General features: G+C 67.3%; 217 protein-coding genes (2 of these 217 only partly in view). 129 read left to right on the plus strand and 88 right to left on the minus strand.

Annotated elements, in window-relative coordinates; genetic code table 11:
• The 5 genes from ACYVLV_RS04450 to ACYVLV_RS04470 all read right to left on the minus strand — a co-directional run.
• A protein-coding gene (locus ACYVLV_RS04450) for an SLC13 family permease (RefSeq protein WP_460807995.1) crosses the window boundary here: on the minus strand, positions 1-438 show its beginning. The gene continues 1,074 nt to the left of window position 1, outside the view; 438 of the gene's 1,512 nt are visible here — the first part of the coding sequence; it begins with the start codon at positions 436-438; its stop codon lies beyond the left edge, outside the window.
• A gap of 193 nt (positions 439-631) precedes the next feature.
• Entirely contained in the window at positions 632-3,991 is a 3,360-nt protein-coding gene (gene cydD, locus ACYVLV_RS04455) for a thiol reductant ABC exporter subunit CydD (protein ID WP_460807996.1), read from the minus strand.
• Positions 3,988-5,010, minus strand: a complete 1,023-nt coding sequence (gene cydB, locus ACYVLV_RS04460) for a cytochrome d ubiquinol oxidase subunit II (RefSeq protein WP_460807997.1) — start codon at positions 5,008-5,010, stop codon at positions 3,988-3,990. Before cydB ends, cydD begins: the two co-directional genes overlap by 4 nt.
• A 27-nt stretch (positions 5,011-5,037) precedes the next feature.
• Positions 5,038-6,486 carry a cytochrome ubiquinol oxidase subunit I gene (locus tag ACYVLV_RS04465; RefSeq protein WP_460807999.1) on the minus strand — a complete coding sequence of 483 codons (1,449 nt, stop codon included), beginning with the start codon at positions 6,484-6,486 and terminating at the stop codon, positions 5,038-5,040.
• Positions 6,487-6,587: 101 nt separating this feature from the next.
• On the minus strand, positions 6,588-7,850 hold the full coding sequence (locus ACYVLV_RS04470; protein WP_460808001.1) for a class I adenylate-forming enzyme family protein: 1,263 nt from the start codon (positions 7,848-7,850) through the stop codon (positions 6,588-6,590).
• 57 nt (positions 7,851-7,907) lie between these two features.
• Between ACYVLV_RS04470 and ACYVLV_RS04475 the strand changes: the two genes are divergently transcribed.
• Positions 7,908-9,806 (plus strand): cation:proton antiporter, encoded by a 1,899-nt coding sequence (locus ACYVLV_RS04475; protein ID WP_460808002.1) that lies wholly within the window; start codon positions 7,908-7,910, stop codon positions 9,804-9,806.
• Here ACYVLV_RS04475 and ACYVLV_RS04480 read toward each other — a convergent pair.
• Together ACYVLV_RS04480 and soxR are read right to left on the minus strand one after the other, a co-directional pair.
• Positions 9,769-11,202, minus strand: a complete 1,434-nt coding sequence (locus ACYVLV_RS04480; RefSeq protein ID WP_460808003.1) for an HNH endonuclease signature motif containing protein — start codon at positions 11,200-11,202, stop codon at positions 9,769-9,771. The genes ACYVLV_RS04475 and ACYVLV_RS04480 overlap by 38 nt on opposite strands.
• 83 nt (positions 11,203-11,285) lie before the next feature.
• Entirely contained in the window at positions 11,286-11,756 is a 471-nt protein-coding gene (gene soxR / locus ACYVLV_RS04485; protein ID WP_460808004.1) for a redox-sensitive transcriptional activator SoxR, read from the minus strand.
• Between the two features lie 50 nt (positions 11,757-11,806).
• On the opposite strand from soxR, the gene ACYVLV_RS04490 reads away from it, so the two are divergent.
• Positions 11,807-12,751, plus strand: coding sequence for a questin oxidase family protein (locus ACYVLV_RS04490; protein ID WP_460808005.1), 945 nt, complete (start codon positions 11,807-11,809; stop codon positions 12,749-12,751).
• 22 nt (positions 12,752-12,773) lie between these two features.
• Here the strand turns inward: ACYVLV_RS04490 and ACYVLV_RS04495 are convergent, their stop codons facing one another.
• The 3 genes from ACYVLV_RS04495 to ACYVLV_RS04505 all read right to left on the minus strand — a co-directional run bounded on the left by ACYVLV_RS04495 (position 12,774) and on the right by ACYVLV_RS04505 (position 13,974).
• On the minus strand, positions 12,774-13,115 hold the full coding sequence (locus ACYVLV_RS04495; protein WP_460808006.1) for an HNH endonuclease: 342 nt from the start codon (positions 13,113-13,115) through the stop codon (positions 12,774-12,776).
• A gap of 77 nt (positions 13,116-13,192) precedes the next feature.
• Entirely contained in the window at positions 13,193-13,636 is a 444-nt protein-coding gene (locus ACYVLV_RS04500) for an ArsR/SmtB family transcription factor (protein ID WP_460808008.1), read from the minus strand.
• Positions 13,633-13,974 (minus strand): hypothetical protein, encoded by a 342-nt coding sequence (locus ACYVLV_RS04505; protein WP_460808010.1) that lies wholly within the window; start codon positions 13,972-13,974, stop codon positions 13,633-13,635. The genes ACYVLV_RS04500 and ACYVLV_RS04505 overlap by 4 nt, the downstream gene beginning before the upstream one ends.
• A gap of 203 nt (positions 13,975-14,177) precedes the next feature.
• Here ACYVLV_RS04505 and ACYVLV_RS04510 point away from each other — a divergent pair, with 203 nt between their 5' ends.
• Positions 14,178-14,819 carry an alpha/beta fold hydrolase gene (locus ACYVLV_RS04510; protein ID WP_460808011.1) on the plus strand — a complete coding sequence of 214 codons (642 nt, stop codon included), beginning with the start codon at positions 14,178-14,180 and terminating at the stop codon, positions 14,817-14,819.
• Positions 14,820-14,940: 121 nt separating this feature from the next.
• Positions 14,941-15,354 (plus strand): cupin domain-containing protein, encoded by a 414-nt coding sequence (locus ACYVLV_RS04515; RefSeq protein WP_460808012.1) that lies wholly within the window; start codon positions 14,941-14,943, stop codon positions 15,352-15,354.
• Positions 15,355-15,394: 40 nt separating this feature from the next.
• Here the strand turns inward: ACYVLV_RS04515 and ACYVLV_RS04520 are convergent, their stop codons facing one another.
• The 3 genes from ACYVLV_RS04520 to ACYVLV_RS04530 are packed head-to-tail and all read right to left on the minus strand — an operon-like array spanning position 15,395 to position 18,602.
• Complete coding sequence (locus ACYVLV_RS04520; RefSeq protein ID WP_460808014.1) at positions 15,395-17,167, minus strand: carbohydrate-binding domain-containing protein; 1,773 nt, start codon at positions 17,165-17,167, stop codon at positions 15,395-15,397.
• Positions 17,168-17,178: 11 nt separating this feature from the next.
• Positions 17,179-17,958 carry a polyphosphate polymerase domain-containing protein gene (locus ACYVLV_RS04525; RefSeq protein WP_460808016.1) on the minus strand — a complete coding sequence of 260 codons (780 nt, stop codon included), beginning with the start codon at positions 17,956-17,958 and terminating at the stop codon, positions 17,179-17,181.
• Entirely contained in the window at positions 17,955-18,602 is a 648-nt protein-coding gene (locus ACYVLV_RS04530) for a DUF4956 domain-containing protein (RefSeq protein ID WP_460808018.1), read from the minus strand. Before ACYVLV_RS04530 ends, ACYVLV_RS04525 begins: the two co-directional genes overlap by 4 nt.
• Positions 18,603-18,755: 153 nt before the next feature.
• On the opposite strand from ACYVLV_RS04530, the gene ACYVLV_RS04535 reads away from it, so the two are divergent.
• Entirely contained in the window at positions 18,756-19,100 is a 345-nt protein-coding gene (locus tag ACYVLV_RS04535) for a zinc ribbon domain-containing protein YjdM (protein ID WP_460808019.1), read from the plus strand.
• A 36-nt stretch (positions 19,101-19,136) separates the two neighbouring features.
• Entirely contained in the window at positions 19,137-19,610 is a 474-nt protein-coding gene (locus ACYVLV_RS04540; protein ID WP_460808020.1) for an acyl-CoA thioesterase, read from the plus strand.
• Here the strand turns inward: ACYVLV_RS04540 and ACYVLV_RS04545 are convergent.
• Positions 19,575-21,308 carry a DEAD/DEAH box helicase gene (locus ACYVLV_RS04545; protein WP_460808021.1) on the minus strand — a complete coding sequence of 578 codons (1,734 nt, stop codon included), beginning with the start codon at positions 21,306-21,308 and terminating at the stop codon, positions 19,575-19,577. The two genes, ACYVLV_RS04540 and ACYVLV_RS04545, sit on opposite strands and share 36 nt — an antisense overlap.
• A 122-nt stretch (positions 21,309-21,430) precedes the next feature.
• Here ACYVLV_RS04545 and ACYVLV_RS04550 point away from each other — a divergent pair, with 122 nt between their 5' ends.
• Entirely contained in the window at positions 21,431-21,913 is a 483-nt protein-coding gene (locus tag ACYVLV_RS04550; protein ID WP_460808022.1) for an RrF2 family transcriptional regulator, read from the plus strand.
• Positions 21,914-21,938: 25 nt separating this feature from the next.
• On the plus strand, positions 21,939-22,412 hold the full coding sequence (locus ACYVLV_RS04555) for a cupin domain-containing protein (protein ID WP_460808024.1): 474 nt from the start codon (positions 21,939-21,941) through the stop codon (positions 22,410-22,412).
• 157 nt (positions 22,413-22,569) lie between these two features.
• Here ACYVLV_RS04555 and ACYVLV_RS04560 read toward each other — a convergent pair whose 3' ends face one another.
• Positions 22,570-23,013 (minus strand): ferritin-like domain-containing protein, encoded by a 444-nt coding sequence (locus ACYVLV_RS04560; RefSeq protein ID WP_460808025.1) that lies wholly within the window; start codon positions 23,011-23,013, stop codon positions 22,570-22,572.
• A gap of 153 nt (positions 23,014-23,166) precedes the next feature.
• Here ACYVLV_RS04560 and ACYVLV_RS04565 point away from each other — a divergent pair, with 153 nt between their 5' ends.
• Both ACYVLV_RS04565 and ACYVLV_RS04570 read left to right on the plus strand, forming a co-directional pair.
• Entirely contained in the window at positions 23,167-24,645 is a 1,479-nt protein-coding gene (locus ACYVLV_RS04565) for an ABC transporter substrate-binding protein/permease (protein ID WP_460808027.1), read from the plus strand.
• Positions 24,642-25,427: an amino acid ABC transporter ATP-binding protein gene (locus ACYVLV_RS04570; RefSeq protein ID WP_460808028.1), complete on the plus strand. Its 786-nt coding sequence runs from the start codon at positions 24,642-24,644 to the stop codon at positions 25,425-25,427. Before ACYVLV_RS04565 ends, ACYVLV_RS04570 begins: the two co-directional genes overlap by 4 nt.
• Before the next feature lie 506 nt (positions 25,428-25,933).
• Here the strand turns inward: ACYVLV_RS04570 and msrB are convergent.
• From msrB to ACYVLV_RS04585, 3 genes are all read right to left on the minus strand, one after another.
• On the minus strand, positions 25,934-26,386 hold the full coding sequence (gene msrB / locus ACYVLV_RS04575; protein WP_460808030.1) for a peptide-methionine (R)-S-oxide reductase MsrB: 453 nt from the start codon (positions 26,384-26,386) through the stop codon (positions 25,934-25,936).
• 254 nt (positions 26,387-26,640) lie between these two features.
• Entirely contained in the window at positions 26,641-27,063 is a 423-nt protein-coding gene (locus tag ACYVLV_RS04580; protein WP_460808032.1) for a type II toxin-antitoxin system VapC family toxin, read from the minus strand.
• A gap of 332 nt (positions 27,064-27,395) precedes the next feature.
• A complete protein-coding gene (locus ACYVLV_RS04585; protein WP_460808034.1) occupies positions 27,396-27,977 on the minus strand; it encodes a dihydrofolate reductase family protein in 582 nt (193 codons plus the stop codon).
• 411 nt (positions 27,978-28,388) lie between these two features.
• Between ACYVLV_RS04585 and coaE the strand changes: the two genes are divergently transcribed.
• Both coaE and ACYVLV_RS04595 read left to right on the plus strand, forming a co-directional pair.
• The gene (coaE, locus tag ACYVLV_RS04590; protein WP_460808036.1) at positions 28,389-28,979 is read left to right on the plus strand and encodes a dephospho-CoA kinase; all 591 of its coding nucleotides are present in this window, start codon (positions 28,389-28,391) and stop codon (positions 28,977-28,979) included.
• Entirely contained in the window at positions 28,976-30,208 is a 1,233-nt protein-coding gene (locus ACYVLV_RS04595) for an MFS transporter (protein WP_460808037.1), read from the plus strand. The genes coaE and ACYVLV_RS04595 overlap by 4 nt, the downstream gene beginning before the upstream one ends.
• Before the next feature lie 11 nt (positions 30,209-30,219).
• On the opposite strand, the gene ACYVLV_RS04600 is transcribed toward ACYVLV_RS04595, so the two are convergent.
• Together ACYVLV_RS04600 and ACYVLV_RS04605 are read right to left on the minus strand one after the other, a co-directional pair.
• The gene (locus tag ACYVLV_RS04600; RefSeq protein ID WP_460808038.1) at positions 30,220-31,200 is read right to left on the minus strand and encodes a sigma-70 family RNA polymerase sigma factor; all 981 of its coding nucleotides are present in this window, start codon (positions 31,198-31,200) and stop codon (positions 30,220-30,222) included.
• A 182-nt stretch (positions 31,201-31,382) separates the two neighbouring features.
• Entirely contained in the window at positions 31,383-33,512 is a 2,130-nt protein-coding gene (locus ACYVLV_RS04605) for a S9 family peptidase (RefSeq protein WP_460808039.1), read from the minus strand.
• 52 nt (positions 33,513-33,564) lie between these two features.
• On the opposite strand from ACYVLV_RS04605, the gene ACYVLV_RS04610 reads away from it, so the two are divergent.
• The 3 genes from ACYVLV_RS04610 (at position 33,565) to ACYVLV_RS04620 (ending at position 36,085) form a co-directional block, all read left to right on the plus strand.
• Positions 33,565-34,251: a LamB/YcsF family protein gene (locus tag ACYVLV_RS04610; protein WP_460808040.1), complete on the plus strand. Its 687-nt coding sequence runs from the start codon at positions 33,565-33,567 to the stop codon at positions 34,249-34,251.
• 401 nt (positions 34,252-34,652) lie between these two features.
• Positions 34,653-35,246, plus strand: coding sequence for a 5-oxoprolinase subunit B family protein (locus tag ACYVLV_RS04615; protein ID WP_460808041.1), 594 nt, complete (start codon positions 34,653-34,655; stop codon positions 35,244-35,246).
• On the plus strand, positions 35,243-36,085 hold the full coding sequence (locus tag ACYVLV_RS04620) for a 5-oxoprolinase subunit C family protein (protein ID WP_460808042.1): 843 nt from the start codon (positions 35,243-35,245) through the stop codon (positions 36,083-36,085). Before ACYVLV_RS04615 ends, ACYVLV_RS04620 begins: the two co-directional genes overlap by 4 nt.
• 1 nt (position 36,086) lies before the next feature.
• Here the strand turns inward: ACYVLV_RS04620 and ACYVLV_RS04625 are convergent, their stop codons facing one another.
• Together ACYVLV_RS04625 and ACYVLV_RS04630 are read right to left on the minus strand one after the other, a co-directional pair.
• The gene (locus ACYVLV_RS04625; protein WP_460808043.1) at positions 36,087-37,091 is read right to left on the minus strand and encodes a GNAT family N-acetyltransferase; all 1,005 of its coding nucleotides are present in this window, start codon (positions 37,089-37,091) and stop codon (positions 36,087-36,089) included.
• 52 nt (positions 37,092-37,143) lie between these two features.
• The gene (locus ACYVLV_RS04630; RefSeq protein WP_460808045.1) at positions 37,144-38,481 is read right to left on the minus strand and encodes a DNA polymerase IV; all 1,338 of its coding nucleotides are present in this window, start codon (positions 38,479-38,481) and stop codon (positions 37,144-37,146) included.
• A 118-nt stretch (positions 38,482-38,599) separates the two neighbouring features.
• On the opposite strand from ACYVLV_RS04630, the gene ACYVLV_RS04635 reads away from it, so the two are divergent.
• Together ACYVLV_RS04635 and ACYVLV_RS04640 are read left to right on the plus strand one after the other, a co-directional pair.
• A complete protein-coding gene (locus ACYVLV_RS04635; protein WP_460808046.1) occupies positions 38,600-39,625 on the plus strand; it encodes a DUF4192 domain-containing protein in 1,026 nt (341 codons plus the stop codon).
• Between the two features lie 21 nt (positions 39,626-39,646).
• Positions 39,647-41,113, plus strand: coding sequence for a glutamate--cysteine ligase (locus ACYVLV_RS04640; RefSeq protein WP_460808047.1), 1,467 nt, complete (start codon positions 39,647-39,649; stop codon positions 41,111-41,113).
• A 13-nt stretch (positions 41,114-41,126) separates the two neighbouring features.
• On the opposite strand, the gene ACYVLV_RS04645 is transcribed toward ACYVLV_RS04640, so the two are convergent.
• From ACYVLV_RS04645 to ACYVLV_RS04660, 4 genes are read right to left on the minus strand one after another with little or no spacing between them, the layout of a single operon-like run.
• Positions 41,127-42,047, minus strand: coding sequence for an alpha/beta hydrolase (locus tag ACYVLV_RS04645; protein WP_460808049.1), 921 nt, complete (start codon positions 42,045-42,047; stop codon positions 41,127-41,129).
• Positions 42,044-42,517 (minus strand): hypothetical protein, encoded by a 474-nt coding sequence (locus ACYVLV_RS04650; RefSeq protein ID WP_460808050.1) that lies wholly within the window; start codon positions 42,515-42,517, stop codon positions 42,044-42,046. The genes ACYVLV_RS04645 and ACYVLV_RS04650 overlap by 4 nt, the downstream gene beginning before the upstream one ends.
• 53 nt (positions 42,518-42,570) lie before the next feature.
• On the minus strand, positions 42,571-43,800 hold the full coding sequence (locus tag ACYVLV_RS04655) for an AI-2E family transporter (RefSeq protein ID WP_460808052.1): 1,230 nt from the start codon (positions 43,798-43,800) through the stop codon (positions 42,571-42,573).
• On the minus strand, positions 43,800-45,440 hold the full coding sequence (locus tag ACYVLV_RS04660) for an isovaleryl-CoA dehydrogenase (RefSeq protein WP_460808054.1): 1,641 nt from the start codon (positions 45,438-45,440) through the stop codon (positions 43,800-43,802). Before ACYVLV_RS04660 ends, ACYVLV_RS04655 begins: the two co-directional genes overlap by 1 nt.
• Positions 45,441-45,517: 77 nt before the next feature.
• Between ACYVLV_RS04660 and ACYVLV_RS04665 the strand changes: the two genes are divergently transcribed.
• The 5 genes from ACYVLV_RS04665 (at position 45,518) to ACYVLV_RS04685 (ending at position 49,942) form a co-directional block, all read left to right on the plus strand.
• Positions 45,518-46,192, plus strand: coding sequence for an ArsR/SmtB family transcription factor (locus tag ACYVLV_RS04665; RefSeq protein ID WP_460808056.1), 675 nt, complete (start codon positions 45,518-45,520; stop codon positions 46,190-46,192).
• A gap of 72 nt (positions 46,193-46,264) precedes the next feature.
• Positions 46,265-47,017 carry a DsbA family protein gene (locus ACYVLV_RS04670; RefSeq protein WP_460808058.1) on the plus strand — a complete coding sequence of 251 codons (753 nt, stop codon included), beginning with the start codon at positions 46,265-46,267 and terminating at the stop codon, positions 47,015-47,017.
• Complete coding sequence (locus ACYVLV_RS04675; protein ID WP_460808060.1) at positions 47,014-47,886, plus strand: cytochrome c biogenesis CcdA family protein; 873 nt, start codon at positions 47,014-47,016, stop codon at positions 47,884-47,886. The genes ACYVLV_RS04670 and ACYVLV_RS04675 overlap by 4 nt, the downstream gene beginning before the upstream one ends.
• Positions 47,887-47,912: 26 nt before the next feature.
• Complete coding sequence (locus tag ACYVLV_RS04680) at positions 47,913-49,709, plus strand: acyl-CoA dehydrogenase (RefSeq protein WP_460808062.1); 1,797 nt, start codon at positions 47,913-47,915, stop codon at positions 49,707-49,709.
• Positions 49,710-49,783: 74 nt separating this feature from the next.
• Positions 49,784-49,942, plus strand: a complete 159-nt coding sequence (locus ACYVLV_RS04685) for a hypothetical protein (protein ID WP_460808064.1) — start codon at positions 49,784-49,786, stop codon at positions 49,940-49,942.
• Between the two features lie 2 nt (positions 49,943-49,944).
• Here the strand turns inward: ACYVLV_RS04685 and ACYVLV_RS04690 are convergent, their stop codons facing one another.
• From ACYVLV_RS04690 to ACYVLV_RS04700, 3 genes are read right to left on the minus strand one after another with little or no spacing between them, the layout of a single operon-like run.
• Positions 49,945-51,297: a dihydrolipoyl dehydrogenase family protein gene (locus ACYVLV_RS04690; RefSeq protein ID WP_460808066.1), complete on the minus strand. Its 1,353-nt coding sequence runs from the start codon at positions 51,295-51,297 to the stop codon at positions 49,945-49,947.
• Complete coding sequence (locus ACYVLV_RS04695; RefSeq protein WP_460808068.1) at positions 51,294-51,506, minus strand: hypothetical protein; 213 nt, start codon at positions 51,504-51,506, stop codon at positions 51,294-51,296. Before ACYVLV_RS04695 ends, ACYVLV_RS04690 begins: the two co-directional genes overlap by 4 nt.
• Entirely contained in the window at positions 51,499-51,798 is a 300-nt protein-coding gene (locus ACYVLV_RS04700) for a thioredoxin family protein (protein WP_460808069.1), read from the minus strand. The genes ACYVLV_RS04695 and ACYVLV_RS04700 overlap by 8 nt, the downstream gene beginning before the upstream one ends.
• A gap of 55 nt (positions 51,799-51,853) precedes the next feature.
• On the opposite strand from ACYVLV_RS04700, the gene ACYVLV_RS04705 reads away from it, so the two are divergent.
• Positions 51,854-52,255 carry a heavy metal-responsive transcriptional regulator gene (locus ACYVLV_RS04705; RefSeq protein ID WP_460808071.1) on the plus strand — a complete coding sequence of 134 codons (402 nt, stop codon included), beginning with the start codon at positions 51,854-51,856 and terminating at the stop codon, positions 52,253-52,255.
• Between the two features lie 138 nt (positions 52,256-52,393).
• Positions 52,394-52,975: a hypothetical protein gene (locus ACYVLV_RS04710; protein ID WP_460808072.1), complete on the plus strand. Its 582-nt coding sequence runs from the start codon at positions 52,394-52,396 to the stop codon at positions 52,973-52,975.
• Positions 52,976-53,167: 192 nt separating this feature from the next.
• Here the strand turns inward: ACYVLV_RS04710 and ACYVLV_RS04715 are convergent, their stop codons facing one another.
• Positions 53,168-53,623: a hypothetical protein gene (locus ACYVLV_RS04715; protein WP_460808074.1), complete on the minus strand. Its 456-nt coding sequence runs from the start codon at positions 53,621-53,623 to the stop codon at positions 53,168-53,170.
• A 98-nt stretch (positions 53,624-53,721) separates the two neighbouring features.
• Positions 53,722-54,159, minus strand: a complete 438-nt coding sequence (locus ACYVLV_RS04720) for a hypothetical protein (protein ID WP_460808076.1) — start codon at positions 54,157-54,159, stop codon at positions 53,722-53,724.
• A 102-nt stretch (positions 54,160-54,261) separates the two neighbouring features.
• Here ACYVLV_RS04720 and ACYVLV_RS04725 point away from each other — a divergent pair, with 102 nt between their 5' ends.
• On the plus strand, positions 54,262-54,447 hold the full coding sequence (locus tag ACYVLV_RS04725; protein WP_460808391.1) for a helix-turn-helix domain-containing protein: 186 nt from the start codon (positions 54,262-54,264) through the stop codon (positions 54,445-54,447).
• A gap of 1 nt (position 54,448) precedes the next feature.
• Here ACYVLV_RS04725 and ACYVLV_RS04730 read toward each other — a convergent pair whose 3' ends face one another.
• The gene (locus ACYVLV_RS04730; RefSeq protein WP_460808078.1) at positions 54,449-55,369 is read right to left on the minus strand and encodes a hypothetical protein; all 921 of its coding nucleotides are present in this window, start codon (positions 55,367-55,369) and stop codon (positions 54,449-54,451) included.
• 94 nt (positions 55,370-55,463) lie between these two features.
• On the opposite strand from ACYVLV_RS04730, the gene ACYVLV_RS04735 reads away from it, so the two are divergent.
• From ACYVLV_RS04735 to egtD, 9 genes are all read left to right on the plus strand, one after another.
• On the plus strand, positions 55,464-56,027 hold the full coding sequence (locus ACYVLV_RS04735) for an HhH-GPD-type base excision DNA repair protein (protein WP_460808080.1): 564 nt from the start codon (positions 55,464-55,466) through the stop codon (positions 56,025-56,027).
• Positions 56,028-56,434: 407 nt separating this feature from the next.
• The gene (locus tag ACYVLV_RS04740; protein ID WP_460808081.1) at positions 56,435-57,901 is read left to right on the plus strand and encodes an RNA polymerase sigma factor; all 1,467 of its coding nucleotides are present in this window, start codon (positions 56,435-56,437) and stop codon (positions 57,899-57,901) included.
• A 273-nt stretch (positions 57,902-58,174) separates the two neighbouring features.
• Entirely contained in the window at positions 58,175-58,603 is a 429-nt protein-coding gene (locus tag ACYVLV_RS04745) for a hypothetical protein (protein ID WP_460808082.1), read from the plus strand.
• A 151-nt stretch (positions 58,604-58,754) separates the two neighbouring features.
• Positions 58,755-58,994 carry a hypothetical protein gene (locus ACYVLV_RS04750; protein WP_460808084.1) on the plus strand — a complete coding sequence of 80 codons (240 nt, stop codon included), beginning with the start codon at positions 58,755-58,757 and terminating at the stop codon, positions 58,992-58,994.
• A 110-nt stretch (positions 58,995-59,104) separates the two neighbouring features.
• On the plus strand, positions 59,105-60,172 hold the full coding sequence (locus ACYVLV_RS04755) for an aminotransferase class V-fold PLP-dependent enzyme (RefSeq protein ID WP_460808085.1): 1,068 nt from the start codon (positions 59,105-59,107) through the stop codon (positions 60,170-60,172).
• Between the two features lie 170 nt (positions 60,173-60,342).
• On the plus strand, positions 60,343-61,590 hold the full coding sequence (egtA, locus tag ACYVLV_RS04760) for an ergothioneine biosynthesis glutamate--cysteine ligase EgtA (RefSeq protein ID WP_460808086.1): 1,248 nt from the start codon (positions 60,343-60,345) through the stop codon (positions 61,588-61,590).
• On the plus strand, positions 61,583-62,887 hold the full coding sequence (egtB, locus tag ACYVLV_RS04765; RefSeq protein WP_460808088.1) for an ergothioneine biosynthesis protein EgtB: 1,305 nt from the start codon (positions 61,583-61,585) through the stop codon (positions 62,885-62,887). Before egtA ends, egtB begins: the two co-directional genes overlap by 8 nt.
• Positions 62,887-63,621, plus strand: a complete 735-nt coding sequence (gene egtC, locus ACYVLV_RS04770) for an ergothioneine biosynthesis protein EgtC (RefSeq protein WP_460808090.1) — start codon at positions 62,887-62,889, stop codon at positions 63,619-63,621. The genes egtB and egtC overlap by 1 nt, the downstream gene beginning before the upstream one ends.
• 27 nt (positions 63,622-63,648) lie before the next feature.
• On the plus strand, positions 63,649-64,620 hold the full coding sequence (gene egtD / locus ACYVLV_RS04775; RefSeq protein WP_460808092.1) for an L-histidine N(alpha)-methyltransferase: 972 nt from the start codon (positions 63,649-63,651) through the stop codon (positions 64,618-64,620).
• Positions 64,621-64,703: 83 nt separating this feature from the next.
• Here the strand turns inward: egtD and ACYVLV_RS04780 are convergent, their stop codons facing one another.
• Entirely contained in the window at positions 64,704-64,928 is a 225-nt protein-coding gene (locus ACYVLV_RS04780) for a DUF7455 domain-containing protein (RefSeq protein ID WP_460808093.1), read from the minus strand.
• Positions 64,929-65,314: 386 nt separating this feature from the next.
• Here ACYVLV_RS04780 and ACYVLV_RS04785 point away from each other — a divergent pair, with 386 nt between their 5' ends.
• Positions 65,315-67,378 (plus strand): DNA gyrase/topoisomerase IV subunit B, encoded by a 2,064-nt coding sequence (locus tag ACYVLV_RS04785; protein WP_460808392.1) that lies wholly within the window; start codon positions 65,315-65,317, stop codon positions 67,376-67,378.
• A 771-nt stretch (positions 67,379-68,149) separates the two neighbouring features.
• Positions 68,150-68,740, plus strand: coding sequence for a hypothetical protein (locus ACYVLV_RS04790; protein ID WP_460808095.1), 591 nt, complete (start codon positions 68,150-68,152; stop codon positions 68,738-68,740).
• A 1,332-nt stretch (positions 68,741-70,072) separates the two neighbouring features.
• Here the strand turns inward: ACYVLV_RS04790 and ACYVLV_RS04795 are convergent.
• Positions 70,073-71,902, minus strand: a complete 1,830-nt coding sequence (locus ACYVLV_RS04795) for an ATP-binding protein (RefSeq protein WP_460808097.1) — start codon at positions 71,900-71,902, stop codon at positions 70,073-70,075.
• Between the two features lie 217 nt (positions 71,903-72,119).
• Here ACYVLV_RS04795 and ACYVLV_RS04800 point away from each other — a divergent pair, with 217 nt between their 5' ends.
• Complete coding sequence (locus ACYVLV_RS04800; RefSeq protein WP_460808099.1) at positions 72,120-72,488, plus strand: DMT family transporter; 369 nt, start codon at positions 72,120-72,122, stop codon at positions 72,486-72,488.
• Positions 72,485-72,817, plus strand: a complete 333-nt coding sequence (locus ACYVLV_RS04805; protein ID WP_460808100.1) for a DMT family transporter — start codon at positions 72,485-72,487, stop codon at positions 72,815-72,817. The genes ACYVLV_RS04800 and ACYVLV_RS04805 overlap by 4 nt, the downstream gene beginning before the upstream one ends.
• 104 nt (positions 72,818-72,921) lie before the next feature.
• Here ACYVLV_RS04805 and ACYVLV_RS04810 read toward each other — a convergent pair whose 3' ends face one another.
• The 8 genes from ACYVLV_RS04810 to ACYVLV_RS04845 all read right to left on the minus strand — a co-directional run bounded on the left by ACYVLV_RS04810 (position 72,922) and on the right by ACYVLV_RS04845 (position 82,286).
• On the minus strand, positions 72,922-73,551 hold the full coding sequence (locus ACYVLV_RS04810; protein ID WP_460808102.1) for an FMN-binding negative transcriptional regulator: 630 nt from the start codon (positions 73,549-73,551) through the stop codon (positions 72,922-72,924).
• A 30-nt stretch (positions 73,552-73,581) separates the two neighbouring features.
• A complete protein-coding gene (locus ACYVLV_RS04815; RefSeq protein WP_460808104.1) occupies positions 73,582-74,997 on the minus strand; it encodes a calcium-binding protein in 1,416 nt (471 codons plus the stop codon).
• A 41-nt stretch (positions 74,998-75,038) separates the two neighbouring features.
• Positions 75,039-75,533: a beta-class carbonic anhydrase gene (locus ACYVLV_RS04820; protein WP_460808106.1), complete on the minus strand. Its 495-nt coding sequence runs from the start codon at positions 75,531-75,533 to the stop codon at positions 75,039-75,041.
• A 94-nt stretch (positions 75,534-75,627) separates the two neighbouring features.
• Complete coding sequence (locus ACYVLV_RS04825) at positions 75,628-76,443, minus strand: SDR family oxidoreductase (protein WP_460808107.1); 816 nt, start codon at positions 76,441-76,443, stop codon at positions 75,628-75,630.
• A gap of 10 nt (positions 76,444-76,453) precedes the next feature.
• Positions 76,454-77,164 (minus strand): acetoacetate decarboxylase family protein, encoded by a 711-nt coding sequence (locus tag ACYVLV_RS04830; protein WP_460808108.1) that lies wholly within the window; start codon positions 77,162-77,164, stop codon positions 76,454-76,456.
• Between the two features lie 86 nt (positions 77,165-77,250).
• The gene (locus ACYVLV_RS04835; protein WP_460808110.1) at positions 77,251-79,011 is read right to left on the minus strand and encodes an MFS transporter; all 1,761 of its coding nucleotides are present in this window, start codon (positions 79,009-79,011) and stop codon (positions 77,251-77,253) included.
• A gap of 19 nt (positions 79,012-79,030) precedes the next feature.
• Positions 79,031-79,756, minus strand: coding sequence for an LppX_LprAFG lipoprotein (locus ACYVLV_RS04840; RefSeq protein WP_460808112.1), 726 nt, complete (start codon positions 79,754-79,756; stop codon positions 79,031-79,033).
• Positions 79,757-79,760: 4 nt separating this feature from the next.
• Complete coding sequence (locus ACYVLV_RS04845) at positions 79,761-82,286, minus strand: DNA gyrase/topoisomerase IV subunit A (protein ID WP_460808113.1); 2,526 nt, start codon at positions 82,284-82,286, stop codon at positions 79,761-79,763.
• A 71-nt stretch (positions 82,287-82,357) separates the two neighbouring features.
• Between ACYVLV_RS04845 and ACYVLV_RS04850 the strand changes: the two genes are divergently transcribed.
• A complete protein-coding gene (locus tag ACYVLV_RS04850; RefSeq protein ID WP_460808115.1) occupies positions 82,358-85,078 on the plus strand; it encodes a bifunctional acetate--CoA ligase family protein/GNAT family N-acetyltransferase in 2,721 nt (906 codons plus the stop codon).
• Between the two features lie 110 nt (positions 85,079-85,188).
• Here ACYVLV_RS04850 and ACYVLV_RS04855 read toward each other — a convergent pair whose 3' ends face one another.
• A complete protein-coding gene (locus ACYVLV_RS04855; RefSeq protein WP_460808117.1) occupies positions 85,189-86,892 on the minus strand; it encodes a M28 family peptidase in 1,704 nt (567 codons plus the stop codon).
• Positions 86,893-87,026: 134 nt separating this feature from the next.
• On the opposite strand from ACYVLV_RS04855, the gene ACYVLV_RS04860 reads away from it, so the two are divergent.
• The 7 genes from ACYVLV_RS04860 to ACYVLV_RS04890 all read left to right on the plus strand — a co-directional run bounded on the left by ACYVLV_RS04860 (position 87,027) and on the right by ACYVLV_RS04890 (position 92,588).
• Positions 87,027-87,656 (plus strand): LysE family translocator, encoded by a 630-nt coding sequence (locus ACYVLV_RS04860; RefSeq protein ID WP_460808119.1) that lies wholly within the window; start codon positions 87,027-87,029, stop codon positions 87,654-87,656.
• An 81-nt stretch (positions 87,657-87,737) separates the two neighbouring features.
• The gene (locus ACYVLV_RS04865) at positions 87,738-88,328 is read left to right on the plus strand and encodes a DUF5998 family protein (protein WP_460808393.1); all 591 of its coding nucleotides are present in this window, start codon (positions 87,738-87,740) and stop codon (positions 88,326-88,328) included.
• The gene (locus ACYVLV_RS04870; RefSeq protein ID WP_460808120.1) at positions 88,321-89,451 is read left to right on the plus strand and encodes an alkaline phosphatase family protein; all 1,131 of its coding nucleotides are present in this window, start codon (positions 88,321-88,323) and stop codon (positions 89,449-89,451) included. Before ACYVLV_RS04865 ends, ACYVLV_RS04870 begins: the two co-directional genes overlap by 8 nt.
• Before the next feature lie 117 nt (positions 89,452-89,568).
• Positions 89,569-90,312 carry a class E sortase gene (locus ACYVLV_RS04875; protein ID WP_460808121.1) on the plus strand — a complete coding sequence of 248 codons (744 nt, stop codon included), beginning with the start codon at positions 89,569-89,571 and terminating at the stop codon, positions 90,310-90,312.
• A gap of 92 nt (positions 90,313-90,404) precedes the next feature.
• A complete protein-coding gene (locus tag ACYVLV_RS04880; RefSeq protein ID WP_460808123.1) occupies positions 90,405-91,025 on the plus strand; it encodes an LPXTG cell wall anchor domain-containing protein in 621 nt (206 codons plus the stop codon).
• Between the two features lie 58 nt (positions 91,026-91,083).
• Positions 91,084-91,737 (plus strand): thymidine kinase, encoded by a 654-nt coding sequence (locus ACYVLV_RS04885; RefSeq protein WP_460808125.1) that lies wholly within the window; start codon positions 91,084-91,086, stop codon positions 91,735-91,737.
• A 35-nt stretch (positions 91,738-91,772) separates the two neighbouring features.
• Complete coding sequence (locus tag ACYVLV_RS04890; RefSeq protein WP_460808126.1) at positions 91,773-92,588, plus strand: sulfurtransferase; 816 nt, start codon at positions 91,773-91,775, stop codon at positions 92,586-92,588.
• Between the two features lie 6 nt (positions 92,589-92,594).
• On the opposite strand, the gene ACYVLV_RS04895 is transcribed toward ACYVLV_RS04890, so the two are convergent.
• The 3 genes from ACYVLV_RS04895 to sepH all read right to left on the minus strand — a co-directional run bounded on the left by ACYVLV_RS04895 (position 92,595) and on the right by sepH (position 97,803).
• The gene (locus tag ACYVLV_RS04895; RefSeq protein ID WP_460808128.1) at positions 92,595-94,526 is read right to left on the minus strand and encodes a hypothetical protein; all 1,932 of its coding nucleotides are present in this window, start codon (positions 94,524-94,526) and stop codon (positions 92,595-92,597) included.
• 158 nt (positions 94,527-94,684) lie between these two features.
• The gene (locus tag ACYVLV_RS04900; protein WP_460808130.1) at positions 94,685-96,691 is read right to left on the minus strand and encodes an SDR family oxidoreductase; all 2,007 of its coding nucleotides are present in this window, start codon (positions 96,689-96,691) and stop codon (positions 94,685-94,687) included.
• 47 nt (positions 96,692-96,738) lie between these two features.
• A complete protein-coding gene (gene sepH / locus ACYVLV_RS04905; RefSeq protein WP_460808132.1) occupies positions 96,739-97,803 on the minus strand; it encodes a septation protein SepH in 1,065 nt (354 codons plus the stop codon).
• Positions 97,804-97,955: 152 nt separating this feature from the next.
• Between sepH and ACYVLV_RS04910 the strand changes: the two genes are divergently transcribed.
• Complete coding sequence (locus tag ACYVLV_RS04910; RefSeq protein WP_460808134.1) at positions 97,956-98,576, plus strand: trimeric intracellular cation channel family protein; 621 nt, start codon at positions 97,956-97,958, stop codon at positions 98,574-98,576.
• A gap of 5 nt (positions 98,577-98,581) precedes the next feature.
• Here ACYVLV_RS04910 and ACYVLV_RS04915 read toward each other — a convergent pair whose 3' ends face one another.
• Both ACYVLV_RS04915 and ACYVLV_RS04920 read right to left on the minus strand, forming a co-directional pair.
• On the minus strand, positions 98,582-99,913 hold the full coding sequence (locus ACYVLV_RS04915; RefSeq protein ID WP_460808136.1) for a D-arabinono-1,4-lactone oxidase: 1,332 nt from the start codon (positions 99,911-99,913) through the stop codon (positions 98,582-98,584).
• Positions 99,885-101,102, minus strand: coding sequence for an MFS transporter (locus ACYVLV_RS04920; RefSeq protein ID WP_460808137.1), 1,218 nt, complete (start codon positions 101,100-101,102; stop codon positions 99,885-99,887). Before ACYVLV_RS04920 ends, ACYVLV_RS04915 begins: the two co-directional genes overlap by 29 nt.
• A 33-nt stretch (positions 101,103-101,135) precedes the next feature.
• On the opposite strand from ACYVLV_RS04920, the gene ACYVLV_RS04925 reads away from it, so the two are divergent.
• The 3 genes from ACYVLV_RS04925 (at position 101,136) to ACYVLV_RS04935 (ending at position 103,489) form a co-directional block, all read left to right on the plus strand.
• Positions 101,136-102,251, plus strand: a complete 1,116-nt coding sequence (locus ACYVLV_RS04925) for a ferrochelatase (protein WP_460808138.1) — start codon at positions 101,136-101,138, stop codon at positions 102,249-102,251.
• Positions 102,248-103,051 carry an inositol monophosphatase family protein gene (locus ACYVLV_RS04930; RefSeq protein WP_460808139.1) on the plus strand — a complete coding sequence of 268 codons (804 nt, stop codon included), beginning with the start codon at positions 102,248-102,250 and terminating at the stop codon, positions 103,049-103,051. The genes ACYVLV_RS04925 and ACYVLV_RS04930 overlap by 4 nt, the downstream gene beginning before the upstream one ends.
• A gap of 147 nt (positions 103,052-103,198) precedes the next feature.
• Positions 103,199-103,489 (plus strand): DUF4193 domain-containing protein, encoded by a 291-nt coding sequence (locus ACYVLV_RS04935; RefSeq protein ID WP_460808140.1) that lies wholly within the window; start codon positions 103,199-103,201, stop codon positions 103,487-103,489.
• A 104-nt stretch (positions 103,490-103,593) separates the two neighbouring features.
• On the opposite strand, the gene ACYVLV_RS04940 is transcribed toward ACYVLV_RS04935, so the two are convergent.
• Both ACYVLV_RS04940 and ACYVLV_RS04945 read right to left on the minus strand, forming a co-directional pair.
• Entirely contained in the window at positions 103,594-103,878 is a 285-nt protein-coding gene (locus ACYVLV_RS04940; RefSeq protein WP_460808142.1) for a DUF4235 domain-containing protein, read from the minus strand.
• 29 nt (positions 103,879-103,907) lie between these two features.
• On the minus strand, positions 103,908-104,408 hold the full coding sequence (locus ACYVLV_RS04945; RefSeq protein ID WP_460808143.1) for a DUF3093 domain-containing protein: 501 nt from the start codon (positions 104,406-104,408) through the stop codon (positions 103,908-103,910).
• A 52-nt stretch (positions 104,409-104,460) separates the two neighbouring features.
• Between ACYVLV_RS04945 and dut the strand changes: the two genes are divergently transcribed.
• Genes dut through ACYVLV_RS04965 form a run of 4 tightly spaced genes read left to right on the plus strand, consistent with a single transcriptional unit; the run spans position 104,461 to position 106,771 of the window.
• The gene (gene dut, locus ACYVLV_RS04950) at positions 104,461-104,895 is read left to right on the plus strand and encodes a dUTP diphosphatase (protein ID WP_460808144.1); all 435 of its coding nucleotides are present in this window, start codon (positions 104,461-104,463) and stop codon (positions 104,893-104,895) included.
• Between the two features lie 28 nt (positions 104,896-104,923).
• Positions 104,924-105,703: a DUF3710 domain-containing protein gene (locus tag ACYVLV_RS04955; RefSeq protein ID WP_460808146.1), complete on the plus strand. Its 780-nt coding sequence runs from the start codon at positions 104,924-104,926 to the stop codon at positions 105,701-105,703.
• 10 nt (positions 105,704-105,713) lie between these two features.
• The gene (locus ACYVLV_RS04960; RefSeq protein WP_460808147.1) at positions 105,714-106,076 is read left to right on the plus strand and encodes an OB-fold nucleic acid binding domain-containing protein; all 363 of its coding nucleotides are present in this window, start codon (positions 105,714-105,716) and stop codon (positions 106,074-106,076) included.
• Entirely contained in the window at positions 106,073-106,771 is a 699-nt protein-coding gene (locus ACYVLV_RS04965) for a DUF3159 domain-containing protein (RefSeq protein ID WP_460808149.1), read from the plus strand. The genes ACYVLV_RS04960 and ACYVLV_RS04965 overlap by 4 nt, the downstream gene beginning before the upstream one ends.
• Positions 106,772-106,780: 9 nt before the next feature.
• Here ACYVLV_RS04965 and ACYVLV_RS04970 read toward each other — a convergent pair whose 3' ends face one another.
• Positions 106,781-107,455, minus strand: coding sequence for a potassium channel family protein (locus ACYVLV_RS04970; protein ID WP_460808150.1), 675 nt, complete (start codon positions 107,453-107,455; stop codon positions 106,781-106,783).
• Between the two features lie 69 nt (positions 107,456-107,524).
• A complete protein-coding gene (locus tag ACYVLV_RS04975; protein WP_460808151.1) occupies positions 107,525-108,190 on the minus strand; it encodes a potassium channel family protein in 666 nt (221 codons plus the stop codon).
• A 97-nt stretch (positions 108,191-108,287) separates the two neighbouring features.
• Between ACYVLV_RS04975 and ACYVLV_RS04980 the strand changes: the two genes are divergently transcribed.
• From ACYVLV_RS04980 to ACYVLV_RS05045, 14 genes are all read left to right on the plus strand, one after another.
• Positions 108,288-110,312 carry an APC family permease gene (locus ACYVLV_RS04980; RefSeq protein WP_460808396.1) on the plus strand — a complete coding sequence of 675 codons (2,025 nt, stop codon included), beginning with the start codon at positions 108,288-108,290 and terminating at the stop codon, positions 110,310-110,312.
• On the plus strand, positions 110,309-111,469 hold the full coding sequence (locus ACYVLV_RS04985; RefSeq protein WP_460808152.1) for a class I SAM-dependent RNA methyltransferase: 1,161 nt from the start codon (positions 110,309-110,311) through the stop codon (positions 111,467-111,469). The genes ACYVLV_RS04980 and ACYVLV_RS04985 overlap by 4 nt, the downstream gene beginning before the upstream one ends.
• A gap of 239 nt (positions 111,470-111,708) precedes the next feature.
• The gene (gene acnA, locus ACYVLV_RS04990) at positions 111,709-114,393 is read left to right on the plus strand and encodes an aconitate hydratase AcnA (RefSeq protein WP_460808153.1); all 2,685 of its coding nucleotides are present in this window, start codon (positions 111,709-111,711) and stop codon (positions 114,391-114,393) included.
• 259 nt (positions 114,394-114,652) lie between these two features.
• A complete protein-coding gene (locus ACYVLV_RS04995) occupies positions 114,653-118,096 on the plus strand; it encodes a binary toxin-like calcium binding domain-containing protein (protein WP_460808155.1) in 3,444 nt (1,147 codons plus the stop codon).
• A 166-nt stretch (positions 118,097-118,262) separates the two neighbouring features.
• Entirely contained in the window at positions 118,263-118,562 is a 300-nt protein-coding gene (locus tag ACYVLV_RS05000; RefSeq protein ID WP_460808156.1) for a thiamine-binding protein, read from the plus strand.
• The gene (locus ACYVLV_RS05005) at positions 118,562-119,260 is read left to right on the plus strand and encodes a DUF3105 domain-containing protein (protein WP_460808157.1); all 699 of its coding nucleotides are present in this window, start codon (positions 118,562-118,564) and stop codon (positions 119,258-119,260) included. The genes ACYVLV_RS05000 and ACYVLV_RS05005 overlap by 1 nt, the downstream gene beginning before the upstream one ends.
• Before the next feature lie 11 nt (positions 119,261-119,271).
• Entirely contained in the window at positions 119,272-119,676 is a 405-nt protein-coding gene (locus ACYVLV_RS05010; RefSeq protein WP_460808158.1) for a YjbQ family protein, read from the plus strand.
• A gap of 53 nt (positions 119,677-119,729) precedes the next feature.
• Positions 119,730-120,101: a hypothetical protein gene (locus ACYVLV_RS05015; protein WP_460808159.1), complete on the plus strand. Its 372-nt coding sequence runs from the start codon at positions 119,730-119,732 to the stop codon at positions 120,099-120,101.
• 127 nt (positions 120,102-120,228) lie between these two features.
• The gene (locus ACYVLV_RS05020) at positions 120,229-120,657 is read left to right on the plus strand and encodes an NUDIX domain-containing protein (RefSeq protein WP_460808160.1); all 429 of its coding nucleotides are present in this window, start codon (positions 120,229-120,231) and stop codon (positions 120,655-120,657) included.
• The gene (locus tag ACYVLV_RS05025; RefSeq protein ID WP_460808161.1) at positions 120,654-121,607 is read left to right on the plus strand and encodes an SMP-30/gluconolactonase/LRE family protein; all 954 of its coding nucleotides are present in this window, start codon (positions 120,654-120,656) and stop codon (positions 121,605-121,607) included. Before ACYVLV_RS05020 ends, ACYVLV_RS05025 begins: the two co-directional genes overlap by 4 nt.
• A gap of 39 nt (positions 121,608-121,646) precedes the next feature.
• The gene (gene dxs / locus ACYVLV_RS05030; RefSeq protein WP_460808162.1) at positions 121,647-123,572 is read left to right on the plus strand and encodes a 1-deoxy-D-xylulose-5-phosphate synthase; all 1,926 of its coding nucleotides are present in this window, start codon (positions 121,647-121,649) and stop codon (positions 123,570-123,572) included.
• Positions 123,562-125,022 carry a hypothetical protein gene (locus tag ACYVLV_RS05035; RefSeq protein WP_460808164.1) on the plus strand — a complete coding sequence of 487 codons (1,461 nt, stop codon included), beginning with the start codon at positions 123,562-123,564 and terminating at the stop codon, positions 125,020-125,022. The genes dxs and ACYVLV_RS05035 overlap by 11 nt, the downstream gene beginning before the upstream one ends.
• Entirely contained in the window at positions 125,019-126,011 is a 993-nt protein-coding gene (locus ACYVLV_RS05040; RefSeq protein WP_460808165.1) for a proteasome assembly chaperone family protein, read from the plus strand. Before ACYVLV_RS05035 ends, ACYVLV_RS05040 begins: the two co-directional genes overlap by 4 nt.
• A 15-nt stretch (positions 126,012-126,026) precedes the next feature.
• Entirely contained in the window at positions 126,027-126,899 is an 873-nt protein-coding gene (locus ACYVLV_RS05045; protein ID WP_460808166.1) for an acyl-CoA thioesterase, read from the plus strand.
• Positions 126,900-126,929: 30 nt separating this feature from the next.
• Here the strand turns inward: ACYVLV_RS05045 and ACYVLV_RS05050 are convergent, their stop codons facing one another.
• Positions 126,930-127,847 (minus strand): MaoC/PaaZ C-terminal domain-containing protein, encoded by a 918-nt coding sequence (locus tag ACYVLV_RS05050; protein ID WP_460808167.1) that lies wholly within the window; start codon positions 127,845-127,847, stop codon positions 126,930-126,932.
• Complete coding sequence (locus ACYVLV_RS05055; protein WP_460808170.1) at positions 127,847-129,181, minus strand: 3-oxoacyl-ACP reductase; 1,335 nt, start codon at positions 129,179-129,181, stop codon at positions 127,847-127,849. The genes ACYVLV_RS05050 and ACYVLV_RS05055 overlap by 1 nt, the downstream gene beginning before the upstream one ends.
• A 151-nt stretch (positions 129,182-129,332) precedes the next feature.
• On the opposite strand from ACYVLV_RS05055, the gene ACYVLV_RS05060 reads away from it, so the two are divergent.
• Positions 129,333-130,616 carry an acetyl-CoA C-acetyltransferase gene (locus tag ACYVLV_RS05060; RefSeq protein WP_460808171.1) on the plus strand — a complete coding sequence of 428 codons (1,284 nt, stop codon included), beginning with the start codon at positions 129,333-129,335 and terminating at the stop codon, positions 130,614-130,616.
• A gap of 73 nt (positions 130,617-130,689) precedes the next feature.
• Here ACYVLV_RS05060 and ACYVLV_RS05065 read toward each other — a convergent pair whose 3' ends face one another.
• Positions 130,690-131,385, minus strand: coding sequence for a TetR/AcrR family transcriptional regulator (locus ACYVLV_RS05065; protein WP_460808173.1), 696 nt, complete (start codon positions 131,383-131,385; stop codon positions 130,690-130,692).
• A gap of 72 nt (positions 131,386-131,457) precedes the next feature.
• On the opposite strand from ACYVLV_RS05065, the gene ACYVLV_RS05070 reads away from it, so the two are divergent.
• A complete protein-coding gene (locus tag ACYVLV_RS05070; RefSeq protein ID WP_460808174.1) occupies positions 131,458-132,837 on the plus strand; it encodes a flavin monoamine oxidase family protein in 1,380 nt (459 codons plus the stop codon).
• On the opposite strand, the gene ACYVLV_RS05075 is transcribed toward ACYVLV_RS05070, so the two are convergent.
• Entirely contained in the window at positions 132,822-133,460 is a 639-nt protein-coding gene (locus ACYVLV_RS05075) for a hypothetical protein (RefSeq protein ID WP_460808176.1), read from the minus strand. The genes ACYVLV_RS05070 and ACYVLV_RS05075 overlap by 16 nt on opposite strands.
• Before the next feature lie 166 nt (positions 133,461-133,626).
• Here ACYVLV_RS05075 and ACYVLV_RS05080 point away from each other — a divergent pair, with 166 nt between their 5' ends.
• On the plus strand, positions 133,627-134,304 hold the full coding sequence (locus ACYVLV_RS05080) for a YdeI/OmpD-associated family protein (protein WP_460808177.1): 678 nt from the start codon (positions 133,627-133,629) through the stop codon (positions 134,302-134,304).
• Between the two features lie 107 nt (positions 134,305-134,411).
• Here ACYVLV_RS05080 and ACYVLV_RS05085 read toward each other — a convergent pair whose 3' ends face one another.
• The 5 genes from ACYVLV_RS05085 to ACYVLV_RS05105 all read right to left on the minus strand — a co-directional run bounded on the left by ACYVLV_RS05085 (position 134,412) and on the right by ACYVLV_RS05105 (position 140,206).
• Positions 134,412-134,777: a hypothetical protein gene (locus ACYVLV_RS05085; RefSeq protein WP_460808179.1), complete on the minus strand. Its 366-nt coding sequence runs from the start codon at positions 134,775-134,777 to the stop codon at positions 134,412-134,414.
• 155 nt (positions 134,778-134,932) lie between these two features.
• On the minus strand, positions 134,933-136,990 hold the full coding sequence (gene betT / locus ACYVLV_RS05090; protein WP_460808181.1) for a choline BCCT transporter BetT: 2,058 nt from the start codon (positions 136,988-136,990) through the stop codon (positions 134,933-134,935).
• A gap of 185 nt (positions 136,991-137,175) precedes the next feature.
• The gene (locus ACYVLV_RS05095; RefSeq protein WP_460808182.1) at positions 137,176-138,714 is read right to left on the minus strand and encodes an ATP-dependent DNA ligase; all 1,539 of its coding nucleotides are present in this window, start codon (positions 138,712-138,714) and stop codon (positions 137,176-137,178) included.
• Positions 138,715-138,734: 20 nt separating this feature from the next.
• Positions 138,735-139,346 carry a TetR/AcrR family transcriptional regulator gene (locus ACYVLV_RS05100; protein ID WP_460808183.1) on the minus strand — a complete coding sequence of 204 codons (612 nt, stop codon included), beginning with the start codon at positions 139,344-139,346 and terminating at the stop codon, positions 138,735-138,737.
• A gap of 74 nt (positions 139,347-139,420) precedes the next feature.
• Positions 139,421-140,206, minus strand: a complete 786-nt coding sequence (locus ACYVLV_RS05105) for an enoyl-CoA hydratase/isomerase family protein (RefSeq protein WP_460808184.1) — start codon at positions 140,204-140,206, stop codon at positions 139,421-139,423.
• A gap of 40 nt (positions 140,207-140,246) precedes the next feature.
• Here ACYVLV_RS05105 and ACYVLV_RS05110 point away from each other — a divergent pair, with 40 nt between their 5' ends.
• From ACYVLV_RS05110 to uvrB, 12 genes are all read left to right on the plus strand, one after another.
• The gene (locus ACYVLV_RS05110) at positions 140,247-141,179 is read left to right on the plus strand and encodes a DNA-3-methyladenine glycosylase family protein (RefSeq protein ID WP_460808186.1); all 933 of its coding nucleotides are present in this window, start codon (positions 140,247-140,249) and stop codon (positions 141,177-141,179) included.
• A 150-nt stretch (positions 141,180-141,329) separates the two neighbouring features.
• Positions 141,330-142,133: an MlaE family ABC transporter permease gene (locus ACYVLV_RS05115; RefSeq protein WP_460808188.1), complete on the plus strand. Its 804-nt coding sequence runs from the start codon at positions 141,330-141,332 to the stop codon at positions 142,131-142,133.
• Complete coding sequence (locus ACYVLV_RS05120; RefSeq protein WP_460808189.1) at positions 142,133-142,975, plus strand: MlaE family ABC transporter permease; 843 nt, start codon at positions 142,133-142,135, stop codon at positions 142,973-142,975. The genes ACYVLV_RS05115 and ACYVLV_RS05120 overlap by 1 nt, the downstream gene beginning before the upstream one ends.
• A gap of 5 nt (positions 142,976-142,980) precedes the next feature.
• Complete coding sequence (locus ACYVLV_RS05125) at positions 142,981-144,081, plus strand: MCE family protein (RefSeq protein ID WP_460808191.1); 1,101 nt, start codon at positions 142,981-142,983, stop codon at positions 144,079-144,081.
• Positions 144,081-145,088, plus strand: coding sequence for an MCE family protein (locus tag ACYVLV_RS05130; protein ID WP_460808193.1), 1,008 nt, complete (start codon positions 144,081-144,083; stop codon positions 145,086-145,088). Before ACYVLV_RS05125 ends, ACYVLV_RS05130 begins: the two co-directional genes overlap by 1 nt.
• Positions 145,085-146,062 carry an MCE family protein gene (locus ACYVLV_RS05135; protein ID WP_460808194.1) on the plus strand — a complete coding sequence of 326 codons (978 nt, stop codon included), beginning with the start codon at positions 145,085-145,087 and terminating at the stop codon, positions 146,060-146,062. The genes ACYVLV_RS05130 and ACYVLV_RS05135 overlap by 4 nt, the downstream gene beginning before the upstream one ends.
• Positions 146,059-147,102, plus strand: a complete 1,044-nt coding sequence (locus ACYVLV_RS05140) for an MCE family protein (RefSeq protein WP_460808196.1) — start codon at positions 146,059-146,061, stop codon at positions 147,100-147,102. Before ACYVLV_RS05135 ends, ACYVLV_RS05140 begins: the two co-directional genes overlap by 4 nt.
• Entirely contained in the window at positions 147,099-148,163 is a 1,065-nt protein-coding gene (locus tag ACYVLV_RS05145; protein ID WP_460808197.1) for an MCE family protein, read from the plus strand. Before ACYVLV_RS05140 ends, ACYVLV_RS05145 begins: the two co-directional genes overlap by 4 nt.
• Positions 148,160-149,257 carry an MCE family protein gene (locus tag ACYVLV_RS05150; RefSeq protein WP_460808199.1) on the plus strand — a complete coding sequence of 366 codons (1,098 nt, stop codon included), beginning with the start codon at positions 148,160-148,162 and terminating at the stop codon, positions 149,255-149,257. The genes ACYVLV_RS05145 and ACYVLV_RS05150 overlap by 4 nt, the downstream gene beginning before the upstream one ends.
• Entirely contained in the window at positions 149,254-149,766 is a 513-nt protein-coding gene (locus tag ACYVLV_RS05155) for a hypothetical protein (protein WP_460808201.1), read from the plus strand. Before ACYVLV_RS05150 ends, ACYVLV_RS05155 begins: the two co-directional genes overlap by 4 nt.
• 42 nt (positions 149,767-149,808) lie before the next feature.
• A complete protein-coding gene (locus tag ACYVLV_RS05160) occupies positions 149,809-151,065 on the plus strand; it encodes a phospholipase D-like domain-containing protein (RefSeq protein ID WP_460808203.1) in 1,257 nt (418 codons plus the stop codon).
• 43 nt (positions 151,066-151,108) lie between these two features.
• On the plus strand, positions 151,109-153,244 hold the full coding sequence (gene uvrB / locus ACYVLV_RS05165; protein WP_460808205.1) for an excinuclease ABC subunit UvrB: 2,136 nt from the start codon (positions 151,109-151,111) through the stop codon (positions 153,242-153,244).
• Between the two features lie 7 nt (positions 153,245-153,251).
• Here the strand turns inward: uvrB and ACYVLV_RS05170 are convergent, their stop codons facing one another.
• Entirely contained in the window at positions 153,252-153,866 is a 615-nt protein-coding gene (locus ACYVLV_RS05170) for a DUF1707 SHOCT-like domain-containing protein (protein ID WP_460808206.1), read from the minus strand.
• 201 nt (positions 153,867-154,067) lie between these two features.
• Between ACYVLV_RS05170 and ACYVLV_RS05175 the strand changes: the two genes are divergently transcribed.
• The 15 genes from ACYVLV_RS05175 (at position 154,068) to ACYVLV_RS05245 (ending at position 167,898) form a co-directional block, all read left to right on the plus strand.
• Positions 154,068-154,841: an MlaE family ABC transporter permease gene (locus ACYVLV_RS05175; RefSeq protein WP_460808207.1), complete on the plus strand. Its 774-nt coding sequence runs from the start codon at positions 154,068-154,070 to the stop codon at positions 154,839-154,841.
• Positions 154,841-155,680 (plus strand): MlaE family ABC transporter permease, encoded by an 840-nt coding sequence (locus tag ACYVLV_RS05180; protein ID WP_460808208.1) that lies wholly within the window; start codon positions 154,841-154,843, stop codon positions 155,678-155,680. Before ACYVLV_RS05175 ends, ACYVLV_RS05180 begins: the two co-directional genes overlap by 1 nt.
• Positions 155,681-155,688: 8 nt before the next feature.
• Positions 155,689-157,014, plus strand: a complete 1,326-nt coding sequence (locus ACYVLV_RS05185) for an MCE family protein (RefSeq protein WP_460808210.1) — start codon at positions 155,689-155,691, stop codon at positions 157,012-157,014.
• Positions 157,014-158,093 carry an MCE family protein gene (locus tag ACYVLV_RS05190; protein WP_460808211.1) on the plus strand — a complete coding sequence of 360 codons (1,080 nt, stop codon included), beginning with the start codon at positions 157,014-157,016 and terminating at the stop codon, positions 158,091-158,093. Before ACYVLV_RS05185 ends, ACYVLV_RS05190 begins: the two co-directional genes overlap by 1 nt.
• Positions 158,090-159,067 carry an MCE family protein gene (locus ACYVLV_RS05195; protein WP_460808213.1) on the plus strand — a complete coding sequence of 326 codons (978 nt, stop codon included), beginning with the start codon at positions 158,090-158,092 and terminating at the stop codon, positions 159,065-159,067. The genes ACYVLV_RS05190 and ACYVLV_RS05195 overlap by 4 nt, the downstream gene beginning before the upstream one ends.
• Positions 159,067-160,290, plus strand: coding sequence for an MCE family protein (locus ACYVLV_RS05200; RefSeq protein ID WP_460808214.1), 1,224 nt, complete (start codon positions 159,067-159,069; stop codon positions 160,288-160,290). The genes ACYVLV_RS05195 and ACYVLV_RS05200 overlap by 1 nt, the downstream gene beginning before the upstream one ends.
• Positions 160,287-161,726 carry an MCE family protein gene (locus tag ACYVLV_RS05205; protein WP_460808215.1) on the plus strand — a complete coding sequence of 480 codons (1,440 nt, stop codon included), beginning with the start codon at positions 160,287-160,289 and terminating at the stop codon, positions 161,724-161,726. The genes ACYVLV_RS05200 and ACYVLV_RS05205 overlap by 4 nt, the downstream gene beginning before the upstream one ends.
• Positions 161,727-161,874: 148 nt before the next feature.
• The gene (locus tag ACYVLV_RS05210) at positions 161,875-163,143 is read left to right on the plus strand and encodes an MCE family protein (RefSeq protein ID WP_460808216.1); all 1,269 of its coding nucleotides are present in this window, start codon (positions 161,875-161,877) and stop codon (positions 163,141-163,143) included.
• The gene (locus tag ACYVLV_RS05215; protein ID WP_460808218.1) at positions 163,133-163,687 is read left to right on the plus strand and encodes a hypothetical protein; all 555 of its coding nucleotides are present in this window, start codon (positions 163,133-163,135) and stop codon (positions 163,685-163,687) included. The genes ACYVLV_RS05210 and ACYVLV_RS05215 overlap by 11 nt, the downstream gene beginning before the upstream one ends.
• The gene (locus ACYVLV_RS05220) at positions 163,687-164,418 is read left to right on the plus strand and encodes a hypothetical protein (protein ID WP_460808220.1); all 732 of its coding nucleotides are present in this window, start codon (positions 163,687-163,689) and stop codon (positions 164,416-164,418) included. Before ACYVLV_RS05215 ends, ACYVLV_RS05220 begins: the two co-directional genes overlap by 1 nt.
• A gap of 136 nt (positions 164,419-164,554) precedes the next feature.
• Complete coding sequence (locus tag ACYVLV_RS05225) at positions 164,555-165,532, plus strand: NAD(P)/FAD-dependent oxidoreductase (RefSeq protein ID WP_460808222.1); 978 nt, start codon at positions 164,555-164,557, stop codon at positions 165,530-165,532.
• Positions 165,532-165,993, plus strand: a complete 462-nt coding sequence (locus tag ACYVLV_RS05230; protein WP_460808224.1) for a pyridoxamine 5'-phosphate oxidase family protein — start codon at positions 165,532-165,534, stop codon at positions 165,991-165,993. Before ACYVLV_RS05225 ends, ACYVLV_RS05230 begins: the two co-directional genes overlap by 1 nt.
• A 29-nt stretch (positions 165,994-166,022) precedes the next feature.
• Positions 166,023-166,214 carry a ferredoxin gene (locus tag ACYVLV_RS05235; protein WP_460808225.1) on the plus strand — a complete coding sequence of 64 codons (192 nt, stop codon included), beginning with the start codon at positions 166,023-166,025 and terminating at the stop codon, positions 166,212-166,214.
• A gap of 3 nt (positions 166,215-166,217) precedes the next feature.
• On the plus strand, positions 166,218-167,129 hold the full coding sequence (locus ACYVLV_RS05240) for a 3-oxoacyl-ACP reductase (protein WP_460808226.1): 912 nt from the start codon (positions 166,218-166,220) through the stop codon (positions 167,127-167,129).
• Positions 167,130-167,142: 13 nt separating this feature from the next.
• Complete coding sequence (locus tag ACYVLV_RS05245) at positions 167,143-167,898, plus strand: glucose 1-dehydrogenase (protein ID WP_460808227.1); 756 nt, start codon at positions 167,143-167,145, stop codon at positions 167,896-167,898.
• A gap of 3 nt (positions 167,899-167,901) precedes the next feature.
• Here ACYVLV_RS05245 and ACYVLV_RS05250 read toward each other — a convergent pair whose 3' ends face one another.
• Positions 167,902-168,516, minus strand: coding sequence for a TetR family transcriptional regulator (locus ACYVLV_RS05250; RefSeq protein WP_460808228.1), 615 nt, complete (start codon positions 168,514-168,516; stop codon positions 167,902-167,904).
• A gap of 199 nt (positions 168,517-168,715) precedes the next feature.
• On the opposite strand from ACYVLV_RS05250, the gene ACYVLV_RS05255 reads away from it, so the two are divergent.
• Genes ACYVLV_RS05255 through ACYVLV_RS05265 form a run of 3 tightly spaced genes read left to right on the plus strand, consistent with a single transcriptional unit; the run spans position 168,716 to position 171,838 of the window.
• The gene (locus ACYVLV_RS05255; RefSeq protein ID WP_460808229.1) at positions 168,716-169,981 is read left to right on the plus strand and encodes a glycosyltransferase family 4 protein; all 1,266 of its coding nucleotides are present in this window, start codon (positions 168,716-168,718) and stop codon (positions 169,979-169,981) included.
• Positions 169,975-170,703 (plus strand): class I SAM-dependent methyltransferase, encoded by a 729-nt coding sequence (locus tag ACYVLV_RS05260; RefSeq protein WP_460808230.1) that lies wholly within the window; start codon positions 169,975-169,977, stop codon positions 170,701-170,703. The genes ACYVLV_RS05255 and ACYVLV_RS05260 overlap by 7 nt, the downstream gene beginning before the upstream one ends.
• Positions 170,696-171,838, plus strand: a complete 1,143-nt coding sequence (locus ACYVLV_RS05265; RefSeq protein WP_460808232.1) for a prenyltransferase — start codon at positions 170,696-170,698, stop codon at positions 171,836-171,838. The genes ACYVLV_RS05260 and ACYVLV_RS05265 overlap by 8 nt, the downstream gene beginning before the upstream one ends.
• Here ACYVLV_RS05265 and ACYVLV_RS05270 read toward each other — a convergent pair.
• Entirely contained in the window at positions 171,797-172,486 is a 690-nt protein-coding gene (locus ACYVLV_RS05270; protein WP_460808233.1) for a class I SAM-dependent methyltransferase, read from the minus strand. The two genes, ACYVLV_RS05265 and ACYVLV_RS05270, sit on opposite strands and share 42 nt — an antisense overlap.
• Positions 172,487-172,603: 117 nt before the next feature.
• On the opposite strand from ACYVLV_RS05270, the gene ACYVLV_RS05275 reads away from it, so the two are divergent.
• Positions 172,604-174,724: an acyl-CoA dehydrogenase family protein gene (locus tag ACYVLV_RS05275; RefSeq protein ID WP_460808235.1), complete on the plus strand. Its 2,121-nt coding sequence runs from the start codon at positions 172,604-172,606 to the stop codon at positions 174,722-174,724.
• Here ACYVLV_RS05275 and ACYVLV_RS05280 read toward each other — a convergent pair.
• Complete coding sequence (locus tag ACYVLV_RS05280) at positions 174,721-175,791, minus strand: sensor histidine kinase (protein WP_460808236.1); 1,071 nt, start codon at positions 175,789-175,791, stop codon at positions 174,721-174,723. The two genes, ACYVLV_RS05275 and ACYVLV_RS05280, sit on opposite strands and share 4 nt — an antisense overlap.
• A gap of 311 nt (positions 175,792-176,102) precedes the next feature.
• On the opposite strand from ACYVLV_RS05280, the gene ACYVLV_RS05285 reads away from it, so the two are divergent.
• A complete protein-coding gene (locus ACYVLV_RS05285) occupies positions 176,103-176,477 on the plus strand; it encodes a response regulator transcription factor (RefSeq protein ID WP_460808237.1) in 375 nt (124 codons plus the stop codon).
• Here ACYVLV_RS05285 and ACYVLV_RS05290 read toward each other — a convergent pair.
• A complete protein-coding gene (locus tag ACYVLV_RS05290) occupies positions 176,405-178,612 on the minus strand; it encodes an ATP-binding protein (protein WP_460808239.1) in 2,208 nt (735 codons plus the stop codon). The two genes, ACYVLV_RS05285 and ACYVLV_RS05290, sit on opposite strands and share 73 nt — an antisense overlap.
• Complete coding sequence (locus tag ACYVLV_RS05295; protein WP_460808240.1) at positions 178,609-178,986, minus strand: response regulator; 378 nt, start codon at positions 178,984-178,986, stop codon at positions 178,609-178,611. The genes ACYVLV_RS05290 and ACYVLV_RS05295 overlap by 4 nt, the downstream gene beginning before the upstream one ends.
• Positions 178,987-179,123: 137 nt before the next feature.
• Here ACYVLV_RS05295 and ACYVLV_RS05300 point away from each other — a divergent pair, with 137 nt between their 5' ends.
• Positions 179,124-180,110 carry a response regulator transcription factor gene (locus ACYVLV_RS05300; protein WP_460808241.1) on the plus strand — a complete coding sequence of 329 codons (987 nt, stop codon included), beginning with the start codon at positions 179,124-179,126 and terminating at the stop codon, positions 180,108-180,110.
• A 1-nt stretch (position 180,111) separates the two neighbouring features.
• On the opposite strand, the gene ACYVLV_RS05305 is transcribed toward ACYVLV_RS05300, so the two are convergent.
• Entirely contained in the window at positions 180,112-180,522 is a 411-nt protein-coding gene (locus tag ACYVLV_RS05305) for a hypothetical protein (RefSeq protein WP_460808243.1), read from the minus strand.
• A 147-nt stretch (positions 180,523-180,669) separates the two neighbouring features.
• The gene (locus ACYVLV_RS05310) at positions 180,670-181,914 is read right to left on the minus strand and encodes an alpha/beta hydrolase fold domain-containing protein (protein WP_460808244.1); all 1,245 of its coding nucleotides are present in this window, start codon (positions 181,912-181,914) and stop codon (positions 180,670-180,672) included.
• A gap of 72 nt (positions 181,915-181,986) precedes the next feature.
• On the opposite strand from ACYVLV_RS05310, the gene ACYVLV_RS05315 reads away from it, so the two are divergent.
• A complete protein-coding gene (locus ACYVLV_RS05315; protein ID WP_460808246.1) occupies positions 181,987-183,417 on the plus strand; it encodes a WS/DGAT/MGAT family O-acyltransferase in 1,431 nt (476 codons plus the stop codon).
• A 78-nt stretch (positions 183,418-183,495) separates the two neighbouring features.
• Here ACYVLV_RS05315 and ACYVLV_RS05320 read toward each other — a convergent pair whose 3' ends face one another.
• A complete protein-coding gene (locus ACYVLV_RS05320; RefSeq protein ID WP_460808247.1) occupies positions 183,496-184,407 on the minus strand; it encodes an alpha/beta fold hydrolase in 912 nt (303 codons plus the stop codon).
• A gap of 109 nt (positions 184,408-184,516) precedes the next feature.
• Between ACYVLV_RS05320 and ACYVLV_RS05325 the strand changes: the two genes are divergently transcribed.
• Genes ACYVLV_RS05325 through ACYVLV_RS05345 form a run of 5 tightly spaced genes read left to right on the plus strand, consistent with a single transcriptional unit; the run spans position 184,517 to position 189,267 of the window.
• Positions 184,517-186,730: an acyl-CoA dehydrogenase gene (locus ACYVLV_RS05325; RefSeq protein WP_460808248.1), complete on the plus strand. Its 2,214-nt coding sequence runs from the start codon at positions 184,517-184,519 to the stop codon at positions 186,728-186,730.
• Complete coding sequence (locus ACYVLV_RS05330; protein WP_460808249.1) at positions 186,727-187,338, plus strand: FAS1-like dehydratase domain-containing protein; 612 nt, start codon at positions 186,727-186,729, stop codon at positions 187,336-187,338. The genes ACYVLV_RS05325 and ACYVLV_RS05330 overlap by 4 nt, the downstream gene beginning before the upstream one ends.
• Entirely contained in the window at positions 187,335-187,721 is a 387-nt protein-coding gene (locus tag ACYVLV_RS05335; protein WP_460808250.1) for a Zn-ribbon domain-containing OB-fold protein, read from the plus strand. Before ACYVLV_RS05330 ends, ACYVLV_RS05335 begins: the two co-directional genes overlap by 4 nt.
• Positions 187,718-188,098, plus strand: coding sequence for a MaoC family dehydratase (locus ACYVLV_RS05340; protein WP_460808251.1), 381 nt, complete (start codon positions 187,718-187,720; stop codon positions 188,096-188,098). Before ACYVLV_RS05335 ends, ACYVLV_RS05340 begins: the two co-directional genes overlap by 4 nt.
• Complete coding sequence (locus ACYVLV_RS05345) at positions 188,095-189,267, plus strand: lipid-transfer protein (protein ID WP_460808252.1); 1,173 nt, start codon at positions 188,095-188,097, stop codon at positions 189,265-189,267. The genes ACYVLV_RS05340 and ACYVLV_RS05345 overlap by 4 nt, the downstream gene beginning before the upstream one ends.
• Before the next feature lie 20 nt (positions 189,268-189,287).
• On the opposite strand, the gene ACYVLV_RS05350 is transcribed toward ACYVLV_RS05345, so the two are convergent.
• From ACYVLV_RS05350 to ACYVLV_RS05365, 4 genes are all read right to left on the minus strand, one after another.
• Positions 189,288-190,901, minus strand: coding sequence for a cation:proton antiporter domain-containing protein (locus ACYVLV_RS05350; RefSeq protein WP_460808253.1), 1,614 nt, complete (start codon positions 190,899-190,901; stop codon positions 189,288-189,290).
• 101 nt (positions 190,902-191,002) lie between these two features.
• Positions 191,003-191,506 carry a peptide-methionine (S)-S-oxide reductase MsrA gene (msrA, locus tag ACYVLV_RS05355; RefSeq protein WP_460808255.1) on the minus strand — a complete coding sequence of 168 codons (504 nt, stop codon included), beginning with the start codon at positions 191,504-191,506 and terminating at the stop codon, positions 191,003-191,005.
• A 125-nt stretch (positions 191,507-191,631) separates the two neighbouring features.
• Positions 191,632-192,750 carry an RNA polymerase subunit sigma-70 gene (locus ACYVLV_RS05360; protein WP_460808256.1) on the minus strand — a complete coding sequence of 373 codons (1,119 nt, stop codon included), beginning with the start codon at positions 192,748-192,750 and terminating at the stop codon, positions 191,632-191,634.
• Complete coding sequence (locus ACYVLV_RS05365; RefSeq protein ID WP_460808259.1) at positions 192,647-193,090, minus strand: VOC family protein; 444 nt, start codon at positions 193,088-193,090, stop codon at positions 192,647-192,649. The genes ACYVLV_RS05360 and ACYVLV_RS05365 overlap by 104 nt, the downstream gene beginning before the upstream one ends.
• A 101-nt stretch (positions 193,091-193,191) precedes the next feature.
• On the opposite strand from ACYVLV_RS05365, the gene ACYVLV_RS05370 reads away from it, so the two are divergent.
• A complete protein-coding gene (locus ACYVLV_RS05370) occupies positions 193,192-193,620 on the plus strand; it encodes an MOSC domain-containing protein (protein WP_460808261.1) in 429 nt (142 codons plus the stop codon).
• Between the two features lie 6 nt (positions 193,621-193,626).
• Here the strand turns inward: ACYVLV_RS05370 and ACYVLV_RS05375 are convergent, their stop codons facing one another.
• Positions 193,627-194,361, minus strand: coding sequence for a dienelactone hydrolase family protein (locus ACYVLV_RS05375; protein WP_460808263.1), 735 nt, complete (start codon positions 194,359-194,361; stop codon positions 193,627-193,629).
• A gap of 37 nt (positions 194,362-194,398) precedes the next feature.
• Here ACYVLV_RS05375 and ACYVLV_RS05380 point away from each other — a divergent pair, with 37 nt between their 5' ends.
• Complete coding sequence (locus ACYVLV_RS05380; RefSeq protein WP_460808264.1) at positions 194,399-195,889, plus strand: cryptochrome/photolyase family protein; 1,491 nt, start codon at positions 194,399-194,401, stop codon at positions 195,887-195,889.
• Positions 195,890-195,917: 28 nt separating this feature from the next.
• On the opposite strand, the gene ACYVLV_RS05385 is transcribed toward ACYVLV_RS05380, so the two are convergent.
• Positions 195,918-196,625, minus strand: a complete 708-nt coding sequence (locus ACYVLV_RS05385) for a hypothetical protein (protein ID WP_460808266.1) — start codon at positions 196,623-196,625, stop codon at positions 195,918-195,920.
• 40 nt (positions 196,626-196,665) lie between these two features.
• Here ACYVLV_RS05385 and ACYVLV_RS05390 point away from each other — a divergent pair, with 40 nt between their 5' ends.
• Complete coding sequence (locus tag ACYVLV_RS05390) at positions 196,666-197,877, plus strand: DUF480 domain-containing protein (protein WP_460808269.1); 1,212 nt, start codon at positions 196,666-196,668, stop codon at positions 197,875-197,877.
• Positions 197,874-198,290 (plus strand): glutaredoxin domain-containing protein, encoded by a 417-nt coding sequence (locus ACYVLV_RS05395; protein WP_460808271.1) that lies wholly within the window; start codon positions 197,874-197,876, stop codon positions 198,288-198,290. The genes ACYVLV_RS05390 and ACYVLV_RS05395 overlap by 4 nt, the downstream gene beginning before the upstream one ends.
• 132 nt (positions 198,291-198,422) lie before the next feature.
• Here the strand turns inward: ACYVLV_RS05395 and ACYVLV_RS05400 are convergent, their stop codons facing one another.
• Both ACYVLV_RS05400 and kstD read right to left on the minus strand, forming a co-directional pair.
• Complete coding sequence (locus ACYVLV_RS05400) at positions 198,423-199,313, minus strand: MaoC/PaaZ C-terminal domain-containing protein (RefSeq protein WP_460808272.1); 891 nt, start codon at positions 199,311-199,313, stop codon at positions 198,423-198,425.
• Entirely contained in the window at positions 199,313-201,001 is a 1,689-nt protein-coding gene (gene kstD, locus ACYVLV_RS05405) for a 3-oxosteroid 1-dehydrogenase (protein ID WP_460808276.1), read from the minus strand. The genes ACYVLV_RS05400 and kstD overlap by 1 nt, the downstream gene beginning before the upstream one ends.
• Before the next feature lie 78 nt (positions 201,002-201,079).
• Here kstD and ACYVLV_RS05410 point away from each other — a divergent pair, with 78 nt between their 5' ends.
• The 3 genes from ACYVLV_RS05410 to dmpG are packed head-to-tail and all read left to right on the plus strand — an operon-like array spanning position 201,080 to position 203,921.
• A complete protein-coding gene (locus ACYVLV_RS05410; RefSeq protein WP_460808278.1) occupies positions 201,080-201,886 on the plus strand; it encodes a 2-keto-4-pentenoate hydratase in 807 nt (268 codons plus the stop codon).
• Positions 201,887-201,891: 5 nt separating this feature from the next.
• Positions 201,892-202,800, plus strand: coding sequence for an acetaldehyde dehydrogenase (acetylating) (locus ACYVLV_RS05415; protein WP_460808279.1), 909 nt, complete (start codon positions 201,892-201,894; stop codon positions 202,798-202,800).
• Between the two features lie 53 nt (positions 202,801-202,853).
• Complete coding sequence (dmpG, locus tag ACYVLV_RS05420; RefSeq protein ID WP_460808280.1) at positions 202,854-203,921, plus strand: 4-hydroxy-2-oxovalerate aldolase; 1,068 nt, start codon at positions 202,854-202,856, stop codon at positions 203,919-203,921.
• 6 nt (positions 203,922-203,927) lie between these two features.
• Here the strand turns inward: dmpG and ACYVLV_RS05425 are convergent, their stop codons facing one another.
• A complete protein-coding gene (locus ACYVLV_RS05425; protein ID WP_460808281.1) occupies positions 203,928-204,806 on the minus strand; it encodes an alpha/beta hydrolase family protein in 879 nt (292 codons plus the stop codon).
• Positions 204,807-204,931: 125 nt separating this feature from the next.
• Between ACYVLV_RS05425 and hsaA the strand changes: the two genes are divergently transcribed.
• Genes hsaA through ACYVLV_RS05455 form a run of 6 tightly spaced genes read left to right on the plus strand, consistent with a single transcriptional unit; the run spans position 204,932 to position 210,155 of the window.
• On the plus strand, positions 204,932-206,098 hold the full coding sequence (gene hsaA, locus ACYVLV_RS05430; protein WP_460808283.1) for a 3-hydroxy-9,10-secoandrosta-1,3,5(10)-triene-9,17-dione monooxygenase oxygenase subunit: 1,167 nt from the start codon (positions 204,932-204,934) through the stop codon (positions 206,096-206,098).
• 1 nt (position 206,099) lies between these two features.
• Complete coding sequence (gene hsaD, locus ACYVLV_RS05435) at positions 206,100-206,993, plus strand: 4,5:9,10-diseco-3-hydroxy-5,9,17-trioxoandrosta-1(10),2-diene-4-oate hydrolase (protein ID WP_460808285.1); 894 nt, start codon at positions 206,100-206,102, stop codon at positions 206,991-206,993.
• Positions 206,990-207,889, plus strand: a complete 900-nt coding sequence (gene hsaC / locus ACYVLV_RS05440) for an iron-dependent extradiol dioxygenase HsaC (protein WP_460808287.1) — start codon at positions 206,990-206,992, stop codon at positions 207,887-207,889. The genes hsaD and hsaC overlap by 4 nt, the downstream gene beginning before the upstream one ends.
• A gap of 18 nt (positions 207,890-207,907) precedes the next feature.
• Entirely contained in the window at positions 207,908-208,555 is a 648-nt protein-coding gene (locus tag ACYVLV_RS05445) for a flavin reductase family protein (protein WP_460808289.1), read from the plus strand.
• Positions 208,556-208,579: 24 nt separating this feature from the next.
• The gene (locus ACYVLV_RS05450) at positions 208,580-209,518 is read left to right on the plus strand and encodes an alpha/beta hydrolase (RefSeq protein WP_460808291.1); all 939 of its coding nucleotides are present in this window, start codon (positions 208,580-208,582) and stop codon (positions 209,516-209,518) included.
• 16 nt (positions 209,519-209,534) lie between these two features.
• Complete coding sequence (locus ACYVLV_RS05455; RefSeq protein WP_460808294.1) at positions 209,535-210,155, plus strand: GrpB family protein; 621 nt, start codon at positions 209,535-209,537, stop codon at positions 210,153-210,155.
• A gap of 231 nt (positions 210,156-210,386) precedes the next feature.
• Here the strand turns inward: ACYVLV_RS05455 and ACYVLV_RS05460 are convergent, their stop codons facing one another.
• From ACYVLV_RS05460 to ACYVLV_RS05475, 4 genes are read right to left on the minus strand one after another with little or no spacing between them, the layout of a single operon-like run.
• Positions 210,387-211,373 (minus strand): acyl-CoA dehydrogenase family protein, encoded by a 987-nt coding sequence (locus ACYVLV_RS05460; protein WP_460808296.1) that lies wholly within the window; start codon positions 211,371-211,373, stop codon positions 210,387-210,389.
• Positions 211,373-212,323, minus strand: a complete 951-nt coding sequence (locus ACYVLV_RS05465; RefSeq protein WP_460808297.1) for an acyl-CoA dehydrogenase family protein — start codon at positions 212,321-212,323, stop codon at positions 211,373-211,375. The genes ACYVLV_RS05460 and ACYVLV_RS05465 overlap by 1 nt, the downstream gene beginning before the upstream one ends.
• A complete protein-coding gene (locus ACYVLV_RS05470) occupies positions 212,320-213,474 on the minus strand; it encodes an acyl-CoA dehydrogenase family protein (RefSeq protein WP_460808298.1) in 1,155 nt (384 codons plus the stop codon). Before ACYVLV_RS05470 ends, ACYVLV_RS05465 begins: the two co-directional genes overlap by 4 nt.
• A gap of 7 nt (positions 213,475-213,481) precedes the next feature.
• Positions 213,482-215,011: a FadD3 family acyl-CoA ligase gene (locus ACYVLV_RS05475; protein ID WP_460808299.1), complete on the minus strand. Its 1,530-nt coding sequence runs from the start codon at positions 215,009-215,011 to the stop codon at positions 213,482-213,484.
• Positions 215,012-215,071: 60 nt separating this feature from the next.
• Here ACYVLV_RS05475 and ACYVLV_RS05480 point away from each other — a divergent pair, with 60 nt between their 5' ends.
• The 4 genes from ACYVLV_RS05480 to ACYVLV_RS05495 all read left to right on the plus strand — a co-directional run bounded on the left by ACYVLV_RS05480 (position 215,072) and on the right by ACYVLV_RS05495 (position 219,047).
• Positions 215,072-216,277 carry an acyl-CoA dehydrogenase family protein gene (locus ACYVLV_RS05480; protein ID WP_460808300.1) on the plus strand — a complete coding sequence of 402 codons (1,206 nt, stop codon included), beginning with the start codon at positions 215,072-215,074 and terminating at the stop codon, positions 216,275-216,277.
• 168 nt (positions 216,278-216,445) lie between these two features.
• Positions 216,446-217,249: an SDR family oxidoreductase gene (locus ACYVLV_RS05485; protein WP_460808301.1), complete on the plus strand. Its 804-nt coding sequence runs from the start codon at positions 216,446-216,448 to the stop codon at positions 217,247-217,249.
• Complete coding sequence (locus ACYVLV_RS05490; RefSeq protein ID WP_460808303.1) at positions 217,250-217,891, plus strand: TetR/AcrR family transcriptional regulator; 642 nt, start codon at positions 217,250-217,252, stop codon at positions 217,889-217,891.
• Positions 217,884-219,047 carry an acetyl-CoA C-acetyltransferase gene (locus tag ACYVLV_RS05495; RefSeq protein ID WP_460808305.1) on the plus strand — a complete coding sequence of 388 codons (1,164 nt, stop codon included), beginning with the start codon at positions 217,884-217,886 and terminating at the stop codon, positions 219,045-219,047. The genes ACYVLV_RS05490 and ACYVLV_RS05495 overlap by 8 nt, the downstream gene beginning before the upstream one ends.
• A gap of 14 nt (positions 219,048-219,061) precedes the next feature.
• On the opposite strand, the gene ACYVLV_RS05500 is transcribed toward ACYVLV_RS05495, so the two are convergent.
• Positions 219,062-219,412, minus strand: coding sequence for a hypothetical protein (locus ACYVLV_RS05500; protein WP_460808306.1), 351 nt, complete (start codon positions 219,410-219,412; stop codon positions 219,062-219,064).
• 82 nt (positions 219,413-219,494) lie between these two features.
• Between ACYVLV_RS05500 and ACYVLV_RS05505 the strand changes: the two genes are divergently transcribed.
• Positions 219,495-220,151: a hypothetical protein gene (locus ACYVLV_RS05505; protein WP_460808308.1), complete on the plus strand. Its 657-nt coding sequence runs from the start codon at positions 219,495-219,497 to the stop codon at positions 220,149-220,151.
• 4 nt (positions 220,152-220,155) lie between these two features.
• Here ACYVLV_RS05505 and ACYVLV_RS05510 read toward each other — a convergent pair whose 3' ends face one another.
• From ACYVLV_RS05510 to ACYVLV_RS05525, 4 genes are read right to left on the minus strand one after another with little or no spacing between them, the layout of a single operon-like run.
• Positions 220,156-221,229: an NAD(P)H-dependent flavin oxidoreductase gene (locus ACYVLV_RS05510; protein ID WP_460808311.1), complete on the minus strand. Its 1,074-nt coding sequence runs from the start codon at positions 221,227-221,229 to the stop codon at positions 220,156-220,158.
• Positions 221,222-222,004 carry a CoA-transferase subunit beta gene (locus tag ACYVLV_RS05515; RefSeq protein WP_460808312.1) on the minus strand — a complete coding sequence of 261 codons (783 nt, stop codon included), beginning with the start codon at positions 222,002-222,004 and terminating at the stop codon, positions 221,222-221,224. Before ACYVLV_RS05515 ends, ACYVLV_RS05510 begins: the two co-directional genes overlap by 8 nt.
• Positions 222,001-222,897, minus strand: a complete 897-nt coding sequence (locus ACYVLV_RS05520; RefSeq protein WP_460808314.1) for a CoA transferase subunit A — start codon at positions 222,895-222,897, stop codon at positions 222,001-222,003. Before ACYVLV_RS05520 ends, ACYVLV_RS05515 begins: the two co-directional genes overlap by 4 nt.
• Entirely contained in the window at positions 222,894-223,652 is a 759-nt protein-coding gene (locus tag ACYVLV_RS05525; protein ID WP_460808318.1) for an enoyl-CoA hydratase family protein, read from the minus strand. The genes ACYVLV_RS05520 and ACYVLV_RS05525 overlap by 4 nt, the downstream gene beginning before the upstream one ends.
• Before the next feature lie 63 nt (positions 223,653-223,715).
• Here ACYVLV_RS05525 and ACYVLV_RS05530 point away from each other — a divergent pair, with 63 nt between their 5' ends.
• On the plus strand, positions 223,716-224,272 hold the 5' portion of the coding sequence (locus ACYVLV_RS05530) for an SDR family oxidoreductase (protein WP_460808320.1). It continues 199 nt past the right edge of the window; 557 of the gene's 756 nt are visible here — the first part of the coding sequence; it begins with the start codon at positions 223,716-223,718; the stop codon falls past the right edge of the window.

The raw sequence follows: 224,272 nt of genomic DNA on the forward strand, positions 1-224,272 counted from the left end.
CAACGTCAGCACCGAGAGCGCGATGGGCAGCATCATCAGGGTGGTGGCCGTGTTCGAGACCCACATCGACAGGAAAGCCGTGGCGATCATCATGCCGAGGATGATCCGTCGCGGTGCGGTGCCCACCCGGCGAAGTGTCAGCAGCGCGATGCGACGGTGCAAGTCCCACTTCTGCATCGCGATGGCGATCAGGAAACCGCCGAGGAACAGGAAGACGATCGGGTTGGCGTACGGCGCCGTCGACTCATCGATGCTCACCCCCGTGAGCGGAGTGAGAAGCACGATGGGCAGGAGGGCCGTGGCCGAGAGTGGGATCGCTTCCGACATCCACCACACCGCCATGAGCGTCGCGACCGCGGCAACCACCCGACCGTCGGAGGAGAGATCGGCCCCCGCAAGGACGAAGTAGACGATGAGGGCGAGACCGACGCCCAACATGCGAAAACCCCAGATCGATCGCGCCGGCCTGGGCCGCTCGCGATCGGAGGGTTCGTAGTCGTACTGACCTTGCTCGCGGACTATTCCAGCCATGAGTTGCCTCCCTGAGATGTGACCGGCGTCATGGTAGGCAGGCTTACGACCTAGAGGCGAGGATTGTGCGCCGAGCGGTTGTCTGGTGCGGTGAGCGGTTTCAAGCGCGAGCGTCGAGAGCGAACAGCGGGGCGTCCAGATCGTCCAGATCGACGATCCGATCGACGAGGTCCAGGCCCACGGCTTCGTGGGTGATCCACAGGATCGAAGGGCCGCGTGGACCGGTGAGGATCTCGCGGGCCAGGTCGGCGGCCGTGGCGTGATCCAGATGGGCCGAGGGTTCGTCGAGCACGAGGATGGGCTGACCGGAGAGGAAGGCGCGGGCCAAGCCCAATCTCGCGCGTTCACCACCGGACAGGTCGGCGTGCCCGTCACCGAGCCACGTGTCGAGTCCGTCTGGTAGCGCGTCGAGCCACGGGCCGAGTCGGGCACGGCGTAGTGCCGATGAGACCTCGCCCCGGGAGGAACCGGGCTTGGCCAGTCGAGTGTTCTCGAACAGGGTCGAGGCGAACACGTGGGGGTCGTCGTCGACGAGCGCGAAGCGGCTGCGTACCTCCTCGAGCGTCATCGTTCGGGTCGAAGTCGTACCGAGGCGGACCTCGCCCTCGGTCGGGTCGAGGAATCTCAGGAGGAGGGCGGCCACGGTGCTCTTGCCGGATCCCGAGGAACCCGTGAGAGCGACGCGCTCACCGGGGGACAGAGTGAGCGAAACGTGCGAGCATCCTCGTCCCGTGTCGGGCCAGCGCGCCGAGGCGTCGAGCAGGTGGACCTCGGGTGAGGAGACGACTGTGTCGGGGGAGCCTTCGTCCTGAACCGCCGGCTGCAGGCTTTCGAGGTCGTGCAGTCGGGTCTCGGCTGCTCGAGTGCGAGCCGAGATCGCGCCGGCGTCGGCGACCCCAGACGCGGTCTCGCCGAGAGCCAGAGGTAGCAGCACGAGTAGCGCCATGATGGGTCCGCTCAGGGTGCCTGCGTCGAGCAATGGAGCCAACAAGACGGCTGTCACCGCCACGGCGCCACCGGTGATGGTGGACACCCAGGCCCGGGCTCCGCCCCACCAGCGGGCCGAGCGATGGGCGGCTGCGCCCAAGCGGTCGCTGATCTCGCCGATGGAATCGGTGACGGAATCGACGCGCTGCCACATGAGGAGTTCGGGAGCGACCTGTAGTGCCCCGACCACCGCACGGGACAACTCCCCACGGGTGTGTACGGCGCTGCGTTCGGCCCGGGAGGCGCCGTGGCGAGCCAACACGAACCCGCCACCGCCGCCGAGGAGAGCCACCAGCCCGATGCCCAGTGCGGCGCGGGGTTCGAGCAACATGGCGACTGCGATCACCAGTGCGCTGACCAGGGCGAAGCTGCGCACGGGGAGCTTGACCCGCAACTGCGCGTCGACCACGCAGTCGACGTCGTCGACGACCGCGGTGAGGATGTCGCCACGGCGTCGCCCCAGGCGTGCCGGGGTGAGCGGGACCAGGGCGTCGTACACCTGCACCCGACGCCGAGCCAGCAGACGCAGAGCGACGTCGTGGGAACGCAGGCGTTCGGCGTACCGCAGCACCGGGCGGGCGAGACCGAAGGTACGGACTCCGACCACCGCGACGAGCAGGGTCAGGAAGGCCGGACGAGTCGAGGCCTGGACGATGAGCCAACCGGCGGTCGCGGTGAGCGCGATCCCCGAGGCCGTGGCCAGAGCGCCCAGCAGGGTGCTCGCCAGGAATCCGCCTCGGACCGGGCCGGGGGCCTGATCGTCGGGGGTGGGGGCGTACGACTGTTCGCCCTCGCCCTCGCCCTCGCCCTCGCCCTCGCGCTCGTTCTCGACCGGAACGGGATCGGATGGGGACGCGACGACGACGGGACGGTCGAGCTCGATGTGGTCGTCGGCGAGCGCGATCAGAGCGGGACGGTGGGCGACCACGACCACCGCACCGCGCACACCCAACTCGCCGATGGTGTCGGCGATGACTTGTTCGGTCAGGGCGTCGAGGTGTGCGGTGGGTTCGTCGAGCAGGGTCCAGGGGCGATCGGCGAGGACCACGCGGGCCAGGGCCAATCTTGCCCGCTCGCCGGCGGAGAGGCTGCGACCGTCCTCCTCCAGGGGTTGCTCGAGCCCCCTCGACATCAGTCGCACCCGTTCCTCGAGCGCGACCCGACGCAGGGCCTCCCACAGCTGAGCATCAGTGGCGTCGCGCCGGGCGAGGCGAAGGTTGTCGCCGATCGAGCCCTCGACGAAGAGCGGCCGCTGCGGCATCCACGCGACCTGCGCCTGCCAGGCCGAGCCCCCGACGGGCTCACCCGCACACGTGATCGAGCCGGCGCCTCCCTCGGCGAGGGTGGGTAGTCCCGCGATGACCGCCAGCAGTGTGGATTTCCCGCACCCACTGGGTCCGGTGATGGCGGTGACCCCACGGGCGTGAAGGGTCAGGTGGGGGATGTCCAGGGCCGGCGCACGGCGGCCCGGGTAGACGACCTGTAGCCCGTCGATTTCCAGATCCGCGCCGGGACGAGCGGCGCCGACCGGAGTCTCGTTGTCCTGCGAATCCAACAGTTCGGCGACGGCCTCGAAGGTGGCCACCCCTTCCGCGGCGGCGTGGAACTCCGCCCCGACCCGGCGCAGGGGCCAGTAGGCCTCTGGAGCCAGGAGCAGGACGAACAACGCGGTGCCCAGAGCCATGTTGCCTCCGGCGAGACGCACACCGACGGTGACAGCGACCAGGGCGACCGACAGTGTCGCGACCAGTTCGAGGACGGCGGAGGAGGCGAAGGCCAGGCGGAGGGTCTGCACCGACGCCCGTCGGTAGCCCTCGGTGACCTCGCCGATGCGGCGGGACTGCACGTGGGCCCGCCGGTAGGCGACCAGGGTCGGCAACCCCCGCATCACGTCGACGAAGTGACCGGAGAGGGAGGCCATCGATCGCCACTGACGCTCCGCACGGTCGCGGGTTGCGAGTCCGACCAGAGCGCCGAACAACGGCACCAGCGGAAGGGTGGCGGCGATGATGCCTGCGCTCAGCAGGTCCTGGGTGGCGATCGTGATCAGGGTGAGGGCAGGGAGGACCATGGCCAGGATGAGGGCCGGCAGGTAGCGGGTCAGGTACGGCTCGGCGGCGGCAACACCGCGGGTGGCCAGCACCGAGCGCGCGCCACTCGAGGACGCAGCCGGACGGCGAATCAGGACGGCGACGATCTGCCGGCGCAGGCTCGACGCGATCAGTGATGCGGCCCGAGAGGCCAACACATCGCCGGCCCAGGTGACGGCGGCCCGAGAGGTCATCACGATCACGACCGCGGTCGCCCAGAAGACCACTCCCTGGCCGTCCAGGACGGCCAGGATGAGCCCGGTGATGGTCCAGGCCTGGGCGATCACCAGGACGCTGGCCACCACCCCGGAGGTGACCACACCGATCAACGAACCCCGGGCTGGCGCCAGTTGGCGCCGTAGTCGGGGGTCGGAGGGCCTCATGGGTGAACCGGTTCCTCTTCCCGGGGAACCGGGATGTGGTGGGTCGAGATGCGCTTGCGGAAGACCCAGTAGCTCCAGGCCTGGTAGCCCACGACGATCGGGGTGAAGATGAGCGCGACGACGGTCATGATCTTCAGGGTGTACGCCGTGGCGGCCGCGTTGGTCACCGTCAGGCTCGTCCCGCTGGCCAACGAGGTCGGCATCACGTCGGGGAACAGGGCGAGGAACAGCCCGGCCACTCCCAGCCCGATGGCGAAGAAGGTGCCGAGGAACCCCCAGCCCTCACGGGCCTGCGTGGTGGCGAGGAGGCCGGCGACCAGGGCCAGAGCGGCCAAGACGAACGCGACGCCTGAGGAGGCGCTGCCGGTGTCGATCTGGGTCCAGATCAGGAAGGTAACCGTCACCAGAGCAGCGGCGATCCCGAGGCGCAGGGCCAGTGCTCGTGCGCGGTGCCGGATCGGGCCATCGGTCTTCAGAGCGATGAACATCGCACCGTGGGTGGTGAAGAGCAGCACCATCATCACCCCGCCGAGGAGGGCGTAGGGGTTCAGGAGGTTGAAGAAGCCGCCGACGTACTCCAGGTCGGAGTCGATGGGGACTCCTCGCACGATGTTCGCGAAGGCGATTCCCCACAGGACGGTGGGGACGAAGGAGCCGACGATGATGGCCATGTCCCATCGTGCTCGCCAGGTGTCGTCGTCGCGTTTGCCCCGGTAGTCAAAGGCGAGTCCGCGCACGATCAGGGTGAGCAGGATCAGCAGCAGGGGCAGGTAGAACCCGCTGAACAAGGTGGCGTACCACTCCGGGAACGCGGCGAAGGTCGCTCCACCGGCAACCAGGAGCCAGACCTCGTTGCCGTCCCAGACCGGTCCGATGGTGTTGATCATGACGCGGCGTTCGGTGTTGTTGCGAGCCAGGACGGGGAGCAGCATCCCGACCCCGAAGTCGAAGCCCTCGAGAACGAAGTAGCCGATCCAGAGGATGGCGATCAGGGCGAACCACACAGTGGTGAGTTCCATAGGTCTCTTCCTGTTCGGGAGGCGCGGTCAGTAGGCGAAGGCGACAGGGCGGTCGGACTCCGGGCCGTCCACGTCGTCGTCGGCGGACACGGGATCGGGGCCCTTGTTGATGAAGGTCAGCAGGAGCTTCACCTCGACCACGGCGAGGACGCCGTACAGCAGGGTCAGGGAGATCAGCGAGGTCAGTGCCTCCCCGGTGGTGGTGCCGGGGGAGACCGCGCGCTCGGTGGTCATCAGGCCGAACACCGCCCACGGCTGACGCCCCACCTCGGTGAAGATCCAACCGAAGGAGTTGGCGAACAGTGGAAGGAAGGGCAGCGATACCGCCGCGGCCAGGAGGAATCGATTCTGTGAGACCGAGGGGCCAGCGCGTTTGCGCGTCGCCCAGAGGACCCAGCCGGCCAGCACCATGGCCAGCATGCCCATCCCCATCATGAGGCGGAAGGACCAGTAGCTGATGGGAATGGGTGGCGTGTAGTCACCGGGGCTGTAGTAGGCGGCGCCCGGGTCCTGGCCGTAGGTCTCCTGGTACTGCTCTCGTAGGTCCTTGATCCCGAGGACCTCGCCATCCATCGTGCCGGTGGCCAGGAAGGAGAGAACCCGGGGGACCTTGATCGTGAAGCGTTCCTCGCTGCCGTCGAGGCTGCCGATGGTCAGGACCGAGAAACTGGCTGGTGCCTCGGTCTCGTAGAGGGCTTCGGCCGCGGCCATCTTCATCGGTTGCACCTCGGTCATGATCTTGCCCTGGATGTCGCCACTGATCACGACGCCCAGACCGGTCACGATGACCATGACGGCACCACCGCGCACGGCCCGGCGGAACATGTGGCGGTCATCGTCGTTCTTGGCCCGGCGGGTGAGTTGCCAGAACGCGACACCGACCACGAACGCGGCGCCGGTCATGTAGGCGGACAGGATGACGTGCGGGAACGTGACGAGTTGGACCTTGTTGAGCAGGACTGCCGCGAAGTCGTTCATCTCGGCGCGGCCGGTGTCGGGGTTGAAAGCGAAGCCGACCGGGTTCTGCATCCAGGAGTTGGCCGCGAGGATGAAGTACCCCGAGAAGAGGGTCCCCAGGTGGACCAGCCACATGCAGGCTGCGTGCAGGCGGGGGGAGAGCCGGTCCCACCCGAAGATCCACAGGCCGAGGAACGTCGACTCCAGGAAGAAGGCGAGGAGCCCTTCGATGGCTAGAGGCGCGCCGAAGACGTCGCCGACGAAGCGGGAGTAGTCGCTCCAGTTCATCCCGAACTGGAACTCCTGCACGATCCCGGTCACCACGCCGATGGCGAAGTTGATCAGGAACAGCTTCCCGAAGAAGCGGGTCAACCGGAGCCAATGGGGATTGCCGGTGCGCACCCAGGCTGTCTCATAGACGGCCAGGATCAACGACAACCCGATGGTGATCGGGACGAAGAGGAAGTGATAAACGGTGACGATGGCGAACTGCCACCGGGCGATTTCGAGCGGGTCCACGAGGCTCCTCTGGGCGAGATCCGGATTCCTTGCCGACGTTAATGACGGCGGAGCTCGACGACCACGGCACGCAGTCCCGTGAATGAGGGACCTTGGTCCCCCTAGAGCTCGTCGCGGCGCACCTTGCCGGTCAGGGTGCGGGGGAGTTCGGTGCGGAAGGTCCAGGTCTTCGGGCGCTTCGGTGGGGCGAGCCGTTCGCGGGCGTACGCCGTCAACTCGTCCTCGCTGATCGATCCGACGACGGCGGCACACACGCGTTGACCCCATTCGTCATCGGGCGTCGCGAAGACGGCGATGTCGTCGACCAGGGGATGCTCCCCGAGGATCTGTTCGACTTCGAGGGGATAAACGTTGACGCCGCCGGAGATGATCAGATCGGTGCGGCGACCGTCGAGGTAGAGGTAGCCCTGGTCGTCCAGGCGCCCGAGGTCGCCGACGGTGAACTCGTCGCCGTGCGCCCCGCCCCACGCTGCGGCGGTCTTCTCGGGAGCGGCGACGTAGGTGAACCGGGCGTGCTCGGGCACCTGGCACCAGATGGTGCCGTCGTCCGCGAGTCGGAGGGTGCGGCCCGGGCGGGCGCGACCCACGGTGCCGGGGCGTTCTAGCCACTCCTCGCTGCGGCAGGCGGTGAACTGTCCCTCGGTCGATCCGTAGAACTCCCAGGTCGAGCCGTCGGGGAACAGTTCGATCAGTCGTCGCTTCACATCGGTGGGGCACGGCGCACCCGCGTGCGCGACCAGCCGGAACGAGGTCAAGTCGGGGACGGCGGTGGCGTCCCAGTGGGCGAAGAGCCGCTGAAGATGCACCGGCACGCAGAACATGGTGGTGGGTCGATGCGTTGTGATGGCCTCGGTGATGGCAACTGGATCGAAGGGTCCCGGGAGGACGACGCGACCCCCGGCCAAACGGGTCCCCATGGCGAAACGCAGGGGAGCCGAGTGATAGATCGGGCTCAGGACGAGGTTGACGTCGCTCTCCTCGAAGCCCCACAACGCGCGTTCCTCCGCGACCAGCGCCTGTGACTGCTCGACGGTCAGCAGACCGGAGTCGACACCTTTCGGGCGGCCCGTCGTACCGCTGGTGACGTGGATGGGACGACCGCGGGGGAGAGTCCGGTCGGCCAGGTGTGCCGGGGAGATCAGGGTCTGCAGGGTTTCCTCGTCCTCGACGATGAGGTCGGGTTCGAGGTCCTCGAAGATCCGCTCGCGTTCGGTGTGGGTCAGCCGTGGGTCGAGTGGGATGGGGAAGACGCCGTCGGCGAGCAGCGACAACACGGCGTCGAGGTACGCCGAGGAGCCGGGAACGAGCAACGCGACCCGACTTCCCTGGGTCACAGGGCTGTTGACGGGAGCAGCGGTCGGCACACCGGCAATGGTGCCGTGTGGGGGCTACCGCACCGACCAGGGCCCTAGGGTGAGGCCGTGACCGAGACCTGGGACTCCCTCGCGCAGACCTTCGAATCGCTCAAGCCGGCGCCGTACCTGGGCCTGGTGATGGTCGCTGCGGTCAGTGCGCAGTGGCTGGGCTGGAAGCTCAAGGTGCCGTCGATCCTGCTCCTGCTGGGGGTCGGGTTCGGGCTGGGGCGGCTGGCCGACCCGGAGGTCGTGCTGGGTCAGGACATCCTGTTCGGCGGAGTGACCCTGGCCGTCGGGATCATCCTGTTCGAGGGCAGCCTCTCGCTCAGCGTCGGAGCGCTACGCGAGTTGAGTACGCCGGTCCTGCGGCTGTGCACGGTCACCGTGGCGGTGGCGTGGGTCCTGATCACGGGCGCGGCTCTTCTGGTCGGGTTCGAGGTCGAGGTGGCGCTGCTGGTGGGGGCGATCCTGGTGGTCACCGGGCCGACCGTGATCGCTCCGATCCTGAGGCAGCTGCGCCCCACGCGTCGGGTGGCGTCGATGCTGCGGTGGGAGGGCATCGTGGTCGATCCGATCGGTGCCGTGCTGGCGGTGCTGGTGTTCCAGGGCGTTCTGGCCGGTCGCTTGGACCAAGCGGTTCCGCAGGTCCTGTGGAGTCTGGCGGCCACCGTGCTGATCGGTTTCGGGATCGCCCTCTCGCTGGGTTGGGCCCTGACCAGACTGATGCGCGCGAACGCGATCCCCGACTTCCTGCACGGGGTGGTGTTCCTCGGTGCCGCCGTGGGTGCGCTGGTCGCCTCCAACGCGCTGCAGCCCGAGAGCGGTCTGCTCACGGTGACGGTGCTGGGGGTGTATCTGGGGAGTCAGCCGAATCTCCACCTCGAGCACGTGATCGAGTTCAAGGAGCACCTGCAGGTGCTGTTCGTCGGCGCCCTGTTCGTGATCCTGGCCGGGCGCGTGGCACCGGAGGAGATCGGAGCCATCGCACCGAAGGCGGCTGTCTTCATCGTGTTGTTGCTGCTGATCCGGCCGATCAGCATCGTCGTCGGGCTGTGGGGAACCTCCGCCACGCGCGAGGAGCGCAGCCTGCTCGCCTGTATGGCGCCGCGCGGGATCGTCGCGGCTGCGGTCACCAGCATCTTTGCTCTGGAGTTCGCCCACTCCGCGGACGTGGCCGCCGAGGAGGGCGACGTCGAGCGGGCGGCCGAGCTCACGCGCTTGGCTGCCCAGGTCTCGGAGTTGGTGCCGTTGGTGTTCCTGGTCATCGTGGCCACGGTCGCCATCTATGGCCTGGGCGTGGGTCGTTTGGCCGAGCGGCTGGGATTGGCGACGTCATCCCCACAGGGGGTGCTCTTCGTAGGTGCTCAGCCGTGGGTCGTCGACGTTGCCGTGACCCTGGAGAAGGCCGACGTGACCTGCTTGGTCGTGGATCGGGAGTACGCCGCTCTCAGCGGCGCCAGGATGGCCGGAGTCGCTACCGAGGCCGCCAACATCCTCAGCGACTACGCGGTCAGAGACATGGAGCTGGCCGGGATCGGTCGCTTGATCGCGTGCACGCCCGATGACGAGGTCAACGCCACCGCGGCCCGGGAGTTCGCCCATGTCCTGGGTCGGGCCAACGTGTATCAACTGCGTCGGGCCGGCTCCGATGAATCGACGCCGCGGCACAGCCGACGCGAGGCGGCCGGACACCTGACCGCGACCACCCCGTTCTCTCCTGGTGCCGATCACGCGGAGTTGGAGGACTTGGTGGCACAGGGAGCCGTGGCCAAGTGCACCAAACTGACCGAGGAGTTCCCTCTCGACGCCTTCCGTCGGCACTACGGGGACCGGGCGGTCATCCTGTTCGTGGTGGACGACGGCGAGGTGGACGTGGTCACCTCCGCCTACGACGTCCCCGAGTCCGGGGTTGCCGTGATCGCGTTGGTCATCGAACCGGAGGACACACCCGCAGGTGACGCTTGAACGACTCGTCGGGATCGCTGGTCTGATCAACGGTCCCGTCGGGAGTCCGGAGGAATCGTTGGCCGTGGGTGTCGCTCCAGAGGTAGACCCCGGGTTCGATCGGTCGATAACGCCAACCGGCATGGGTCTTCAGTTGATGATGATGTCGACACAGGGGAGCGAGATTGCATTCGCAGGTCCTTCCGGATTCTCGGAAGGGACAGATGTGGTCGAGATCGCAGGCCTTCGCGGGTCTCCGACAGAACGGGAAGACGCAGGTCTGATCGCGAAGGACCACTGATTCGCTCAGTGTCTTAGAGGGCCGGTAGTGGTCTTCGCCCTCGTGTTCGTGGGTGGTGGGGGTGAGATCGATCAGGCCACGAACCGTGATGTGGGTGTCGGGTCGCGCGGCCCAGTCCCGAACCTGATCGGCCACGAAGACGCGCCCGTCGGCTCCCGTCGCGACGTTGCTGGCTCCGCGGAGAGTGTCGGCGGTCAGGTGCACGATGAGATCCAGGGTGCGGCGAGGAGTCCCGGAGGTGGTTTCGTGCCCAGCCAGCAACGCGGCAGCTCGATCGGGGTCGGCGAGGACGCCGACCGCGAGAGCGCGACGGGTGTCGAGGCTCTCGTCCTCGCCTTCCTCGGTGTGCTTGAGGGCTTCGGCGATCGCGTTGATGGTGAGGTCGAAGTGGGCGAGGTCGGCCCAGTCGGTGTTGATCACCATCTCGGCCAGACCGTTGGTCAGCGTGAGGTCCTGGTCACGATCGAAGAAGACCGACCGCTTCTGCAGGGCGTCCAGACGGTCGTGCTCGGCCTGCTCGGGGTGGAGCGCGAGCTCGGCTTCCGCCAGCATCCGGTCGACGGTGACCAGCCCGGAGGTGTCGGCGATGGGAGCGAACTTCGCATCGAGATACTCCACGACGTCCGGAGCCTTGCCGATGCAGGCCTGGGCGATCTTGCGGGCCTTGTGGACCGGGACAGCTCCGGTGAGGGTGCGACGGTAGATGCCGGGCAGTCGGTGACACAGAACCAGCGCGTCGCGCAGGTAGGCGCGTCCGCCGGTGGTGGACATGTGATTGGCGGCCGAGAAGGATGCGGCGCAGTCCCACCGGATCTGCGGGATGCCGAACCACTCGAGTTCGTGGAGGTCGTCGACGGTCGAGGAGACGGGGGAGCCGTCCTCGTCCATCTCCCAGGAGCCGGCGTACGCCTTGCCCTCCTTGCCGGGCTTCCACCAGATCTGTCGGCCCTGGTCGTCGAGCTCGGGGTGGGCGTGAGCCCACTCGACCGCCAGCTCGAGCACGCGGGCCTCGCCCTGAGCAACCGCGCGACGGTGACGACGGATGGCGACGATGAGATCCGTCGGTGTAGGGGCAGCGTCAGCCGGGTCCACGGGCTCCGACGGCGACTGACTCATAGAGTCATGATACGGGAACATGCATTCGGAAACAACAGTTCAGCGAGAATTCTCGACTAACTTTTCTCGGTCGCTCCGGGTGGTCAGTCCTGCTCGACCCGCCTGTCCCAACGGACGGCGCCCGCGCCCAACTGAGATAATTCGTCGTTGCGGTTGTAGAGAGCGCACGCCTTCAGCGACAGGCATCCGCACCCGATGCAGCCGTCGAGCGAATCGCGAAGTCGCTGGAGATGTTCGATGCGCTCGTCCAATCGCTGTCGCCACCTCTGCGAGAGCCGCGCCCAGTCCGCCTTGGTCGGCGTACGGCCAGAGGGCAGCGTCGCCAGAGCGACCGCGATGTCGGCCAGGGAGATCCCAACTCCCTGAGAGACCCGGATGAACGCCACGCGCCTGAGTACGTCGCGGCTGTAACGGCGCTGGTTGCCGGCCGTGCGCGTGCTCTCTATGAGCCCTTCTCGTTCATAGAAGTGGAGCGTCGGGACGCTCACTCCCGAGCGCTCTGCGCAGGCGCCGGGTGTGAGGTGTTGGCCTCGGACTTCCGCGTGCGATGTCATGTTTCACCATCCCTTGACCTCAACTTATGTTGAGGTTGTCCAATCATCGTATGACCTACGACGTGCTCGACGACGCATACGACCGCCTCCGGCTGACCGGGCCTGAGTTCGACGGCTGGTTGAGCAACCACGGACCGATGGCGGCCGAGGCCCTCGCGCGCCACGGACACGAGGACGAGATCTCCAGCTGGCTCGACGGGTATGCCCGGCGCCTCGAAGCCGTTCCGGGATCGTCACGGAGGATCGACGACTGGCGCAGTGCGCTGGGCGATCCGCGGCGGTTGGGTGATTGGCTTGCTTGGTTCGAGGAGCAGCTACGTGAAGAGTCGTGGACCGACGTGCTTCGGACCTGGTGGCCACGCCTCCTCCCCGGAATCGCCGCGGGCGCCACGCACGGGGTGATCCGGGTCGGTCACGCGGTGCGGGTGCTGCGCGAGGAGGGCGAGACCCCAGCGCGCGTCGCCGAGCTGGCGCAGGGACTGGGGTATTGGGCGGCACGGTGGCAGCGGGTGCCTGGAGCGACCGGTCCGGGAGGTTTGCTCGATGCGGAGTCCGCGGTTGGCTGGCCGCAAGCCCGGCGTGCGATAGCGGCACCCGCGGATTGGGAGGGGTTCCTTCGCGACCTGGTGACCGCCGCTGTCCGGCGATACGCAACCCACGCCCACGGCAACCCCGTGATGCTCGTCCATGCTGCGACGGCTCCCAATGCAGTACTTCGGGTGCTTCCCTCACTGCCCGCGGAGCACTGGTCAGCCAGTGCATCGGCGGCATGGTCAGCTTCGGCGGCCGTCCATGCCGCGTATTCACCTACCGCAGGTCGTCCGTACCCCTCTGCGCCGGCGACAGCCGCTGACGCCTTCGACCGGGCGAGCCGGCACGGCGATGAACACGTGATCAAACTGGCCGACACCGCCCTCGACGCCTTCTCGTGGACCGGCGACGACATCGCGCTCTCGGCGGTTGCCAGGGCAGCCGACGCTATCGACGTCGAGTGAAGCAGGGCTGGCGCCCGGAGTTCTACGGCGTGGCGACCGCGCGAGCGAGCTGGAGTTGGCGGGTCAAGAATTGCTGTTCGTCCAGTTTCTTGCGGCGCATCCAGCCGGTGACCTCAGCGTTGCACTTGCTGGCGTTGCACGACCCGCAGGCAGGCACGACGTTGTCGAGCGTGTAGCGACCGCCGCGGGAGATGGGGAGCACGCAGTCCTTCTGCAATGCGTTGTTGGAAGCCCCGCAGTAGGCGCATCCCTCCCACGCAGCCTTGAGCGCGAGCCACTGTGCGTCTGTGAGGTCGTGCTCGACCTTGGACATCCGCCGTTTGCGACGACGGGCGTACGTCGCTGCTTTCTTGGGGGTCGGCACGTTGCGACCCTAGCCAGGTCCAGCGCCGAGCAGTGGGACGCGCCGGCCTCGCAGGCCGTCGTCGAGTGGGCGTCGCGTCAGAACTGTTTGCGATTCTCAAGAACAAGTTCGGCGGGGGTCAGGTTGTCGAGGATCCGGTCCTGCTTGTTGAGTAGCTGGTTGCTGGTGAACATCTGCCGGACCTGCCCTGGCGAGGCGGGCGAGATTGCCGATGCTGGCTCGAAGCGGCCGATCCACGCGCCGGCTACGTCGAGGAGGCGAGAGGCGTCGAGGCGATAGAGGCGTTCGCGCCCATCGCCACTCTCGACAAGGTGAACCAGTCCGGCCTCCTGCAGCGTCTTGAGGTGGCGGCTCACGGTGGCCCACGTGGTGGAGAAGCGTTCGGCGACCTCTTTGGAGGTCATCGACTCTCCACGCGCGAGCAGCACGAGCAGTATCTGGCGACGAGCCGAGTGAGCGAGTGCCTCGAACACGACGGCGACGTCATCGAGCTCGGCGAGGGGTGACGGCGCAGTACTCATCCCTGCTGACCCAGACGGGTGAACGAGGCGAACTCGAGACCCGGTCGGTCGTCACGCGATTCGCACAGCGCGGCCATCGGTTCCCAGATCGCTATCACTTCGGGCACCTCGGAGGCCCGTTCGGCAGCATCGGTGCTGGCCCACTCGAACACCTCTACGTAGACGGGCATCGAGGCGGCCGGTCGACGCAGAACCTGCGCCGGGAAGTCAGTGATCAGGCCCAGCTCACGCAGGGTCGGCGCGTGGACTTCGAGCCACCGTTCGAACGCGGCCTGCTCTCCGTCGCGAACCCGGTAGGTGCAGATCACCACCGGGCCGCGCCCTTCGATCGGGCTCATGAGGCAACCCCGGCGATCGCGGCCGCATCGAAGATCACGGTGACCTCGGCGAACGCACCGCCGTCGACCATCTCGGCCAGAAAGCCGTTCATCGCCCGAACATTGGCTGCGTGCATATCCTTACGTGGAAGCGTAATCAATCATGCTTGGCGAACGCGGTGGTCTCTCGAGAACGGCTCACGATGTGCCGGTGTTAGCGTGAGGTGGTGGCCACCTTCGCACTCATCCACGGTGGCGGCGGGACCGCCTGGGACTGGCATCGCGTCACGCCGCTGCTTCGAGACCGCGGCCACGAGGTGGTCGCCGTCGATCTTCCCAACGAGGAGCCCTCGGCGGGATGGTCGGAGTATGTCGACGCCGTCGTCGAAGCAGTGGGCACACCGGACGACCTCGTAGTAGTGGGGCACTCGCTCGGCGGCTTCACCGCACCACTCGTGTGTGCGCGGATACGGACCGACCTGCTGGTCCTCGTCGCTGCGATGGTTCCGGCGCCCGGCGAGCTTTTCTCCGACTGGTGGGCCAACACGAGCCACAAGACCAGCGGCGACGAGGACGTGTTCTACAACGATGTGCCGCCCGTCCTGGTGGCCGAGGCGATTCGCCGCGAGCGAGGCGAGGATGCCATCGCGCTGGAGCAACCATGGCCGCTGGAGACGTGGCCGGATACACCGACGAAGTACCTACTGTGTCGTGACGACCGGATGTTCCCTGCACCGTGGGCGCGTCGCCATGCTCGCGAGCGCCTCGGCATCGACGCCGACGAGGTCGACGGCGGCCACTACGTCGCGCTCTCGCACCCGAAAGAGCTGGCTGACCGCCTTGCCCAGTACGCGGCGGAGATCTGATCTGGCCATTCCCCAGGCGGCCGTCAGGTTCGGGCGCGTTGCTGTTGACGAACGAACGCTCCACCACGACCGGAAGAGCATCCGCACCCGCCTCTGGTGACTCGCGCGTAGGCTCCAGCACATGTCAAAGGGGTTCGTCAGGCACGCGGGTGAGGGCCCGCCACTTCCAGGCGCGGGCGGCAGCGTCCTTGCCGGCGCCGCAGAAACCGATGGTGCGTTCAGCCTGCTGGTCAGTCATGCCCCCGTCGGCGACGGCGCCCCGCTCCACACTCACGCTCAGGAGAGCGAGTCGTTCTTCGTCCTGGGCGGTGCTTATCAGATCGAATGTGGAGACGAGAGGTTCCAGGCCCGAGAACACGACTTCGTTTACCTCCCCGCCGGGGTTCCGCACGCTTGGCGGGTCGTGGGTGACACGCCGGGAAGCAAGCTGATTCTTGCGGTCCCTGGTGGGATCGAGTCGTTCTTCGACGACCTCGCGGCCGGCGTGAGTATTGACGATTTGACCCATCGGCACGGGGTTCACTTCCTGACCTGACCCCGGCGGGTGATCACCAGACAGCGGCCTCGAGGTGAGGTCAGTCGGCGACGACCGTGCCGAGGCTGGTGCCGTCGGTGGCCGTACCGTCCAGGACGAGCCAGCCGATGCTCGTCCCGGTGACCTCGCCTCCGACCGAGATCGTGTACTCGGCTCCCGCCTCGAGCAGCTCTGATGAGTAGATGTAGGACTCCGAGGCCTTCGGGGTGGTGAAGGAGGAGACCTGCGTGCCGTCGTCATCGGTGATGGTGATGACGGTGCCGGCTGGAACGACGCTGCTCAGCGTGAGCGCGAGGGTGGCCTGGGTGGAGTCCTCGCCGGGAGCGACCGCCATGGTGGCCATGCCGTTCGCTGCGAGCGTTCCGCCAGAGATGGTGAACACGTCGTCCACGTCGAGGGCACCTTGGCGGATATTCTCGGTTCCGGAGACCACGAGGGTGCCCCCGGTCATAGACATGGATCCGTTGACGTCCACGCCGTCACTGGTCGTGTCGACGACGTACGTGCCGCCACTGAACTCCAAGAACCGGGTCCCGTTGTCCCCCTCGGCGGGGCCGCCGAAGCCGCTTCCCTCCATAGCGGACACCGTGAGCGCGCCGAGATCGTCGACCGGGTCGGTGGTGGTGGCTTCGTCCTCAGGGCCGGCGCCCTCCATCGGCGGACCACCCATCCCTCCGCCACCCTCGGGACGCCCGCCCTCCATCGCACCGGGATCGGCGGCGGTGTCAGTGGTTGCCTCGGCCGTCTCCTCGGCGAGCTCTTCCGCGCCCCCCGAAACGTTGATGCCGTCGTCGGAGGCAACCACCGAGACGTCGCCACCGGAGAGATACATATAGGCGCCTTCGATGCCTTCGACGCTCTCGGTGATGCTCACGTCTCCACCGGCGATGCGCAGGACGTTGTCGGAGTGGATGCCATCGTCGCCCGCGGCGACCGTCAGGTCCCCGTCCAGGATCGTGACCTGGCGGGCGGCATCGATCGCGTCGGAGCCGGCGGTGAGGTCCAGCGTCCCTCCGTCGATCCAGACGACGCCGACCGCTGCGTCCGGTTCGTCGGCCACCGACTCGTTGTCGGATCGCAGGGCGTCACCCTCGACGTCCACGATGAGCGTGCCACCGGTGATCACCAGGTGGTCCTTGCCGCGTACGCCGTCGTCCGCGGCGGTGACCGAGACGTCACTCCCGGCCATGACCAAGGTGTCCTTCGAGGTGATCGCGTCAGCGGCGTACGCCGTGACCGACAGTGCGCCGTCACCTGCGATCCACAGGTCGGCGGTCGAGAACAGGGTCGCGTTGGGTGAGTCCTCGACGGTGTCGTCCACTGTGCTGCCGGCAGTGTCAGCGAGCACGTTCTTCGTGTCGTCTGCCAGCCAAACCACTACGTGGTCGGCCTCGATGACGTTGATCGCGGCCACGTCCGCGGCCGTGATGTCCACGCCGTCGAGCACGAGGTTGACCACCCCGTCAGGCGCGTCGACGACCAGAGAACCCGACGTCAGCGTGCCGCTGATCCGGTAGGTTCCGGCCGTGGTGATCGTGACGGTGTCGCCGTCGATGCTGACGCCGTCGCCGCCCTCGGAGGAGTCGTCGGCCAGCGTGACGTCCACTGCGTTGGCCACGTCGAAGGACAGGTCGGCTTCGTCGATCGCGAGGTCCGAATAGCTCAGCTCGGTCACGGGGCCCGACACGGACGAGACGTTCACGGCCGACGTCGTGCCGGTCGCGCTGGTGACATCGGTGGTGGTGCTGCAACCGCTGAGGATCAGCGCCGCGCCCAGGGTGAATGCGGCGAGCAGGTGGGAGGGCTTCTTCATGTCGTGTCCTTCTAGGAGGCCGCGGCGGACGCGGCAGGGGTGGGAACGTAGCGGCGCAGGGAGCGCGACCACCGGTTCGAGGGGAGGTCGGGGCGGAGGGCAGCGAGCGAGGTGCCGTACTTGCTGATGGACGCCGGGCGGACGCCGCTCGCCCACAGGGCGCGGTCGACATCGCCGGCGGCACCGGCGGATTTGGTTTCGACGATCAGCACGTCGCCGTAGTCCATGCGCCGGCCGTGAGCGTCGGCTGCCGCGACGTGCCGGTCCACGGTCACCCGTGCGTCGGCCGTCACAAGCGTGACGCGTTCGTACGACGTGGTCAGCGTCTCGGCGAGCAGGTGAGCCCGGTCGCCGATCCGCTCGAACCCGGCGGCGAAGTCGGCCGCTGCCTCGGGAAGGAGGCCGTCGGCCCCCCGCGCGTCCGGGTGCAACCACTCGCGGCTCTTGGCCGTGGCGCCGGAGGGAGCCCGGGTCTTCACCTCGACGGCGACGGAGCCGGTGTCCAGGTAGTGCCGGGTCCGCACCTTGTAGCGGTGGGGCCGACGGCGTACCGCGTCGCGGAAACTGTCGAGGTCCGAGGTGTCGTAGTACGTCGAGGCGTAGCGGAAGCTGCGGCGACCCTCTATCTGGAGCACGCTCGGAGTCCCGGGGAGCGAGCCCAGCACGTCGCCCCAGGTGTGGGGGCGGACGACGTACTTCCGGTCCACCCGGGTCTGCAGAGCCGCACGCTCGTCCACCTCGTCGAGCGTGAGGGCGGGAAGGGTGTGGACGATGTCCAGCCAGTCGGTCATCGGATCCCCGCGGTGGTCGCGTACGGCGAGGTGACGGACGAGGCCCCGGTGGAGGCGCTGCCCAGGTGAGCGTCCAACGAATCGTCCGCGCTGCGCTCGGCCAGGGGCAGGGTGAACCTGACGTCGCACAGGGTGGTCTCGGAGACCATGTCCACCTTGCGCAGCGTCACCCGGTCGATGCGAGCACCGAGGATGGCCCCGAGGAGGTCGCGGGCGACGGCTTCGTCGGTGATCGCGCGATCCAGCACCATGGTCTGCTGACGGGCCCGGGAGAAAAGGGCGGGGCTGTCGCCCACCGCGATGACGCCCAGCAGGACCGCCATCAGCGTGAAGCTCACGAGAGGCGAGATGGAGGGGAAGCCGCCCAGCAGTCCGAGCGCGATCGCGGTGAAGTAGTAGGCGATCTCGGCGTGGTCCATCTCGGTGGACCGGAGGCGGATGATCGAGAGCACCGCGAAGATGCCGAGCCCGAAACCGAGCGACAGGTCGGCGGTGGCCATCGCGTAGGTGACGCCCATGACGCCCACGTTGATGGACATGAACGCGACGATCAGGTCGCGGCGGCGGTGACGCGGGAAGTACAGGGCGAAGACCATGAGGCCGATGGCGATGAGATCGGCCGCGATGAAGGCGAAGACAGACATGGGGATCCTTGGGGCTCAGGTGGTGGCTGGGAGGTTGATGACCCCATATGACACGACCTACGTGGGCAGGGTCTGTGCGTCGGTTGTGGCTTGTCTGTGAACCTTTTCGCGACCAGGTGCTGGGCGTGGCAGGTCGTCGCTACGCTGACGCCCGTGTCTGACTCCCTGCCCCCGTGCCCCGAATGCTCGAGCGAGTACACCTACGAGATGGGTGCGCTGCTGGTCTGCCCGGAGTGCGCGCACGAGTGGGGCTCCGACCCGGTGGAGGCGGAGCCGGAGTCGGTCGTCAAGGACGCGGTCGGCAAGGTCCTGGCGGATGGCGACACCGTGATCGTCACCAAGACGCTCAAGGTCAAGGGGAACCCGACCCCGATCAAGGCGGGCACCAAGGTCCGCAACATCCGTCTGGTCGACGGTGTCGACGGCCACGACATCGACTGCCGGGTGGATGGGTTCGGGTCGATGCAGCTCAAGTCCTCCGTGGTGAAGAAGGCCTGAGCGCTCACGCTGAGTCGAGATCGCTAACCTGTGCCGGTGACCGACACGAACCGCATTTCCGAACTGCTGGCTGACTTCCCGGTTCAGGTGGAGATCCCTGTCGCCTGGGGCGACATGGATGCCATGGGCCACGTGAACAACGTCGTCTACTTCCGCTACTTCGAGACCGCGCGGATCACCTGTTTCGCCGAGCTCGGCCTGGGTGCCATCGAGCAGTCCAACGACGTCGGTCCGATCCTGCACTCGGCGAGCTGCCGGTTCCGGATCCCGCTGACCCACCCCGACACCGTCACCGTTGGTGCGCGGATCGGTGAGATCAGCGAGGACCGGTTCGTGATGCTCTACCGGGCCGTGAGCCACCGTCACGGCGCGGTCGCAGCAGACGGAGAGTCGCTGATCGTCACCTTCTCCTACGCCACCAACACCAAGGCCCCGGTGTCCGATGAACTCCGAGCGCTCCTGGTGGGTCTGCGGTCAGGCGTCGACGTCGGTCAGGGTGGCGGACGGTAGCCAGTCGGCTCCGAGGAGTTCGGCCAGGGCGGTGAGGCCGGTCGTGTCGCTTCCCACCGTGTCGGAGGCGGCGGCGATGCGTTCGACCATGACCTTGCCGACCTTTTCCTCGACGGTGCCCTCGGCATAGGCGATGTGCCACGGCGAGACCTGGTGGTCGCGGTGGGTGCGGCCGGTGACCTGTCGTGCGGCGATGCCGGAGAAGCGGGCTTGGTGGAAGACGCCGACCCGGGGTTCGGTGCTGGCTTGGCGGCCCTGAGAAAGGGTTTCGCCGGCGTGCAGGCTGATCGAGGCGACCGTGGTGAAGACGCAGACCTTGGCCTGCCCGGTCTGGAAGCGGAGCCGTTCGGCCTCGGGGTCGAACCGGTCGCGGCCGTAGATGGTGGCGACCTCGATGCCGGAGTCACGCAACCGGTCGGCGATGGGGTCGGCCGCGGTCGCGACGAACTCCACCGAGCACGCCACCTGTCGCTCGGCCTCGACCTGCTGGGCGATCCAGGCGACCGTCGAGTCGACGCGGATCAGGCCGGCCTTCTGCCGGAAGCGCAGCAGCGCGGCTCGCCCCTTCGCGATGTTGCGGCCGTGTCGGGCGATGTCCATCTCCCGACAGAACTCACCCCACTCGGCCTCGTACGCCGTGCGCTCCACTGGCGTCAGCGCCACCGGCATGCCGGAGATCGGCACCGGACCCCACGGTGCGGCGCGGTGCAGCATCGCCGGAGGCCGCTCCTCGTCGAGCCAGCCGCGAACCAGTTTGAGGTCCGACGCGCGCCGGGCGGGGTCGGTGGTCCACGTGGCGCCGTACCGTCCCTGATCCACCCCCACGCCGTGTCGCTCTAGGGCGCTGGTGAAGGTCGACCCGGGTTGGGTCGCGGAGGTCCAGTCCTTCATCGGCTCGCCGAGCACCTGCGCGTAGGCCGGAGCAAGGTAGGGCAGTTCGAGCGGCGTGTGGCCGGGCGTCGCGGTCACAGCGATCACGAACGGTGCCTTGTCGTGAGGGCGCCCGTGACCCGAGATCCGTGCCCAGAGTTTCCAGCGCTTCGTGGTCGTACGCCGCAGCGCGTGAGCCTCGTCGGCGATGATCACGTCCCAGGTGTGATCGGTGACCTTCTCCAGCCGGTCCCACGTGATCACGACCCAGTCGAGCCCGCCGTCGCCCAGCGCCGTGATGGTGCGGCACCAGTGGCCGATCGTGATCGCCGCGGGTCGGTCGGCGACGACGAGCACTCGTTGCGCACCGCGCAGGTCGCCCACCGCGGTCGCCCCGAGGACCGCGGAGATCGTCTTGCCCACGCCGGGCTCGTCGGCCAGCAGGAACTGCCGTCCGCCCGCCGCGGCGCGATCCGCGATCGCATCGGCCGCCTCGAACTGGATCCTGCGGGGCTCGAGTTCCTCGGTCGCCACGGGGTTGGGCGTCGGGTGGTCGGGATTGAGCGTGTTCTCGACGAACCGGCCGAGCGTGTACGGACCGGGGGAGTAGGGCGCGAGGTTCGCTGGCAGCGAGCGCCCGACGTACAGGTGGGTCTTGACCGCCGGATGCCAGGAGGCGCCGTCGACCGTCGTCCCGTAGGGCACGTCGAGCACCCACAGCCGCTCGCCCGGACCGGCGGCCGGCAACGGTCGCGGTGGCTGCCGAGTCCCGCCCCGGCGTGAGGATCCGCTGCGTCGACGTGCACTGGATCGACGAGGACTGGCCATCCCCGGACGCTAGCGGGGCCTCGGCCCCGAACAGAGACGGCTCGCCCACGTCCGTCGCTCAGTCGATGCCTCTCTTCACCACCCGGTGGTCTCTGCTATTCCAGACATGTAATATCCGGAATATGAAGATGAGCCAGGGCGTCGAGTGGGCATTGCACAGCTGTCTGAATATGTCCTGGTTGGACCCGGAAGAGTCCATCACCGGGCGCAGGCTCGCCGCCTTCTACGAGCTCCCGACCGCGTACTTGAACAAGCAACTGCAGGCACTGGCGCGGGCCGGCATTCTGTCGTCGGTCTCCGGGCCCCGCGGGGGATTTCGTCTGGCTCGGCGTATCGATCAGATCACCCTGCTCGACGTTGTCGTGGCCATCGAGGGCCGCGAGGAGCTCTTTCGGTGTGAACAGCTGCTGCGCCACGGTCCCGGGGGTTCCGCGAAGGTCGACTATCGCGAGACGTGCCTGATCTCGGGCGCGATGCGCAGGGCGGACCTGGCGTGGCGGGCCGCCCTGGCCGAGCAAACGATCGCGGACATCAGGGCTGACGTCGAGCGAATCCATCCACACACCCGCGATGCCACGTTGAACCACTTCCACCACTCGGGCTGAACCCACCCACCACCAGGAGACCGGCATGAATGCCACACCCGTACTCGTACGCGCCGCTCAGGCCGAAACCGTGACCGATGGGTCGACCAGCCTCATCACCCTGCTCGCGGATGCTCCGGAAACCGGCGGCGCGGTGACGATCAACCGCGCCACCCTCGACGTCGACTCACCCGGTGCACCCGTCCACATGCACACCCACGCGTCGGAAAGTTTCTATGTCCTGGACGGGGAGCTTCAGGTGCTCGTCGACGACGTGATCGTCAATCTTGCCAAGGGCGACTTCCTCCTCGTGCCTCCTGGCTCGACCCATGCGTTCGCGCCACCCAGGGGAAAGCGGGCCGACATTCTGGTCGTCTTCACCCCGGGGGTGCGTCGCTTCGACTACTACCGACTTCTCGGGCGGGTGCATAGCGGTGAGGCCGACCTGGCCGACATCGCGGCATCGGCGCAGGAGTTCGACAATCACTACGCCACAAGCGACATCTGGTCAACACGGTAGGCGCCGGTCGACCTCAGCCGAGCCTGAGACTTCTCATGGGTCAGTCGGCGTACGCCGCGCCCTGACGAATGGCGAGCTCGACAAGGTCGCCGAGTACGAGGCCCGCTGAAGTCTCATGACTCCAGCGGGCCTCGGCTGCCGTCGCGAATCCGGCTGGTCAGGCCGCGACCTCGAGAGCCTTCACCTCGTCGCGTGCGGCGAGGATCGCGGCGTGCTGCCGACTCACAACCTCGTGGAAGCCGGCACTGAGATCCTGCTCGAGCGCCTTCTCGTACTCGGACACGGCGTGGTCCTCCCCGGTCGACGCCGCCTTGAGAAGACCTTCGGCGGAGTCGCCGGTGAGGGCGTCCTTCAGCGACAGCCACCCGCGGTGCACGGTCGCGGCGACCGAACCACTCTCATCGACGTCGTCGCCGTAGTCGTGACCGAGGGCGACGATCTCGCGGTGGAACTCGGCGCGCTGCTCGGATAGGCGCTGGAAGGTAGCGGCCCATACGGAGTGGTCGTCGCCCTTTAACTTCTCAGCCGCGCTGGCGAAGCCCTGCTCACCGTCCTTGAGCGTCTCGACCAGTTCCTTGGCTACCTGCTTGTCGTCCGACACGATGGCTCCTTCTGCGAGAGGTGGGTGTGACTGCGGGGCGGTACCCGTCAGGCCGACCCCCAAACTCGACGACGGCATGCTCAGGAATGGGCGAGCGACTCTGACTGTTCGGCCTCCGTGCACGCACTCAAGAGTCTCCCGCGATGGTTGTGGATGGCGCTCGCCCTCATCGCGCCGCTCGGTCTGATAACGGCGTACGCGCCGACCACTTCGGCTGCCTCGATGTCGAGCGAGGGCGACCGGCCGGTGGTTCGGGTCGGGACGGAGGGGACCTACCCGCCGTTCAGCTACCGCGACCCGTCCACCGGTGACCTCACCGGCTACGACATCGACGTGATGCGCGCCGTGGGGGAGGAGGCCGGGTTCGACGTCGAGTTCGTCACGGCGCCCTTCGACGCGCTCTTCGCGGCCCTCGACTCCGGCCGGATCGACGCGATCGCCAACCAGGTGACCATCAACCCCGAGCGTGAGGCGAACTACCTCTTCACCGAGCCGTACACCTACTCGCGCGGCGTGATCGTGACCGCGGCCGGCACCGACGACATCACCTCGCTCGAGGATCTCGCCGGCGTGACGACGGCCCAGTCGGCCACCAGCAACTGGTCCCAGGTGGCCCGTGACGCGGGGGCGACGGTGCAGGCCGTCGAGGGGCTGCCCCAGGCCGCGGCGCTGGTGGCTCAGGGTCGGGTGGATGCGCTCGTGAACGACAACATCGCCGTGCTCGACTACCTGGCCTCGACCGGCACCGACGAGGTGAAGATCGCCGGCAACGTGGGTGGCGAGGTCGGGCGCCAAGCCCTGGTCTTCCCGCAGGATCAGGCGGCCCTGCGTGATCGCGCCGACGAGGCGTTCGCGGTGCTCCGGGACGACGGCACCCTGGCCAACATCTCCGAGGAGTACTTCGGCGTCGATGTGTCGGTCGACGACGTCGCCGACCGCAGCGACCCCGAGGTCGCAGGCACCAACGGTGGACGCAGCACCTGGGACGTCCTGCGCGACACGGCAGGGCCCACGACCCTGGCCCTGGTGAAGGCGACGATCCCGCTGACGATCATCAGCTTCTTCGCCGGCCTCGCCTTAGCCCTGGTCGCCGCGCTGGCGCGGATGTCGTCGCTACGGGTTCTTCGCCTCCCGGCGCGCTTCTACATCTCGGCCATCCGGGGCACCCCGCTGCTCGTGCAGTTGTTCATCGTGTTCTACGGACTGCCGCAGATCGGGATCAGCCTGCCGGGCTTCGTCGCGGCCTGTCTGGCGCTGAGCCTCAACGTCGGCGGTTACGCGGCCGAGATCATCCGCGGTGCGATCCTGTCGGTGCCACGGGGCCAGTTCGAGGCTGCGACGACGATCGGCATGGGCTACCGGAAGACGATGCGGCGCATCGTGCTGCCCCAGGCGACCCGGATCGCCGTACCGCCGTTGTCGAACACGCTGCTCTCGCTGGTCAAGGACACCTCGTTGGTCTCGGTGGTCCTGGTGACCGACCTGTTCCGGGTGACGCAGAACGTCGCCTCGGTCACCGGCAAGCCGCTGCCGCTCTACCTGATGGCTGCGGCGTACTTCTGGGTCGTCTGCGTACTGCTGTCCTACGGCCAGAACAAGCTCGAGAAGCGGTTGGAGAGGTTCGCGGTATGACGACCCATCACGAAGAAACTGCCCCGTTGGTCGAGGTGAGGGGGCTGAGCAAGACGTTCGGCGACACCCCCGTGCTGCGCGACGTCGAGTTCAGCGCGCCGTCGGGTTCGAGCACCGTGTTGCTCGGGCCCTCGGGCTCGGGCAAGACGACCGTGCTTCGCTCCCTCAACGTGCTCGAGACTCCCGACAGCGGCGTGGTGCGCATCGGCGACGCCGCAGTCGACTTCGGCGCCAAGCCTCACGACCGTGCCGGGCGCCGGCGCGAAGTGCGGGCGCTGCGCTCGCGCAGCGGCATGGTCTTCCAGTCGCACCACCTGTTCCCCCACAAGACGGTCCTGGGCAACCTCGTCGAGGGTCCTGTGCAGGTGCAGGGCCGCCCGTACGACGAGGCGGTGGCCGACGCCCGGGTGCTGCTCGAGCAGGTCGGCCTGGCCGACCGGGAAGACGCCCACCCCTCGGAGCTCTCCGGTGGCCAGCAGCAGCGGGTAGGAATCGCTCGGGCCCTGGCCCTGCGACCCGACGTCGTGCTGCTCGACGAGCCCACCTCGGCACTGGACCCCGAGCTGGTCGGTGAGGTGCTCGCCGTCATCCGTGACCTCTCGCAGCAGGGTTGGACCATGCTGATCGTGACCCACGAGGTGCGGTTCGCCCGCGACGTCGCCGACCAGGTGCTCTTCCTGGACGACGGTGTGGTCGCCGAAAGTGGTGGCACGGAAGTGCTCACCGATCCACAGCACGAGCGCACGAAGCGGTTCCTGAGCAGGGTGCTCGACGCTCGCTGATGGCGGTGCATAGGCGGCGGTTGGACACATGCGTCATGAGGCAGAGCAGGGCAGCGACGGCCACATCTGTGCGACGTGGATCTGCCAATCAGTCGCCGTGCACGCGGGCAGCGGTCAGGAAGTCGTTGTGCGACAGGCCCCACACCCGCCACCAGTCCGAGCCTGGTGGTTTCACCAAGGTCACCACATAGAGATCGTCGACCGGTGCGGCTTCGAGGACGATGGCAGCTTCGTCGCCTGCGTACTCGATGAACTTGACGTCCCCGACGAGTCAATGGCTGCTCAGGCAGCCTCGACGGCGACCGGTCGTGCCGGCCTCGGCATGCTCGAGTCACGGAGCCCGCGGAGCTACCTGCTCGCGGCCACGCTCGGAGTAGGAGCTGCCGATCTGCGGGGGATAGACGCGGGCTGTCGCGGTGAACTGTCGAGGCGATCGCCCAGTAGGCCCTTGCTCCTCCCGAGGTCGTCAAACACGGGGGGCGGCCTTTCCGTACGGCGCTTCAAGGTTATTCGGGCGAACCCACCGCGTGTGGAGACGCAGACTCATCAAGATTGAGCGCGGCGCCGTTGATGCACCATCGCTGGCCGGTGGGTGCCGGACCGTCCGCGAACACGTGTCCCAGGTGCCCTCCGCAGCGGGTGCATGTGGCCTCGCGTCTTGGCAGCAGCATTTTGAAGTCGGTGCGGATGCTTACGCCCTCCGGGGTCGCCGGGGCGGTGAAGCTGGGCCAGCCCGTACCGGACTCGAACTGGTCCTCGGTTCTGAACAGCTCGGCCTCGCAGCCCATGCATCGGTACACCCCGGCTGGGTTCTTGGGTGGGTGCTCGTACGGGCTGCTCAGGGGGGCCTCCGTGCCTGACCGGCGAAGCACCCTGTAGGCCGCGGGTTCGAGGCTCGCGCGCCACTGAGCATCCGAGCGGACAACCTCGAGCTTCGGTTGGGAGCGGCGCCTGAACATATGACCAGACTACGGATGGGGTCCCGACGAAGATCTGGCGCCGGAGGCCAGTTCCACACTGCCATGTCCGCAGTCGGCGTCGGTCGCTTGTCGGTTTCTGTACATCGGGCGGAGCTACCCCTTCGCGGTCACAAGCGGGGGAAAGACGCGGGTCAAGCTGACCAGCCGCCACGCGGGCAGGCTCTGTAAGACGTCCGATAGCGGATCGGCCTGTGGGGACAAAACAGAGGCGGCTCGCCGAGTGGGTGAGGATGCTAAGACCACGTCTCGATCACGGCCGTTTGCGCTGGGGCCTTTCCGAATTTTCGGTCATCGGTGAGCAGCGGCATGCCGAGCGACTCGCTCAGCGCCAGGTAGAACGCGTCGTAAGCGGTGAAGTTGTCCCGCAGTGCCAGTGCCCGCCGCTGGAAAGGCTGCATCGGGTAGCGCACGACCGGCAGGTCCGCGAAGTCGTCGAGCATCTGCTCCGCGCGATCGGCGGTGATCTGGATCGCAGGTTTCGACGTCATCAATAGCCCGCGTATCGCCGACGTCACCTCAGCATCGATGAGTGCTGGCGCGTGAACGTACCGTTGCTGGGCGAACCGTTCGCGCAGTTCGCCATCGTCTCGCCGGTTCTGCAGTAGTCGCACGACGATCGAGGCGTCTACGACTGCCATCTCACCGTCGGCCGTCATCGATGAACGACCGGATGTCCTCACCACTGGCCTCGACACTGCCGCGGGAGGCTATCCGCGCCAAGACCTCGGTCATCGCTGGGCGGGACGTGTCATCGTGGATTAGTTCACGCAGGTAGCTAGACAAAGACATGTTCCGAGACGCTGCGCGTGCGCGCAAGGCTTGCGCATCCTCAGAGGGGACGTCGCGGACCTGAAGGATCTCAGTGCTCATGCCCAAGAGGCTACCCGACGCTCATGAAGAATGCATGCATCCTTATCCCCGGTTGCGGTTGGGCTTGCGGGAAGTCGCCAGCCGGCAGCGTCGGCGGGCAAAGATGAGTCAGGATGCGTCAGGCTCGGTCGAGTGTCACCACCCGCACTCCGGAATCGAGCAGCAGGGCGTCGACAGGCGTGAACATCGTCGGCTCGAACGGACCATCGAACATCGGGACCCCAGAACCGATTGTCGTCGGGTTCTGCTTGATCACCAGTCGGTCGACCTCGGGCAGGAGGCTGTGCGCCAACTTGCCCCCGCCGACCAGCCAGATGTCTTTGCCCTCCTCGGTCTTGAGTGTCCTCACCCGATCAAGCGCATCAGCTCTGACGACCTCGATGTCTGACCCGGCTGCGGTCGCCAGCGTCGTTGAGAACACCAAGTGACGAAGGTGCGGGTAGGCATCATCGAGCCCGGCCGCCACCCCGACCTCATAGGAGGCCCGACCCTCGAGCACGGAGTCGAACACGTGGCCCGGCCCGGCAATGCCCAGGGCTTCACGTGCTGGCGCTGGCAGCGTCTCCGGGAAATTCAACGCGATGAACTCGACGAGGTCGGGTGTGACCGGAAAGAAACTCTGGGCGCTTGGGTCGCCGCCATCGGGCCCGGCGATGAAACCGTCCATGGTGGTGGCGACGTAGTAGATGAGCTTGCGCATGGGTGTTCCGATCTACGAGATGTGGCCAGGAGGGGTGCTGTACGCCGGCATCAATTGCCTGGCTGGGCTGACGGCGCGCACTCTAGCCACCGACGGTGGACGAATAAAAGTGATTTCATAAGCCCGGAATCGGGACTGCCGGTTGAGGATCCTGAGCCGGAGAAGCTGCAGCCGGGGTGACCCGTCAAACGTGCAATAGGCGCTCAAGCGGACGCAGGGCCGCTCATGAGGGCGATCGAATCCTCCATTGCACGTTTGAACGGTCAGTACGCGGCGACTGGCTACACACTCAGTCGCTGAATGACAGAAGGTCCGGTGGGGCGCCGCGCCACCGTAGTCGCAGATCCTGAGTCGGGCGGGGTGATCGATCGCCGAATCCGTCTGAGCGGGACGCCCCATTAACCTGAGCGCATGCGAGTTGGACTCACCGGCGGGATCGCCTCGGGCAAGAGCACGGTCTCGGCGATGTTCGCCGAGCTGGGTGCGGTCATCATCGACGGCGACGTGCTCGCCCGCGAGGTCGTGGCCAAGGGCACCCCGGGTCTGGCCGCGGTCATCGACCTCTTCGGAGACGAGCTGTTGACCCCTGAGGGCGAGCTCGACCGACCGGCGATGGGGGCGATCGTCTTCAACGACGAGGCCAAGCGCAAGCAGTTGGAGGGCATCGTGCACCCCCTGGTCTTCGAGCGGTACGCCGCACTGGAGGCCGCCACCGGCACCGACGACGTGGTCATCCACGACATCCCGTTGCTCGCCGAGTCCGGTCGCGCCTCAGAGTTCGACGCCGTCGTGGTGGTGGACGTCCCCGAAGAGGTCCAGATGCAGCGGATGCTCGAGGACCGTGGATGGACCGAGGCCGACGCTCGCTCACGTATCGCCTCCCAGGCGACTCGCGAGGACCGCTTGGCCATCGCGACCCACGTCATCGAGAACGTCGGCACCCTGGACGAGCTGCGCGACCGCGTCGCCGAGGTGCACGCCTCGCTGGTCGACGCGTCGTGAGGACGCGCGCCGAAAAGACGCTGGTCCTGGTCGGCATCATCGTCCTGGGCTTCAACCTCCGCCCCGCCGCCGTCAGTGTCGGCCCCCTCCTCGAAGAGATCCGCACCGGCCTCGGCATGTCCGGGGCCGCAGCCGGACTGCTGACTTCCCTCCCGGTCCTCGCCTTCGCCGGCTTCGGCGCGGCCGCGCCCGCGCTGGGACGCCGCATCGGCGTACACCGGATCACCCTGATCTCCCTGGTCGCCGTGGTCCTCGGCCTCCTCGGACGCAGCCTGGTCGGTTCCGTCCCGTCGTTCCTGGCTCTGTCGCTGCTCGCCCTGGGCGGCATGGCCACTGCCAACGTCCTGATGCCCTCGTTGGTCAAGCTCCACTTCCCGGACCGCATCGGGCAGATGACTGCGATCTACTCCACCTCGCTGGCCATCGGCCTGACCGGCGCCTCCGTGCTCAGCGTCCCGATCGCCGACGTCGCCGGCGGTTGGCGCCCCGGTCTGGCCGCCTGGGGCATCACCGCCCTGATCGCCGCTCTCCCGTGGGTGCTGCTGATCCGGGAGGACCGGCGTACCGACTCGGCGGCCACGTCCTCGACCATCTCGCTGGGCCGGATCGCCCGCACCCGCCTGGGCTGGCTGATGGCGATGTTCTTCGGTCTCCAGTCACTCCAGGCGTACGCCGTGTTCGGTTGGTTCGCGTCGGTCTATCGCGACGCCGGCTTCTCCGCCAGCACTGCAGGACTGCTCCTCGGCCTGATCACCGGGGTGAGCATCCCGCTGTCGTTCCTGGTGCCGTCCCTCGCGGGCCGGATGACGAACCTCGCCCCCCTGATGTGGGGACTGATCATCTGCTACCCGCTCGGTTACGGCGGACTCATGCTCGCGCCCGCCGGGGGAGCGGTTTTGTGGGCCATTCTGGTCGGCATCGCCCTGTCGGTCTTCCCACTGGCTCTGACCCTGATCGGGCTGCGCGCCCGGACCCCGGAGGGCACCGCCGCGCTGTCGGCCTTCACCCAGTCAGTGGGTTACCTCGTGTCAGTGGTCGGCCCCTTCGGCTTCGGCGTCCTGTTCGACCTGACCGGCGGCTGGAACGCCTCTCTCATCGGGCTCACCGCACTGTCTGTGCCGTTGTTGTTCGTGGGGCTTGCCCTGAGCCGCCCGGCCTACGTCGAGGACGAACTGGATCAGAACAGCCGAAAGCCCCCGACCAGGGGAACGGCGGGGGCTCTCGGGTAGTTCAGAGGAGGTCAGGCAGCGAGGTCGGGGTCTCCCAGACGACGCAGTTTCTGCAGCGCCTCCCGCTCCAACTGGCGCACGCGCTCGGCGGAGATGCCGTGCTTGGTCCCGATGTCGGCCAGCTTGTGCTGACGTCCGTCGACCAGGCCGTAGCGGGACCGGATGATGTCGGCCGCGCGGTCGTCGAGCTGGTCGACCAGCGAGTTGAGCCGGTCACGGGCCTCGACGTCGAGCACGGTGAGGTCCGGACCAGGGGCGGTCTCCTGAGCCATCAGGTCGCCCAGGGATGTGTCGCCGTCCTCGTCGACCGGGGTGTCCAGGCTGACGTGCTCACGTCCCCACGCCATCAGGTCCAGGACCCGCTCGTGGGTCATGCCGAGTTCTTCGGCGATCTCCATCGGGTCGGGGTCGCGGCCCAGCTGACGCTCCAGGGTGCGACGGGCGCCGCCGACCTGGTTGAGCTCCTCGACGACGTGCACGGGGAGGCGTACGACGCGGGCCTGCTGCGCGATGCCGCGGGTGATCGCCTGGCGCACCCACCACGTGGCGTAGGTGGAGAACTTGTAGCCCTTGGTGTAGTCGAACTTCTCGACCGCACGGATCAGACCGGTGTTGCCCTCCTGGATGAGGTCCAGCATCGGCATCTGCGCCCGGCCGTACTTGCGGGCGATCGAGACGACCAGCCGCAGGTTGGCGTTGATGAACGTGCGGACGGCCTCGCGGCCCTCTTCGGCCAGCCACTCCAGCTCTTCCTCGGTGGCACGCATCGGGGCGCCGCCCTTGCGGCGACCCACACGACCCTGAGCCAGGAGGGACTCGGCCATCAGGCCGGCTTCGATGGTCTTGGACAACTCGACCTCGAGGGCGGCGTCGAGGAGCGGGTTCCGGGCGATCTCGTCGAGATACAGCCCGACACTGTCGCGGCCTTCGATCTCACGCGTCACCGACGGCTTGCGTGCTGCCGGTCGACGGGTTGCTGTTTGTGTTGCCATTTGAGGATCCCCTCCCTCTGGGTGAGCACGCGATCGCGCTCACATGTGACCCAACGCCACGGACGGCCGGAGGAATTCCCCGGTGTCTCTTCTATGCCTTCGGTTACAAGGACGCTTCGGATCGGTGCAGAGTTGCTTAAATCGCAAACTCTCAGGGACTTCTCAGAACTCAGGGGAACCGTTCAGGCTACAGGGGTGGTGGTGAGACCCATCCGGTCCAGAATCCAGGCCAGCGAGAACGCACGGTCGTGCCACGACTGATAGCGCCCGGATACGCCGCCGTGACCGGCCGACATCTCCGTGCGCAACAGCACCGCACTCTGGGGGGACAAGGCCCTGAGCCGGGCCACCCACTTGGCCGGCTCGACGTACAGCACGCGGGTGTCGTTCAGCGAGGTCTCGGCCAGGATCGGCGGGTAGGTCTGGTCGGTGACGTTGTCGTACGGCGCATAGCTGGCCAACAGGTCGTAGACCTCTGGATCACTGGCCGGGTCACCCCACTCGTCGTACTCGGTGACGGTCAGGGGGAGCGAGGCATCGAGCATCGAGGTCAGGGAGTCCACGAAGGGCACGTTGGCCACGATCCCGCCGAACGCGTCGGGCGCACGGTTGGCGACTGCACCCATCAGCAGACCGCCGGCGCTGGCGCCCTCGGCCACCAGGGTCTCGGGGGTGGTCCACCCGGTGTCGACCAGATGCCGGGCGCAGGCGACGAAGTCGTCGAAGGTGTTGGTCTTGTGGGCCAGCTTCCCCTGGTCGTACCAACGCCGACCCATCTCGCCACCACCGCGCACGTGTGCGATCGCGAAGCCGGCTCCTCGATCGAGCATCGAGAGCCGGGCCACCGAGAAGTAGGGGTCGATGGACGCCTCGTAGGAGCCGTAGCCGTAGAGAAGGACCGGGATGGCCCCGCGGCTGCGCGCGTCGCGACGGGCCACGATCGAGATCGGCACCTGCTCGCCGTCCGGAGCGGTCGCCCACAACCGGTGCTCCTCGTAGACCTCCGGGTCGTAGTCACCCAGCACGGTCGCCTGCTTGAGGAGACTCAGCGAGCGGCTCCGCACGTCGTAGTCGAAGATCGAGGGCGGCACCGCCATGGTCGTGTAGCCCAGGCGTACGACGGGCTGGTCGAAGGAGGGGTTGCCGCCGGAGGAGATGGTGTAGATCTCGTGGTCGAACTCGACGAGATAGTCGTCGACGATGCCCGCGTCGCCCAGCTCGAGCAGACGTAGCTGCGTCAGACCCTCGCTGCGCTGGTGGAGGACCAGGTGGGTGCGGAAGGCGTCGATGTCCTCGAGTCGGACCCCGGCGCGGTGCTCCACGAGGGGCGTCCACTCGGTGCGAGGTGTAGGTGCCACGGGGACGCTGGCCAGCTCGAAGTCCTCTCCCGAGGCGTTGTGCATGACCAGGAACCGGTCCTGGCCGCCGATGACCGCGTGCTCCAGGGAGTACTCCACCCCGGCCTCCCGCTCGGCGAAGATCTGCCAGCCTTGGGCGGGGGCCTCGACGTCGAGATAGCGGTACTCCGAGGTCACCTTGGACCCGGAGGCGATCACCATGAACCGGTCGCTGCGGGTGCGTCCGACCCCGGTCCAGAATCGTTCGTCGATCTCGTGGTGCACGAGCTCGTCGGACTCCTGCGCCGTTTCCAGCGCGTGCCGCCAGATCTTGTCGGCGCGCCACGATTCGTCGTACGTCGTGTAGTAAAGGTTCTCGCCGCTCGGGTCCCAGGTCGCGCCGCCGGCTACCCCGGTGATCTCGTCGGACAGCAGCTCGCCGGTGCGCAGATCCAGCACTCGCACGGTGTAACGCTCATCGCCCACGACATCGGTGGAGTAGGCCAGCAGGTGACCGTCGGGGCTGATGGCCGACCCGCCCATGGAGAAGAACTCGTGTCCCTTAGCCAGGGCGTTGTGATCGAGGAGGACCTCCTCGCCGGGGAGAGCGGGTTCATCGGGACGGGCGTCCTCGGCGGGTTGGGGCGGTGCCCAACTCTCGGCATCCACCACCGGCACCCGACAGCTCACGCCGTACTCCATCCCCTCGAAGGACCGTGAGTAGTACCAGTGGCCCCGGTTGCGCACCGGAACCGACAGGTCGGTCTCCCGCGTGCGCGCCTTGATCTCGTCGAAGATCTGCTGACGCAGACCGGCGAGGTGCTCGGTGGAGGCAGCGGTGTAGTCGTTCTCCGCCGTCAGATAGTCCAACACCTCGGGGGAGTCCTTCTCACGCAGCCAGTCGTACTCGTCGGTCCGCGTGCGTCCGTGGTGCTCGCTGGTGACAGGGCGAGAGGCCGCGAGAGGAGGTTGCATGCGCCCGAACCTAGTCGTTGGGTGGGCAGGGCAGCGCCACTAGGCTCGGGGCATGCCCCGGCTCATCGACCTGAACGCCGACCTCGGCGAGGAGATCACCGATGACGCTGCGTTGCTGAGGGTGGTCACCAGCGCAAACGTGGCCTGTGGCTACCACGCAGGCAACGCCCGGATCATGCAAGAGGTGTGCGAGGGCGCCGCCGCACTGGGGGTCACCATCGGCGCCCAGGTCTCCTACGCCGATCGCGAGAACTTCGGGCGGGTGGCGCGAGAGGTTCCCTTCGACATCCTGCGCGAGCAGGTCGCCCATCAGGTCGGCACCTTGCGGAGGATCGCCGCCTCCGCGGGCACCGAGGTGCGGTACCTCAAGCCCCACGGAGCCCTCTACCACCGTGTTCTCGACGACGACGAGCAAGCATTGGCGGTGCTCGACGGCTCTGCGGGCCTCCCGATCCTCGGTATGCCGGGTGTGCTGCTGGACGCCGCCGCGGCGGCCGGGCAGACCACGATCCTCGAGGGATTCCCGGATCGGGGGTACGGACCGGACGGGCGGTTGCTTCCTCGTGACCAGCCCGGCGCGGTCGTCGAGCAGTCGGATCTGATCGCGGCGCGAGCCGTCGAACTGGCGCCGACGGTCGACTCGCTGTGCCTGCACGGGGACACTCCGGGCGCGGTGGCCCACGCCGGTGTCGTCCGGGCCGCGCTGGAGCACGCCGGGTGGACCGTCCGGTCGCGGTGAACGAGCGGCAGCCTGTGGACGATGTGACTCCTGTGGTGGAAGAAACGGTCACTTCTGTGGATGAGGCTGTGGGACCGAAAGTATGTGGCAAATTCGTGGTCGCACCCCTTGCGAGGGCACCGCGATCAGGCGTAGAACTCTCTCTACCGACACGGAGACGAACCGCAAGGAACGTCGCCGAGGAGGGGGTCAGCACGACAAGAGATCCGCACCGCGAAGCAATTCGAGGCGTCGGCCCGGTGACGGGGACGGCGGGATCTGGATTCGTGCCAGACCGATCGGGCGTCACCGTTTCCGATCAACCTCGAGGGCCTCGTGATGCTCATACCACCACGAGGTCCTCGTCCAATTTCACCGCGTCGCCCGGAAGGTTTGTCAGCCAGGTTTGTCAGACTGGCGCCATGAACGTGCTCCCGGTGGGTCGACGAGGTCGGTTGGTCGAGGTCGACGGCGTCGATCAGGCGCTTCACCTCGCCCGGTGGGCACGGGACACCGGCGTCGAGTGCGACGAGATCGTGCCCGCGGCCACCACCGTTCTCTTCGACGGATTGACCGAACCCGACGACCTCGGTCACCTGCTGTCGTCCTGGGAGCCCGGCGCTCCCACCGCGCCCGGTCAGAGCGTGACGATCGAAGTGACCTACGACGGTGAGGACCTCGCTGCGGTGGCCCGCGAATGGGGGACCGACGAGGCCGGTGTGGTGGAACGCCACCAGAGCATCGAATTCGTCTCGGCCTTCTGCGGTTTCGCGCCCGGGTTCGCCTACCTCGCTGGGCTCCCCGACGACCTCGCCGTACGCCGGCTGGACTCCCCACGGGCCCGGGTCCCCGCCGGGTCGGTGGCCCTGGCCGGCTCTTGGTGCGGGGTGTACCCCACGGCCTCACCCGGAGGATGGCGGCTCCTGGGTCACACCGATGCCGACCTGTGGGATCCCCGTCGCTCGGACCCAGCCACCCTGCCGCCCGGCACCGCCGTCCGGTTCCGCGCCCGATGAGTCTGCGCGTGGTGGACGCCACCGGCCTGGTGACGGTCCAGGACCGGGGTCGAGTCGGGTACGCGCACCTCGGCGTACCCCGGGCTGGGGCGCTGGACCGGCAGGCGGCTGCCCTGGGCAACCGTCTGGTGGGCAACGACGTAGACGCTGCGGTCCTCGAGATCACCTTCGGCACCCTCACGATCGCGAGTGCCACCGGCGTCTGGGTGACCGTCACCGGTGCGCCGTGTCAGGTGTGGGTCGACGGAGTCATCCGCACCCATCACCGTGCGGAGTGGGTGCCGTCCGGGGCGCGGCTGGAGGTGGGGCTCCCCGAGCAGGGCATGCGGGTCTACCTCGCGGTCGCCGGCGGCATCGATGTCGATCCGGTCCTGGGGTCTCGGTCCACAGACACTTTGGCGTGGGTGGGGCCGCCGCGGGTGGAGGTGGACCAGGTCCTTCCGACGGGTCGTCCGTTGGGCCCCCCGGTCGAGCACGAGACGCCACGACCGCCCCAGCCGGGGCCACTGCGGGTGCGGCCCGGACCCCGGAGCGACTGGTTCGAGGCCGACGCGTTCAGCGCACTGCTCGGGTCCTCGTACGCCGTGGGCCCGCAGTCGAACCGCATCGGGGTCCGCCTCGAGGGGCCGACGCTCGACCGACGGCGGCACGACGAACTACCCAGTGAACCCGTGGTTCTCGGGGCCATCCAGGTCCCTCCGAGCGGAGAGCCGGTGGTGTTCTTGGCCGATCACCCCACGACGGGCGGGTACCCCGTCATCGGGGTCGTCGACGAGGAGGATCTGTGGCAGTGCGCTCAGGCCCGGCCCGGTGATCGGCTCCGCTTCACCAGCGCCTGACTCAGAGACGCTTGAGCAGCTCCACGGAGTTCTCGACCGGCTTGAACCCCATCCGGTCGTTGATCGCGACCATGTAGCCGTTGGTCTCGGCGTTCTGGGTGATGACCAGTCGGGCTCGGGGGCTCGCGTCCTGCATCGCGCGCAGGTTGCGGGCCTTCACGGCCATGCCGAGACTGTGTCCGCGATGTTCGCGGTGCACGAAGGTTCCCCATTGATAGACCGCGCCCTCGCGCGTTTCCGCCGGAGCGAGCAGGGTGGACTGGGCGACCACGGTGCCGTCCTCGGCAATCGCGATGGTCTCGTAGGCAGTACGGCCCATGGCGCGGGTGGCCGCCCGCGCTTCCCGCAGACGCTCAGGAGTGATCTGCTCCTCCTCGTAGTCGACCTCGCCGCTGGGTGCGTCCACCGCCAGTTGACCCAGCAGAACGCACAGGGACTCGACGTACTCATCGGGGACCTCATCGACGAGCGTTTCAAAGCGGTACCCAGCGTCGGGGGACGTCGATTCATGGATCCACGCCTGGATCCAGTGGTCCTCGACCGGAAGCCGCATATGGCGGACGACCTCGATGTTGGACAGGTCGTAGCCCCGGACCCGGGCGAAGTCGCGGTAGCCGTGGGTCTCCGTCTCGGCGATGGCCAGCGGGACCTCGGTGACGGCCGTCGTACGCCGGTCGGCGCGTGCGCGTTCTTCCAGATGGTCCAGGAGAGCACTCGCCACACCCCGGCGACGGGCGGGTGGGTCGACGTGGAGGTGGAACCAGACCTTGTCGCGGTTGTCGAGGAGGAAGTACCACGCGACGTACAGCCCGACCATCTGGCCGTTCTCGGTCGCCACGAAGACGTCCTGCCGCTCGCCACTGTCCGGTGAGCGCATGGACCCCAGGTAGTCCTCCAGGGACTCGAACGGCATCTCCTCGCGGCCGAGCAGGGTTGCCCGACGGGTCAGCTCGTACGCCGCCTGCATGGCTGCGTCGTCGGTCAGGTCGAGCGCGATGATGTCCACACGCCGACGCTACGCCGAGCGACGGTTCGACGCGAGGCATTATTCGGCGGCATTATTCGGCGGGGGAGTCCGGTTTCCAGGGGGTCAAAGCGGGGTCGGTGATGGCGTAGGAACGAACCGGCCCGGGTCCGGTCTGTGCGGTCTCGAAGCGGACCGTGACCACGTCGCGTCCGGATCCCCAGACCCAACCCCGCCCCATCTCGGTGTGCACCACGTCCATGCCGGGTGGCCACACGCCGCCCCGACGGGGCAGCTCGACCGGTGGGGGCTCCGCGGGATCCGGGGTCTCCTCACCGGAGGTCGCCTCGCCCTGGTCGCCGAAGAGGTCGTCCTGGATCCAGTCGGCCAGACCGGACACGCCCACGCCCAGGAGGCGCACCCCGCCCGAGGTGTCCAGGTCGGCCAGGAGGCCGGTGGCCAACCGCGCGACCGTGCTCGTGCTGTCGGTCGGGGAGTCGAGCGTGGAGGACCGGCTGATCGTCGTGAAGTCGTGGAGTCGGACCTTGATGGAGACCGTGCGACCCGAGAAGCCGTTGGCGCGCAGCCGAGCCGCCACCTCGCCGGCCTGTTTGGTCAACAACCCCTGCATGAGCCGTCGGTCGGTCAGGTCGGTCTCGTAGGTCCCCTCCACGCTGACCGACTTCGTCTCGCGCTCGGCCAGGACCGGGCGGTCGTCGCGCGCCCGACACAACTCGTGGAGGGAGGCGCCGTGGGCCTTGCCGACCAGCCCGATGAGTTCATCGAGGCCGACCCCCTCGAGATCCGCGACGGTGTGCAGACCCGCGCGGCGCAGGCGTTCGGTCGTGGCGGGTCCCACGCCGGGGATGACCGACGCCTTCATCGGTCGGAGCAGGTCCCGCTCGGTGCCCGGCGCCACCAGGGTCAGGCCGTCGGGCTTGTCCAGTTCGCTGGCGATCTTGGCGATAAACTTGGAGGTGCCCAGACCCACCGACGCGGTCAGGCCGCCGGTGACCTCACGCACGCGCTGACGCAGGTCCTCGGCGAACTGCGTGATGGCGTCGAGATCGTCGAGGTCCGGCGGATCCGCCGACTGAGCCAGGTCGACGAAGGCCTCGTCCAGGGAGAGCGGCTCCACTGCCGGGGACGCGGACCGCAGCACGGCCATGACGGCGTTGCTGGCCTCGCGGTAGGCGTGGAACCGGCCGCTGAGGAAGGCGGCGTGGCCGCACCGCGCCCGGGCCTCACGCCCCGACATGGCCGAGCGGACGCCGTACACCCGCGCTTCGTACGACGCGGTGGCCACGACGCCTCGGCCGCCGGTTCCGCCGACGATGACCGGTTTTCCCCGCAGCGAGGGTTTGTCTCGTTGCTCCACAGAGGCGAAGAAGGCGTCCAGATCCAGATGGAGGATCGAGGCCTGGGTTCGCACCCCGGCAACCTACTGCCGGACCCATGAGTTCTCCACACGCTCCGCCCTCGGTAGGCCTCTCCACAGCGGCGCGCTCGCTCGGGGTGATCGACCTCCTCTCGGAGGCACGGTGATCCTCATGACCACGACATCAGATCCGATGACCCTGACCGCCCGCTGCCCCGAGGACGTCCTTGCGATGGTCCCGGTGGTGCTGGGATTCGTGCCCACCGATTCGGTGGTGATGCTGACGTTCGGGGCGCAGGAGGCGTTCCACGCCAGGATCGATCTGCCCGAAACCCTGTCGGTGGACCCCGAGCTCCTGGAGGAACAGGTCAGCGCGCTGTGCGGCGCGTTGCTCGCTCCCGCGACCTGCCACCGGGCACACCGCGTGCTCTTCGTCGTCTACTCCGCGAACGCCCGGCAGTCCGGCGTCGTGGGCCGCCGACTCGAACACGACTTCGGCCGCGCCCGCATCGACATCGTCGAGATGCTGCGGGCCGACGGCCGACGCTGGTTCCCCCTGGTGGGCAAGCGACCCGGCGTCCCGGAGTGGGGGGTGCCCTACGACCTGAGCAGTCACCGGTTCTCCGCAGAAGCCGTGATGCACGGCCGGATCACCCACGGCTCTCGGGTCGACCTGAGCGACACCCTGACTGCCGACGAATCGCAGGTCCGAGCCACGACCGCCGCACTCGAACGGACCGTTGCCACCTGGGAGCGCGGGGCGATCCCGTCGAGCGGGGTGCTGCTCACCGAGGGGGCATGGGTGCAGGACCTCCTTCGTCGGCACCTCGGCAGCGCCGATCTCATCACCGACCAGGACCTGGTGCGTCTGTTGCGGGGGATCGACCTGTTGCGCGTGCGTGACGCGGCCTGGGCTCTGATGGACCGGCCCTCCGCCGAGGACCACGTGGCGTTCTGGAGCGACGTGGTCCGCCGCAGTCCACTGCAGTGGGTCACGCCGGCGGCGACCCTGGCGGGGTGGGCTGCGTGGCAGGCCGGACACGGCGCGTTGGCCTGGTGTGCGGTCGATCGTGCTGAAGCGGGGGATCCCGACTACACGCTGCTCAACTACCTCGCGCATGCCCTGCAGAACGCGATTCCGCCCTCGACCTGGACCCCGACCGCCGAGTGGGACGCGGGGCTACTGCACAGCGCCTGAGAAGCGCCGTAGTCTTCCGTCATGGGCGAAGACGTCGATGCGCAGGAGTTCACCCGGGCTGACCGCACGCGCCACCGGGAGAAGGTCCGGCGTTGTCTGGACGTATTCGCGCGCATGTTGCGCGAGGCGCGGTTCGACACCGACGACCCGATGACGGGGCTCGAGGTCGAACTCAACCTCGTCGATGAGGCGGGGGACCCCGCGTTGAAGAACGCCGAGGCGCTCGAGGCGATCGCGGATCCCGACTTCCAGACCGAGTTGGGTCAGTTCAACATCGAGATCAACGTGCCACCCGCCAAGCTGCGCGATGGCGGGCTGCGCACCTTCGAGGACCACCTGCGCAAAGGCCTGAACGATGCGGAGGAGAAGTCCGCCGCCGTCGGTGCCCACCTGGTCATGATCGGCATCCTCCCCACCCTGGCGGAGGGCCACATGGGGCTGGACGCCATCAGCGGGAACCCGCGCTACCGCCTGCTGAGCGAGCAGATCCTCAACGCCCGGGGGGAGGACATCTCCATCTCGATCGACGGCGCGGAGAAGCTGCGCACCTCCGCCGACTCGATCGTTCCCGAGGCGGCCTGCACCAGCACGCAGTTCCACGTCCAGACCTCCCCGGACCAGTTCGCGGGGTACTGGAACGCCTCGCAGGCGATCGCCGCGGTCCAGGTCGCGGTGGGAGCCAACGCGCCGTACCTGTTGGGCAAGCAGTTGTGGCGAGAGACGCGGATTCCGCTGTTCGAACAGGCCACCGACACCCGCAGCGAGGAGCTCAAGGCGCAGGGGGTCCGCCCGCGGGTGTGGTTCGGTGAACGGTGGATCACCTCGGTCTTCGATCTCTTCGAGGAGAACGTCCGCTACTTCCCTGCGTTGTTGCCGATCACCGACGACGAGGACCCGGTGGCCGTCCATGAGGCCGGGGGGACCCCGAACCTCTCGGAACTACGACTGCACAACGGCACCGTCTACCGCTGGAACCGTCCGATCTACGACGTGAACAACGGGGTGCCGCACCTGCGCGTGGAGAACCGCCTCCTCGCCGCCGGGCCCACGGTGGTCGACACCGTGGCCAACGCCGCCTTCTACTTCGGTCTGGTGCGGATGCTGGCCGAGAGTGAGCGACCGCTGTGGTCGCAGATGTCGTTCAGCGCGGCCGAGGAGAACTTCCACGTCGCCGCCCGCCAGGGCATCGAGGCCCAGATCTACTGGCCCGGAGTCGGACAGGTCGCGGTGACCGAGCTCGTCCTACGACGCCTCCTGCCATTGGCCCGACAGGGCCTGACCGACTGGGGCGTTGATGACACCACGAACCAACGGCTGATGGACATCATCGAGCAGCGCTGTCTGACCGGGATCAACGGAGCCGAGTGGTTCGTCCGACGGATGGCCGATCGGGACAACCTCGAGCGCTACGACGCGTTGCGGGCCACCCTGCTGGAGTACCGCGAACTGATGCACACCAACGAGCCGGTGCACACCTGGTCCTGCTGAGCCCGCCCGCCCCTCAGTCCAGAACGGTTCTGCGGAGGAACTCCACCTGCGAGGCGATGACCTCCTCGGTGCAGCCGCCGTTGAACGGTGCGAAGTGGTCGCCGGCGAAGTCTTGACGTTCGCCGCGGGGGGCCACTCGGGCGAGTCGGGCGACGGCTTCGGCGTCCACCGAGACGTCGTCGTCGCATCGTCCGACCCACAGGGGGACAGCGACGCGCTTGGCGTGGGTCACCGGGCGGAAGAGAGCAACGGTGAGGAAGACCGCGGGCGAGATCTCGTTGCACCAGTCGGCGGTCGTGGCGGAGGCGAACCCGGCTGATTCGCCGGGCAGGGTCATGGCGCCCATCCGACCGGGAGGTGCGGTCACGGGGACCCGAACGGAGAAGCCGAGAAGGTCGAGGATCGCTCGGGGCAGGATCCAGGCCACCACGGACAACGGGGTCGTGAGCACCCGGCGCAGTCCGTCGGCGAAAGGGCAGAGGACCAGCGCGGCGGCCGCCCCCACCTGGCGTGACACCAACGTGGTGACATGTCCTCCCGAGAAGGAGAAGCCCCAGAGCACCACCCGGGTCGCGTCCACCTGGGGCAACGACCGCGCGTACTCGACCGCCCGTCGCCAATCCTGCTGCTGATCTCCGATCCGGAAGCGCTGACGCGGGCGACCCCCCGACTCACCGAGAAAGCGGTGGTCGAAGACCAAGACGTGGGTGCCCGCTGCGGCGAACCGACGTGCGTAGGCGTCCAACCCGTCCCGCTTGGTGAGGCCGAAGCCGTGCGCCATGACCACACACGGAGCCGGCTTAGAGGTGTCCCGCCCCGAGGCCTGGGCGGGATAGAACCACGCGGCCACCGACGAACCCTCCACGGAGAAGGAGACATCGACCCGGGAGGTCGCGGCCGGGTGCGGGTCTGGGAAGGAACGAGAGGGGCTCACGGCACCTGATTGTGCCGTCCCCCACGTCGGTCGCGCAGCCGCTTCCACTCCCGGCCGACCCCGGTGACGGGGTCCCGCCAGGCGCGTCGGTTCACGACAACGAAATGGAAATCGGCTGCCTCTGCTTCGGCGGCGGCGCTGCGGAGGGCTCTGAGCGCAGCCAGATCGAGGTCTTGGATGTCCAGATCGCCGGTGCGGGTGAGCCAGGCGAGCCACCGCTCCGTGGCGCGCTGCGGGGGCAGACGTCGGAGAAGGGCCGCGACGACATCGGTTCGCAACGCGTCGTCCCAGGTGTCCTCACGACTCAGCACGCAGTGGATCGGTGTGCGGTCACCCTCCTGGGTCAGCACCGCGAGATGCAGCGTCGGGTCGAAAACCCGGCGATGCTCGTTCTCGGCGTGCTCGAGCACCACGGCGCGCAGGAGTCGGCTCAGCGCCGGGTCGGGTGGATCGTCGATGCCGAGGTGCATGCCAGAAGAGTGCCGTAGATCGCCGACGGTACTGCTCGGCTCTCCACAGATCCTCAGTCCGAGCCGTTCTGGGCGTTCACGCTCGTCGGGTCGTCCTCGTCCGCGGCCTGGTCCGATAGTTCGTCCTGGTTCTCGGCACCTGAGGGGCGTGCCGGCGGGCCCCCCGACTGTTCCGCATCGGTGCAGACCTCGTTGATGTAGCGCAGCACCACGGCGAGAACGGCGACGGTGGGCACACTGAGGAAGGCTCCGGCGACGCCGAACAGGGTCGAGCCGAGGACGATGGCCAGTAGGACGATGGCGGCATGCAGATTCAGACTCTTCCCCTGGAGGTAGGGCAGGAAGAGATTGCCTTCGAGTTGTTGGACGACCAGCACGATCGCGACGACGATCAACGCCGCGACCCAGCCGTTCGCCACCAGGGCGACCAGGGCGGCCAGGCCACCCACCACGACCGCGCCGACGATGGGCGCGAAGGCGGCGAGGAACGTCAGGGCGGCCAAGGGAACAGCCAACGGGACGCCGACGATGAGTAGCCCGGCCCCGATCAGGACAGCATCGATCAGGCCGACCAGGGCTTGGGTGCGGACGAAGCCCCCGAGGGTCGTCCACGCCCGGGACAGGACCTCGGTCAGATGCTGTCCCACGCGGGGACCGGCCGTCGCGTCGAGCCAGGGCAGGAACCGGCGACCGTCCTTGAGGAAGAAGAAGGACAGCACCAAGGTGAGGACCAGGTTGATCGCTGCGGCCGTCACGGCACTGACCCCGACGAGGACGCCGGACGCGATCGAGGCCGAGCTCGACTGCAGTCGCTCCTGCACCGCGCTGACCCCGGCATCCACCTGCATCTCGGTGACGTCGAACCGGCCGCTGTCGGAGACCCACTCCTCGATCTTGGTCAGACCGAGCGAGGCGCTGTCGGCTATCTCCCCGATCTCCGAGGCGACCGACGGGATGATGAACATCACGAACGCGGCGATTGCGCCGATCGTGCTGAGGACGGCACCAGCGGCGGCCAGGCTGGTCGGAAACCCCAGACGTTGTTCGAGAAAGCTCGCCAACGGCTGCAGCACCGTGGTCAGGATGAGGGCCAGGATCAGGGGAAGCAGGATGCTCCACAGAGTTTGGACCACGTAGCCCACGGCGAGGGCGCCGATCCCGATGATGAGCCAGCGCAGGGTCCACGCGGCCAGCCACTTGATGCCGGCAGCCAGGGCCTGCTCGCGAGGCCGGGGCGCCGGAGCGTCGGAGTCGGCCCGGGCGGCGACGATGGGCTCGCTCATCAGAGCGCCGGGGCCGCGCGGGTGAGGATCGCGTCGAGGTCGAGCCCCGTGGGCAGGGTTCCGAACGCACCTCCCCAGTCGCGATCGAGTCGACTGGCGCAGAAAGCATCGGCGACCGCCGTCGGGGAGTGGCGTAGGAGTTGAGCTCCCTGGAAGATCAGGGCCATCTGCTCGACGATGCGTCGGGCCCGGTGTTCGAGGTCGTCGAAGGAGGTGAACTCCTTCTTCAGCCGGGCCACCGCTTCGTCGTAGCGCCGGTCGGCGCCTCCCGCGAGATCGATCTCCTCCCAGAACACGTCCAACGTTGCAGGGTCGCGCGTCATGGCCCGCAGGGCATCGAGGGCCGCGACGTTGCCGGACCCCTCCCAGATCGACAGCAGTGGGAGCTCGCGGTAGAGCCGGGGGAGATCGGAGTCCTCGATGTAGCCGTTGCCGCCGAGGCATTCGAGCGCCTCGGCCGCGTGCATGGGGCCCCGCTTGCAGACGTAGTACTTGGTGACGGCCAGGGCGATCCGCCGCAGCGCGGCTTCGCCCTCGTCTCCGCGGATGGCGCGGTCGTTGGCCCCGGCAAGTCGCATCATCGCCGTGGTCGACGCCTCGGACTCGACCGCGAGGTCGGCCAGGACGTTGCGCATCAGCGGCTGCTCGATCAGCGGCTTCCCGAAGGCCGAACGGTGGCGTGCATGATGCATCGCCTGGGTGAGTCCGGTGCGCATGCCGGCCGAGGTCCCGATGACGCAGTCCAGACGCGTCATGTTCACCATCTCCACGATCGTGCGGACGCCGCGTCCCTCCTCTCCGACGAGCCAAGCCGCGGCACCGTCGTACTCGATCTCGGAGGAGGCGTTGGAACGGTTGCCCAACTTGTCCTTGAGTCGCATCAGGCTCAGGGCGTTGCGCTCACCGCCGGGCAGAACCCGGGGCACCATGAAGCACGAGACACCGGCGTCGGTCTGGGCCAGAGTCAGGAAGAGGTCCGACATGGGCGCCGACGTGAACCACTTGTGGCCCACCAGGGTGTGGGTGCCGTGGGAGGCCGAGCCGGAGGCCGGCGTCGCCGAGGTCGTGTTGGCGCGGACGTCGGAACCCCCTTGCTTCTCGGTCATCGACATGCCGGCGATGAGGCCCAGTTTCGTGGCGGGGTCGCGTAGTTCGGGCTCGTAGACCGTCGAGGTCAGCTTCGACTCGAAGGCCGTGGCCAACTCGGGGTTCGCGCGCAGGGCGGGCACCACGGCGTACGTCATGGAGATCGGGCAGCCATGTCCGGCGTCGACGTTCCACACCATGAACTTCGCGGCCCGGGCGACGTGGGCGCCAGGACGCTCGTCGGCCCAGGGCGTGGCGTGCAGGCCGTGGGCGACCGCGGTCTGCATCAGATGGTGGTAGGCGGGGGTGTAGTCGACCTCGTCGACGCGGTGACCGTAACGGTCGTGGGTGCGCAGGGTCGGCGGCGTCTTCTCGGCGAGGCGACCCAACTGCTGGGCCTGCGCGGTGCCGGCCATCCGACCCAGGGAGTGGACCGCGTCGGCCGCCCAACCGGCGCCCTCGCGTTCCAGACCTTCGAGGAGAGCCTCGTCCTGGGCGGTGTCATGCCCCTCCAGCGGAGGGACCTGGTTGAAGACCTCGTGCGTGCGCGACATGCGACGGACTCTACGGGGGCGGGTTGGCCCCGCGCGCAGGCATCTTCTACATTATTCCAAAGATCATTGGAGGATGAATGGATGCAACAGAACGTCGTACCCGGGTGTTCGACGAACTCGCGGTGGTGGGCAAGGCCTTCGGGAGCGCCAAACGCCTCGAACTGGTCGAGTTGCTGGCCCAGGGGGAGCGCACCGTGGACGCCCTTGCCCGAGCAGCCGACATGGGGGTGACCACTGTGTCCGCTCATCTCCAGGTCCTCAAGTTGGCAAACCTCGTCCGCACCCGACGCGAGGGCACCCGGGTGCACTACCGCTTGGCGGGCGACGATGTCGCGCGGCTCTACGACGCCATGCGGGTCGTCGCCCGGGAACGCTCGGCCGACGTCGGGCAAGCCTTGGAGGCCTATCTGAACCTCCCGGGATCCGGCGAGGTCGGTCTGGTCTCCCGCGCGGAGCTGACCCAGATGCTGGAGAGCTCCACGATCACGCTGCTCGATGTCCGCCCGGAGGAGGAGTTCATGGCCGGGCACATCCCTGGGGCCCGCAACGCTCCGCTCGCGTCGCTGTCGACGATGGCGGCCGACCTGCGAGACGCCCATGAGGTGGTGGCCTACTGCCGCGGCAGCTTCTGCGTGCTGGCCCACGACGCCGTACGACTGCTGGGAGCCGAGGGGATCCCGGCCCGGCGCCTCGAGGACGGGATGCTCGAGTGGCGCACTCATCACCATCCCGTGGAGGTCGGCGCCCGGTGACCTGCTCGAATTCCGCGCCTCCCTTTCCGACTGCGCTGTCCTTTCCGACCACGATTTCAGGAGGTCTGATCCATGTCTGATCGCCGCAAGAGCCCCGCCGTACCCCTAGCCATCGCCGCTGTGGCGATCATCGCGCTGATCGCCACCGCCATCGGCACGTCGCTGGCCGGCACCGGTGAGGACGCCGACGAACGGGCCGGCTCTCCCTCGGCCACCTCGCCGACCTCGCCTGGCTCGTCCGCCGAGTCGGAGCAGGCCCCCGATGACGGGTGGGAGCAGTTGGTTCGACGTGACGCCGATGACCCCATGGCCATCGGAGAGACCGACGCTCCGGTCGTCATGCTCGCCTACTCCGAGTTCCAGTGTCCGTTCTGTGGGAAGTACGCCCGCGACACCCAGCCCACCCTCGTCGAGAAGTACGTCGAGGACGGCACCTTGCGCATCGAGTGGCGCGACTTCCCCTACCTGGGAGAGGAGTCGACGACCGCCGCGAAGGCCGCTCGGGCCGCCGCGGCCCAGGACAGTTTCGGTCCCTTCCACGATGTGTTGTACGAGAACCAGTTTCCGCCCAACTCGGGCAAGCTGGATGAGGACTATCTGGTGGGCATCGCCGAGGACCTGGGGCTGGACGTCGAGCAGTTCCGTGCCGACATGTCCTCGGAGGAAACCGCAGACGCCATCGCCCGGGACTTCGCAGAGGGCCAGGCCATCGGCGTGACCGGCACGCCCGCCTTCGTCATCAACCGCATCCCCGTCATCGGTGCTCAACCCACCGAGGTCTTCGAAGAGGCCATCGAACGCGCCGCGGAGCAAGCGGCCTCGTGAGCGACGTCGGGCTGATCGCAGCCTTCGCCGCGGGCGTGCTCGCGCTGCTGTCCCCCTGTAGCGCGCTACTGCTCCCGTCGTTCTTCGCCTATGCCTTCTCGAGCAAGCGAGCCCTGGTGGCCCGGACCTTCGTGTTCTACCTCGGTCTGTTGCTCACCCTGGTTCCCCTGGGCACCGGGGCGGGGGCGGCGTCGTCACTCTTCTACGGCAATCGGCCCCTGCTGATCGGCATCGCCGGCTGGATGATCATCGGGTTCGGCGTCTTGCAACTGCTCGGCAAGGGGTTCACGGTCCCGTTCTCCGAACGGATGAACGGCGCCGTGTCCGCTCGAGGGGGAGACGGTTGGGTCTCGACCTTCCTGTTGGGGGCCGTCTACGGGCTGGCCGGCTTCTGCTCGGGCCCGGTGCTCGGCGCCATCCTCACCGTCGCCGCCACCCAGGAGTCGCCCTGGCAGGGTGGGGCGCTGCTGGCCGTGTACGCGCTCGGCATGGCCGCCCCGTTGCTGGTCATGGCGGCCCTGTGGGACCGCTACGACCTGGGCAGCCGGCGTTGGCTGCGTGGACGCACCTGGCAGTTCGGTCGCCTGCGGGTGCACTCGATCTCGCTCCTGTCGGGGGTGTTGTTCATCCTGATCGGGGTGATCTTCCTGCGGTACGACGGCACGGCCGGCCTGACCGGGTCGCTGGGCGTCGGAGACCTCACCGATCTCGAGTTCAGGGCACAACAGGCGGTGGTGGAGTGGACATCGTGGATCCCCGGATGGGGTCTCCTCGCGGTGGTCGCTGTGGTGGCGAGTGGCGTCGCCTGGCGGCGCTGGCAAGCCGACACCGAGGAGCCCGCGGACCGCCAGGACGCCGCGCGACGGTGAGATCCGCGGCGAGATAGTTTGGGCTGATGACGTCCTTGGTGCTGTCTCCCCGTGACCTGGAGTTCCTGCTCTACGAGTGGTTGGAGGTGGAGACGCTCGTTTCACAAGAGCGGTACGCCGAGCACTCGCGGGAGACGTTCGACGCAGTTCTGGAGTTGGCCGAGACGGTCGCCACGCGGCACTTCGCGACCCACAACAAGCGCAACGACGCCGAGGAACCGACCTTCGACGGTGAGCGCGTGCACCTGCACCCGGAGGTGAAGGAGGCCCTCGACGTCTACTCGCGCAGCGGCTTCATGGGGGCCACGTTCGATGAGGACCTGGGTGGACTGCAGTTGCCCCAGGTGGTGGCGACCGCGATGGCGGCCTGGTTCCAGGGGGCGAATTGCGGAACCGCGGGGTATCCGTTCCTGACCCAGGCCAACGCGCATCTGTTGGTCGCGCACGGCTCGGCCGACCAGGTCGAGCGCTATGTCCGTCCGATGCTGGAGGGTCGGTTCTTCGGGACCATGTGCCTCTCCGAGCCGCAGGCGGGGTCCTCGCTGGCGGACGTGACCACGGTGGCCACACCGGCGGAGGACGGGACCTACCGGTTGCGTGGCAACAAGATGTGGATCTCCGGTGGTGACCACGACCTGAGCGAGAACATCGTGCACCTGGTGTTGGCCCGCGCCGAGGGTGCACCGGCCGGGGTGAAGGGCATCTCCCTGTTCGTCGTACCCAAGCACCTCGTGGAGGACGACGGTTCCCTCGGCGACCGGAACGACGTCGTACTCGCCGGGCTGAACCACAAGATGGGTTGGCGCGGGACGACCAACACGATGCTCAACTTCGGCGAGGGCACCCACCGCCCCGGTGGCCAGCCGGGTGCGGTCGGCTACCTGGTGGGGGAGGAGAACCGGGGCCTGGCCCTGATGTTCCACATGATGAACGAGGCTCGGATCGGGGTCGGCCTGGGGGCCGCGGCCCTGGGGTACACCGGCTACCTCAAGGCCCTCGACTACGCCCGCACCCGAACCCAGGGACGCCCGGTGGGCGCGAAGGACCCGGCCTCGGCTCCCGTGCCGATCATCGAGCACGCCGACGTACGCCGGATGCTGCTGGCGATGAAGGCCTACGTCGAGGGCGGCTTGGGCCTGGTCCTCTACGCAGCCCGGCTCGTGGACGAGGAACAGACCGCGACAGACCCCGCCGAGGCGGCCCGCGCGAAGCAGTTGCTGGAGGTGCTGACCCCCATCGCGAAATCCTGGCCCTCGCAGTGGTGTCTGGAGGCCAACGACCTGGCGATCCAGGTGCACGGGGGCTACGGCTACACCCGGGAGTACGACGTCGAGCAGCACTACCGGGACAACCGGCTGAACCCGATCCACGAAGGCACCCACGGCATCCAAGGACTCGATCTGCTCGGCCGCAAGGTGCTGCTCGACGACGGTGCGGGACTCCACGAGCTCGTCGCCCGCATCGGGGCAACTGTCCAGGAGGCCCGGAACCGCGGTGGCGATCTGGCCGAGGACGGCCAGGCGGTGGGGGCCGCGGCCGAACGCCTGGTCGCGGTGACCCAGAAGGTGTGGTCCGCCGGCGACGTGACGCTGAGCCTGGCCAACTCCTCGACATACCTCGAGGCGACCGGACACGTGGTCGTCGCGTGGATCTGGCTGCAGCAGGCCCTGGCCACCGGCGACCAGCCCGACGACTTCTACGCCGGGAAGCGCCAGGCCGCGCGGTGGTTCATCCGGTGCGAGCTACCTCGGACCGAGCCTCAGTTCGAGCTCCTAGAGCGCCTGGACCGGACCCATCTCGACATGGTCGACGCCTGGTTCTGACGATGGACAGGGTGGACTAGCCCAGAACGGGTACCGATGAGCAAGTCAGTCACCTAGCTCGGAGGAGAACCATCATGCTCAGAGGACTCATCACCCGATTCACCCGCGCTGGCGGCGGTGCTGGTCGTCGTACGACACCGGGCATCGGGGGCACTGGTGCCGCCGGTGGTGGCAGCAGCACGGACGCGGCCCTAGGTCGCGGCATCCGCAAGTTCTTCCGCCGCGCACGCTGACCTCAGAGCAGCGCACCCAGATCTGAACCGACCGAGGGGTAGGCCGCGGTCGCGGACTTGAGTTGTCTGGTGGTGAGTCCGAGTTTGATCGCCAGCCCGATGGGGTTGATCAACTCGGCGTACTCCGGACCCAGCAGATGGGCGCCGACGATCAGATCCGTGGATCGGTCCACCAGCACCTTGGCCGCGGCCGTGGTCTCGCCGATCCGATAGTTGGAGTACCAACCTGACGTGTCGTGGAAACGGACGTCGAGATCGATGTTGCGATCGCGGGCCTCCTGCTCGAGCAGCCCGACCCGAGTCAGTTCCGGGATGGTGAAGACCGCCGTCGGGATACCGGCATAGTCCGGTGCTGTGGTGCGCTGCTTGAGCATGTTCGAAGCCGCGACCTTGGCCTCGGACACCGCGACCGGGGTCAACGCCATCCCGGCGGTGTCCGCTGCGTCCCCCGCCGCCCAGACGGCGGGATTGCTGACGCTGCGCAGGTGGGGCTCGACCCGGACCCCTTGCCGGCCGTAGTCGACCCCGGCGGCCTCGAGTCCCAGTCCCTCCAGAGCAGGGACACGTCCGGCTCCGTGAACCACCAGATCGGCCTCGAGAGATTCACGGACGCCGTTCGATTCGAGGGTGACCAGTTCACCGGTCGCGCCGGCCTCCACCGCGAGGATGGAGGTGGAGGTCCGTACGTCGATCCCCCAGTCGAGACCCCGCGCAACGACGCGTTCAACCAGGTCGGGATCGAAGCCCGTAAGCGGTCGTTCCCCGCGGTGGACGATCGTGACCTGGCTGCCCGCGCGGGCGGCGATGTGAGCGAACTCGAAGGAGATGAACCCGCCGCCGACGAACAGGATCCGGGCCGGCAGGGAATCCAGGTCGAGGAACTCGGTGCTGTCGATGAGTCGTTCGTGTCCGGGGAAGTCGAGAGGCCGAGGTGCGGCACCGGTGGCCACCAGAACGTGCTCGGCGGTGTGGGACGTGCCGTTGATGTCGAGGTCCTGTGGACCGGTGAACACCGCACGCCCGTGAAGAAGGTCGACGCCTCGGGAGGCCAGGCCGCTCTCCATGTTCGCCGGCACGGGATCGGTGAAGCCGTGCTTGTGCTTCATCAGATCCGACCAGTTGATGGCGAGGCCACCGGCATCGATGCCCTTGCCGCGCATGAGGTGCGCACTGTCGAGGATCTCGGCGCCGCGGCGAAGGATCTTCTTCGGGTCGCATCCACGCAAGGCACAGGTTCCGCCGTACGGCAGATCATCGACGATGGCCACGCTCCAGCCGCTGTCCGCGGCCTTGTTGGCGGCAGCAACACCGGCCATGCCTGCCCCGATGACGAGCAGGTCGTGGTGGCGCTTCATGCTCGCACCGCCTTACGTCGTTGCATCGTGCGGGCGAGGCCCAGAAGCGCGATGAGCGATCCGAACCCGACGAGGACCCAGCTGTTGAGGGTCCAGCCCAGCACCGTGCCAAGAAGCCCCAGGGTGAGAAGCACCGGGAAGGCGCAACACAGGGCCACCACGCCCGCGAATCCCGCTGCCGACAGTGCGAGCGGATCAGCCCTACGCATCGGACACCGCCGTTCGCAGCTGCTCGAGGGTGGGTGCGCCCGCGAATCCATCGGGGGTCCGGTAGCGGCGGCACGCCAGTCCGACTGCCGTGCCCGGCTCGGCGAAGGGATCGATCCCGTCCACCAGGACACTGGGGGAGCCGTGGAAGCCGATCCGTTCTGCCTCTTCTGGGGTGTCGACGATCTGACGGTGGATGTGGATGTCGGGGCGCTCGGCGGCGACGACGGAGATCCGCTCGTCGGTCTCCGTCCAGTTGGGGCAGCCCTCGAAGTACTGCAGCGTGATGTCCATGGCGGTGACGTTAGACCTTGCACCGCACTACAAGGTCAAGTCGTAGGATAGGCGCATGCGCATCGGAGAGCTCGCTGCAGAGACCGGGCTGAGCAGCCAAGCCATCCGTTTCTACGAACGCAAGGGCCTTCTCCCTCAGCCGGTTCGGGGGAGCAACGGCTATCGCGAGTACGACGCGTCGACCCGGCGTCGTCTCGAATTCATCCGAAGCGGTCAGTCCGCCGGACTGACCCTCGACGAGGTCGCGAGCGTGCTGCACGTACGCGATCACGGCGACGCCCCGTGCAGCCACGTCAGCGCCCTGCTTGCGACCAAGTTGGATGAGGTGCACGCGCGTCAGCGTGAGCTCGCTCGTCTCGAGACGGAGATCGAGACCCTGATCGCCCGCAGCGAACAGCTCGATCCCCGCGACTGTGCGGAGGGACAGATCTGCAACATCCTCACGAAAGATGCCTGAGGAGAACTGGCAACGGGGGACGCGAACGGGTCAGTCGCCGGGGGTCATCTCGGGCCATACCCCTGCTAGGGGCGCGGTAGGACGATCAAGGGTCGGGGTCGCGCCGGCGACCTCACTGAGATTTCGCGGAGGTTCCCCATGCACATCTTCAAACGGTTCGTGAGACGGCTCGTTCCGACGCCGACCATATTGACCCTGATCGTCGCTCTCGCACTGATCAGCGGCGGCTCGGCGGTGGCAGGCTCCTTGGTCACCAGCGCTCAGATCAAGGACCGCACCATCCAGTTGAAGGACCTGAACAAGAAGACGATCAAGTCGCTCAAGGGCAAGAAGGGAAAACAGGGCAAGCAGGGAGTGTCCGGCGCGCAGGGCGTCGCCGGCGATCAGGGGCCCCAGGGAGAGGCAGGGACAGCCCGAGGCGTGGCGATGATCCAGCCCGACGGCACCGTGTACAGCCCGCGGGGCACCTTCCAGAACCTCACTGTGGTGCACCCGGCGACCGGGGTCTACTGCTTCGGCAGCGCACCCGGCACCTCCACCGGCATCGGAAACTACGGCCTGGTGATGGCGACCGCCCACGGTCAGGACTTCACGAAGTACGCGGTGACCATCAATCTCGAGTACGGCAGTCAGTGCAACCCGCACGGCGGACACGGTGCCTTCGTCACCAAACTCGACGGCACCCCCATCGACGGCTATTTCGTGATTGCCCTGATGTGATTCCTCCGCGCCGACGTCGGGCATGCTGGGTGACATGACTCTTCACATCACGGGTGACGCCGAAGCGGACGCGGTCCTCAACGCACAGCCCTTCGCTGTCCTCGCTGGCATGATGCTTGACCGCAATAGTCGTCCACCATGGAGCAGCGAATTTGGGCTGCCTCGGTGGGTATCTTGGCGGACTACGGCTTCCTAGGAGCGCGGAAGATGGGGGGTGGTCTTTCGTAGAGGTTCCCTGATCAGGTCAGTGTCGAACTCGTCACGCCGAGGGACATAGAACCAGCCCTGCTCTGTCTCGGGGTCGTAGTGCAGGACTGTATTGGTCTCTTCCATCCGCACATGCCATGCGCGGAGGCGGCCCTTGTTCTCATCCGATACTTCCGCTCCCTGGCGCGTACGACCCTCGGCCCTAAGCATCATCACCGGGTAGGCGTAGCGGTGCTCGAGTTTGACGGGCCAAGGGATCAGGTCGTCGTTACGCACCGTGCGACGGGTGATGCCCATACGACGCCGATAGTTCCCCCACATACTAGGGACAGTCTCGATGTTGTATTGCTCCAGGTATTCGTCGACCATCCACCGGTAGGTGCGGCCCTCCGTGAACCATCGACGGACTTCGGCGTCATCCTGAATCTTCGTGGCTGGCACTACCGGCTCCTTAGGAAGCTTTGGACACGCGTCTGACAAGCGCGAGCGGATCGATTGCGACGGTAGTGGGCTGTACGACGTCTTGTTCATGGAAGCCGTCAGCCGTCATGGAACGGAGACTTGCGCTCCCAGTTGCTCAACCTGCCGAGATTTCTTTCTAAGTGCTCGATCTCTGCGTACTTCACGAACTTCTCAAGCATGAGTGGGTCAGCAGGAGCGGGGAGCGTGGGTTGCGCCTCGGCCCACAACACGATCGCCTCTTGGGACCTAATTAGCCGTTCCAGCCTGGCCCGCTCGCGTTGCAAGCCCTTCTTCGACGCCGGTGTCATCAACCCGTCCATCGCTGTGAGCAATCGGCGCCGCTTAAGAGGTCCTGACTCACGAAACTTACGAGCGAGAGTCGCTTGGGCGGGTGTTGCGCGAATGTTGAGCCCAGCGAGGATCGATGCTGATACCTGCAACGCGGCGTCGTCCGCAGACTCGGCCTCCACGTAGCGGTGCGCGACGTCGGCAACTTCCACTTTCCACAGGTCCATGCAGAGGAATGATATTCATAGTCTGTCGACTTATAGTCTGCATCACTCCAATATCGAATAGTGGCGACCTACGACATGCAGTTGCAGGACCGGCTACGGATCATGGGTGAGCGAGTGCGCGGAGAGCGCCTAAGGGCGGGCCTCTCGCAGGAAACGCTCGCAGAAAGGGCGGGTCTACACAGAACTTACGTGGGATCGGTGGAGCGCGGTGAGCGCAACATCAGCCTCGGTAGCCTTTTCGCGCTGGCCGACGTTTTGGGCGTTAGGGCCGGTTCAATTTTGCCGTAGATCAAGGCGGATAGGTGGCGGCCGCGACTAGGGAGACCGCATACCGTTCCGCATGGTCTTCTTCTAGAGAGGTGAATCGATAGCCGCCCGTGGCGTCTGCGAGAGGCTCTCCGGTGTCCGCATACTCCGCCACCACTACGCCGGATAGGTGCCCCAGTCGCTCCCTAATGCTCTCTCGGAAGCGCAATACACTTTGACATTGGTCAAGCAAGCGGGGATACACGAACGGAAGAATCGTTTGGTCGACTCGGGTCAGATCGCTGAGTGCCCGTTCCATCACCTCGACCACAGAAATTTCCGGGCCTAGCGTGCGCAAATGGTTCTTTAGTCTCGCGTTCAGTCGATCGTGTGAAAGCAGAGTCTCCACGTTGAAGTAGATGCCTGACCACTTCACGACGTTGGCCGGATCGCCTTTGACTAGTCTTGAGCCAAAGGCGATCCTGACGAGGTCGAGGGTGGAGTGAACCGCCACTTCACGTATCCGTCTCATAAGAAACAAGTCGGGACACCGGTCGTACTCCTCACGGAAAACCCGCTCAACGTGTTCACCAGATCCGCTCCCGCCGTTTCTTCGAGCGCGACTCTCTGAATGCTCTTGATACAGCCTGACTCCCACTGAGTAGTTGAGGACGCTGGCCAGCGCCATTTGTTGTATACCCAGTTCTTTACGTTGCGGGTACCCGTCGTCCCTTGCGTAGCCTTCGGTGAAGTCTGCGAGAACAACGCGGTGGAACACGAGATCATTGCTGACCAGCGCGTGAAGGTTTGTGTGTAGGAAGTTGATGATGGCGCGGTGCGCATCTCTGTAGCGCTCAAAGTCTGCTGCGCTGACAGTTTGGCGAGGGACTATGTCAAAGAATTCTCCGTCCGGCCCGTCCCGGTGGGTGAACTGAGCGACGCAGTACTTCACGGATCCGATCATAGAGCGAACCTCGGAAGGCAGAGCTTGGTTCGGACGGACGATGCCCGACGAGCGCCAAGGCGATTCTGATAAATCCATCTGACAGGATGGATCCATGGGCTTCAACATCACGGGGGACTCCGACGCCGACAGAATCCTTGACGAGTCATCGTTCGCAATTCTCGTTGCGATGATGCTCGATCAGCAGTACCCGATGGAGCACGCTTTTCGCGGCCCGGCCAAGGTGGTCGACCGGTTCGGGACCTTCGACGTGGCCGCGATCGCTGCTGCCGACCCCGAGGAGTTCGCCGCGATGTGCGCGACGACCCCGGCGATCCACCGGTTCCCGGGGTCGATGGCCAAGCGGCTCCAGGAGCTGGCCCGCATCGTGGTGGACGAGTACGACGGCCAGGCCGATCGGATCTGGACCGAGGCGAAGGACGGTCGGGACCTTCTCAAACGGATGATGGCGCTGCCTGGTTTCGGCAAGCAGAAGGCCCAGATCTTCGTTGCCCTGGTCGCCAAGCAACTCGACGTACGGCCTGAAGGTTGGGAGAGCGTCGTGGGGGACTACGCGCTGGAGGGCCACCGCTCGGTGGCTGATGTGGTGGACTCCGACTCGCTGCAGAAGGTGCGCGAGTTCAAGAAGCAGAAGAAAGCGGCCAAGGCCGCTGAGTAGACGGGGTCCGCAGCGATGCTCGTCGTCGCTGCGAACCCCGAAGCCCGGCCGCCGTGGGGGCACGGCCGGACTGGACCGGCTGTACCCGTTCAGAATCGGTTTATGCGTTCTCGGGACGAACGGTTCAGGACTCCCTAGAGTCCGAACTTCGTCTCGTGTCGCGCGGTGAGCTCAAACTCCCTGCGCTGTGCGATCGACGTGCGCCTTTTGAGAGTGCGCGCGAAGGGGTCGTCCTGCTTACGCCCGTGGGGGGAGTGAGCAGGGCGATCGGCGCCTCGTTCGGGCTCCCGCGGTGGGTGATGGTGGGTCTCCACCGGGAGCGTGCCAGAATGAGAAGCGCGGCTCTTGACGTTACCGGCGTTTGCCGCGCCCCAGTGACCCCATGCAGTCTGTACCGAGAGGTTTTCGTGTCCTCGAACGCACGCCAGATCCCCGCCGAGGTGCTCGCGCACCAAGCGATCGTGACCCTTATCGAAGGTGGCCTCCCAACTGGGAGCATCTCGCCTCTTGCGGTCCGTCAAGCCAGTGAGGACGCCGGCGTCGAGCCTCGTCACCTCAAGGCGTTGATGTCTCACCTGAGTTCCCTGGGAATCTCGGTGGCGCTCCCATCGGGTGCAGGTGTGGCGGCAGCCGCGACGCGCAAGACCACCGCGACTGCGAAGGCTCCTGCGAAGAAGGCCCCCGCGGCGGAGAAGGCGGCCCCGGCAGAGCCTCCCGCCAAGAAGGCCGCCCCGGCGAAGAAGGCCGCGGCGAAGAAGGCGGCTCCGGCGAAGGCCGCTGCTGCGGTTGCGCCCGCGGCCGTGGGGCCCGACGGCAAGAAGCTTCTGCCTGACCTCCCTGACGAGCAGTTCGAGAAGGACGTCAAGGCGGACCCGACCATCAAGGAGGACGAGAAGTCGGCGTCCTTCGTGGTCTCCTCCTCCGACGAGACCGACGAGCCCGAACAGCAGGTCATGGTGGCTGGCGCCACCGCCGACCCCGTCAAGGACTACCTCAAGCAGATCGGCAAGGTCCCCCTCCTCAATGCCGAGATGGAGGTCGAGCTGGCCAAGCGCATCGAGGCCGGGCTCTTCTCCGAGGAGAAGCTCGCCAAGGGCGGTCGGATCTCGGCCAAGGTGCTCGAAGAGCTCGAGTGGATCTCCGACGACGGCCGGCGCGCCAAGAACCACCTCCTCGAGGCCAACCTTCGTCTGGTGGTCAGCCTCGCGAAGCGTTACACCGGTCGCGGCATGCTCTTCCTGGACCTCATCCAGGAGGGCAACCTGGGTCTGATTCGTGCGGTCGAGAAGTTCGACTACACCAAGGGCTACAAGTTCTCGACCTACGCCACGTGGTGGATCCGCCAGGCCATCACGCGCGCCATGGCCGACCAGGCCCGCACCATCCGGATCCCGGTGCACATGGTCGAGGTCATCAACAAGCTTGCTCGTGTGCAGCGTCAGATGCTCCAGGACCTGGGCCGCGAGCCCACGCCGGAGGAGCTGGCCAAGGAACTCGACATGACCCCCGAGAAGGTCATCGAGGTCCAGAAGTACGGCCGCGAGCCCATCTCTCTGCACACCCCCCTGGGCGAGGACGGCGACTCCGAGTTCGGTGACCTCATCGAGGACTCCGAGGCCATCGTCCCGGCCGACGCGGTGTCGTTCACGTTGCTGCAGGAGCAACTGCACGCCGTCCTGGACACGCTCTCCGAGCGTGAGGCCGGTGTCGTCAGCATGCGCTTCGGCCTCACCGACGGACAACCCAAGACCCTCGACGAGATCGGCAAGGTCTACGGCGTGACCCGCGAGCGGATCCGCCAGATCGAGTCGAAGACGATGTCGAAGTTGCGTCACCCGAGCCGCTCACAGGTGTTGCGCGACTACCTGGACTGAGTTCGACCCCGCTTACGCCAGACGGCACCGATCACTTGATCGGTGCCGTCTGGCTTTTGCGTTCTCAGACCCGCTTCACCAAGTAGATGATGAGCAGAACGATGAGGATCGTGACGAGAATTCCGCCGACTCCGTAACCCATGGGGGACCTCTTTCTGTATTGGTGATTGGGACCCACGGAGACTAGTGCCAGAGGGACCCGTTCGCCCTCACCCATCGGGGTGAAGCATCGGAGCCCGAGGGACTGTCGGTGGGTTGCTATTCAATGAGTTCATGACCGACCTACCTCTCGATTCGTGCCCCTCGGGGGCTGAGTCTCCCGACGCCTCCGAGGTGGCGCTCAAGAGGGTGCTCGGGATCAGGGGCGAGATCGAAGACCTCGAGGTCAATAAGCTTCGGGCGGTCGTGGAGTGGATCGTGGTCAACGAGGTTGATCCCGCGACCCATCAGATGGATCACATGTGTAATCGGGCGGTGCGGACCTCTGGGGAGGGTTCCCCGTTCGTGACGGAGTTCGATCTGATGGAGTTCGCCGCGGTGTTGGGGATGACCAGGTCGAGGCCGGGAAGATCCCCGCCTGGCGTGCCCTGCAGGTCGCCGATGAGACCTACACACTGCCTGAAGCGGGCGCGACGTATGTCGACCGGCACCTCGCGAACGCTGCGAGGTCGTGTTCGTGGGCGCAGATCCACCGCCTCGTAGAGGAAGCGACCGCCCGGTTCGACCCGGAGAAGGCTGAGGAGCAGCGCAAGCGGTGTGCGGATCGGCGTCGGTTCGACATCGGCCTGTCCGAGGTCGGGATCGACGGTCGATCGCCGCCGGCGAGATCGCCCGCGCTCAAGGGGCACTCGACTTGGACCCAGGGGCCGGTGGTTTCGAAGAGGCTGCGCCGGTTGAGGTGCGAGCGCAGCGGACCTCGAAACCAGCGCCCCGCACCGTGGTCCTTCACGTGCACCTCACCGATGCCGCGATCCGTGGCGAGGACAACGTCGCACGCTGTGCCAACACCCGCACCCCGATCCTGGGGTCTATCTCTGGACAACGCCGACCGGGTTCGATCTGCTCCGCGATCAGCGCGGAACCCAACGACTAGAACCCGACCCAGCCGAACCCTGACCGCCAAGCCCCGACAGTCCGACCATCCACGTGAGGTCGGGCTACAGGCATGTGTGGCGCCCCTGATCTGCGGACTAGTGTGGCCCGATGTCCGAGAACATCCCTATCGTGCACCTCGACTCCGCGGCCGACGGTCGCTGCTCAACCGCCACCATCGCAGCGGTGACCGAACATCTGCACCTCGAAGCACGGCTCGGTGGATACGTCGCCGAGCAGCGTGCAGCGCCTCGGATCGATGTCCTGCGTGAGCGGCTGGCCGAGTTGGTGGGTGCGTCCGGGGCTGACAACGTTGCCTTCACCGAGAGCGCGACCACGGCCCTGCAGGTGCTGCTGCGCGGGTGGTCGTTCCCCCAGGGGGCGACCGTCGCGGTGGCGGCAGGGGAGTGGGGGCCGAATCTCGAAGACTTCGCCGCGGCCGGTCTGCGCGCGGTCGATCTCCCCACCCACTCTGACGGTCTGATCGATCTCGAAGGTGTCGAGCGACTGCTCGCGGAGGACCCACCCGATCTGATCCATGTCGTGCAGGCTGCGGCCCACCGAGGGTTGATCCAGCCCGGAGCCGAGGTGGCATCGATCGGGCGAGCGGCCGGGGTTCCGGTCTGGGTCGACGCGGCCCAGGCCGTGGGCCACGTCCCGACCGCGCTCGGTGCGACCGCGGTCTACGGCACGAGCCGCAAGTGGCTGCGCGGTCCTCGAGGGGTGGGCTTCGTGGTCGTCGACCCTGCCGCCGCTTCCCTGCGACAACCCGTAAGGGCCTACGAGTCCCGGGAAGCCGCCATCGCAGCCCGGGTCGGTCTGGCTCAAGCGGTGGACGAGTTGTGGGAGTTCGGGGTCGCCGCCACCCACGACGGGCTGGCCGAGGTGGGCCGCCGGACGCGCGCCGCGCTCGCCGATGTGCCGGGGTGGAGCCTCGACCGGCGCCCGGAGGCCCATCCAACGGCTGGCGCCATCACCACCCTGGTCCCGGAGTCCGGCCAGGACGTCAACGAGGTCCGAGAGCGCCTGATCGACGACCACGGCGTGCTGGTCACCGCCTCCCTTCCGTGGCGCGCTCCTCTGGAGCCACCGGTCAACGCGCTGCGCGTCAGCCCGCATGTCGACGTGACCGATGGACAGCTCCGTGCCCTGGCGCTGGGGCTCGCGGCTCACCCCTAGAGGTGAACAAACACCTACGATCGGGTGTGCACGTTGATTTGGTTGGACCGCTCGGGTAAGCATGGGTCTGATCAACGAGGACGGTCGCCACGGCCGCCCCCGCACCGACCCGCGGTCGTCACCGACCGGTCCGGACCTGGAGGGGGAGGATGACCGTCCATCCTGTTGCCGTGAACGAATCCGAGACGTCGTCGACGTATCTCGAGGGGTCGGACGCTGTCGCCGAGGCGACGACGTACATCGCGGCCGCCGCGCTGAGTGAGAGCCCAGGCGGCCGGGTGGGTCTCGAACTCGAGTTCCACCTCGTCGATCTCGTCACCCCACAACGCCGCCCCGAGTGGGCAGAGGTCACTGCGCTCGTGGCCGGACTGCCGGCGATGCCTGCGCACAGCTCGGTCACGCTCGAGCCCGGCGGACAGGTCGAACTCTCCACCCCGCCGTACGACGATGTCGCCTCCTCGATCGCCGCCCTCCAAGGCGATGAGCGAGTCCTGCGCGCTGCCCTCGCCGAGGCGGGGTACGGCGCGGCCCCCTTGGGCTCGGATCCCGCCCGCCCCGTTCGTCGGGTGAACCCCAAGGCTCGCTACGAGGCGATGGAGCAGCACTTCGAGGCCAGGTCCTGTGGGGCTGCTGGGCGCGCCATGATGTCGGCCACCGCTGCCCTGCAGATCAACCTCGACGCTGGTCCCGCGGAGGGGTGGTCGGCGCGGCTGGCTCACGTGCGGTCCCTGGTCCCGATGTTGGTGGCCGCATCTGCGGGTTCGCCCTACCTTGCGGGGAAGGCCTCGGGATGGCACTCGATGCGCCAGGAGACCTGGCACGGCATCGACCACGGCCGCAGCGACCCCATCCCCGTCGGCGAGCCCACGGTGGCCTGGGCGCTCTACACACTGAACGCACCGGTCATGCTGCTGCACGAGCCGGACGGCATCCGACCGGTCACCCGACACGTCGCCTTTGGCGACTGGTTGCGCGACCCCACCAGGCTTGGCCGGTGCGCGACCATCGAGGATCTCGACTACCACCTCTCCACCCTCTTCCCACCGGTGCGGCCTCGCGGCTACCTGGAGATCAGGTGCGTGGACTCCCTCCCGGACCGGTGGTGGCCGGCTTTGGCCGCCCTGACGGCCACGCTGATCGATGACCCCCTCGCCGCCGACGAGGCCGCCGAACTGTGTGCTCCGGTGGCTCACGCCTGGGAGAGCGCAGCCCGTTCCGGCATGGGCGACCCCGTCCTGCGCGCCGCGGTTGTCGGGTGTGCCGACATCGCCGCTCGTCGCGGACCCGAGGTGTTGCGCACCGAGTTGGAGACCTTTGCCGAACTCGTCGCCTCCGGCCGCACCCCGAGCGACGAACTGCGCGCAATCGCCGAGACGCGGGGACCCCTACGACTCCTGGAGGAGGCCGCCCGTGAGTGAGACCGTCCAGCAGATCGCCGACGGTCTGACCTCCGCCCGCGCCCGCACCGCAGCCCTGACCGACCTCGACGAAGTCGAGTTGACCACCCAGCACAGCCCCCTGATGAGTCCGCTGTCCTGGGACCTCGCGCACATCGGGCAGCAGGAGGACCTGTGGCTGCTGCGCGCGGGGAACCCGGCCGCCCAAGGAATGCTGGAGACCAAGATCGAGAGCCTGTACGACGCCTTCGAGCACCCGCGTGCCACCAGGGTGAGCCTGCCGCTGTTGACCCCCGCCGAGGCCCGCAGCTTCGTCGCCGAGGTCCGTGGCCTGGTCTTCGACGGACTCGCTGCGCTCCCGGTGGATGAACCCGACGCCACCTTCGCGTTCCGCATGGTCGAACAGCACGAGCAACAACACGTCGAGACGATGCTGGCCACCCATCAACTCCGGCATGGACAACCGCTCCTCGGGTCCGGCGCTGCCGTCCCCGCCGGACGACCGATGCCGTCGGGGTCGCGCGTCGAGGACGCCGTGCTGGTCCCTGCAGGCCCGTTCACCCTCGGTGTCGACGGTGACACCGAACCCGCCTCCTTGGACAACGAGCGCCCGGCCCACCGCGTCGACCTACCCGCCTTCCGCATTGCCCGGGTGCCGGTGACCAACGCCGAGTGGCGATCCTTCATGGACGCAGGCGGCTACACGGAGCCGCGCTGGTGGTCCGCCCGCGGCTGGGAGCACCGGCTGGAGGCCGGGCTGACCGGGCCCCAGTTCTGGTCCGAGGACGGATCGCGCTACCGCTACGGCCACGTCGAGGAGATCCCCGACGACGAGCCCGTGCAACACGTCAGCTTCTTCGAAGCCGAGGCGTACGCCGCCTGGGCCGGTGCCCGTCTTCCCACCGAGCAGGAGTGGGAGAAGGCCTGTGTGTGGGACCCCGAGGCCGGTCGGCGGCGTCGCTGGCCCTGGGGGGAGAGCGAGTGGACTCCCGCCCTGGCCAACCTGGCGACCGCCGGCAGGGAGGCCCTGCGTCCCGCGTCGGTGGGCGCCTACGAAGCCGGCGCCTCGGCGTACGGCGTGGAGCAGATGATCGGCGACGTCTGGGAGTGGACCTCGTCCACCTTCGAGCCCTGGCCCGGGTTCTCTCCGATGCTCTACGACACCTACAGCGCACCCTTCTTCGGCGGTGACTACCGCGTCCTGCGAGGCGGCTCCTGGGCGGTCGGCGGATCCGCGGTCCGCCCGTCGTTCCGTAACTGGGACCACCCCTACCGCCGCCAGATCTTCTGCGGGCTCCGCCTCGCCTGGGACGCCTGATGTGTCGCCACCTGGCGTGGCTGGGGGAGCCGCGCAGTCTCGCCGACCTCATGCTGACTCCCTCACACGGGCTTTTGCGACAGTCCTACGAACCCCGACGTCAACTGCGCGGCATCATGAACGCCGACGGCTGGGGGGCCGGGTTTTTCCCCGACGACACCGCCGCCTTCCCCGACGACACCTCCGCGGGTGACCCGGTGCGCTGGCGTTCCTCGCGGCCCCTGTGGGGCGAGACTTCCTTCGCCTCGGTCGCACCGCACCTGCGGTCCGGCGCCGTGCTCGCGGCGGTCCGATCGGCCAGCGTCGGGATGCCCATGGACGAGAGCGCTGCGGCCCCGTTCACCAACGGGCGGGTGTTGCTCTCCCACAACGGACGCGTGGAACGCACCGCGCTGCCCGACCTGCCCGCCACCACGGTGCCCGAGTCGGTCTGCGATTCCGCGCTCCTCGCTGAGCACGTGTACGCCGGCGGCACCGATCGGGCACAGGACGTGGCGGCCACCGTGCTGGACATCGCCACCCGCGACCCCCGCGCCTCGCTCAACCTGCTGATCCACGACGGCACCCGCATCACCGGGGTCACCTGGGGTGACCCGGCCAGCTACCTGGTCACGCCCCAGGGGATCGCCCTGGCCAGCGAGCCCTGGGACGAGGACCCCGCGTGGGTCGACGTTCCCGATCGCCATCTCATCGAGGTGACCTCCGCCGGAGTCACCGTCACCTCGCTCGACTGACCCTCCACGAGAATCGAGTTCTTTCCCATGCCCATCTCCGACCTCGCCGTCCACCTCGACCCGGGTGCCCTGGCGCGCCAGATGGCCGTCGACGTCCGCGCCGGACTCACCTCGACGCCCAAGGTGCTGCCGCCGAAGTACTTCTACGACGGCCGCGGCAGCGATCTGTTCGACCAGATCACCCGTCTCCCGGAGTACTACCCCACCCGCACCGAAGCGTCGATCCTGGACACCTACGCCGACGAGATCGCACAGATCAGTGCCGCCAGGACCCTGCTCGAACTCGGCAGTGGCACCTCGGAGAAGACCCGGCGACTCCTGCGGGCCCTCTCCGAGGCGGGGACCCTGGAGAGGTTCGTTCCCTTCGACGTCGACCCGGTCGTGCTGGAGGAGGCCGGCGAGGCCATCGGGGCGGCGTTCCCGACGATCGACATCCACCCCGAGGTGGGCGACTTCGAGAAGCACCTCGGTGAGCTGCCTCGGCACGAGGCGACGATGATCGCCTTCCTCGGCTCCACGATCGGCAACATGGACCCCGGCCAGCGCGCGTCCTTCCTGGCCGGTGTGCGCGGCGTACTCGCCCCGGGCGACACGTTCCTGCTCGGCCTCGACCTGGTCAAGGGAGTCGAGCGTCTCGAGGCGGCGTACGACGACGCTCAGGGGGTGACCGCGGCGTTCAACAAGAATGTGCTCGCGGTGATGAACAACAGTCTGGGGGCCGACTTCGACCTGGACGGGTTCGAGCACGTTGCGCGCTGGGTGCCCGAGAACGAATGGGTGGAGATGCGCCTACGGTCCGTGCGCGACCAGGATGTGCGGCTCGCTGAGTTGGACCTCGAGGTCTCCTTCTCGGCGGGGGAGGAGATGCGCACCGAGATCTCCTCGAAGTTCCGCCACGAGACCATTGCCGCCGAGCTCGCCACGGCCGGCCTCGAGGTCGCCCACTGGTGGACCGATCCGAACGAGGACTTCGCCGTCCTGCTGGCCACGCCCCGGTAGTCACCGCTCACCACTCACCGCACCGCAGTCAGAACGACAACGACCCCCGGCCAAGGCCGGGGGTCGTTGCGTAACTGGTCTAGTCAGGCGTCCGCGCTGGAGCCTCGGGGTTCGGAAAGTCGGTGCGTTTCGTCGACGACCCGAACGGCGATCTTCTTCAACTCATCGCCGTGCTCACGGGCGTGGTGGGCGCAGAAGAGCAGTTCGCCACCCGCCTGGAGTTCTACGCGGAGGTAGGCCTGGGCGCCGCAGCGGTCGCAACGGTCCTCAGCGGTCATCGGAGCACTGGGAGCAACAGCAGTGTTCATGTCGGCCTCTTCTCGTGGATCGTTCGGTGTTGTATTCAACCTAGCCAGGGATGCCAAGATTCCCTACGTCACCCGACCACATCGTGGGCTATGACACATGGTGTCGTCATCACCCGATCGGGCAGGCGTGCTGGTCATTCGTGGTCCTGGGGTGAACAGATGGTGCTATGCAGTTAATTCCCTCATCCAATTGCTTCGTCCTCGTGGTACCCGGCTGCGTCGAGATGAAGTGTGGGTGCCGCGAGGACCGATCTTCTACCCCAGCCTAGGCCCCCGTGATGCTCGACGGCGCAGCGTGGCACCAACAGCGCGTCGCGTGTCGCGGGTAGATTCGGCACCTGCCTCGCGTCCCACCGGACCGACGACCGCATCTCCAGGAGTTCACGATCAGCGACAACACCTACAACGCCGCGCACCTGCTGGTCCTCGAGGGTCTCGAGGCCGTTCGCAAGCGGCCGGGCATGTACATCGGATCCACCGACACGCGTGGTCTGATGCACTGTCTCTGGGAGATCATCGACAACGGCGTGGACGAGGCCCTGGCTGGCGCTGCGCACCGCGTCGAGGTGATTCTCCACGCCGACGGATCGGCCGAGGTCCACGACGACGGTCGCGGCATCCCGACCGACAACGAACCGAAGACAGGTCTGCCCGGGGTCGAGGTCGTGGCGACGAAACTGCACGCCGGCGGCAAGTTCGGCGGCGGCTCCTACGTCGCCACCGGTGGGCTGCACGGGGTGGGACTCTCCGTGGTCAACGCGCTGGCCTCACGGATGGACATCGATGTCGACCGATCTCCCACGGCCCGCGGTCTGAGCTTCCGGCGTGGCACGGCCGGTGTCTTCGACGCAGACGGCCCCGACGCCGGGTTCGAGGTCCAAAGCGGACTGACCCGCAAGGGCAAGCGGGTCGCCAAGGGGAAGTCCGGCACCCGTATCCAGTTCTGGCCCGACCGCCAGATCTTCACCAAGGACGCGAGTTTCGTCTTCGCCGATCTGATCACCCGTGCCCGACAGACCTCGTTCATCGTTCCGGGCCTCGAGTTGGTCATCCGCGACCTGCGCGGCGACGAACCGGTCGAGCAGTCCTTCCGTCACGACGGGGGGATCGCCGAGTTCGCCGAGTTCCTGGCCAAGGACGAGCCGGTGACCGACGTACTGCGGCTGGAGGGTAAGGACACGTTCACCGAGACCGTCCCGATGCTCGACGCCAAGGGCCACATGACCCCGCAAGAGGTCGAGCGTGAGCTGACCGTCGACATCGCGGCCCGGTGGGGGACCGGCTACGACACCGAGCTGCGGTCCTTCGTCAACGTGATCGCCACGCCCAAGGGCGGTACCCACGTCAGCGGATTCGAGGCGGCACTGACCAAGGCGTTCAACGACGCGATGCGAGCCACCAAGGCCCTGAAGGTCAACGACGACGACGTCATCAAGGACGACATCCTCGAGGGGCTGACCGCCGTGGTCACGGTGCGCCTGGCCGAGCCGCAGTTCGAGGGTCAGACCAAGGAGATCCTCGGCACCCCCGCCGCGCGCAGCGTCGTACGCAAGGTCGTGATCGCCGAGCTCAAGGCCTTCCTCACCTCCACCAAGCGGGCCGAGAAGGCCCAGGCGAAGTTGCTGATGGAGAAGGTGGTCGGTGCGTCCAAGACCCGCATCGCGGCCCGCCAGCACAAGGAGACCCAGCGGCGGAAGAACGCCCTGGAGACCTCGACGCTGCCCTCGAAACTGGCCGACTGTCGGGCCACCGACAACGAGCGCACCGAACTGTTCATCGTCGAGGGTGACTCCGCACTCGGTACGGCGAAGCTCGCCCGCAACTCCGAGTTCCAGGCGCTGCTACCGATCCGGGGCAAGATCCTCAATGTGCAGAAGGCCTCGGTCGGGGACATGTTGAAGAACACCGAGTGCGCCTCGATCATCCAGGTGGTGGGGGCCGGCTCGGGTCGGACCTTCGACCTCGACGCGGCTCGCTACGGCCGCATCATCTTCATGGCCGACGCCGACTCGGACGGCGCGCACATCCGCTGCCTGCTGGCCACGTTGTTCTTCAAGTACATGCCGGACCTCATCACCGCCGGGCGCGTGTTCACCGCCGTCCCACCCCTGCACCGGATCGAGTTGTCGAATCCGAAGAAGGGGATGGAGAAGTACGTCTACACCTACTCCGACGACGAGCTGCAGCGGAAGTTGGCGGAGTTGAAGAAGAAGAACGTCCGGTGGAAGGACCCGGTCCAGCGTTACAAGGGACTGGGTGAGATGGACGCCGACCAGTTGGCCGAGACCACCATGGACCCGCGCCAGCGGACCCTGCGCAAGCTCACCGTCGACGACGCAGACGCGGCCAGCGCGGTCTTCGAGCTCCTGATGGGCTCCGAGGTGGCGCCCCGCAAGGAGTTCATCGTGGGCGCTGGAGGGCACATAATGGAGAACGACCTAGACTTCTAGAGTGGTAATTCTCTGACTTGCACGTCTGGCGTTCGAAGTGGGTGGGGTCTACTTCCCTTCTGCTATTCACAGTTGTCCTTGTCTTCACTGTGATTGCGTGCGGGAACGATGACTCAGCGACCGCGAGACCTTCGCCCTGCCTAATCGGGTTCCGAGAGATGGCAGCCATCCCCCTTGGTGGTGACACGTCAGCGGCCGACCGCGCCACGCCCACGCCACTTGCCCTGGGAGCCCGAACGCTGTGCATAGGGACTGCCGAACTGTCGGTACTGGCCTGTACGTTTCGAAGTCCACAACAGAGGAGAATCGGGCATGGCGGACGACAACAACGTAGACGTCAGGAAGTTGCGCAACCTCATCAAGCGCTATGCGCTTCTAGGCAACTTGACCGCCGATGAGGTGTTGAGCCTCGGCACAAATGCCTCAGACGAGCAAGGGGCGTGGGCGCGTGCTCTCGTAGATGAGATGCCTGAGCGTTCAAAGCCCTGGGCCACTGAGTTTGGGCGTCCGACTTGTCAGAACTCGTGCTGCAACCCGTGGGCAGGTCAGTCGACCACGTACGACCCAACGGGCGGACTAGACCCGTGGGCGGAGTCCTAGGACCGAAGTTGATCCGAAACGACAGCGAATAGGGGCTAGCGTGCCGAACGAAACAAGCAACAAGTACTCCAATACTCAACGTGGCCCACGGAGACGTGGGCGCCCCGGCCCGGGGGCTTTTGCGTTTCGCTTCCCCAGAGTCGCTAATAGACCTCACCGGTAAGGGCATCCGTGGACTTATCAACCGTTGGCCTCGCCATAGCGGGCAGTTTACTTTCTGGTGGCGGTGCAGGATATATCGTTGCTATCTACGGAATCCGCAAAGAGGCCACGCACAACGCCGAAGTCCTACAGTTTGAACGCGAGAAGCATTCTCTGGAAAGAGATAGATGGAACGACGAGCGAGAGAATAAGCATCGCGAGCGACTGCGAACGCATTACCAGCGTCACGCTGACGCGCACTGGCGACTGCGAGAACTCTTCATCGATGCTCAGCGCATCCGAACCGGCCGCCATGGTTGGCCAGCGAATGCGAGCGAACATCAGAAGGACTCAATGATTGAACTGCAAGAAACGGCTCTAAACCTTCAGAATGAAATGGTTCTTTACGAAGAATTTCGGCTCGGCAAGATAATTGGGCCCGTGACTAGCAGTCTTGCTGACTTGCTCCGTTCTGCCAATGAGGAGGACTTCGAGAAAGCCAGTGAAGCATTCGGGACGACAATTCTCGAAGCATTCCATACGCTAGGACAAAGCGAAAAAAATCTTGCAATAGAATTACTGCGGATGGCTGGGCCAACGAAGTCACATCCACCGGACTAGGCCAGGATACTTCCTCCTGCCCCGGTGGCACCTACAACAAACCAGACGCTTAGGACGCACACAATGGCTGCCTACCGGTCTCTCGGCCCATAAACGCCTAGAGCCCCGACCATTAAAGTGCGAGGCTTTAGGGCTCGGAATCAAGGTTACCTCGTAAAGGTATCCTTGCTTTGCATCCTCTCGGGCGGTTAGTTGTCCGACCCTAGTGTTAGCCGAAGACGGTCCGCATCCCACTCACTGAAAAGAATCGACCTGCTACCAATCTCAAGCGTATAGGTGTCTTCTCCGCCGGGAACCCTTGGTATGAAAAAGTTGAAGACGCAAGGAATCCGTAGAGTCTCGTCTGTCATGAATCCTTGGCCCAATTCGTCGAAACTCAAAAGCTCTCCGGACGAATCCAATACACGCACTTGAGTGCCTTTCGTCAAGTCTGAGAAACCACCATCCCCAAAACACTTATTCGATGCGCCCGACTCCCCCACTCCATCGGCGTCAAGCAGGCTGATGGTGCCCGCCACTGTTATAAGCGAGACTGGCTCCCCGGCAGGCGTACCCGTCACGGCGCTCTTAGCATCAAATTCAGGGCCACCTTTAGTTGCTTCGTCGTTCCAACCAAAATGCAGCGCCAGTCCTGTCGCCCCCCCGACTAGAATCACCGCTAACATCAGAGCACTAAGTGCGACTAGTTTTCGCTTTGTAGTCACTCCCGGGGGACTGATTGCCGAGCCGAGACCGTTGCTGGTCGTTGGCATTGCCTCGAAAGCCTGACCACAGGTGCTACAGAATGCCGACCCCGGGCTGTTCTCATGACCTTCACGACAGAACATTTTATCTCCCCATAGTATGAATAGCTATTGCACTTTGCCATTACTCCATATCGAGCCCATATAATGCCCTAGAGCTCCAACCCGCGAAGATTGAGGCCCTAGAGCCTTCGCCAGCCACGTCTAGAGAGATACGAACGTAAATGCCCGCTTCCAGGATTCCTCCTGTTGTATGCCCTTTGCATCCTAGGAGGTTCATCGTGGCCGGTGGCGGAAACCTGGCCGAGTCCGACATCGACTTCTGATGGCGGCCGGCCTCGCACCTAGCCGGAGACCGATCCATGTGCGCGATCCTCGCGATGCACGGCATGATCATGAACGGTGGGGTTCTCCATGCCGTCGAGTTCACCAGCCGACATGAACTGGAGGCGGCGAGGGATGCGTACCGCTGGCTCGGCTTCGCTGGGGTCGCCGAATTGCTGGTCCGCGTGCGCGCCGCAGTTGCGGACGGGATCGTTGGGCACCTGGAGGCCGGAGAAGCTCCCCTGTCTCGGCACCCGAACCTGACCTACCGGGCTGTCTCGTCCTCCGGCATCTCGAACCAGACCTTCGCTCCGGTCTGCACGGTGGTGAAGCCCACGCGACCGCCGTACCCAGCCACGATGCGCCCCACGGTGGCCAAGCCGATGCCGTGACCTGTGACAGTGGTGGTGCCTCGGCTGAACAGCGAGAACATGTCGAGACCGACCTCCTGGGGGAGACCCACGCCGTTGTCACGCACGCTGATCCGCCAACCGTCGTTCGATCTCCGGGCGCTGACGCGTACTCGGGCCGGCACGCCTGGGCGAGCGAACTTGACGGCGTTGCCGAGGAGATTCTGCAGCACGGAGTACATCCCGTCAGGATCCGCGCGTACGACGGGCAGAGTTCCCGCCTCCACGACAGCTCCGAGTGGCTCAAGAAGGTTGGCCGAGTCCAGCAGGAGCTGCCGCACGACCTCGTTGAGGTCGACTTCGGACCGTGTGGGTGATGAGCCCTCGGCGCCCAACGTCATGTTCTGGTCGAGCATTCGCACCATCCGGTCGCCTGCGCGCGTGGCACGACCCAGCAGCGCGGGGATGCTTCCACCAGCGTGGTCCCTCAGCTCGTCCTCGAGCATCTCCACGCTCGCGATGATCGAGCTCAGCGGCACCCGCAGGTCGTGACTGAGTTCGGCGGCGGCTTCCGAAATCGATCCCCCCTCACGCAACCCCCAGGCCTCTGACTTCGACGATGGGTGGACGCTGATCTTGGCGCGGTCTGAGGTGCTAGCGGCGGGATCGGTCATGGCGTAGATCCGATCCATTGCGGCGGCAGCGGCGAGGATCTCCGCCATCTCCCGCGCACGGTCAGATGCACGAACCTCACGAACCACCGTGGCGAGCTCATGCTCGCCGAGGTCCGCCTTCAGATCGACGGTGCGAGCCCATAGCTCATCAGTGAGGAGCGCCACGGCCGCCTCTCCAGCGGCCAGGGCTATGCCGGCAGCATGGGCATCGGTCTCGAGCGCCACGGCTAGTGCGGTAGCGGCAGCCAGCTCTCGTTGGGCGTCTGCGGTGGCGGTGACTTCGCGTTCGACAAGGTCCTCGGCAGCGGCGAGCGTCTTCAGGACCTGGGCTGCGGCGGCGGACTCAGCGTTCTTCGCGGCGTCGGCAGCCTGAGCCGTATCCTGTTTCATGGCGTCCGCCGCGGCACTGACGGTGGCCGCGAGGAGTTCAGCGATGTGTCCCGCGTCAGGCGCCAGGCCACCTTCGATGCAGCGGGCGAGCTCGTCAGCAGCCAATGAGGCAGCGTCCTGCACGCGTGCCGCAGCTTGAGCGGCATGGTCCCGCATACGTTCCGCGGTTCGCTCCGACTCCCAGGCCACGGACTGCGCCGCAGCCTGTGCCGCAGACGCGCGCACCTCCCGGGCGCTCTCGGCAGCTTCAGCTGCCCGACATGCCGCCTTGCTCACGGCCGCGGAGGCCAGGAGTGCCGCCTCTGCCGCTTCATCAGCGGCAGTCTCCAGCGCGAGGGACACAGCGGCACCGACAATTGCAGCGGCGGCCACCTGGCGCTCGGAGGCCACCTCGACACCATCCCCTGCACGTGGGGAAGGGACGATGGTCAAGGGTTGGCCGATGGGCCGGTCGGGGGCCTGGACTACTTCTCGTGGAGGACGGGCACGGCGATCGGGGTGGAGACCGGACACGATCGCCAGGACCTCGGAGCGCAAGTAACGACGATGGCCGCTGGGCGTGCGGACAGCGGCAAGCTTGCCGGCCGCCGCCCACCTGGTCACGGTTTCCGGGTCTACATAGAGGAGAGCTGCAACCTCCGCGGGGGACAGCAACTCTTCCTGTGCCTCTGGGTGCGACATCGTCCCCCTCACGCAGGTTCGCACCGCGGGCCGGAGGCCTCGCGTAGCGCGAATCGGGGCACAACGGAACTCCGAACTGCACCTCCAGAGTAGCCGTTGTGGACCGTGGAGTCCCGTCTCTCCAAGATCCACTGGTCGGGACGTGCTGAGTGACTGCTCGAGGGCCACCCGTCACCCCAGATCGCGCGGGTCGTGGGGGCCGTGTGAACCTTCTGGGGTGTCTGACTTGTCCCGAGGCCGCATCCTGCTGGCGACCGCGATCGGTCTCGAAGTGATGGGAACAATGTCGCTGCGGCTGGCTGACGGGTTCACCGAACCGATCTGGACGGCGTTGGTAGTGACCGGTTACGTCAGTTCCATCGCAGTTTTCGCTCGCGCCCTATCGCTTGGGATGGGGTTGGGTGTGGCTTACGCAACATTGACGGGAGTGGGTCTGATCGCGGCGGCCTTGGCTAGCGCCGTGGTCTTTGACGAGAGACTCGGACTGCTCGACGCTGGCGGCCTGCTTCTGGTGTTGATGGGTGTGCTCCTGCTGCAACGACCAGGGCAGGGCTCGGCGATAGAGGCAGGAGCCGGCGGCCCATGAGTCAGGCGTGGATGTGGCTCGGCGCTGCCGTGCTGACGCAGTGGGGATGCGTGGCAGCCCTCCGTGCCTCTGAGGGCTTGCGCCGTGTCGGGCTGGCAGCCATCACGTTTCTTGCGCTGCTTGCCTCGGTGGGCTGCGTATCTGTCTCACTTACACACGGCCTCACGGTCGCGGTCGCCTACGGCGTCTGGACTGGCGCTGGTATCGCGTTGGCGGCCGTCACTGGTGTGGTGGTGTTCAAGGACCGCCTCACTCATGGCCAAGTGAGTGGTCTGATCTTGGTGATCGCCGGCGTTGTGACGCTTCAGTTCGCCTCCGGGCACCGTTGAGCGGCTAGCAGTGATCCAACGTCTTCACCCTTCGGACCAATGACATCCCCGGCGTGGGGGAGCGTCGAGCGGTGCGATCGGACCCGAGTCCAGGGCGACACGCTTTAGTGATCCTCGATCGCAAGAGCCATCTCGTCCGCGACCTCCTGCTCGTCCGGGCGACCACTCCCACGAAGCCCAGCGGCGACACCTGCGCGGTCGGCCTGCGAACGGTTCTGACTGAGTTTCGCCTTCCCCTCCACGCGGCTCACCCTCAACTCGACACCGACGATCCCTCGCAATTGTGCATCGACATAGGAAGTCGGCGCGTCGTCGATGTGCCACGGTTCTTCGCGGTGCTGCTCATGCTCGTTGGTCAGTTCCTCGACGGCCATGCGAAGCCACGCAGGGTCCTCGTGCACGCGCGCCGGGCCGGTCAGGTGGACCGCACTGTAGTTCCACGTCGGTACTACCCTGCCGTGCTCGGCCTTGGTCGCGTACCAGGATGGTGAGACGTAAGCATCTGGGCCGGTGACAATGACGAGCGCTTCCGTATCCGGCGAGATCTCACGCCAGTGAGGGTTGGCCTTTGCGAAGTGGGCGATCACTCGGTCGTCTCGCCACAGCACAGGAAGGAACGTGGCAGACGGCGCAGCGTCCTTGCCATTCGTCACAATCCACCCCGAGCGCACATGTGCCACGAACGCTCTCAGTTCCTTTTCGTCTGCGGCGCGGTTGAACGGCGAGGTGTACATGACGACACGCTATCGCCGGTTGGGATGCCGTCAGCGCTCGCAACTCGATTGACGCTCCGTGCGGCAGAGGTCCTTGCCCTTACCGCCGAAGGCAACGTCCGCGCGTCCTCGGCCACCGAACAGGCGGTCGTTTCCGCCCTGACCCTTCAGCTTGTCCTTGTTTCCGCCGCCACCGAAGATTCGGTCATCGCGACCTCCGCCAGCCAACGTGTCGTTGCCCGGACCGCCGAACAGGGTGTCGATGCTCTGGGTTCCTGGACTCGTGTCGGCGCCGGGTCCGCCGAGGAAAACGTACCGCTTGTCTGCCGTCGAGCACCCGGGCGAGTCATCTTCCGCGGAGTGGAACCCGAAGAAGTCTCGACCCTTGCCCCCTACGACGCGCGCCGTACAGGCGTTGGCCGTGAGCCGGTTCGGACCCTTGTCACCGACCACCTTGACCTTCTGCCCCGAAACCCCGGCGTCCTCGAAGCCGACGATGTCGATAGAAGTGGGTCCGCCACCCGTCACCGTGCCCTGACGTAGATCTACTGTGCCATTCGTGATGCGGAAGGAAACGTTGATCTCGTCATTTCCGGGGCCAGCGTTCAACGGGCCCTGATCTGGTTGGGTGCCGTTGACAACGATCGTGTCGTCACCGCCCGCGAGATCGACCTCGCCCCACCCAGCCCCAGTAATCATCTCGTCGGCGGCGGTGCCCCGGAAGTCGACGAGGGAGGGGAACAGGTCGAGAAGTTCGTAGTTCTCCGCTGAACGCAACGGCAGTTGGTTGACTGCTGACCCGGCACTGCTCACGGTCCCGGCGACGGCGTCGATGGCCCACCGCAGAAGCGCCCCATCCTCAGCGCGCCTCAAGGAGACCGTGTCGACGCCGGCACCCAAGTCTGCGAGCGCACCGACAGCAGCCGCGCCCTGTGGGATGTCTATCGAGAGGAAGTCTGACCCATCACCCAGAGACACCACGTCCCTGTAAGCGTCGGAAGGTTCGGAAAGGTGGACGCGGTCACCGCCCCCACCTGTCGTGATGCGATCCGCATCGGTGTCTGGCAATTGCTCCCCGGGTCCTCCATCACCACCCGTGACGTCGTCGTAGTGCGGGCCACCTTCATAGGTATCTGCTCCCGCACCGAGGTAGGCCACAACTGATTGCGCAGTGGTGGCCACGATGTCGTCGTCGCCGGAGCCAGCCGACACGAACACCCTGACCCCCGGAGAGGTCACACACACCTTGTCGTTGCCGCCCAGCGCCGCAATGCGAGTGGAGCCCGCAGTGACGATGACGTCGTCGCCTTCGGTGCCGGTCAGCGTCGCCTGACTCGAATCTCCCACCATCGTGGCAGGCTGGCCCAGACACATCTCGCCAGCCGATGTGGCCGGGGCGGCGGTCGCCATCAGCGCGACGGACGACATCATCGGAAGTAGGGACAGACCAGCGATCCGCATGAGCATTCCGTGATCGTACGAGATCCCGGCCACGGCGGCCGGGTCCGTCAGAACTTTTGGTCCAGCAACCCGGTGTCGACGTCGTAGAGGAACCCGCCGACGGCGGTCGTCGCCGGGATCAGCGGGTGGGTGCGGATCTTCTGCACATCGTCGGCCAACGCTTCAAGCTGGTCCGAGATGGCGTGGAAGGTCTGCCAGGAGGCGTCCTGCCCGGATGACTCGGCCACTCGCTCGCGCAATTCCTGTTGGGTGGAGGAGCTCATCGCACACCGGGTGTGGGGCACCACGAGGATGCGGCTCACGTTGAGCAGGTGCGCACCCAGCACGAGGGCCTCGAGCGCATTGGAGTCCACGCGCCCGCCCGGGTTCCGGAATATCTTGGCGTCGCCCGGCTTGAGGCCGAGCATTCCCAGCGGTTCGATGCGGGAATCCATACAGGTCACGATGGCCACCCCGGCATGCGCGACACCGTCGAAGCCACCGAGGGCGAAGTCGGAGGCGAAGTCTTTGTTGGCGGCCAGCAGATCAGCGAAGTCGGACACGAGGTGACGGTAACGCAGTTCTATGGCGATTCTGCAGAGCGTGGCTCACGGGGTGGACGTGATCTTGACCATTCAGGGCAGCACGCCCTGGGTGTCACATCAGATAGTCATCGTTGGACGCTCGGATGGTGATGTCGCTGATGCTGACGCCCCAGGGCTGGTCGATGGTGTGCAGCACCTGATCGGCGAGCAACCCCGGTGAGAGGGCGGCGTACCCGATGCTGTCGGGGCTGGTGAGTGCGTCCGGCGGATCGGCGTCGTACAGCGCGGTCATCTTCTCGTAGAACTGGTCCTTGTTGATGCCGAGCACCGGGTTGATCGCCTCGGGGTTGATGATGCCGCCCGCCAGTCCCGTGCCGGGGACTCCGGTGGGTCGGATGGTCGTCACCTTGATCGCGCCCAGGGACTCCTGGCGCAGCGACTCCGACAACACGTTGACCGCAGCCTTGGTCGCGCCGTACACCGCGGCGCCGGCGACCGGTTGGTTGCCGAAGACGGAGGAGATGTTCACGACATGGCCGCGACCCTGCCGAATCATCTGATCGTGAACGGCGATGATGCCGTGCAGGACGCCCTTGAGGTTGATGTCGATGCATCGGCTCCAGGCCTCTGCGGCCGCTTCGTGATCGGCGTAGAAGGCCAACGGCATGACGCCGGCGTTGTTGATGATGACGTCGATCGTGCCGAACCTCTCGGTTACCCGGGCGGCGAAGGCGCGCATCGCGGGTAGATCGGTGACGTCGACGATGCCGGTCTCCACCCGATCGCTCGCGAGACCTGCCAGGGCTTCGCCGTCCACGTCGCAGGCGCCTACGTTGGCCCCTCGCGCCGCTGCTCGTTCGGTGAGTTCGCGGCCGAAGCCGCTGGCGGCTCCGGTGACGATGATGGTGCGGTTAGCGAGGTGGTTCATCGCAAGCCCCTCACAGAGGAGAGCCGAGTTGGAAGACCGCCGAGAGGCCCTCGCCGTAGGTGCAGAAGTCGGGATCGGTGGGCAGCCCGAGTGAACGCAGCTCCTCGGCGATCGGACCCGAGCCGAGGGTGAGCTGGACGTCGGCGGCGTCCACGAACCCGGACGCCATGTCGATGGCCAGGGGAGTGGCCTGGGGCACCCCGTCGAGGTAGGAGTAGCTGCTGGTCTCGATCCGGGTCGCCTCCCCGGCGGGTGCCGCGCGGGGAACGGTGAGGCTGAAGGCTGTCTGGTCGCCATCGCGGAGGGTGAACGTGACGGTTCCCGTGGGCCCCTCGGTGTAGTCGGCGTCGATGCCCATCACGGTCTTCGGGAAGCCCATCACCTCGTTGCCGGCGATGCAGGTGAACTCCTGGTCGACCGGCATCCGGTAGACGAAAGAGCCGATGACGTCGTCGCCGGCTCCTACGGGACGGGCCAGAAAGCCGAGGTTGACCTCGTTGTAGTCACCCCAGGGGTTCTCCCGGTAGTCGACGAGGCTCACGATCAACTGCGCGGTGTCCGGCGCGATCTCCACGATCTCGAAGGCGCTGCCGGGCAAGAGGGCCGCTGCGGGTCCCGCCGGCACGCTGAAGCCGAGAGTCGCGCTGTTGAAGGAGTCGACCTCCATCGGAAAGGTGATGGTGCGTCCCTGGATCGAACCCCAGGTCGTAGTGGCGGTCATGGCGACATCCTTCGGGGGAGGGAGCTAATTAACACGCGTCAAATTAGCGTACTCGATGTGGCGCGCGCCACAGTCTCACTCAACGGTCACCCAGTGGTGCGTAGGAGTTCGGCCGTCGACACCGATCGCGTGTTGGTGCCCCGGAAGACGACCAACGCGATGACCCCGGCGATGACGGCGCAGATGGCGGCCCCGGCGAACACCGCGTGCTCCTGCGGGATCCCGGCTCCGGCGATCAGATCGGAGAACTCCTTGCAGCGGGTCTTGCCGTCGCAGACCTCCCGCGCCGCCGGGAGGGGGTTGTCCTCCAGGTAGCTGTAGTAGCGGCGAAGGCCGATCGCGGTCAGCCCGGAGATCCCGACGAGCATGCCCACCATCCGGGCCACCACCACCATCGCACTGGACACCCCGTGGACGGCACTGTCCGTGCTGGCCAGGATGGCCGCGTTGATCGGGGGCAGGGCCAGCCCGAAGCCGAAACCGCAGAGGACCAGGGCGATGTTCGAAGAGGCCTGCTCGAGGGAAGTGATGTCCCACTGCGTCATCAACGCGAAGCCGATCGCTGCGAAGGCCATGCCGGAAGCGGTCACCGGGCCCGCGCCGAAGCGGCGGGTCAGATAGCCCCCGATCACCGCCCCGATCGGCAGCGCCACCAGGAAGCGCACCAGGACGAGAGCGGCGAGCAGCTGGGACTCCCGGTAGACCGTCGTGCGAGCGAACAGGGGGATGTCGACCACCGCGGCGATCAGGGCCGCGCCCATGAAGAAGGAGACGAGGATCGCTCCCCACGCAGGCATCGCGCTCAGCGCACCCCGCGGGACCAGCGGGGCCGATGCGCGGCGAAGGTGGACGACGAACGCCACGGAGGCGACCAGTGCGCCCAGGAGGTACCACCAGCCCTGGTCGGCGAAGACCTGGATCTTGGGGTCGGCGGTGGCGAAGGCGAGGATGACGCCCCCGAGGGCCACCGCGAGGTACGACGCACCCAGCAGATCGGCCTCGCGCAGGCTGCGCGTCCAATGCCGCAGATCGACCAGCGGCCGTTTGGCGGTGTAACAGCGCGCGAGGAACACCGCAGCCGCCACCATCGTCGTCACGCCCACCGGGGTGAGCCACCGGCCGTTGCCGGTGAAGGGGATGAACATCTGCCCGTAGGTGAGGTCGCGCAGCAACGAGGTCGGGCGGAGGAAGACCAGGGCGCCGGCCACGAAGGTGACCAGAAGGGCCAGGGCCCCGAGCAGGTCGGGGAGGCCTCGGTTGCGGGGCCGTCCATCTGACTCGCGAGGCAGGGCGGCGATCGCGGCGGCCAGCACCAGACCGACGACGAGATTGATCAGGAAGATCGTGCGCCAGGTCGAGAACGCGAGGACCAGCGCCCCGAAGAAGGGGCCGATCACGCTGCCCGCCTCCTGGACGGCGGAAACGATCCCCAACGGGACCGCCCGTCGATCGGGAGGATAGAGATCGGCCACGAGCGCTAGGGTGGCCGGCACCAGTCCGCCACCGCCGACGCCCTGGAGGAATCGCCCGGTCACCATCGAGGGCATGTCGTAGGCCAACGTGGTGATCAGGGAGCCGAAGGCGAAGATGACCAGCGCGGCGACCAGGACGGGCACCCGACCGTGTAGGTCGGCGATGCGGCCGATCAACGGCAACATCGCGACGTACCCGAGCAGGAAGCCGGAGATGATCGGGGCCGCTCGTTGCAGTTCCTCGGTCGAGACACCGACGGAGCCGACCATCTCGGGGAGGGCCAGGACCACGACGTAGGTGTCGGCCGCCGCGAAGGCGACGGCCACGGCCGCGAGAACCAGCAGCAGGCGCGGCGCCCCGGCCCTCTGCGTCACGAGACCTTCAGCGAGTGCTTCACGGGGCGACGATGTCCTGTTCGGTGCCGTAGTCGTCGAAGTCGACGGTGTAGGTCAGCGGGCCGGCGTCGCCGTAGAAGTTGCCGGTGATGACGGCTTCGCGCAGTTCGCCCTCAGCCGTGATCGAGTACGTCGCCTCGAAGTCGCCCTCGGCGCTCGGGATGACGTTCTTCGCTGCGCTCTCGGGCAGGCTCCCGGAGAACTCGGTGAGGACCTCGGAGTTGTTGTCGCCTCCGCGGATGGACTCGCCCTCCTCGACCTCGGTGGTCTCGGTCAGCAGCGAGGAGAGACCAGCGTCGGAGCTCAACAACTGGGCCGGGTCGGGAGCGCCGTACTCGCCGGGGTTGACCTCTTGGTAGCCGCTGGTCAGGGGGATGATCGCGTAGACCTTGCCGTCGGCACCGATCACCGGGACGTTGACGGAGTTGCCCAGCAGGACCACGGTGATCGAGCCTTCGAAGGCGAGCGGTGCGGTGGTGCCGACCCCTTCGGCCTTGGTGATGCCGGTGACCCCCTCGGGCAGGTCGTCGGTGCTGAGGGTGATCTTGACGCCGCTGGTCTCGTCCAACTGGGACTTCGCCAGGGTCAGGACCTCTTCGGGCGACTTGTCCGCCGACACCGTCTCGGTGTCATCGCCACTGCACGCGGCGAGCGAGGCGATCAGCAGCCCGGAGGTGAGGAAACCGGCGAATCCGAGGGTGCGCGTCGAGCGCAAGGTGGCCATGACGTCAGCCTTCCACATCGGTGGGTGCCTCAGCGGGCTGATCACCGGGCAGATCATCGTGGGGAGGGACCTGGGTGCCGACCGGGCCGGCGCAGGTTGCGATCGCCTGACTTCCCGGGATCCCGGAACCGTCGCGGCGACCCGTGGCCTCGGGAAGCTCGATCGGGGCACCGCTGGCGGCGCAGGCCCTGGCCGGCATGGCCCCGGCCCAGGCGAAGACCAGGGTGTCCTCGCCCTTGAGGAAGCGGTGACAGCGGACCCCGCCGGTGGCCCGTCCCTTGGTGGGGTACTCGCTGAAGGGGGTCACCTTGACCGCGCCGGGCTCGGTGCCGGGCAGGGCGGTCGAGGACCCCGACGAGGTGACGACGACGGCGCCGCCGGGTGCGTCGGGATCGATCGCTCCGAACCACTGGGCGTAGGCGGCGGCGGCGAGTTTCTGTCCGGCGATGCCGCCACCGGACCGGCCCTGGGGGCGCACGAGGGAGGCGCTGAAGTGCAGGAGTTGGGCGTCGTTGCTGATGAACGCCAGCGTCTCCTCACCGGTGCGAAGTTCGACGGCGCCGATGACCTCGTCGCCGTCCTTGAGGCTGATCACCTCCCACTCGTCCCGTCCGAGGACCTCGGGGTTGACCCGTTTCACCACGCCCTGTCGGGTACCGAGGGCGAGTCCGGGGCCGTCCTCGGCGAGCGAGCACAGGGCCAGGGCGCGTTCGTTCTTCTCGAGCGCGAGGACCTCGCTGAGCGGTAGCCCGCCCTGGAGGTGGGGTTCGTTCGCCGACGCGGGCAGGGTCGGCAGGTCCAAGACCCCGATCCGCAACACCCGGCCGGCGGAGGTCAGGACTCCGATGTCGGCGCGGGCGGAGGTGGGGACGGCGGAGACGATGACGTCGTGGTTGCCACGGTCTCCGCCGCTGCCGATGGGGGCCTGCGCCGCAGTCCGCGCCAAGAGCCCGCCGGCCGACATCAGGGCCACGCAGGGATCGTCGGCGACCTCGACCGAGGCCGCAGCGGCGGTGACAGCGGCCGATCCGGCCGAGGCCAGCAGGACGGTACGCCGCGGGGTGCCGAAGGTCTTGGCGACCTCGGCGAGCTCGTCGGAGACCACCTGGCGCAGCAGCGCGTCGTCGTTGAGGATCGCGTCGAGCGCGGCGATCGTCTCCTCGAGCTCGGCCTTCTGCTTGTCGAGTTCTAGCTTCGAGAACTTGGTCAACCGACGCAGCGCCATGTCGAGGATGTACTCCGCCTGGAGCGTGCTGAGGTCGAAGACCATCATCAGGCGTTCCTTGGCCTCTGCTGCGTTCTCCGAGGAGCGGATCAGCGCGATCACCTCGTCGATGTCGAGGATCGCGACGAGCAGTCCCTCGACGAGGTGCAGTTGGTCGGCGGCCTTCTTGCGACGGAAGGCTGAGCGGCGGCGCACGACGTCGAAGCGGTGCTTGAGGAAGACCTCCAGCATCTCCTTGAGGTTCAGGGTGCGGGGTTGGCCGTCGACCAGCGCGACGTTGTTGATGCCGAAGCTGTCCTCCATCGGGGTCTGCTTGAACAACTGCTCGAGCAGGGCCTCGGGGACGAATCCGTTCTTGATCTCGATCACCAAACGGAGCCCGTGGCTGCGGTCGGTGAGGTCCTTCATGTCGCTGATGCCCTGGATCTTCTTGCCCTGGACCAGGGTCTTGATCCGTTCGATGACCTTCTCGGTGCCGACGCCGTAGGGCAGTTCGGTCACCACGATCGCCTTGCGTCGGCCGATGGTCTCGATGCGGGTCGTGGCTCGCATCTTGAAGACACCACGACCGGTCTCATAGGCGTCGCGGACACCGTCGAGGCCGACGATCTTGCCGCCGGTGGGGAGGTCGGGTCCCGGGACGAAGCGCATCAGGCCGTCGACATCGGTCTTCGGGTGCTTGATCAGGTGACGCAGCGCCTGGACGACCTCGACCAGGTTGTGGGGCGCCATGTTGGTGGCCATCCCGACCGCGATGCCGGTGGTGCCGTTGACGACCATGTGCGGGATCGCCGCGGGGAGGACCGCGGGTTCGAACTCCCGGCTGTCGTAGTTGGGCCGGAAGTCGACGGTGTCCTCATCGATCCCCGCGGTCATCGCGACCGCGGCCGGCGACATCCGGCACTCGGTGTATCGCATAGCCGCGGGGGAGTCGTCCAGGGAGCCGAAGTTTCCGTGCCCGTCGATGGTGGGCACCCGCATGGCGAACGACTGGGTCATCCGGACCAGGGCGTCGTAGATCGCCGAGTCGCCGTGGGGGTGCAACCGGCCCATGACCTCACCCACGACGCGGGCACTCTTCACGTGGCCGCGGTCGGGGCGCAGGCCCATGTCGTTCATCGTGTAGAGAATCCGTCGCTGCACCGGTTTCAGCCCGTCGCGGGCGTCCGGGAGGGCTCGGGAGTAGATGACCGAGTAGGCGTACTCGAGGAAGGAGGTGCGCATCTCCTCGCCTACGTCGATGTCGAGGATGTGCTCCTCGAAGTCGTCGGGCAGGGGCTGCGGAGTGGTGGTACGTCGGGCCATGACCGCATTGTTGCGGGTCGGCTCGCTCCGGGCCCGCCTGGCACGCCCGAAGATGCCATAAGGTCGGTCACGTGACCATCCCTGTGCAGGAGCCCCCCACTGCGCCGCGCCACTGGGAGGCCGATGTCCTCCTTCGTGACGGTCGAGCAGCTCACATCAGGCCCATCCGGCCCGACGACGCCGAACTGCTCGTCGACTTCTACTCGCGCGTGAGCGACGCCTCGAAGTACTACCGGTTCTTCTCCCCGATGCCGACCCTCTCCGCCAAGGACGTCACCCGCTTCACGCAGGTCGACCACGACCGGCGGGTGGCCCTCGTGTTGACCCTGCAGGGACGGATGATCGCGGTGGGGCGCTACGAGGCCGCTGCGGATCGACCGTCGAACCCCGACGATGACCGGGCCGAGGTTGCCTTCCTCGTCGAGGACCAGCATCACGGTCGGGGGATCGCCCAGGTGCTGCTCGAGCACCTCGCCCAAGCCGCCCGAGAGCGCGGGATCGCGCGATTCGTGGCCGAGATCCTTCCCGACAACAGTCGGATGATCCAGACCTTCCGGGACGCCGGGTACCGGCTGGTCAGCGAGTACGAGGACGGCGTCATCGCCCTGGAGTTCCCGATCGACCCCACCGACACCGCCATCGGGGTGATGCGGGGTCGTGAGCATCGGGCCGAGGCCGCCTCGATCGAGCGGTTCTTCAATCCGCGGTCGGTGGCCATCGTCGGGGCGTCGCGTCGCCAGGAGACCGTCGGCCAGGTGCTGGTGCGCAACCTCGTCAACGGGGACTACACCGGTCGGATCTACGTGGTGAACCCGAGCGCGGATGCCGTGTCGGGGATGCCGGCGTACCGCCGGGTGCAGGACGTGCCGGACAACGTCGACATCGCCATCGTCGCGGTTCCCGCCGAGTCGGTCTCCGAGGTGGTGCTCGACTGTGCGGCCAAGGGTGTGCACGGGTTGATCGTCATCTCAGCCGGCTTCGCCGAGACCGGCGAGGAGGGACGCCGCCGCCAACGACACCTGGTGGGCCTCAGCCGCTCCTACGGACTCCGGTTGATCGGACCGAACTGTCTCGGCGTGATCAACACCGACCCCGCAGTCTCGATCAACGCCTCGCTTTCCCGGGTCCTACCGCCGCGTGGGCGGGCCGGCTTCTTCTGCCAGTCCGGTGCCCTCGGCTCGGCGATTTTGGAGAAGGTGCAGAACCGAGGGCTGGGTCTGTCGAGCTTCATCTCCGCCGGAAACCGTGCGGATGTGTCGGGCAACGACCTGCTGCAGTACTGGGAGGAGGACGACTCCACCGAGGTCGTGCTGCTCTACCTGGAGTCGATCGGTAACCCGCGGAAGTTCTCGCGGATCGCGCGTCGGGTCTCGCTGCGCAAGCCGATCATCGCGGTGCGTTCGGGTCGAACCACCCAGGGCGTGCCGATGGGGCACGCCGTACGCCGGATCGCAGCGCCGACCCAGGCGGTCGACGCGATGTTCCGGCAGGCCGGGGTCATCCAGGTGGACGCGCTGGAGGAGATGTTCGACGTCGCCCAACTGTTGGCCCACCAGCCGCTGCCGCGAGGACGACGGGTGGCCATCATCGGCAACTCCGACGCGCTCGGCCTGCTGGCGGCCGACGCCGCCGCTGCCGTGGGGCTGGTCGTCAACCGATCGGTCGCACTGGGCGCCGAGGCCGGTGCCGAGGACTTCGAGGATGCCCTGGACGAGGCCATCGACGACCCGGAGATCGACTCGGTGATCGCCGTGTACATCCCACCGCTCAACGTCTCTGGTGAGGACGTGGCCAACGTGTTGGCCGCGGTCGGGGAGCAGTCGGACAAGCCGCTGGTCTCATCGTTCCTCGGTGCGGAGGGCGTCCCGGAGCTCCTGCGGGTGCCGGACGTCGCGGGATCGACCGCCGGTCGCGGTTCGGTTCCCTCCTATCCGGCCGTCGAGGCGGCCGTGCGGGCCCTGGCCCGGGTCGTCGAGTACGCCGTGTGGTTGCGGACCCCTGACGGGCCGCCGCTGGATCCGTCCGAGGTCGACACTGCTCGCGGGCAGATGCTGGTGACCCCGTTGGCTGCAGCGAACCCGGACGGGATCGACCTCGACCACGCGCAACTCACCGAGCTCCTCGCCGCCTACGGGATCGATCTGTGGCCGGTGTATCCGGTCACCAGTCTGGAGGAAGCGCAGGCGAAGGGCGAGGCGCTCGGCTGGGATGTGGTGCTGAAGGCGTCGGCAGGACATCTGCGCGATCGGCCGGACATGGCCCACGTGTTCCGGAACATCGCTTCCCCTGAGGAGATGAGTACGGCTTGGCGGAACCTGACCGAGATGCTCGTGGCTCCCGACTCCGGGAACCTGGTGGTGCAGAAGAACGCACCCTCGGGACTGCCCATCGCCATCCGCAGTATCGAGGACCCGCTGTTCGGTCCGGTCATCTCGTTCGGCATCTCGGGTCCGATCATCGAACTCCTCGAGGACAAGTCCTACCGGATCCCGCCGCTCGGGGAGCGCGACGTTGCCTCGATGATCCGAGAGGTGAAGAGTGCTCCGATGCTCTTCGGCTACCGAGGCGCGGAGATGGTGGACGTGGACGAGGTCGAACGATTGGTGAGCCGGGTCGCCCAACTGCAGAACGACCTGCCGCTGGTCAGCTCCTTGCAACTCTCGTTGGTCCTGGCCGCGGCTGATGGCGCTGCCGTGCTGACCGCGTCGGCCCGGGTCGCCCCGGTCGCCGACGCCCGGTCCGACCTGTTCGTCCGTCGGTTGCCCGATCAGGCGGACACGATCCCGGACTGATAGCCCGACCCCGCATGGATGGTCGGGCAGGGCGTCCTTTGCGGTGTCCTGCAGAAGACATGACCGAGGGGCGGTCGTAGGACCGCCCCTCGGTGTGTAACTGCGTCAGGTCAGGACTCGTCGGCGGCGGGGCCGTCCCCGCCGTCAGAGCCGACCGTTCCTTCGGGGCCGGCGGGCTCCTCGGGCAGATCCAGCGAGGCGCTGCCCGGGACCTGCTTGCCGGGGACGCCGTTGACGTCCTCGGTCGAGTAGGCCAGGGACAACATCGCAAACGCGATCGCGTCGCTGTTCACCCCGAGCGCCTCACGGGAGACGTTGCCGACCAGGTCGTTCTCGTCCCTCAACTCGCCGTACACGTCCGGGTCGCGGTCCGCGGCCTCATCGGACTCCAAGCTGTCGCACGCCTGGTGATAGCACGGGTCGTAGGACTCCCCGGCGACCCCTTCCCAGATGGCCTCCTGCTCCTCGGTCTTCGGCACCTCGGCGCCAGTGAAAAGCCCACTGGCCGGGATGTCGTTGTTGATGAAGGCCTGGTAGTCGCTGCGTCCGGAGAACTCACTGTCCTCGTAGGGGATCTCCTGCCAGGTGAAGAAAGTCTCGAAGAGGTCCTCCAGTGCCTGGGAGCCCGTCGGCACCGGCACCGGCGCCTCGAAGCTGGACTCGTCGGCGTCGTACACGCCGTAGATGAAGTTCGGCGAGGCGACCATGTCGAAGTTCATGTACGCCGCGATCTCGTCGCGATCGGACTGGGACAGGCCGTCAACGTAGTCCTCCGACCCCACCAGACCCTGCTCCTCAGCAGACCACCACGCGAGGCGCAGTGTGTTCTCCGGCTTCACCTTGCCCATTGCCTGGGCCAGTTCGAGCAGGGCAGCCGAGCCCGAACCGTTGTCGTTGATGCCGGGACCTTCGGTCACCGAGTCCAGGTGGGCGCCCGCCATCACGACGTTGTCACGGTTTTTGCCCTGCTTCTCAGCGATCACGTTGTAGTCGGTCCGCGTCTGGATCGGCGGCACGTCGACGAAGGCCGTCGAGCCGGACTGAGCCAGGGCGACGCCGTCCTCGAAGGTGGCTCCGACCACGGGGATGCCGTGGGTGATCGACGAGCCGTCACCCAGCGAGGCGGCGTTGGCGACGATCAGACCCTCACGGTCAGGGGTGTTTCCCTGGTTGAAGATGATGACCGCCTCGGCTCCGGCGTCCTCGGCATTCTTAGCCTTGTCGCCGAAGTTGCAGGCGCCGCGCTGCACCAGAGCGATATCGGCATCGCCGGAGAAGTCGAGACCGGCGAAGTCCGAGGTCTCGCACCCACTGGTGCTGGCGCGCGGGGGATCGAGGGCGAGGTCGACCGGGATTACCTGACCCTCGACCGTCCCGTCTCCGCTGCCGGTGAACGTTCCCGTCTCGTAGTCGGCCTCCTCAGGGGTGAGTTGGCGCAGCACGGACGGAAGGACGAACTGGATCTCGACCGGATCGAGTTCGACGGTCCACCCAGCCTGCCGCAGAGTGCGGCTCACGTAGTCGACGCTGTCGGCGTACCCCTCGGTGCCGGCGGCCCGGGATCCGGGGTAGATCGGGTCGTCGCTCTGGTCGGCGATCCTCTGGAAGGCACGCTGGTGCTCCAGCGCCCCCTCGGCCGTCACGCAGTCGAGGAGTTTGGTGAAGGTGTTGTTGGTCCGCTTGTCGCAGGACGCAGCGGCTTGTGCCGGCTGCGCCGACGCGGTGACCGCCGGGATCAGTGCGCCGATCAACGTCGCCGCGAAGGCGGCTCCGCCGGCGCGCTTCCAGCGCGTGGACGTGCGATATCTAGTCATCAGGTCTCCTCCGAGTAGGACCCAGCCCCTTTCCGAGCCGGGGTGTGACCTGGGTCATGTTAGGGGGAATGTCGTAGAAGCGACAGGGGGAGTGGGGGATGCACGGGCAGCCGTCGATCCCGCACAATGCTCGTGTGCCCACTTCCAGCCAATGGCTCGCGTTCGTGATCGCCAGCGCGTTGTTCATCCAGCTGCCGGGCCCGAGTCTGCTGTTCACGCTCGGGCGCGCGCTGACGGTGAGCCTGCGCGCGGCGTTGACCTCCGTGGTCGGCAACGCGGTCGGAGTCGTCGTGCAGGCGCTGCTGGTGGCGATCGGTCTGGGTGCGTTGGTGGCGGCCAGCGCGTCGGCGTACACGGTGCTCAAGATCGCCGGGGCGGCGTACATCATCTGGCTCGGTGTGCAGGCGATCCGGCATCGTGGTGACGCTCGCGCGGCCCTTCTGGCGGAGCAACCGATGGTCGAGAAGCCCGGTCGGGCGCTGCTGACCGGCTTCGTGGTGGGCGTGACCAACCCGAAGACGATCGTGTTCTTCGTGGCGTTCCTGCCTCAGTTCACGAACACATCTGCGCCCGCGGCACCCCAGTTGGCGCTGCTCGGCCTCATCTTCGGGGCGATGGCGATCGTGTCGGACAGCGTGTGGGCCATGGTGGCGGGTGCCGCTCGCACCTGGTTCGCACGCCGTCCAGCCCGACTCGACGCCGTCGGTGCCACCGGCGGGGTCATGATGATCGCCCTGGGGACGGCGATGGCCTCGACCAAGTGACTGCCGAACCCCGGCCCAGGGCGGGGGAGTGACACACTGAGCCCCATGCCTTGGTCCGCCCGACAGCCTGACGACCGATCGATGGAGAGCGGCGACCCCGCCGACGGTCCGGACCGCGGCCGCGAACTGCGCAAAGCCATCGACCGCACTGGTTACTATCCCGAGATCGTCGCCGAAGCCGTTCACGGTGCCGTCGGAGGGGAGCGAGTGCTCTCGTTCTTCGTCCACCACGAGCCGACCTTCGAGCGCGACGAGGTCCGTCGCCATCAAAGTGTCGTGGTGCTGACCGCCTCGCGACTGATCCTGGCCCACACCGACGAACACACCGGGGACGACCTCCTACCCGAGCCGTACACCTCGACCTCCACCGAGGCGGTGAACCTGTCGGCGGTCCGGTCCGTCGTGGTCACCCGGATGGCCACCAACCCCACCAAGGGCCCTCGGCCGCCGGCTGAGGCCGTCCTGACGATCGGGTGGGGTGGGGTCAACCGAGTCGACCTGGAGCCCGCGGTCTGCAGCGACCCCCAGTGCGACGCCGACCACGGCTACACCGGGGTGTTGGCCTCCGACGACTTCTCGCTGCGGGTCTCCGCCGCCGCTGACGGCAAGGACGCCGTCGGAGGGCTGCTGTCCTTCGCCGAGGCCGTCTCCGCGCGGACCCACCTTGCCTGAGGGGTTCCTCGATCCGGCGTACGGCGAACGATCGCTGGGTGACGTCGTCCCGGCCGTGGCTCAAGCCCTCGGCGTGGCGGAGAAGGTCGGACTCGTTCGCCCGTCGGGACTGGAGCTGCCCCCCGCCCCGGCGTACGTGGTGTTCCTCATCGACGGGCTCGGGGCTCGGCAGCTCGAGCGCTACTCGTACGCCGCGCCCTACCTCGACTCCCTGGCCCAGGCCCAGGCGCCCGGAACCTGCGGGGTCCCGTCCACGACCACGACGAGCCTGACCTCCCTGGGCACCGGTCTGGTTCCCGGGGTGCACGGATTGGTGGGGTTCACCAGCCGCATCCCCGACACCGACCGACTCCTCGCGCCGCTGCGATGGGACAAGCGTGTCGACCCCCTCGAGTGGCAGCCCCATGACACCGCCTTCGCCCGACTGATGAACGCCGGGGTCGACGTGCGGGTCGTGAACAAGAAGGAGTTCCGTGACAGCGGTCTGACCCAGGTCGCGCACCGAGGGGCACGGTTCGTCGACGCCGAAAAGGTGGGCGAGCGGATCGCTGCGGCCGTTGAGGCCTCCGGATCGGCGCCGTCGTTGACCTATCTCTACGACAGCGACCTCGACTGGACGGGCCACAAGCACGGCGTCGCCTCGACCCCCTGGTTGCAGCAGCTGTCGATGATCGACGCCGAGGCAGAGCTGCTGCGGGAGTCGCTGCCCACCTCGACTCGACTGCTGATCGTCGCCGACCACGGCATGATCGACTGCCCAGAATCGGCTCACCTCGACATCGACGAGCACCCGCAGCTGCGTGACGGCCTCGTCCTGCTCGGCGGTGAGGCACGGTTCCGGCATCTCTACTGCCGTGATGGAGCCGTGGCGGACGTGATGGCTACCTGGAGTGAGTTCCTGGGGGACCGGGCGGAGGTGCTCACTCGCCGCGACGCGGTGGGCCGCGGTTGGTTCGGTGCTGTCGACGCCGCGATGGCTCCGCGCTTGGGAGACGTGATGGTCGCGTGCCGCGGGGATCTGGGGATCTTCTCCAGCGTCGACTTCTCCTATGAGACCACCCTGGTCGGACTGCACGGCTCGTTGACGCACGACGAGATGCTCATCCCGATCCTCGTGGACTGACCGGCCCGTCCTGACCGGGTCATCTGTCGCGTTTCGGCTCGCGGGCCGGCCGTCCCGCGTAACGTGACGTCGCCGCACCCGTTGACGAGGTAGTCCCCCCAGTTCAGGAGCCCCCGCTTGACCCATGTTCAGGAGTCGATAGCCGCTCCCCGCAGCGGGTCCGAAGGTCCCCCCAGTCGGCGGTCCAGTCGTCGCTCGAGTCGCCGCTCGGTCCGTCGCCGGCGATCGCTGCAGGTGATCGGCGGGACCCTGATGCTGGCCGGTGTGGTGATGCTGGCCTGGGTGGGGTGGCAGTTCTTCGGCACCAACTGGGTGTCGGACAAACGCCACGGCGAGGTCGTGGCTGCCCTCGAACAGGGTTGGTCCTCGGATCAGGAGTCCGTCACCACGGACTTCGGCGTTGCCGATGCGATCCTGACCGTCCCTCGATTCGGCGACGACTACGCCGTACCCATCCTCGAGGGGGACAGCGATGAGGTCCTCGCCGCTGGGGTGGGACACCTCGACGACACCGCGAACGTGGGGAAGATCGGCAACTACGTCATCGCCGCCCACCGGATCACCCACGGCGAACCCTTTGCTGACCTACCCTCCCTGCGGCCCGGAGACGAGGTGGAGATCCGCACCCGCGCCGCTACCTACATCTATGAACTCGACACCGGCGGCACCGATCTGATCGTTCCCTTCACCGCTTCCTGGGTGCTGGAGCCGCGACCCACGAATCCGAACCCCGGCGGAGTCTCCGCGCCCGGTGACGTGGGTGAGCGGCTCATCACGCTGGTGACGTGCTCGGAGTTGTTCCACACCGACAACCGCAGCGTCGTCTTCGGTCACCTCGTGGAGCGCATCCCGGCGAGATAGGCGCCCGAAGTGTCCGAAAGTCGGGCATACTGACATGACCTTCACATGCTGTGCTCCCGTTCCCCCCTCGCTCGACCGAAGGAAATGCTCTGATGACCCCACGCACCATTCAGTCCCTGCGCGGCTCAGCCGCGCTCACCAGCCTCCTCATGCTGCTCACCACGGTGCTCGGCACTGTCGCCCTGGCCACCCCGGCCCATGCCGATCCCTACCCGGCCCAGGTGCGCACGACCTGCTCGATCGAGGCACCCAACGAGGTCGTCCGAGGCAACGGCATCGAGGCCCTGATCGACATCGTTTCCGACGGAGACTTCGAGGTCACCGGGAAGGTCATTTTGGCCTTCAAGACCCTCGACGGTCGACTCATCACCAAGAAGACCACCGACTACAACGGCCAGAAGGTGAAGGTATCCACGGGTAACTTCCAGTCGATGGGCAACTACAAGCGCACCCTGACCTTCAATCCTTCCGGTAAAGCGGTGCGCTCGTGTTCGACAACCACGGACTTCCGGGTCGCCGGAGCGCTTCTCACCGCCACGCCTCCGGGCGACGGCAACGCCGCGCCCAACGGGGGGCTCGATCAGAACGGGATCCTGCCGGACACCGGCGGCCCCGCGCTCCTGTGGTTGTTGCTGGGTCTGGCCCTGCTGGCGACCGGAGGCGGAGTGATTGCCTACAGCCGTCGGAACCAAGGATCGCCCTACCCCTCCTGAGCGATGACGACCCCCGGCTGGTGCGTGCGGTCGAGCGTCGTGGTGAGAAGATCCTCGCGTGGCTGAGCTGACCTTCTGGACCGGAACCATGAACGCCGGCAAGTCGACCCTGGCTCTGCAGACCAATCACAACCACTCGGTCCGGGGTCGGGTCGGTCGGATCTTCACCTCGCACGACCGATCCGGGAGTGCCCGACTGACCTCGCGGCTGGGGTTGTCCCACGACGCCATCGAGGTGCCCGCGGACTTCGACTTCTGGCGCTACGTCGTCGACTCCCTGACGCAGGGAGCCCGGATCGACTACCTCATCTGCGACGAGGTGCACTTCTATCCGCCCGCCCACATCGACGCGCTGGCCAAGGTCGTCGACGAGCTACAGATCGACGTCTTCTGCTTCGGCCTGCTCACCGACTTCCGCACCCGGCTCTTCCCGGGTGCCGCCCGGCTGGTCGAGTTGGCGGACCGCACCGAGGTACTGCAGGTCGAGGCGTTGTGCTGGTGCGGGAAGCGTGCCACCCACAACGCGCGCACCGAGGACGGGCTGATGGTGACCGAGGGTGAGGTCCTGGTCGTCGGCGACGTCGAGGAGGGGGAGGGGCCGCCCGCCGAGGTGGCCTACGAGGTCCTGTGTCGTCAGCACCACCGCCGCGGACTGACCGCGGACCGGGCCAAGGCAGTGAGCCTCGCCCCGGAACCCCTGCCCTTCGGCTGAGCGCTTCCGGCGGGCGGATCGGGCACGATGGGACCATGTCCTCACCGCTGATCTCCGCCGCTGATCTCCGTAGCCGCCTTGATGACGTCACCCTGCTCGACGTCCGGTTCAAGATGGGCGCCCCGATGGGACCGGAGGAGTACGCCGCGGGTCACCTACCCGGCGCGGCCTACGTCGACCTGGATGCGGACCTCGCGGGTCCGTCCGGGACGGAGGGGCGCCACCCACTACCCGCGACCGAGGCGTTCGAGGCGGCTATGCGGGCAGCGGGGGTGAGCGACGATCGGCCTGTCGTGGTCTACGACGACTGGTCCGGACTCGCCGCGGGAAGGTGCTGGTGGCTGCTGCGGTTCCACGGCCATCACGACGTTCGTCTGCTCGATGGCGCACTGGCCGCGTGGCGGTCCCAGGACGGGCCGATCGAGCAGGGATCGGTATCCCCGCTGCCGGGAGACTTCACCGCCCGGCCCGGCCACATGCCGGTGATCAACGCCGAGGATGTCCGCGAGGTCGACTGCCTCGTCGACGCCCGGACCCCGGACCGGTACCGCGGAGAGTTCGAGCCCCAGGACCCCGTGGCCGGCCACATCCCCGGGGCCGTCAACGCACCCGTCACGTCGAACCTGACCCAGGACGGCCGCTTCCGTGATCCCGATGCCCTGCGCGATCTGTACGCCGGCATCGGGGCTTTGGAAGCCGATAGGACGGTAGCGACGTACTGCGGCTCCGGGGTCACGGCCACCCTGGACATCATCGCGTTGGAGATGCTCGGTGTCCGAGCGGCGTTGTATCCCGGCAGTTGGAGTGGGTGGAGTGCCGACCCGAGTCGGCCCGTGACCACCGGAGCCTGAGGTCGATCAGGGAGCCGACGGCACCTCCGGCAGAGCCAGGCCGGAGAGCAGGCTGCCCAGCAGCGCGTCGACCTCCGGGTTGCTGGTGACCGAGCCCAGAACATCCGCGACCGCGGTGTCGATCGACGCGAAAAGGGCCGCAGCGTCAGGGTTGGGCTCGGAGGCGAGGTCGAGCAGCGTGCCCAGGCCGACCGGGAGCGGGTTGTTGAGGACCGCGACCCCGGTGCCGAACATGAAGTCGATGACCAGGCAGCCGCCCAGGACCGGGATCGGGGACTCGCTGGCCGCCCAGGTCGCCGTGCCGAGGTAGTCAAAGGTGCGCGGGCTGGCGGTGTTGACCCCACTCACGAACGGCGAGACCCAAGCGGGGTAGCCGTTGGGCTCGTCACTGGCCGTGTCGACACCGATCGGCGCGGTGGAGATGTTGACCAGGGCGTCGCGGTTGAAGCGACCGTTGATGTGGTAGATCGGTCCGCTGGCGAGGAGCCCGAGGGGGCCGACGGCCGGGACCTCGGGGGCGAAGTCGGTCTTCGTGACCGTGTAGCCGTTGTCCTCGTTGCGGGTGAACCGATCCGCGTCGCTCCCGGAGGAGGAGGAGTTCGCCACACACGAGTCGCCGCCCAGACGCAGGGAGCTGTAGATGTTCAGGACGATCCCTGCCTGCACCGTGGCGTCGCTGACCAGCTGCACTCCACCGGGCCGAGTGGCCGGATCGATCTGCAGTCCGTTGAGCAGGCTGAGCGAGGTCTGGTTCGTGCCGTCGCTGGCCACGACCTGAGTGGCGAGGATGGAGGCCAGATCGACGCCCTGTTCGGCCGCAGCGGCGCTCAGTTGAGCCAGGGTGTCGTGATAGAGCCCGTCGTTGTCGGTGCCCAGCGACACCAGCAGACGCCGGGACCCGCCGATCTTCGCGGCAGCGATGAAGGCTTTGGTGTCCAGATCGAAGACGCCCACGAGTTCCGTTGCGTCGCCGGGACTGTTGATGATCATCAGGCGCGGAACGCAACCGGCGTCGGGGTTGCAGGCCTCGGCCGCGGCGGGCAGGCAGGAGGAGGGATCCGCCGCGCACGCCGCAGGGTCACCGGGCAACAGGAAGGCGCCGTCCAGGGAGTAGAAACTCATCGTCGACGATCCGTCGTACACAGGGGAGGTCTTGGCGCCGATGTTGAACTGGAACTCGCGAGGCGTGATGTTGGCGCGCACCGAACCACCTCCGAAGACGTCCCGGAACCGGGCCTGGAAGGGGCGGTACTCGAAGGTCTGGGTCTCCACGACCGGACCGGGTGTGAAGGTCTTCTCTCCGTCGGGGGTCCCGACCATGCAGGGCCCTCCGACCTGGAAGATGCCGCTTCCGATGCGCACCATGTTCTTGGTGGTCGTCGTGACGGTGTAGACCCCGGCGGCCCGACCGGCGAGCGACAACTTGAGAGGGAAACCGTGGTAGGCGCCGGAGTCGGCCAGGTCGCCGCGGTAGTTCGTGGCCGACGGGTTCGGTTGCGGGTTCGACGGCTCGTAGGAGGGTTTGGTGAGGGCCCCCGCGATGCTGATGTTCCGCACCGGACTGGTCTCATCCAGCACGACCGCACCGTCGGGACCGGTCACGGTGACGACGTCGCGCGGGGAGTTGTTCGTGCCCGCCGGGTCATCGCCCCGACAGGTCTGGGCGTTGGTGAAGAAGGCGCTGCCGCCGACGGGGCCGAACTTGCCGCTCGAGGTGCGGTAGAAGCTCTGGGCACCGCGATCGATGCTGATGTCGACCGAGTCCTCGCGGACCACCGGAGGTGCTCCCGGGGTGCTCGACACTTCGCTGGGGCCGACGGTCGTGGCCGCACCGGCGGACTCGATCGTGGTCAAGGCGGTGAGGGTGCTGAGCAGGACCGCGGCAGCGCCGAGGGCGGCCACCTTGGAACGGGCGCTGGGGGAGCGCCGTGGGGGCATGACGGATCGCATATGAAGTTCTCCCATGGGGTGGGGTGGGGGACCGCAGGAGCACTGCGGGATACGAGGAGTCTCGTGAAGAATGATTATGGGGTAACCCAGGTCACAAGTACTTAGTCACTAATGACTATCTTTTATCGGCCCACCCCTGGGGTCGTTTACCAGTGCACGCCCTTGAGCACCTTGGCGAGGAGCACCTGCTCGGACTCCCGCGTCCCGCCGGTGGCGGGGGCACCCTTGGCCGCCGCGGAGTCGGGGAACACGTGGTAGGCCATGTTGAGCACCCGGAAGGCCAACTTCGGCGCGACCGTGTGCATCACCGCACCCACGTTGCCCAACGCGGTGTTGATCTCGTGGGGCTTCTCGACCATGGCCCGGATCACCGCATCGGCCGCCTGGGCCGGTGAGATCGCGGGGAACTTGTCGTACATCTTGGTCGGAGCGATCATCGGGGTCCGCACCAGGGGCATGTGGATGTTGGTGAAGGTGATCCCGTTGCCGATCACCTCCGAGGCCACCACGTTGCTCCACGCGTCCAGGGCCGACTTCGAGGCGACGTACGCCGAGAAGCGCGGCGGATTGGTCTGCACACCGATCGAGGAGATGTTCACGATGTGCCCGGACTTCTGCTTCTGCATCGCCGGCATCAGACCCATGATCAGGCGGATGGCGCCGAAGTAGTTCAGCTGCATGGTGCGCTCGAAGTCGTGGAACCTATCGGTCGACAGCCGCAGGGAGCGTCGGATCGAGCGACCGGCGTTGTTGATGACGAAGTCGACCGAAGGGAGCTCGGCCGACATCTGCTCACACAGGCGGTCGATGGCCTCGAGGTCGGAGAGATCGCACGGGAAGACGTAGGCGACGCCGCCGGTCATCTCGATGAGCGACTTGGTCTCCTCGAGCTTGTCCTTGCCGCGAGCCACCAGCACGGGTACGCCGCCGGCCTGAGCGACCTTGAGGGCGGTCACCTGACCGATGCCGGAGGAGGCGCCGGTGATGACGACGTGCTTGCCCTTCATGGCGGCCCGGATCTTGGGGTCCTTGCCGGTGGCGGTGTCGAGGTGCTCCTCCCAGTAGTTGAACAGGGTGCGAGCGTAGGACTCCAGATCAGGCACGGCGATCCCGGAGCCGGCGAGCGCCTTCTCGGTGGTCCGTGACTCGAACACGGCCGAGAAGGAGGAGTGGGCCAGGACCTCGGCCGGGATGCCGAGGCGGCCCACGGTCTGGTCGAGGAGGGCCTGCACGGCTCCGTTGCCGACGATGCCGGCCATGATGGAGGAGGGGCGTAGGCGGCGCGGAACCAGTGCCATCGGTCCGGCGGTGATGCTGCGGTCGATCGGGGTTGCGAACCGGGGTGCCCCCGCGGCGGCACAGAACGTGTTGATCATGCCGACGGTGCTCTGCGGCTCGGGGTTGACCAGGTGGAAGGCCTCGCCGTCCCGACCCGGGAGGTGCGCGATGTGGTCCATGGCCTTGGCGACGTAGTCGACCGGGACGACGTTGGTGTCTCCGAGGTCGATGCCGACCAGGGGGAGCCAGGCGGGGAGGTTGTCCCGCAGCATCTTCATCAGTGGGAAGAAGTAGTAGGGACCGTCGATCTTGTCCATCGCCCCGGTCTGCGCGTGACCCACGACGATGGCCGGGCGGTACACCCGCCACGGGACGGTGGCCTCTTCGCGAACGATCTTCTCGGACTCGAACTTCGTCCGGTGATAGGGCGACGGCAACTTCTGGCCCTCGTCGAACATGGTCTCGTCGAAGTAGCCGCGGTAGTCCCCGGCGGCGGCGACCGATGACGTCTGGTGGAAGCACCCGGCCTGGACGAGATCGGCCAGGGCCACTGCCTCGCGGGTTCCGCCCACATTCATGGTCTGGTTGGTCGCGTCATCCGCGGTCATGTCGTAGATGGCGGCCAGGTGGAAGAAGTGATCGATCTGGCCGAGGTGCTCGGAGATCCAGTCGGCGCTGACTCCCAGGGCGGGTTCGGAGAGGTCACCGATGACCGGGTGGACCCGGTCGGAGCCCCACCGCTTGATGAGGTGCTCCATCCGCTTCAGCGAGCCCTGTCGGCACAGGACGAAGATGTCGCCCTCGCGGTGGTCGACGAGTTCCTGGACGAGGTGGCGACCGATGAACCCGGTGGCTCCTGTGACGAAGTACGACATGGCCGGATACTACTCGGTAACCGGCCCCTGTGGCCCGGGTCCGGCGGCTACTGGTCGCCGCCGCCGAACATGATCTCGTCCCAGCTGGGAACCGACGCGCGACCCTTCTTCTTGGTCACCGGGCGACGGGTCTGGGTCTCCTCCTCGGCGGCGGGTTCGGCGGGTTCGGCCGGTTCAGTCGGGTGGGCCGGTGCCGCTGGCTCCTCGGTGGCGGGAGCGTCGGATGCCTCGTCGGTCCCGTCGGCCGAGATCTCCTCGGTTTTCTCCAGATCGGCGGCGTCATCGGCGTCGTTGAAGAAGTCGTCGATGCTGGGCGGCTCCTGGCGGGCCGCCGGGGCGACCAGTGTCGGAGCGGACGCCATCTCCTGCTCGGATTCGGACTCAGCGTCGTCGAGGGGTTCGCCCACCATCTCGATGGCGTCGTCACCCAGGGGCAACTGGTCGGGGGAGACCGCCGCCAGGCGGCGACTGCGCACCTGCTGGAGATCGTCGGGTTGGGCCGAGGAGGCGGGCACGACGGGAATCTCACCCACGAGCCAGCGGGCGTCGTCGTCCTCGAGCACCACGTAGTTGCCCGGCGCATCGAAGGTGAAGGTGCCGGTCCCGTCCCGGTGTCCGGCGTCGTACGCCGCGATGAGGGACCAACGACCGTCCTCGCGTCGCCAGGCGTCCCACTCCACCGAGTCGGGGTCGACGTTGTCGGCTTGCAACTGGGTCTCCACGGCCTCACCCAGGGTCCGGGCATGGCTGCCGTCCCCGGTGGCCCGACGGACGGTGGCCTTCTGGGCGCGCTGCGCCACGTGCTCGCGCTCGGCCAGAACGGGGCCGGCGAAAATCATGACCTTCTCGATGGTCATGCCGGCGGCGGAAGCGAGGGCTTCCGGACTCTCTCCAGCTCGGATCCGGGCCTGGATGTCGCGGGGGCGAAGGGTGTTGTCCATCTTCTTCTCCAACTGGCCTGTTCGGGAGGGGCCCGGGGCGGGCGGGTTGCCCGTCCCCAGCGCGGTACGCAAAGCGGGGGTGATCTCGAGGCTGAACTCGATCCCGTCCTCGTCGACCAACACCACGCGAGCACCGTCGTCACTCACGGAGCGGTACGTGAGAGGCGACATGATGACTTGGTGGTCCGAATCTTCCGTGAGGTGTCCTGCGGTGCGCCGAGCCTACGCCCAGCGGCCACGGGTCGCTCGCTCATCGTCCGGCGTGGCCGTCACAGAACGGGTTCGATGCCTGAAGGGAGGGCCGCGAGCCCTATCCTGGGCCGGTGCCGAGCACTCTGGTCGTCCTCGATCTCATCGGGATCTTCGTCTTCGCGATCACCGGGGCCCTGGTCGCCGTACGCAAGGACCTCGACGTCTTCGGGGTCCTGATCCTCGCCGGAACCACCGGGCTGGGGGGCGGGTTCCTGCGCGACGTCCTCATCGGGGCTACGCCGCCGGCCGCGTTGAACGACTGGCGCTACCTCCTGGTCCCCGTCGCGGCCGGTCTGGTGACCTTCGCCTATCACCCCACCCTGGGTCGGATGGAACGCACCGTGACGGTCTTCGACGCCTTCGGGTTGTCGGTGTTCTGCGTTGCGGGTGCCCTCAAGGCCCTCGAGTACGGCCTGGGTCCCCTTCCCGCGGCCCTGATGGGCATGGTGACCGGCATCGGAGGTGGCATGGTGCGCGACGTGCTCGCCGGCCGGGTCCCGGTGATCTTCCGGGGGGAGTTGTACGCCACGCCCGCCCTGGCCGGTGCCGCGGTGGCCGTGGTCGGAACCCGGCTCGAGTTCCCGGTGGTGCTGGTCGCGGCGGTGGGGGCGATGGTGTGTCTGTCCTGGCGACTGCTGGCGGCGTGGCGCCACTGGCAGGCGCCGCTGCCGACCGGTTCCTCGAGCGCCTGAGGCGGCTAGTCGCCCAGCACCCGACGCAGGTAGTCGTTGGCGAAGACCCGATCCGGGTCGAGACGGTCGCGCAGGGCGAGGAACTCGTCGAAACGCGGGTACGCCGCCGAGAGGTCCGCGGCTGCCAGGGTGTGCACCTTGCCCCAGTGCGGTCGTCCGCCGTGCGCACGCAGGATCGGTTCCATCAGCGCGAAGTACGCCGTGTGGTCGGCGCGGCGGTGGGTGTGGAAGGCCAGGTAGACCGAAGCCCGATCCGAGGCGGTGGACAGCGGGATGTCGTCGCCGGGAGTCACTCTGATCTCCACCGGGAACGACACCGTCAGGTCGCTGGCCTCCAGAGCCGCCCGGACCTCGGTCAGGGCGGCGAGCCCGGCGTCTCGCGGAACGGCGTACTCCATCTCCCGGAAGACCACACCACGCTCGCTGGTGAAGACCCGGTGGGCCAGGTCGACATAGGACCGGGGGCCGAGCATCCCGGCGTTCAGCCGGTTCATCCGTGGGATCACCCGGGGAGCGCGGTTCGCGGCGGCGGTGACGGCGCCGAACAGGTGGTTGGCCAACAGCTCGTCGTCGAGCCAGGCCCGCCAACGGGGGAGCGGGCGGGCGGCGCTGAGGTCCGTTCCCCGGCGCCGATTCCGTTTGCTGAGCAAACGGTCGGTGTGGGGGAACCAGTAGAGGTCGACGTGATCGTGGGTGTCGACGAGCTCGTCGAGTCCGCCGACCGCCTCGTCCCAGGTCATCGGCACCTCGACGGCCTCCAGGAGGAACAGGGGCTCGACCGCGAAGGTGATGGAGGTCAGGACACCGAGGGCTCCGAGCCCGACTCTGGCGAACTCCAGGATCCGTGGGTTCTCCTCGGCGTTGGCCCGCAACACCTCGCCGGTGCCCGTCACGAGTTCGAGGCCCACTACCTGGGCGCTCAGACTGGCCGCAGAGCCCCCGGTCCCGTGGGTGCCGGTCGAGATCGCGCCGGCCAGGGTCTGCTCGTCGATGTCGCCCATGTTGTGCAGGCTCAACCCGAGGGCTTCCAAGGCCAGGTTGAAGTCACGCAGCCGGGTGCCTGCGGCGGCGGTGACCGTCATCGCCGTCCGGTCCACCGCGAGAATTCCCGCCAGGGCGTGGGGGCGCAGCATGGTGTGCTCCGGCGCCGCTATCCCGGTGAAGCTGTGGCCGGTGCCGACCATCTTGAGCGTCTGCCCCTGCCGGCGGGCGACCTCCACCTCCCGCACGATCGCCTGAGCGTCGGGGGGATCGACCGAACGGACCGGGCTGGCACTCTCCAGCCCGGACCAGTTGCTCCAGCCGCGGTCAGACCCTGCGGTCGCTCGGGACGCCATGGGCCTCAGCGTAGCGAGAGCCACCGGGGGTCAGCAGCGAGACACCGGCAGCCAAGATGCCGCCCACGACACAGACCAGGTACGCCGCCGACGCGCCCCGGGCGTCGATGATCGCGCCGGCGATCGCCGCACCCGGGGCCACCCCGGCCACGATGCCGGTGTGCACGAAGGTCATGCCCTCGGTCATCCGAGAGGGTGGGAGGACCTGCTCGCACAGCGACAGCGAGGCGATCAGGGTCGGGGCGATCGCGAGTCCGGCCAGGAGCAGGGCCGCTCCCATGGCCAGCAACGAATCGATGAAGTACAACGGTGCGACCGCCACGGCCATCGCGGCCGAGCCCCACCGCAGCCGGATGAGCGGGCCGGACTTCCACCCGATGGCACCGGTGACCACACCGGCAGCGAGGCTCCCCAGCGCGTAGAGGGCGAGGAGGGGTCCGGCGTACGTCTTGCTGCCGACCTCCTCGGCGAAGGCGACCGTGGTCACCTCGATGGACCCGAACAACACCCCGATGCAGGCGCTCACCAGGGCGAGCGGGGCGATGACGCCCCAGGGCATCCGCGCCCGGTGCGCGCGGACGACGACCCGGGGGTGGGGTGGCGGTTCGGTGGAGCGCTGGCTCGCGAGGATGAGGGTTCCGAGCAGTCCGGTGACCAGGGCGGTGCCGAGGCCGGCCGCGGGGTGCACGGCGGTGGCCAGGACGGTCACCAGGATCGGGCCGGCGATGAAGACGACCTCGTCGGCCACCGCCTCGAGGGCGAAGGCGGTCTGCACCTCGTCGGGCTTGTCCAGGACGTGCGACCAGCGGGCACGCACGCAGGTACCCACCGAGGGAAGCGAGATCCCGGCCAGGACGGCCAGGGTGTAGGTGACCCCCATCGGCAGGGATTCCTGGACCGACCAGATCAGTGCGGCGAGCGAGACGCCCCAGAAGGTGATCAGCGGAGCCAGGACCCGGGCCTGACCCAGACGGTCCAGAAGCCGTCCGTGAACGATGGCCGCGAGCCCGTTGGAGAACAACGCGACGGCCGAGACGGCGCCCGCGGTCTTGTAGGAGTCCGTGGCGTTCTCGACCAGCAGAACGATGCCCAGTCCCACCATCGAGATCGGCAATCGAGCGACCAGTCCAGTCGCGCTGAATCGGGCCGTTCCGGGGCGCTCGAGGACGCGTCGATAGGTACTGATCATGGCCGGGTCAGGATAGAACTCTAGACTGGTTACGTGCCTATCGACGCGATGGAACCCCCCGATGTGACCCCCTACGACGCGGTGCTGCTGGTGTCCTTCGGGGGACCCGAAGCTCCCGAGGATGTGGTGCCGTTCCTGGAGAACGTCACCCGCGGGCGCGGCATCCCTCGCGAGCGCCTCGAAGAGGTCGGTGCCCACTATCACCTCTTCGGGGGTCGGTCCCCGATCAACGACCAGAACCGTGAGTTCATCGCCGCCGTCCGAGCCGATTTGGATGCCGCCGGGATCGACGTGCCGATCTACTGGGGGAACCGCAACTGGGACCCCTACCTGACCGACACGATCAAGACGATGGCCGCCGACGGGGTACGTCGGGCCGCCTGTTTCGTCACCAGTGCCTACTCGTCGTGGTCCGGGTGCCGGCAGTACCGCGAGAACCTCTTCGACGCCGTCGAGGGGGTGGAGAGCGCGCCCGTCCTGGACAAGTTGCGCCACTACTTCAACCACCCCGGTTTCGTGGAACCGTCGGTGGACGCGACCTTGGCGGCCCTCGCGGACCTCCCCGACGAGGTCCGGGCCGGGGCCCATCTCGCGTTCGTCACTCATTCCATCCCGACCGTCATGAACGACTCCAGCGGTCCGCCCGAGGCGGGAGGTGGGGCCTACGTCGCCCAGCACGAAGACCTGGCCGCCTCCGTGGTGGAGCACCTCGAGCGGGAAACCGGGGTCCGGCACCCCTTCGAGCTCGTTTACTGCTCACGCTCGGGGCCCCCGCAGATGCCGTGGCTCGAACCCGACATCAACGACCACCTCGAGACCCTGCACGGCCAGGGCGCCCCGGCCGTGGTGATGGTCCCCATCGGTTTCGTCTCCGATCACATGGAGGTCATCTACGACCTCGACACCGAGGCCATGGAGACCGCGGAACGGATCGGTCTCCCCGCCCGTCGGGCCGCCACCGCGGGACTGGACCCTCGGTTCGTGGGCACGGTCCGCGACCTGCTGCTCGAGCGGGCGACCGTGGAGCGCGGCGAGGAGGTGGCCAGGGCCGTGGTGGGCGGTTTCCCCGCCCTGTGGGACCGGTGCCCCGTCGGATGCTGCGCCAACCCGAGGGCCGACCGACCCGCCCTGTGCGGCGCCGCAGAGTGAATGTCGAACTCGCTGATCTCGCACTCGACGCAGCGCGGGCGGCCGCCGTACTCATCCGGGAACGAGCCGCCGCCGGGGTGACCGTGGCGGCGACGAAGAGTTCCGACGTGGACATCGTCACCGAAGCCGACCGGGCCAGTGAGGAACTGATTCGCGAACGGTTGCGGGCAGCCCGCCCGGACGACGGCTTCCTCGGCGAGGAGGGAGTCGACGAGACCGGGGCCTCGGGCGTGCGGTGGGTGATCGACCCCATCGACGGAACCGTGAACTTCCTCTACGGCCTGGGACAGCACGCGGTGTCCATCGCCGCTCAGCGTGACGGGGTCACCGTGGCCGGGGTCGTCCTGGACGTCACGGCGGGCACCGAGTACGTCGCGGTGCGCACCGAGACCGGGGTCGTGGCAACCCGTGACGGAGAGGCGATAACGGTCCGGGACCCGGCCGACCTCGGTCAGCGACTCATCGCCACCGGCTTCTCCTACGACAGGGAGGTCCGCGTCGTTCAAGCGCAGGCGCTCACCCGTCTGATCCCGCTGATCCGCGACATCCGCCGGCTGGGATCGTGCGCCCTGGACCTGTGTCTGGTGGCAGCCGGAGCGTTGGACGGGTACGTCGAGGAAGGGGTGAACCTCTGGGACTACGCCGCCGCCGCCCTGGTCTCGGAGGGGGCCGGAGCCCGCTGGGAGGTCCATCCTGGTGCGGGGGGACTAGACCTGTTGATCTGCGCGCCCCGGCACGGATTCGACGATTTCGAGCGAGCGGTCATCGACTGTGGGTTCGCTCGCGCCCCCGGGGAATAGGTCGGCCGAGAACGACGTTCCCTCATCTCAGCCATGGACCGGTGTGGGCCGCCGGGGTTACATGGTGCACAATCTGGCCCGCTACCACGGGCATCCGCTCATGAGGCCACCAGAACAAGGATAGGGACGAGGGGGAGGGACCACTCCATGGCTACCGACTACGACGCACCTCGCAAGAACGAAGAGGAATCGTCCGAAGAAAGCATCGAAGAGCTCAAGGCTCGACGTCACGACAAGAACTCGGGCAAGGTCGATGAGGACGAGACGGAGGCTGCTGAAGCCTTCGAGCTCCCCGGCGCCGATCTCTCCCACGAGGAGTTGGCCGTCGAGGTCAAGCCCAAGCAGAGCGACGAGTTCACCTGCATGAGCTGCTTCTTGGTCCACCACCGCAGTCAGTTGGCGGACGAGAAGAAGCTGTATTGCAAGGACTGTGTCTGACCCGGACTTCGTCTGACACACCCGACACGTACACCCGGGGCATCGGAAGCGTCATACGTTGACGCTCCGATCCCCGGGTTCTGCGTTTCGGGATGTGGGCGACTTCAGTCCTTGCGGAGACCCGGAGGCAGGTGTCCGGTGGACTTCGCGTAGTAGTTGGCGGCCCGTCGGGACGCCAGCATCCGAGCAAGGGCGATGAAGGTTCCGCTGGCCACGGCCCAGGCCACGGCCTCCCAGACGTCGACGTCGGGATCGGCCGGGTTGTCGGGCGGGTTCTTGCCCGTCGCGGCCTTCCACCCGGTGTGGAGCCCCTTCTTGGCCATTGCGGCCGCGCCGAGGGAGGAGACCAGCGACATCGCCGACCACGTCTTGGAACTGTCAGAAGCCATGGCAGGACCCTACCGACAGGTTCGAGGCCTCAAGGGGTCGGCTGGTCGAAGGTCCTGTGAGAGGTCAGCGCGGAGGCGAGGTCCGCGGGATGTCTGGTGCACAGCAGCCAGTACGGCGCGGGGTCGCGGGGATCGGTGATCTCCAACTGAACCGAACGCTTCAGGTAGGGGCGAAGCAACAGGTGGGCGCGGACGTCGGCGTCCCGCCCCGCGGTCTGCCGGGTCGCCGAGGCGTCCAGCGGGGTGATCGCGCCGACGTGGCGCAGATCGATCTGCGCGCGACCGGCGTGGAGCCGACCGTTCGCCACGCGGATCGTGGCCGACCCGTAGGCCACCAGGCAGCCCGCGAGCACGAGCAGGGCGAGTCCGGTGATCACCCAGGCCGCCGGTTCGGGGATCGCCACGATGAGCGCCAACCAGAACGTCGCGACCAGCATGGTCCCCTGGACCCACCAACGCAGGGGGACGCCCAGGCGTTCGGAGTACGTCGCCGCGGGACCGTTGTCCTGGCCGGACTGCTGTGGCTTCACAAGAACCCACGATCCCATCCCGGGGCGGAGGGTGAGGCACTAGGGTCCCAGCGTGCTCGATGTTGCCCTGGTCCGCCTGGACCCAGACCTCCCGCTGCCGGCCTACGCCCGACCCGGGGACGCCGGAGCGGACCTCTACACCGCGCAGGACCTGACTCTGCAGCCGGGTGAACGCGCCCTGGCGCCCACCGGGATCGGCGTGGCGCTGCCTGAGGGGTACGTCGCCCTGGTGCACCCACGCTCCGGCCTGGCCCTTCGACACGGCTTGTCGGTGGTCAACACCCCGGGCACCGTCGATGCGGGCTACCGCGGCGAGATCAAGGTGCTGTTGATCAACCACGACCTTCACGAATCGGTCACGCTGCACCGGGGAGATCGCATCGCTCAGTTGGTGATCCAACGGGTCGAGCAGGCACGCTTCGTGGTTGTCGACCAACTCCCCGAGAGTGTCCGTGGTGCGGGGGGTTACGGTTCTACCGGAGGCTGATCCACAGCCCTACTGAGGAGTGTTGTCGTTGAAGTTCCGTCGCAAGTCCCAGGCCGCCGCGTCTGAGGAGTCCACCGCGCCCGAGGAGTCCCTGGAACAGGGACCCGACGCGGATGAGCAGGAGGACGACGCGCCGACGGCGACGCCTGCCCTGGACGACCCCACGAGCGGCCCCTTCGACGCAGATGACCTTCCCGAGGACGACGGTCCGCGGATCGATCTCGGCTCGCTGCTCATCGGTTCCGAACCGGGTCGCGAACTGCGTCTCCAGGTCGACGACAAGACCGGAAACGTCCAGGCGATCGTGCTGGCCGGAAGCGATGGGGCGGTCGAGGTGCGGGCTTTCGCGGCTCCTCGACACGGGGACCTGTGGAGCGATGTGCGGCCCCAGATCGCCGCGGACATGGTGCAACGAGGCGGCGTGGCCACCGTGACCGAGGGACGTTTCGGCGACGAGTTGCACTGCGAGTTGCAGATCGCTCGACCCGAGGGCGGTCAGGTCCGTCAGATCTCGCGGATCGTGGGCATCAACGGCCCCCGTTGGATGCTGCGCGTGACCTTCCTCGGCCGACCCGCCGCGGAACCGGACAACGCCTTGGACTGGGAGAAGACGATCACCCAGCTCGCCGTTCGTCGTGGAGACCACGCGATGGCGGTGGGGGAGCCGCTGCCGGTGATCCTTCCCGAGAACGCTCGCAAGGTGGGACCGGCCGCACAGAACCCCGTGGCCGACCCCGAATCCAGCGAAGCCGGTGAGCCGGGGGCGCCCTCGGGCACCTCCTCGCCCCAGCAGCCCGAACAGAACTAGGCGGCGCGCGGTGCCTGAGAAAGGTCGACTCCGTCAGACCATCAGCCGATGGGCGAACACCAGCGACCAGCACGCCCGCGATCTGCGGGAGACCTACTCGGGTGACAACGTGTTCTGCATCAAGGACGCACCGGACCGTGAGACCGTCCGGCTGAGCGGCACCCTGCACACCGTGACGTTGCGTCCGCGGGGCGGCGTACCTGCGCTGGAGTCGGACCTGGACGACGGATCGGGACGGATCACCATCGTGTGGTTGGGCCGGCGACGGATCTCCGGGATCGCCCCTGGGCGTTCGATCCGCGTCGAGGGTCGGATCGGGATCCACGACGGTATCCGGATCATGTACAACCCGCGCTACGAACTTCTGCCATGACCGCTCCAGCACCCGCCATCGAGACCGTGGAGGCGCTGGTCCGGGCCCAACTGTCCAAGGCCCTCGGCGGCCGACGTGGCATGTTCGAGGCGGCCACGCCCACACTGCTGTTCACCGCGATCTGGCTGCCGACCAAGGACCTCCGAGTCGCTCTGATCTGCAGCGCCGCGGTGGCGTTGATCCTCCTCGTCATCCGGCTGGTGCAGCGATCCACCCTGCAGTTCGTCGGCAACGCCCTGTTCGGCATCGGACTGGGCTGGCTGTTCGTCTACCTCGCCGCCCGCGGGGGTGGCAGCGCCGACGAGCAGGCATTGGCGTTCTTCCTGCCGGGGTTGATCTGGTCGGGGGTCTACTCGCTGGGCGTCAGCCTGAGTTGTCTGCTCGGCTGGCCGCTGGTGGGGTTCATGCTGGGCAGCGTCACCGGCGACCCGCTCGCCTGGCGTGAGGACCGTCAGGTCGTGGTGTTGTGCACCCGCCTCACCTGGGTGCTCGTGATGCCGGGCCTGGTCGGCGTACTGCTGCAAGGACCGGTCTGGGTGGCCGGCTATTCGGGGCTGATGTCGGCCAGCACCGCCGTGATCGCGCTGTCCGCGCTCCGCTTCGGTCTGGGGTGGCCGCTGCGCTTCGCCGCCTTCGGTATGGCGACCTGGTTGCTGGCTCGCAACCACACCCCGCTGGAGCCTGCCACCTCCTGAGGGCGATCGTCAGCTGGCCGGGTGTTCCTCGGGCGCCAGGAGTTGCTCCAGGGCGTCTTCCTTGTCCTCGGGGACCACGAAGAGCAGTTCGTCCCCGGACTCCACGGGTTGTTCGGGATCGGGGATGTAGACCTGGTTGTCGCGCAGGATCGTGACCAGGGCGCAGTTCTCCGGCAGCGGGATCAGGCCGCACGGCTTGCCGACGTACGGCGAATCGGCCGGCAGGGTCATCTCGACCAGGTTCGCGTTGCCCTGGCGGAAGGTGAACAGCCGCACCAGGTCGCCGACCGTGACGGCCTCCTCCACGAGGGCCGACATGATGCGCGGGGTCGAGACGTTGACGTCGACCCCCCACGCTTCGGTGAAGAGCCACTCGTTGTTCGGGTGGTTGACCCGACCGACGGTGCGGGGTACGCCGAACTCGGTCTTGGCCAGTAGAGAGGTCACCAGGTTGGCCTTGTCATCGCCGGTCGCAGCGATGACGACGTCACACTTGTTGAGCTGCGCCTCCTCCAGGGAGGACAACTCACAGGAGTCGGCCAACAACCACTCGGCGTCGGGAACCCGCTCGGGACGGATCTCGCGCGGCTCCTTGTCGATCAGGAGTACGTCGTGGCCGTTGGTGATCAGTTCGCGAGCGATGGATCGTCCGACCGCTCCGGCTCCGGCAATGGCTACCCGCATCGTTGACCCTCTCTCGAGCCTGCATGGTTGGGGACGGGGTTGGTCGAGATGGGATCGGGCGAGAGGGGGTCAGCCGTCATCGGTGGGACCTTCCTCGATCACCCGGTAGGCGTGGGCGGCGTTCTCCTCGCGCATCACCAGGTGCAGGAGGTCGCCTTCCTGGATGACCGAGTCGCGCGTCGGCAGGATGCCGGCTCCCAACCGGTCGATCCACGCGATCCGCACCCGCGCCTGGAACTGCAGGTCGATGGTGCGCTGACCGATCCAGGCCTCGGTGACCGGGAGTTGGTCGAGTCGGATGGTCCCGGACGGGTCGCGGAAGTCGGGTTCGGCGCCTGCAGGGAGAATCCGGCGCAGCACCTGGTCGGCGGTCCACTTCACCGTGGCCACCGTGGTGATCCCGAGCCGCTGGTAGACCTCGGCGCGGCCCGGGTCGTAGATCCGGGCGACGACCTGCTCGAGGCCGAAGGTCTCGCGAGCCACCCGTGCCGCGATGATGTTGGAGTTGTCACCGCTCGAGACGGCAGCGAAGGCGTCGGCGCGTCGGATCCCGGCCTTCTCCAGCACCTCCTGGTCGAAGCCGTAGCCGGTGATCTTGTCACCGTTGAAGCTCGGGCCGAGTCGCCGGAAGGCGTCGGGCGAGCTATCGATCACCGAAACGGTGTGGTTGCGGTCCTCGAGGCTGCGCGCGAGCGTCGAACCGACGCGGCCACAGCCCATGATCACGACATGCACGTGCTCACCGTAGCGGCACCGGGTAGCCGTGGGTCACAACGGAGCAAAGTGACGTAGGTGGCGCGTGTGGGACCCGATGCGCGTACTGTTTCCGCTCGTGGGTGTCGGCGACGTCTCTAAGCGAATTCTGCTCGGACGCAAGCTTCGGAGCGCGCAGTTGGGAGAAACGCTCCTCCCGAAGCGGATTGCCCTACCCGTTTTCGCCAGCGATGCGCTCTCCTCGGTGGCCTACGCACCCGACGAGATCTTCATCATGCTCTCGCTGGCGGGGGTCACGTATTACTCGTTCTCCTGGAAGATCGCCATCGCCGTGGCGATCGTGATGGCGGCGGTCATCGCCTCCTATCGCCAGACGGTGCACGCCTATCCCAGCGGCGGGGGCGACTACGAGGTCGCCTCGGTGAACCTCGGGGTCCGCGCCGGAACGACCGTGGCCAGTGCCCTCCTGGTCGACTACGTCCTGACCGTGGCGGTGTCGATCTCGGCCGCTGCGCAGTACTCCGCGGCGGCGATCACTTCCTGGCAGGGCCATGAGGCGACCGTCGGAGCCGTGATGGTGGTCGCCCTGATGGCCATGAACCTGCGCGGTATCCGCGAGTCGGGGGCCTTCTTCGCGTGGCCGACGTACGCCTTCATGGCGGCGATCCTGGGGATGTGCCTCTTCGGCTTCATCCGGATGGCCGCCGGCACCCTCCCGGACGTGGAGAGTGCGAATCTGATGATCGAGGCGGACCCGGGCTTCGACGGAGCGCTGACCACCATCGGTCTGCTCTTCCTGCTGGCCAAGGCCTTCTCGTCCGGGTGCGCGGCCCTGACGGGGGTCGAGGCCATCTCGAACGGGGTCCCGGCCTTCCAACGTCCGAAGAGCCAGAACGCTGCCACGACCCTGCTGCTGTTGGCCATGATCGCGATCACCATGATGATCAGCGTCATCGTGCTGGCTCGTCAGATGGGCCTGCGGTACGTCGACCCCAACCAGTTGGACCGGCTCACCCTCAACGGCGAGCCCCTGCCCGGCGACTACGACCAGCACGCCGTGATCGCCCAGATCGCCCGTGCCGTCTTCGACGGCTTCGACCCCGGCTTCTACTTCGTCATCACCGTCACCGGCGTGATTCTGGTGCTCGCCGCGAACACCGCCTTCAACGGCTTCCCGGTTCTGGGTTCGATCCTGGCCAAGGACGGTTTCGCCCCCCGCGCCCTCGGCTCGCGCGGCGACCGGCTGGCCTACAGCAACGGCATCGTCTTCCTCGCGGTGATGGCGATCATCCTGATCCTGGTCTTCGACGCCGAGACCACCGCGCTGATCCAGCTCTACATCGTCGGAGTGTTCGTCTCCTTCAACCTCAGCCAACTGGGGATGATCCGGCACTGGACCCGGCGCCTGGCCACCGAGCGCGACCCGGTGCGGCGTCGCCGCTACATCCGGTCCCGGGTGATCAACGCCGTCGGCCTGTCCTTCACCGCGGTGGTGCTGGTGGTCGTGGTGATCACCAAGTTCCTCGAAGGGGCCTGGATCACCATCCTGGCGATGATCTTCTTCTACAGCGTGATGACGCGCATCAAGGGTCACTACGACGCGGTGCAGCTCGAACTCGCCGCCGACGACGACGACAAGGTGATGCCCACCCGGGTGCACGCGATCGTGCTGGTCTCCAAACTGCACAAGCCCACCCTGCGGGCTCTCGCCTTCGCCAAGGCGTCGCGTCCCAACGCCCTCGAGGGGGTGTACGTCGCCGCCGACGCCGCCGACACGAACCGGTTGCTGGAGGAGTGGGACCAGCGCAACCTCGGGGTGCCCCTGAAGGTGCTGCACTCGCCGTACCGCGAGCTGGTGCGCCCGATCGTGGAGTACGCCACCGAGATCCGGAAGGCGAACCCCCGCGGGGTCGTCGCGGTCTACATCCCCGAGTACGTCGTGGGCCGCTGGTGGGAGCAACTGCTGCACAACCAGACCGCGCTTCGCCTCAAGGGCCGGTTGCTGTTCACCCCCGGCGTCATGGTCACCTCCGTGCCCTATCAACTGCGGTCCTCCGAGATCGCCCTGGAGCGCGAGGAGCGGGAAAGCAGCCGGGTCCGCCCCGGTGACCTGCGGCGCGGACAAGTAGAGGACGAGCGATGAACTCCCCCCAGGCAGGACGACGCGGAGGGCAGGCGGGACGACGCCGCTCACCGCGACCCAAGAAGGCCCGCGGCGAGAGCCAGGTCGGCCAGCGCCACGAGGTCGAGGTCGGATCCGTGGCCCACGGTGGCCACTGCGTGGCCCGGGTCGAGGGTCGAGCAGTTTTCGTGCGGCACTGTCTGCCGGGGGAGCGGGTGATCCTCGAGATCACCGAGGGCACCGAGGGTGACCGTTTCTGGCGGGCCGACGCGGTCGAGATCCTCCAGGCATCGCCCGACCGGGTAGAGGCGCCCTGCCGCTACGCGGGTCCCGGCGGCTGTGGGGGTTGCGACTTCCAGCACGTCGACCTGGCCGCGCAGCGTGCCCTGAAGGCCGTGGTGGTCTCCGAGCAGCTGCAGCGTCTGGCCGGACTCGACCTCGACGTCACCGTGGAGGCGGTGCCCGGCGACGACCAAGGTCTGCGGTGGCGCACGCGCCAGCAGTACGTCGACCTGCCCGACGGGGGCAAGGGTTTGCGCAAGCACCGCTCCCGCGAGGTGATCGAGATCGACGACTGTCTCATCGAGGCGCCGGGCGGGCCGGCGTACGACGTCGCGGCCCGAGGGGTCGAGCACGCCTTCTCCGTGGCCGAGGACGGCTTCTGGCAGGTGCACCCGGGTGCTCCCGCGACCCTGGTCGAGACCGTGTTGTCGTTGTTGGACCCGCAACCCGGCGAACGCGCCCTCGACCTGTACGCCGGGGTCGGGCTCTTTGCTCGCTTCCTGCGCGATGCCGTGGGTGAGACCGGCCGCGTCGTGGCTGTGGAAGGTGACACCGAGGCCGCGCGCCATGCGCGGCTCAACTGCCCCGGTGTCACGGTGAGCACCGGGCCGGTCGCTGCTGTGTTGAAGGCCGAGCACGATGCTCCGTTCGACCTCGTCGTTCTCGACCCGCCCCGTGAGGGCGCCAAGCGGGGCGTGGTCGAGCAGGTCGTCGATCGCGCGCCGCGCGCCGTGGCCTACGTCGCCTGCGACCCCGCGGCCCTGGCTCGCGACGTCGCGATCTTCGCCGAGCACGGCTACCGGTTGAAGACCCTGCGCGCCTTCGACCTGTTCCCGATGACCCACCACGTCGAATGCGTTGCGCTGCTGGAGAAAACCGGCTCCGACCTGCGCTGAGCGTTTCGCAACAGCGCACTGGGGCAAGTTGCGATCAAGGGAGATAATTCGGCACCTGGTGCCGAATTATCGCCCCTAACTCTGGCTACCAAACAACCTTGATGTCGTGTATCTTGATATCAAGATAAAAAACGACACTATGGTGGTCGCTCGTACAAAGGTCTGCCTTACTTCCCGACCGCACACCTGCGACGGCAAGATGGCAGCATTCGCGCCCGACCCCGATGAGGAGACGACTGATGGCCAGTCAGGACAGCTTCGGTGCCAAGAGCACCCTCGACGTGGGCGGCAAGTCCCACACGATCTTCCGCCTCGATGCGGTCACCGGGGAGGGGATCGACGAGAACGCCGTGGCGAGTCTCCCGTTCAGCCTCAAGGTGCTCCTCGAGAACCTGCTCCGCACCGAGGACGGTGCGGACATCACCGCCGACGACGTCCTGGCGATCGCCGGCTGGGATCCCGACGCAAACCCGTCGGAAGAGATCCAGTTCACCCCCGCCCGGGTGATCATGCAGGACTTCACCGGCGTGCCGTGTGTGGTCGACCTCGCCACCATGCGCGAGGCCATGGCCGAGCTCGGGGGAGACCCCACCAAGATCAACCCGCTCGCTCCGGCCGAGATGGTCATCGACCACTCCGTCATCGCCGACGTTTTCGGCACCCCCGGTGCCTTCGAGAAGAACGTCGAGATCGAGTACGAGCGCAACCGCGAGCGCTACCAGTTCCTGCGCTGGGGGCAGGGCGCCTTCGACGACTTCAAGGTCGTCCCCCCGGGCACCGGCATCGTCCACCAGGTCAACATCGAGCACCTCGCGCGCGTCGTGTTCACCCGTGAGGTCGACGGCGAGTTGATGGCCTACCCCGACACCTGCGTCGGCACCGACTCCCACACCACCATGGTCAACGGCATCGGCGTCGTGGGCTGGGGGGTGGGCGGCATCGAGGCCGAGGCAGCCATGCTCGGCCAGCCCGTCTCCATGCTCATCCCGCGCGTGGTCGGCTTCAAGCTGAACGGCGACCTGCCCGAGGGCACCACCGCCACCGACCTGGTCCTCACGATCACCGAGATGCTCCGTGAGCACGGGGTCGTCGGCAAGTTCGTGGAGTTCTACGGCCCCGGTGTCTCGGCGCTGCCGCTGGCCAACCGCGCCACCATCGGCAACATGAGCCCGGAGTTCGGCTCCACGATCGCGGTCTTCCCGATCGATGAGGAGACCACCAAGTACCTCAAGCTCACCGGCCGCTCGGATGAGCAGATCGCGCTCGTCGAGGCCTACGCCAAGGAGCAGGGCCTCTGGCACGATCCCGACGCCGAGCCCCGCTACTCCGAGAAGCTCGAGCTCGACGTCGCGACCGTCGTACCCTCCCTGGCCGGCCCCAAGCGGCCCCAGGACCGGGTTGCGGTCACTGAGGCCGGGTCGTCCTTCCGTGAGGCGCTGAAGGCCTACACCGAGGAGCCGGACGCGACCGCCGAGATCGACCTCGACGGTCAGAAACTGTCCATCGGACACGGTGCGGTGGCCATCGCGGCGATCACCTCGTGCACCAACACCTCCAACCCGTCGGTGATGATCGCCGCGGCGCTGCTTGCCAAGAACGCCGTCGACAAGGGTCTCGAGCGCAAGCCGTGGGTCAAGACCACCCTGGCCCCCGGGTCCAAGGTCGTCTCGGACTACTACGAGAAGTCCGGCCTCACGCCGTACCTCGACAAGCTCGGCTTCAACCTCGTCGGCTACGGCTGCACGACCTGCATCGGAAACTCCGGTCCGCTGATCCCCGAGGTCTCCGCGGCGGTCAACGAGAAGGACCTCGCGGTCGTCTCGGTGCTGTCGGGCAACCGCAACTTCGAGGGCCGGATCAACCCCGACGTCCAGATGAACTACCTCGCATCGCCGCCGCTCGTGGTGGCCTACGCGTTGGCCGGTTCGATGGATCTGGATCTTTTCAACGACGCGCTCGGCCAGGACCAGGACGGCAACGACGTCTTCCTCAGGGACCTGTGGCCCTCCGCGGCCGAGGTCGAGGACGTCATCGCGGACGCCATCACCTCCGAGATGTTCACCGACGGGTACTCCGACGTCTTCGCCGGGGACGAGCAGTGGCGTTCGCTGCCCACCCCAGAGGGCAAGACCTTCGAGTGGGACCCCGAGTCGACCTACGTCCGCAGGCCCCCTTACTTCGACGGGATGCCGGCCGAGCCGGTCCCGGTCGAGGACATCTCCGGGGCCCGGGTGCTGCTCAAGCTCGGCGACTCGGTGACCACCGACCACATCTCGCCCGCGGGCGCGATCAAGAAGGACTCACCGGCCGGCGCCTACCTCTCCGACCACGGCGTGGGCAACCGGGACTTCAACTCCTACGGTTCGCGTCGCGGCAACCACGAGGTGATGATCCGCGGCACCTTCGCCAACATCCGGCTGCGTAACCAGCTGGCCGAGGGCACCGAGGGTGGCTTCACCCGCGACTTCACGGCCGACGACAAACCCGTCACCACGGTCTACGAAGCCTCCGAGAAGTACGCCGAGGCTGGGATTCCCCTGGTTGTCCTCGCCGGCAAGGAGTACGGCTCCGGCTCCTCGCGTGACTGGGCCGCCAAGGGCACCGCCCTGCTGGGCGTCAAGGCCGTCATCGCCACCTCCTACGAGCGGATCCACCGCTCGAACCTGATCGGCATGGGCGTCCTTCCCCTGCAGTTCCCCGAGGGTCAGGACGCCGAGTCGCTGGGTCTGACCGGTGAGGAGACGTTCTCTGTCGAGGGCGTCACCGAGCTCAACGAGGGCCGCACCCCGAAGACCGTCAAGGTCACCGCGGGCGACGTCACCTTCGACGCGGTCGTGCGCATCGACACCCCCGGTGAGGCGAACTACTACCGCAACGGCGGGATCATGCAGTACGTCCTGCGCAGCCTGCGCAACGCTGGCTGACGGACAACACGAGGCGCCAGGCCTCGACAACGAGGAACCCGTCGCTATCCGGTGCTCATTCAAGAGTCCCGATGGCGGCGGGTTCGTTGTTTCCTTGCGGTGCACGACACCCCGCCTCACGGCGAGGTGGGTCGGGTGGTGAGACCCCAAATGTTTTACCACCGGTGGGGGCCGCCCGCTGGTAAGTTCGTGCCCAGAAATCTCGCAGAGTTCAATCCTCCCCCCATCCCCACCCCCCGCCCCCCAGTAGGAGTCCCCCGTGTCGCCCACCCAAATCTTGGGTATGGCGCTGTGTTTGTCGACCTCGGCGCTCTACACCGCCGCTGTTGTGCCGACCGCAGCCGCCAGCCCGCCAGCCGCGTCCTCAGCGTCCGCAGCCGCGCCCGATTTCTCCGGATTCGGCTCGAGAACCACCGCCGAAGCCCTTCACCTGACCGCCCTCAAAGCCGTGCCGGGAACGGTCGCTGACGTCGGAGTGGGCGTGACCTTCGGTCTGACCGATGGCGATCCGATCTCGTCCGCGGCCGGAGCCCGCAATCTGGTGGCTTCGGTGCTGGGTACGGCCTTGCCGGAAATCCTCGCGCGCGCAACGCAAACCGCACCACCGGACCATGTTGCAGGCGTTTCCTCCGTCTCGATCCCAGGGACGGTCCCGGGCCTCCTCGATCTGGGCGTGTCGACTGCCGAGGCCAGGGCCCGGACCGCGGTAGTGGGCGACGAATGTCAGCCCGCCACCGAGGCCCTGAGCCGCTCCCGGGTCTCCACGGTGGACGTGGCGTTGCTTCCCGTTCCCACGGTCGGAACGCTGCTGGAGTTGCCCAACACGGTCTCCACCTCGCAGAACACCAAGTTGGTGCCCAACCCTGCACGCCTTGACAGTGACGGCCGCGACGTTGTCGCGACCACGCTGGGCTCCACCGCCGATGTCAAGCTGTTCGGTGGACAGCTCAACGTGCAGGTCCTCACCGCTCCACTACTCAGCGCGAGAGCAACGGGCGTAGCGACCGGGTCCCAGGTCAGTTGGAACGCCCCGGTGGTGCAGGTCACCGGCAATGGCCAGACGGCCACCTTGCCCGCAGACGGCAGCCCTGTTGACTTCGCGGTGCCAGCCAACCCCCTTCTGGTCGCTTCTCTCTCGGTGGGTCAACTCACGGATAAGTCAGTAGCCCAGGACGGCACGAAGGCTGGTGCCAGCGCTAGCGTTCTGCACATCGACATCTCCCTCGGTGTTGATCCGCTTGCCGTCACCCTGCTCGACGCCGACCTCTTCCCGATGAGCGTCGAGGCCAGGACGCCCGCAGGCGGGATCAACTGTGAGCCGGTGGACATCGACTCCGACGGTGACGGCCTTCTCGACGGTGAGGAGACGTCTGGATCCCTCAATACGGCGTACGCCAACGAACCCACCGATCCGTTCAACCCGGACACCGATGAAGACGGGCTCCGCGACGGTGACGAAATCAACCGCGGCACAGACCCCAACAACCCCGACACCGACGGTGATGGCATCCAAGACGGGCCGGAGGTGATCGGAGCGACGAACACCGACTTCGGCAAAGCCCCGACTGATCCCCTTGATGCGGACTCGGACAACGATGGCCTCACCGACGGCCAGGAAACCAGTGGTTCGCGGAACAGCGCCTTCGGCAATCGCCCAACCAACCCGAACGACACCGACACCGACGGCGACGGGGTCGGGGATGCGACTGAGGTGGGAAACCGCACAGATCCCCGGGTTGCCGACACCGACGGTGACGGTCTGAGTGATGGTAAGGAAGCCGCCGTCGGTACCGATCCACTGGACCCCGACTCCGATGACGACACACTCACCGACGGTGAGGAGGTGTCCGGATCGAAGAACACTGCGTTCGGTAAAGCCCCGACTGATCCCCTTGATGCGGACTCGGACAACGACGGCCTCGATGACGGCCAAGAAGCCAGCGGTTCTGCCAATGGCGCTCACCGCAACGAACCCAGTGACCCGAATGACCCCGACACCGACGACGGTGGTGTCACCGACGGGCGCGAGAGCACCGATGAGACCGACCCGAATGACCCCGCCGACGACACTCGGGGCGGGCTCGACAGCGACGGTGACCGTCTTCTGGACTCGGAAGAGACCAGCGGTTCAGCCAACGGGGCCTACAGCAACGAGACGACTGATCCCTTTGATGCCGACTCCGACGATGACGGCTTGGACGACGGGCGCGAGGTTGCTCGTGGAACTGACCCGAACAACCCCGACACCGATGGTGACGGACTGAGTGACGGCCAGGAGGTGTCGGGTTCGAAGAACACGGCCTTCGGCAACGGGGCCAGTAACCCCCTGGACGCGGACTCGGACAACGATGGCCTGCTGGACGGTCAGGAGACCAGCGGTGGGAAGAACACCGGCTACGGCAACCAGCCGACCAACCCGAACGCGCCAGACACCGATCTTGATGGCGTGCGGGATGGAGCCGAGATCAGCAATGGCACCAATCCCCGCGACGCCGACACCGACAGGGACGGACTGACCGACGGAGATGAAGCCGCCATCGGAACCGATCCGCTCGATCCGGATACCGACGACGACACCCTCACTGACGGAGAGGAGAAGTCGGGCTCCAAGAACGGTGCCTTCGGCAACCAGTCGACCAACCCGTTGATCGCCGACTCCGACCGAGACAGCCTCACTGACGGCCAGGAGACGAGTGGGTCTGCCAACACCGGTCACGGACAACGGCCCACCGACCCGAACGACGCTGATACCGACGACGGTGGCGTGATGGATGGGATCGAGGTCGGTCGCGGCACCGACCCCCGTGAGGCGTCCGACGACTTCAACAACTCGACCCCGGGCGACAGTGACGGTGACGGCCTGCTCGACACCGAGGAGAACACGGGCTCTCTGAACACGGACTTCGGGAACGAGCCGACCAACCCCTTGGACCCCGACACCGATGGCGACAGCCTGCCTGAGGGTCAAGAGGTCACCGGCTCTGAGAACCGCTACGGGAACCGGGCGACCGACCCGAACAACCCCGACACCGACGGTGATGGACTCTCCGACGGTCAGGAGGAGCAGGCGGAGTTCACCGATCCCCGGGTCGTGGACACCGATGGTGACACTCTGAGTGACGCCGCTGAGGTGAACGTGCACAAGACGAACCCGCGCTCTCGAGACACGGACCAGGACGGGCTGGACGACGCGTCGGAGATCCTGCGTTTCAAGACCGATCCTCGCCGCAAGGACAGCGATCGTGACCGGTTGGATGACAAGGAAGAGATCACCGGTTCGGCCAATGGGCGTTACGGCCGCTGCGCGACCAACCCGTTGAAGCAGGACACGGACGGCGATGGGCTCAAGGATCGGCGCGAAATCCGCAAGCACAAGACGAACCCGTGCCAGTTCAGCACGGACAGGGACAGCTTGGGCGATGGGCGTGAGATCCAGTCCACGCGGACCAACCCGCGTCGGGCCGACACCGACAGGGACGGTCTGAACGACGCCCGGGAAGTCAAGGTCAAGGGTCGTCAGGGCACCGGAACCGACCCGCGTCGTAAGGACACCGACCGGGACGGTCTCAGCGACGGGCGCGAGGTCAAGAAGTACCGGACGAACCCGAAGTTCCGCGACACCGATCGCGATGGCTTCAACGATGGGGTCGAGGTTCGCAGGGGCACCAACCCGTTGAACCCTCGCAGCAAGCCCCGTAGATAACACCGAGGCATAGCCTGGGAAGCGGGCACGGACCAGTAGGTCCGTGCCCGCTTTGTCACTTCCAGGGATGATCACTTGCGGTGGGGTCGAAGTTCTGCGGCCTCAGAACAGCCATAGCGCGAGGGACCATCTCGAGTTTGTCTGGTGGGTTGGCTACCGTGAGCCCATGATCGTCGCCTTCAGCCTGAGCCCCATGAGCAGCGACCCGGACGGGTCGGTCACCGAGGCCGTTGCGGCCGCGGTGCGCGTCGTCCGCGAGTCGGGACTGCCCCACGAGACCAATGCGATGTTCACCAATATCGAGGGGGAGTGGGACGAGGTGATGGCGGTGGTCAAGCAGGCCATCGATGTCGTCGCGGCCAGCTCGCCGCGGGTGGGTCTCGTGCTCAAGGCGGACATCCGCCCCGGGTACGACAATCAGCTCACCGCGAAGGTGGAGCGGATCGAGAAGGCGCTGGAGTCCTGATGTCCGAGGCTCCGCCGCCCGGGCCTCCTGTCTACGGGCCGCCACTGGGTCCTCCGCCGGGTCCTCCACCGGGCCCTCCACCGGGCCAGCCGCCGTCGTACTCGCCGTATGAGCCGCCCGATCTCCCCCAACCAACGAAGAAGCGTCGGTGGCTCGGCGTCGCCATCGCCGGCGCGGTTACGGTGGCCGCGCTTGCTGCCGCGATCACGATCCCGCTGGTGGCCGACTCCGGTGAGGTGACCCTGGACGGTGTGGAGTTCTTCGACACCTCGAACACCACGCACACCGAGAAGGAGGTCGACTACGACGTCACGCCTCCGGTCGGGGGACGGCACAACCCGATCTGGCTCGACTGTGGGGTGTACGACGAACCGGTGCCGAACGAGAACGCCGTACACGACCTGGAGCACGGCACGGTGTGGCTGACCTACCGACCCGACCTGGGGCAGGACGAGGTGGACGCCTTGGCGGATCTGCTCCCGCAGAACGGCATCCTCTCGCCGTACGACGGCCTGGAGGCACCCGTGGTCGTCACCGTCTGGGGCACCCGACTGGAACTCGACGGTGCCGACGATCCACGCCTGCCCCTGTTCATCACCCGCTACGGGGCGGGGGAGACCGCACCGGAGCCCGGGGCGTCCTGCGCCGGGGGACAGCGGAACCCGCCGCCCTTGCGTGGCACCGGAACAGCGATCTGAAGGGGATGCCCATGCACAGCGAAACGCGTGACTACCGCACCGGCGACCGCGAGGTCGTCCGGGACCTGACCCACGACTGCTCCGATTTCGTGGACGGCCGAGGCGACGGTCTGCTCCAGATCTTCGTTCCGCACGCCACCGCGGGGATCGCGATCATCGAGACGGGGGCAGGCAGCGACGACGACCTGCTCACGGCCCTCGGCGACCTGTTGCCGTCCGACGACCGGTGGAAACACCGACACGGTTCAGCCGGCCACGGTCGGTCCCACGTGATGCCGGCCATCGTGCCGCCACATGCGACGGTTCCGGTGCTCGACGGGCGCTTGTCCCTGGGCACCTGGCAGAGCATCTGTCTGGTCGACCTGAACGTCGACAACGACCTACGCACGGTGCGGTTCAGTTTTCTGACCGGGTGACCGATCAGATCCACCTGTCGAACAGGTGTTCGAAGATCGACTACGATGGGGCCATGGTCACCCACATCGCTCCACCCGGTTGGCCCCGCGAGGTCCGTCCTCCCGATGCGCCTGGTTGGGAGCAGACGGCGGCCGCGTGGTTGCTCGATCTCTGCCCCCCGGACTTCCGCGGCTACCCGGGTCTGCGCAAGCATGTCGTCGTACTCGCCCGCTTCGCGGTGATCCACATCGAGGCCGGGCAGGAGGCCTGCAAGCGCGGACTGAGCGAGGCCCGGTCCAGCCTTCGTGAGGTCGCCGCTGCGGACGTCGTCGAGGCCGCCGTACAGACCTGGCTCCTCGAGGACGCCCGCCTCATCGGGGTCCACCGAGCCGCGCTCCTGGTCGAGGAGGCCCTGCGCGGACGGCGGTTCATCGCCCGTCTGTGATCGTGAGTCGGCGCAAGTTGACGCTGAGAACGCGCCGAGTCGGCGCTAGTTTGAAAAGACGCGCCGACTCGGGCCGTTTCAGACGTCAATTAGCGCCGACTCGGCAGTCCACTAACCTGACCTCGATATGCCGACCTTCGCGACCGTGATCCTCGTTGATCGACTCGGTCGTCTGTTGCTCCAGGAGCGAGATGAGCATCCGGTGATCGATCCCGAATGCTGGGGGATGCCCGGGGGGCACGTCGAGCAGGGAGAGACCTTCGGGGCCGCGGCGTACCGCGAACTCGCCGAAGAGACCGGCGTGGTGCTGCCCGCCGGGACGTTGAGCAAGTACGGCGACTTCACGGTGTGGCACGAGGCCTACGAGTCCTGGGACACGGTGGGTGTCTTCGTCGCCTCGACCGAGTTGAGTGACGCTCATATCGAATGCCACGAGGGACGGCAGATGACCTTCGTCAACCCCCATCGGATCGCGGAACTACCGCTGACCGGGTCGGCTGCCACAATCGTGCCGACGTTCCTCGCGTCCGACACCTACCGAAAGTTGCTCCCATGACCAGTGGTCAGTTCGAAGTCATCCCCGTCCCGGGTCACGGCGCCGAGGATGTGGTGATCGGTCTCTCCGGTGCCGAAGAGGGCGCCGTCTTCACCGGCACCGACGACGGCTCGATCATGCGGATCAGCCACGACGGGTCGAAGGTCGACCGGATCGCCCAGACCCAGGGCCGACCACTCGGGATCGAGATCGACCTCGACGGTCGGTTGCTGGTGTGCGACGCGAAGAAGGGTCTGCTACGGATCGACACCGCCAGCGGAGCCGTCGAGATCGTCACCGACAGCGTGGCCGGCGCCAAGATGGTCTTCTGCAACAACGCCGCCATCGCCACCGACGGGACGGTGTGGTTCTCCGACTCCTCGACGAAGTTCGGCATCGACGAGTGGAAGAGCGACTTCGTCCAGAACACCCGGACGGGCCGACTCATGCGCCTGGCGCCCGGTGGACCCCTGGGGTCCGCCGAGGTCGTCCTCGACGGGCTGGCCTTCGCCAACGGCGTGGCTTTGTCGAAGAACGAGGACTTCGTCTGCGTCGCGGAGACCGGCAACCGCACCGTCGTACGCCGCTGGCTCCGCGGGAACCGCAAGGGCATGCGCGATCTGCTGTGCTCCAACCTGCCGGGCTACCCCGACAACATCTCCCGTGGCAGCGACGGCCTGATCTGGGTCACCATCGCCAGCCCCCTCGACCCGCTGGTCGAACGCATCAAGACCGGCCCGATGGCGGTGCGCAAGCTGATCACCAAGATCCCCGAGAAGCTGCAGCCGAAGCCGAAGCAGAGCGTTCGGGTGCAGGCCTACGACGAGGCCGGCAAGTTGGTGCACGACCTGGATCTGGACCCGGCCGCCCATGGTGCGAGCTACCACATGGTGACCGGGGTGCGTGAGCACGACGGTCGGGTGTGGATGGGCAGCCTGCACGAACCGGCTGTGGCCGTCTACACCCTCTAAGACACCTGTGATCGCTCCCCAAACCCGTAGACTCGCCCCATGAGTGTTCTCCAGTCGATCACCGGGCCACGCGACCTGCGCGGTCTCAGCGACGACGAACTGACCACCCTCGCCTCGGAGATCCGCGATCTCCTGGTCTCCACCTGCTCCCGGACCGGGGGACACCTCGGGCCCAACCTGGGTGTGGTCGAGTTGACCATCGCGATCCACCGGGTCTTCGACTCACCGACCGACCGGGTCGTCCTGGACACCGGACATCAGTCCTACGTGCACAAGATGCTCACCGGCCGCGCCGCGGGATTCGATCGCCTCCGCATGGAGGGCGGCCTCAGCGGCTACCCCAGCCAGGAGGAGTCCGACCACGACATCGTCGAGAACTCCCACGCCTCCACCGCGTTGAGTTACGCCGACGGCATCGCCAAGGCCTACGCCATCCGCGGGGAACAGCGCCACACGGTCGCGGTCATCGGTGACGGTGCCCTCACCGGCGGCATGGCCTGGGAGGCGTTGAACAACATCGCCATCGCCAAGGACTCGCGCCTGGTGATCGTGGTCAACGACAACGGCCGTTCCTACACCCCGACCATCGGTGGTCTGGCCAACGCGCTCACGGCGCTGCGGACCAACCCCCGCTACGAAGCCGTTCTCGACCAGGTCAAGCGTCGGCTCAACGCGGTCCCCGGGGTCGGCCCGGCGGCGTACGACACCCTGCACGCGATGAAGAAGGGCCTCAAGGACGCCATCGCGCCCCAAGGACTCTTCGAGGACCTCGGGCTGAAGTACGTCGGCCCCGTCGACGGGCACGATCGTGCGGCGATGGAGCAGGCGCTCAGCCAGGCCAAGGGCTTCGGCGGACCGGTGATCGTGCACGCACTGACCCGCAAGGGCTTCGGGTACGACGCCGCCGAACGCCACGAGGCCGACCAGTTCCACTCCCCGGGACCGTTCGACATCGACAGCGGCGAGGAGAACCCGAAGGGACGCATCTGGACCGATGTGTTCGCCGACGAGATCGTCCGCATCGGACAGCGCCGCCGCGACGTCGTGGCCATCACCGCCGCGATGATGCACCCGGTGGGACTACACAAGTTCGAGGCACGTTTCCCCGAACGGACCTTCGACGTCGGCATCGCCGAGCAGCACGCCGCGACGTCGGCCGCCGGCCTGGCCATCGGGGGACTGCACCCGGTGTTCGCGGTCTACGCCACCTTCCTGAACCGGGCCTTCGACCAGATCCTGATGGACGTCGCCCTCCACAAGTGCGGAGTGACCTTTGTCCTGGACCGTTCCGGTGTCACCGGCGACGACGGAGCCAGCCACAACGGCATGTGGGACATGTCGATCCTGCAGGTCGTCCCCGGTCTGCGGCTCGCCGCCCCGCGCGACGCCACCCGCCTGGAGGAACTGCTCAACGAAGCCGTCGAGGTCGACGACGCCCCCACCGTGGTGCGGTTCCCCAAGGGTCCGCCGCCAGCCGATCTCGAAGCGGTCGGGAAGGCCGGTGGGGCCGACGTACTGGTCCGCAACGGCACCCACGACGTCCTGATCGTGGCCGTGGGCTCGATGTGCACCACCGGGGTCGCGGTGGCCGAACGCCTCGCCGCCCAGGGCATCGGTGCGACCGTGGTCGACCCCCGCTGGGTCAAGCCGGTCGACCCGGCGATCATCGACCTGGCCGCCACCCACCGACTGGTGGTGAGCATCGAGGACAACGGCGTGGCCGGTGGCTGCGGATCGATGTTGCTCGCGGCACTCAACGAGGCCCGCGTCACCACGCCGGTGCGGCTCCACGGCATCCCGCAGGAGTTCCTCGGGCACGCCAAGCGGGCCGCGATCCTGGAGCGGATCGGTCTGACGGACCAGGCCATCGCCCTGAGCATCACCGAGGAGATGACCCTGTTGGACGACGACGGCACCGAGCGGTCGTCCCTGCTGGGTGACTCGCCTACGGTCGATGCCGACTAGCCGTTCGACTCGAGCGCTCTCGGCGCTACTGGGCTCGATCCTGGGCGGGACCCTGCTCGTGGGCTGCTCGGACGAGAGTCCGGCCCCCACCCCAGCACGAGTTCCGGTCCCGATCGCCTCCGAGGCGACCCCGATCCCGGAGGAGACCCTCCCGGTGCCGCCGAACCTGGTGAAGACCTTCACCGGGCTGCTCAACAGGCGCGCCACCGCCGTCCTGGACGGCGACCGCTCCGCTTTCCTGTCGGTGTTGGACCAGAACGAGGGCCTCCAGGTCACCCAGAACGACTACTTCGACAACCTCACCCAACTTCCTCTCGAGCAGTTCGGCTACGGGTTGCGTCGACGCAGTCTGGTGCGGAAGGGGAACACCTACTCGGTGGTCGTCGACCTGACCACGCAGCTCGGGGGTTTCGACGCGGTGCCGGTGGTGTCCCAGTTCCGGTTCCAGTTCTCCGCGAAGGGCGCGAAGAAGCGCCGGTTCGTCCTCAGCTCCGTGGTCGACCCCGAGTGGGAGAAGGACAACCAGATCGTGCGGCAGCCGTGGGAGGCCCGCCCCATCCAGGTCCGCACCGCGCCCGGGGTCCTCGGGATCTTCGACGACGACTCGGTCGCCAAGTCCGCCTCAGTGGTGCAATCGGTCTCGCGCGGGATCGCCGACGTCTCGGGGTCGGTGCCGTTGGAGTGGTCGCGGTCGGTCGTTCTCTACTCGCTGTCCGACACCACCTTCCAGGCCGGGCTGGGCGAGGTCCCCGGCGGGGATCCGGAGCGGCTGGATGGTCTGGCCGTCCCCATCGCAGCCGGCCCCTCCGGACCGGCCAGCGAACAGATCGCCGCCGTTCGGTTCGTGCTGAACCCTCGGATGCTGGACGCGACCCGCCCCGAACTGGATCGGCTGGTGCGCCACGAACTGACCCACGTGGCGTTGGGCGAGCGCGACGACGAGGTGCCGCTGTGGCTCAGTGAGGGGGTGGCCGAATACGTCTCGGTGCGGCCCATGGCGCCGGAGAGTCGACGGATCACCCCGCTCGCCGTCACCGACGCCGAGGCGGGTCGGATCACCGACCTCGCCACCGACGACGACTTCAACGGCAACCAACAGACGCGCAACTACGCGGTGTCGTGGTTTGCCTGCGAGTTCATCGCCGCCACCTATGGCGAGGGCGCGCTGTGGGCGCTCATCGACCAACTCAACGGCGAGGACGTCGACGCCGCCGCGCGACTCGAGATCACCTTGGGCATCAACACCCGCACGTTGGCCCGCAAGAGCGCGAAACTCATCATCGCGACCTACGACCCGGACTTCTTCGAACCCCCGCCCGAGGAACCCTCCGAAGCGCCCACGGAGCAGTCCACCGGCCAACCGACGGGGAGGCCGACCGGGCAGCCGGGCGATCAGGTGGGCGACCCATCCGAGCCCGGCGCATCGGCGGGCAATACCGTAGGCGAATGACCTCCGAATCCCGGCTCGTGCACATCGTCGACGAGATCCCCGAGCTCGAAGCGGTCACCGACCTGACCATGGTGCTGGTCCTCGACGGATTCCTCGACGCCGGCAACTCCGCCGCGCTCGCGTGCCGCTACCTGACCGAGGTCAGCGCCGGTCAGACCGGCGTCATGGTCGGACGCGAGAGCACGTCCGGTTCGTCCGGATCCGTGGTGGCCACCTTCGACGTCGACCAGTTCCACGACTACCGTGCCCGCCGGCCCCCGATGTCGTTCGTGCGCGACCACTACGCCGACTACGAGGCGCCCCGGCTCGTCGTACGCCTCATGCGCGACAGCGCCGACATCCCCTACCTGCTGATGCACGGCCCGGAGCCAGACAACCGCTGGGAGGCCTTCGCCCGCGCGGTGCGCGAAGTGATTGAACGCTTCGATGTGTCCCGCGTCGTGGGGATGGGTTCGGTGCCGATGGCCGTCCCGCACACCCGACCGATCGCGATCACCCATCACGCCAACAACGACGCCCTGATCTCCGGCGACAGCCCGTGGCGCGGAGAGTTGCGCATCCCCAGCAGCGCTCAGGCGTTGCTCGAGGTGCGGCTGGGTGAGTGGGGCCACGACGGCCTCGGGTACGTCGCCCACATCCCTCACTACCTGGCGCAGTTGGACTACCCCCGGGCCTCGGTCGCGCTGCTCGAGCAGGTCGAGTTGGGTGGACACCTGACCATCGACCTCACCGGCCTGCGCGAGAGCGCGCAGGAGCGGGAGGAGGACGTGACCCGCTACCTGGCCGCCAACGAGGAGATCGCGGACGTCGTACGCGCCCTGGAGCAGCAGTACGACTCCTTCGAGGAGGCCGAGGAGTCCGGGCGCAGCCTGCTCGCCGACGACACCCCCCTGCCGACCGGCGACGAGATCGGCCAACAGTTCGAGCAGTTCCTGGCCGGTCTCGACGAGGACCGGCCCGACCCCACCAAGAGCCCCGAGGACGACTGACCGATGACCGACCAGGTGACTGACCCCCCGGCCGACCAGGCCGCCAACGAACTCGTGGGTCTGCTCGACCTCGAGAACCTCGATGTGGATCTCTTCCGCGGTAGTCATCCGGTCTCCGACCGCCCCCGGGTGTACGGCGGGCAGGTGGCCGCGCAGGCGCTCATCGCGGCGTCCCGGACGGTAGAGGAGGGTTTCGAGGTGCACTCGCTGCACTCCTACTTCCTGCGACCTGGCGACTACCAGGTCCCGATCATCTACGACGTGCAGCGGATCCGCGACGGGCGCTCGTTCCTGACCAGGCGGGTCACCGCGCGGCAGCACGGCCGACCGATCTACCACCAGACCCTGAACTTCCAGAAGCCGGAGGAGGGGTTGAGCCACCAGGACCGGATGCCTGAGGTGGGCTCGCCCGAGGACGGCTTCGACATGGTCGAGCTGATGCGCCAGGGCGGCAGCCCCGAAGCGGACGCCCTGGGCAAGGAGTGGGCCGCCCTCGACGTTCGCTGGCTGGGAACGTCCGGTCGCGGCCTCGAAATCGACCCGGCCCATCCCGCCCAGGCGCGCATGTGGATCCGGATCAAGGGGGAGCTCTCGGACAACCCGTTGGACCACCTCGGCTTGTTCACCTACGCCAGCGACGTCAGCCTGCTGGGGGCCTCGCTCGTGGCTCACCAGACGAGCCCGAACAACGTTCAGATGGCCTCCCTGGACCACACCATCTGGTTCCACCGGCCGTTCCGCGCCGACGAGTGGTGGCTCTACGACCAGTGGTCGCCCTCCTCCCAGGGTGGGCGCGGGCTGTCGCTCGGCCACGTCTGGCAGGCCGACGGGACCCTGGTCGCCACGGTCGCCCAAGAAGGCCTGATCCGACCCCGCGCCGAGAAATAGGCGCGGGACCGGATCTCACCGGCGTGGGTGCTACAGAGCGGTCGTGGTTCCCACGACGTGCGGAGCGCCGCTCTTGGGGTTCTTCAGCGCGAACGCGTAGCCGTCGACCGGGGAGCCCTGGGATCCGTGGATCGGCTGGGCGCCGAAGGAGACCTTGCCGGGCAGCAGGATCGGCGTCTTGAACGCCACGTCGACGCGAACCGCGTCTGGGAGGCGGTTCTCGAGAGCGGCGATACAACGGGCCTTGCTCCACATCCCGTGCGCGATCTGACGCGGGAAACCCAGCGCCTTCGCGGTCACGGGGTAGAGGTGGATCGGGTTGTGGTCACCGGAGACGGCGGCGTACTTCCGACCCAGGTCGGCCGCGACCGGCCAGGTGACACCGGTGCGATCCACATCGGGGAAGGATGCGCCGGTCGAAGCCGACTCATCGCCCTTGCCGCGGCGCAGGTACGTCGAGGTGCTCTCCCAGACGATCGCATCGTCACCCTCGGCGCGGACGGTGGTGACGAAGTCGTAGACCGCGCCCTTGGGATGCGCCCGGGCCGGGCTCACCTGGGTGGCAACGACCAGACGCTCGCCGATCGCGATGGGCCGGTGACCGGTGATGGAGTTCTCCAGGTGCACGGTGCCGATCGCGGGGGCGGGGAACGCCGAGTCCGTCATGATCGCCATGTGCAGCGGGAAGGCCAACATGTGCGGGAACGGCAGCGGGACGGTGTCCTTCTTGGGGAAGCCGCACACCGCGGCGTACGCCTCCACCTGCTCGCGCTCGACGGTGACCGCCGGGCGGTCGTAGGCCAGACCCACGAAGCCGTCCCGGGATGCCTTCTTGATGCCCGGCAGTCCACCGATGACCGGGAGGGAGGGCAGCGCCGCCTTGAGCAGCGTGCCGACCCCGCCCGAGGTGGACGTCAGCGTCTTGGACTCGATGCTCTGCTCGGCCATCAGGCGCCCAGCATCATCTGGCCGCAGACGCGGACCACGTTGCCGTTCACGGCGGCGGAGGCGGGGTTGGCGTACCAGGCGACGGTCTCGGCGACGTCGACCGGCAGACCACCCTGCGCCATGGCGTTCAGGCGCTGACCGACCTCGCGGGTGGCGAAGGGGACCGCCGCGGTCATCGCGGTGATGATGAAGCCGGGGGCCACGGCGTTGATGGTGATGCCGTCGCGCAGTTCGTCGGCCAGGGAGTCGACCAGGCCGATGACTCCGGCCTTGGAGGCAGCGTAGTTCGTCTGTCCGACGTTGCCGGCGATCCCGGCGATGCTGGCCACGCCGACCACCGAGCCGCCCTTGTTGATGACGTCCTGGTCGAGCAGCTCGCGGGTGATCAGCTCAGGGGCGGTCAGGTTGACCGCGATGACGGAGTCCCAACGGTCCTCCTTCATGTTCGCGAGCTTCTTGTCGCGCGTGATGCCGGCGTTGTGGACCACGACGTCGACCCCCTGGTGGTTGGTCTTCAGGTGGTGGGCGATCCGCTGGGGGGCGTCCTTGCCGGTGATGTCGAGGGTGAGCCAGTCACCGTCGAGCTCCTTCATCAGGGCCTGAAGCTCGCTGGCGGCCTGGGGTACGTCGACGCCGACGACGGTCGCGCCGTCGCGGTGCAGGACCCGGGCGATCTGCTCACCGATGCCCCGGCTGGCGCCGGTGACCAGGGCGATCTTGCCCTCGAGCGGCTTGATCCAGTCGGTCACGGCGGGGGCCTTCTTGGTCTTGTGCGCGCCGATGCGGATGACCTGGCCGGACACGTAGGCCGACTTGGGGGACAGTAGGAAGGCCAGGGTGCTGGTCGCGGCGGCCTCGGCGCCCTCAGCGACGTAGACGAGCTGCGAGGTGCTGCCGCGGCCGATCTCCTTGCCGAGGCTGCGCGTGAAGCCCTCGAGGGCGCGCTGAGCGACCCGCTCGGATCCGCTGACCTGCTCGGGCGGCGTACCGATGACGACCACGCGCGCGCAGGACTCGAGGCTGCGCATCAGCGGGGTGAAGAAGTCGCGCAGGGCGTTGAGGTCCGCGGCGGAGGTGATCCCGGTGGCGTCGAAGACGAGGCCCTTGGCCTTGGCACCCTCGGCGAGTTCGGTCGCGGACGGGATCCCCACGAGGTCGAGCAGGCCCGGCAGGGACTCGGCGAGCCGTCCGGCTCCACCCAGGACCACGGTGCCGGTGACCAGGGGAGCACCTTCGGTGTAGCGCTCCAACTTGGTCGGGTTGGGCAGGCCGAGGTTCTTCACGACGAGCTTCCCGATCGCTGAGTCGGTGAAGCCGAGGTAAGCGTCGTTCATGAGAGACGGTGTCCTTGCTGTAGAGATCAGTGGGCTGGAGAGATCGGTGGTGTCAAGGCTCATGTAACTCCAGGTGTAACTCTGAGTCCACATTTCGTGACGTGCCCCTCATTGCCTTCTCAGACGGGGGATCGCGGGACAGGATGGGGCTATGAACTCCAGCACCCGTCGTGTCGCCATCATCGGCGGCAACAGGATCCCCTTCGCCCGCTCCAACTCCGCCTACGCCGACGCGTCCAACCAGGAGATGCTGACGGCCGCGATCGACGGCGCCGTGACGCGCTTCGGCCTCGAGGGCGAGCGACTCGGAGAGGTCGTCGCCGGCGCCGTGCTCAAGCACGCCCGCGACTTCAACCTGACCCGTGAGGCGGTCCTGGGCTCCAAGCTCTCGCCCGAGACCCCCGCCACCGACATCCAGCAGGCGTGCGGCACCGGCCTCCAGGCCGCCATCCAGGTCGCCAACAAGATCGCCCTCGGCCAGATCGACGTCGGTCTCGCCGGCGGCACCGACACCACTTCGGACGCACCGGTCGCGATCAGCGACAAGCTGCGCAAGAAGCTGATGAAGGTCAACGCCGCGAAGGACACCAAGGGCCGCCTGACCGCTCTGGGCTCCATCCGCCCGGGCGACATCGGCATCGAGATCCCCCAGAACGGCGAGCCCCGCACGGGTCTGTCGATGGGCGAGCACGCCGCGCTGACCGCTCTCGAGTGGCAGATCACCCGTGAGGCCCAGGACGAACTGGCTGCTGCGTCGCACCAGAACCTCGCCGCGGCGTACGACGCCGGCTTCTTCGACGACCAGATCACCCCGTTCCGCGGGCTCGAGCGCGACCAGAACCTGCGCGGCGACTCCACCGTCGAGAAGCTCGCCAAGCTCAAGCCCGTGTTCGGCAAGGGCGAGGCCGCCACCATGACGGCCGCCAACTCCACCCCGTTGACCGACGGCGCCTCCGTGGTGCTGCTGGCCTCCGAGGAGTGGGCCAAGGAGCGCGGTCTTCCCGTGCTCGCCTACATCACCGCGCACGAGACCGCTGCGGTCGACTACGTGCACGGTGGTGAGGGTCTGCTGATGGCTCCGGCGTACGCGATGCCGCGGATGCTCGAGCGGGCCGGCCACAAGCTTCAGGACTTCGACTTCTACGAGATCCACGAGGCCTTCGCCTCCCAGGTCCTCTCGACCCTGGCCGCCTGGGAGGACCCGGTGTTCTGCAAGGAGCGCCTCGGCCTCGACGCACCGCTCGGTTCGATCGACCGCAGCAAGCTCAACGTCCACGGCTCCTCGCTCGCTGCGGGTCACCCGTTCGCCGCGACCGGTGGTCGCATCCTCAACGTGCTGGCCAAGCTGCTCTCGGAGTCGGGTTCCGGCAAGGGCGTCATCTCCGTGTGCGCCGCTGGCGGCGTGGGCGTGACCGCGATCCTCGAGCGCGACTGATCCTGTTGAACCGCTGAACCCCGGCGCCGAGCATCACGCTCGGTGGCCGGGGTTCTCGCGTTGGTGGGGTCTTTCAGCCGGTGGCGATGGCCAGGGCCGAGGTGACCAGGTAGGCCCGGACCTGATCGGCCGTGATCTGACCGACTGTCGGGATGCCCGGCGCCGACTCCTTGACCAGGATGCCGACGCGGGCGAGTTGGAGTGCGCCCAGCCCGGTGGCGTAGAAGGTGTTGGCCAACAAGGTGGCGTCCGCCGAGAGGGTGAACTCACCCGACGCGGCGCCGTCCTCGAGGGCGGCCGAGATGACGGCAAGGCAGCCGGAGATTCCGCGCCCGAGACGGAACAGGGCGCTCTCGGACAGTTCGCCGAGCAGCTCGTCTCCCGTGCGGCCCATCAGGGACTGGGCACAGTCCACGAAGGCCGGGTGGGCCACGCCGTAGTCGACGAAGGCTCCGACGAGAGCCGATACGCGCGCGTGGGCCTGCGCCGTCGTGGCGAAGGGGGCATCGGCTTCGAGGAGCACCTCGCGCAGCTCGGCGAGATAACTGACCAGCGTCAGGGCGAAGACCTCCTCCTTGCCGGAGAAGTGTCGATAGATGATGGTCCGGTTGATCCCGACCGCCTGTGCGATGTCCTCGATCTGGGCATCGCGCACGCCGCGCTCGTCGAACAGTGCTCGGGTGGCCGCGACGATCTCGTCCTCGCGGGCCCGACGACGGGTGGCCGCAGCGGTGCGACGGCCGTCGGTCGCGGGAGTCGTGGTCGCCATGGCCCGACCCTACGGCGGATGTAACCCGAAGTTGCACGAGTGTGACGCGACCGACGCAGGCAGACTCTGCCCATGACTCAATTCGGGACGATGACCCAGTTCGACTGTGACGTCGTCGTGGTCGGTGCAGGACTGTCCGGCCTGACCGTGGCCCGCGACCTGACCCGCGCAGGGCTCGACGTCCGGGTGCTGGAGGCCCGCGACCGGGTGGGAGGCCGGATCCTGCCCCACGCACTCGGCCCCGGCGCCGAGAACGTGGTGGAGTTGGGCGGGCAGTGGCTCGGTCCGACCCAGCATCGTGCCCATGCTCTGGCTCGTGAACTGGGTCTGGCCACGTTCGCGACATACCTCACCGGCGAGAACCTCTTCGAGGACGCTCGAGGACGAGTACGTCGCTACTCCGGGACCATCCCGAAGCTGAACCCGGCCGTCCTGGCGGACTATGCACAGGCCGCTGTACACCTGGACCGCCTAGCGCGCAGGGTCGATCCGGCTTCGCCGTGGTCGGCGCGAGATGCCGGACGACTGGACGGCACGACCTTCGCCACCTGGATCCGTCGGGCCGCCGTCACCGCGACGGCTCGAGAGGCGTTCGTGGTCGGGTGTCGGGCCGTGTTCTCGGCGGAACCGGCCGATCTGTCGCTGTTGCACGTCTGCTTCTACCTCGCGAGCGCCGGCGGTTGGGACGCCCTTCTCGACACTGACGGGGGCGCTCAGCAGGACCGTCTGGTGGGAGGTTCCGCCCTGCTGGCCGACGGCTTGGCGGCGGAGCTGGGGGAGCGGGTGGTGCTGGAGCGGCCGGTCCGCACCATCACGGTGCGGGACGGGTACGTCGACGTCGACGGGCTGGTCGCTCGCCGTGTGGTGGTGGCCCTTCCGCCGACCCTGGCGGGTCGCATCGTCTATGACCCACCGATGCCGGCATCCCGGGATCAGCTGACCCAGCGGGTGCCCATGGGCAGCGTCATCAAGATGATGGCGATCTACAAAACCCCCTTCTGGCGTCGACAGGGACTCACGGGCTCGGCGACCAGCCTGACCGGACCGGGCCAGATCGTCTTCGACAACACCCCGTCCACGGGAGCGCCCGGCGTACTGCTGACGTTCCTGGAGGGCAGCGAGGCGCGGGAGTGGGGTCGGCGATCGGCGTCTGAGCGACGCGACGCGGTGTTGGGGACCCTGGCTCGGCTCTTCGGGCCCGAGGCGTCGAAGCCGGTCGAGGTCATCGAGCACGACTGGGGGAGTGATGAGTGGAGCCGAGGCGCGTACGCCGGGGTGATGGGCCCGGGCACCTGGACCGCCCATGGTCATGCACTGCGCAACCCGCTCGGTCCCATCCACTGGGCCGGTACGGAGACCGCGACCCGGTGGGCCGGCTATTTCGACGGCGCGATCCAGGCCGGGGAGCGGGCGGCGGCCGAGATTCTTCAGGTGCTTCAGGAACAGGCGTAGGCGTCTCGGCTGACGTCCACGTGGAGCTGGGCGTGACCGGCGTACTCGGTTGCTTCCTCGATGGTGTCGGCCTCGAGGGTCAGCCGTGCCCAGCCGACGACGCGCTGCGGATGACTGGGCAGCGCGGGGTAGGTGTTGTTCGACGTGGACCACTCGTCGATCGCGGTGTCGAGCGTGTCCCACCGGTCGGCCGGGTCCTCCCACGAGCCGCCCAGCACGTCGTCGACGACGCATGGGTTCGGGGAGTCGGTGTCAGCCAGACCGGGCTGACCGTCGAGCCCGGGGAGAAGGCCGCTGCCGGTCCCTCCCGTGACGACGTCGTTGTTCGTGGCGTCGCCGTAGTAGGGCCCTTCGCTCCCGACCACCAGGTTGATCACACCCTCGGCGGCCTCCTGGGCCGTGGCCAGGTCTCCGGTGCCGGCCCACGTGTCCAGTTGGGTCTGGACGGCTTCGATGCGGGTCAGTGCGGTTGCGCTCGTCGCTCTTCCCGAGGTGGCATCCGAACTCGAACTCGGACTCGGACTCGGAGTCGGGCTCGGATCACCACCCTCGCTCTGGCAGGCCGTCAGGCCGACGAGCAGGCTCGCGAGAAGCACCGTGGGGACCGACGACTTGGACAGCACGGGTCGAGGCTACGCGCCGAGCACGAGGTCGAAGCTCCGGATGATGTCGATGACGGTGCGTTCGGAGAGCCCGCCGGTGCGTAACGCGTCGGCGGTGTGGGGCATCTCGGCCCGCAGAGTGTGGCGACCGAGTGACGAACTCGGCAGATGCCAGCACACTCGGTACATGGCACGTGACCAGGCAGAGCCCGAGACTCCGGGTCGGATGGGCGGCTCGGCCGAGCGACCCGCGCGGTTCTTCGACAACCCCGAGGAGTTCGCTGCCTGGCTGGCCCTGCACCACGACACCGAGACGGTGCTGTGGATGGGCTTGAAGAAGAAGGGCGTCGTTGATCGCGGACTGACCTGGGAGGAGGCGGTCGTCGAGGCGCTGTGCTGGGGATGGATCGACTCGGTCGTGCAGCGCATCGACGATGAGTCCAGGCGGCAGCGGTGGACCCCTCGCAAGAAGACTTCGCACTGGAGCCGGGTCAACCTCGGTCTCGTCGAGAAGCTGCGGGCCGAGGAGCGGATGCAGCCAAGCGGGTTGGCGATCTGGGAGCAACGCAGCCGCGAGGAGGCGCCGTACAGCCATGAGCGACCTTGGGCCGGACTACCGGACTCCTACGCCGAGGCACTGGCTGCATCGCCGGCGGCCACCGCCTTCTGGGAGGCCTCGACCGCGACCTACCGCAAGGTCTGCGCCGTGTGGGTGACCTCAGCCAAGCAGGACGTCACCCGCATCCGCCGGATGACACAGTTGATCGAGTGTTGCGCCGAGGGCGTGCTCGTGCCGAACCAGCGCTACGGAGACATTCCGAGGTGGGTGGAGCGGGCCGCGGCTGCCGCGGCAGAAGCGCGATGACGTCGCTCGCGGTGATGACACGCGCCAACGATCGAGGGTGGGGGAACGGCGTTGTCGGTCGACGAGGAGTTCAGGTTCTGAGCCCTCCGCTGGGGCTATCGGTTGGCTCAGTCCAGTCGAGCGTCGACCCAGCCGACGAACTGGCTACCAATGCCCAGGGTCTCTTCACGATGGTAGCCGTGCAGCGGCGGCGGTAGGTCGGAGTGCTGATGGGAGTCGCAAGAGAGGTAAGTGAACGTCGGCCACCATTTCTTCGGCCGGGCTTTCTCAGCGAACCCGCAGACGTTGCACACCAGTTCGACCCACACCGGCTTCTTGCCGGTGCGGTTGGCACGGGACTGGACCAGCCACGGCGGCGGGTTGTCCTCGATCTCACCCAGCTGGGCTTCGGTGAGTCTGGTGGGCAGGCCGTGCCGGGTGGCCATCTCCAAGGGGATGTTCAAGCGTTGGGCAGCGTCGCGTCGTGTGAGCATCGCGCTCAACGATAGTCAGTGCCGCTGACAGGACATTCTTCGGAGTTGCTACCCGTGCCCAGGTCTGGGTCGCTTCGTGGCGCTCGACTGCAGCGCCGCATCTCGGATGCAGTCTTCCGACAACTCCTCACAGGGGAGATTCGGGATGGGCGAAGTCAGGCGAGGCGCAGGAACTCCAGATGCCGCTCGTACTGATCCAAGCAGTCGTGGATGACCTGAGCCGAGGAGTAGCCCATCACGTCGTAGTCCTGGCCCCCTCCTGCGGTGTGGACTTCGAGTCGCCCGTACTGATCACGCGACCCGATCATCCGACCGCCGTACGTCGGCACCGGCGACTCTCTGACCTGGACCCGGTAGACAAACGAGTCATCGGTGGTGGTGCCCAACTGGACCCACGCCAGGTTCTGATTCTCCCCTTCCTCATCCGGGGCCCCGGTCCCCGAGGTGACTGCGGCCGGTACGCCCTCGTCCCCGAGACTGTTCGCGACCTCGGTGAGGGTGGGCTGGATCACCTGCTCCAGGTACGACGTCGCCTCGGCCACATCGACGAAATTCACCGCGCGAGCCAACCGCCCCTTCCACGAGGATCCCAGTTCCTCGCCCTCGTGTGCTCCGCCGCGTGTCGACAACATGGTGGGATGGGAGTGTGCGCCTGAGTCGGCCCTTCTGCCCTCGACGCGCAGCGCCTTGAACAGCCCCCACATCACGAGCAGAATCACGAACGCGAACGGCAGCCCGAAGATGACGGTGGCGTTCTGCAATGCATAAAGTCCGCCCGCAGCCAATGCCGCGATGGTCAGCAAGCCCGTCGTAGCCGCCCAAACGATGCGCATCCACGGGGCGGCATCGTCCTGGACCGAACGCAGTTCGGACGACAGGTTCGCCATCACCAGAGCCCCCGAGTCCGCCGAGGTGACGTAGAACAACAGCCCGACCAGGAACGAGACCGCGATCACGACGCCGGAGAGCGGATAGTCCTGGAGCAGGCTGTAGAAACCTGCCTCCGGCGAAGCAGTAGCGGATTCAGCAAAACTGGTGTCCCCGCCCCGGATCCGGTCGAGGGCAGCATTGCCGAAGATCGAGATCCACATCACGATGTACGTGAACGGGATGATCATCGTCCCGGCCACGAACTGACGGATCGTGCGACCCCGCGAGATCCGGGCCAAGAAGAGCCCGACGAAGGATGCCCAGGCAATCCACCAAGCCCAGAAGAACAGCGTCCACAGCGACATCCACTCGGTGGCATCGCTGAACGCGAAGGTCTCGGTCGTCCGGCTGGCGAAAGTCTGGGTGTAGTCGCCGACGTTCATCACTACCGCGTTGAGGATGAACCCGGTACGCCCGGTGACCAGCACCCAGCCGGCGAGGGCCAGGGCCAGGATCACGTTGAGCTGGGACAGGATCCGGATCCCCTTGTCGACACCGGTGGTCGCCGAGATCGCCGCCATCACTACTGCCAAGACGATCAGGGCTGTCTGTACGCCGATCCCGACGGGGACGTCGAAGAGCACATTGAGGCCCTGGTTCAGGAACACCACCCCGATCCCCAGGCTGGTGGCGACCCCGAAGATGGTGCCGAGTACCGCGGCGGTGTCGACGGCGTGCCCGAGTCCGCCGTCGATCCGGCGACCGAAGACTGGGTAGAGCGCAGAGCGTACGGCCAGCGGCATGTTGAGTCTGTAGGTGAAGTAGCCCAGAGCCAGCCCCATCAGTGCGTACAAACCCCAGCCGGAGAGTCCGTAGTGGAACAAGGTCCACACGGTGGCCTCACGTGCCGCCGCGGTGGTCTCCCCGACCCCGGTCGGCGGCGTCATGTACTGACTGACCGGCTCGGCAACGGCGAAGAACATCACATCGGTGCCGATTCCGGCGGCGAACAACATGGACGTCCACGCGAAGGTGGAGAACTGAGGCTTGGAATGGTCCGGGCCCAACTTGATCGAGCCGTAACGAGACAGCGCCAGATAGACCACGAACACCAGCACCGTCGTGGTCAGGGCGATGTAGAACCAGCCAAACGCGTCCACGACCCAGGCAACCCCGTCCCCCAGAACCGACACAGCCTGATCGGGAGCCCAGATGGCCCACACCGCCATCACGAGCACGCCCAGCACCGCGGGAATGAAGACCGGCTTGCGCACGGGTGGACCATCGAGCAGAAACGCCCACCGGGAGCGGTGCTGGGTGAGTTCCGCGGACTTGACGCTCATGACACCTCATCGTTGTGGCGGATCTGGCCGTTGCGTGGGTCACCCGATGGGTAGAGCGGGGTGTACCGGCGGTAGCGGTAGGATGGCACCTCGGTCGCTGCGGCGAGCGGATCACTGCCCAGGATGAGATCGGCGGCGGTCTCTCGCGCTGGAAGGTCTCACGGTGATGACCGGGCGGATACGACCTACAGAAACGATTGCACGGTGCCGATCGTGTCGGCCTCGTCCGGGCCCTTGTCCTCGCGATAGCGCACGACGCGGGCGAACCGGAGCGCGACGCCCCCCGGATAACGGGTGGACCGTTGGGCGCCGTCGATGGCGATCTCGACGACCTGCTCGGGACGCACCGGTACGACGTAGGACCCGGTGCCCTCGGTGGCCAGTTCGGTGAAGCGTTCGGTCTGCCAGGCCAGAGTCTCGTCGGTCATCCCCTTGAAGGTCTTGCCGACCATGACGAGCCCGCCGTCCGGGTCCCGGGCACCGAGGTGGATGTTCGAGAGCCAGCCGTTGCGGCGCCCGGATCCCCATTCGACGGCGAGGACCACGAGATCCAGGGTGTGCACGGGCTTGACCTTGATCCAGCCCGAGCCTCGCCGGCCAGCGGCGTACGTCGCGTCCAGGCTCTTGACCACCACACCCTCGTGCCCGGCTGCCACGGCCTCCTGAGCGAAGGATTCGGCGGCCTCGGGGTCCGCGGTCACCAGCCGGGGGACCCGGGCCGCTTCCGGGATCAGGGCATCGAGGGCCGCTGTGCGCTCCGAGCCGGGGGAGTCGAGCAGGTCGCGACCGTCGAGGTGGAGCAGATCGAAGAAGTACGGCGCGAGCCCGGCCTGGGTGGCCTCGTCGCCGTCGTGCCGGGACGTGCTGGAGGCCGTGTCCTGGAAGGCGCGCGGTCGACCCTCGTCGTCCACCGAGAGCGCCTCCCCGTCCAGCACGAACGACTCCGCCGACAACGATCGCGCGAACTCCACGAGTCCCGGCAGCCGTGAGGTGATGTCGTCGAGGCTTCGGGTCGCGATCTGCACGTCGTCGCCGTGGCGGTGCACCTGGATACGGATCCCGTCGAGCTTGGTGTCCACGGCCACCGGCACCGCGGGGTCACCCGACTGGATCTTGGCCACCGCCTCGGCGACCGTCGGCGCACTCGAGGCGAGCATCGGTTGCACGGGACGGCCCACTTTCAACCCGAACCGGGCCAACCCGTCCTCACCCTCGGCGAGCGCGGCCACGGCGATCGCGACGGTCGAACCCGCCAACATGGCGGCCCGACGAACCGCCGTGACCGGCACCCCGCCCGCCTTGGCGAGCCCGTCCTGGACCAGCGAGTCCAGCGCACCCTGGCGGACCTCGCCGGTGACCAGGCCTCGCAGCCAGGTCTGCTCGATCTGCGTCGCCCGCCCGAACAAGTCGGCTACGGCGTCGGCCCGCGCCGCCTGCGAACCGGGACCGGCCAGAGCGGAGATGGACTCGAAGGTCTCGTGCACCTCCACGACGCCCAACGATGAAGTCTCCGCGGGAGGGGGCAACGAGGAGACCCCACGCATGCCCAACCCCGTACGCCGCTGCCGCAGGCTCCCGGCGAGGTAGGACACGACGGTCCGGACCTCTTCAGGGTCCTGGGGGTCCACCCGGCTCAACAGTGAGGCGAGCGCCTCCGTCTTCGCCTTGCGCGAGCGGGTCTGGGAGACGGTCTGAGACGTGGCGACCAGGTCGGACAGATGCATGGTCACATTGTCTACGGGTCTTAGAAATCGCTGTCCTCCAGGACCGCCGAGTTCACCGCGCCACGCACGACCTGCTCGAAGATGGTGTCGAGGTCGTCGACCACACCGCCGAAGTAGCCGCTGGCCTCCAGGGAGACGAAACCGTGCAGCGCAGAGAAGATCGCCATGCCGGTGGCCAGTGTGCGTTCCTCGGGCAGACCCGTGGAGCGGACCATGACCCCGAGGGCGTCGATGACCCCACTGGCGGCGAGCAGGAACCCGTCACGGTCGATGGGGGGCCGGGTCAGGGCGGAGTACCGCTGGGGGTAGCGGCCCGCGAAGTCGCGCAGGGACCGACTCAGCACCCGCAGACCGTCCGCGCCGGCGTGCCCCATGGCCGCATGAGAGACCTGGCGGGACAGCATCTGCATCGCTCGCACCTGCACCTCGGCCTGCAGGTCGCGCAGGTTCGCGACATGGTTGTAGAGCGAGGAGACCCGCGTGTCGAGTTCCCCGGCCAGCATGGTCATCGACAACGCGTCGTACCCGCTGCGATCCACCAGGTCCTCGGCCGCCTGCAGGACCGTTTCGTGATCCAGTCGCGGGCGCCGCACCTTGGGTCGAGCCTCGGCGCTTCCTAGAGAGCTGTTCATGGTTGCTCGTCTCCAGAGTCAGATTGTCATGAAACAGATTCGTCTCAAGATGAACGACTATAGGGCCTCCGCTGTCACTGATCCGATGGCAACGACGTGAAGTCGGGTTCGCGTCCCTCCGCGAAGGCCGTGAGGGCCTCGAGGTTCGCAGGCCCGCCCATCAGGTCGGCGAAGGCCGCGTTCTCCCGGTCCCGGGCTGCGCGGATCTCGTTGCGCAGCGGCTCGGTCATGGTGCGTTTGACCGCTACCAGCGAGGAGATGGGCCGCGAGGCCAACAGTTCGGCGTGCTCGCGAGCCTGAGGGAGAAGGTCCTCGGGCTCGCACACCTTCCACACCAGGCCCATCTCGAGCGCCTCCGCAGCCGAGATCCAGGAGGCGGACAGCAGCATCCACGCGGCGTTCTGGTGTCCCACCAGGCGGGGGAAGAGGTACGACGAGGCCGCCTCGGGCGCGACTCCCAGCGAGGTGAACGGGCACTTCAACTTCGCGGTGCTCGACATGAACGCGAGATCGGCGAAGCCCAGGATTGTCGCCCCGATTCCCAGGCCGACGCCGTTGACGGCGCAGATCAGCGGCTTGGGGAAGTCCACCAGCGCATCGAGCAATCCGACGAAGCCATGGCGCCCCGGCACGAAATCTGGGTCGGTCGCCCGAGCGTGCATCTCCAGCAGGTCCGTGCCGGCGCTGAAGCCGCGCCCGTTGCCCGTCAGGAGTACGACGGCCACCTCCGGATCGAGGGCTGCCGCGCGCAGAGCATCGGTCGTCGCGTCATACAGCTCTTCGTTGAACGCGTTCAACGCCTCGGGGCGGTCCAGGGTGATGGTGCGAACCCGGCGGTTGTCGTCGATGGTGAGCGTCATGACAGCACACTAGAACGTGTTCCACTCCTAGGGTGGGGGCATGGTCGAATCCCAGGAACGCATCTGGCGACCGGATTGGCCGTGTCCCGCTCTGGCGGTCCTTCGCCAGCACCGGCGCGGTGGCGGCGACCCCACCTTCCGGGTCGACGGGAACACGATCTGGCGGGGGATGCGGACCCCGGCGGGCCCCGCAACGCTCGCGGTGACCGCCAAGGACTCGCTGGCCGAAGTCCACGCACGCGCCTGGGGCGACGGGGCGCAGTGGGCGCTGGATGCGGTCCCCGATCTCCTCGGAGCCAGCGACGACTGGTCGGCCTTCGAGGCCCGCCACCCGGTGCTGATCGAAGCCCAGCGACGACACCCTCACGCCCGCCTCGGGCGCAGTGGACTGGTGATGGAGTCCCTCGTGCCGTCGATCATCGAGCAGAAAGTCACCGGGCAGGAGGCCTTCGCGGGCTTCCGGATGCTGGTGCAGCGCTATGGGGAGGTCGCACCCGGTCCCGGTGCGGAGCAACGACTTCGCGTCCAACCCGATCCGGCGACCCTGCGCACCATCCCTTCGTGGGCCTGGCTGCAGATGCACATCGACCACTCTCGGTCCCGCACGATCCTCACCGCGGCCCGGGTGGCCGAATCGTTGGAGCGGACCATCACTCTTCCCGGCGAGGAGGCGGAGCGCCGCCTGCGGTCGCTGCCCGGCATCGGGGTGTGGACCAGTTCCGAGGTGCGCCAACGAGCCTTCGGGGATCCCGACGCCGTGTCCTTCGGGGACTACCACGTGGCCAAGGACGTCGGGTATGCACTGACCGGCGCGCCGTTCGACGACGCGGAGATGGCCGAGTTCTTGGAGCCGTGGCGACCGCAGCGAGGGCGGGTCCCGGCGCTGATCGGTCTGGCAGGACTGCACCGACCCCGGCACGGACCCCGGATGGCCCCCCGCGAACATCTACCAGCGAACATTCGACGACGGTAATCCTGTTGCACGTCGGCAATACCTGTTACTCCGCGTCAGAGGTATGTAAAGTGCTGGACGTCACACACCGCACGAGCATGGGAACCACATGGGGCTACAACGCTGTCCAGCAACGGGCGCGCCGCGAAACGGCGCCCTCACGTGGGCGCTATGAGTGCCGTGAGTGCCCTGGCCGGGCGCACCCACGACGGCGTGGTGACCACCGGGAAGCTGGTGACGCTGGCGGTCGAGTCACTTCAGGCTGCCGGTTCCGACATCGTCCGTGGACGCTTCTCCTGGTCGGAGTTCTTCCTCCAGGCCTGGTTCATGACCCGCGTCTCGCTGGTCCCCGCGATCCTGGTGGCCATCCCCTTCGGCGTGATCACCTCGGTGCAGATCGGGGCGGTGGCCGGTCAGGTGGGCGCCACCTCCTTCAGTGGGGCGGTCAACGGGATCGGGGTGCTGCGCCAGGGCGCGCCGCTGGTGACCTCCTTGATCATCGCCGGAGCCGTGGGTGCCGCCATCACCTCCGACATCGGCGCCCGGCAGGTGCGCGAGGAAATCGACGCGCTCCGGGTGATGGGCATCAATCCCGTCCAACGCATCGTCGCCCCTCGCGTCCTGGCGGCCCTGGTGGTCTCGCTGCTCCTGACCGTCGTGGTGGCAATGACGGCCATGGTCACCGCCTTCATCCTCAACGTCAGCAACGGGTCCATCTCGGCCGGCGCCTACATCGAGTCCTTCGTCGGATTCAGTCAGCCCACCGACCTGTTCCTCGCTGAGTTCAAGGCGCTGGTGTTCGGCTTCATCGCCACCATCGTGGCCGCCCACAAGGGCCTGAGCGCCAACGGCGGACCCAAGGGGGTCGCGGACGCGGTCAACCAGGCCGTCGTCCTCAGCGTGATCCTGTTGGCGGTCGCCAACGTGGCGATCACCCAGATCTACGTCATGCTGGTCCCGGCCGGGGTGGCCTGATGGCCAGCCGCGTGGGCAACGCGGCCGTGCGATCGGCCGACGGGGTGATGGGGGCCCTCGCGACCCTGGGTGACTTCGTCTCGTTCAGCGCCAAGGCGATCGGCTCCATCCCGAGCACCCTGCGTCTCTACCCGGCCGAGATGCTGCGGCAACTCAAGGACATCGCCTGGGGCAGTGGCGCCATCGTGGTTGGCGGTGGGACCGTCGGGGTGATGGTGTTGCTGTCCATCGCGGCCGGCACATCGCTGGGTATCGAGGGTTTCAACGGGCTCGAGCTGGTGGGCCTGGCCCCGCTGACCGGCTTCATCTCCGCCAGCGCCAACACCCGCGAACTGGCCCCCATCATCGCGGCGCTCGCGCTGGCCTCCCAGGTCGGGTGTCGGTTCACCGCGCAACTCGGCTCGATGAAGATCCATGAGGAGGTCGACGCCCTCGAGGTGATGGCCGTCCAGCCCATGCGCTACCTCGTCAGCACCCGCCTGATCGCCACGATGATCGCCATCCTCCCGCTGTACACCGTCGGCCTGATCGGCTCGTACGTCGCCTCGCAGGTCTCAGTGGTGGTGCTGTTCGGGCAGTCATCGGGTCAGTACGACCACTACTTCTCCACCTTCATCCAGGGTCGTGACGTGGCGCTCTCGGTGGTGAAGATCCTCATCTTCGCCCTCCTGGTGACCCTGATCCACTGCTGGTACGGCAGCAAGGTCTCCGGCGGCCCCCAAGCGGTGGGGGAGGCGACCGGTGCCGCCATCCGGGCCAGCATCGTCGTGGTGATCATCGTGGACATGATCCTCACCCTGATCTTCTGGGGCGGCGACCCCGGCTTCCGGATAGCGGGGTAGCGGCCATGTCGAAGAACTCTCCGCGCCGTGAGCTGCGACGCCACGAACTGGCCGTCCGCGGTGTCGGCGTCATCGTCGTGATCGCCCTCGCCCTGACCTTGGCGTTCCTGCGCAGCCAAGGGGCCATCGGCAGCGACCCCACGGTCACCGCGCAACTGCGCAACGCCGGCGGCTCCCTGGTCAACGGCTCCGACGTCAAGCTCGCCGGGGTGATCATCGGTCGCGTCAGCGACATCGACCGGGGACCGGACGGTGGGGTCGCCATCGACCTCCGCGTCCCCCCCGAGGACCTCGCGACCGTTCCGGACAACGTCGTGGCGCGAATCCTCCCCGCCACGGTGTTCGGCACGACGTATGTCGACCTCATCGTCTACGGCAAACCCTCCGGGACGGCCCTGGTGCAGGGTATGGAGATCCCCGCGGACACCACTCAAGACACGCTGGAGTTGCAGCAGGCGCTCGACGACATCGACCGCCTCGTCACCGCTCTGGGTCCTGCCGAGTTGTCCGCCGCTCTCGGCTCCGCGGCACTGGCCCTGGACGGTCGTGGTGAGCAGATCGGGCGGGTCATCGACACCGCCGACCGGTACCTCGGTCGGATCACGCCACGACTGGGCCTGGTGCGCACCGACCTGCGGAAGCTGGCCCAGAACATGGCGGTGGTCGAACGCATCGCCCCGGATCTTCTCCAAGCCACCAAGGACGGTCTGGTCACCCTCGACACCGTGGTGACCCAACGGGCCGCGATCGCGGCGATCATCAGCGGCGGGTCCACCCTGACCACCAACTCCCGGCGGTTCCTGGACGAGAACACCGCTGCCCTCGTGCAGACCCTGAACAACGGGAGCATCATGCTGGACGCGATCTACGACAACCGCAGGATCGCGATCGGCGGTTCCATCGCGACCAACACCCGGCTGGGAAAGATCGTCCCGGGCGCCGTCACCGAGGGCTTCGTCGAGACCGACGGGGTCATCCGGCTGACGGCCCCGCCCTTCTACACCCGGGCCGACCGGCCCGACTACGGCTCGGGGAACCCACAAGCCCGGTCGCGGTCGCTGGCCGACGTCAGCATGACCCGTCTGGTCACCCAGGGAGGACGCTGATGGTCGGTCTGCGATCCATCGTCATCAAGTTCAGTGCCTTTGCCGCTCTCAGCGCGGTACTTCTCGTGTTGCTGGTCAACACCATGTTGAACGGACTGGGGGAGGAGTCGCGGGACTTCCTGGCCGACTTCGAGGACGTCAGCGGGCTGCGCACCGGCGACGACGTCAAGGTTGCCGGGGTGCGAGTGGGTCGGGTTTCCTCGATCGACGTCACAACCGACGGCGCGCAGGTCGGCTTCGAACTGGCGGTCGACCAGCCGATCCTCGACACCACCGCGGTGGTGATGCGTTACCAGAACCTCCTCGGCCAGCGCTATCTCGCGCTGGTCCAGGGTCCTGATCGAGGCGCGGACCTCCCGGCCGGGACCACCATCCCGATGACGATGACCAGTCCTGGCTTCGATCTGACCGAACTTCTCAACGGATTCCGGCCCCTGTTCCAGGTGCTCCAACCCTCCGACGTCAACGACCTCGCGACCTCGCTGGTCAAGGTGCTGCAGGGCGAAGGCGGAACCGTCGAGACCCTGCTCCAGCAGACGGCCCGGCTCACGACCTTCATCGCTGATCGTGATGCGCTCATCGGCGATGTGCTCACGAACCTCACCCCGGTGCTGACCAACCTCAACGGCCAGGGGACCGAGTTGAGCTCGACCATCGTGGAGTTGCGTCGGTTGATGACCGGCCTGGCCCAGGACCGCGCTCAGATCGGCTCCTCGATCGATGCGGTCAGTCAATTGGTGGGGTCCACGGCCGGTCTCCTGCGCGACATCAAGGAACCAGCGGTGGCCACCGTGAAAGAGTTCCGCACGGTGGCCGCGATGCTGGCCGACACCCGTGCCCTGCTCAACGAGGCCTTGGCCTCGTTCGGCTCGACGTTCGAATCGCTGGGCCGAGCCACGTCGTACGAGAACGCGCTCAACGTCTACGTGTGCTCACTGAACCTGTCCCTGGGACAGCTCGACCTCGCCCCGACCGGAAACGGCCCCTACTCCGAGGTGTGCCGATGAAACCCCTCTCCCAGCGCGATCCCTTCCGGATCGGCCTGATCGCCGGGCTCGTCGGCCTGCTCGGGGCAGTGGGGATCGTCGCGCTTAGCGTGGCCTCCTTCGGCACCCGCGAGTACACCGCGGTGCTGCAACACACCGCCGGGCTACGGGCCAGCGAGGACGTGCAGGTGCACGGAGTCTCCTCGGGGAAGGTCACCGGCATCGAACTGCAGGACGAGGCCGTACTGGTCACCTTCGTCCTCGACGAGGCGATCGATCTCGGGCAGGACAGCACCGCGGCGGTGAAGGTGGCCACGCTGCTGGGTACCCACTACCTGCAGGTGGACCCCCAGGGCTCCGGGTCGTTGGCGAAGGACCAGATCCCCCTGACTCACACGAGCGTCCCCTTCAACCTGCAGGACATCATCGAGGAGGGAACCGCCAAACTCGACCAGCTCGATCCGGTCGTTCTCGCCGAGGCCCTGACCGCCATGAGCGAGACCTTCGCAGCCTCCGGTGACGACATCGGCCCCGCGCTGGAGGGCATCGGTCGGCTCTCCGAGGTGGTGTCCCGCCGTTCCGGCGAGATCGGCGACCTGCTTCGCGCGGCACGGTCGGTGACCGACCAACTCAACGACAGCAGCACCGACATCGTCTCCCTCATGGAACAGACCAATCTGGTGGTCAACGAGATCACCAGCCGACGTGCGGCGATCCGAACCCTGCTGAGCGAGACCACCGGGCTGTCCCAGGCGCTCACCTCGGTCGTCGAGGAGACCAAGGCCGACCTCAATCCGACCCTGCAGGATCTGAACCTGGCTCTGGACGCTCTCAACCGGCAGGACAAGTCGCTGGAGCGGGTGCTGGAGTCGATGGCCCCGGCCGTCCGGTACGTCGCCAACGCGACCGGCAACGGCCCCTTCGTCGACCTCAACACCGGCGGCGCGGTGCTGCCGACCGACGAACAACTCTGCCAACAGGGGAACTGCCCATGATCACGCCGCTCCGCGCCACCTTCCTTGCGCTCGCTCTGGCCGTGCTCCCGGGCTGCGCCAGCCTCCCCGGCGCGAACGTCATGACCATCACCGCCTACTTCTCCGACTCGGCCGGTCTCTTCACCGGGAACGACGTGGGCATCCTCGGCGTCACGGTGGGACGCGTCACCGACATCGACCCCGAAGGGGACCGCGTCAAGGTGACCCTGGAGGTCGACGGTGACTACGACGTACCCCGCGATGCCGGAGCAGTGGTCGTCTCCCGTTCGGTGGCCACCGACCGGTACGTCGAACTCACCCCCGTGTACGCCGGCGGGGAGCGAATCGAGGACGGCGGCGAGATCGCACTGAGTCGCACCCGCACGCCGGTGGACTTCGATCAGGTGCTGGAGTCGTTGAACTCCTTCGCCACCGGGATCGCCGGATCCAAGAAGACCACCAACGCCGTACGCCGATTCATCGAGAGCGGCTCCTCGGCACTCGAGGGCACCGGTCAGCAGTTCAACGACACCCTCGACTCGCTCTCCCGCGCGGTCAACTCCGCTGCAGGACAACAGCCGGACGCCACGGCAGCGCTGATCGCGCTCGACGAACTCGTGGGCACCGTGGCGCAGAACGAGAAGACCGCCCGGACGTTCATCGACCAGGTCAGCCGGGCCAGTCGACAGTTGGACGAGGAGAAGGAGAACTTCCGCACCGCACTGAGGGCCCTGGATCGCGCCGTCACGACCATCGCGCAGTTCGCCGTCGACAACCGCACGGATCTCATCGAGAACGTCGAGGGAACCTCGAAGCTGATGAAGACGGTGCTGCGCAAGCAGCGGCAACTGGCCGAGATCCTGGAGGTCTTCCCGTTGGCGCTCCAGAACCTCGAGCGCACCCGACAGGACAACGGTCGGGTCGCGGTCCGGGTGCCCGGCTCGGTGCTCGTCCCTCTGGGCGCGCAGTTGCTCGAGATGTGCTCCACGTCCGGACTTCCCGTCTGTGACCTGCTCAACGGCACCGACCCCACACCCCAACCCCAGGGAGGCAACCGATGAGCGCCTCGATCCGACGCTGGTCAGGAACCCTCCTGACGGCGCCGCTGCTCATGGTCATCGCCGGTTGCAGCACCACCTTGGGTGATGTCCCCCTACCCGGCACGGGGGTCTCCGGGGAGACCATCGTGGTCCGAGCGGAGTTCGCCGAGGCGCTCAACCTCGCGCAGGGCGCCACGGTGAAGATCAACGGCGTCACCAGCGGAAAGGTGCAGGAGGTCCGCGTCGACGACTTCGCCGCCCAGGCGGAGATGCTGGTCCAGCAGGACGCAGAACTGCGTGAGGGCGCGACCGCCCGACTGCGATACACCACCCCGCTGGGCGAACTCTTCGTCGATGTCACCAACCCCGAGCGCGGACCGGTGCTGACCGACGGGTCGCTCCTGGAACTGGCCGACACCAGCACGGCGCCCACCATCGAGGACACCCTCGCCCAGGCGTCGCTGCTCATCAACGGCGGCGGACTCGACCAACTCCAGACCGTCACCGAGGAGCTCAACACCGTCCTGGGCGGCCGGGAGGCGACCGTGCGGTCGCTGCTCGAGGGATCGGCCGACTTCCTCACCGAGGCCAACGCGACCACGGCAGATGTCGACGCCACGTTACGAGCCCTGTCGTCGGTGGCCACCACCCTGCAGAAGAGGGAGAACATCATCAACCGGGCCCTCGTGGAGATCGAACCGGCCGCGAAGGTGCTGCGGGTGAACACCCCTGGTCTCACCGATCTCCTGGGTGAGCTCGAGAAGTTCTCCCGGCAGGCCGACCGTACGGTGCGGGCGACTCGACAGCAGCTCCTCTCCATCGCCGATCAGGCTCGCCCGGTGCTCGCGGAGTTCACCCGCAACCGTGCGGCGTACGCACCTTCGCTGCGCCAGCTCATCGCGTTGGGCGACACCGTTGACGAGATCGCGCCAGGAGACTTCGCCGCCATGAAGCTGTCCCTACGGCTGGACCAACTCAGCCTTCCCGATCTCGGCGAGCTACTGAACTCCCTCGGGCTTCCGGTGGTCTCGGAACTTCCCGACCTGCTCGGACTCCAGGGCCTCCTGAAGGAAACCCCATGAAGCGCCTGACAGCGATCCTCTCGAACCGGCTCTACCTCAGCGCCTTGGGTGTGTTGCTCGTCTTCCTGGGCGGATTGTCCTACCTGTACTCCGCCGTCCTGGATCAGTCGCTGACCTCACGGCCCGACCGGGTCACCGTCGAGTTGCGCAACGCGGGCGGTCTCTTCGAAGGCTCCGCCGTCACCTATCGAGGGACCAAGATCGGCAAGGTCACCGACATCATCGTCGGCACCGGCGGGGTCGAGGCGACGGTGTCGTTGACGACCGAGCTGGACGTGCCCAGCAGTTCACGGGCCCAGGTCCGCAGCCTGTCACCGGCGGGGGAGCAGTACCTCGACTTCCAACCCGCGTCGACCGACGGGCCCTATCTGCGCGACGGGAGTGTCGTGGCCGCCGACGCCACCGATCTCCCCAAGAGCCTCGGGTCCACCGTGGTCGCCATCAACAAGGTGCTTCGGCAGATCGACGACCAACAGCTACGGACCCTGCTCCTGGAGTTGAGCACCGGACTCTCCGGGACCGGTGACGACCTGGGTCTGCTGGTCGATCAGGGGGACGCGATCCTGGCCGAACTGGATCGCGTGTGGCCGCAGACCGAACGCCTGCTGGTCAACGGTGAGAAGGCGCTGGATATCGTCCCGGACAAGCGCGCCGAGTTGGAGGACCTGGCCGACACCGCGTCGAGCCTGGCGCGATTCCTGAAGGGCTACGACCCCGAGTTGGAGGCACAGATCAAACGCACACCGGCCCAACTCGACCAGATGAACACGTTGGTACGCGATGCCCGGGAGGTGCTTCCCGACTTCCTCTCCACCGGGGTCAGCCTCACCGACATCTTCGTGGCCCGCGACCCGCACCTGCGGGCGCTTCTCCAGTCCTACAGCCCCGGTCTGGGGACACTGGGTGACGCCATCTGGGACAACAAGCTGCAACTCGAGGTCATCTTGGATCAGGATCCGCGCTGCCGCTACGACACGACGCGCCGCGACCGCCGGGACCCCACACGCACCCGACTCGACTCCGACGGGTCCTGTTCGGCCTCGTTCTCCACTCTTCAGCGCGGTGCCGCCCACGCCCCGGGTCCGGTCCGATGAGGGCGCCGAAGCGGACAACCTCGGTCATCTCCGTCCTCGTCCTGGCGTTCCTCGCGACTGCGGGGACCCTCGTCCTGGTCAACCACGAGCGCGAGAAGAACCAGAGCCTCATCGACGCGGGCCGTGACGCCCAGGTGGCTGCGGAAGCGGCGGTGGTACAGATGACCACCTACGACTACCGCACGGTGGACAGCGACTTCGAGTGGGTGGACAACGCCGGCACGGACACCTTCCAGGAGAACTTCCAGGAGGCCAGCGCAGACGCCGTCACCATCATCACCGAGTTGCAGGCCAGCGCGCGGGGGACGGTCATCGCAGCCGCCCCGCAGGTCACCGACGAGGAACATGTGGCCGTCCTCCTCTTCGTGGATCAGGAGATCACCAGCGTGGGGGAGGACAGCTCCAAGATCGATCAACCCCGGGTCACGATGGAGATGGTTCTCGACGGGGACCGATGGCTCGTCGACGCGGTCTCTCTCGGCACCCTCATCGATCCCGCCGGATCCTGACCCCCCGCCCCCGGGGGAGGAAGGATCAGTAGGTTGTCCCCTGTGAGAACACGTCGAGGAGCCGAGCGTCTGTTGCGCCGAGCCCGGCGCATCTTTCTGGCCGTGTTCGGGGTGCAGATGGCTCTCGCGATCGGGATGTCACTGGTCGACTCCTACCGACGTCGAGGCAAGAAGGGCAAACCGTTTCCGGTCAGCCCGCCGAGCACGGTTGCGATCGGCGAGGGATCGGTGACGACCTACACCTACGGCCGAGATCTGTACGACGACATGATCGAGGCCATCGACGGCGCCCAGCACCAAATCCTCTTCGAGACCTACATCTGGAAGGGCGACGAGACCGGGGAGCGCTTCAAGTCCGCCCTCGCCGCCGCGGCTGATCGTGGGGTCGAGGTGCGCTGCATCTACGACGGTTTCGCGAACATGGTCGTCTCGCCCTTGTTCAAGCACTTCCCGGCCAACATGATGGTCCTTCGCTACCCCGTCTACTCCGCCGGCTGGCGTTTCTTCGATCTCAGCCGGTACGGCCGCGACCACCGCAAGATCCTCGTCGTCGACGATGAGGCGGGCTTCGTGGGGGGCTACAACATCGGCTCTCCCTACGAGACCGAGTGGCGGGACACGCACGTCCGCATCACGGGGCCGGGGGTCTGGGATCTCAAACGGGCCTTCGCCGACTTCTGGAACCTCAATCGCCGTCGCAGACTGCGCGCCAGCGAGCCCCCGTTGATGCTGGAGACCGCATCCACCTGGGAACCCCACATTCGCTTTCAGCGCAACATCCCGCGCCTGTGGATGTTCCCCATCCGATCGATGTACCTCGAGGCCTTCAACCGCGCCAGCAAGCGGATCTGGATGACCCAGGCCTACTTCACGCCCGACCAGGACGTCGTCGACGCCCTGCGTGATGCGGCACGCCGGGGTGTCGACGTCCGACTCCTGCTCCCGTTGAAGTCCAACCACATCGTGGCGGACTGGATCTCCCGCGGGTACTTCTCCCAGTTGCTCTCCTCCGGCGTCCGGATCTTCCGCTACAAGGACGCCATGGTGCACGCCAAAACGGCTACGGTCGACGGCACCTGGAGCACCGTGGGCACCGCGAACATCGACCGTCTCAGCCTGCAGGGGAACTACGAGATCAACGTGGAGATCATCGATCCCGAACTGGCCCGGACCCTCGAAGACATCTTCGCGGTGGACGAGACCAACTGCCTCGAACTGACCCAGGCCGAGTGGGAAGCACGCGATCTGCACCGTAAGTTCACCGAGTTCGTTCTCGGCCCCCTCCGCCCGTTGTTGTAGCGTCGAAAATGGCACTGTCGGTGCCGGGTCGTAGGCTCCTTTCATGCGTCCAGTCACCGATCTCGAACGTCGTGTCGCCCCCTTCAAGGTGGAGTCCGACTACCAGCCGTCCGGCGATCAACCGACGGCCATCGCCGAGATCACCAAGCGGATCCAGGCCGGCGAACAGGACGTGGTGCTCCTCGGAGCCACCGGCACCGGCAAGACCGCCACAGTGGCGTGGGTCGCCGAGCAGGTCCAACGCCCCCTCCTGGTGATGCAGCCCAACAAGACGTTGGCCGCTCAGTTCGCCAACGAGTTGCGACAGCTCTTCCCCCAGAACGCAGTCGAGTACTTCGTCTCCTACTACGACTACTACCAGCCCGAGGCCTACGTGCCTCAGACCGACACCTACATCGAGAAGGACTCCTCCATCAACGAGGAGGTCGAACGGCTGCGGCACTCCTCGACCAACTCGCTGCTCACCCGCCGCGACGTCATCGTGGTCTCGACGGTGTCGTGCATCTACGGTCTGGGCACCCCGCAGGAATACGTCGACCGGATGCTGCGGCTGAAGGTCGGCGAGGAACACGACCGCGACGCGATCCTGCGGCGCCTCGTGGAGATCCAGTACACCCGCAACGACCTCTCGTTCACCCGCGGCACCTTCCGGGTGCGCGGCGACACCCTCGAGATCTTCCCGGTCTACGAGGAGCATGCCGTGCGCATCGAGTTCTTCGGCGACGAGATCGAGCGCCTGATGTCCCTCCACGCGGTCACCGGAGAGGTGATCACCGAGGACCAGGAGCTCTACGTCTTCCCCGCCACCCATTACGTCGCCGGGGCCGAACGTATGGAGCGCGCCATCACCGGCATCGAGGCCGAGTTGGCCGAGCAGCTGGCCACCTTCGAGCGCCAGGGGAAGATGCTCGAGGCACAACGGCTGCGGATGCGCACGACCTACGACGTGGAGATGATGCGACAGATCGGCTCGTGTGCCGGCATCGAGAACTACTCGATGCACATCGACGGGCGGGCCCGCGGCACGGCTCCGAACTGTCTGATCGACTACTTCCCCGAAGACTTCGTGCTGGTCGTCGACGAGTCCCACGTCGCGATTCCGCAGATCGGCGGGATGTACGAAGGCGATATGTCCCGCAAGCGCAACCTGGTCGATCACGGCTTCCGACTGCCCAGCGCCATGGACAACCGACCCCTGCGTTGGGAAGAGTTCCTGGACCGAATCGGTCAGACCATCTATCTCTCCGCGACTCCGGGCAACTACGAGCTCGACAAGGTCACCGGAGCCGACGGGCGCCCCGACGTCGTCCAGCAGATCATCCGGCCCACCGGGCTGATCGACCCCGAGGTCGTGGTCAAGCCGACCAAGGGTCAGATCGACGACCTGATCGGTGAGATCCGGGCCCGGACCGAACGCAACGAGCGGGTGCTGGTCACCACCCTGACCAAGAAGATGTCCGAGGACCTCACCGACTACCTGCTCGACTCCGACATCCGAACCCGCTACCTGCACTCCGAGGTGGACACCCTCAAACGTCTCGAGCTGCTCCGTGACCTGAGACTCGGTGCCTACGACGTCCTGGTCGGTATCAACCTGCTGCGTGAGGGACTCGACCTGCCGGAGGTGTCGCTGGTCGCGATCCTCGACGCTGACAAGGAGGGCTTCCTGCGCTCCGACAAGTCGTTGATCCAGACGATCGGGCGCGCGGCCCGCAACGTATCGGGGCAGGTGCACATGTACGCCGACCGGATCACCCCCTCGATGGAGCGGGCGATCGAGGAGACCAACCGGCGCCGCGAGATGCAGGTGGCCTACAACACCGAGAACGGCATCGATCCGACGCCGTTGCGCAAGAAGATCGCCGACATCACCGACATGCTGGCCCGTGAGGACGAGACCACCGAGGAACTGTTGGCCACCTGGGCCGGCACCGAGGCCAAGGGCCGGGCTGGAAAGCGGCAGCCGGTTCCCGCGCTCGGCGAGAGCATGTCCGGGAAGCACGCCAAGGACCTCGCCGGGCTACCGAGTTCCGAGCTGGCCTCCTTGATCCAGGAGTTGAGTGACCAGATGAAGGGGGCGGCGGCCGAACTGCAGTTCGAGCTCGCCGCTCGACTCCGCGACGAGATCGGTGACCTGAAGAAAGAACTGCGTCAGATGATCGAGGTCGGCGGCAACTAGTCGGCCACTAGTCGTCGATCTCGTGGTCGCGGTCGCGCCGCGGGGGAGCGATCTGGTCGCGGATCTGACCGAAGATGCGCTGCCGGTTGCGTCCTTTGAGTTGCTTGGCACGCTTCTTCTCCAACCTGCGCACCTCCTCGGCCACCCACTCCTCGTGTCCGATCGCGAGACGTAGGAAGCCGACCAGCGTCGCCGCCATCACGATCAGTGGCCACATGAAGCCCAGGTCGCCGGTGCCGAGGAAAATGGCACCCCAGATCGCCCAGCAGATGATGGTGGGGCCCAGGAAGGCCAGGAGAGCGCGGCGTCGCGCCGTCCGGTAGGCGACCTCGGCGACCCCCTGGAGGTCCTGGTCGGTGGCCGACGCCAGGGGCGCCAGTGTGATGGGTCGACCGGGGATGAGGTCCCGGATCAATGGCGGAAGATCACCCAGGAGCCTGGCCTGTCCGATCCCATCACTGCGTTCGTCGAACTCGGTCCGGGACAGGCGCCCCTCGGCGTAGGCGGTCGCGAGAATCGCTCGGACCAGGTCGCGATCAGCGTCCGCGGCCCGGAGTGAGCCGAGCGCGGGATCTCGAGGATCGTGGGCGAAAGACGCCCATGGATCGATCTGCGGCCTCATCACGATCAGTATGCCGGTGAGTCGGGTGGGAATCGTGATTTGCCTGCCCCGGCCAGCCATCCGTCGTACTCTCCAGGGGCACCGAGGCATGGGGATGCGCATTCCAGGTGGCGGACTCGCAACGTGTTGGCGTTGACACAACGAGAACACGTTCTATTCTGTGATCGTCGGTACACCAGGACTATGGGGAGGTTGGCTACTGTGGCGTTCAGTCCTGTGTCGATTCTCCGGGGTCCCGGCGAGATCACCGCGATGGTGGTCCAGGTGGCCAAGGTCATCGTCACCAAACCGTTCCAGTTCCGTGAGTTCATCGAACAGGCCTGGTTCATCACAAGCGTGACCCTGGTCCCGGCGATGCTCGTCTCCATCCCGTTCGGGGCCGTCATCTCGCTGCAGGTCGGCAACCTGACCGGACAGTTGGGGGCCCAGTCCTTCGCCGGAGCGACCGCGGTCCTGGCGGTGGTCCGCGAGGCTGCCCCCATCGCCGCCGCTCTGATCATCGCCGGCGCGGCCGGATCGGCCATCTGTTCGGACATGGGTGCCCGCAAGATCCGCGAAGAGATCGACGCGATGGAGGTGCTCGGCATCAACCCGATCGAGCGCCTGGTCGCACCTCGCGTGCTGGCCACCATGTTCGTCGCGGTGATGATCACCGGAGTCGTCATCGCCGCCGGTATCGGCGGAGGTTACGTGCTGACCGTCCTGGTTCAGGGTGGCTCGGCGGGTGCCTTCCTGGCCTCCTTCACCGCCCTGGCGACCCTGCCCGACCTGATCATCGCGTTGGTCAAGTCGCTCGTCTTCGGATTCCTCGCCGCCGTGGTGGGCGCCTACAAGGGCCTCAACGCGGGCGGTGGTCCCAGCGGAGTCGGACGCGCGGTGAACGAAGCGGTGATCATCGCGTTGATGCTGATCTTCTTCCTCAACGCCGTGATGACCGCGATCTACTTCCAAGTCATTCCACCTCCGGGGCTGTGATGGCCACCATCGGATCCATCGCCAGTTCGGTCACCGCCGGGCCCCGTCGGTCACTGGAGACCTACGGCGACCAGCTGACCTTCTATATCAAGGCCCTGGCGTGGGCCCCCCGCGCCATTCGCCGCTATCCCCGCGAGATCCGGAACACGCTGGCCGATGTCGCCTTCGGCACCGGGGGACTGACCCTGATCGCCGGCTCCACCGGAGTCATCGCCTTCCTGGCCTTCTTCTCCGGCACCGAGGTGGGGATCCAGGGGTACGCATCCTTGAGCCAACTCGGCGTCGCGAAGTTCACCGCCTTCATCTCGGCCTACTTCAACACCCGTGAGGTCGCCCCACTGGTCTCGTCGATCGCGCTGGCGGCGACGGTCGGTTGCGGCTACACCGCGCGCCTGGGAGCGATGCGGATCTCGGAGGAGATCGACGCCCTCGAGGTGATGGGAATCCCGTCCCTGCCCTTCCTGGTCACCACCCGGATCGTTGCCGCGTTCATCGCGGTGATCCCGCTCTACATCGTTGCGCTGAGCGCCTCCTACCTGTCGCCCAGGCTCATCGTCATCTATCTCTACGGACAGTCGCCCGGCACCTACGACGACGCCTTCCAGGCCTTCCTGCCGCCGATCGACATCTTGTACTCCTTTGTGAAACTGCTGATCCTGGCGGTCGGGATCATCCTGATCCACTGCTACTACGGGTACACCGCCTCGGGCGGCCCGGCGGGAGTCGGCACAGCCGTGGGACGCGCGATCCGCACCAGCATCGTGTTCACGGTCGTGGCCGACTTCTTCCTCAGCTTCGCCATCTGGGGTTCGACCACCACCGTCCGGATCACGGGGTAGGGGGCGCCATGTTGGTCAACATCCACCACGACAGCAAGTGGGAACACAATCGTCTCCTGCTCGCCGGCATCGTGTTCCTCACCTCCATCGCGCTGTTCATCGGTCTTTCCATCGCGATCTACAACAAGGCGTTCACCTCCGCGAACCTGATCACCATCAGGGCCGATCGGGCTGGTCTGCAACTGGCCAAGTTCGGCGACGTCCGCCTCAACGGTGCGTTGGTCGGACAGGTCCGCTCGGTCGAGCAGATCGACCAGGAGGCCGCGATCCGGGTCGCTCTCGAACCGCAGGTCGAGATCCCGGACAACACCGAGGTCGAGATCCTGCCGACGACCCTGTTCGGTCAGAAGTACATCTCGTTCGTCATACCCGACGAGCCCTCCGAAACCGCCCTGGCCGACGGCGGGGAGATCCCCTCGAGCCGGGTTCGCACCAACGTCGAGTTGAGCCAGATCCTGGCCAACCTGTTCCCGCTCCTTCGTGCGGTGCGTCCTGCCGATCTCAACATGGCCCTCAACGCCCTCGACACCGCCCTCGAGGGCCGCGGTGATCAGTTCGGTCAGACCCTGGTGGACCTCGGCGAGTACACCGAGGTGATCGACGACAGCCTGCCGACGCTGCGCGAAGACATGATTCGACTGGCCGACGTCGCCAACACCTACGACATCGCGGCGCCCGACCTGCTAGGCGTGTTGCGGAACCTGACGGTCACCAGCAGGACCGTGACCGCCAAGCGTCAGGAGCTCGACGTCTTCTTCAGTGACCTCAGCGGCCTGGCCGAGACCACCACCCGGGTGCTCGACGACAACGAGGCGAACATCATCCGGGTGGGCGAGGTCACCGCCCCGGTGCTCCGTCTCCTCGCGGTCTACTCCCCGGAGTTCCCGTGCCTGATCCGGGGCGCGGCCAAGTACAAACCGCTGCTGGCGAAGACCTTCGAGGGCAACGAGGTCAAACAGTTCATCGAGTTCGGAACCGCGCAGTACGGCCCCTACACGAAGGACGACCAGCCGGTCTACGGCGAGGTCGGACACGGCCCCTGGTGCCTGGGTCTGCCGAATCCGGAGATCCCCGCCCCGCCGATCGGCCTCGACAACGGCAGCGACATCGACGAGAACCCGCCCACGAGCCCGACCCCGGCCGCTTTCCAACGCCCTGCCCCCGGATACACCGCCCCCGTGCCCCCCTCCGGGGTCGCCAGCGGGTACGCCGGCACCGAAGCCGAGCAGTTGATCATCAACGCCCTCCTGGCCGGCGAATCAGGTCAGGCGGCCGACTCCTACGGGGCGTTGGGTTCGCTCCTCTACGGACCGGTCGTCAGGGGTGAGTCCTGATGGCCAGCCGTAGAGCCACCACCACGATCGCCGCGATCAAACTCGGCATCTTCAGTGTCGTTGCCCTGCTGGTGACCGGTCTGTTGGCCGCCATCATGGGGAACATCGGCTTCGGCGACGGTCGCGAATACACCGCCGTCTTCTCGAGCGCCACCTCCCTGAAGAAGGGCGACGACGTACGAGTCGCCGGCGTGAGCGTGGGTGAGGTGAAGAGCGTCGAGGCCTTCGAGCGCAACAACGCGATCATCACCTTCCGCGTGAAAGCGGACGTTCCGCTGACCACCGCCTCTCGTGCGGAGATCCGCTTCCTCAACCTCGTCGGTGACCGCTATCTCGCCCTCGAGCAGGGCGCCGACAACGGGGCCGAGCCGCTGACGACTGACGACGTTCTCCCGATGACCCAGACCGCACCGGCGCTGGACCTGACCACGCTCTTCAACGGATTCAAGCCTCTGTTCTCCGCGCTGCAGCCCGACCAGGTCAACGAGTTGTCGCTCAACCTGGTCCAGGTGCTGCAGGGGGAGGGCGGCACCGTCAAGGGGTTGCTCGCCAAGACGGCCTCCCTGACGACCACGCTCGCGGACCGCGACCAACTCATCGGTGATGTCGTGGACAACCTGACGGTCACTCTCGACACGGTCGACAGCCGCTCGAGCCAGATCACCGAGCTCGTCGTCGAACTACGCGACTTCATGACCGATCTCGCTCGGGACCGCAACGCCATCGGATCCTCGCTCGAGAGCATCTCGGACCTGACCGTCGTCGTCTCGGACCTGTTGCAGGACGGACGCCCGCTGCTGAAGAACGACATCGCGGAACTGCGGAAGCTCTCGTCCCTGTTGACCGAGAAGCAGAACAAGAAGCTGGTCGTGGAACTGCTCGATCGGCTGCCGGAATCGATGAGTGACCAGACCCGCACCGGGACCTACGGGTCTTGGTACAACTACTACATCTGCGGATTCTCCGGCGAGATCGTGCTTCCCGAGATCAGCGGGATCCCGGTGCCTGTCCTCACGGCCCTCCAAGCACAGTTGAACACCATCAACTTCCGCTCCACCGCTCCGAGGTGCAACACATGAAGCGCTACACCGACGGCCAGATCATCCGCATGGGCGCGGTGACGATGATGGTGATGCTCGTGATCATCGCCGCCACCTTCAACTTGTCGAAGTTCCCCGGCTTCCGCGGCACGTCCTACAGCGCCGAGTTCACCGACGCGGGCGGGGTGCGGGTCGGCAACATCGTCCAGATCGCCGGTCGTCGCGTCGGGCGCGTGCAGGACCTCTCGCTGAAGGGCAACACCGTCACGGTGAAGTTCGAGGTGGACGGGGGAGTCGAGTTCGGACCGGACACCGGGGCGTCGGTGGAGGTGCTGAACCTCCTGGGCGAGAAGTATCTCGAAATCATCCCCGCAGGTGAGGGGCAGCTGGACGAGAGCACCCCGATCCCGGTTGAACGCACCGAGGCCGCCTACGACATCGTCGGGGTCTTCGGTGACCTGACCACGACCACCGAAGACATCGACAAGGCTCAGTTGGTCGAAGCCCTCGATGTCGTCTCCGAAACCATCGACACCTCCGCTCCCGAGATCCAAGCCAGCTTCGACGGGCTCGCCCGACTGTCCGAGACGATCTCGTCGCGCGACGACGAGATCCGTGGTCTGCTCTCGAGTTCACGTGAGGTCAGCACACTGCTGGCCGACCGCAGCACCGACCTGGTGCAGTTGATGGACAGCAGCGACCTGGTGTTCGCCGAGGTCCAGAAGCGCAAGGACGCCATCCACCGACTTCTCGTCAACGCCCGCCGCCTCGCCAACGAACTGCGCGGAGTGGCCACGGACAACCAACAGCAGATCGGGCCCGCCTTGAAGGAGATCGACGACCTCACCTCGCTGCTGATCCGCAAGGAGAAGGAACTCAAGGCGACCCTCGGAGCCTTCGGTCCCTACGCCAGCATCCTGGGGAACATCATCGGGACCGGACCCTGGTTCGATGCCTACGCCGTCAACCTCGCGGCCATCCCCACGGGCGAGTTCGTGCCGGTGAAGCAGTGATGACCGGTCTCTCGAGAGTCCTCAACACCAAGGTCGTCGGTGCCTTCCTGGCCGCGGTCCTGGCCGTCGGCGTGTTGTTGATGCTCGGTGAGGGCAAAGAGGTCAAGACGGTCACCGCACACTTCCCACGAGCCGTGAGCATCTACCAGGGCAGCGACGTACGGATCCTCGGCGTCAACGTCGGCACGATCACCGCGGTGGTCCCCGAGGGGAACTCGGTGCGTGTGGAGATGGAGTACGACGACTCCTTCGACGTCCCGGCCGAAGCGACGGCAGCCATCATCACCCCGACCCTCGTGTCGGACCGGTTCGTGCAACTCGGACCGGCCTACACCGAGGGTCCGGTGCTGGCTGACGGGGCGGACATCGCCTTGGCCGACACGGGCGTTCCGGTGGAACTCGACCGGATCTACACCGCCCTGCGTGACCTGGCCACGACCCTGGGCCCGAACGGCGTCAACGAGAACGGCACCCTGAACAACACCCTCAAAGCCGGGGCCAAGGCACTGAAGGGCAACGGCGCCAGAGGCAACGACATGATCCGCAACCTCTCGACGGCGGCGGTGACCTTCGGACAGGGCAGCGGAGACCTCTTCGAGACCGTGACGCAGTTGGCGGAGTTCACCACCACCTTGGCCGAGAACGACGAGATCGTCCGGGCCTTCATGCGAGACCTGGCTGGTGTGTCTGAGCAACTCGCTGGCGAGAGCGATGAGTTACAGGCCGTCCTCGCCTCCCTCTCCGACGCGGTCGGCACGGTCAAGACCTTCGTCCAGAACAACCGCGAAGCACTGGTGACCGACGTCGAGAAGCTGACCCGGGTGGTCAAGACCATCAACTCCGAGCGCGAGAGCCTCGACACCGCGTTGGCCACCGCACCGGTCGCGATCGGCAACCTCACCCTGGCCTTCAACAACGAGTCCGGCTCCATCGGCTCGCGCATCGGATTGCAGGGCAACATCGCCGACGTGGACGGGTTCCTCTGCGCGATCGTGCAGCAGTCCGCCATCCCCGTCCCCGGTAAGGACCTCGCCTGCGAGATCTTCACCCAGGTCCTCGCGGCTTCCGAGCAGGACGGCGGCGGACTGCCGGAGTTGCCGCTTCCCTTCAAGCAACGCCAGCCCTCGCTCGGAGAGTCCGTACCGGCGGCCATCGAGACGCAGGAGCAGTTCGCCTCCGGCATCAACAACACCCTCGAGGGTCTCCTGGGAGGTACCCCATGAGGCGCCGGACGACTTCACGAACCACGCCTCGGTGGATGGGCCTCATCGGCGCCGCCACCGCTGGGGTCCTCGCGCTCAGCGCCTGCGAGTTCGACGGTGCCTACGACCTCCCGCTCCCGGGTTCGCCGGTCGGGGAGGACAACTCCTATGAGGTCACCGCGGAGTTCGACGACATCCTCAACGTGGTTCCTCGCTCGCCGGTCTTCGTCGATGACGTCACCGTGGGTGAGGTGACCGACGTGGAGCGCATCGGGTGGAACGCGAAGGTCACCATGCGGGTGCGCGACGACGTCGAACTACCCGACAACGTGATCGCAGACATTCGTCAGGTGAGCCTGCTGGGCGAGAAGTACGTCGCCCTCGAGGCCCCGACCGACGTTCCTGCGGTGGGACGCCTCAGCGAGGGCGACACCATCGAGATCGAGGCCACCGGCCGCAACCCGGAGGTCGAAGAGGTCCTCGGTGCGCTGTCCTTCCTCCTCAGCGGCGGGGGAGTGGCACAACTGGGCACGATCACCGCGGAACTGAACAAGGTGATGAGTGGGCGGACCAACGAACTGCGAGCCCTCCTGGGATCACTCGAGAACGTCGTCGGAGCCCTGGACGATCAGAAGGGCGACATCATCCGCGCCCTGGAGTCGCTCAACAGCCTGACCTCGACCCTCAACGCGGAACGCAACACGATCACCGCGGCCCTGGACGCCACCGGCCCGGCCATCAAGGTGCTCGGGGACCAGGAGACCGAACTGGTGCAGATGCTGGTCTCCCTCGACCGCCTCGGCGTGGTCGGAACCCGAGTCATCAACGCGAGCCGCAAGGACCTGCTCGCGACTCTGCGTGACCTCCGACCGGTCCTCGCGGCACTCAACGACGCCGGCCAGGCCCTAGCCCCCGGCCTCAACCTGCTGCTGAGTTTTCCCTTCCCCCAGGAGGCTTCCGAAGTCGTCCGCGGCGACTACGCGAACACCTCCATCCGCGCGGAGCTCGCCTTGGACAACTTCCTGGGCAACCCCAGCGGGGACCCGCTGGATCTGGGCGATCTCCTGCCTGACCTACCGCTCCCGGATCTGCCCGACCTGCCCGAACTACCTGAGTTGCCCGAACTGCCCATCCCCTCACTTGCCACTGCCGTCAAGCAGCTGCGTGGCTGCATGAAGGACGGCGATCTCACCAGCCAGGTCTGTCGCACCCTGTTGCGGAACGGGTCCTTCAAGGCGGCCGTCACCCAGGAGTGTTCGAAGCCGAAGAACCAGACTGACCCGGTATGCCGAGTCCTCGCCGGCGCCGTCAAGGGTCTCGTCCTACCCGATCTCCCCGGCCTGCCGGACCTGTTGGGTGGGTTGCCCCGCACCTCCTCCCAACTCAACCTCGCGTTGAGCAGCGGGCTTCCCTCCTCGGCGTACTCCAACGCCGCACTGATGGGCGGATCCTCATGACACAGACTGAATGTGTCCTTCGGCGCACCACCCTCCGGGCCTCGCTGCGCTCGTTTCCTCAGGCGGTGGCCTCATGGCGTGCTGAATGTGTCCTTCGGCGCAGCACCCTCCGGGCCTCGCTGCGCTCGTTTCCTCAGGCGGTGGCCTCATGACTAACCGTGGCATCAAGGCACGCATCCTCGCCTTCCTCGTCCTCAGCGCCGTCGGCATCGTCTACGTCGCCGCGGCCTACCTGGGCTTCGTGGACAAGGTCCTCGGGCGCGGTCTGGAGATCGAAGCGACCCTGCCCGTTTCCGGTGGCCTCTTTCAAGGCAGCGCGGTCACCTACCGGGGCGTCAAGGTCGGCAAGGTCGCCGACATGACCCCCACCACCTCCGGCATCTCGTTGAAGTTGGATCTCGAGGAGGGGACCCAGATCCCGCTCAGTTCACCGATGTACGTGCACAACCTCTCCGCCGTCGGCGAGCAGTACCTCGACTTCGAACCGATCAACGAGGACGGGCCCTACGCCGAGACCGGCGACGTGATCAACGGTTCCCAGGGTTCCATCCCGACCGACGAGGCCGAACTGCTTGTCGAACTCGACTCCTTCGTGAGCTCGGTGGACAAGCAGGCGCTGCGGACCGTGGTCAGCGAGCTCGGCATGCTCTTCGAGGACACCGGCCGGCCGCTGCAGCGATTGTTGGACAACGGCGGCGACTTCATCGATGAGGCCAACGCCCACACCGAGGAGACCATCGACCTGCTCGACACCCTCCGCGTGGTGCTCGGGACGCAACAGGACAACAGCGAGAACATCACGTCCTTCTCCAGAGACCTCCGGGTTCTGACAGGGGCCCTGGCCCAGAGCGACGACGACATCCGCACCGTCCTCGACCAGACCCCCGCCGCCACACGCGAGATCAACCAGCTGATGCTGGACCTGGAGCCGACGCTCCCGATCCTCCTGGGCAACGCGACGAGCGTGAACCAGGTCCTCGTCTCGCACCTGGCCGGCCTCGAGCAACTGCTCGTGACCTACCCGCGAGTGATCTCCTCGGGCTTCACCGGCACCACACCCGACGGTTTCGGGCACGTCAACCTCCAGACCGACAACTCGGTGGCACCGTGCACCCAGGGCTACAAACCCGTGAAGGACTGGCGCCGCGGAGACGAACTCACCGATGCGCCGATCTTCCCGGCCAAGTGCACCGCCGGTGACCCGTTCGTCCAACGGGGCACGCCCAACGTGCCGGGGACGAAGAACAACCCCAACCCCACACGTGCGTACCCTGGCTCCTACGACCCGGAGACCGGTGTGGTCAGCGGCGCCGTCGACGTGAACGGCGAGGCCGTCCGTTTCGGTGATCCGGGAAACCTGTCCATCCTGGGAGACGACTCGTGGAAATGGCTGTTGGTGGGCCCCGTTGCCCAGTGAGCAAACGTTGAAGGCCGACCCGAAGCAGGGCGCCGCCCCCGGCCGAACAGGGACGACGCTCATCGTGTTGGCCACGACGTGCGCGCTGCTGGTGGCCATCGCGGTCGCAGGAGCTGCGTTCTCCGTGAAGGCCCACCTCGACCGGGGTGACGACGCACAGATCCAGAGACAGTACGGCGACGTACTCGCCTCTGCGCGGGCCGAGGCCGAGGCCTTCGTGAACATCCGGTTCGATGACGCCGAGGCGAGCATCGAACGGGTCCGCGACGGCGCGACCGGTGAGTTCCGTGAGCAGTACGACACCTCCACCGAGAGTGTGATCGCCGTGCTCGAGCAGAACGAGTCCGTGATGGACGGAGAGGTCGTCTGGGCCGGGGTGGACACCCTGGACAACGACAGCGCACGGGTCTTCGCCTACACGAGCGGGACGGTGGCCAACCTGCAGACCGCAGGCAAGCCCGTCGAGCGCAACTTCCGCCTCCAACTCGACCTCGTGCTGGTCGAGGGTGAATGGTTGACCAAAAACCTGGAGTTCGTGGCCTGATGGCGTCTTCCTCACATCCGAGTCGTCGGCCCGCCCCCGGCTCCCGCACTCCCACCTCACGGCCCCGCAAGGTGGCCGGACGATCTCACCCGCCGCAGAGCGATCCCGCCATCGAGGAGACCGCCGGGCCGCCGCCACCCACGCCGGTGCCGCTCCCGAAGGCCCCCAAGACCACCAAGACCACCAAGACCACCAAGACCGCCAAGCCCGCTGCAGCCCGCGCCAGCCGACGATCGACGCCGATTCTGGTGGTCGCCATCGTGGCGCTGCTGCTGATCCTCGTGGCCGAGGCCGTCTACCTGTTCGGGCCTCCGGCCGACGAGCCGATCGTGTCGACGGAACGACCCGTGGTGGCCTCGGAGGTGGATCGCTCCATCGCCGTAGAGACCGCCTCCGAGTCGATCGAGAAGATCGTCGCCCGGTCCTATGAGACCTATGACGAGCAGGTGGAGACGGCGGCGTCCACCATGACCGAGACCTTCGCCGCGCAGTACCGCGAGACGACCGATCAGATCAAGGACTCCTTCGTCGAGGCGAAGACCGAGGTCACGGTCACGGTGGTGGCCCAGTCGGTCATGTCGGCGTCGTCCAAGCAGGCTCGGGTGCTGTTGTTCCTGAACCAGTTCGTGACCAAGGACGGGGGAGAGGCGCTGTACTCGCCCTACCGCGCGGTGGCCACGATGGAGAAGACCGATCGGGGCTGGCTGGTGTCGAAGTTGGAAACCCGCTGAACCGGTGTGATCGGGTGCGATTCTGACCCGGCCGTGGTCCGCAGGCTGGACAGGAGCCCTCGCGCCTACTAGTTTCGGCGCAGAATTAGAACGTGTTCCAGTTGAGTAGCGATCGAGGACCGGGAAGGATCGCACCGTGACCACCGTTGAGTGCGACATCCTGATCATCGGCGCAGGCCCGACCGGCCTGTTCGCCGCCTACTACGCGGGCTTCCGCGGCCACCGGGTGGCGGTGGTCGACTCCCTCCCGGAGCTCGGCGGCCAGATCACCGCGATGTACCCCGAGAAGCAGATCCTCGACGTAGCGGGCTTCCCGAGCGTCAAGGGTCGTGACCTCGTCGAGGGACTGGTGGCCCAGGCTGCGTCAGCGTCGCCGGAATACCTCCTGGATCGCACGGCGGCCTCGCTGGTGCGGGACGACGACGGGGTCACCGTCGGGCTCGACGACGGCACCCACGTGCGGGCCGGCGCGGTGATCATCACCGCGGGGATCGGCAAGTTCTCCCCTCGGCCGCTGCCCGCCGGTGAGGGATGGTCGGGTCGCGGACTCGAGTTCTTCGTTCCGTCCTTCGCGCCGTACGCCGGCAAGGACGTGCTCATCGTCGGCGGGGGAGACAGCGCCTTCGACTGGGCCCAGCACCTCGAGCCGATCGCCGCCTCGGTCACGCTCGTGCACCGACGCGAGGCCTTCCGGGCACACGAGCGCACCGTGCGGCAGGTGCAGGACTCGACGGTCGAGATCATCACCAAGGCCGAGGTCGTGGCCCTGAGGTCGGGCGCCGACGGCGGCCACGTGGCCGAAGTGGACCTTCTGGTCGACGGAGTTTCCCAGACCCGCCCCGCGCAGGCGGTCGTGGCGGCCCTGGGTTTCCTCGCCGACCTCGGTCCCCTGCAGACCTGGGGGATCGACGTACACAAACGTCACATCGTGGTGAACCCAGCCATGCAGACCAACCTGCCGCGGGTCTTCGCGGCCGGCGACATCACCGACTACTCCGGCAAGGTCCGCCTCATCGCGGTCGGTTTCGGTGAGGCGGCCACTGCGGTGAACAACGCCACGGTCGCCATCGACCCGTCGGCGAAGGTGTTCCCCGGCCATTCCTCGGAGGCATGATGAGCGGACGCAGCGCAGTCACCATGAACGACGCGGAGATCGCCGAACTGCTCGACGAGAACCTCAAGGTCCAGGTGGCCTCCATCGGCCCGGACGGGGCGCCGCATCTGACGACGCTGTTCTACATCGTCGAGGACGGCCTGATCGTCTTCTGGACCTACGGGCGGAGCCAGAAGATCAAGAACCTCGAACGGGACGACCGGGTCACCGCCCTGGTCGAGGCGGGGGAGGACTACTTCGAACTCCGTGGGGTGTCCATCACCGGCCGCGCGGAGATCGTGCGAGACCACGACCGGTTGATGTCGATCGGTTCACGGGTGGCCACGCGCATGTTCCGGGCCGAGTCGTTCGAGGCGTTGGGCGACATCGGCCGCGAAACGGTCGAGAAGCAGGCCCTCAAGCGCGTCGCGATCGTCATTCATCCCGACAAGGTGGCCACCTGGGACCACCGCAAGATGTGAGTACAGATCCAATCGATGAGGGGACACCCATGAAGATCAAGGTTGACTTCGACCTGTGCGAGTCCAACGCCCTGTGCGAGGCGATGGCTCCCGACGTGTTCGAGCTCGATGACGACGACTATCTCGTGGTCAAGAGCGAGGAAACGACCGACGAGAACGTCGAGGACGTCAAGCGCGCCGTCGCCGCTTGCCCCCGTGCCGCTATCTCGCTGAAGGACTGACCTGTGTCGAACGCCGAACAATCTCTCTCGCTCGACGGCCGTGTCGCGGTCGTCACCGGAGCCGGTGCCGGACTCGGCCGTGCCGAGGCTGTTGCTCTGGCCAGGGCCGGTGCCCGCGTGGTGCTCAACGATCTGGCTGGCGCCGCCCAGGACGCCGCGGAGGAGATCAGGGGTTTCGGCGGTGAGGTGCGGATCGTCGAGGGCGACGTATCCGAACGCAGCACCGCAGACGCCATGGTGTCGGCGGCGGTCGAGGACCTGGGCTCTCTCGACATCATCGTGAACAACGCCGGGATGACCCGCGACCGGATGCTGTTCAACCTCTCCGACGAGGAGTGGGACGACGTGATCCGTGTGCACCTGCGCGGTCACTTCCTCCTCTCCCGGAATGCGGCGGCGTACTGGCGGGGCCGGTCGAAGGAGACCGACGCGCCGGTCTACGGACGCGTCATCAACACCGCCTCGGAGGCGTTCCTCGGCGGTTCGCCGGGGCAGGCGAACTACGCCGCGGCCAAAGCGGGGATCGCCGCGCTGACCCTCTCGACCGCCCGTGGCTTGTCGAGGATCGGAGTGCGGGCCAACGCCATCTGCCCGCGTGCACGTACGGCCATGACCGCCCAGGTCTTCGGTGAGGACACCTCGGGGCTCGACGTCGACCCCTACTCGCCGGAGCACGTTGCTCCGCTGGTGGCCTACTTGGCCTCACCGGCGGCGGAAGCGATCAACGGCCAGGTCTTCGTCGTGTACGGCGGCATGGTCGCCCTCGTCGCCGCTCCGGTGGTCGAACAGCGCTTCGACACCGTCGACGGACTCTGGACGACCTCCGCACTCGACCAGCAGCTCGGCGGCTTCTTCGAGGGCCGCGACCCCTCGGTCGGTTTCGCCGCCGACTCGATCATGCAACTCACCATCTAAGGACAGGCACACCATGGGTCGGCTCAACGGCAAGATCGCGATCGTCACCGGCGGCGCTCAGGGGCAGGGCGCGGAGATCGTGCGCGCCTACGTCGCCGAGGGTGCCCAGGTGGTGATCGCGGACATCGCACAGGACGAGGGCCAGGCCCTGGCCGACGAACTCGGATCTGCGGCGGTCTTCTTCCGCCACGACGTCAGCCAGGCGGACTCCTGGTCCGCTGTCGTTGCACTCACCGAGGAGACCTTCGGGCCGGTCAGCGTGCTGGCCAACAATGCGGGCATCCTGCGGTTCGGGGACATCGAACGGATGGGCGGGGACGAGGTCGAGTTGTTGTGGCGCGTCAACCAGCTCGGGTGTTTCCTCGGGATGCAGGCCGTCACCCGCACCATGCGCAAGAACGGTGGCGGATCGATCATCAACGCCTCTTCGGTCGAGGGGCTGGCCGGGATGGCCGGCTGCACGGCCTACGCAGCGACGAAGTGGGCGATCCGCGGCATGACGAAGTGCGGTGCGATGGAGTTGGGGCCCAAGGGGATCCGGGTGAACTCGGTGCACCCCGGCATGATCGACACTCCGATGACCCGTGTGCACGGTGGGGACGCCGCCATGGAGTACGGCGCGTCGAAGGTTCCGCTGCGCCGTGTGGGGCAGCCCGAGGACATCGCCCCGGTCTACGTCTTCTTGGGTTCCGATGAGTCGCAGTACATCAACGGGGCGGAGATCGCCGTGGACGGCGGCGTCACCGCGACCCACGCCTTCGGTGGCTGAGGCTCAGTCCCGCAACAGCAGACGCACGGCGTACTCCATATGAGCCGCCGTCTCCTCAGCGGTCGAGCGACCGGTCACCCAGGCGACGAGCGAGGAGAGCCACACGTCGCCCACCACCCGCGCGATGGCGATGTCGTCGTCGGTGAGGACGTCGTTGTGGGCTTCCTCGGGGCGCATCGCGTGGGTCAGCATCGAGGAGAGCAGCAGACCGACGCGATGGATCTCGGTGGCTACGCTCGAGTCGGCGAACATGAAGGCCCGGGTCAGCGCCTCGGTCAGGTGCGGGTCGCCCTGCAAACCGCGCGTGGTGCGTTTGAGGAGGTAGATCACTCGGTCCGCGGCAGTGTCACCGGGAACCGGCCGGGCGGTCTGCGCCGTGTCGGCCTGCTCCAGTTGCCGCCCCAGAGCAGAGACCAACAGGTGGATCTTGGAGGGGAAGTAGCGATACAGCGTGCCCAGCGCGACGTCGGCCTGATCGGCCACCGCCCGCATCTGCACCGCGTCGAAGCCCCCGGAAGAGGCCAGCTGGTAGGTCGCGTCGAGAATGCGTCGTCGGCGTTCGCGCTGGGCGTCGGACCCGAGGTCCTCCGCGGTGAACGGTAAGGAATCGGTGCTCACTGCGTCTCCCGTGTGTGCGTTGTGGATCAAGTCGTTGCGGCCGCTGTGGTGGACCGCCCTGGTGAGCGAGGGCCGAAAGGTTGGACTCCGACCGATTTGAGACGGTGCCCGGATAGGATACCAATGGGTGAGACATAATAGGAACACGTTCCACCTCCGGCCCGGCGTCGGAACACACCGACAAGAAGGGTCATGACGCATGCGCATCGCAATGCTGTCCTACCGCAGCAAGCCACACTGTGGTGGTCAAGGCATCTACCTGCGCCACCTGAGCCGCGAGCTCACCAATCTGGGCCACAGCGTCGAGGTATTCTCCGGTCAGCCCTATCCCGAACTCGACCCCGGCGTGGCGCTGACCAAGGTGCCGAGCCTGGACCTCTATCGGGAGCCCGACCCCTTCCGGGTCCCGAAGCTTCGTGAGTTCCGCGACCTGGTCGATGTCCAGGAGTTCCTCATCATGTGTCTGGCCGGCTTCCCCGAGGCCCGCACGTTCAGCCGGCGGATGGCGCGCATCCTGAAGGACCGTGCCGCCGACTTCGACATCGCCCATGACAACCAGGTCCTGGGCTACGGGATGTTGGACATCGAGAAGCTCGGGTTGCCGCTGATCACCACGCTGCACCACCCGATCACCTTCGATCGCCGCATCGACCTGCAGCAGACGCGCAATCCCTACCGCAAGCTGACCCTGCGTCGGTGGTACGGCTTCCTGCGGATGCAGGGCCAGGTCGCACGCAAGGCGCGCAAGATCATGACGCCCTCCGAGACGTCCAAGCGGGATATCGCCAAGGACTTCGGGGTCGACCCGGCCAAGATGGAGGTCATCCTCCTGGGCGTCGACGACCTGTTCGTGCCCCCCACAGCACCCCGGGTGCCGGGCCGCATCATGGCCATGGCCAGCGCGGACGCTCCGCTCAAGGGAATCGCCACCCTTCTGGAGGCCTTCGCGAAGTTGCGCACCGAGCGGGACGTGGAACTGATCCTCGTCACCAAACCCCAAGCGGGCGGTCGCACCGAGAAACTCATCGACAAGCTGTCCATCGGCGACTCGGTCCGCTTCGCCCACGGCCTCACCGACCAGGAACTGGTCGCTCTGATGGGCTCTGCGGAACTGGCCTGCGTCCCGTCCCTCTATGAAGGCTTCTCGTTGCCCACGGCGGAGCTGATGGCCTGCGCGACGCCACTGGTGGTCTCCCGTGCGGGAGCCATCCCGGAGGTCGTGGGTCCTGAGGGACTCTGCGCCGAGGTCGTCACCCCTGGGGATGTGGGGGAGCTGAAGGCAGCCCTGGAGATCATGCTCGACGACCCCGAGCGTCGGGCCCGGATGGGCGCCGCCGGTCGCAAACGAGTCGAAGAAATGTTCAGTTGGCGCGCGGTTGCGATCAAGGTCGCCCGCGCCTACGAGGAAGTCATCGCAGACTTCACCACCGAGCGTCATGAAGCAGAAGGAGACAGCACGTGCTGACCGTAGATTTCGAACGATTGGGTCTTCGTTCAGGAGACCGCGTCCTCGACATGGGATGCGGGGCGGGTCGGCACGCGTTCGAGATGTACCGCCGCGGTGCTGACGTGTTGGCCTTCGACATGGATGCCGATGAGCTGGCCGGGGTCCTGGACCTGTTCGGCGCCATGAAGGAAGCCGGTGAGGTACCCGCGGGTGCCGAGGCGGACATCAAGCAGGGTGACGCTCTGGCGCTGCCGTTCGCCGACGGCGAGTTCGATCGCATCGTGGCGGCGGAGGTCCTCGAACACATCCCCGCCGACATCCAGGCCATCCACGAACTCGTTCGCGTCCTACGCCCGGGCGGAACGATGGCGGTCTCGGTTCCCCGTTGGCTGCCTGAGCTCATCAACTGGAAGCTTTCCGACGACTATCACAACGTCGAGGGCGGTCACATCCGGATCTACACGGACAAGGAACTCACCGACAAGGTCGTCAAGGCCGGGCTGGACTTCGTGGGCAAGGACTACGCCCACGGGCTGCACGCGCCCTACTGGTGGATCAAGTGCGCCGTGGGTGTCACCAACGACGACCACCCCCTGGCCAAGGCCTACCACCGGCTCCTGGTGTGGGAGATCATGAAGCAGCCGCGCGTTCTGCGCTGGGCCGGTGCGGTGCTGGACCCAGCTATCGGCAAGAGCATGGTCCTGTACTTCCGCAAGCCGCTGGACCCCACCGATGGCTGAGGGGCGACCCGACCTGGCCAGCCTGCCCTCCGTCGAGGGGGTCCTCAGCCCGGGTCAGATCGCGGTCACCGCCGCCTCCATCGCCTCGATGCAGGAGCCATCGGGTGCGATCCCGTGGACGGTCGGAGAGCACGTCGACATCTGGAACCACGTCGAGGCCGCGATGGCTCTGCTCGTCGGCGGTGAGGTCGAAGCCGCAGAACGCGCCTACGACTGGGTGCCTACTCTCCAACGCGCGGACGGATCCTGGCCGATGAAGATCGTTGCCGGCACCGTCGACGACGAGCGCGGAGAGGTGAACATGTCGGCCTACTTCGCCGTGGGCCTCTGGCACCACTGGCTGATGCGCCGCGACTACGCCTTCATCCTCAAGCATTGGCCCTCGGTCCGGGCTGGCCTGGACTGGGTGGTCTCCCGTCAGCTTCCCTTCGGTGGGCTGAACTGGGCTCAGACCCGGGAGAACGGCCAGCCGGGGCACGGCGAGGACGGCGCGCTGTTGGCCGGATCCTCGAGCATCTATCAGTCGCTGAGGGCCGGAGTCGCGTTGGCCGACCTGGTCGACGAGCCGCAACCCGAATGGGAACTCGCCGGCGGGCGACTGGGACACGCGGTGCGCGAGCATCGCGACCTGTTCTTGGACAAGTCGACGTACTCCATGGACTGGTACTACCCGGTCCTAGGCGGCGCGATCCGAGGAGACGCGGCAGCGGAGCTGCTCGCGCCCCGATGGGACGACTTCGTCGTGCCCGGATTGGGAATCCGCTGCGTCGACACCAACCCGTGGGTCACCGGTGCGGAGACGTGCGAGCTGGTGATGGCACTCGATGCGATGGGCGACCATCGACGGGCGCTCACCCTGTTCGAGGACATGCAGCACCTGCGTCACGAGAACGGCTCCTACTGGACCGGCTGGGTCTTCGGCGACGACGTCTACTGGCCGCACGAGCAGACGACCTACACGGCCGCCGCCGTCATCCTGGCCGCCGACGCGCTGGGGGAGACCTTCGGCCACAGCACTCCCGGGTCCGGAATCATGCGGGGGACCTCGCTGGCTCCGCACTTCGCGGAGATCGCGTTGGAGTGCGGGTGCACGTCATCCGACAGCGTCGCCGGCGTCCCCGGTCGTTCGTCGTAGAACGCGCATAGATCCCACCGTCTCCACCTGCTCGAACGAGCCGCTCTCGAGGGCCCGGAGGAACACGTGGTACGGCGCCTGCCCGCCGTCGGCAGGGCCCTCGAAGACGTCGTGAATGACCAAGAAGCCCCCGGTCATGAGCCACGGGGCCCATCCGGAGTAGTCGTTCTGGGCATGGATCTCGGCGTGACCTCCGTCGATGAAGAGCAGACTCAAGGGAGTGCGCCACCAACGCGAGATCGTGGTGCTGGGTCCGACGACGGCCATCACCCGATCCTCCAGACCCGCCCGCGCCACGTTCCGACGAAACACCGGCAGGGTGTCCATGAGCCCGAACTCGGCGTCGACCAGTTCCGGATCGTGGTGCTCCCAGCCTGCCTGGTTCTCCTCCGACCCACGGTGGTGGTCGACGGTGAACACCACCCCGTCCGGATCGTGCCGGGCGGCCGATCCGAGGTAGATGGCCGACTTTCCGCAGTAGGTGCCCACCTCGAGCAGGGGGCCGTGGGGCGCCCGCTCCACCGCGCGACGGTGCAGCAACATCCCCTCGTCGGTCGGCATGAACCCTCCAGCGGACCGTGCGTGCTCGAGGAGGCGCTCCTGCTCGGAGTGGTCGGACCGTGTCGTCTGGGTCTTCTGGGTGTTCACCGCGCGAGAATAGCCCGAGCCAGGGCTGCGGGCGGAGGCGGATGTGACTAGAATTGGAACACGTTCTAGTTTCGCACCTGAAGCAGGACGACACAGCACCTCAGACGGGAGTCAGGCATGTCCATCGGGATCTCCGAGGAGCACCGCGAGCTAGCCGCGACACTGGCCAAGTGGGCCGCGTCGCTGGACGGGATCGGCGCCGCCCGAGCAGCCGAGAACGATCGTGACGAGGGCTTCTCCTCCGTGTGGGAGGCAGTGAGTGAGATGGGCCTTCCGGCACTCGCGTTGCCCGAGCACCTCCAAGGCGGCGGCGGAACCACGCTCGACACAGCCGTGGCCCTGGAGGCCTGCGCCGGGACGCTGATCCCTGGTGGTCTGCTCGCGACCACTATCGCCGCGCATCTCGTGGCGCATCTGCCCGACCAGGCAACGGCCATCGTCGGTGGAGCCCGGGTGGCCCTGGCCTTGGACGCGTCCCTGTCGGTGGTGTGGGACGCTCCCGGTGCCGACGCATTCCTGGTGCCTGATGACGCCGACGAGTGGCACTGGGCCCCCGCCGATGCCGTGACCGTGACCGCAGGCCCGGTCCTGGATCTGACTCGTCGCAGCGGTTCGCTCGTTGTCGACTGGCAGGCGCCGGGGCTCGTGCCGCTACCGGGCATCGACCTCGGGTCGGTCCGGCGTACTGCGGTCACCTTCGCTGCGGCCGAGGCGGCTGGGGTGGCCCGTTGGTGTCTGGCCACCGCCGTGGACTACGCCAAGGTCCGCGAGCAGTTCGGACGGCCGATCGGAAGCTTCCAGGCCATCAAGCACTTGTGCGCCGAGATGCTCGAGACCGCGGAGGCCGTGACCGCGGTCGCGTGGGACGTGGCGGCCGCTGCAGGGTCGCCAGCGTCCTCCGGGTCGGCTCACGACGTGGACGCTGCCGACCAGTGGGCCTTCGCGGCCGACGTCGCAGAGGCGATCGCGTTCGAGGGCGCGGTGTCGGTGGCCAAGACGTGCATCCAGGTGTTGGGGGGGATCGGGTTCACCCACGAACACGATGCCCACCTCTACCTGCGTCGGGCGCTGACCCTCCGGGCTCTGGTCGGTCGTAGCGACGACGCGGCGGCCCGGCTCACCGAGCGTGCCGTGCGGGGCGTACGCCGACGACCGCGGGTCGACCTGGAGGGTCGCGACGAGGTGGTCCGCGACGACCTGCGTGCACTCGTGGCCGAGGTGGCCGCGGCTGAGGACCAACGCCTGGCTCTGGTGGACACCGGAGTGCTCACGCCGCACTGGCCCGCGCCGGCTGGTTTGGGGGCCGACGCCGTCACGCAGATCGTGTTGGACCAGGAACTTGCCGCCGCAGATGTCGTGCGACCGGACCTGGTGATCGCGACGTGGGCCCTGCCCAGCATTCTCGAGCGAGGCACACCGGCCCAGCGAGAACGGTTCGTCCGTCCCTCACTGCTGGGCGACATCGTCTGGTGCCAACTCTTCTCCGAACCGGGATCGGGTTCGGATCTCGCCTCGTTGCGCACGAAGGCCGAACGCGTCGACGGGGGCTGGCGGTTGACCGGTCAGAAGGTGTGGACCTCGGTGGCCGAGCGTGCTCACTGGGGCATCTGCCTGGCCAGAACCGACCCCGAGGCGCCACAGCACCGCGGTATCAGTTACTTCCTCGTCGACATGTCCAGCCCGGGGATCGACATCCGGCCGCTCCGGGAGATCACCGGGGAGGCTCTGTTCAACGAGGTCTTTCTGGACAACGTCTTCGTCCCTGATGATGCGATGGTGGGGGAGCCCGGCGAGGGCTGGAAGCTGGCCAGGACGACCCTGGCGAACGAACGCGTGGCCATGGCGTCCAGTCGGCTCGACAAGAGCGCCGAACGCGCGGTGGCGTTGGCCGCTGAGTCCGAGAACGGGATCGGCGCGACCGATCGCGTGCGGATCGGCCACGCGGTGGCGCTCTCCACGGTCAACGCGCTGCTCGGCACCCGATCCACCCTGCGGTCCCTCAGTGACGCTGGGCCGGGACCGGAGTCCAGTGTCGCGAAGCTGCTGGGGGTGCGCAACCGTCAGGACAGCGCCGAACTGGTCGTCGACCTGTACGGCGACCGCGTGCTGACCGACGACCCGGAGGTCGCGGCCGCGGTGTGGGAGATGCTGAACACCCGGTGTCTCTCGATCGCGGGCGGCACGACTCAGATCCTTCGCAATGTCGCGGGCGAGAGGATTCTGGGCCTACCCCGCTAGCGGGGAGCTGAGGGCAGTTCTGGTTCCGACCGAGCCGCCACCGATGGCAGGAGGCAGCAGAAGCTGGAGCCGGTGGGCTCGTTGGCCTCCCACCAGACCTTCCCGCCGTAGGCGGTGGCCAGGGTGGCCGCGATCCACAGCCCCAGCCCGTTGCTCGAGGCCTCGCCGCCATGGGTGAATCGCTGGAACAAGTGGGGAACCCGGTCCGCAGGGACGCCCGAGCCGGTGTCGCTGACCTTGATCGTCGTCTGGCCGTCCCGGGCCTGAGCGGTGATGCGGATGGGTGCCTGTCCGTGCTTCAGCCCGTTGGTGACGAAGTTCCCGACGATGGACCAGCAGTGCGCCGCGTCGATCATGACGGGGAGTCCGGGGAGGACGTCGACCTCCACGAGCCCGGCGGACAACCCGAGGTCGGGCAGCCGTTCGAGAATCAGGTCGAGGAGGTCGTGTTTGGAAGGTCGCGGCTCGAACACCCCTGCCTCGGCGCGGTCCGCGTCGAGATATCCCTTCAGGTGTATTCCCAATCCGGAGGCCGAGCGCTCCAGCCGAGTCAACCGGGCCAACCTGTCCTCCTCGGGGGTGGAGCTCCAGGACTCCCGAAGCATGGTCAGTCCCGCGCTCAGCCCCGCGACGGCGTTACCCAACTCGTGGTAGGTCAAAGACAATGCCTCGTCCACCCGCGTGGGAGGTGGGGCAGCGCTTGCGGGCTTGGGCGACGGACCCAGGTCTGCCGGTGAGAATGCCTCGACCGGGGTCATCAGTCGGATCGTCACCGCCCAGGCTCCCGAGCCTGTGAACAGGTCTGCGGTGGTGTACGGGGCCACCCGCATCTCGGCCGTGCGCACGGCGCCGTGCCGGTCCACGACCTCGATGACCTGGCGCAGATCATCCCCCAGCGGCTGACCGAAGGCCTGGCCGACCAAGGACTCCTCGCCGCTCTGCATCAGCCGAGCTGCCGTGGCGTTCGCATGTCGGATCAACCCGGTGGCGTCGACGATCAGAACCCCGGCTTCCTGCGAAATGCTGGGGCGGACCGGTGCGTCCGGAGACGGGTCGCGGGTACTCATCCGCGGTTCTCGCCGTCCCGGGGTGCGAAGAAAGCATCCATGACGCCAGTCCCGCCCGTTGCCCAGTGCCGCGGCGGTGTCGCCGGGTTCGCGGCCAGCTGTCTTGCGACGGTGTTCGGCTGCGCGTGTCGCTGAGACATGGCCACCTCCGGTGGTCGGGTGAGTTCTCGGCTCGGCGAATTCCGGACCTTGATGCTCAGCCTCCCAAGAGGTCCGTGAAGAACCTGTGTCGTTGCGAGGTGCGGCTGTGAAGAACGTGTGCAGGTATGGTCGGGATCCGAGACTCAGCGCCGGACAACGAGGAGACAGACGTGGCACGCATCGTTGTGGCGGAGGACGACCCCGACATCCACCTGCTGGTTCAGCTGCTGCTCGAGGATCAGGGTCATGTCGTGGTGATGGCGAGCAACGGGGCGCAGGCCTTGAACCTGGTGGCCGAGGCCCCCGTCGATCTGGTGATTCTCGACATCGCGATGCCGGGGGACCTCGACGGGTTGGCCGTCACGAGGAATTTGCGTGCCGATCCCGCTCGTGCCGATGTGCCGATCCTCCTGCTGAGCGCTCGCGCCCGCGAAGGTGACATCCAGGTGGGGATGGACGCGGGGGCGAACGACTACATCGTGAAACCGTTCGACGCCGACGAGCTCGTCGTCCGGGTGGCGTCGCTCACCTCGTCTGCCGGCTGATCGGTCGCCGGCCCACTGTCATCCTGGGTCCCGCCCCCTCTGGACTTGGGTATCTCGAAGGCCACCGCGGTTCCCTGGTGGGGGGCTGATTCCACGGCCAACGTCCCGTCATGTGCCTCGACGATGGTCTGCACGATGGCCAGCCCCAGCCCGGTCCCCTGGATCGAGTCCGCCACCGCGTTGCTGGCGCGGAAGAACCGATCGAAGAGGCGGGCCTGCTCGTCCAGGGGGATCCCGATCCCCGTGTCCTTCACCTGGACGAGGACGCTGGTGGCGGTCTCGGTCATCGACAGTTCGATGGACCCCCCGTCGGGGGTGAACTTGACGGCGTTGGAGACCAGGTTGATCAGCGCACGCTCCAACTGCTGCTGATCACCGATGACCGTGGTGCTTCCTGCGACCGGGACCGACACCGACAGGTCGAGGTGCCGATCCCACCGCAACGTCTCGGTGGCCTGAACAGCCGCCGCGATCAGCCCCGACATGTCGACCAGCGTGTGCTCCGAGGCATCCTTCAGATTCTCGATGCGCGAGAGCGCCAAAATGTTCTCGATCAGACCCATCAACCGGTGCCCGCCGCGGTCGACGCGGCGAAGGAGGTCGCTCTGACGGTCGTTGAGGGGGCCCACCGATTCGTTGAGCAGGACCTGGTTGAACCCGAGGATACTGGTCATGGGCGTGCGGAGTTCATGGCTGACCGTGGCGAGGAACTCCGACTTCGCACTGTCGAGATCGGAAAGCCGGTCCACCGCGGCTCGTTCGGTCTCCAGCAGGCGACGCAGCGACTCCTGGGTGCGTTGCCGGCTCGTGATGTCCTCGCCGACGGCGAGATAGCCGACGAGGTCCCCGGTGGAGCTCAACAAGGGGCTCATTCTGAGGCTGACCCGCATCAGGCCACCGTCGATCCGGCGATAGGTCCAGTCGTGGCTCCGGCCCGCGCCGCCCGGTTCACCCACGATGGCTTCGAAGACAGACCGGACCCGAAGCTCTCGCATCCGGTCGCCGACCTCGTCCTGCTGGTGCAGCGAACTCAAGGCCTGACCGATCAGGTCATCTGGGGAGTACCCGAGCAGATTCTCGGCCCCACTGTTGACGAAGGTGATGAACCCACGCTCGTCGGTGGCGATGATCGAGGTGCCGGTGGTTGCCGCCAACAACGTGGCTGTGAAGTCTTGCTCGCGGCGCAACTCGAGTTGGGCCCGGCGCGACTCCTCGCGCCCGGCCAGAGCCTCCACCAGGGCCGCGGATCGTTCCGCCATGACCAGGGCCAACGGCAGGGCGACCAGCGCGATCACCACGAGGTTGACCTGGACGAGAGCGGCAGTGGCCCAGGACTCCACCTGTGTGACATCTCCGAAGGGCCCGCCGCCGCCCGCCGTCAGCAGGGTCACGAGCGTCCCCACCACGAGGGCCTCGAGAGCCAAGGATCGCAGCGACAGGACCAACGCACCCCAGACGAGGAAGGGCAGCGGAAGGAACGACAGCGGCAGACTCTGCCCCGAGCGGTGCACCAGGACGGTCACGGCCAACGTGCTGACCACCTGCAGTCCGACGGTGACGTGCGAGACATCGATGCGGGGTCGAGCCTTGGTGTCGGACAGCAGCAGCATGGCTGGCACCACCAGCAGCTGCGAGGCCAGATGCGAGGCCGTCACGCTCGTCATCGTCTCGAGCAGGGAGCCGTTCAACCCGAGCCTGACAATCGCCCCGGCCAGGAATCCGATGACGATGGACCCGACCCCTGCCGCCGCGATCAGCAGCGCGAAGTCACCGCGCGTCCGGAGGAATGGGCGGGCTCGGTGGGCACCCAACACCACGCCCACAACCAGCCACTCGGTGGCATTCGCCAACCCGAAGAAACCCGAGACGAGGAGGTCCTTCCCTCCAGCGAAGTTCGCCGCCCCGGTCACCACGACACCCAGCAGCAACAGGGTCGGCCAACGGCGCGGTGACGAGAGGGCGATCAGGCTCGTCCCCACACCAGCCGCGGGCCACCAGGCGGCGACGTCGGAATTGCCGGGGGCGAACAGGACAGAGGCCGTGCTGAGACCGAAGATGACCGCGAAACCGAGGGCGATGACCACGACACCCGGTTGTCCCGCGCGGTCGCCCGAGCGGTCGATCTCGATGCTCACGCGGAGGACCGGCCGGCGAGCATGCGATCGACGTAGTGGCCGATCTGTCGGATCTGGAAGGGCTTGGTGGCGTATTCGTCGGCGCCGGCTGCGAGACCTGCCTCCGCGTCTGCTGCGGTTGCCAGGGCGGAGAGCATCAGCACCATCGGCTGTGGAGAGAGCGACGAGGCGCGCAACCGGGAGACAACCTCCAACCCGTTCAGGTGCGGCATGTTGACATCGAGAATCACTAGGTCGAACGCGCCGGAGGTGAGCAATTCGAGGGCGAGGTAGCCGTCGCGCGCATCTTCGACGACGTGACCGCCGAGACCCAACGAGAGGGACAGCAGTTCTCGGATGTCGTCGTCGTCGTCAACCACGAGAATTCTCGCCACGGTGAACCCTTCTGGTTATGGGGTTCCCCAAGGACACCGCCGGAAGCAGTATCGCAAGACGGCTGTGACGGGGTTGTGACCACAGCCGTGGGACCTGTGAAGATTCCATAACCATCTGAGTGCCTTACCCTCGTGGAATGACTCGGCTCTTGGTGATCGATGACGACGTCCAGTTGGCGCGGGCGTTGGTCTCCGCCCTCAGCCGGGCCGAGTATGTCGCGGAGTACGCCCTCACCGCTGCCGCCGGGTTGGAGATGGTCGTGACCGGTGACCCTCAACTGGTGCTGCTCGATCTCGGTCTGCCGGACCGGGACGGCGTCGATGTCGTCAAGCAGATTCGGAGCTGGAGCACGGTGCCGGTGGTGATCCTCTCCGGCGCCACCGATGAGCGGCGGAGGGTCGAGGCGCTGGATGCGGGTGCGGACGACTTCGTGCAGAAACCGTTCGGCGTCGATGAGTTGCTCGCCCGGGTTAGGGCGGCCCTGCGCCGAGCCGGGCCGATGGACGGCGAGCCTGTCGCGGCGCCCTTGCGCACCTACGGCGATCTGTCGATCGACCTGCAGTCCAGGAGCGTCACTGTGGCGGACGAGGAGGTTCGGCTGACCCCGAAGGAGTGGCGCCTCCTGGAGGTGTTGTGTGCCTTCCCCGGCCGGCTCCTGACGCATCGATGGATCCTGGACGAGGTCTGGGACTCCGCCCACGGGGAGGAGACACGTGCTGCTCTACGAGCCCACATCCGGTCGCTGCGAGCGAAGCTGGGCGATAAGGCTGGCACGCCGATCTACCTGCGGACCGAAAGCGGTGTGGGTTACCGCTGGATCGCGGAAGAAGCCGGGGAGGACACGATAGATCAGCCGGATCTGTCGAACGCTCCGGACGAGGACGCCGGTGAGGAGCGCGTACGCCGCCCCACCGAGGACCTGACCCATGAACTGAACAATGCGCTGACTGCCCTGAAGGTGGCCGTACACCTGCTGCGGCGCCGGGTGGTCCCCGCGGAAGGCGACGCCCCGCAGGGCGTCTCTGAACTGTCTGTTCAAGTGGACCAGATCGTCACCCGGGTCAGTCGACTTGCGGTGGAACTGGAACACCGAGTCAGCCAGGACTCGTCCGGCCCGTCATAGATCAGGCGCTGACGAGCGCCAGGCTCCGGTACCGCTCGGCCAAGTGGCCCAGGGTGAGGATGAGGATGTATTCGCCGGCGTCCAGGAGCGTTGCGGCGCGACTGCTGCTGACGTCCGCCGTCAACCGGCGCAGCGTGGCCACGTGGACCTCAATGACGTCGTGCGGGGTGCCCGAGGTGTGGGCGACGAGGGTGGCGAAGCAGACCGACTGTGCGTCGACCGCATGGTCGACGACCAGGTGGCGCTCTTCGACGCGGCTGAGGACGATCTCCTCGTAGATCGCTTCGAGATCCGCTGTGGACCCGGAGTCGTGGGGGAGGAGTACGACATCCGGGTCGGCACAGCTTTCGAGTTGGACCTCATGGGCCGATGCGGAGGGGACGTGCCCTGGGTTGGTCAGCGTCGCACTCATCGGTCCTCCAACTCGAGCCTTAGCACCCGATCGGCTCTTAAGAGCCGACCCCATCGGGCGGTTCTGGCTGGATCATCTGGCCCTGATCAAGGCCAGGTGACCAAGGAACCACGAGTATGCGTGGAAACGGGGAACTGCACGGAACCTTCACATCTGGTGCTGCGCCGGGTGCAGTCGCCGGTGGCGGTTCCAGTGCCAGTGCAGGTAGCGGTCGATGGCTCGGAGCGTGTGTTGGCTGCGGATCGAGGGGAAGATGTCGAAGGCGTGTTGGGCTCCCGGCAGTTCGGCGTACACCACGCTGCGCTTGGAAATCGACCTCAGCCGCTCGACGAACAGGCGAGCCTGAGCGACGTCGACCAGGGTGTCGACTGCGCCGTGAAGGACGAAGAAGTCGGGGGCCTCGGGGGTGACCCGCAGCAGGGGTGAGGCGGCCTCGAAGACCTCGGGGTCCTTCTCCCAGGTGGTCTGGAAGATCCGCGGGGACAGGAAACCGTCGCGGACCAGGCGTGCGCTGGACAGCCCGGTCGATCCGGCCAGGTCGTAGACGCCGTAGTGCGGCACGGCGACCTGCACCGTGGTGTCGGCCTCTTCGAAGCCGGGCTGCCAGACGGGGTCGTTGGCGGTCAGGGCGGCGAGGGAACTCAGATGCCCGCCAGCGGACCCTCCGGTGATCGCGATGTAGTCGGAATTGCCGCCGTACGAAGCGATGTGTTCACGGATCCAGGCGATTGCCTGTTTGACGTCAACGATGTGGGCGGGCCACGGATCGCGGGGCGCGAGACGGTAGTTGATGGCGACGCAGACCCAGCCCTTCGCGGCCAGATGATTCATCAGGGGGAGGCCCTGCTCCTCCTTCTTCCCGATCGTCCACGCGCCGCCGTGCACCTGCAGGAGCACCGGTGCCCCACCCTCCGGAACACCGCCGGAGGGAAGGTAGATGTCCAGCATCCCGCGCTTGCCGTGCTCGTTGTAGGCGATGTCGCGCTCGACGGTCACCTGCTTGTTCCGCATCCGGAAGGGATAGATGAGCTTTCGCCACGGGATCGCGAGATCGGCTGGGGTCGGCAGTTCGTCGAGTTCCTCGACGTAGTCGGACCCGAGTCCGTCCACCAGGGCCTGCTCGGCTCCGACGCGGGCCTGCCGGCTCTGGTTGATCACGTGCAGCAGCCCCGCGGAGCTGGCCGCGGCCAACGCCAAGGGGATGGCCCGCTTCCGTCCTCCGGTGGCGTGGGTCGCGGCGTCCGCCAGCGTGATGCCCAGGACGTGAGGGGCCAACTCACCGGTCATCCAGCCGGCGAAGAACGCAGGGATGCCGGCCCGGTAGCCCGACACCGGCCGGATGGCGTTGACGGTCAGCGCGGCGGTGACGATCTGTCGTCGCAAGAAACCCATACGGGGCATCGTAGGACGACCGGTTCATGGGATCAGGCGTACCCACCGTCAACCGGCCCTACTATCGGCAGCATGGATCGCCTGTCAGGACTGGACGCCAGTTTCCTCTACCTCGAAACTCCCGCCCAACTCATGCACGTCTGCGGTCTGATCGTCCTCGACCCGAGCACGATGCCGACGCCGTACTCCTTCGAGGGGGTGCAGGCGGGCATCAACGCCAGCGTCAAAGACGTCCCGGAGTTCACCCGCAAACTGCGTCGGGTGCCGTTGGACCTCGATCACCCGATCTGGGTGCACGACCACGAGTTCGACATCGAACGACACGTGCACCGGCTGGCCGTCCCCGCACCCGGCGGCTACGCCGAACTGGTCAAACTCACCGCGCACCTGGCGTCGCTGCCGCTGGATCGGTCCCGTCCCCTGTGGGAGATGTGGATCATCGAGGGTTACCAGGAGGGTTCCCAGGTCGTGGTCTTCTCCAAGATGCACCACGCCACGGTGGACGGGGTGTCGGGCTCCAACCTGATCTCGCACCTGTGCTCGCTCGAAGCCGACGCGGCACCCATCGCCACCAGCGAACCGACGCGTACGGCGCGCAGGATCGGTAAACGCGAGCTGTTGGGTCGAGCCGTGGTGAGCAACCTGGCCCGACCGGTCAACGGCGTGAAGTTGGTGGGCCCCACGGTCCAGAGCGTCACCAAGACGATCGGCCGGGTGCGCGCCGGGACCAGCATGGCGGCACCCCTCACCGCGCCGCGGACCTCGTTCAACGGCACCATCACCGGACACCGGACCATCGGATTCACCCAGATGAGCCTCGACGACATCCGGAGGGTCAAGAAGGCGACCGGAACCACCGTCAACGACGTCGTGCTCTCGATCGCTGGTGGCGCGTTGCGTGCCTACCTGGAGGAGCGCGGCGAACTGCCCACGAACTCCCTGCTGGCCTCGGTGCCGGTCAGTGTGCGGGAGCAGTCCAAACGCAACACTGGGGCGAACAAGGTGTCCTCCCTGTTCGCCCACCTGGGAACCGATGTGGAGGATCCCCTCGAGCGGTTGGAGGGAATGGCTCAGCACAACCGGAATGCCAAGGATCACCACAACGCGATCAGCGCGGATTCGTTGCAGGACTGGGCGGAGTTCGCTGCCCCCCGGACCTTTGGTCTCGCTGTCCGCGCCTATGCCGGGCTCCGGCTGGCGGAGAAGCACCCGGTCGTGCACAACCTGGTGATCTCGAATGTCCCGGGTCCGCCGGTCCCGCTGTACTTCATGGGCGCCCAGATCTTGGCGCTCTACCCCCTCGGTCCGGTCTTCCACGGAGCCGGACTCAACCTGACCGTGATGTCGAACAACGGCGAGATGCACGTCGGAGTGATCGCCTGTCGGGAGTCGATGCCGGACCCCGAGGCACTGGTGCAACATTTCCCGACCGAACTGGCCAGACTCATGAGCGCAATCTCTGGGGGGACCGGCCGGCAGGCCCCCACACCCCTGCGGCGCTGAGTCTCAGTCGGCCCAGTCTCAGTCGGCCCAGTCTCAGTCGGCCCAGTCTCAGTCGGCCCAGTCTCAGTCGGCCCAGTCTTAGGCGGTGGTGGGGCGCCGGAAGTCCCGGCGCCGGGCGTTGACGGTGTTGACGGCTTCGAGGAAGGCCGGAACGAATCGTTCCGACTCCAGCACACACATCGCGTGTCCGCCCTCGAGGTCGTGGATGGTGGCGCCGGGGATGGCGCGGGCGACCCCGAGTTGTCGGGCGGGGGGAATCACACGGTCACTACGGCCCATCACCACGGCCGTGGGCACATCGATCTGACCCAGCCAGGGTCGGGAGTGGTGACGGCCGAGCGCCGCCAGCGCCTGTCCGACCGCCCAGGGGCTGGTGGAGCGCCATTCGCGGATGGCCCACTCCTGCATGTCGGAGGGCTCCACGTCGATCGCGGTCGCAGCAGCGCGCGCGGTCCGGGTCGCCGTTCGGGACCTGGACACACCACGCACCCCGAGCATGGTGGCGCCCATGCCGGTGAAGAAGGCGCGCTCGGCCAGGTTCAACTGGAAACGATCGGTGGTGGCACACAACACGAGGCCCTGGATCTTGTCGGCGTGTTGACGCCACACACGCTGGGCGACGATCGAACCCATGGAGTACCCGGCGATGATCACGTCCTCGTGGCCCAGCACCTCGATGAGGGCTGCGACATCATCGGCACAGTCGTAGAGGGAGAAGGTTTCGGACTGGATGCCCTGACCGTGCCACCGCAGGTCCAGGGTGACGACGCGGAAGCGCCGCGAGAGGGGCTCGATCGCGGGGAACCAGGTCAGGAGTCCGGTGCAGCCCAAGGCGTGCAACAAGATGATCGTGGGGGAGTCAGGGGAGGGGCCCGGTGTATCGGTGACGTAGGTGGAACCGCCCTGGCCCGGCAACTCGATCAGCTCGCCTGCCGGGATCTGCGCGAAGGGCAGATAGACCCGATTGCGTAGCAACGCTCCAGCGCCCACCGCCGCCCTCCTCAGGGTTGTCCGTGTTCCAGACTAGACTAGAACAGGTTACAGTTTTGCCCATGTGGCCCTCCGAGCGGGACACGACGAGCGTAGGAGGAGTCCCCAGGTGAGTGACACGCAGGCCGCCCCCACCCCGAATCCGTCGGGGTCCCGCCCCGGCGAGACCAACGAATCAGTCGAGGCCGTCACCGCCGTGGTGCGCGAAGCGCTCGGTCGTGACGCCGACTGGGCGGCACTGGCCTCGGCCGGTCTGCTGTCGCTGGCCGTCCCCGAGGAGTACGACGGTGAGGGGCTCGGGTTGGCCGAGACCGCCGTGTTGCTGCGCGAGACCGGCGCGAAGGCGCTCCACCTGCCGGTGTGGGAGACGCTGGCGTGCGGCGTACCCACGATCGCCGAGCACGGCAGCGACGACCAGCGTCAGGCGTGGTTGCCGGGTGTCGCCAGTGGCGCCACGATCCTGACTCCCGCGCTGCGCGAGGCCGGACGAGCGTGGACCGACGCTCCCGCCACCACCTTCAGCGATGGTGTGGTCTCCGGCCGCAAGATCGCAGTGGGCTATGCGGGCACCGCGTCGCGACTCCTCGTCACAGCCATGTCCGGCAGCGACCCGGTGGTGGTCCTGGTGGACCCCGCCGGACCCGGAGTGACCCTGCTCGAGTCCGACTCCTCCTCGGGCCTGACGAGCCACACGGTCGTACTGGACGCTGCGCCCGGCGAGGCGCTCGGCCAGGGCGCTTCGCAGACCCTGCTCGAGCACGCCACGGCCGGCCTGGTCGTTCTGGCCTCGGGGCTGGTGACCGGGGCGCGCGACCTGACCGCGGCCTACATCAAGGAACGCACCCAGTTCGGTCGTTCGCTGGCTCAGTTCCAGGCGGTGGCCATGCAGATGGCCGACGTCTACATCACCTCGCGCACCCTTGACCTGGCCGCCGACAACGCCGTGTGGCGGGTCACCGAGGGGCTGCCCTGCGCCGACGACCTCGCTGTCGCGGCGCACTGGGCCTGTGCCCAGGCGGTTCCGGCCCTGCGGACCTGTCACCACCTGCACGGCGGAATGGGGGTGGATGAGACCTACCCGCTCCACCACTACTTCTCGTGGGTCACCGACATCACGCACACTCTCGACGCTCTGGCCGAATCTGTGTCCGTAGAAGACCCGGCGGCCAAGAACCTCGAGTTGACCGCCGAGCAGCGTGCGCTGAAGGCCGAACTCCGGGAGTACTTCCACGGTCTGGCCGACGACGACGCCCACGAGGACATGGGCAAGGACCGGCACGGGCCGACGTACCAGAAGACCGTGCGGCAGATGGGCGCCGACGGATGGATGGGGATCGGCTGGCCGAAGGAGTACGGCGGTCACGGGCTCGGCGAGATCGAGCAGACCATCTTCGCCAACGAGGCGCAGCACGCGGACGTCCACCTACCGGCGGTCACGCTGCAGACGGTCGGCCCCACGTTGATCCGTTACGGCACCGAGAAGCAGAAGGACCTGTTCTTGAAGCGGATCCTCGAGGGTGACGTGCACTTCGCCATCGGGTACTCCGAAGCGGATGCGGGAACCGATCTCGCCGCGCTACGCACCACCGCCAAGCGTGACGGTGACCACTACATCGTCAACGGCCAGAAGATGTGGACCACCGGTGGACATCAGGCCGACTACCTCTGGCTCGCGGTGCGCACCGATCCCGATGCACCGAAACACAAGGGCATCTCGATCCTCATCGTGGACACGACCGACCCGGGGTACACCTGGACGCCGATCATCACCGCGGACGGGTCCCACCACGTCAACGCGACCTACTTCAACGACGTCCGGGTGCCCGTCGACATGTTGGTCGGCGAGGAGAACCAGGGGTGGAAGTTGATCACCACCCAGTTGAACCACGAGCGCGTGATGCTCGGACCGGCCGGACGGATCGAGGGCCTGCGCGATCGTGTGGCCGAATGGGCGAGCAAGGCAGGTGCTCTCGACCAGCCCGACGTCCGCGCCGCGATGGGTCGCGTGACGGCGGCGTTCCGCATCAACGAGCTGTTGAACTGGGAAGTGGCTCGGGCCGGCGCGACCGGTGAGGTCTCCGTCGGCGATGCATCGTCGTCCAAGGTCTTCGCTGCCGATCAGGTCCAACACCTGGCGGCGGAGTTGGTGGGCATCGTGCACCGTTACGGCGATCCGTCCGAGGCGGCGACCCGACACCTGATGAGCTACCTGGACGCCCAGGCCAAGCGGAACCTCGTGCTGACCTTCGGCGGCGGCGTCCAAGAGGTGCAACGCGAACTGATCGGCATGTTCGGTCTGGGAATGCCGAGGGTTCCGCGATGAGTGACACAGCGACCCATGACCTGATCATGGCCGAGGCCGAGCGGATCAAGGGGTTCGGCGAGGCGGCAGAACGGTGGGCCCGCGACGAGGTCAACCAGCCGACGATCAACAACTGGGTCGAGGCGATGGGTTACGACAACCCGCGCTGGCACGCCGGCGAGGCGCCGCCCTCGATGGCCCAGGTCTGGACGATGTACGGCCAGGGCGGCAAACCACCCGCCGATGACCCGTTGCACGGGATGATGAAGGTGCTGACCGACTCCGGCTACACCGCCGTGCTGGGCACCAACTGCGAGCAGACCTACGCGCGCACCCTCAAGCTGGGGGAGCGGGTTCGGGTGACCACCGCCCTCGATTCGGTGGTGGGTCCCAAGACCACCGGTATGGGGGTCGGCTACTTCGTGACCTCTCGCAACACCTGGTACGTCGACAACCCCGGCGGCGACAGCGAGGTCGTCGCGACGATGTTGTTCCGGGTCCTGAAGTTCATCCCCACCCGGGGGGCTCCGCCCCCCGAACGGGAAGACGCGGAGGTCGCTGCGCTCCCCGCACCCTCTGTTCCGTCGAACCAGGCTCGCTCCGCTCGCGGTTCGACGGGTTCGTCGTGATCCGCCCGATGATCGGCCGCGACTCGGCGTTCTTCTGGGAGGGCACCGCTGCCGGTGAGCTCCGCATCCAGGTCTGCAACGCCTGCGGTGAGAAGCGCTTCCCGCCCGGTCCGGCCTGCCCCGACTGTGGGGCGCTCGACCGCGGCTACGAGGTGGCGACGGGCAAGGGAACGGTTTTCTCCTTTGTCGTGCACCGCCATCCCCCGGTCCCCGGCAAGGAACTGCCGATCGTGATCGCATTGCTCGACCTCGAGGAGGGCGTGCGGATGGTCGGCGAGGTCGTGGACGTGAGCGACGAAGAGATCGAGATCGGTATGCCGTTGCGGGTCGACTTCAACCGGGTCGACGAAGAACTGACCCTGCCTATCTGGAGGAAAGCATGAACGTCGGAGATCAGATCCCCGCGTGGGAGGTGCCGCTCACGCCCACATTGATCGTGAGCACCGCCATCGCCACCCGCGACTTCCAGGACGTCCACCACGACCGGGACATCGCCCAGGCGGCCGGGTCCAAGGACATCTTCGTCAACATCCTGACCTCCACCGGTCTGGCCGAGCGCTTCGTCGTGGACTGGGCCGGTCCGCAGACCGATGTCCGTGGGGTGGCGATCCGACTCGGCGCACCGGCGTACCCCTATGACACGTTGAGCTTCACCGGCGAGGTGGCCTCGATCCAGGATGGTCTCGCGACCATCCAGGTGACCGGGGCGGTCTCCTTGGGCAATCACGTCACCGGCACCGTCACGGTGGCCCTGCCGTGAGCACCTTGAGCGGCGAGGCCGCCATAGTCGGGATCGGCGCAACCGAGTTCTCCAAGGCCTCCGGTCGTTCGGAGCTGCAGCTCTCGGTCGAGGCGATCCAGCACGCGCTGGCCGACTGCGGGCTGACTCCGGCTGACGTCGACGGATTGACGACATTCACGATGGACACCTCCAGCGAGATCGCGGTCGCACGGGAGCTGGGGATCGGCGAGCTCCGGTTCTTCAGCCGGATCAACTACGGCGGGGGAGCGGCCTGCGCCACCGTGCAGCAGGCGGCCATGGCGGTCGCGACCGGCGTGGCCGACGTCGTGGTCTGTTACCGAGGCTTCAACGAGCGTTCGGAGAGCCGCTTCGGTCAGGTGTCGGTCGCCGCAGCGACGCAGGTGAACACCAACGGGTTGGACAACGCCTGGACCTACCCTCTGGGGTTGGGCACGCCAGCGGCGACGGTGGCTATGCAGGCTCGTCGCTACATGCACGAGTACGGCGCCACCTCGGCGGACTTCGGCGCTGTAGCGGTCGCCGACCGGCGGCACGCGGCAACGAACCCCAACGCGTTCTTCTACGACAAGCCCATCACGATCGAGGACCACCAGGCCTCGCGGATGATCGTGGACCCCCTACATCTGCTGGACTGCTGTCAGGAGAGCGACGGTGCGGTGGCGATGGTCATCGTCTCGGCCGAGCGGGCCAAGGATCTCAAGCAGAAGCCGGCCCTGATCGCGGCGGCTGCACAGGGGAGTGGTCGCGATCAGTTCGTGATGACGTCCTACTACCGCGACGACATCGGCATCCCCGAGATGGGTGTGGTCGGGCGTGAGCTGTGGCGGCAATCAGGGCTGACTCCCGCTGACATGCCGATGGCGATCCTCTACGACCACTTCACGCCCTACGTCCTCATGCAGTTGGAGGAACTCGGGTTCTGCGGCCGCGGCGAAGCCCCCGACTTCATCGCCAACGGGGCCATCGAGATCGGTGGGCGACTTCCGCTGAACACCCACGGTGGGCAACTCGGCGAGGCCTACATCCACGGCATGAACGGCATCGCCGAGGGCGTGCGCCAGATCCGGGGTACGTCGGTCAACCCGGTCGAGGCTGCAGCGTCATCGCACGTGTTGGTGACGGCGGGCACCGGGGTGCCGACCAGCGGGATCATCCTCTCGGCGTAGGCGGACCTACGGTGAGACCGTCAGTCGACGGGCTCTGCCGGTGGTTCCTCGTGTCGCCGGGCGATCCCGGCCCGCTCCGCCGCCCCGTCCGCGAGAGCCGTCCCGGCGCCGTCGTACAGACCGAAGACGGAGTCGACCTGGCCGAGCATCTCGCGGGCCTCGTCGTCGTGTTGGGCCACCGCGGCCACGGTTCCGGCGAAGTGGTGGTCCTTCAGGAAGCGCATCGCCGTCAGGTTCGAGCCGTGGAACGGCATCGCGAGGATGGCCAGGTCCACGTCGCCGGTGCGGGTCAGGCGGTGCCACAGTTCCGGATCGAGGGCGTCACCCTCGATGACCTCGAAGCCGAGGTCCCGTAGGTCTGCGGCGCGATCTTCGCGGCTCTCGATCCCGATGACGCGTAGGTGGTACTCGTCCTCCAGCTGGTGGTACGCCGCCTGCCCGACCCGGCCCATGCCCAGGACGACCGCATCGGCGTGCGCGACGTCGATGGTTCTGTCGTGCGGTTGCAGGTGCTCGGCCTCCTGACGGGGGAACCGCCGCTCGGCCAGTGCCACCAGACGCTCCCACTGGCGGTTGACGAGGGTGGAGAGGAGGAAACCACCGGCGACCGTCGTGGCCAGGACCACGAGCCAGTCGTCGTCCACCAGATCCGAGGTCGCGGCGAGGGCGACAACGATGAGTCCGAACTCGGAGTAGTTGCCCAGCACCGCTCCCGCCTTGACCGAGGTGCGGTGGCGCATGCCGCGCCACCTCAGCAGGGCCACGAATCCCAAGGACTTCAGCGGCACGAGCAACAGCAGCAACCCGGACAGGGCCAGGTCGCCCGCGGTAGGAAGGCCGGTGAAGCCGATGGACAGGAAGAACCCGATCAGCAACAGTTCCTTGACCGAGAACAGGGTCTTGGACAACTCCGCCGAACGGGGCTCGGGTGCCAACAACAGGCCGATGACGAGCGCACCGAGATCTCCCTTCAACCCGACCTGCTCGAACAACGCGTATCCGGGGCCCAGGGCCAGCGCGACCCCGAACAGCGGGATGAGCTCACCGTGTCCCAGGTTGCGCAGGACCCGGCGGGCCGGCCATGCGGCAGGCAGGAGCAGAAACAGGAGCAGGGCCCAGGGGCTGGGCGCCTCACCCTTGGCGACGGTGAGGAACACGACCGCGAAGATGTCCTGGATGATCAGGATGCCGACCGCCGTGCGGCCGAACGCGGACTGCGTCGCGCTCTGGTCGTCCAGTGCCTTGACGACCAGCACCGTACTGGAGAAGGACAGCGCGAACCCGATGATGAGCAACGAGCGCCAGTCCTGATCGGCCAACAACCCGGCGGCGACGACTGCGATCACCGACAGGTAGGCCCAGGCCAGGGCGGTGAACAGGCTCAGGTGCACCACCGTGGTCATCCAGACCTCGCGACGAGCGAGGACCCGCACGTCGATCTTCAGTCCGATGCCGAACAGCAGGAGCGCCACCCCGAGGTCAGCGACGGTCTCGAGGCCCTCCAGTTCGGGGACGCCCGCTGCGTTGAGCGCGAAGCCCGCGACGAGGAAACCGACGAGCGGGGGCAGCCGCACCTGAGAGGCGATCAACCCGGCGGCCAGTGCGGCCATCAGGGCAAGACTCAACTGCGACATGGGGACACGCTATTGCTCGAACCCGTTGACCCGATGCCCCCACCCGAACGGAGTCGGTCAGGTGCAGGTCAGTTCCCGGTCAGTTCCCGGTCAGTTCCCGGTCAGTTCGAGGTGGGGAGCCGCCAGTCCGGACGCGGGAAATGGCAGGTGTACCCGTGGGGGATGCGCTCCAGGTAGTCCTGGTGCTCCGGCTCGGCCTCCCAGAAGTCGCCCACCGGGGTGACCTCGGTGACGACCTCGCCGGGCCACAGGCCGGAGGCGTTGACGTCCTGGATGGTCTCGAGGGCGACGGCCTTCTGCTCGTCGTCGACGTAGAAGATCGCCGACCGGTAGCTGTCGCCGATGTCGTTGCCCTGCTGGTCGTGGGTCGAGGGGTCGTGGATCTGGAAGAAGAACTCCAACAGTTCGCGGTAGGACGTCTCGTCCGGGTCGAACTCGATCTCGATCGCCTCCGCGTGACCGGCATGGTTACGGTACGTCGCGTTCTCGGCGGTGCCACCGGTGTAGCCGACACGGGTCGTGATGACACCGGCCTGTTGCCGGATCAGGTCCTGCATTCCCCAGAAGCAGCCGCCGGCCAGCACGGCACGTTGGTCAACGGTCATCAGTCTTCTCCTCCGAGCGGGTGGTTGAGACGCCGCAGCCTGGACATCTCGCCGTGGCGTTCACGTCCTACAACCAGCCAGGGGGCTCGGATGTTCCGGTCGCGGAAATCCTCGCTCTCGGCGGCTCAGCCGCTGGGTTCCAGCACGAGAGGTAACCCGGCGAGGCGGAAGAGGTGCGGTTCGAACCAGCCGACGACGTCGTTGATCAGACCGTCGGCCCCGACCTGCAGGGCCTGGAGTTGGAAGGCCTCCCACTGACGTCCCTTGCGTAGGTACATCCCCACCCCGGGGCCACCGTTGAGACGGGTGGTCCGGAACCGCAGATCTCCGGGCTCGTTGGCCGGGCAGTGGGTCCAGGACAACACCGCCGCTGCGCGGGAACCGTGGTACCACCTGTCGAAGGGGGGCATCTGCCAGGTGGTGTCCTCTGCGAGCGCCGCGACCACCGCGTCGAAGTCGTGTCGCTCGAAGGCGTCGACGAACGCCGCGACCGCCTTCGATTCGACCCTCTCATCGACCGCCGCGGGCTCGGTCAGCCCGTCCCCGATCGTGGCGCGACCCCGCTGCAGCGCAGAGTTCACCGATGCGACCGACGTCTGCAACGTCTCGGCGACCTCGGCTGCACTGAGTCCCATGACTTCCTTCAACAGCAGGACCGCCCGCTGGTTGGGTGGCAGATCCTGCAGCGCCGCCGTCCAGGCCAGGGTCACGTTCTCCCGGCCGAGCAGCTCCTCCTCCGGGCTGGGCGCGGCGCTCTGCCACAGGACGGCATCGGGCAGCGGCTCGAGCCAGGACACCTCCGGGCGCGGCGCGATGGGAGCCTGCGGGTCACCCGCCGGGGCACCCAGGCCGGTGGGCAGGACCCGCTTCGAGGCGGACGACAACGCGTTGAGACAGGCGTTGGTGGCGATGCGATACATCCACGTGCGGATCGACGAACGGCCATCGAAGTCGTGGAAGGCCCGCCACGCCCGCAGATAGGTCTCCTGCACCTGGTCCTCGGCATCGACCGCGGAGCCCATCATGCGGTAGCAGTGCGCCAACAACTCTCGCCGCAACGGCGTCGTCGCGGCCTCGAAGTCCGTCTCCATTGTTTGCTCCCCGCTTCCCGATTGGTGAGTGCTGATTGCCGGTTGCTGATCAGCCGAAGGCCCCCGCCGTACGCGCCTTGTCGACGTCCATCCACATGATCTCCCAGATGTGACCGTCGAGGTCGGTGTACGAACGGCCGTACATGAAGTCACCGTGCTCCTCCTTGCGGATCTGGTGACCTCCGCATTCGACCGCTCGGTCGACGATGGCGTCAACCTCCTCGCGGCTTTCGCACGAGAGACAGGTCAGCACCTCGTGGTGGCCCTCCGAGGCGACCTGCTCGTCGTGGAACCGTCCGAAGAACTCGGTCTGCAGCAACATGGCGTAGTGGTTCGGACCGAGTTCGAGGGCCAGCGCCTCCTCGTTGCACATCTCCTCGTTGAAGCCGTAGCCCAGTGCGGTGAAGAAGTCGCGGCTGCGCTGAGGGTCGGCCACGGGGAGGTTGACGAAGATCATCTGGTGGGTGCGGGTCTGGACGGTCGAGGTGGTCATGGCGCTCTCCTTGGATGGGTACGACGCCCCGTGGCGTCGTCGTCAGAGGTATCGACCGGCACCACCACCGAATCTCATCGGTCCACCCGTAGCCTTCTGCCGTGCCCACGATCGCCTCGGTCCACATCGCCAAAGCGACCCGCCTACCGATGCGAGCGGTCGACGCCGTGGAGATCGAGGCCGGTACGGGCATCGTGGGCGACCGTTACCACGGCACCAAGCACCGGCACGTGACGATCCAGAGCGCCGAGTCCATCACCGAGGCGATCGAGATCTTCGGTCGGGACATCCCTGTCGCGCTCACGCGCCGCAACCTGACGGTCTCCGAGGGTGTGGTTCCCCGCGACCCCGGGGCAAGGATCAGGATCGGCGACGTACTGCTCGAAGTGGTGCGGGTCGCGGCGCCGTGCAAACTCCTCGACGACACCATCGGACCGGGCGCGCAGGGTGCACTACGTCGACGGGCCGGATCGGTCTGTCGGGTCCTCGAGGGTGGGTTCGTCGCCGTCGGGGACCCGGTCGAACTCTGAGGCGGTTCAGGCAGCGCGGAGCTTCTCCGCGAAGAAGGCGAGGACCCGGTCGACTCCCTCCTGCTGCCGGTGTTCGGTGACGGTCGAGTGCTGCTTGCCGGGCCATTCGACCTTGATGAAGGCGTCGCCGATCTCGTCAGTGAGGGTCTGGAAACGGGTGCCGACCGCCGAGTCGCCGGTGAACCGGAGACCCAGGACCTGGCACCCGGCCGCCGCTCGGTTCTTGACCGCCGAGAGATCGGCCGGTGAGAGGTTCAGGTCGGCCGACCGGTCCTTGCCGATACTGAACGGCACCGAGGGCTGACACAGGACAGGGGCGGCCACGGACTCGTCGACCATCATGGCCAGGGCGAATCCGCCGGTGAAGCACATCCCGAGTGCGCCCACCCCCGGGCCGCCCAACTCGCCGTGCAGTTCGCGGGCCAGGCTGCGCAGCCAATCGGCCATCGGCGTGGTCTCGCGAGTCGCGAGTTTGGTGAACTCCTTACTGATGCACACCTTCGGCAGCACCTTCGCGATCGCGCCCGGGCCGAACGGGGCCTCCGGGGTTCCGAACAGGCTGGGCATCACCACGGTGTAGCCGGCCGCCACCACCTCCTCGCCGAAGCCGATCACCTTGTCGGTGAGACCGGGGATCTCGTGGATGACGATGACCCCGGGGCCGGAGCCCTTGCGATAGATCGGGAACGTCTTGCCGTCGGCGGTGTGCTCGGACGCGGTCCAGGAGGCGAGGAGGCTCATGGGCCGAGAGTAGTGACGCCGCGGCTACCGTGGTGCCATGTCCGACCGAGTCGTTCGACTGGTGTTGCCCCATCAGCTCTTCGAGTCACATCTCGACGCCGATTCCTCGACCGTCTTCGTACTCGTCGAGCACGATCTGATGTTCCGCCAGTACCGCTTCCACACCCAGAAGCTGGTCCTGCACCGGGCCAGCATGAAGCGTTTCGCAGCCCGTCTTGCCGACGGCGGCTTCGAGGTCGAGTACGTCGAGACCGACGGTCGGACCAGCAGTCGCGCCGCTGTCGCGAAGGTCCTGCAACGCCTCGATCCGACGCGCGTCACGGCGTACGACGTGGTCGACGACTGGCTCGGTCAGGACCTCCGGGGCGCACTGGCTGACGTCGGGATCGAACTGCGTGCGGACGACGTCCTGGAATCGCCGAACTTCCTGACAACCCGGCGGCAGTTGGCCGACTTCTTCGAGGGCTCCGCCCGCCCCCGGATGAAGACGTTCTACACCTGGCAGCGACGTCGCCTCGAGGTGCTGGTCGAAGACGGCGAACCCGTCGGAGGGCAGTGGTCCTTCGACGAGGACAACCGCAAGAAGCTCCCCAAGCACCACCTCGTCCCCGAGCCGCTCACCCACGAACGACACCCCGAGGTCACCGACGCCATCGCGTGGGTCAAGCGCGCATTCCCGGACAACCCGGGCAATCCCGACGCCTTCGCCTGGCCCACCAGCCACGCGGAGGCGGAGGCGGGTCTCGAGGACTTCCTGGCCACCCGCTTCCACGAGTTCGGTCCCTACGAGGACGCGTTGTCGGTCTCGCAGCCCTTCGTCTTCCATTCGCTGCTGACTCCGGGCCTCAACATCGGCCTCATCTCACCGCTTCGGATCCTGCGCCGCTCGCTCGAGGTGGGTGAGCGGGACGACGTACCCCTGGCGTCGTTGGAGGGTTTCGTCCGGCAGATCATCGGCTGGCGTGAATACATGCGCGCGACCTACGTCCACCACGGTCGCGCGATGCGCACCCGCAACCGGCTCGACCACGGCCGCCCGCTGAGTGAGGGGTGGTGGACCGCGAAGACCGGTTTGGCGCCGATCGACCACGTGCTCGAACGCGTGTTGGAGCACGGCTACGCCCATCACATCGAGCGACTGATGGTCCTGGGCAACGCGATGTCCCTGCTCCGGGTGGACCCCGACGAGGTCTACGAGTGGTTCATGGAGATGTTCGTGGACGCCTACGACTGGGTGATGGTCCCGAATGTCTACGCGATGTCGCAGTTCGCGGCAGGTGAGGCCATCACGACCAAGCCGTACGTCTCCGGCAGCAACTACCTGAAGAAGATGAGCGACTACGGCTCAGCCGGGTGGGGGAGCGACTGGGCGGCGGACTGGGACGCCCTCTACTGGACCTTCGTGCGCGACCACGAGGACGTGTTCCGGAGCAATCACCGCTCCTCGATGATCGCCAGCCTCTACGACAACATGGCCCCGGAGAAGAAGGCGACCCACGCCCGCCGGGCCAACCGTTGGCTCGCCTAGCGTCTCGGATCTAGCCTCTCGGGTCTGCTCAGTGCTCCCGAAGTCTCAGCGCGGCAGCTCCCGCCAACCGGTGGACCTCCCAGGCGAAGGACCTCGTAGCTGGAGCCTCGGGAGAAGATCCAGCCAGCACCGCGTCCACCACGACCCGCTCCCGATCGAGCACTTCGTCACGGGCCCAGTGAGCGGCAGCACTGCCTCGTAGCACCGCGCCCCGGACGGCGGTGTGCAGGACGAAGCTCAGGTCGAGGACGAGCTCCACCCGAAACGCGGGATCGCGCAACAACTCGGGGTGCTCCTCGATCTCCTCGGCGCGGAATCTGACGAGACCGACGGCCTCGGCCCGCAGGACGCGGCCGTCGACCTCGTGGAGGACGTCCCGGGGCGGTGGGCCCAGCAGCGTCGTGGCTTCGTCGCGGAACTGCCACCGACGATGAGCGGTGTTGTCGTGGGGTGAGGACATCAGCTCCCGGCTGCCCGGACTGACCCGCAACCAGGAGCGTCCCAGGCTCATCGGACTGCGCAGGTCGGCGACCGGGGCGTAGCTGCCCTCGAGCGTCTCCGACGCGATGGTGCGGTGGAGGCCGCGCAGGGAATCCTCACCGGCGCGCTCCACCCGGGACCGGGTCACGCCCAGGAAGGCCGACTCCGACGCGAGGACGTAGAGCCCGACAGCGTTGTCGCCCAATGCGGCCGTGAAACCTTCGACCAATGCGGCGAAAGCCTCGTCGTGGTCCATCCCGAGATCTTCCCACCTGCTCGCCACTAGGCTCGACGCTGTGAGCGACCTTCCTGATCTGACCGGCGACGAGCAGCGGGTGCTCGGCAGCCTCCTGGAGAAGGAGGTGACCGTGCCCGGCAGCTACCCGATGTCGGTCAATGCGGTCCGCACCGCCTGCAACCAGTCCAGCAGTCGGGAGCCGGTCGTCGAGTACGACGAGCGGCACGTGCACGACACCCTGCGGTCGCTGAAGGAGAAGGATCTCGTCGCCGTGACCTGGTCCGACACCGGTCGGCGCACCATGAAGTACGTCCAGACCATCGCCGTGCGCCTCGACCTTGCCCCGGACGAGCGGGCGCTGCTCACGGTGCTCATGCTGCGTGGGGCGCAGGCGCCGGGTGCACTGAAGTCCCGAACCGAGCGGTTGCACACGTTCGGCGACCGGGAGGAGGTGGCGGCGTGCCTGGCCCGAATGGCGGCCCGTGAAGCGCCCCTGGTCGCCGAGCAGCCCAAGCGACCGCGCGAGCAGGACCACCGCTGGGTGCATCTCCTCGGAGCGGTCGAGGAGCCGACCGCGTCGAACGACCCGATCGCCGACGAGCGGGAGAACGTGCTCCGCGACGGAGAGGAGGCCCGCACCGAACGGGTCCGTCACAGCATGGACGCGATTGCCGCGCCGTACGCCGAGAAGTTCTCCGACGAGTTCGAGGTCGGACTGCCCTTCGAGCGGTGGCTTCTGGATCGGGTCGCGGCGGAGGCCGCTGGTGGACCGATCGTCGAGGTGGGTTGCGGGCCCGGCCACGTGACGGCGTACCTGGCCGCTGCGGGCGCGCAGGCCAGTGGCCTCGACCTCTCACCCGCCATGATCGAGCAGGCACGGCGCCGCCATCCCGGGCTGACCTTCGAGATCGGCGACCTGCGTCGCCTCATGCGGCCGGTGACCAGTGAGGGCTGGTCGGCGGTGGTCGCGTGGTACTCACTGATCTACCTGGCCGCCTCCGAACTGCCGGCGGCCGTCGCGGCGTTGGTCCGTCCCCTGGCCTCGGGCGGGACGCTGGTCGTCGCCGCGCATGCGGGCTCCGGCGTACTCCACGCGGACTCGTGGCTCGACACCGACATCGACCTCGACGTCGTCCAGCACGAGGTCCCTGAGGTCGTCGCCGCCATGGAGGCCGCGGGACTCATCGACATCGAGTGGTACCAACGCGGTGCGATGACCCGACACGGTGAGAACTCCGACCGGGCCTTCGTCCTGGGACGCACCCCGTGATCGCGCGGTGGGCCGCGTCGGTGGCGATGGTGCTCGCCGCAGCGGCGGTGATCGGCGCGGACCCGGGGGTCAGCGCCGTCTTCTTCGGTGGGGCGCTTCTGGTGTTCGCCTTCGGACTCTCACCCTTGCCGTTCCCCCGTTCCCCGGGTGACCGGGCCGGTCAGGAGGCCGCGCAACGCGGAGTCCCCGCGATCTACTGGCGTCCGGGGTGTTCGTTCTGCCTACGGCTGCGTGTGTCGCTGGGGCTGTCCGGTCGCGGCGCCGTCTGGGTCGACATCTCTCGGGACGCCGATGCGGCGGCTCGGGTCCGTAGCGTCAACGCCGGCAACGAGACGGTGCCGACGGTGTTCCTCGGCGAGGAGACCCGCACCAATCCCGACCCGTCCTGGGTCAGGTCCCGCCTCCCCGTCTAACCACGAAGTCCGCCAAATGGCCCCGCGAAGTTCGTCAGATGGGGACGCGAAGTCCGGAAGATGGGGACGCGAGATCGCGCCCGTTCCCATTCGCCGAACTTCGGCGCCCCAATTGGCGAACTTCGTGAGGGATCAGGCGAGGGTGAGGACGCAGTCGGCCAGAACCGGTGCACCATCGCGGGTGTCGTCCGGGCTGTTGCCGGCCACCGTCGCCGTGGCGATGATCTGACCGTTCTCCTGCCAACCGCGGACCCGGATCGTTTCCCCGGGGAAGATCACCCCGGCGAACTTCGCGCCGAAGCCGGACACTCGGGTCGCGTCGCCGTCGAGCAGGGCATCGGTGAGTTCGCGCAGCACGATGCCGTAGGAGCACAACCCGTGCAGGATCGGGGCCGGAAAGCCCGCAGCCTTCGCGAACTCCGGGTCGGCGTGCAGGGGGTTCCGGTCGCCACACAGGCGGTAGAGCATCGCCTGCTGGGGGGTGACGGCGTACGTCGTCTCGGTGTCGGGTGCGCGGTCGGGGACCTCGACGGGAACCGCTGATCCCCGGTCACCGCCCCAACCGCCTTCACCCTTGACGAAGATCGAGGAGCGAACGGTCCACAACTCGGTGCCGGAGGCGTCGGTAGCGACTCCTTCCTGCCAGATGACCGCGGCCTTGCCCTTGTCCCAGATCTGACTGATCCGGGTGCTCACCGTCGCGGTGCCCGACGTGGGCAACGGACCGGCGAGGCTGATCGACTGCGAACCGTGCACGACCTGAGCGAGATTGATGTCGCAGCCCGGGAGGTCCAGCGGCGGGGGATCGGTCTCGTGGAAGGAGGGCGCGACGACGCCGAAGCTGGGCAGCACTTGGAGGTTCGGACCGTCCAGGGTGTAGGCGAGGGCCGTGGGGGAGAGGTTGTCCCCGGGACGGGCGCCGGCTCCGATCCCGAGGTGGTAGAGCAGGACGTCGCTCTGGTTCCAGGAGAACTCGACGCTGCCGAGGTCGGCGCCGACGGCGACGTGAGGATCGATGGGCATCAGGTGGTCTCCTTGACTGGCGTGCTGGCGATGTCCTGGGCGGCGAGGTAGCCGAAGGTCAACGCCGGACCGATGGTCGCACCGGGGCCGGCGTAGGTCCGCCCCATCACCGCGGCCGAACAGTTTCCTGCGGCGTACAGGCCCTCGAGCACGGAACCGTCCTCACGCAGCACCCGGGCCCTCTCGTCAGTGACGAGCCCGCCCTTGGTGCCCAGGTCTCCCGGAACGATCTTCACCGCGTAGAACGGTCCCTCGTCGATGGTGTTCAAGGAGGGATTGGGCTTGACCCGGGGGTCGGCGTAGTAGCGGTCGTACGCGCTCTCTCCCCGGTGGAAGTCCTCGTCGACGCCACTGCGGGCGAAGCCGTTGAAGCGTCCGAGCGTCTGGGTCAGGACCTCGGACGGTACGTCGATCTCTCCCGCGAGCTCTGCGATCGTGGCGGCCTTCTTGACGACCCCGTGCTTGTACCAGCGTCCGGGGAAGGGCTGTCGCGGGCTGAGGCCCGCGAAGAGATACCGGTTGCGATAGCGCTGATCGATGATCATCCAGGAGGGGACGTGGCCCACGCCTGTCGCCTCACCCTTGTAGATCTCGTGCACGGCCTCGACGTAGGGCAGCGCCTCGTTCATGTAGCGCCGACCGTCCTGGTTGACGATCAGCGAGCCCGGCAGGTTGCGCTCGGCCAGGCAGAACCAGGGTCCCCGGGGCAGCGGGATCGAGGGACCCCACCACGAGTCGTCGAGCAGCGCGGTGTCGGCCCCGGCGCTGATGCCGGCGACGAGTCCGGCGCCGGTGTTGAACTCGGAGGCCGTGGACCAGTCGATCGAGGTCGGCTTGGGCTGGTACTTCTCCCGCAGCTCGAGATTCTTCTCGAACCCACCGCTGCCGAGGATGACTCCCCGGCGCGCCCGCACGACCTGCTCCTGGCCGTCGCGGCGCACCCGGACTCCGACCACACGCCCGTCTTCGATCACGAGGTCGGCCAGTTCGGTGTCGTAGTGGACCGGAACCTTCGCGTCGATCAGACCCTTGCGCAGGCCGATGGCGATGGCGTTTCCCATGGCGTACATCTTCTGGCCGCGCATCAAACTCACGAACCGCTTCAGACCGGCTCTCATGAGGGTCAACGGACCACGGAACGTGCGGAGACCGAGGCTGATCTTGCGGTAGTCGGCCTGCGTGATGATCAGGTTGGCGGGCGCGTTCATGTACTGCGGGTGCAGGCGGCCCAGCTCCTCGCCCAGGAACCGGCAGTCCATGGGGATCGGCTCGACGCTGCGGCCCTTGACCCGGCCGCCGGGCGCCTCGGGGTGGTAGTCGGCGTAGTCGGGCACCCACGTGAAGCGCAGGGGTGTGCGTTGTTTGATGAAGTCCATGACCTCGACGCCGCGGTCCAGGAAGGTGTCGCGGTTCAGCTTCGGCGAGGTGTCCCCGACGATGGCGTCGAGGTACTGCTTCGACAGCGCCGGGTCATCACTTTGGCCGGCGGCGACCAGCGCGTAGTTGTTGGGAATCCACACCCCGCCCCCGCTGCGCGCCGTGGTGCCACCGAAGTAGCCGCTCTTTTCGACGAGGATCGTGTCGAGGCCCGCAACCGCCGAGGACAGGGCGGCGGTCATCCCGGCACCACCTGCGCCCACGACGACCACGTCCACCTCGCTGGGTAGGGGCGATGGAGGGTTGCTCATGAGACAAAACTGTAACAGGTTCTACTTCAGTGAGACCCGTTCTGGCGCCGAACTGAAACACGTTCTATGGTGACGACCGTGACCTCCCAGGACGCCCGCCCCGCCATCAGCGCCGCCGTCGAGCGGCTGTCCGCTGCCGCCGACACCCGGGTTCCGTGTGCCGCCGTGCGTGACCTCATCGGCACCGACGACCTCGACGCGGCGTACGCCGTGCAACAGGGTCTGGTGCAGGCGCGGATCTCGCGCGGCTCACGAGTGGTCGGACGCAAGATCGGCGCGACCTCGAAGGCCGTGCAGGACCAACTCGGCGTGGATCAGCCGGACTTCGGCTACCTCCTGCACGACATGGACGTCAGCGACCAGAACCCGATCTCGATGGGCACCCTCGTCCAGCCACGGGTCGAGGCGGAGGTCGCTTTCGTGTTGTCGCGTGATGTCGCCCCCGAGACCGAGGAACAGATCACGCTCGACTTCGTCCGGGACGCGGTTGACGTCGCGTTCGCCGCCTTGGAGATCGTCGACTCGCGCATCGAGGCCTGGGACATCGGGTTCACCGACACCGTCGCCGACAACGCGTCCAGTGGCCTCTACGTCGTGGGCACCCAGGGGCGCCCGTTGACGGAGGTCGAACCCCGTGAGGTCGAGATGTCGCTGTCGATCAACGGGGAGGAGCGTTCCTCCGGGAACGGCGCCGCCTGCCTCGGTGATCCGCTCGAGGCCCTGCGCTGGCTCGCGGTCCAGGCCTACCGATTCGGCGACCCCCTGCGCGCCGGTCACCTGATTTTGTCCGGGGCCCTAGGCCCGTTCGTACCCTTCGCCCCGGGTGACCGGGTCGAGGCGACGATCAGTGGGTTCGACCCCCTGCACGTCGAGTTCAAGGAGTAGAACCCATGCCCACCAAACTGACTGCGGCCATCGTCGGCCCCGGCAACATCGGCACCGATCTGATGTACAAACTGCTGCGCTCCAGTGTGGTCGAGCCACGGTGGATGATCGGCGTCGATCCCTCCAGTGAGGGACTGCGACTGGCCTCCGAGTCGGGCCTGGAGTCCTCCCACGAGGGAGTGGATTGGCTGCTCAAGCAGGACGTCCTGCCCGACCTGATCTTCGAGGCGACCTCGGCCTACGTGCACCGCGAGTACGCCCCCCGCTACGCCGAGGCGGGCATCCGAGCCATCGACCTCACCCCGGCCGCCGTCGGCCCCGCGGTCATCCCGCCGGTCAACGGCGAGGAGCACGTGGGCGCGATGAACGTCAACATGATCACCTGCGGCGGTCAGGCCACGATCCCGATGGTCGCCGCAGTCACCCGGGCCGCAGGGCCCCAGGGCGTGTCGTATGCCGAGATCGTCGCGTCCGTCTCCTCCATGTCGGCCGGACCCGGAACCCGCGCGAACATCGACGAGTTCACCCGGACCACGGCCGCGGGAGTCGAGACCATCGGCGGCGCCCGCCAGGGCAAGGCCATCATCATCCTCAACCCCGCCGACCCGCCGATGATCATGCGCGACACGATCTTCTGCGCCGTCGACCCGGACGCGGACCGCGAGGCGATCATCGCGTCGGTCTTCGAGATGGAGAAGGCGGTCCAGGAGTACGTCCCCGGCTACCGACTGCTGCAACCCCCGCAGATCGACGACCCCTCACCTGCGACCCGTGGCCAGATGAAGGTCTCGGTCTTCGTCGAGGTCGAAGGGGCCGGCGACTTCCTGCCGCCGTACGCCGGCAACCTCGACATCATGACCGCTGCCGCCGCCCGCGTCGGGGACAGCATCGCCCGCTCGCAAGGCGCTGGTTGAGGTGCGAGGAGCGCTAGCGACGAGCCTCGAAACCACCACCGGAAGGCACTCACATGACCACTGAACGCAACGCCCTGGCCCGCACCTGGAAACAGACCCACGGCGGTGACCTCGATCTGCGGCTCACCGACACCTGCCTGCGCGACGGGTCTCACCACAAGCGCCACCAGTTCACCGCCCAGGAGGTCCACGACATCGTCGAGGCCCTGGACACCTCCGGGATCCCGGTCATCGAGGTGGCCCATGGCGACGGGCTGGGCGGATCGTCGTTCAACTACGGGTTCTCCCGCACCCCCGAACAGGAACTGATCCGGATCGCCGCGGAGACGGCGAAGCAGGCCAAGATCGCCTTCCTGATGTTGCCCGGAGTCGGCACGAAGGACGACATCCGTGCCGCGCAGGACAACGGGGGACAGATCTGCCGGATCGCCACCCACTGCACCGAGGCCGACACCTCGATCCAACACTTCGGCCTCGCCCGGGAGCTCGGCCTGGAGACCGTCGGGTTCTTGATGATGAGCCACACCCAGCCTCCCGAGGTGCTCGCCAAGCAGGCCCGGATCATGGTCGACGCGGGTTGTCAGTGCGTCTACGTCGTGGACTCCGCCGGTGCTTTGATCATGGAGCAGACCGCGGATCGAGTCTCCGCGGTGGTGGCCGAGATCGGCGACGTGGCCACGGTGGGCTTCCACGGACACGAGAACCTCGGCCTCGGCGTGGCCAACACCATCATCGCCGCCAAGGCCGGCGCCACCCAGATCGACGGATCGGTACGCCGCTTCGGTGCCGGTGCGGGCAATACGCCGCTGGAGGCCTTCATCGGGGTCTGCGACAAGCTCGGCTGGAACACCGGCGTGGACTTCCTGCAGATCGTCGACGCCTCCGAGGACGTCATCCGACCGGTCATGCCGGAGGAGTGCAAGCTCGACCGGATGACCCTGATGATGGGGTACGCCGGGGTCTACTCCTCGTTCCTCAAGCACGCCGGGAATGCCGCGGATCGGTACGGCGTCTCCGGTGCGCAGATCCTGCTGGAGGCCGGGCGGCGCAAGCTGATCGGTGGCCAGGAGGACCAGCTCATCGACATCGCGCTGATGCTGAAGGCCCAGCAGGACCAGTAGCCGGGTCTAGACGCGACCGGGTGGGTGGTGGCCTGCGACGAAGCCCACCAGACCCTGGATGGGGACCCGCCCCACCAGCGTGTCTCCGTGATCGGCGCCGCGGATCTGCTGTAGGTCGACCTGCGGGTCGCGCCCGCGCTCGACCCGTCGGGCGAACTCGCGGACGATGGCGGGGTTGCTGACGTGGTCCTCGGTGCCGTAGTAGATCCGGATCGGTACGCCGTCGAAACTGCGACGGCCCTCGCGGCCGCCGTGTCGTACGCCGGCCTGGATCAACGGACTGTGCTGCTTGCCGTAGCGGCGGTTGCTGTAGCCCCCCGGATACCGTTGATCGACCCGGAAGCCCTTTCGGCTCAGGTCGAGCAGGTCGAGGGCGGGTTGGAGGGCGACCACGGAGCGCACGCGTCCCGGGTAGCGCCCGGCGAAGGACAGCACGGCGCCCGCGCCCATCGAACTGCCCAGCAGAGTGACGGGGCCGTTCCTGGCCAGGTGGCGGCGAGCCGCGTCGATCACCTCGGCGATGTAGCGGTGGTTCTGGTCGTTGCCCCAGAGGCTGCCGCCGAAGTCCGCGACGGCCACGCAGTACCCGTTCGCGGCGATCCGTCGCAGCAGCCGACCCATGCCCGGCAGAGCCAGGTCGTCGCGAGCCAGGGACCCGGCGCCGTGGTGGTAGACCACCAGGGGGAGTCGTTGGCCGCGCCGCAGACCGGACGGGACGACGTAGACGACCTCTCCCTGTCCGGGCAGGGAGTCTCGCCGCTGCCGCACCGTGCCGGAGTACGCCGGCGCCGACAGTGCGGTGACCCCGGCGGTGACCCCGACGGTCAGGCCCGCACCGGCCACCAACCCGCGGCGGGAGAGGTGGATCCGGGGTGTGGTGTGCACCCGCGGGAGGGTATCCCAGGCGGGTCGTTCGGGTGGTCGGGTGGCACCCGAGTGGGCCGCGACGTGGTGCGAAACGAGAACGTGTTCTAGTATTGAGCCAGTTGCCACCCATAAGGAGACTTCTGATGTCCCAAGCCGTGCTCGAAGGCGTTCGTGACCTGCTTCCCTCCCTGCGCGAACGCGCGGACGAAGCCGAGCGTCTCCGCGTCGTACCCGACGCCAACATCAAGGAACTCGAGGAGACCGGCTTCTTCCGGCTGCTCCAGCCCAAGCGCTTCGACGGTTTCGAGGCGGACCCGATCGACTTCTACACCGCAGTGCGCGACATCGCCAGCGCGTGCGGCTCCACCGGCTGGGTATCCAGCGTCGTCGGGGTGCACCCCTGGCAGGTGGCGCTCTTCTCCGACGAGGCCCAGCAGGCCGTTTGGGGTGAGGACACCTCGGCGCGGCTGAGCTCGTCCTACGCCCCCACCGGGAAGGCGCAGCTCGCCGAGGGCGGCTTCATGCTTTCCGGGAAGTGGAGCTTCAGCTCCGGCAGCGATCACTGCAGCTGGGTGCTGCTCGGTGGCCTGGTCTTCAACGACGACGGCAACGTCGTGGACTTCCGCACCTTCATGGTGCCCCGGGACAAGTACGAGATCCTCGACGTCTGGAACGTCGTGGGCCTGCGCGGCACCGGCTCCAACGACATCGTCGTGGACAACGTGTTCATCCCCGAGGCCTTCACCCTGTCGATGGGGGAGACCGGCGCGTGCCGCGGACCCGGGCAGGAGCAGAACACCTCGGACCTCTACAAGCTGCCCTTCCACTCGATCTTCACCGGCACCATCACCACCCCGATCATCGGGATGGCGATGGGCGCCTACGCCGAACACGTCGAGATGCAGAAGCAGCGCTCGCGGGCGGCGTACCTCGGGGAGAAGGCGTCCCTGGACCCGTTCGCCGCCGTACGCATCGCCCGGGCCTCGGCCGAGATCGATGCTGCGTGGACGATGCTCGTGGCCAACATCCGTGAGGAGCAGTCGCACGTCGCGAAGGGCGAGAAGATTCCACTCCGGTTGCGTCTGAAGGTCCGTCGTGACCAGGTCATCGGATCCCAGCGAGGCATCGACGCGATCGACGAACTCTTCGAGGCCTCCGGTGGTCGGGCCCTGGCCGAGGGCACCTACCTCCAACGCGCCTGGCGCGACGCCCACGCCGGTCGGGTGCACGCCGCCAACGACCCCGAACGGGCACTGCAGATGTTCGGCGCCCACGAGTTCGGCCACAAGGTCGACCCCGGGATGTACTGAGGTGGTCTCAGCAGCCATGGACCGCGCCTCGGTCCAGCGGTCGGCGAAGGTCGGCGAACTCACCCTGAACTACTACGAGGCGGGGGAGCCGACCGAGGTCGGAGCCGGTCTGCCGTTGGTCATGCTCCACGGCGGTGGCCCCGGCGCCTCGGCGTGGTCGAACTTCGGTTCGGCCCTGCCCGCCTTCGCCGCCAACTTCCGCACCCTGTTGGTCGACCAACCGGGTTTCGGGGGCTCGGACAAGCCGCCGGTCGTCGGCAACTTCTATCGTCACTCGGCCGATCACATCGTCAGACTGCTCGACGAGTTGGGGATCGAGAAGGTTCACCTCCTGGGCAACAGCCTCGGCGGCGGTACGGCGATGCGCCTGGCTCTCAGTCACCCCGACCGGGTCGGGCGACTCGTGCTGATGGGCCCGGGTGGGTTGTCCCTGAACCTCTTCCACGCCGACCCCACCGAGGGTGTGCAACGGCTCATGGAGTTCGGGGCGAAGCCGAGCCGCGAGGCGCTTCGAGCGTTCATCTCGACGATGGTCGTGAACCAGAAGTTGGTCACCGACGAGCTGGTCGAGGAACGGTTCGCCGACGCGACCGCCCCCGGCGCCCAGGAGGCGATGGCGTCGATGGGGATGTCGTTCTGGAACCCCGAGTTCGCCGAGGACGGCATGTTGTGGCGTGAGGCGCACCGCCTGCGGAAGCACACGTTGCTGACCTGGGGTCGCGAGGACCGGGTCAACCCGCTCGACGGAGCCTTGGTGGCGTTGAAGTTGCTGCCGAAGGCGTCACTGCACGTGTTTCCGAACTGCGGACACTGGGCGCAGATCGAGGCCGCCGAGGAGTTCGCCCAGGTGGCGACCGCGTTCCTCGCCCGGCACCACGAGAGGACATCTGCATGACGATCGACATCAAGTCCATGGGGTACGTCCGGGTGGCCTCCACCGATCTGTCCCAGTGGACGACGTTCGCCGGCAAGGTCCTGGGCCTGGCCGAGGGCCGTGGACCCAACCCGGACCACCAGTACTGGCGGATCGACCAGGTTTCCGCGCGACTGGTCGTGTTCCCCTCCGAGGTCGACCAACTCGCCGCCACCGGCTGGGAGATGGCCGACCCGCGGGCCCTGCAGGAGGCCCGTGAGCACCTGCAGCAGGCCGGCGTCTCCTTCGAGGAGGGCACCCCGGAGGAGTTGGCCGAGCGACGGGTGCAGGAACTCATCCGCTTCCGCGACCCCTCGGACAACGTCTTCGAGCTGTTCCACGGCATCACCTACGAGTCCCGACCCGTCGTGACGCCGTACGCCGCCGACTTCGTCACCGGCGACCAGGGAATGGGCCACATCGTGGTCCCCGTGCTCGACGACGTCGAGGCCCTGAGGTTCTACACCGAGGTCCTCGGTTTCCGACTGCGCGACTCCATGTCGATGCCCGGTGAGTTCGTGGGCAAGGAGGCCGGCAGCAAGGTCTGGCTGCGGTTCCTCGGGGTCAACCCGCGACACCACTCGCTGGCCTTCCTCCCGATGCCGAACCCCAGCAAGTGTGTCCACATCATGCTCGAGATGGACGAGCTGGACCACGTCGGCCGGGCTCTCGAACGGGTCCGCAAACACAAGGCGCCGCTCTCCGCCACGCTGGGTCGACACATGAACGACGAGATGGTGTCGTTCTACGTCCGCTCGCCGGGTGGCTTCGACATCGAGATGGGAACCGAGGGTCTGCAGGTCGATGACGCTCGCTGGGTGGCCCGCGAGTCCACCGCCGTCTCGTACTGGGGTCACGATTTCGGCGGCGGCTCCTAAAAGGAGAAGGTAGACCTCATGAGCATCCCTACTTCAGGAGCGCCAGAGATCCCCGAGGGGATGAACCCGAACGCCCGGGAGACCTGGCCCAGCCCTGAGCTCATCCAGTCCTGGCTCGGCGACGTGGACTTCGACTTCGAATGGCGCCCGGGCGAGGGCACGACCGTGCACGGCGACGACCCCGAAGCCGTCGAACGGGCCAGGAACTTCCGCGACGTCCTGGGCCGGTTCGCCTCCGGGGTCACCGTGGTCACCACCACCAGCAACGGTGTCCCCGTCGGGATGACCTGTCAGTCCTTCTCCAGCGTCTCGCTCGACCCGCCGCTGGTGCTGTTCGTTCCCGCCAAGACCTCACGGGCCTGGCCGATGATCCAGCGGGCCGGCACCTTCTGCGTGAACTTCTTGGCCGACGAGCAGGCGGAGCTGTCCAACACCATGGCCAGCCGCGGGATCGACAAGTTCGCCGACGTCGACTGGACCCCGTCGCCGGAAACCGGATCACCGATCCTCCCCGGCACGCTGGGGTACGTCGACTGCACCATCCACGCTGCCCACGAGTCCGGCGACCACTTCGTCGTGATCGGCAAAGTGGTGGACCTGCAGGTCTCCGAGGCCGAGAAGCCGTTGTTGTTCTTCCAGGGGAAGTACGCCAGCACCTCCCGGTGACCCACGGTGAGTCACACTGCCGGGATGGAGACGATCACCTTCCCCAGCCCGCCGGGAAGCACGGTGAGGTGCGCGGGTGACTTCCTCACGGCGAGCAACGACGACCTGCTCACCGGACGGGGCCGCCCTTGCGTGGTGATGGCGCACGGGTTCGGGACGACTCGTGATTCGGGTCTGCTCCCCTTCGCCGAGCGCTTCGCTCGGGCGGGCTGCGACGTCCTGCTCTTCGACTATCGCGGGTTCGGTACGTCAGGCGGACGGCTTCGTCAGGACGTGGATCACCGTCGGCACCGGGCGGACTACCACGCGGCTGTGGCCTGGGCGCGGTCCCGCTCGGGCGTCGACCCGGACCGGGTTGCGGTTTGGGGCAGCTCCTATTCGGGGGGACACGTGATCGCTGTGGCCGCACAGGACCAGCTCATCGCCGCCGTGATCAGCCAGGGGGCGGCCGTGGACGGGCTGGCCGCGTTGACCGGTCGAGGGAAGGTACGGCCCCCCGGGACGGACGTGCCGCCGAAGACCGAGGGCAAGGGAGCGGCGATCGGTCGGGCCGTGGTCGCGGACCTGGCCCGGGTGCTGACCCGGCGACCGCCCCGCATGATCGCGTTCCTGGGTGACGTCGGATCGGGGGCGATGATCTCCGGGGAGGGGGCCACGGACTTCGCCCGGATCGTCGGTCCCACGTTCCGCAACGAGATGTGCGCCCGCGGCATCTTGCGGATCGGGTTCAACCGACCGATCCGCCTGGCGGAGCGGGTGCGGTGTCCCACTCTGTTGGTGATCGCGGAGTACGACGAGATCGCTCCGTCCACGGCTGTGCACGAGGTGGCGCGTCGGATCGGTGCCCGGGCCGAGGTGGCGTCGTACGACTGCGGGCACTTCGCGATCTACGCCGGCGAGCAGTTCACCGACTCCGTGTCCCGTCAGGTCGAGTTTCTGCGTCGAGAGCTCGCACCGCAGTGACGGCTACCGTGGCGCCGTGATCACGACCCACCCCCTGTGGCGGCCCTACCACCGTCCGTCCGCCGAGGAGATCGCTCAGGCCCGCGTGCAAACACCCGCCGCCGAGGTCATCGAGGTGGTCGGATACGACCCCTCGTGGTCCTCGGCGTACGACATCCTGCGGGGCAGGATCGTCCAGGCTCTCGGAGACGCGGTGATGTCCGTCGAACACGTCGGCTCGACGTCGGTGCGGGGCCTGGCGGCCAAACCGGTCATCGACATCGACCTCACCGTCGCGGACTCGGGTGACGAGGCGACGTGGTTGCGAGCGCTGGAAGACCTCGGCATGGAGTTGACGGTCCGCGAGCCGGAGTGGGAGCAGCATCGCTGCCTGCGTGCCCGTGATCCACGCGGCAACGTGCACGTGTGGTCGCCCGGTTCGATCGAGGCGCGACGCCACGTCGCCTTCCGGGACTGGCTACGCGCGCATCCCTCGGACCGGGACGATTACGCGAGAACCAAGAGGGCCGTGGCGGCGGAGGGCCACACCGACGTGATGGCCTACAACAACGCCAAGGGCGCCATGATCTACGACCTCTACGAGCGCATCTTCACGGCCGACCCCGAGCACCTGCACGAAGGCGTACGCCGGGGGTGAGGCCGTGGATGTCGTCGGGTCAGACCTGGGTGCGGGTCGGGCTGGCGAGCATCCCGGTGGGGTACTCGGCGTCGTGCTCAACGGACTGCGACGTGGTGGTTTCCTCGTTGGTGGTCATGGCCCAACCCTAGTGAAGTGAGCTGCCCACTTGGTCATCGCCACGGCCACATGGCGGCAACGCCTGGTGTCATTCTTGCCACAATCCTCAAGCCCGCTTCAAGATTGTCCGCTTCAGGCGAGGGAGAGGCTTGCCCGGTGCTGATGGGCGGCGCCGAAGAGCTGACCGAGCGCGTGGGCACGTTTGAACACCAACTGGGCGTCGTGCTCCCAGGTGATCGCGATCCCGCCGTGGAGTTGGACGGTCTCGCTCGCGATCTGCGCGATCGCCTCGGAGCAGTAGGACTTGGCGATGTGGGCCTGCTCGACGGCGTTGTCCCGATGGTGGGCCACGGCGTACGACGCGGACCAACTCGCGGAGCGCGACATCTCGAGCAGCACGAGCATGTCGGCCATCCGGTGTTTGAGCGCCTGGAAGGAGCCGATCGCGCGCCCGAACTGCACCCGCTCCTTGCTGTAGGCGACGGTCATCTCGAGGCCACGTGCGGCCAAACCGGTCTGGAGAGCAGCGGTTCCGACGGCGCCGACCAGTTCGGCGCGCGCCAGGGCGGCCGACCCGTTACCGATCCGGGCGGTGGTGCCCGAGTCGAGGTCGACGTGACCGAGCCGGACCGTCTGGTCCATCGACTCGGCCCAGGTGACCGTGGGCCCGGAGATCTCGAGCAGGTCGTCGCCGACGCAGGCCAACACGATTGCGGCGTGATCGGCGTCCAGGGTGGGCTGTCCGGGCATCACCATCGTGGCGATCTCGCCGGCGGCGATCCGGGGGAGGAGTCGCGCCTTGGCTTCCTCATCGCCCCCCGCCAGGAGCGCCTCGGTCGCCACCAGGGTCGCCAGCAGAGGGCTGGGAGCCAGCGAACGCCCGACCTCCTCCAACACGACCAGTGGCTCGAACAGGGAGAACCCGGCGCCGTCGTACTCCTCGGGGATGGCCAGGGCAGCCACGCCGATCTGCTCGCACAGGAGCATCCACAGGGAGGGGTCGTACCCCTGGTCGGACTCGGCGGCGGATCGGACCGCTGCGCTGTCCGCGCGCTTGTTCAGCAGCGCCCGCACGGTGTTGGCGAGTTCCTGCTGCTCCTCGGAGAAGGCGAACTCCATCAGGCCGTCAGCTCCTCGAGCAGGAGGGCCCGATGGTGCGCCGGAGTGCCCCAAGCAGTGACCAGCGCGCGGACCTTCGTGATCCACAGGCTCAGGTCGAACTCCGCGGTGTACCCGATCGCTCCGTGCACCTGAAGGCCCGTACGGGAGGCGAGGTACGCCGCGTCGGCACAGGCGACCTTGGCGGCCGAGGCGCTGATGGCACCCAGAGCGGCGCCGTCGACCAGGGGCCGGGCGAAGTCCAGGGCGATCTTGACGTCGGCCAGGGCGTGCTTGATGGCCTGGTAGGAACCGATCTCGCGGCCGAACTGACGGCGCTGCTTCACGTAGGTGACCGAGTCGGCCAGGATCCGTTCACCGGCCCCGAGCAGTTGCGCACTGGTGGCCAGTGTGGCCAACTCGAACGCAGCGCCCAGATCCCCCATGCCGACTGCGCTGTCTCCGCTGGTCGCGCCTGTGGAGGTCACCTCAGCCAACCGACGACTGCGATCCACCGAACGGTGGGCTGCGCCGGCCGTGCCGGTCATCAGCCGACCGTCCTCGAGGAGGTACAGGTGATCGGCAAGGGCGCCGTCCACGGCGTACGGCACGTGCGGGGGCACCGCGACCGAACCGACCGCACCTTCGGCGAGGGCGCTCAAGACCTCGTCGTCACCCAGTGCGAGCGGTAGGTAGGCCACCGACTCCGCCCACGGGCCGGGCACCGCGTGGCGGCCGAGAGCCTCGAAGGCGAGGACGAGTTCGACCGGGGTCGCACCCATGCCTCCCGCGCTCTCGGGGACGACCAGGGCGTGGACCCCCTGCTCGGCCAGGCGCGACCACAGCTTGAGGCCGGGGGCCGTGTCGCCCTCGGCCCAGGCCCGCGCCACGGTCACGGTGTCCGAGGCGGCCAGCAGGGACTCCAGGGAGGTGGCGAAGGATCGCTGGTCCTCGGTGTGCTCGAACTTCACTTGGTTGCTCCTCGAGGCTCTTTGGGGAGACCGAGAACGCGCTCGGCGATGATGTTGCGCTGGATCTCGTTGGTTCCGGCGTAGATCGGGCCGGAGAGGGAGAAGGTGTAGCCGTCCAGCCAGGTGGAGTCGACCTCCGCTTCGGGGCCGAGCAGGTCCAGGGCGGTCTCGTGGAGGCTGATGTCCAACTCGGACCAGAACACCTTGTTGATCGAACCCGCAGCGCCCATCTCCCCGCCGTCGGCCAACCGGGTGACCGTGCCCCAGGTGTAGAGCCGGTAGGCCTGCGCCTTGATCCAGGCGTCGACGACGTCCTCGCCGCTCGCACCGGTGGGAGCAGTTTGGTGCCGGTAGAGATCGACCAGCCGGTCGGCCGCGGCACAGAACCGCCCGGGGGAGCGCAGGGAGAGACCTCGCTCGTTGCCCGCGGTGCTCATCGCGACCCGCCATCCGTCGCCGGGCGCCCCCAGCACGTCGGCGTCGGGCACGAAGGCCTCGTCGAAGAACACCTCCGCGAAGCCTGCCTCGCCGTCCAACTGGGCGATGGGGCGAACGGTGATGCCGTCGGCGTCGAGCGGGAACATGAAGTAGGTCAGGCCGCTGTGGCGTTGCGCCTCCGGGTCGGACCGGAATAGCCCGAAGCCCCAGTGGGCGTGGGATGCCCGTGAGCACCAGGTCTTCTGTCCGTTGAGCACCCAACCGCCGCGCTCCTCGTCGCGACGGGCGGTGGACTTCAGCGAGGCGAGGTCGGAACCGGCCTCGGGCTCCGACCAGCACTGGGCCCAGATCTGCTCACCGGTGGCCATGCTGGGCAGGTGCCGGTCCTGCTGCTCAAGGGTTCCGTGGTCGAAGAGGATCGGTGCGAGCAGGAAGATCCCGTTCTGAGAGACCCGGCCGGGCGCAGCGGCGCGGTAGTACTCCTCCTCGAAGATCACCCACTCGATGAGTGAGGCCTCGCGACCGTGGTAACTCCGGGGCCAGGACACGACCGACCAGCGCGCGGCCGACAGTTTCGCCTCCCACTCCTGGTGGGCGCGCCACCCGGCCTCGGTGTCCATCGACGGCAGGGCCTCGGTCGGGACGTGCTCGGCCAGCCAGGCCCGGGCCTCCGCCTGGAACGCCTGCTCGTCCTCGGTCAGGGTCAGATCCATGGGTCTCTCATTCTCCTTCGGTCCCTGAGGTGCGAGCGTGCGAGCCTCGAAGGGCGTTCTTGAGCACCTTGCCGGACAGGTTGCGGGGGAGACCATCGACGAACTCGACGATCCGGGGTGCCTTGAAGTTGGCCAGGTGCTTGCGGGCGTAGGCGGTGACGTCCTCGCTGGTCAGGTCGGTAGAGGCCACGACGATCGCCTTGCCGATCTCACCCATGCGTTCGTCGGGTACGCCGACCACCGCCACATCGGCGATTCCGTCCATGCGGAGCAGAGCCTGTTCGATCTCGGCGGGATAGACGTTGAAGCCCCCCGAGATGTACATGTCCTTCAGCCGGTCGGTGATCCGCAGGTTGCCGGCCTCGTCCAGGGTGCCGATGTCGCCGGTGTGGAGCCAGCCGTCCTGATCGATGGCCTCGCGAGTGGCGTCCTCGTCGTCGAGGTAGCCCAGCATCACGTGGTCCCCGCGGACCAGTAGTTCGCCCTCGACTGCCTCATCAGTCGACCCGTCGATGCGGGTCTCCATGCCGGGGATGGCACGCCCGCAGGTCGTGGCGACGAGTTCGGCCGGGTCGCCCGCGCGGCACATGGTGACCACGACCGCCTCGGTCATTCCGAACGCAGTCACGACCTGGTCGATGCCCAACTCGGTGCGCATCTTCTCGATGAGCACCACGGGCACGACCGCTGCGCCCGTGACGGCCAGGCGGAGCGAGGTCAGCCGGTGGTTGCTGCGGTTCGGGGCGTTGAGCATGGACTGGTAGATCGTGGGCGCGCCGGGGAGCACGGTGATCTCGGCCCGGTCGATCAACGCCATCGTGTCGTCCACGTCGAAGGTGGCCACGGGGTAGAGCGTCGCCCCGGTGAGGAGTCCGACGATGATGCCGATCTTGTAGCCGAAGGAATGGAAGAAGGGATTGATCACCAGGTAGCGGTCATCGGAGCGGACACCACCGAGGTCGGCCCAGGCCCGGGCGACGCCCAGCGTCTGGCGGTGCGCCGACATGGCGCCCTTGGAGCGCCCGGTCGTCCCGGAGGTGAACAGGATGTCCGCCACGCTGTCGTCGGTGACCGTGTCGGCCCGTGCGTCGACCTCGGCCGTGTCTCGTTTCTGGGCGTCGACCGACTGGAGGTCTGCCAGGTCGAGCACCGCAACCGAGGCGGGCAGGCCGGTCTCGGCGAGTTCGGAGATCTGTGAGCGACCGAGGAACCCCTCGGCCACCAGCACCAGAGGCGCGTCCGTACGACGGATGACGTCGGCCACCTCGTGGGCGGTGTAGCGGGAGTTGACCGGCACCAGGACGCCGCCGGCGTAGGTGACGGCCAGGGCCGCCACCGCCCACTCGATGCTGTTGGGAGCCCAGATGACAACGCGCTGCCCAACCTCGAGATCACGGTCGAAGAAGTCCTGGGCGACGCCGCGTACCTGCTCGAGCAGGTCGGCGTACGACATGGTCCGGTCGTTCTGGATGTAGGCCGCGTGCTCGCCGAATCGTTCGGCGGCAGCACGAAGCGCTGCGGGAATCGTCTGTCGCATCACACCTCCGGTCGACCGGCATCGGTCCCAACCAAGCAATTGCTTGGTAGGGTAGCAGTTGTGGATCTGACGTACTCCGATGAGGACGAGGCATTCCGGACTGAGATCCGGTCATGGCTCGACGAGCATTTGACCGGGCACTGGGCCGAGCTCAAGGGGCTGGGGGGTGCGGGGCGCGACCACGAGCGGATCGAGGATCGCCTCGCTTGGAACCGTCACCTGGCCCAGCACGGCTGGACCTGCGTGGGCTGGCCGAAGGAGTACGGCGGCCGTGGGCTGAGCCTGTGGCAGCAGGTGATCTTCCACGAGGAGTACGCCCGATCGAACGCTCCGGCCCGGGTCAACCACCTCGGTGAGGAGCTTCTCGGGCCGACCCTGATCGCCTTCGGGACCGAGGATCAGAAGGCCCGCTTCCTTCCGCCGATCGTGGCGGTCGAGGAGTTGTGGGCGCAGGGGTACTCCGAACCCGACGCCGGCTCGGACCTCGCCAACGTGCAGACCAAGGCCCGCCTCGAGGATGAGGAATGGGTGATCGACGGACAGAAGGTCTGGACGTCCAACGCGCACTTCTCCCAGTGGGTCTTCCTCGTGGCGCGCACCGAACCCGGTTCCTCACGGCACCACGGATTGTCTTTCCTGCTGGCGCCGCTCGACCAGGACGGCGTGGAGATTCGGCCGATCGAGCAGCTCACCGGAGGGTCGGAGTTCAACGAGGTCTTCTTCACCGGGGCCCGGACCGCCGCCGACCTGATCGTCGGGGCCGAGGGAGACGGCTGGCGGGTGGCGATGGGGCTGCTCGGTTTCGAGCGCGGGGTCTCCACTCTCGCCCAGACCGTCGATTTCTCTCGCGAGCTGGCCGGGGTCATCGAGTTGGCGCGGACCAACGGCTCGCTGGAGGACCCCGTCCTGCGCGACCGTCTGGCCCACCTCAAGGTCGAGCTGGACGTCATCCGTTCCAACGCCATGCGCGGACTGTCCTCGGTCGACGGGGGCGAGGACTCGGCGGCCGGTGGCGGGGCCGGCTCCATCTTCAAACTGGTCTGGGCGAACTGGCACCGCCGCCTGGGCGAGGTCGCGATGGACGTCGCCGGACCGGCCGGCCTGTTGGCCCGCGAGGGCGCGGAGGCCTACGACCTCGACGAGTGGCAGCGGCTCTACCTCTTCTCCCGCGCCGACACGATTTACGGCGGCAGCGACGAAGTTAACCGCAACATCCTGGCCGAGCGCGTCCTCGGTCTGCCCCGCGAGCCGAAGGGAGCGCGGTGAGCAGCGTGAGCGACCTCGAGAAGCCGCACCCTCCGCGCGTACTGAGGCGAGCAATCCAACCCCGCGAGCCGAAGGGAGCGCGGTGAGCAGCGTGAGCGACCTCGAGAAGCCGCACCCTCCGCGCGTACTGAGGCGAGCAATCCAACCCCGCGAGCCGAAAGGCGCATCATGACCACCACCCGTCCCGAGCAGCCCACCCCCGACTACGTCGAACCCCACAACCTGCTGGTCGGGAAGGTCGTGGTGGTCACCGCTGCGGCGGGGGCCGGGATCGGCGCGGCCGTCGTACGCCGGGTGCTCGAGGAGGGCGCGAAGGCCGTGGTCTTCAGCGACACCCACGCGCGGCGCCTCGCCGAGGCGGAAACCGCCCTGGCCGAGGAGTTCGGCGCCGAGCGGGTGCGCCAGCTCGTCTGTGACGTGACCGATGAGGCGCAGGTCGCGGCCCTGCTCGACGCCGCCGACGAGTTCGGTGGGGTCGACATCATGATCAACAACGCGGGCCTCGGAGGCACCGCCAACGTGCTCGAGATGACCGATGAGCAGTGGTCGAAGGTCCTCGACATCACCCTGACCGGCACCTTCCGGTGCGTGCGGGCTGCAGGCCAGCGCTTCGTCGCGAACCAGACCAAGGGCGTCATCATCAACAACGCCTCCGTGATCGGGTGGCGGGCCCAGGAGGGTCAGGCCCACTACGCCGCCGCCAAGGCCGGCGTGATGGCCCTGACCCGGTGTTCGGCTCTCGACCTCGCCCCGCACGGCATCCGGGTCAACGCCGTCAGTCCGAGCCTGGCGATGCACCCGTTCCTGGCCAAGGTCACCTCGGACGAATTGCTGCACGAGCTCAAGCAGCGGGAGGCCTTCGGTCGAGCCGCCGAGCCGTGGGAGATCGCCAACGTGATGGTCATGTTGGCCAGCGACTACGCGTCGTACATGACCGGTGAAGTCGTGGCTGTCAGCAGTCAGCAGGCCTAGATGGTCACGACAGGCTCGACCACCGGTGCAGGCGCGGGTGCAGCGACCCGGCGTCAGGAGCTGCTCGCGATCGCGGCCCGGCTCTTCGCAGAGAAGGGCTTCAAGAACACCACGGTGCGTGACATCGCCGAGGCCGCCGGAATCCTGTCCGGCAGCCTCTACCACCACTTCGACTCCAAGGAGTCGATGGTCGACGAGATCCTCTCGACCTTCCAGGCCGAGCTCTTCGGCCGGTACGACGAGATCCTGGCCAGCAGGGCCGACGCTCGGACCCGTCTGGAGCAGGCCGTCCGCGTGTCCTTCGAGGCCATCGATCGGCATCCCCACGAGGTGGCCATCTTCCAGAACGACGCCGACTACCTGGGCGGGTTCGAACGTTTCGCCTACCTGGCCGAACGCAACGAGCAGTCCCGCAACGTGTGGATGACGCTCCTGCGTCAAGGCGTCCGGTCCGGGGATCTGCGCAAGGACCTCGACGTACGCCTGACCTACCGGTTCATCCGCGACACCGTCTGGGTCGCCGTGCGGTGGTACCGGCCGAGCAAGAAACTCACCCACACCGACATCGCCGATCAGTACCTCGGGATCCTGCTCGACGGGATCGCCGGACCCACCCCTGACCCGAAGGAGCACCATGTCTGAGGCCTACATCATCGACGCCGTCCGCACCCCCGTGGGGAAGCGGGGAGGCGCGTTGGCCGAGATGCACTCGGCCGACCTCGCCGCCCACACGCTGAGTGCGCTGATGGAGCGGACCGGTGTCGATCCTGGCGCTGTGGACGACGTGATCCTCGGGTGCTGCGACACGATCGGTTCGCAGGCAGGCGACGTGGCTCGATCGGCGTGGCTGGTGGCCGGGCTGCCCGATCACGTCCCCGGTGTGACCATCGACCGTCAGTGCGGCTCCAGCCAGCAGGCGGTGCACTTCGCCGCTCAGGGAGCGCTCTCGGGCACCCAGGACCTGATCGTCGCCGGGGGAGTGCAGAACATGAGCGCCATCCCGATCTCAGCCGCGATGCTCGCCGGTCAGCAGTACGGCTTCTCCACCCCCTTCGCCGAATCTCCCGGTTGGTTGGCCCGGTTCGGTGACCAGGAGGTCAGCCAGTTCCGGAGTGCCGAGATGATCGCCGAGAAGTGGGATCTGTCGCGCGAGGACATGGAAGCCTTCGCGCTGGCCTCGCACGACCGGGCGCGGGCCGCTATCGCCGAGGGCCGGTTCGTCAGCCAGATCGCTCCGGTCACCCTGCCCGACGGATCGGTGTTCGACACCGACCAGTGCCCGAGGGAGACCTCCTTGGAGAAGATGGCCGGGCTCTCACCGCTCTCCGAGGGCGGCCGGATCACCGCAGCGGTCGCCTCGCAGATCTGTGATGCGTCGAGCGCGATGCTGATCGCCTCCGAGGCCGCGGTGAAGGAGCACGGGCTGAGCCCTCGCGCCCGGATCCACCATCTCTCGGTCCGCGGCGACGACCCGGTGTGGATGCTGACCGGTCCGATCCGGGCGACCGCCCACGCCCTGGAGAAGACCGGGTTGTCGATCGACGACATCGACCTCTTCGAGTGCAACGAGGCCTTCGCCTCCGTCGTCCTGGCGTGGATGAAGGAGACCGGTGCGCCGCACGAGAAGGTGAACGTGAACGGGGGCGGCATCGCGTTGGGTCACCCCATCGGTGCCACCGGCACCCGACTGATGACCACCCTGCTCAACGAGTTGGAGCGCACCGGCGGCCGATACGGGCTGCAGACGATGTGTGAGGGCGGCGGTCAGGCCAACGTGACCGTCATCGAACGGCTCTGAGTCACGACAACCGGTCAGCGCAAGATGAGGAACACGCCGACGATCCCGGGGATGAGCCCGGGGAGCAGCCACGGCGACAGGAGCGACCGTCGGTTGATGGCCAGGCCGGCAGCGCACCCCATGACCCCGAAGACGGCGCCGATGATGCACAACCCGATGCGTTCGACCTGGCTGCTGTCGTCGATGGCCAGCGCGAAGATGACCAGTCCTGCCGAGAGGTGCAAGATCGTGGTGACGACCAGCGCGGTCATCACCCGACGCTGCACGCGCTCCAACTTGGCGACATCCTCGGGGGTGGCGATCTTGCGGGGCGCGTTGGGATCCATCAGATGTCGGGATCGACGGGCCTCGGGGTCAACGCTCATGCCTCGAACGTACTGCCGCCTCGAGGTTGCCACGTCAGCGGCCACGTCAGCGGCCGCACTGGCGGCCGGATAGGTTGACCCCATGATTGGCTTGCCGGGCAAGGGTTTCGTGATGCTCTCACTGCCCAAGTGCGCCTCCACCACCCTGGTTCGCTCGATCCAGTCGGACGCCGAGTTGATCCTTCAGGTCAACCCCAGCCTCAAACACATCAACGCCAAGCAGTTCCACGACCTGATCGTGCCGGTCCTCAAGCGCGGCGGCTACGCCCGCGAGGACTACGAGGTGTGCTCGATGTTCCGTGAACCGGTCGAGTGGCTGGAGTCGTGGTGGCGCTACCGCAGCCGTCCTGCCTTGTTGGAGGAGAACCCGGCCCGCTACACCGGTGACCAGTCTTTCGAGGACTTCGCGAAGGACTACATGCAGCGCGACAAGCCCCTGCGAGGTCGGCCCTCGCGCTTCATCGCGATGAGCGACGGCCTCGACATCGGAGTGGATCGGATCTTCCGGCTGGAGACCCCCGAGGTCTGGCAGTCGTGGTTGGTGGAGAAGTTGGGGGACAGCGCGCGGATCAAGACCCACAACGTCTCGAGCGAACGCAAGCCGCCCGAACTCTCGCGGCGTACGCGCAAGGCGCTCGTGGAGTACTTCGCCCCGGAGTACGACGTCTACGAGCACACCCGCGAGAGCGGCATGTGGACGCCGCCCCCGGGGTACGTCTCGGGCAGCCGGACCAGCTGACGGTTCAGGGCTGGACGCGGTACGCCGCCGCGCGACCCAACTCGTCTGCGGCCCGGGTGACGATGCGGTCGATCAGCACCTCGCAGGTCGGTAGGTCGTCGATGAGACCCACGACCTGACCACTGGCCAGGACACCGGCGTCGGTGTCGCCGTCGACCAGACCGGCCTTGAGCATCGTCGGGGTGTTCGCGGCCAGGGTCATCTGCGCCAGAGTGCGTCCCTGGGTCTTCTTCATCGCCCGACCGTCCTTGGCCAGGTCCATCCAGGACATCCCGCTGGTGCGCTTGAACTCCAGGGTTCGCTTCATCGTGGGCCCCAGACGCTTGACGGCGCTGCTCTCCTCGAGCTCGTCGACCAGGTCGGTGCGCAGCATCCGGTGCGGCATGCCGTCGACCTTGGCGGTCACCACGGTGCCGGTGAGGCTCTGCTCGAGGTAGAGCTTCTTGACGGCGTCGGGCACCGCGCTGTCGGCGGTGAGGAGGAACCGGGTGCCCATTCCGACGCCGGCGGCGCCGTAGGACAGAGCCGCGGCCAGGCCGCGTCCGTCGAAGAAACCACCGGCCGCGACGACGGGGATGTCGACCGCGTCCAACACGGTGGGCAGGAGCAGCGTGGTGGGCACGGGTCCGGTGTGGCCACCGCCCTCGCCACCTTGGATCATCACTGCGTCCGCGCCCCAGGCGGCGACCTTCTCCGCGTGGCGGGCGGCGCCGACCGAGGGCATCACGACGATGCCGTGGTCCTTCAGCTTCGCGATCAGGTCCTGCTTGGGGGCCAGGGCGAACGAGGCGACCTTCACCCCGTGCTTGATCAGCAGGTCGCACCGGTCACCCGCGTCACCCGCGTCGGCGCGCAGATTGACGCCGAACGGCTGGTCGGTACGCGACTTCACCTTGAGGATCGCCTGCTCCAACTCGGCGTGCGACATGGTGGCGCTGGCCAGGATGCCCAGCCCGCCGGCGTTGGCGGTGGCGGAGACGAGTCGGGCTCCGGAGACCCACCCCATCCCGGTCTGGACGACGGGGTGGCGCACACCGACCAACTCGGTGAGCGGCGTACGCAGCAACTGATCAAGCATTCGGCACCTCCTTATGACGCAGTTCCTTGGGGTCGAGGATCTCGCGGATGATGATGAGTTCCTCCGAGGTCGGCTGGCGGGTCTCGGAGACTTCCGAGGTGTCGAGCGTGAAGCCGGTGGCCTCGACGACCTCCTCGACGGTGACGCCGGGGTGGGTGCTGACCAGACGCATCGTGTCGCCTGGGCCCCCGAGGTCGAAGACTGCGAGGTTGCTGACGACACGGTGGATGTCGTTGAACTTGGCGGCGCCCGGACCAGCGGCCTTGGCGCGGGTAGGGCCGACCCCCGAGACGGTGTCCACGTTCTCGACGAAGACCCGGGGCGAGTGCCGGGGCACCCAGTAGGACGTGCGGTTGTTGGCGGTGTTGCCGGGAGCTCCGCGGGACCCGAGGAGTTGCTTCTTGGGTCGGTCGAAGTCACCGATCGCCGAGATGTTCTGGTTGCCCTCGCGGTCGACCTGGGTGGCGCCCATCATCACGTGCCGCTTCCCGTAGGCCACGATGTCGAAGACCTTGGGGAAGGGGATCCACCCCTCCACGACGTCGCTCTTGGCGAACAGCGGCGGGACGCCGGCGAGGAAGAGTGACTCCCCGTCCGAGATCACCAGGTCGGGGTTGCTGGTCAGCTTGGCCAGGCGGACTCCGAGCATGGGCAGGAGCCCCATCGGACTGGCGAAGATCTCGCCGTCGTCGGCGAAGGCATCGGCGATCGCGGCCGCGCAGACCTCGGCGCGGGTGGCGGTGCTCGTTGATGTGTTCGTGGCGGGGCTGCTCATTTCTTGGCCTCCTCGGCGAAGGTGGCGACGGCGGCCTGGTAGGCCGCTTCGTCCCCGGACAGGAATCGGGTCTCGAAGGCGGACCAGTCCTCCTCGGACCCGGACGCCGCAGTGGCGTAGGCCCGCTGGAACTTCTCGTCGCGTTCGTAGTCGGGGGTGCAGGTCGTGAAGTGCGCCCCGTTGGGGGTCTCGACCACACCGGCGACCATCATCCGGTTCAACAACAGCCGCTGCACCGGGGTGTCGACGGTCAGTCCCGCGGTGTCGACGATCTGCTCGACGCTGACGAAGGCCCGGTCGGCCGCCATACAGAACAGGTCGTCGAAGTAGGGGTCGGGACCGAGGTACGTCGCGTTGCCGTGCTGGTCGGCACGGTTGAGGTGGACCAGGGCCACGTCCAGGCGCAGGGCGGGGACGGCCACGAGGTCCTCGTGGTGGCCCTCCTCGTCGGCGTACGGACTGGTGACGGTGACGATGTCCGGGTTGTTGACCAGGACGTCGGAGCCCAGGCCCGCGCGCATCGGGAGGAACGGCAGACGCTGAGCGGCGGCACGCAGCCCGGTCTGGAACATGCCCTCGTCGAGTTCGACGACCTCGGCAATCGTTCCCTCCTGCCGGGCCTTCTGAAAGTTGGGCTCCAGGGGGACGGTGTCGAGACTGACGAAGGCGTAGACGAGCTTGCGGACCTTGCCCGCCCGCAGCAGGAGGCCCACGTCGGCGCCACCCCAACTGACGATGGTCAGGTCCTTCAGGTCCGAGCGCAGGATCGCGCGCACCAGGGCCATCGGTTTGCGGCGGGGGCCCCAGCCCCCGATCCCGATGGTCATCCCGTCGCGCAGTTCGCCGACGATCTCGTCGATGGTCATCCGCTTGTCGCGGGGTCCTTTGGTCACTTCTTACCTGCCTTGTCGGTGCCGGCAAATCCATCGCGGAGTTCGTCCGCTACGCCGGCGAGGTTCAGCTCCATGGTGAAGCCCTGTTCGAAGCGGTAGCTCTTGTTCACGTCGGTCGGGTCGATGCCGTTGAGCGCCTCCTTGGCGGCCCGGATCACCCGGGTGTCCTTCGCCGCGATCTCTCCGGCGACCCCGAGAGCGGTCTCGAGCAGTTGGTCGTGGGGGACGACCTCCAGGACGGAACCGAACTGGAGGAGGTCGGCCGCCTTGATCGTCCGGGCGGTGAAGTAGAGGCTGCGCATCATGTGCTGGGGGACCAGGCGGGCCATGTGGGTGGCGGCGCCGAGGGCGCCCTGGTTGACCTCGGGGACCCCGAAGAAGGCCTGATCGTCGGCGATGACGCAGTCGGCGTTGCCGACGAGCCCGACGCCCCCGCCGAGGCAGAAGCCGTTGACCGCCGCGATGACGGGGACCGAGCACTCGTACACCGCCTTGAACGCCGCGTAGCAGCCCTTGTTGGCGCCGATCAGGGCGTCGAACCCGGTCGTGTTCTGCATCTCCTTGATGTCGACCCCGGCGTTGAAGCCGCGGCCCTCCGCGCGCAGCACGACCACGTGGGTGTTCTGGTCGGCGCTGGCCTCGTCGAGGGCGCCGGCGACGTCGAACCAGCCTTGGACGGTGAGCGCGTTGACCGGGGGATTCTCCATGGTGATGACGCGGATTCCGTCGTCACGCATCTCGGAGGTGATGGGCATCTGGATCTTCCGTTCTCTCGGTGGTCGCGACCGACCAAGCATTTGCTTGGTAGGGTATCAGTCATGGTGCTTGCTCTTGATCTGTCCGGCCGTGTGGCTCTGGTGACCGGCGGTGCCCGAGGCATCGGACTCGGCATCACCAAATCCCTGATGGCGGCGGGGGCCACGGTGGTGACCTGTTCGCGCTCGGAGGTGGATTCGCCGGTGGAGCACCTGACCTGCGACGTACGCGACCCCGAGGCTGTTGCGGCCCTGGTGGCGACCATCGTCGAACGGCACGGCCGCCTCGACATCCTGGTCAACAACGCCGGCGGGGCGCCGTACGCCGACGCCGCGACCGCGTCGCCCCGCTTCCACGACAAGGTGGTCGGGCTGAACCTGATGGCCGCCCTGACCTGCGCCCAGGCCGCCAACGCGGTCATGCAGCAGCAGGAGTCCGGCGGCAGCATCGTCAACATCTCCTCGGTGTCCGCGGTCCGCCCGTCACCCGGCACCGCGGCGTACGGCGCGGCCAAGGCGGGCTTGGATTCGTTGACCACCTCGCTGGCGATCGAGTGGGCGCCCCAGGTGCGGATGAACGCCATCGACGTCGGCCTGTGCCGTACCGAACACACCGACGA

Source organism: Nocardioides salsibiostraticola (genome assembly GCF_054783655.1).

Excerpts from the sequence above, each read along its gene's own strand:
- ACYVLV_RS04755 (WP_460808085.1), top strand. The coding sequence starts at position 59,105 with ATGTCCGAGAACATCCCTATCGTGCACCTCGACTCCGCGGCCGACGGT.
- soxR (WP_460808004.1), bottom strand. The coding sequence starts at position 11,756 with ATGACATCGCACGCGGAAGTCCGAGGCCAACACCTCACACCCGGCGCC.
- ACYVLV_RS05265 (WP_460808232.1), top strand. The coding sequence starts at position 170,696 with ATGGCTGAGGGGCGACCCGACCTGGCCAGCCTGCCCTCCGTCGAGGGG.
- ACYVLV_RS05515 (WP_460808312.1), bottom strand. The coding sequence starts at position 222,004 with ATGAGCAGCCCCGCCACGAACACATCAACGAGCACCGCCACCCGCGCC.
- ACYVLV_RS04940 (WP_460808142.1), bottom strand. The coding sequence starts at position 103,878 with ATGGCTTCTGACAGTTCCAAGACGTGGTCGGCGATGTCGCTGGTCTCC.
- ACYVLV_RS04615 (WP_460808041.1), top strand. The coding sequence starts at position 34,653 with ATGAACGTGCTCCCGGTGGGTCGACGAGGTCGGTTGGTCGAGGTCGAC.
- egtC (WP_460808090.1), top strand. The coding sequence starts at position 62,887 with ATGTGTCGCCACCTGGCGTGGCTGGGGGAGCCGCGCAGTCTCGCCGAC.
- ACYVLV_RS04745 (WP_460808082.1), top strand. The coding sequence starts at position 58,175 with ATGACCGACCTACCTCTCGATTCGTGCCCCTCGGGGGCTGAGTCTCCC.
- ACYVLV_RS04830 (WP_460808108.1), bottom strand. The coding sequence starts at position 77,164 with ATGACCGCCACTACGACCTGGGGTTCGATCCAGGGACGCACCATCACC.
- ACYVLV_RS04555 (WP_460808024.1), top strand. The coding sequence starts at position 21,939 with ATGAATGCCACACCCGTACTCGTACGCGCCGCTCAGGCCGAAACCGTG.
- ACYVLV_RS05190 (WP_460808211.1), top strand. The coding sequence starts at position 157,014 with ATGGCCAGCCGTAGAGCCACCACCACGATCGCCGCGATCAAACTCGGC.
- ACYVLV_RS04970 (WP_460808150.1), bottom strand. The coding sequence starts at position 107,455 with ATGCGGGTAGCCATTGCCGGAGCCGGAGCGGTCGGACGATCCATCGCT.
- ACYVLV_RS05475 (WP_460808299.1), bottom strand. The coding sequence starts at position 215,011 with ATGCGACAGACGATTCCCGCAGCGCTTCGTGCTGCCGCCGAACGATTC.
- ACYVLV_RS04665 (WP_460808056.1), top strand. The coding sequence starts at position 45,518 with ATGGATGCAACAGAACGTCGTACCCGGGTGTTCGACGAACTCGCGGTG.
- ACYVLV_RS04720 (WP_460808076.1), bottom strand. The coding sequence starts at position 54,159 with ATGGACCTGTGGAAAGTGGAAGTTGCCGACGTCGCGCACCGCTACGTG.
- ACYVLV_RS05505 (WP_460808308.1), top strand. The coding sequence starts at position 219,495 with ATGATTGGCTTGCCGGGCAAGGGTTTCGTGATGCTCTCACTGCCCAAG.
- ACYVLV_RS04730 (WP_460808078.1), bottom strand. The coding sequence starts at position 55,369 with ATGATCGGATCCGTGAAGTACTGCGTCGCTCAGTTCACCCACCGGGAC.
- ACYVLV_RS05195 (WP_460808213.1), top strand. The coding sequence starts at position 158,090 with ATGAAGCGCTACACCGACGGCCAGATCATCCGCATGGGCGCGGTGACG.
- ACYVLV_RS04705 (WP_460808071.1), top strand. The coding sequence starts at position 51,854 with ATGCGCATCGGAGAGCTCGCTGCAGAGACCGGGCTGAGCAGCCAAGCC.
- ACYVLV_RS04635 (WP_460808046.1), top strand. The coding sequence starts at position 38,600 with ATGACCACGACATCAGATCCGATGACCCTGACCGCCCGCTGCCCCGAG.
- kstD (WP_460808276.1), bottom strand. The coding sequence starts at position 201,001 with ATGAGCAACCCTCCATCGCCCCTACCCAGCGAGGTGGACGTGGTCGTC.
- ACYVLV_RS05035 (WP_460808164.1), top strand. The coding sequence starts at position 123,562 with ATGCCGACTAGCCGTTCGACTCGAGCGCTCTCGGCGCTACTGGGCTCG.
- ACYVLV_RS05070 (WP_460808174.1), top strand. The coding sequence starts at position 131,458 with ATGACTCAATTCGGGACGATGACCCAGTTCGACTGTGACGTCGTCGTG.
- dxs (WP_460808162.1), top strand. The coding sequence starts at position 121,647 with ATGAGTGTTCTCCAGTCGATCACCGGGCCACGCGACCTGCGCGGTCTC.
- ACYVLV_RS04490 (WP_460808005.1), top strand. The coding sequence starts at position 11,807 with ATGACCTACGACGTGCTCGACGACGCATACGACCGCCTCCGGCTGACC.
- ACYVLV_RS05120 (WP_460808189.1), top strand. The coding sequence starts at position 142,133 with ATGGCCAGCCGCGTGGGCAACGCGGCCGTGCGATCGGCCGACGGGGTG.
- ACYVLV_RS05200 (WP_460808214.1), top strand. The coding sequence starts at position 159,067 with ATGACCGGTCTCTCGAGAGTCCTCAACACCAAGGTCGTCGGTGCCTTC.
- ACYVLV_RS04865 (WP_460808393.1), top strand. The coding sequence starts at position 87,738 with ATGGAGAGCGGCGACCCCGCCGACGGTCCGGACCGCGGCCGCGAACTG.
- ACYVLV_RS05490 (WP_460808303.1), top strand. The coding sequence starts at position 217,250 with ATGGTCACGACAGGCTCGACCACCGGTGCAGGCGCGGGTGCAGCGACC.
- ACYVLV_RS04825 (WP_460808107.1), bottom strand. The coding sequence starts at position 76,443 with ATGAACCACCTCGCTAACCGCACCATCATCGTCACCGGAGCCGCCAGC.
- ACYVLV_RS04780 (WP_460808093.1), bottom strand. The coding sequence starts at position 64,928 with ATGAACACTGCTGTTGCTCCCAGTGCTCCGATGACCGCTGAGGACCGT.
- ACYVLV_RS04500 (WP_460808008.1), bottom strand. The coding sequence starts at position 13,636 with ATGAGTACTGCGCCGTCACCCCTCGCCGAGCTCGATGACGTCGCCGTC.
- ACYVLV_RS05210 (WP_460808216.1), top strand. The coding sequence starts at position 161,875 with ATGACTAACCGTGGCATCAAGGCACGCATCCTCGCCTTCCTCGTCCTC.
- ACYVLV_RS04680 (WP_460808062.1), top strand. The coding sequence starts at position 47,913 with ATGACGTCCTTGGTGCTGTCTCCCCGTGACCTGGAGTTCCTGCTCTAC.
- ACYVLV_RS04655 (WP_460808052.1), bottom strand. The coding sequence starts at position 43,800 with ATGAGCGAGCCCATCGTCGCCGCCCGGGCCGACTCCGACGCTCCGGCG.
- ACYVLV_RS05500 (WP_460808306.1), bottom strand. The coding sequence starts at position 219,412 with ATGAGCGTTGACCCCGAGGCCCGTCGATCCCGACATCTGATGGATCCC.
- ACYVLV_RS05185 (WP_460808210.1), top strand. The coding sequence starts at position 155,689 with ATGTTGGTCAACATCCACCACGACAGCAAGTGGGAACACAATCGTCTC.
- ACYVLV_RS05470 (WP_460808298.1), bottom strand. The coding sequence starts at position 213,474 with ATGGATCTGACCCTGACCGAGGACGAGCAGGCGTTCCAGGCGGAGGCC.
- hsaC (WP_460808287.1), top strand. The coding sequence starts at position 206,990 with ATGACGATCGACATCAAGTCCATGGGGTACGTCCGGGTGGCCTCCACC.
- ACYVLV_RS04650 (WP_460808050.1), bottom strand. The coding sequence starts at position 42,517 with ATGCACCTCGGCATCGACGATCCACCCGACCCGGCGCTGAGCCGACTC.
- ACYVLV_RS05095 (WP_460808182.1), bottom strand. The coding sequence starts at position 138,714 with ATGCATCTGTCCGACCTGGTCGCCACGTCTCAGACCGTCTCCCAGACC.
- ACYVLV_RS04505 (WP_460808010.1), bottom strand. The coding sequence starts at position 13,974 with ATGAGCCCGATCGAAGGGCGCGGCCCGGTGGTGATCTGCACCTACCGG.
- ACYVLV_RS04840 (WP_460808112.1), bottom strand. The coding sequence starts at position 79,756 with ATGGCCACCTTGCGCTCGACGCGCACCCTCGGATTCGCCGGTTTCCTC.
- sepH (WP_460808132.1), bottom strand. The coding sequence starts at position 97,803 with ATGTCGCCTCTCACGTACCGCTCCGTGAGTGACGACGGTGCTCGCGTG.
- ACYVLV_RS04580 (WP_460808032.1), bottom strand. The coding sequence starts at position 27,063 with ATGACGGCCGACGGTGAGATGGCAGTCGTAGACGCCTCGATCGTCGTG.
- ACYVLV_RS04725 (WP_460808391.1), top strand. The coding sequence starts at position 54,262 with ATGGGTGAGCGAGTGCGCGGAGAGCGCCTAAGGGCGGGCCTCTCGCAG.
- cydB (WP_460807997.1), bottom strand. The coding sequence starts at position 5,010 with ATGGAACTCACCACTGTGTGGTTCGCCCTGATCGCCATCCTCTGGATC.
- betT (WP_460808181.1), bottom strand. The coding sequence starts at position 136,990 with ATGAGCGTCAAGTCCGCGGAACTCACCCAGCACCGCTCCCGGTGGGCG.
- ACYVLV_RS05180 (WP_460808208.1), top strand. The coding sequence starts at position 154,841 with ATGGCCACCATCGGATCCATCGCCAGTTCGGTCACCGCCGGGCCCCGT.
- ACYVLV_RS05275 (WP_460808235.1), top strand. The coding sequence starts at position 172,604 with ATGTCCATCGGGATCTCCGAGGAGCACCGCGAGCTAGCCGCGACACTG.
- ACYVLV_RS05065 (WP_460808173.1), bottom strand. The coding sequence starts at position 131,385 with ATGGCGACCACGACTCCCGCGACCGACGGCCGTCGCACCGCTGCGGCC.
- ACYVLV_RS04855 (WP_460808117.1), bottom strand. The coding sequence starts at position 86,892 with ATGACTAGATATCGCACGTCCACGCGCTGGAAGCGCGCCGGCGGAGCC.
- ACYVLV_RS04795 (WP_460808097.1), bottom strand. The coding sequence starts at position 71,902 with ATGTCGCACCCAGAGGCACAGGAAGAGTTGCTGTCCCCCGCGGAGGTT.
- ACYVLV_RS05525 (WP_460808318.1), bottom strand. The coding sequence starts at position 223,652 with ATGCCCATCACCTCCGAGATGCGTGACGACGGAATCCGCGTCATCACC.
- ACYVLV_RS05040 (WP_460808165.1), top strand. The coding sequence starts at position 125,019 with ATGACCTCCGAATCCCGGCTCGTGCACATCGTCGACGAGATCCCCGAG.
- ACYVLV_RS05365 (WP_460808259.1), bottom strand. The coding sequence starts at position 193,090 with ATGACCACCTCGACCGTCCAGACCCGCACCCACCAGATGATCTTCGTC.
- ACYVLV_RS04710 (WP_460808072.1), top strand. The coding sequence starts at position 52,394 with ATGCACATCTTCAAACGGTTCGTGAGACGGCTCGTTCCGACGCCGACC.
- ACYVLV_RS04480 (WP_460808003.1), bottom strand. The coding sequence starts at position 11,202 with ATGAGTCAGTCGCCGTCGGAGCCCGTGGACCCGGCTGACGCTGCCCCT.
- ACYVLV_RS04915 (WP_460808136.1), bottom strand. The coding sequence starts at position 99,913 with ATGGCGTCCCGAGCGACCGCAGGGTCTGACCGCGGCTGGAGCAACTGG.
- ACYVLV_RS04610 (WP_460808040.1), top strand. The coding sequence starts at position 33,565 with ATGCCCCGGCTCATCGACCTGAACGCCGACCTCGGCGAGGAGATCACC.
- ACYVLV_RS04525 (WP_460808016.1), bottom strand. The coding sequence starts at position 17,958 with ATGACCGACTGGCTGGACATCGTCCACACCCTTCCCGCCCTCACGCTC.
- ACYVLV_RS04900 (WP_460808130.1), bottom strand. The coding sequence starts at position 96,691 with ATGTCGTACTTCGTCACAGGAGCCACCGGGTTCATCGGTCGCCACCTC.
- ACYVLV_RS04620 (WP_460808042.1), top strand. The coding sequence starts at position 35,243 with ATGAGTCTGCGCGTGGTGGACGCCACCGGCCTGGTGACGGTCCAGGAC.
- dmpG (WP_460808280.1), top strand. The coding sequence starts at position 202,854 with ATGACCACTGAACGCAACGCCCTGGCCCGCACCTGGAAACAGACCCAC.
- ACYVLV_RS05100 (WP_460808183.1), bottom strand. The coding sequence starts at position 139,346 with ATGAACAGCTCTCTAGGAAGCGCCGAGGCTCGACCCAAGGTGCGGCGC.
- ACYVLV_RS05235 (WP_460808225.1), top strand. The coding sequence starts at position 166,023 with ATGAAGATCAAGGTTGACTTCGACCTGTGCGAGTCCAACGCCCTGTGC.
- ACYVLV_RS05150 (WP_460808199.1), top strand. The coding sequence starts at position 148,160 with ATGAAGCGCCTGACAGCGATCCTCTCGAACCGGCTCTACCTCAGCGCC.
- ACYVLV_RS04985 (WP_460808152.1), top strand. The coding sequence starts at position 110,309 with ATGAACTCCCCCCAGGCAGGACGACGCGGAGGGCAGGCGGGACGACGC.
- ACYVLV_RS04735 (WP_460808080.1), top strand. The coding sequence starts at position 55,464 with ATGGGCTTCAACATCACGGGGGACTCCGACGCCGACAGAATCCTTGAC.
- ACYVLV_RS05315 (WP_460808246.1), top strand. The coding sequence starts at position 181,987 with ATGGATCGCCTGTCAGGACTGGACGCCAGTTTCCTCTACCTCGAAACT.
- ACYVLV_RS05080 (WP_460808177.1), top strand. The coding sequence starts at position 133,627 with ATGGCACGTGACCAGGCAGAGCCCGAGACTCCGGGTCGGATGGGCGGC.
- ACYVLV_RS05000 (WP_460808156.1), top strand. The coding sequence starts at position 118,263 with ATGATCGTCGCCTTCAGCCTGAGCCCCATGAGCAGCGACCCGGACGGG.
- ACYVLV_RS05445 (WP_460808289.1), top strand. The coding sequence starts at position 207,908 with ATGAGCATCCCTACTTCAGGAGCGCCAGAGATCCCCGAGGGGATGAAC.
- ACYVLV_RS05385 (WP_460808266.1), bottom strand. The coding sequence starts at position 196,625 with ATGGACCACGACGAGGCTTTCGCCGCATTGGTCGAAGGTTTCACGGCC.
- ACYVLV_RS04815 (WP_460808104.1), bottom strand. The coding sequence starts at position 74,997 with ATGCTCATGCGGATCGCTGGTCTGTCCCTACTTCCGATGATGTCGTCC.
- ACYVLV_RS05300 (WP_460808241.1), top strand. The coding sequence starts at position 179,124 with ATGACTCGGCTCTTGGTGATCGATGACGACGTCCAGTTGGCGCGGGCG.
- ACYVLV_RS04550 (WP_460808022.1), top strand. The coding sequence starts at position 21,431 with ATGAAGATGAGCCAGGGCGTCGAGTGGGCATTGCACAGCTGTCTGAAT.
- ACYVLV_RS05220 (WP_460808220.1), top strand. The coding sequence starts at position 163,687 with ATGGCGTCTTCCTCACATCCGAGTCGTCGGCCCGCCCCCGGCTCCCGC.
- ACYVLV_RS04935 (WP_460808140.1), top strand. The coding sequence starts at position 103,199 with ATGGCTACCGACTACGACGCACCTCGCAAGAACGAAGAGGAATCGTCC.
- ACYVLV_RS05050 (WP_460808167.1), bottom strand. The coding sequence starts at position 127,847 with ATGGCCGAGCAGAGCATCGAGTCCAAGACGCTGACGTCCACCTCGGGC.
- ACYVLV_RS05010 (WP_460808158.1), top strand. The coding sequence starts at position 119,272 with ATGCACAGCGAAACGCGTGACTACCGCACCGGCGACCGCGAGGTCGTC.
- ACYVLV_RS04545 (WP_460808021.1), bottom strand. The coding sequence starts at position 21,308 with ATGGCCAGTCCTCGTCGATCCAGTGCACGTCGACGCAGCGGATCCTCA.
- ACYVLV_RS05020 (WP_460808160.1), top strand. The coding sequence starts at position 120,229 with ATGCCGACCTTCGCGACCGTGATCCTCGTTGATCGACTCGGTCGTCTG.
- ACYVLV_RS05375 (WP_460808263.1), bottom strand. The coding sequence starts at position 194,361 with ATGAGCCTCCTCGCCTCCTGGACCGCGTCCGAGCACACCGCCGACGGC.
- ACYVLV_RS05060 (WP_460808171.1), top strand. The coding sequence starts at position 129,333 with ATGAACTCCAGCACCCGTCGTGTCGCCATCATCGGCGGCAACAGGATC.
- ACYVLV_RS05170 (WP_460808206.1), bottom strand. The coding sequence starts at position 153,866 with ATGAGGCCGCAGATCGATCCATGGGCGTCTTTCGCCCACGATCCTCGA.
- ACYVLV_RS04965 (WP_460808149.1), top strand. The coding sequence starts at position 106,073 with ATGACCGCTCCAGCACCCGCCATCGAGACCGTGGAGGCGCTGGTCCGG.
- ACYVLV_RS05380 (WP_460808264.1), top strand. The coding sequence starts at position 194,399 with ATGTCCGACCGAGTCGTTCGACTGGTGTTGCCCCATCAGCTCTTCGAG.
- ACYVLV_RS04600 (WP_460808038.1), bottom strand. The coding sequence starts at position 31,200 with ATGGCAACACAAACAGCAACCCGTCGACCGGCAGCACGCAAGCCGTCG.
- ACYVLV_RS05005 (WP_460808157.1), top strand. The coding sequence starts at position 118,562 with ATGTCCGAGGCTCCGCCGCCCGGGCCTCCTGTCTACGGGCCGCCACTG.
- ACYVLV_RS04690 (WP_460808066.1), bottom strand. The coding sequence starts at position 51,297 with ATGAAGCGCCACCACGACCTGCTCGTCATCGGGGCAGGCATGGCCGGT.
- ACYVLV_RS05205 (WP_460808215.1), top strand. The coding sequence starts at position 160,287 with ATGAGGCGCCGGACGACTTCACGAACCACGCCTCGGTGGATGGGCCTC.
- ACYVLV_RS05110 (WP_460808186.1), top strand. The coding sequence starts at position 140,247 with ATGGTCGAATCCCAGGAACGCATCTGGCGACCGGATTGGCCGTGTCCC.
- ACYVLV_RS04520 (WP_460808014.1), bottom strand. The coding sequence starts at position 17,167 with ATGAAGAAGCCCTCCCACCTGCTCGCCGCATTCACCCTGGGCGCGGCG.
- uvrB (WP_460808205.1), top strand. The coding sequence starts at position 151,109 with ATGCGTCCAGTCACCGATCTCGAACGTCGTGTCGCCCCCTTCAAGGTG.
- cydD (WP_460807996.1), bottom strand. The coding sequence starts at position 3,991 with ATGAGGCCCTCCGACCCCCGACTACGGCGCCAACTGGCGCCAGCCCGG.
- ACYVLV_RS04570 (WP_460808028.1), top strand. The coding sequence starts at position 24,642 with ATGACGACCCATCACGAAGAAACTGCCCCGTTGGTCGAGGTGAGGGGG.
- msrA (WP_460808255.1), bottom strand. The coding sequence starts at position 191,506 with ATGACCGTTGACCAACGTGCCGTGCTGGCCGGCGGCTGCTTCTGGGGA.
- ACYVLV_RS04880 (WP_460808123.1), top strand. The coding sequence starts at position 90,405 with ATGACCCCACGCACCATTCAGTCCCTGCGCGGCTCAGCCGCGCTCACC.
- ACYVLV_RS05055 (WP_460808170.1), bottom strand. The coding sequence starts at position 129,181 with ATGAACGACGCTTACCTCGGCTTCACCGACTCAGCGATCGGGAAGCTC.
- ACYVLV_RS04920 (WP_460808137.1), bottom strand. The coding sequence starts at position 101,102 with ATGATCAGTACCTATCGACGCGTCCTCGAGCGCCCCGGAACGGCCCGA.
- ACYVLV_RS04695 (WP_460808068.1), bottom strand. The coding sequence starts at position 51,506 with ATGCGTAGGGCTGATCCGCTCGCACTGTCGGCAGCGGGATTCGCGGGC.
- ACYVLV_RS05485 (WP_460808301.1), top strand. The coding sequence starts at position 216,446 with ATGACCACCACCCGTCCCGAGCAGCCCACCCCCGACTACGTCGAACCC.
- ACYVLV_RS05230 (WP_460808224.1), top strand. The coding sequence starts at position 165,532 with ATGAGCGGACGCAGCGCAGTCACCATGAACGACGCGGAGATCGCCGAA.
- ACYVLV_RS04810 (WP_460808102.1), bottom strand. The coding sequence starts at position 73,551 with ATGTACACCTCGCCGTTCAACCGCGCCGCAGACGAAAAGGAACTGAGA.
- ACYVLV_RS05245 (WP_460808227.1), top strand. The coding sequence starts at position 167,143 with ATGGGTCGGCTCAACGGCAAGATCGCGATCGTCACCGGCGGCGCTCAG.
- ACYVLV_RS05280 (WP_460808236.1), bottom strand. The coding sequence starts at position 175,791 with ATGAGTACCCGCGACCCGTCTCCGGACGCACCGGTCCGCCCCAGCATT.
- ACYVLV_RS04585 (WP_460808034.1), bottom strand. The coding sequence starts at position 27,977 with ATGCGCAAGCTCATCTACTACGTCGCCACCACCATGGACGGTTTCATC.
- ACYVLV_RS04700 (WP_460808069.1), bottom strand. The coding sequence starts at position 51,798 with ATGGACATCACGCTGCAGTACTTCGAGGGCTGCCCCAACTGGACGGAG.
- ACYVLV_RS05450 (WP_460808291.1), top strand. The coding sequence starts at position 208,580 with ATGGAGACGATCACCTTCCCCAGCCCGCCGGGAAGCACGGTGAGGTGC.
- ACYVLV_RS05015 (WP_460808159.1), top strand. The coding sequence starts at position 119,730 with ATGGTCACCCACATCGCTCCACCCGGTTGGCCCCGCGAGGTCCGTCCT.
- ACYVLV_RS05350 (WP_460808253.1), bottom strand. The coding sequence starts at position 190,901 with ATGTCGCAGTTGAGTCTTGCCCTGATGGCCGCACTGGCCGCCGGGTTG.
- ACYVLV_RS05330 (WP_460808249.1), top strand. The coding sequence starts at position 186,727 with ATGAGTGACACAGCGACCCATGACCTGATCATGGCCGAGGCCGAGCGG.
- hsaA (WP_460808283.1), top strand. The coding sequence starts at position 204,932 with ATGTCCCAAGCCGTGCTCGAAGGCGTTCGTGACCTGCTTCCCTCCCTG.
- ACYVLV_RS05310 (WP_460808244.1), bottom strand. The coding sequence starts at position 181,914 with ATGGGTTTCTTGCGACGACAGATCGTCACCGCCGCGCTGACCGTCAAC.
- acnA (WP_460808153.1), top strand. The coding sequence starts at position 111,709 with ATGGCCAGTCAGGACAGCTTCGGTGCCAAGAGCACCCTCGACGTGGGC.
- ACYVLV_RS05460 (WP_460808296.1), bottom strand. The coding sequence starts at position 211,373 with ATGGAGTTCGCCTTCTCCGAGGAGCAGCAGGAACTCGCCAACACCGTG.
- ACYVLV_RS05255 (WP_460808229.1), top strand. The coding sequence starts at position 168,716 with ATGCGCATCGCAATGCTGTCCTACCGCAGCAAGCCACACTGTGGTGGT.
- ACYVLV_RS04660 (WP_460808054.1), bottom strand. The coding sequence starts at position 45,440 with ATGTCGCGCACGCACGAGGTCTTCAACCAGGTCCCTCCGCTGGAGGGG.
- ACYVLV_RS04515 (WP_460808012.1), top strand. The coding sequence starts at position 14,941 with ATGTCAAAGGGGTTCGTCAGGCACGCGGGTGAGGGCCCGCCACTTCCA.
- ACYVLV_RS05510 (WP_460808311.1), bottom strand. The coding sequence starts at position 221,229 with ATGCTTGATCAGTTGCTGCGTACGCCGCTCACCGAGTTGGTCGGTGTG.
- ACYVLV_RS04640 (WP_460808047.1), top strand. The coding sequence starts at position 39,647 with ATGGGCGAAGACGTCGATGCGCAGGAGTTCACCCGGGCTGACCGCACG.
- ACYVLV_RS04565 (WP_460808027.1), top strand. The coding sequence starts at position 23,167 with ATGGCGCTCGCCCTCATCGCGCCGCTCGGTCTGATAACGGCGTACGCG.
- ACYVLV_RS04845 (WP_460808113.1), bottom strand. The coding sequence starts at position 82,286 with ATGGCCCGACGTACCACCACTCCGCAGCCCCTGCCCGACGACTTCGAG.
- ACYVLV_RS05125 (WP_460808191.1), top strand. The coding sequence starts at position 142,981 with ATGTCGAAGAACTCTCCGCGCCGTGAGCTGCGACGCCACGAACTGGCC.
- ACYVLV_RS04530 (WP_460808018.1), bottom strand. The coding sequence starts at position 18,602 with ATGTCTGTCTTCGCCTTCATCGCGGCCGATCTCATCGCCATCGGCCTC.
- ACYVLV_RS05415 (WP_460808279.1), top strand. The coding sequence starts at position 201,892 with ATGCCCACCAAACTGACTGCGGCCATCGTCGGCCCCGGCAACATCGGC.
- ACYVLV_RS05340 (WP_460808251.1), top strand. The coding sequence starts at position 187,718 with ATGAACGTCGGAGATCAGATCCCCGCGTGGGAGGTGCCGCTCACGCCC.
- ACYVLV_RS05400 (WP_460808272.1), bottom strand. The coding sequence starts at position 199,313 with ATGCCCATCGATCCTCACGTCGCCGTCGGCGCCGACCTCGGCAGCGTC.
- ACYVLV_RS05025 (WP_460808161.1), top strand. The coding sequence starts at position 120,654 with ATGACCAGTGGTCAGTTCGAAGTCATCCCCGTCCCGGGTCACGGCGCC.
- ACYVLV_RS05495 (WP_460808305.1), top strand. The coding sequence starts at position 217,884 with ATGTCTGAGGCCTACATCATCGACGCCGTCCGCACCCCCGTGGGGAAG.
- coaE (WP_460808036.1), top strand. The coding sequence starts at position 28,389 with ATGCGAGTTGGACTCACCGGCGGGATCGCCTCGGGCAAGAGCACGGTC.
- ACYVLV_RS05145 (WP_460808197.1), top strand. The coding sequence starts at position 147,099 with ATGAGCGCCTCGATCCGACGCTGGTCAGGAACCCTCCTGACGGCGCCG.
- ACYVLV_RS04670 (WP_460808058.1), top strand. The coding sequence starts at position 46,265 with ATGTCTGATCGCCGCAAGAGCCCCGCCGTACCCCTAGCCATCGCCGCT.
- ACYVLV_RS05155 (WP_460808201.1), top strand. The coding sequence starts at position 149,254 with ATGAGGGCGCCGAAGCGGACAACCTCGGTCATCTCCGTCCTCGTCCTG.
- ACYVLV_RS05105 (WP_460808184.1), bottom strand. The coding sequence starts at position 140,206 with ATGACGCTCACCATCGACGACAACCGCCGGGTTCGCACCATCACCCTG.
- ACYVLV_RS04685 (WP_460808064.1), top strand. The coding sequence starts at position 49,784 with ATGCTCAGAGGACTCATCACCCGATTCACCCGCGCTGGCGGCGGTGCT.
- ACYVLV_RS04895 (WP_460808128.1), bottom strand. The coding sequence starts at position 94,526 with ATGCCCCCACGGCGCTCCCCCAGCGCCCGTTCCAAGGTGGCCGCCCTC.
- ACYVLV_RS05305 (WP_460808243.1), bottom strand. The coding sequence starts at position 180,522 with ATGAGTGCGACGCTGACCAACCCAGGGCACGTCCCCTCCGCATCGGCC.
- ACYVLV_RS04805 (WP_460808100.1), top strand. The coding sequence starts at position 72,485 with ATGAGTCAGGCGTGGATGTGGCTCGGCGCTGCCGTGCTGACGCAGTGG.
- ACYVLV_RS05085 (WP_460808179.1), bottom strand. The coding sequence starts at position 134,777 with ATGCTCACACGACGCGACGCTGCCCAACGCTTGAACATCCCCTTGGAG.
- ACYVLV_RS05135 (WP_460808194.1), top strand. The coding sequence starts at position 145,085 with ATGAAACCCCTCTCCCAGCGCGATCCCTTCCGGATCGGCCTGATCGCC.
- egtD (WP_460808092.1), top strand. The coding sequence starts at position 63,649 with ATGCCCATCTCCGACCTCGCCGTCCACCTCGACCCGGGTGCCCTGGCG.
- ACYVLV_RS05140 (WP_460808196.1), top strand. The coding sequence starts at position 146,059 with ATGATCACGCCGCTCCGCGCCACCTTCCTTGCGCTCGCTCTGGCCGTG.
- msrB (WP_460808030.1), bottom strand. The coding sequence starts at position 26,386 with ATGTTCAGGCGCCGCTCCCAACCGAAGCTCGAGGTTGTCCGCTCGGAT.
- ACYVLV_RS05115 (WP_460808188.1), top strand. The coding sequence starts at position 141,330 with ATGAGTGCCGTGAGTGCCCTGGCCGGGCGCACCCACGACGGCGTGGTG.
- ACYVLV_RS04605 (WP_460808039.1), bottom strand. The coding sequence starts at position 33,512 with ATGCAACCTCCTCTCGCGGCCTCTCGCCCTGTCACCAGCGAGCACCAC.
- ACYVLV_RS04890 (WP_460808126.1), top strand. The coding sequence starts at position 91,773 with ATGTCCTCACCGCTGATCTCCGCCGCTGATCTCCGTAGCCGCCTTGAT.
- ACYVLV_RS05130 (WP_460808193.1), top strand. The coding sequence starts at position 144,081 with ATGGTCGGTCTGCGATCCATCGTCATCAAGTTCAGTGCCTTTGCCGCT.